The sequence below is a fragment of the Enterobacter sp. CP102 genome, from assembly GCF_025152625.1.
Classification (GTDB): Bacteria; Pseudomonadota; Gammaproteobacteria; order Enterobacterales; family Enterobacteriaceae; genus Enterobacter; species Enterobacter soli.
Genome location: NZ_CP104014.1, coordinates 2,409,884 through 2,639,734 on the forward strand (window position 1 = coordinate 2,409,884; position 229,851 = coordinate 2,639,734).

218 protein-coding genes, 9 pseudogenes and 1 other annotated feature (1 of these 228 running past the window's edge) are annotated in these 229,851 nt (G+C 53.1%); of the genes and pseudogenes, 112 read left to right on the forward strand and 115 right to left on the reverse strand.

Going from position 1 to position 229,851, the window contains the following annotated elements; genetic code table 11:
- Positions 1-483: 483 nt before the first annotated feature.
- Positions 484-993, reverse strand: coding sequence for an Rrf2 family transcriptional regulator (locus tag N1249_RS11410; RefSeq protein WP_014070345.1), 510 nt, complete (start codon positions 991-993; stop codon positions 484-486).
- Between the two features lie 200 nt (positions 994-1,193).
- On the opposite strand from N1249_RS11410, the gene N1249_RS11415 reads away from it, so the two are divergent.
- The 7 genes from N1249_RS11415 (at position 1,194) to N1249_RS11445 (ending at position 9,651) form a co-directional block, all read left to right on the forward strand.
- On the forward strand, positions 1,194-2,396 hold the full coding sequence (locus N1249_RS11415; RefSeq protein ID WP_259829340.1) for an NAD(P)/FAD-dependent oxidoreductase: 1,203 nt from the start codon (positions 1,194-1,196) through the stop codon (positions 2,394-2,396).
- A gap of 140 nt (positions 2,397-2,536) precedes the next feature.
- Positions 2,537-4,156: a TIGR04028 family ABC transporter substrate-binding protein gene (locus N1249_RS11420; RefSeq protein WP_259829342.1), complete on the forward strand. Its 1,620-nt coding sequence runs from the start codon at positions 2,537-2,539 to the stop codon at positions 4,154-4,156.
- Positions 4,157-4,166: 10 nt separating this feature from the next.
- The gene (locus tag N1249_RS11425) at positions 4,167-5,111 is read left to right on the forward strand and encodes an ABC transporter permease (RefSeq protein ID WP_259829343.1); all 945 of its coding nucleotides are present in this window, start codon (positions 4,167-4,169) and stop codon (positions 5,109-5,111) included.
- A complete protein-coding gene (locus N1249_RS11430; protein WP_259829344.1) occupies positions 5,108-5,959 on the forward strand; it encodes an ABC transporter permease in 852 nt (283 codons plus the stop codon). Before N1249_RS11425 ends, N1249_RS11430 begins: the two co-directional genes overlap by 4 nt.
- Positions 5,956-7,563, forward strand: coding sequence for an ABC transporter ATP-binding protein (locus N1249_RS11435; RefSeq protein ID WP_259829345.1), 1,608 nt, complete (start codon positions 5,956-5,958; stop codon positions 7,561-7,563). Before N1249_RS11430 ends, N1249_RS11435 begins: the two co-directional genes overlap by 4 nt.
- Positions 7,560-8,549: a putative FMN-dependent luciferase-like monooxygenase gene (locus N1249_RS11440; protein WP_259829346.1), complete on the forward strand. Its 990-nt coding sequence runs from the start codon at positions 7,560-7,562 to the stop codon at positions 8,547-8,549. Before N1249_RS11435 ends, N1249_RS11440 begins: the two co-directional genes overlap by 4 nt.
- Before the next feature lie 10 nt (positions 8,550-8,559).
- The gene (locus N1249_RS11445) at positions 8,560-9,651 is read left to right on the forward strand and encodes an alkylhydroperoxidase domain protein (RefSeq protein WP_259829349.1); all 1,092 of its coding nucleotides are present in this window, start codon (positions 8,560-8,562) and stop codon (positions 9,649-9,651) included.
- A 6-nt stretch (positions 9,652-9,657) separates the two neighbouring features.
- On the opposite strand, the gene araJ is transcribed toward N1249_RS11445, so the two are convergent.
- On the reverse strand, positions 9,658-10,833 hold the full coding sequence (araJ, locus tag N1249_RS11450; protein WP_259829356.1) for an MFS transporter AraJ: 1,176 nt from the start codon (positions 10,831-10,833) through the stop codon (positions 9,658-9,660).
- Between the two features lie 164 nt (positions 10,834-10,997).
- On the opposite strand from araJ, the gene ppk2 reads away from it, so the two are divergent.
- The 3 genes from ppk2 to N1249_RS11465 all read left to right on the forward strand — a co-directional run bounded on the left by ppk2 (position 10,998) and on the right by N1249_RS11465 (position 12,481).
- Positions 10,998-11,819: a polyphosphate kinase 2 gene (ppk2, locus tag N1249_RS11455; protein ID WP_259838102.1), complete on the forward strand. Its 822-nt coding sequence runs from the start codon at positions 10,998-11,000 to the stop codon at positions 11,817-11,819.
- 150 nt (positions 11,820-11,969) lie between these two features.
- Positions 11,970-12,158, forward strand: a complete 189-nt coding sequence (locus N1249_RS11460) for a type II toxin-antitoxin system CcdA family antitoxin (RefSeq protein WP_259829357.1) — start codon at positions 11,970-11,972, stop codon at positions 12,156-12,158.
- On the forward strand, positions 12,158-12,481 hold the full coding sequence (locus N1249_RS11465) for a CcdB family protein (protein WP_259829358.1): 324 nt from the start codon (positions 12,158-12,160) through the stop codon (positions 12,479-12,481). The genes N1249_RS11460 and N1249_RS11465 overlap by 1 nt, the downstream gene beginning before the upstream one ends.
- 92 nt (positions 12,482-12,573) lie before the next feature.
- On the opposite strand, the gene fdnI is transcribed toward N1249_RS11465, so the two are convergent.
- Genes fdnI through fdnG form a run of 3 tightly spaced genes read right to left on the reverse strand, consistent with a single transcriptional unit; the run spans position 12,574 to position 17,163 of the window.
- Positions 12,574-13,227, reverse strand: coding sequence for a formate dehydrogenase-N subunit gamma (gene fdnI / locus N1249_RS11470; protein WP_259829360.1), 654 nt, complete (start codon positions 13,225-13,227; stop codon positions 12,574-12,576).
- Positions 13,220-14,104, reverse strand: coding sequence for a formate dehydrogenase subunit beta (gene fdxH, locus N1249_RS11475; protein WP_259829362.1), 885 nt, complete (start codon positions 14,102-14,104; stop codon positions 13,220-13,222). The genes fdnI and fdxH overlap by 8 nt, the downstream gene beginning before the upstream one ends.
- Before the next feature lie 11 nt (positions 14,105-14,115).
- A complete protein-coding gene (gene fdnG / locus N1249_RS11480) occupies positions 14,116-17,163 on the reverse strand; it encodes a formate dehydrogenase-N subunit alpha (RefSeq protein ID WP_259829363.1) in 3,048 nt (1,015 codons plus the stop codon).
- Positions 17,164-17,385: 222 nt separating this feature from the next.
- On the opposite strand from fdnG, the gene yddG reads away from it, so the two are divergent.
- From yddG to N1249_RS11495, 3 genes are all read left to right on the forward strand, one after another.
- Positions 17,386-18,270: an aromatic amino acid DMT transporter YddG gene (gene yddG / locus N1249_RS11485; RefSeq protein WP_259829365.1), complete on the forward strand. Its 885-nt coding sequence runs from the start codon at positions 17,386-17,388 to the stop codon at positions 18,268-18,270.
- 627 nt (positions 18,271-18,897) lie between these two features.
- Positions 18,898-19,980, forward strand: coding sequence for a porin OmpC (gene ompC, locus N1249_RS11490; RefSeq protein ID WP_259829366.1), 1,083 nt, complete (start codon positions 18,898-18,900; stop codon positions 19,978-19,980).
- 79 nt (positions 19,981-20,059) lie between these two features.
- The gene (locus N1249_RS11495; protein ID WP_259829367.1) at positions 20,060-20,500 is read left to right on the forward strand and encodes a GFA family protein; all 441 of its coding nucleotides are present in this window, start codon (positions 20,060-20,062) and stop codon (positions 20,498-20,500) included.
- Here N1249_RS11495 and N1249_RS11500 read toward each other — a convergent pair.
- Positions 20,490-21,434 (reverse strand): LysR substrate-binding domain-containing protein, encoded by a 945-nt coding sequence (locus N1249_RS11500; RefSeq protein WP_259829368.1) that lies wholly within the window; start codon positions 21,432-21,434, stop codon positions 20,490-20,492. The two genes, N1249_RS11495 and N1249_RS11500, sit on opposite strands and share 11 nt — an antisense overlap.
- A gap of 171 nt (positions 21,435-21,605) precedes the next feature.
- Between N1249_RS11500 and N1249_RS11505 the strand changes: the two genes are divergently transcribed.
- From N1249_RS11505 to N1249_RS11535, 7 genes are read left to right on the forward strand one after another with little or no spacing between them, the layout of a single operon-like run.
- Entirely contained in the window at positions 21,606-22,556 is a 951-nt protein-coding gene (locus tag N1249_RS11505) for a branched-chain amino acid ABC transporter permease (protein ID WP_259829370.1), read from the forward strand.
- Positions 22,557-22,564: 8 nt separating this feature from the next.
- Positions 22,565-23,671 carry a branched-chain amino acid ABC transporter permease gene (locus tag N1249_RS11510; RefSeq protein ID WP_014070366.1) on the forward strand — a complete coding sequence of 369 codons (1,107 nt, stop codon included), beginning with the start codon at positions 22,565-22,567 and terminating at the stop codon, positions 23,669-23,671.
- Complete coding sequence (locus N1249_RS11515) at positions 23,668-24,435, forward strand: ABC transporter ATP-binding protein (RefSeq protein WP_259829371.1); 768 nt, start codon at positions 23,668-23,670, stop codon at positions 24,433-24,435. The genes N1249_RS11510 and N1249_RS11515 overlap by 4 nt, the downstream gene beginning before the upstream one ends.
- Positions 24,428-25,147 carry an ABC transporter ATP-binding protein gene (locus N1249_RS11520; protein ID WP_217186697.1) on the forward strand — a complete coding sequence of 240 codons (720 nt, stop codon included), beginning with the start codon at positions 24,428-24,430 and terminating at the stop codon, positions 25,145-25,147. The genes N1249_RS11515 and N1249_RS11520 overlap by 8 nt, the downstream gene beginning before the upstream one ends.
- Before the next feature lie 27 nt (positions 25,148-25,174).
- Entirely contained in the window at positions 25,175-26,332 is a 1,158-nt protein-coding gene (locus N1249_RS11525; RefSeq protein WP_259829373.1) for a branched-chain amino acid ABC transporter substrate-binding protein, read from the forward strand.
- 17 nt (positions 26,333-26,349) lie between these two features.
- Positions 26,350-26,832 carry an L-2-amino-thiazoline-4-carboxylic acid hydrolase gene (locus N1249_RS11530; RefSeq protein WP_259829375.1) on the forward strand — a complete coding sequence of 161 codons (483 nt, stop codon included), beginning with the start codon at positions 26,350-26,352 and terminating at the stop codon, positions 26,830-26,832.
- Positions 26,829-28,055 (forward strand): Zn-dependent hydrolase, encoded by a 1,227-nt coding sequence (locus N1249_RS11535; RefSeq protein WP_259829376.1) that lies wholly within the window; start codon positions 26,829-26,831, stop codon positions 28,053-28,055. Before N1249_RS11530 ends, N1249_RS11535 begins: the two co-directional genes overlap by 4 nt.
- A gap of 39 nt (positions 28,056-28,094) precedes the next feature.
- Here N1249_RS11535 and N1249_RS11540 read toward each other — a convergent pair whose 3' ends face one another.
- The gene (locus N1249_RS11540; protein WP_259829378.1) at positions 28,095-29,978 is read right to left on the reverse strand and encodes a potassium transporter Kup; all 1,884 of its coding nucleotides are present in this window, start codon (positions 29,976-29,978) and stop codon (positions 28,095-28,097) included.
- A 67-nt stretch (positions 29,979-30,045) separates the two neighbouring features.
- Complete coding sequence (locus N1249_RS11545) at positions 30,046-31,536, reverse strand: MFS transporter (protein WP_259838104.1); 1,491 nt, start codon at positions 31,534-31,536, stop codon at positions 30,046-30,048.
- 116 nt (positions 31,537-31,652) lie between these two features.
- Between N1249_RS11545 and N1249_RS11550 the strand changes: the two genes are divergently transcribed.
- The 6 genes from N1249_RS11550 to narI all read left to right on the forward strand — a co-directional run bounded on the left by N1249_RS11550 (position 31,653) and on the right by narI (position 40,547).
- A complete protein-coding gene (locus tag N1249_RS11550) occupies positions 31,653-32,228 on the forward strand; it encodes a TetR family transcriptional regulator (protein ID WP_259829380.1) in 576 nt (191 codons plus the stop codon).
- Between the two features lie 212 nt (positions 32,229-32,440).
- The gene (locus N1249_RS11555) at positions 32,441-33,826 is read left to right on the forward strand and encodes a NarK family nitrate/nitrite MFS transporter (protein ID WP_259829381.1); all 1,386 of its coding nucleotides are present in this window, start codon (positions 32,441-32,443) and stop codon (positions 33,824-33,826) included.
- A 67-nt stretch (positions 33,827-33,893) separates the two neighbouring features.
- Positions 33,894-37,634, forward strand: a complete 3,741-nt coding sequence (locus tag N1249_RS11560) for a nitrate reductase subunit alpha (RefSeq protein ID WP_259829386.1) — start codon at positions 33,894-33,896, stop codon at positions 37,632-37,634.
- On the forward strand, positions 37,631-39,175 hold the full coding sequence (gene narH / locus N1249_RS11565) for a nitrate reductase subunit beta (protein WP_259829387.1): 1,545 nt from the start codon (positions 37,631-37,633) through the stop codon (positions 39,173-39,175). The genes N1249_RS11560 and narH overlap by 4 nt, the downstream gene beginning before the upstream one ends.
- Positions 39,175-39,870 carry a nitrate reductase molybdenum cofactor assembly chaperone gene (narW, locus tag N1249_RS11570; protein ID WP_259829389.1) on the forward strand — a complete coding sequence of 232 codons (696 nt, stop codon included), beginning with the start codon at positions 39,175-39,177 and terminating at the stop codon, positions 39,868-39,870. The genes narH and narW overlap by 1 nt, the downstream gene beginning before the upstream one ends.
- Positions 39,867-40,547 carry a respiratory nitrate reductase subunit gamma gene (gene narI / locus N1249_RS11575; protein WP_259829394.1) on the forward strand — a complete coding sequence of 227 codons (681 nt, stop codon included), beginning with the start codon at positions 39,867-39,869 and terminating at the stop codon, positions 40,545-40,547. The genes narW and narI overlap by 4 nt, the downstream gene beginning before the upstream one ends.
- 79 nt (positions 40,548-40,626) lie before the next feature.
- On the opposite strand, the gene nhoA is transcribed toward narI, so the two are convergent.
- From nhoA to N1249_RS11595, 4 genes are all read right to left on the reverse strand, one after another.
- Positions 40,627-41,472 carry an N-hydroxyarylamine O-acetyltransferase gene (gene nhoA, locus N1249_RS11580; RefSeq protein ID WP_259829396.1) on the reverse strand — a complete coding sequence of 282 codons (846 nt, stop codon included), beginning with the start codon at positions 41,470-41,472 and terminating at the stop codon, positions 40,627-40,629.
- 73 nt (positions 41,473-41,545) lie between these two features.
- Positions 41,546-43,201 carry an iron ABC transporter permease gene (locus N1249_RS11585; protein ID WP_259829398.1) on the reverse strand — a complete coding sequence of 552 codons (1,656 nt, stop codon included), beginning with the start codon at positions 43,199-43,201 and terminating at the stop codon, positions 41,546-41,548.
- A 39-nt stretch (positions 43,202-43,240) separates the two neighbouring features.
- On the reverse strand, positions 43,241-44,209 hold the full coding sequence (locus N1249_RS11590) for an ABC transporter substrate-binding protein (protein WP_166715375.1): 969 nt from the start codon (positions 44,207-44,209) through the stop codon (positions 43,241-43,243).
- Positions 44,206-44,898 carry an ABC transporter ATP-binding protein gene (locus tag N1249_RS11595; protein WP_259829400.1) on the reverse strand — a complete coding sequence of 231 codons (693 nt, stop codon included), beginning with the start codon at positions 44,896-44,898 and terminating at the stop codon, positions 44,206-44,208. The genes N1249_RS11590 and N1249_RS11595 overlap by 4 nt, the downstream gene beginning before the upstream one ends.
- Positions 44,899-45,034: 136 nt before the next feature.
- Between N1249_RS11595 and N1249_RS11600 the strand changes: the two genes are divergently transcribed.
- The 3 genes from N1249_RS11600 to N1249_RS11610 all read left to right on the forward strand — a co-directional run bounded on the left by N1249_RS11600 (position 45,035) and on the right by N1249_RS11610 (position 46,556).
- Entirely contained in the window at positions 45,035-45,607 is a 573-nt protein-coding gene (locus N1249_RS11600) for a flavin reductase family protein (RefSeq protein WP_259829402.1), read from the forward strand.
- 126 nt (positions 45,608-45,733) lie between these two features.
- On the forward strand, positions 45,734-46,096 hold the full coding sequence (locus N1249_RS11605; RefSeq protein ID WP_259829404.1) for a CHAP domain-containing protein: 363 nt from the start codon (positions 45,734-45,736) through the stop codon (positions 46,094-46,096).
- Between the two features lies 1 nt (position 46,097).
- Positions 46,098-46,556, forward strand: a complete 459-nt coding sequence (locus N1249_RS11610; protein ID WP_259829406.1) for a YbjP/YqhG family protein — start codon at positions 46,098-46,100, stop codon at positions 46,554-46,556.
- Between the two features lie 110 nt (positions 46,557-46,666).
- Here N1249_RS11610 and fusA read toward each other — a convergent pair whose 3' ends face one another.
- Positions 46,667-48,766, reverse strand: a complete 2,100-nt coding sequence (fusA, locus tag N1249_RS11615; protein WP_259829417.1) for an elongation factor G — start codon at positions 48,764-48,766, stop codon at positions 46,667-46,669.
- Between the two features lie 161 nt (positions 48,767-48,927).
- Between fusA and N1249_RS11620 the strand changes: the two genes are divergently transcribed.
- Together N1249_RS11620 and N1249_RS11625 are read left to right on the forward strand one after the other, a co-directional pair.
- Positions 48,928-49,227, forward strand: a complete 300-nt coding sequence (locus N1249_RS11620) for a helix-turn-helix transcriptional regulator (RefSeq protein ID WP_014070388.1) — start codon at positions 48,928-48,930, stop codon at positions 49,225-49,227.
- A gap of 35 nt (positions 49,228-49,262) precedes the next feature.
- Entirely contained in the window at positions 49,263-49,808 is a 546-nt protein-coding gene (locus tag N1249_RS11625; protein WP_259829420.1) for a GNAT family N-acetyltransferase, read from the forward strand.
- Positions 49,809-49,856: 48 nt separating this feature from the next.
- On the opposite strand, the gene N1249_RS11630 is transcribed toward N1249_RS11625, so the two are convergent.
- A complete protein-coding gene (locus N1249_RS11630; protein ID WP_259829422.1) occupies positions 49,857-50,459 on the reverse strand; it encodes a helix-turn-helix domain-containing protein in 603 nt (200 codons plus the stop codon).
- 43 nt (positions 50,460-50,502) lie between these two features.
- Here N1249_RS11630 and N1249_RS11635 point away from each other — a divergent pair, with 43 nt between their 5' ends.
- On the forward strand, positions 50,503-51,189 hold the full coding sequence (locus N1249_RS11635; RefSeq protein ID WP_259829423.1) for a B3/4 domain-containing protein: 687 nt from the start codon (positions 50,503-50,505) through the stop codon (positions 51,187-51,189).
- A 27-nt stretch (positions 51,190-51,216) separates the two neighbouring features.
- Positions 51,217-52,110: a dihydrodipicolinate synthase family protein gene (locus N1249_RS11640; RefSeq protein ID WP_259829424.1), complete on the forward strand. Its 894-nt coding sequence runs from the start codon at positions 51,217-51,219 to the stop codon at positions 52,108-52,110.
- Positions 52,111-52,120: 10 nt separating this feature from the next.
- On the opposite strand, the gene N1249_RS11645 is transcribed toward N1249_RS11640, so the two are convergent.
- Positions 52,121-53,014: a PhzF family phenazine biosynthesis protein gene (locus N1249_RS11645; protein ID WP_259829426.1), complete on the reverse strand. Its 894-nt coding sequence runs from the start codon at positions 53,012-53,014 to the stop codon at positions 52,121-52,123.
- 256 nt (positions 53,015-53,270) lie between these two features.
- Between N1249_RS11645 and N1249_RS11650 the strand changes: the two genes are divergently transcribed.
- The 6 genes from N1249_RS11650 (at position 53,271) to N1249_RS11675 (ending at position 60,246) form a co-directional block, all read left to right on the forward strand.
- Complete coding sequence (locus N1249_RS11650) at positions 53,271-53,480, forward strand: YdgH/BhsA/McbA-like domain containing protein (protein ID WP_182061216.1); 210 nt, start codon at positions 53,271-53,273, stop codon at positions 53,478-53,480.
- A gap of 216 nt (positions 53,481-53,696) precedes the next feature.
- The gene (locus tag N1249_RS11655; protein ID WP_259829428.1) at positions 53,697-54,620 is read left to right on the forward strand and encodes an aminoimidazole riboside kinase; all 924 of its coding nucleotides are present in this window, start codon (positions 53,697-53,699) and stop codon (positions 54,618-54,620) included.
- A gap of 165 nt (positions 54,621-54,785) precedes the next feature.
- On the forward strand, positions 54,786-56,303 hold the full coding sequence (locus N1249_RS11660; protein WP_259829430.1) for a carbohydrate porin: 1,518 nt from the start codon (positions 54,786-54,788) through the stop codon (positions 56,301-56,303).
- Positions 56,304-56,440: 137 nt separating this feature from the next.
- On the forward strand, positions 56,441-57,811 hold the full coding sequence (locus N1249_RS11665; RefSeq protein ID WP_259829432.1) for a sucrose-specific PTS transporter subunit IIBC: 1,371 nt from the start codon (positions 56,441-56,443) through the stop codon (positions 57,809-57,811).
- The gene (locus N1249_RS11670; protein WP_259829434.1) at positions 57,811-59,211 is read left to right on the forward strand and encodes a sucrose-6-phosphate hydrolase; all 1,401 of its coding nucleotides are present in this window, start codon (positions 57,811-57,813) and stop codon (positions 59,209-59,211) included. Before N1249_RS11665 ends, N1249_RS11670 begins: the two co-directional genes overlap by 1 nt.
- A 30-nt stretch (positions 59,212-59,241) precedes the next feature.
- Positions 59,242-60,246 (forward strand): LacI family DNA-binding transcriptional regulator, encoded by a 1,005-nt coding sequence (locus tag N1249_RS11675; protein WP_014070402.1) that lies wholly within the window; start codon positions 59,242-59,244, stop codon positions 60,244-60,246.
- Between the two features lie 47 nt (positions 60,247-60,293).
- On the opposite strand, the gene N1249_RS11680 is transcribed toward N1249_RS11675, so the two are convergent.
- The gene (locus N1249_RS11680) at positions 60,294-61,619 is read right to left on the reverse strand and encodes a 2-hydroxycarboxylate transporter family protein (RefSeq protein WP_259829437.1); all 1,326 of its coding nucleotides are present in this window, start codon (positions 61,617-61,619) and stop codon (positions 60,294-60,296) included.
- Between the two features lie 448 nt (positions 61,620-62,067).
- Between N1249_RS11680 and N1249_RS11685 the strand changes: the two genes are divergently transcribed.
- Together N1249_RS11685 and N1249_RS11690 are read left to right on the forward strand one after the other, a co-directional pair.
- The gene (locus N1249_RS11685) at positions 62,068-63,012 is read left to right on the forward strand and encodes an AEC family transporter (RefSeq protein ID WP_259829439.1); all 945 of its coding nucleotides are present in this window, start codon (positions 62,068-62,070) and stop codon (positions 63,010-63,012) included.
- A 34-nt stretch (positions 63,013-63,046) separates the two neighbouring features.
- The gene (locus tag N1249_RS11690; RefSeq protein WP_259829441.1) at positions 63,047-64,732 is read left to right on the forward strand and encodes an NAD-dependent malic enzyme; all 1,686 of its coding nucleotides are present in this window, start codon (positions 63,047-63,049) and stop codon (positions 64,730-64,732) included.
- A 45-nt stretch (positions 64,733-64,777) separates the two neighbouring features.
- On the opposite strand, the gene N1249_RS11695 is transcribed toward N1249_RS11690, so the two are convergent.
- From N1249_RS11695 to N1249_RS11705, 3 genes are read right to left on the reverse strand one after another with little or no spacing between them, the layout of a single operon-like run.
- Positions 64,778-66,040 carry a glycerate kinase gene (locus N1249_RS11695; RefSeq protein WP_409193140.1) on the reverse strand — a complete coding sequence of 421 codons (1,263 nt, stop codon included), beginning with the start codon at positions 66,038-66,040 and terminating at the stop codon, positions 64,778-64,780.
- 4 nt (positions 66,041-66,044) lie between these two features.
- On the reverse strand, positions 66,045-67,112 hold the full coding sequence (locus tag N1249_RS11700) for a tartrate dehydrogenase (RefSeq protein ID WP_259829443.1): 1,068 nt from the start codon (positions 67,110-67,112) through the stop codon (positions 66,045-66,047).
- 15 nt (positions 67,113-67,127) lie between these two features.
- Positions 67,128-68,435, reverse strand: a complete 1,308-nt coding sequence (locus N1249_RS11705; protein WP_259829444.1) for an MFS transporter — start codon at positions 68,433-68,435, stop codon at positions 67,128-67,130.
- A gap of 131 nt (positions 68,436-68,566) precedes the next feature.
- Here N1249_RS11705 and N1249_RS11710 point away from each other — a divergent pair, with 131 nt between their 5' ends.
- Positions 68,567-69,463: a LysR family transcriptional regulator gene (locus N1249_RS11710; RefSeq protein ID WP_259829445.1), complete on the forward strand. Its 897-nt coding sequence runs from the start codon at positions 68,567-68,569 to the stop codon at positions 69,461-69,463.
- Between the two features lie 39 nt (positions 69,464-69,502).
- On the opposite strand, the gene pptA is transcribed toward N1249_RS11710, so the two are convergent.
- From pptA to N1249_RS11760, 10 genes and pseudogenes are all read right to left on the reverse strand, one after another.
- Positions 69,503-69,733: a tautomerase PptA gene (pptA, locus tag N1249_RS11715; protein ID WP_259829446.1), complete on the reverse strand. Its 231-nt coding sequence runs from the start codon at positions 69,731-69,733 to the stop codon at positions 69,503-69,505.
- 37 nt (positions 69,734-69,770) lie between these two features.
- Positions 69,771-70,388, reverse strand: a complete 618-nt coding sequence (locus tag N1249_RS11720; RefSeq protein WP_259829448.1) for a glutathione S-transferase family protein — start codon at positions 70,386-70,388, stop codon at positions 69,771-69,773.
- Positions 70,389-70,427: 39 nt separating this feature from the next.
- Positions 70,428-71,315, reverse strand: coding sequence for a transporter substrate-binding domain-containing protein (locus N1249_RS11725; RefSeq protein ID WP_259829450.1), 888 nt, complete (start codon positions 71,313-71,315; stop codon positions 70,428-70,430).
- A 9-nt stretch (positions 71,316-71,324) separates the two neighbouring features.
- Complete coding sequence (locus N1249_RS11730; RefSeq protein WP_166715393.1) at positions 71,325-72,098, reverse strand: amino acid ABC transporter ATP-binding protein; 774 nt, start codon at positions 72,096-72,098, stop codon at positions 71,325-71,327.
- Positions 72,082-73,008, reverse strand: coding sequence for an amino acid ABC transporter permease (locus N1249_RS11735; RefSeq protein WP_166715394.1), 927 nt, complete (start codon positions 73,006-73,008; stop codon positions 72,082-72,084). Before N1249_RS11735 ends, N1249_RS11730 begins: the two co-directional genes overlap by 17 nt.
- Positions 73,009-73,017: 9 nt before the next feature.
- Complete coding sequence (locus tag N1249_RS11740) at positions 73,018-73,527, reverse strand: GNAT family N-acetyltransferase (protein ID WP_259829453.1); 510 nt, start codon at positions 73,525-73,527, stop codon at positions 73,018-73,020.
- 9 nt (positions 73,528-73,536) lie between these two features.
- A pseudogene (locus N1249_RS11745) lies at positions 73,537-75,800 on the reverse strand (NtaA/DmoA family FMN-dependent monooxygenase).
- A gap of 16 nt (positions 75,801-75,816) precedes the next feature.
- Positions 75,817-76,938, reverse strand: a complete 1,122-nt coding sequence (locus tag N1249_RS11750; protein WP_259829455.1) for an amidohydrolase — start codon at positions 76,936-76,938, stop codon at positions 75,817-75,819.
- On the reverse strand, positions 76,935-77,936 hold the full coding sequence (locus tag N1249_RS11755) for an MsnO8 family LLM class oxidoreductase (protein ID WP_259829457.1): 1,002 nt from the start codon (positions 77,934-77,936) through the stop codon (positions 76,935-76,937). Before N1249_RS11755 ends, N1249_RS11750 begins: the two co-directional genes overlap by 4 nt.
- A 65-nt stretch (positions 77,937-78,001) precedes the next feature.
- Complete coding sequence (locus N1249_RS11760; RefSeq protein ID WP_259829459.1) at positions 78,002-78,586, reverse strand: adenylate kinase; 585 nt, start codon at positions 78,584-78,586, stop codon at positions 78,002-78,004.
- 349 nt (positions 78,587-78,935) lie between these two features.
- On the opposite strand from N1249_RS11760, the gene N1249_RS11765 reads away from it, so the two are divergent.
- Complete coding sequence (locus N1249_RS11765) at positions 78,936-80,471, forward strand: methyl-accepting chemotaxis protein (RefSeq protein WP_259829465.1); 1,536 nt, start codon at positions 78,936-78,938, stop codon at positions 80,469-80,471.
- Here the strand turns inward: N1249_RS11765 and N1249_RS11770 are convergent.
- A complete protein-coding gene (locus N1249_RS11770; RefSeq protein WP_259829466.1) occupies positions 80,468-80,866 on the reverse strand; it encodes a cupin domain-containing protein in 399 nt (132 codons plus the stop codon). The two genes, N1249_RS11765 and N1249_RS11770, sit on opposite strands and share 4 nt — an antisense overlap.
- A gap of 112 nt (positions 80,867-80,978) precedes the next feature.
- On the opposite strand from N1249_RS11770, the gene N1249_RS11775 reads away from it, so the two are divergent.
- On the forward strand, positions 80,979-81,869 hold the full coding sequence (locus N1249_RS11775; RefSeq protein WP_259829467.1) for a LysR family transcriptional regulator: 891 nt from the start codon (positions 80,979-80,981) through the stop codon (positions 81,867-81,869).
- 325 nt (positions 81,870-82,194) lie between these two features.
- Positions 82,195-83,691, forward strand: coding sequence for an L-asparagine permease (gene ansP / locus N1249_RS11780; RefSeq protein ID WP_259829468.1), 1,497 nt, complete (start codon positions 82,195-82,197; stop codon positions 83,689-83,691).
- Positions 83,692-83,758: 67 nt separating this feature from the next.
- Here the strand turns inward: ansP and arsC are convergent, their stop codons facing one another.
- The 4 genes from arsC to N1249_RS11800 form a co-directional block, all read right to left on the reverse strand.
- Positions 83,759-84,187, reverse strand: coding sequence for a glutaredoxin-dependent arsenate reductase (gene arsC, locus N1249_RS11785; RefSeq protein ID WP_259829469.1), 429 nt, complete (start codon positions 84,185-84,187; stop codon positions 83,759-83,761).
- A gap of 9 nt (positions 84,188-84,196) precedes the next feature.
- Positions 84,197-85,489 (reverse strand): arsenic transporter, encoded by a 1,293-nt coding sequence (locus N1249_RS11790; RefSeq protein WP_259829471.1) that lies wholly within the window; start codon positions 85,487-85,489, stop codon positions 84,197-84,199.
- Between the two features lie 45 nt (positions 85,490-85,534).
- Positions 85,535-85,855, reverse strand: coding sequence for a metalloregulator ArsR/SmtB family transcription factor (locus N1249_RS11795; protein WP_259829473.1), 321 nt, complete (start codon positions 85,853-85,855; stop codon positions 85,535-85,537).
- A 125-nt stretch (positions 85,856-85,980) separates the two neighbouring features.
- A complete protein-coding gene (locus N1249_RS11800; RefSeq protein WP_259829475.1) occupies positions 85,981-87,042 on the reverse strand; it encodes a YncE family protein in 1,062 nt (353 codons plus the stop codon).
- Positions 87,043-87,285: 243 nt separating this feature from the next.
- Here N1249_RS11800 and pqqU point away from each other — a divergent pair, with 243 nt between their 5' ends.
- Positions 87,286-89,400: a TonB-dependent receptor PqqU gene (gene pqqU, locus N1249_RS11805; protein ID WP_259829477.1), complete on the forward strand. Its 2,115-nt coding sequence runs from the start codon at positions 87,286-87,288 to the stop codon at positions 89,398-89,400.
- Between the two features lie 37 nt (positions 89,401-89,437).
- Here pqqU and N1249_RS11810 read toward each other — a convergent pair whose 3' ends face one another.
- The 4 genes from N1249_RS11810 to N1249_RS11825 form a co-directional block, all read right to left on the reverse strand.
- Complete coding sequence (locus N1249_RS11810) at positions 89,438-90,979, reverse strand: methyl-accepting chemotaxis protein (RefSeq protein WP_259829479.1); 1,542 nt, start codon at positions 90,977-90,979, stop codon at positions 89,438-89,440.
- 186 nt (positions 90,980-91,165) lie between these two features.
- The gene (locus N1249_RS11815; protein ID WP_259829480.1) at positions 91,166-91,834 is read right to left on the reverse strand and encodes a GntR family transcriptional regulator; all 669 of its coding nucleotides are present in this window, start codon (positions 91,832-91,834) and stop codon (positions 91,166-91,168) included.
- 248 nt (positions 91,835-92,082) lie between these two features.
- Complete coding sequence (locus N1249_RS11820) at positions 92,083-93,123, reverse strand: NADP-dependent oxidoreductase (RefSeq protein ID WP_259829481.1); 1,041 nt, start codon at positions 93,121-93,123, stop codon at positions 92,083-92,085.
- A 65-nt stretch (positions 93,124-93,188) separates the two neighbouring features.
- Positions 93,189-93,764, reverse strand: coding sequence for an XRE family transcriptional regulator (locus tag N1249_RS11825; protein ID WP_259829482.1), 576 nt, complete (start codon positions 93,762-93,764; stop codon positions 93,189-93,191).
- A gap of 150 nt (positions 93,765-93,914) precedes the next feature.
- Between N1249_RS11825 and N1249_RS11830 the strand changes: the two genes are divergently transcribed.
- Together N1249_RS11830 and N1249_RS11835 are read left to right on the forward strand one after the other, a co-directional pair.
- Entirely contained in the window at positions 93,915-94,433 is a 519-nt protein-coding gene (locus N1249_RS11830; RefSeq protein WP_259829483.1) for a GNAT family N-acetyltransferase, read from the forward strand.
- The gene (locus N1249_RS11835; RefSeq protein WP_259829484.1) at positions 94,430-94,879 is read left to right on the forward strand and encodes a DMT family transporter; all 450 of its coding nucleotides are present in this window, start codon (positions 94,430-94,432) and stop codon (positions 94,877-94,879) included. The genes N1249_RS11830 and N1249_RS11835 overlap by 4 nt, the downstream gene beginning before the upstream one ends.
- A gap of 67 nt (positions 94,880-94,946) precedes the next feature.
- Here N1249_RS11835 and N1249_RS11840 read toward each other — a convergent pair whose 3' ends face one another.
- The 5 genes from N1249_RS11840 to N1249_RS11860 form a co-directional block, all read right to left on the reverse strand.
- Positions 94,947-95,219, reverse strand: coding sequence for a hypothetical protein (locus tag N1249_RS11840; protein ID WP_259829488.1), 273 nt, complete (start codon positions 95,217-95,219; stop codon positions 94,947-94,949).
- Positions 95,216-95,479, reverse strand: coding sequence for a hypothetical protein (locus N1249_RS11845; RefSeq protein ID WP_259829489.1), 264 nt, complete (start codon positions 95,477-95,479; stop codon positions 95,216-95,218). Before N1249_RS11845 ends, N1249_RS11840 begins: the two co-directional genes overlap by 4 nt.
- 309 nt (positions 95,480-95,788) lie before the next feature.
- Complete coding sequence (locus N1249_RS11850) at positions 95,789-96,019, reverse strand: hypothetical protein (RefSeq protein WP_259829490.1); 231 nt, start codon at positions 96,017-96,019, stop codon at positions 95,789-95,791.
- Positions 96,020-96,389: 370 nt separating this feature from the next.
- Positions 96,390-96,623: a YdcY family protein gene (locus tag N1249_RS11855; protein ID WP_259829491.1), complete on the reverse strand. Its 234-nt coding sequence runs from the start codon at positions 96,621-96,623 to the stop codon at positions 96,390-96,392.
- A 101-nt stretch (positions 96,624-96,724) separates the two neighbouring features.
- On the reverse strand, positions 96,725-98,323 hold the full coding sequence (locus N1249_RS11860) for an ABC transporter substrate-binding protein (protein WP_259829492.1): 1,599 nt from the start codon (positions 98,321-98,323) through the stop codon (positions 96,725-96,727).
- 283 nt (positions 98,324-98,606) lie between these two features.
- Between N1249_RS11860 and N1249_RS11865 the strand changes: the two genes are divergently transcribed.
- Genes N1249_RS11865 through N1249_RS11875 form a run of 3 tightly spaced genes read left to right on the forward strand, consistent with a single transcriptional unit; the run spans position 98,607 to position 105,110 of the window.
- On the forward strand, positions 98,607-99,953 hold the full coding sequence (locus N1249_RS11865) for an SrfA family protein (RefSeq protein ID WP_259829494.1): 1,347 nt from the start codon (positions 98,607-98,609) through the stop codon (positions 99,951-99,953).
- 4 nt (positions 99,954-99,957) lie between these two features.
- Positions 99,958-102,939, forward strand: coding sequence for a virulence factor SrfB (locus N1249_RS11870; protein WP_259829496.1), 2,982 nt, complete (start codon positions 99,958-99,960; stop codon positions 102,937-102,939).
- Complete coding sequence (locus N1249_RS11875) at positions 102,936-105,110, forward strand: virulence factor SrfC family protein (RefSeq protein WP_259829498.1); 2,175 nt, start codon at positions 102,936-102,938, stop codon at positions 105,108-105,110. The genes N1249_RS11870 and N1249_RS11875 overlap by 4 nt, the downstream gene beginning before the upstream one ends.
- Before the next feature lie 29 nt (positions 105,111-105,139).
- Here the strand turns inward: N1249_RS11875 and N1249_RS11880 are convergent, their stop codons facing one another.
- Together N1249_RS11880 and N1249_RS11885 are read right to left on the reverse strand one after the other, a co-directional pair.
- Positions 105,140-105,898 (reverse strand): alpha/beta fold hydrolase, encoded by a 759-nt coding sequence (locus tag N1249_RS11880; protein WP_259829500.1) that lies wholly within the window; start codon positions 105,896-105,898, stop codon positions 105,140-105,142.
- Positions 105,899-105,983: 85 nt separating this feature from the next.
- Positions 105,984-106,157, reverse strand: coding sequence for a GhoT/OrtT family toxin (locus N1249_RS11885; protein WP_014070436.1), 174 nt, complete (start codon positions 106,155-106,157; stop codon positions 105,984-105,986).
- A gap of 245 nt (positions 106,158-106,402) precedes the next feature.
- On the opposite strand from N1249_RS11885, the gene N1249_RS11890 reads away from it, so the two are divergent.
- The 3 genes from N1249_RS11890 to N1249_RS11900 are packed head-to-tail and all read left to right on the forward strand — an operon-like array spanning position 106,403 to position 107,297.
- Complete coding sequence (locus N1249_RS11890; RefSeq protein ID WP_259829501.1) at positions 106,403-106,729, forward strand: DUF1971 domain-containing protein; 327 nt, start codon at positions 106,403-106,405, stop codon at positions 106,727-106,729.
- A gap of 27 nt (positions 106,730-106,756) precedes the next feature.
- The gene (locus N1249_RS11895) at positions 106,757-107,110 is read left to right on the forward strand and encodes a DUF1971 domain-containing protein (protein ID WP_259829502.1); all 354 of its coding nucleotides are present in this window, start codon (positions 106,757-106,759) and stop codon (positions 107,108-107,110) included.
- 4 nt (positions 107,111-107,114) lie between these two features.
- A complete protein-coding gene (locus N1249_RS11900) occupies positions 107,115-107,297 on the forward strand; it encodes a DUF1869 domain-containing protein (RefSeq protein ID WP_181623642.1) in 183 nt (60 codons plus the stop codon).
- 41 nt (positions 107,298-107,338) lie between these two features.
- Here the strand turns inward: N1249_RS11900 and N1249_RS11905 are convergent, their stop codons facing one another.
- The 8 genes from N1249_RS11905 to N1249_RS11940 form a co-directional block, all read right to left on the reverse strand.
- Entirely contained in the window at positions 107,339-108,319 is a 981-nt protein-coding gene (locus tag N1249_RS11905) for an acyltransferase (protein WP_259829503.1), read from the reverse strand.
- A gap of 103 nt (positions 108,320-108,422) precedes the next feature.
- Positions 108,423-109,847, reverse strand: a complete 1,425-nt coding sequence (patD, locus tag N1249_RS11910) for an aminobutyraldehyde dehydrogenase (protein WP_259829504.1) — start codon at positions 109,845-109,847, stop codon at positions 108,423-108,425.
- A 24-nt stretch (positions 109,848-109,871) separates the two neighbouring features.
- Positions 109,872-110,678 (reverse strand): ABC transporter permease, encoded by an 807-nt coding sequence (locus N1249_RS11915; RefSeq protein WP_166715416.1) that lies wholly within the window; start codon positions 110,676-110,678, stop codon positions 109,872-109,874.
- Positions 110,668-111,612 carry an ABC transporter permease gene (locus tag N1249_RS11920; RefSeq protein ID WP_259829507.1) on the reverse strand — a complete coding sequence of 315 codons (945 nt, stop codon included), beginning with the start codon at positions 111,610-111,612 and terminating at the stop codon, positions 110,668-110,670. Before N1249_RS11920 ends, N1249_RS11915 begins: the two co-directional genes overlap by 11 nt.
- Before the next feature lies 1 nt (position 111,613).
- Positions 111,614-112,627: an ABC transporter ATP-binding protein gene (locus N1249_RS11925; protein WP_259829510.1), complete on the reverse strand. Its 1,014-nt coding sequence runs from the start codon at positions 112,625-112,627 to the stop codon at positions 111,614-111,616.
- 17 nt (positions 112,628-112,644) lie between these two features.
- On the reverse strand, positions 112,645-113,790 hold the full coding sequence (ydcS, locus tag N1249_RS11930; RefSeq protein ID WP_259829512.1) for a putative ABC transporter substrate-binding protein YdcS: 1,146 nt from the start codon (positions 113,788-113,790) through the stop codon (positions 112,645-112,647).
- A gap of 302 nt (positions 113,791-114,092) precedes the next feature.
- A complete protein-coding gene (locus N1249_RS11935; protein WP_259829519.1) occupies positions 114,093-115,502 on the reverse strand; it encodes a PLP-dependent aminotransferase family protein in 1,410 nt (469 codons plus the stop codon).
- 83 nt (positions 115,503-115,585) lie between these two features.
- The gene (locus N1249_RS11940; RefSeq protein ID WP_064555888.1) at positions 115,586-115,774 is read right to left on the reverse strand and encodes a hypothetical protein; all 189 of its coding nucleotides are present in this window, start codon (positions 115,772-115,774) and stop codon (positions 115,586-115,588) included.
- A 428-nt stretch (positions 115,775-116,202) separates the two neighbouring features.
- Here N1249_RS11940 and N1249_RS11945 point away from each other — a divergent pair, with 428 nt between their 5' ends.
- From N1249_RS11945 to hslJ, 4 genes are all read left to right on the forward strand, one after another.
- Positions 116,203-117,600 (forward strand): cytochrome ubiquinol oxidase subunit I, encoded by a 1,398-nt coding sequence (locus N1249_RS11945; protein ID WP_217186636.1) that lies wholly within the window; start codon positions 116,203-116,205, stop codon positions 117,598-117,600.
- Positions 117,600-118,610: a cytochrome d ubiquinol oxidase subunit II gene (gene cydB, locus N1249_RS11950; RefSeq protein ID WP_259829524.1), complete on the forward strand. Its 1,011-nt coding sequence runs from the start codon at positions 117,600-117,602 to the stop codon at positions 118,608-118,610. The genes N1249_RS11945 and cydB overlap by 1 nt, the downstream gene beginning before the upstream one ends.
- The gene (locus tag N1249_RS11955) at positions 118,610-118,738 is read left to right on the forward strand and encodes a DUF2474 domain-containing protein (protein WP_217186634.1); all 129 of its coding nucleotides are present in this window, start codon (positions 118,610-118,612) and stop codon (positions 118,736-118,738) included. Before cydB ends, N1249_RS11955 begins: the two co-directional genes overlap by 1 nt.
- A gap of 125 nt (positions 118,739-118,863) precedes the next feature.
- Positions 118,864-119,304, forward strand: coding sequence for a heat shock protein HslJ (gene hslJ, locus N1249_RS11960; RefSeq protein ID WP_259829526.1), 441 nt, complete (start codon positions 118,864-118,866; stop codon positions 119,302-119,304).
- Here hslJ and N1249_RS11965 read toward each other — a convergent pair whose 3' ends face one another.
- Positions 119,305-119,571, reverse strand: a complete 267-nt coding sequence (locus N1249_RS11965) for a DUF333 domain-containing protein (RefSeq protein ID WP_259829528.1) — start codon at positions 119,569-119,571, stop codon at positions 119,305-119,307.
- Between the two features lie 271 nt (positions 119,572-119,842).
- Here N1249_RS11965 and nifJ point away from each other — a divergent pair, with 271 nt between their 5' ends.
- The 7 genes and pseudogenes from nifJ (at position 119,843) to ttcA (ending at position 128,484) form a co-directional block, all read left to right on the forward strand.
- A complete protein-coding gene (nifJ, locus tag N1249_RS11970; protein WP_259829530.1) occupies positions 119,843-123,367 on the forward strand; it encodes a pyruvate:ferredoxin (flavodoxin) oxidoreductase in 3,525 nt (1,174 codons plus the stop codon).
- A gap of 393 nt (positions 123,368-123,760) precedes the next feature.
- Entirely contained in the window at positions 123,761-124,870 is a 1,110-nt protein-coding gene (ompC, locus tag N1249_RS11975) for a porin OmpC (protein WP_259829531.1), read from the forward strand.
- Between the two features lie 205 nt (positions 124,871-125,075).
- Positions 125,076-125,288, forward strand: coding sequence for a KTSC domain-containing protein (locus N1249_RS11980; RefSeq protein WP_014070454.1), 213 nt, complete (start codon positions 125,076-125,078; stop codon positions 125,286-125,288).
- Positions 125,289-125,322: 34 nt separating this feature from the next.
- Positions 125,323-125,448, forward strand: a complete 126-nt coding sequence (locus tag N1249_RS11985; RefSeq protein WP_259829533.1) for a hypothetical protein — start codon at positions 125,323-125,325, stop codon at positions 125,446-125,448.
- 170 nt (positions 125,449-125,618) lie between these two features.
- Positions 125,619-127,232, forward strand: a complete 1,614-nt coding sequence (locus N1249_RS11990) for a mechanosensitive ion channel family protein (RefSeq protein WP_259829535.1) — start codon at positions 125,619-125,621, stop codon at positions 127,230-127,232.
- A gap of 76 nt (positions 127,233-127,308) precedes the next feature.
- A pseudogene (locus N1249_RS11995) lies at positions 127,309-127,488 on the forward strand (tyrosine-type recombinase/integrase); the annotation flags it as partial.
- Positions 127,489-127,548: 60 nt separating this feature from the next.
- Positions 127,549-128,484: a tRNA 2-thiocytidine(32) synthetase TtcA gene (gene ttcA / locus N1249_RS12000; RefSeq protein WP_259829537.1), complete on the forward strand. Its 936-nt coding sequence runs from the start codon at positions 127,549-127,551 to the stop codon at positions 128,482-128,484.
- A gap of 46 nt (positions 128,485-128,530) precedes the next feature.
- Here the strand turns inward: ttcA and dbpA are convergent, their stop codons facing one another.
- From dbpA to zntB, 3 genes are all read right to left on the reverse strand, one after another.
- Positions 128,531-129,904, reverse strand: a complete 1,374-nt coding sequence (dbpA, locus tag N1249_RS12005) for an ATP-dependent RNA helicase DbpA (protein ID WP_259829539.1) — start codon at positions 129,902-129,904, stop codon at positions 128,531-128,533.
- A gap of 27 nt (positions 129,905-129,931) precedes the next feature.
- Entirely contained in the window at positions 129,932-130,105 is a 174-nt protein-coding gene (locus N1249_RS23220; RefSeq protein WP_409193174.1) for a hypothetical protein, read from the reverse strand.
- 283 nt (positions 130,106-130,388) lie between these two features.
- A complete protein-coding gene (gene zntB, locus N1249_RS12010) occupies positions 130,389-131,372 on the reverse strand; it encodes a zinc transporter ZntB (protein ID WP_259829541.1) in 984 nt (327 codons plus the stop codon).
- A gap of 197 nt (positions 131,373-131,569) precedes the next feature.
- Between zntB and N1249_RS12015 the strand changes: the two genes are divergently transcribed.
- Positions 131,570-132,694: a GGDEF domain-containing protein gene (locus N1249_RS12015; protein ID WP_259829543.1), complete on the forward strand. Its 1,125-nt coding sequence runs from the start codon at positions 131,570-131,572 to the stop codon at positions 132,692-132,694.
- 35 nt (positions 132,695-132,729) lie between these two features.
- On the opposite strand, the gene N1249_RS12020 is transcribed toward N1249_RS12015, so the two are convergent.
- Positions 132,730-133,725, reverse strand: coding sequence for a methyl-accepting chemotaxis protein (locus N1249_RS12020; RefSeq protein WP_409193141.1), 996 nt, complete (start codon positions 133,723-133,725; stop codon positions 132,730-132,732).
- Between the two features lie 613 nt (positions 133,726-134,338).
- On the opposite strand from N1249_RS12020, the gene N1249_RS12025 reads away from it, so the two are divergent.
- From N1249_RS12025 to N1249_RS12035, 3 genes are all read left to right on the forward strand, one after another.
- Positions 134,339-136,468, forward strand: coding sequence for a bifunctional diguanylate cyclase/phosphodiesterase (locus tag N1249_RS12025; protein WP_259829548.1), 2,130 nt, complete (start codon positions 134,339-134,341; stop codon positions 136,466-136,468).
- A gap of 92 nt (positions 136,469-136,560) precedes the next feature.
- Complete coding sequence (locus N1249_RS12030) at positions 136,561-137,793, forward strand: sensor domain-containing diguanylate cyclase (RefSeq protein WP_259829550.1); 1,233 nt, start codon at positions 136,561-136,563, stop codon at positions 137,791-137,793.
- Positions 137,794-137,868: 75 nt separating this feature from the next.
- Positions 137,869-138,009 carry an Ecr family regulatory small membrane protein gene (locus tag N1249_RS12035; protein ID WP_259829556.1) on the forward strand — a complete coding sequence of 47 codons (141 nt, stop codon included), beginning with the start codon at positions 137,869-137,871 and terminating at the stop codon, positions 138,007-138,009.
- A 207-nt stretch (positions 138,010-138,216) separates the two neighbouring features.
- Here the strand turns inward: N1249_RS12035 and N1249_RS12040 are convergent, their stop codons facing one another.
- Complete coding sequence (locus N1249_RS12040) at positions 138,217-139,833, reverse strand: ABC transporter substrate-binding protein (RefSeq protein ID WP_014070465.1); 1,617 nt, start codon at positions 139,831-139,833, stop codon at positions 138,217-138,219.
- Positions 139,834-140,014: 181 nt separating this feature from the next.
- Here N1249_RS12040 and mpaA point away from each other — a divergent pair, with 181 nt between their 5' ends.
- Positions 140,015-140,728, forward strand: a complete 714-nt coding sequence (gene mpaA / locus N1249_RS12045; RefSeq protein WP_259829558.1) for a murein tripeptide amidase MpaA — start codon at positions 140,015-140,017, stop codon at positions 140,726-140,728.
- Here mpaA and ycjG read toward each other — a convergent pair.
- The gene (ycjG, locus tag N1249_RS12050) at positions 140,719-141,684 is read right to left on the reverse strand and encodes an L-Ala-D/L-Glu epimerase (RefSeq protein WP_259829562.1); all 966 of its coding nucleotides are present in this window, start codon (positions 141,682-141,684) and stop codon (positions 140,719-140,721) included. The two genes, mpaA and ycjG, sit on opposite strands and share 10 nt — an antisense overlap.
- Positions 141,685-141,792: 108 nt before the next feature.
- On the opposite strand from ycjG, the gene tpx reads away from it, so the two are divergent.
- Positions 141,793-142,299 carry a thiol peroxidase gene (gene tpx / locus N1249_RS12055; RefSeq protein ID WP_014070468.1) on the forward strand — a complete coding sequence of 169 codons (507 nt, stop codon included), beginning with the start codon at positions 141,793-141,795 and terminating at the stop codon, positions 142,297-142,299.
- A 274-nt stretch (positions 142,300-142,573) separates the two neighbouring features.
- Positions 142,574-143,782 (forward strand): aldose 1-epimerase family protein, encoded by a 1,209-nt coding sequence (locus tag N1249_RS12060; RefSeq protein WP_259829563.1) that lies wholly within the window; start codon positions 142,574-142,576, stop codon positions 143,780-143,782.
- Between the two features lie 76 nt (positions 143,783-143,858).
- Here the strand turns inward: N1249_RS12060 and N1249_RS12065 are convergent, their stop codons facing one another.
- The 8 genes from N1249_RS12065 to pspA all read right to left on the reverse strand — a co-directional run bounded on the left by N1249_RS12065 (position 143,859) and on the right by pspA (position 152,320).
- On the reverse strand, positions 143,859-146,351 hold the full coding sequence (locus N1249_RS12065; protein ID WP_311202490.1) for a glycosyl hydrolase family 18 protein: 2,493 nt from the start codon (positions 146,349-146,351) through the stop codon (positions 143,859-143,861).
- A gap of 213 nt (positions 146,352-146,564) precedes the next feature.
- On the reverse strand, positions 146,565-148,106 hold the full coding sequence (tyrR, locus tag N1249_RS12070; RefSeq protein ID WP_259829564.1) for a transcriptional regulator TyrR: 1,542 nt from the start codon (positions 148,104-148,106) through the stop codon (positions 146,565-146,567).
- A 120-nt stretch (positions 148,107-148,226) separates the two neighbouring features.
- Positions 148,227-149,273: a YcjF family protein gene (locus tag N1249_RS12075; RefSeq protein WP_259829566.1), complete on the reverse strand. Its 1,047-nt coding sequence runs from the start codon at positions 149,271-149,273 to the stop codon at positions 148,227-148,229.
- Positions 149,270-150,667, reverse strand: coding sequence for a YcjX family protein (locus tag N1249_RS12080; protein ID WP_259829568.1), 1,398 nt, complete (start codon positions 150,665-150,667; stop codon positions 149,270-149,272). The genes N1249_RS12075 and N1249_RS12080 overlap by 4 nt, the downstream gene beginning before the upstream one ends.
- Positions 150,668-150,782: 115 nt before the next feature.
- The gene (gene pspD, locus N1249_RS12085; RefSeq protein WP_014070474.1) at positions 150,783-151,001 is read right to left on the reverse strand and encodes a phage shock protein PspD; all 219 of its coding nucleotides are present in this window, start codon (positions 150,999-151,001) and stop codon (positions 150,783-150,785) included.
- Positions 151,002-151,013: 12 nt separating this feature from the next.
- The gene (pspC, locus tag N1249_RS12090; protein WP_259829570.1) at positions 151,014-151,373 is read right to left on the reverse strand and encodes an envelope stress response membrane protein PspC; all 360 of its coding nucleotides are present in this window, start codon (positions 151,371-151,373) and stop codon (positions 151,014-151,016) included.
- On the reverse strand, positions 151,373-151,597 hold the full coding sequence (gene pspB / locus N1249_RS12095; RefSeq protein WP_259829571.1) for an envelope stress response membrane protein PspB: 225 nt from the start codon (positions 151,595-151,597) through the stop codon (positions 151,373-151,375). Before pspB ends, pspC begins: the two co-directional genes overlap by 1 nt.
- A gap of 54 nt (positions 151,598-151,651) precedes the next feature.
- Positions 151,652-152,320 carry a phage shock protein PspA gene (gene pspA / locus N1249_RS12100; RefSeq protein WP_014070477.1) on the reverse strand — a complete coding sequence of 223 codons (669 nt, stop codon included), beginning with the start codon at positions 152,318-152,320 and terminating at the stop codon, positions 151,652-151,654.
- 166 nt (positions 152,321-152,486) lie between these two features.
- Between pspA and pspF the strand changes: the two genes are divergently transcribed.
- The 6 genes from pspF to sapF all read left to right on the forward strand — a co-directional run bounded on the left by pspF (position 152,487) and on the right by sapF (position 158,832).
- Positions 152,487-153,464, forward strand: a complete 978-nt coding sequence (gene pspF, locus N1249_RS12105) for a phage shock protein operon transcriptional activator (RefSeq protein WP_259829572.1) — start codon at positions 152,487-152,489, stop codon at positions 153,462-153,464.
- A gap of 88 nt (positions 153,465-153,552) precedes the next feature.
- Positions 153,553-155,193, forward strand: coding sequence for an ABC transporter substrate-binding protein SapA (gene sapA / locus N1249_RS12110; protein ID WP_259829574.1), 1,641 nt, complete (start codon positions 153,553-153,555; stop codon positions 155,191-155,193).
- Positions 155,190-156,155 carry a putrescine export ABC transporter permease SapB gene (sapB, locus tag N1249_RS12115; protein ID WP_259829582.1) on the forward strand — a complete coding sequence of 322 codons (966 nt, stop codon included), beginning with the start codon at positions 155,190-155,192 and terminating at the stop codon, positions 156,153-156,155. Before sapA ends, sapB begins: the two co-directional genes overlap by 4 nt.
- Positions 156,142-157,032 carry a putrescine export ABC transporter permease SapC gene (gene sapC / locus N1249_RS12120; RefSeq protein ID WP_259829584.1) on the forward strand — a complete coding sequence of 297 codons (891 nt, stop codon included), beginning with the start codon at positions 156,142-156,144 and terminating at the stop codon, positions 157,030-157,032. Before sapB ends, sapC begins: the two co-directional genes overlap by 14 nt.
- A complete protein-coding gene (sapD, locus tag N1249_RS12125; RefSeq protein ID WP_259829585.1) occupies positions 157,032-158,024 on the forward strand; it encodes a putrescine export ABC transporter ATP-binding protein SapD in 993 nt (330 codons plus the stop codon). The genes sapC and sapD overlap by 1 nt, the downstream gene beginning before the upstream one ends.
- Before the next feature lies 1 nt (position 158,025).
- Positions 158,026-158,832 (forward strand): putrescine export ABC transporter ATP-binding protein SapF, encoded by an 807-nt coding sequence (gene sapF / locus N1249_RS12130; protein ID WP_182061295.1) that lies wholly within the window; start codon positions 158,026-158,028, stop codon positions 158,830-158,832.
- Between the two features lie 336 nt (positions 158,833-159,168).
- Here the strand turns inward: sapF and N1249_RS12135 are convergent, their stop codons facing one another.
- The 5 genes from N1249_RS12135 to N1249_RS12155 form a co-directional block, all read right to left on the reverse strand.
- Positions 159,169-159,696: a hypothetical protein gene (locus N1249_RS12135; protein ID WP_259829586.1), complete on the reverse strand. Its 528-nt coding sequence runs from the start codon at positions 159,694-159,696 to the stop codon at positions 159,169-159,171.
- 64 nt (positions 159,697-159,760) lie between these two features.
- Complete coding sequence (locus N1249_RS12140) at positions 159,761-159,916, reverse strand: hypothetical protein (RefSeq protein ID WP_259829587.1); 156 nt, start codon at positions 159,914-159,916, stop codon at positions 159,761-159,763.
- A 266-nt stretch (positions 159,917-160,182) separates the two neighbouring features.
- Positions 160,183-160,506 (reverse strand): hypothetical protein, encoded by a 324-nt coding sequence (locus N1249_RS12145; protein WP_259829588.1) that lies wholly within the window; start codon positions 160,504-160,506, stop codon positions 160,183-160,185.
- A 243-nt stretch (positions 160,507-160,749) separates the two neighbouring features.
- On the reverse strand, positions 160,750-160,998 hold the full coding sequence (locus N1249_RS12150; RefSeq protein ID WP_259829590.1) for a hypothetical protein: 249 nt from the start codon (positions 160,996-160,998) through the stop codon (positions 160,750-160,752).
- A gap of 432 nt (positions 160,999-161,430) precedes the next feature.
- A complete protein-coding gene (locus N1249_RS12155; protein ID WP_259829591.1) occupies positions 161,431-161,856 on the reverse strand; it encodes a hypothetical protein in 426 nt (141 codons plus the stop codon).
- Positions 161,857-162,318: 462 nt separating this feature from the next.
- Between N1249_RS12155 and fabI the strand changes: the two genes are divergently transcribed.
- The 4 genes from fabI to pdeR all read left to right on the forward strand — a co-directional run bounded on the left by fabI (position 162,319) and on the right by pdeR (position 168,607).
- Positions 162,319-163,107, forward strand: coding sequence for an enoyl-ACP reductase FabI (gene fabI, locus N1249_RS12160; RefSeq protein ID WP_014070484.1), 789 nt, complete (start codon positions 162,319-162,321; stop codon positions 163,105-163,107).
- A gap of 156 nt (positions 163,108-163,263) precedes the next feature.
- Positions 163,264-164,268 carry a CMD domain-containing protein gene (locus tag N1249_RS12165; RefSeq protein WP_259829592.1) on the forward strand — a complete coding sequence of 335 codons (1,005 nt, stop codon included), beginning with the start codon at positions 163,264-163,266 and terminating at the stop codon, positions 164,266-164,268.
- Positions 164,269-164,356: 88 nt separating this feature from the next.
- A complete protein-coding gene (locus tag N1249_RS12170; protein ID WP_259829593.1) occupies positions 164,357-166,291 on the forward strand; it encodes an exoribonuclease II in 1,935 nt (644 codons plus the stop codon).
- A 324-nt stretch (positions 166,292-166,615) separates the two neighbouring features.
- The gene (gene pdeR / locus N1249_RS12175) at positions 166,616-168,607 is read left to right on the forward strand and encodes a cyclic di-GMP phosphodiesterase (RefSeq protein ID WP_259829594.1); all 1,992 of its coding nucleotides are present in this window, start codon (positions 166,616-166,618) and stop codon (positions 168,605-168,607) included.
- Here the strand turns inward: pdeR and N1249_RS12180 are convergent.
- Entirely contained in the window at positions 168,604-169,473 is an 870-nt protein-coding gene (locus tag N1249_RS12180) for a crotonase/enoyl-CoA hydratase family protein (RefSeq protein ID WP_166715511.1), read from the reverse strand. The two genes, pdeR and N1249_RS12180, sit on opposite strands and share 4 nt — an antisense overlap.
- Positions 169,474-169,666: 193 nt before the next feature.
- Here N1249_RS12180 and N1249_RS12185 point away from each other — a divergent pair, with 193 nt between their 5' ends.
- The 3 genes from N1249_RS12185 to osmB all read left to right on the forward strand — a co-directional run bounded on the left by N1249_RS12185 (position 169,667) and on the right by osmB (position 171,129).
- Positions 169,667-169,849 (forward strand): hypothetical protein, encoded by a 183-nt coding sequence (locus tag N1249_RS12185; protein ID WP_014070489.1) that lies wholly within the window; start codon positions 169,667-169,669, stop codon positions 169,847-169,849.
- A gap of 43 nt (positions 169,850-169,892) precedes the next feature.
- Positions 169,893-170,645: a DNA-binding transcriptional regulator YciT gene (locus tag N1249_RS12190; protein ID WP_259829595.1), complete on the forward strand. Its 753-nt coding sequence runs from the start codon at positions 169,893-169,895 to the stop codon at positions 170,643-170,645.
- A gap of 265 nt (positions 170,646-170,910) precedes the next feature.
- Positions 170,911-171,129, forward strand: a complete 219-nt coding sequence (gene osmB, locus N1249_RS12195) for an osmotically-inducible lipoprotein OsmB (protein ID WP_014070491.1) — start codon at positions 170,911-170,913, stop codon at positions 171,127-171,129.
- A 105-nt stretch (positions 171,130-171,234) separates the two neighbouring features.
- Here osmB and yciH read toward each other — a convergent pair whose 3' ends face one another.
- The 5 genes from yciH to pgpB form a co-directional block, all read right to left on the reverse strand.
- Positions 171,235-171,561 carry a stress response translation initiation inhibitor YciH gene (yciH, locus tag N1249_RS12200; protein WP_259829596.1) on the reverse strand — a complete coding sequence of 109 codons (327 nt, stop codon included), beginning with the start codon at positions 171,559-171,561 and terminating at the stop codon, positions 171,235-171,237.
- On the reverse strand, positions 171,561-172,298 hold the full coding sequence (gene pyrF / locus N1249_RS12205) for an orotidine-5'-phosphate decarboxylase (RefSeq protein WP_259829597.1): 738 nt from the start codon (positions 172,296-172,298) through the stop codon (positions 171,561-171,563). Before pyrF ends, yciH begins: the two co-directional genes overlap by 1 nt.
- 187 nt (positions 172,299-172,485) lie before the next feature.
- Positions 172,486-173,655 carry a lipopolysaccharide assembly protein LapB gene (gene lapB / locus N1249_RS12210; RefSeq protein ID WP_259829599.1) on the reverse strand — a complete coding sequence of 390 codons (1,170 nt, stop codon included), beginning with the start codon at positions 173,653-173,655 and terminating at the stop codon, positions 172,486-172,488.
- A 6-nt stretch (positions 173,656-173,661) separates the two neighbouring features.
- Positions 173,662-173,970: a LapA family protein gene (locus N1249_RS12215; protein WP_014070495.1), complete on the reverse strand. Its 309-nt coding sequence runs from the start codon at positions 173,968-173,970 to the stop codon at positions 173,662-173,664.
- A 148-nt stretch (positions 173,971-174,118) separates the two neighbouring features.
- Positions 174,119-174,886, reverse strand: coding sequence for a phosphatidylglycerophosphatase B (gene pgpB / locus N1249_RS12220; protein WP_259829600.1), 768 nt, complete (start codon positions 174,884-174,886; stop codon positions 174,119-174,121).
- A 197-nt stretch (positions 174,887-175,083) separates the two neighbouring features.
- Between pgpB and ribA the strand changes: the two genes are divergently transcribed.
- Entirely contained in the window at positions 175,084-175,674 is a 591-nt protein-coding gene (gene ribA, locus N1249_RS12225) for a GTP cyclohydrolase II (RefSeq protein ID WP_259829601.1), read from the forward strand.
- 43 nt (positions 175,675-175,717) lie between these two features.
- Here ribA and acnA read toward each other — a convergent pair whose 3' ends face one another.
- The 6 genes from acnA to topA all read right to left on the reverse strand — a co-directional run bounded on the left by acnA (position 175,718) and on the right by topA (position 183,207).
- Positions 175,718-178,393 carry an aconitate hydratase AcnA gene (acnA, locus tag N1249_RS12230; RefSeq protein ID WP_259829602.1) on the reverse strand — a complete coding sequence of 892 codons (2,676 nt, stop codon included), beginning with the start codon at positions 178,391-178,393 and terminating at the stop codon, positions 175,718-175,720.
- Positions 178,394-178,558: 165 nt separating this feature from the next.
- The gene (gene ymiC / locus N1249_RS12235; protein ID WP_409193175.1) at positions 178,559-178,657 is read right to left on the reverse strand and encodes a small membrane protein YmiC; all 99 of its coding nucleotides are present in this window, start codon (positions 178,655-178,657) and stop codon (positions 178,559-178,561) included.
- A 138-nt stretch (positions 178,658-178,795) separates the two neighbouring features.
- The gene (locus N1249_RS12240) at positions 178,796-178,930 is read right to left on the reverse strand and encodes a hypothetical protein (protein ID WP_259838285.1); all 135 of its coding nucleotides are present in this window, start codon (positions 178,928-178,930) and stop codon (positions 178,796-178,798) included.
- A gap of 38 nt (positions 178,931-178,968) precedes the next feature.
- Positions 178,969-179,109 (reverse strand): YmiA family putative membrane protein, encoded by a 141-nt coding sequence (locus N1249_RS12245; RefSeq protein WP_217186602.1) that lies wholly within the window; start codon positions 179,107-179,109, stop codon positions 178,969-178,971.
- Positions 179,110-179,447: 338 nt separating this feature from the next.
- On the reverse strand, positions 179,448-180,422 hold the full coding sequence (gene cysB / locus N1249_RS12250; protein ID WP_006175683.1) for an HTH-type transcriptional regulator CysB: 975 nt from the start codon (positions 180,420-180,422) through the stop codon (positions 179,448-179,450).
- A 187-nt stretch (positions 180,423-180,609) separates the two neighbouring features.
- On the reverse strand, positions 180,610-183,207 hold the full coding sequence (gene topA / locus N1249_RS12255; RefSeq protein WP_259829607.1) for a type I DNA topoisomerase: 2,598 nt from the start codon (positions 183,205-183,207) through the stop codon (positions 180,610-180,612).
- 399 nt (positions 183,208-183,606) lie between these two features.
- Here topA and N1249_RS12260 point away from each other — a divergent pair, with 399 nt between their 5' ends.
- Positions 183,607-183,858: a YciN family protein gene (locus tag N1249_RS12260; protein WP_014070502.1), complete on the forward strand. Its 252-nt coding sequence runs from the start codon at positions 183,607-183,609 to the stop codon at positions 183,856-183,858.
- A 34-nt stretch (positions 183,859-183,892) separates the two neighbouring features.
- On the opposite strand, the gene sohB is transcribed toward N1249_RS12260, so the two are convergent.
- Positions 183,893-184,939: a protease SohB gene (gene sohB, locus N1249_RS12265; RefSeq protein ID WP_259829609.1), complete on the reverse strand. Its 1,047-nt coding sequence runs from the start codon at positions 184,937-184,939 to the stop codon at positions 183,893-183,895.
- A gap of 251 nt (positions 184,940-185,190) precedes the next feature.
- Between sohB and N1249_RS12270 the strand changes: the two genes are divergently transcribed.
- The gene (locus N1249_RS12270; RefSeq protein ID WP_259829611.1) at positions 185,191-185,952 is read left to right on the forward strand and encodes a YciK family oxidoreductase; all 762 of its coding nucleotides are present in this window, start codon (positions 185,191-185,193) and stop codon (positions 185,950-185,952) included.
- On the forward strand, positions 185,949-186,539 hold the full coding sequence (gene cobO / locus N1249_RS12275) for a cob(I)yrinic acid a,c-diamide adenosyltransferase (RefSeq protein ID WP_217186598.1): 591 nt from the start codon (positions 185,949-185,951) through the stop codon (positions 186,537-186,539). Before N1249_RS12270 ends, cobO begins: the two co-directional genes overlap by 4 nt.
- 37 nt (positions 186,540-186,576) lie before the next feature.
- Here the strand turns inward: cobO and rluB are convergent, their stop codons facing one another.
- The 3 genes from rluB to rnm form a co-directional block, all read right to left on the reverse strand.
- Complete coding sequence (gene rluB / locus N1249_RS12280; protein ID WP_014070506.1) at positions 186,577-187,452, reverse strand: 23S rRNA pseudouridine(2605) synthase RluB; 876 nt, start codon at positions 187,450-187,452, stop codon at positions 186,577-186,579.
- Positions 187,453-187,548: 96 nt separating this feature from the next.
- Positions 187,549-188,169 (reverse strand): L-threonylcarbamoyladenylate synthase, encoded by a 621-nt coding sequence (locus tag N1249_RS12285; protein ID WP_014070507.1) that lies wholly within the window; start codon positions 188,167-188,169, stop codon positions 187,549-187,551.
- Complete coding sequence (gene rnm, locus N1249_RS12290) at positions 188,166-189,047, reverse strand: RNase RNM (protein ID WP_259829615.1); 882 nt, start codon at positions 189,045-189,047, stop codon at positions 188,166-188,168. The genes N1249_RS12285 and rnm overlap by 4 nt, the downstream gene beginning before the upstream one ends.
- A 139-nt stretch (positions 189,048-189,186) precedes the next feature.
- Between rnm and trpL the strand changes: the two genes are divergently transcribed.
- The 6 genes from trpL to trpA all read left to right on the forward strand — a co-directional run bounded on the left by trpL (position 189,187) and on the right by trpA (position 195,860).
- Positions 189,187-189,231 (forward strand): trp operon leader peptide, encoded by a 45-nt coding sequence (trpL, locus tag N1249_RS23265; protein WP_106993556.1) that lies wholly within the window; start codon positions 189,187-189,189, stop codon positions 189,229-189,231.
- Positions 189,208-189,302: a sequence feature (Trp leader region), on the forward strand. It overlaps the preceding gene by 24 nt.
- Before the next feature lie 25 nt (positions 189,303-189,327).
- Positions 189,328-190,890, forward strand: coding sequence for an anthranilate synthase component 1 (locus tag N1249_RS12295; RefSeq protein ID WP_014070509.1), 1,563 nt, complete (start codon positions 189,328-189,330; stop codon positions 190,888-190,890).
- On the forward strand, positions 190,890-192,485 hold the full coding sequence (gene trpD / locus N1249_RS12300) for a bifunctional anthranilate synthase glutamate amidotransferase component TrpG/anthranilate phosphoribosyltransferase TrpD (protein WP_217186596.1): 1,596 nt from the start codon (positions 190,890-190,892) through the stop codon (positions 192,483-192,485). The genes N1249_RS12295 and trpD overlap by 1 nt, the downstream gene beginning before the upstream one ends.
- Before the next feature lie 3 nt (positions 192,486-192,488).
- On the forward strand, positions 192,489-193,847 hold the full coding sequence (gene trpCF, locus N1249_RS12305; protein WP_259829624.1) for a bifunctional indole-3-glycerol-phosphate synthase TrpC/phosphoribosylanthranilate isomerase TrpF: 1,359 nt from the start codon (positions 192,489-192,491) through the stop codon (positions 193,845-193,847).
- A 10-nt stretch (positions 193,848-193,857) separates the two neighbouring features.
- Positions 193,858-195,051, forward strand: a complete 1,194-nt coding sequence (gene trpB, locus N1249_RS12310; RefSeq protein WP_014070512.1) for a tryptophan synthase subunit beta — start codon at positions 193,858-193,860, stop codon at positions 195,049-195,051.
- On the forward strand, positions 195,051-195,860 hold the full coding sequence (gene trpA / locus N1249_RS12315) for a tryptophan synthase subunit alpha (protein ID WP_259829626.1): 810 nt from the start codon (positions 195,051-195,053) through the stop codon (positions 195,858-195,860). The genes trpB and trpA overlap by 1 nt, the downstream gene beginning before the upstream one ends.
- Positions 195,861-195,899: 39 nt before the next feature.
- On the opposite strand, the gene N1249_RS12320 is transcribed toward trpA, so the two are convergent.
- The gene (locus N1249_RS12320) at positions 195,900-196,238 is read right to left on the reverse strand and encodes an SMR family transporter (protein ID WP_259829628.1); all 339 of its coding nucleotides are present in this window, start codon (positions 196,236-196,238) and stop codon (positions 195,900-195,902) included.
- Between the two features lie 204 nt (positions 196,239-196,442).
- On the opposite strand from N1249_RS12320, the gene yedE reads away from it, so the two are divergent.
- From yedE to uspF, 3 genes are all read left to right on the forward strand, one after another.
- The gene (yedE, locus tag N1249_RS12325; RefSeq protein ID WP_259829630.1) at positions 196,443-197,654 is read left to right on the forward strand and encodes a selenium metabolism membrane protein YedE/FdhT; all 1,212 of its coding nucleotides are present in this window, start codon (positions 196,443-196,445) and stop codon (positions 197,652-197,654) included.
- Positions 197,651-197,884, forward strand: a complete 234-nt coding sequence (yedF, locus tag N1249_RS12330) for a sulfurtransferase-like selenium metabolism protein YedF (protein WP_166715534.1) — start codon at positions 197,651-197,653, stop codon at positions 197,882-197,884. Before yedE ends, yedF begins: the two co-directional genes overlap by 4 nt.
- 149 nt (positions 197,885-198,033) lie before the next feature.
- Positions 198,034-198,468, forward strand: coding sequence for a universal stress protein UspF (gene uspF, locus N1249_RS12335; protein WP_259829632.1), 435 nt, complete (start codon positions 198,034-198,036; stop codon positions 198,466-198,468).
- Between the two features lie 55 nt (positions 198,469-198,523).
- On the opposite strand, the gene ompW is transcribed toward uspF, so the two are convergent.
- Positions 198,524-199,159, reverse strand: coding sequence for an outer membrane protein OmpW (gene ompW / locus N1249_RS12340; protein WP_259829636.1), 636 nt, complete (start codon positions 199,157-199,159; stop codon positions 198,524-198,526).
- 275 nt (positions 199,160-199,434) lie between these two features.
- Here ompW and N1249_RS12345 point away from each other — a divergent pair.
- The 4 genes and pseudogenes from N1249_RS12345 to yciA form a co-directional block, all read left to right on the forward strand.
- Positions 199,435-199,611: pseudogene (locus N1249_RS12345) on the forward strand (YkgJ family cysteine cluster protein); the annotation flags it as partial.
- A 25-nt stretch (positions 199,612-199,636) separates the two neighbouring features.
- The gene (locus N1249_RS12350) at positions 199,637-200,380 is read left to right on the forward strand and encodes a YciC family protein (protein ID WP_259829637.1); all 744 of its coding nucleotides are present in this window, start codon (positions 199,637-199,639) and stop codon (positions 200,378-200,380) included.
- Between the two features lie 57 nt (positions 200,381-200,437).
- Complete coding sequence (locus N1249_RS12355) at positions 200,438-200,977, forward strand: septation protein A (protein WP_014070523.1); 540 nt, start codon at positions 200,438-200,440, stop codon at positions 200,975-200,977.
- Positions 200,978-201,081: 104 nt separating this feature from the next.
- A complete protein-coding gene (yciA, locus tag N1249_RS12360; RefSeq protein ID WP_014070524.1) occupies positions 201,082-201,477 on the forward strand; it encodes an acyl-CoA thioester hydrolase YciA in 396 nt (131 codons plus the stop codon).
- Between the two features lie 38 nt (positions 201,478-201,515).
- On the opposite strand, the gene tonB is transcribed toward yciA, so the two are convergent.
- Positions 201,516-202,241: a TonB system transport protein TonB gene (tonB, locus tag N1249_RS12365; protein WP_259829640.1), complete on the reverse strand. Its 726-nt coding sequence runs from the start codon at positions 202,239-202,241 to the stop codon at positions 201,516-201,518.
- A gap of 90 nt (positions 202,242-202,331) precedes the next feature.
- On the opposite strand from tonB, the gene N1249_RS12370 reads away from it, so the two are divergent.
- Together N1249_RS12370 and N1249_RS12375 are read left to right on the forward strand one after the other, a co-directional pair.
- Positions 202,332-202,598 (forward strand): hypothetical protein, encoded by a 267-nt coding sequence (locus tag N1249_RS12370; RefSeq protein ID WP_259829642.1) that lies wholly within the window; start codon positions 202,332-202,334, stop codon positions 202,596-202,598.
- A 1,280-nt stretch (positions 202,599-203,878) separates the two neighbouring features.
- Entirely contained in the window at positions 203,879-204,175 is a 297-nt protein-coding gene (locus tag N1249_RS12375) for a YciI family protein (protein ID WP_259829644.1), read from the forward strand.
- Between the two features lie 31 nt (positions 204,176-204,206).
- Here N1249_RS12375 and N1249_RS12380 read toward each other — a convergent pair whose 3' ends face one another.
- On the reverse strand, positions 204,207-204,983 hold the full coding sequence (locus tag N1249_RS12380; RefSeq protein ID WP_259829645.1) for an SDR family NAD(P)-dependent oxidoreductase: 777 nt from the start codon (positions 204,981-204,983) through the stop codon (positions 204,207-204,209).
- Positions 204,984-205,160: 177 nt separating this feature from the next.
- On the opposite strand from N1249_RS12380, the gene N1249_RS12385 reads away from it, so the two are divergent.
- The 3 genes from N1249_RS12385 to N1249_RS12395 all read left to right on the forward strand — a co-directional run bounded on the left by N1249_RS12385 (position 205,161) and on the right by N1249_RS12395 (position 207,876).
- Positions 205,161-206,072, forward strand: coding sequence for a LysR substrate-binding domain-containing protein (locus N1249_RS12385; protein WP_259829646.1), 912 nt, complete (start codon positions 205,161-205,163; stop codon positions 206,070-206,072).
- A 230-nt stretch (positions 206,073-206,302) separates the two neighbouring features.
- Positions 206,303-206,980 (forward strand): type A chloramphenicol O-acetyltransferase, encoded by a 678-nt coding sequence (gene catA, locus N1249_RS12390; protein ID WP_259829649.1) that lies wholly within the window; start codon positions 206,303-206,305, stop codon positions 206,978-206,980.
- A 323-nt stretch (positions 206,981-207,303) separates the two neighbouring features.
- Positions 207,304-207,876 carry a hypothetical protein gene (locus N1249_RS12395; RefSeq protein ID WP_259829650.1) on the forward strand — a complete coding sequence of 191 codons (573 nt, stop codon included), beginning with the start codon at positions 207,304-207,306 and terminating at the stop codon, positions 207,874-207,876.
- A gap of 80 nt (positions 207,877-207,956) precedes the next feature.
- On the opposite strand, the gene N1249_RS12400 is transcribed toward N1249_RS12395, so the two are convergent.
- The 8 genes and pseudogenes from N1249_RS12400 to lysC all read right to left on the reverse strand — a co-directional run bounded on the left by N1249_RS12400 (position 207,957) and on the right by lysC (position 211,770).
- Positions 207,957-208,178: a DNA-binding transcriptional regulator gene (locus N1249_RS12400; protein ID WP_259838108.1), complete on the reverse strand. Its 222-nt coding sequence runs from the start codon at positions 208,176-208,178 to the stop codon at positions 207,957-207,959.
- Positions 208,179-208,220: 42 nt separating this feature from the next.
- A pseudogene (locus N1249_RS12405) lies at positions 208,221-208,421 on the reverse strand (hypothetical protein); the annotation flags it as partial.
- Between the two features lie 26 nt (positions 208,422-208,447).
- A pseudogene (locus N1249_RS12410) lies at positions 208,448-208,612 on the reverse strand (phage baseplate assembly protein V); the annotation flags it as partial.
- 68 nt (positions 208,613-208,680) lie between these two features.
- Positions 208,681-210,033, reverse strand: a complete 1,353-nt coding sequence (locus tag N1249_RS12415; protein WP_259829652.1) for an adenylate/guanylate cyclase domain-containing protein — start codon at positions 210,031-210,033, stop codon at positions 208,681-208,683.
- 10 nt (positions 210,034-210,043) lie between these two features.
- The gene (locus N1249_RS12420) at positions 210,044-210,589 is read right to left on the reverse strand and encodes a hypothetical protein (protein WP_259829653.1); all 546 of its coding nucleotides are present in this window, start codon (positions 210,587-210,589) and stop codon (positions 210,044-210,046) included.
- Positions 210,590-210,608: 19 nt separating this feature from the next.
- Positions 210,609-211,057: pseudogene (locus tag N1249_RS12425) on the reverse strand (phage virion morphogenesis protein).
- Positions 211,050-211,517: pseudogene (locus tag N1249_RS12430) on the reverse strand (phage tail protein). The pseudogenes N1249_RS12425 and N1249_RS12430 overlap by 8 nt, the downstream one beginning before the upstream one ends.
- Positions 211,480-211,770: an Rz1-like lysis system protein LysC gene (gene lysC, locus N1249_RS12435; RefSeq protein ID WP_259829665.1), complete on the reverse strand. Its 291-nt coding sequence runs from the start codon at positions 211,768-211,770 to the stop codon at positions 211,480-211,482. Before lysC ends, N1249_RS12430 begins: the two are co-directional and overlap by 38 nt.
- 167 nt (positions 211,771-211,937) lie before the next feature.
- On the opposite strand from lysC, the pseudogene N1249_RS12440 reads away from it, so the two are divergent.
- A pseudogene (locus N1249_RS12440) lies at positions 211,938-212,330 on the forward strand (Presumed portal vertex protein); the annotation flags it as partial.
- 44 nt (positions 212,331-212,374) lie between these two features.
- On the opposite strand, the gene N1249_RS12445 reads toward N1249_RS12440, so the two are convergent.
- From N1249_RS12445 to N1249_RS12455, 3 genes are all read right to left on the reverse strand, one after another.
- Positions 212,375-214,018, reverse strand: a complete 1,644-nt coding sequence (locus tag N1249_RS12445) for a lipopolysaccharide assembly protein LapB (protein WP_259829666.1) — start codon at positions 214,016-214,018, stop codon at positions 212,375-212,377.
- Positions 214,019-214,026: 8 nt separating this feature from the next.
- Positions 214,027-215,124, reverse strand: coding sequence for a protein kinase domain-containing protein (locus N1249_RS12450; protein ID WP_259829668.1), 1,098 nt, complete (start codon positions 215,122-215,124; stop codon positions 214,027-214,029).
- Positions 215,125-215,795: 671 nt separating this feature from the next.
- Positions 215,796-216,002, reverse strand: coding sequence for a hypothetical protein (locus N1249_RS12455; RefSeq protein WP_259829670.1), 207 nt, complete (start codon positions 216,000-216,002; stop codon positions 215,796-215,798).
- A 15-nt stretch (positions 216,003-216,017) separates the two neighbouring features.
- On the opposite strand from N1249_RS12455, the pseudogene N1249_RS12460 reads away from it, so the two are divergent.
- A pseudogene (locus N1249_RS12460) lies at positions 216,018-216,146 on the forward strand (integrase); the annotation flags it as partial.
- An 85-nt stretch (positions 216,147-216,231) separates the two neighbouring features.
- Here the strand turns inward: N1249_RS12460 and leuE are convergent.
- From leuE to N1249_RS12475, 4 genes are all read right to left on the reverse strand, one after another.
- Positions 216,232-216,867, reverse strand: coding sequence for a leucine efflux protein LeuE (leuE, locus tag N1249_RS12465; RefSeq protein WP_259829672.1), 636 nt, complete (start codon positions 216,865-216,867; stop codon positions 216,232-216,234).
- Between the two features lie 70 nt (positions 216,868-216,937).
- Complete coding sequence (locus N1249_RS12470; RefSeq protein WP_259829674.1) at positions 216,938-217,348, reverse strand: Exc2 family lipoprotein; 411 nt, start codon at positions 217,346-217,348, stop codon at positions 216,938-216,940.
- A gap of 10 nt (positions 217,349-217,358) precedes the next feature.
- Positions 217,359-217,487, reverse strand: a complete 129-nt coding sequence (locus N1249_RS23270; RefSeq protein ID WP_210434728.1) for a KPN_01571 family protein — start codon at positions 217,485-217,487, stop codon at positions 217,359-217,361.
- A gap of 117 nt (positions 217,488-217,604) precedes the next feature.
- Positions 217,605-217,778, reverse strand: coding sequence for a YciY family protein (locus N1249_RS12475; RefSeq protein ID WP_014070532.1), 174 nt, complete (start codon positions 217,776-217,778; stop codon positions 217,605-217,607).
- 157 nt (positions 217,779-217,935) lie between these two features.
- On the opposite strand from N1249_RS12475, the gene cls reads away from it, so the two are divergent.
- Together cls and N1249_RS12485 are read left to right on the forward strand one after the other, a co-directional pair.
- Positions 217,936-219,396, forward strand: a complete 1,461-nt coding sequence (cls, locus tag N1249_RS12480; protein ID WP_259829676.1) for a cardiolipin synthase — start codon at positions 217,936-217,938, stop codon at positions 219,394-219,396.
- 33 nt (positions 219,397-219,429) lie between these two features.
- Positions 219,430-219,759, forward strand: a complete 330-nt coding sequence (locus N1249_RS12485; RefSeq protein WP_003856748.1) for an HI1450 family dsDNA-mimic protein — start codon at positions 219,430-219,432, stop codon at positions 219,757-219,759.
- Positions 219,760-219,790: 31 nt separating this feature from the next.
- Here N1249_RS12485 and N1249_RS12490 read toward each other — a convergent pair whose 3' ends face one another.
- From N1249_RS12490 to N1249_RS12520, 7 genes are all read right to left on the reverse strand, one after another.
- Positions 219,791-220,660, reverse strand: a complete 870-nt coding sequence (locus tag N1249_RS12490) for an ion transporter (RefSeq protein ID WP_259829677.1) — start codon at positions 220,658-220,660, stop codon at positions 219,791-219,793.
- Positions 220,661-220,674: 14 nt separating this feature from the next.
- Positions 220,675-221,679, reverse strand: coding sequence for a murein tripeptide/oligopeptide ABC transporter ATP-binding protein OppF (gene oppF, locus N1249_RS12495; RefSeq protein WP_014070536.1), 1,005 nt, complete (start codon positions 221,677-221,679; stop codon positions 220,675-220,677).
- Positions 221,676-222,689: an ABC transporter ATP-binding protein gene (locus tag N1249_RS12500; protein WP_259829678.1), complete on the reverse strand. Its 1,014-nt coding sequence runs from the start codon at positions 222,687-222,689 to the stop codon at positions 221,676-221,678. The genes oppF and N1249_RS12500 overlap by 4 nt, the downstream gene beginning before the upstream one ends.
- Before the next feature lie 11 nt (positions 222,690-222,700).
- Positions 222,701-223,609 carry an oligopeptide ABC transporter permease OppC gene (gene oppC, locus N1249_RS12505; RefSeq protein ID WP_014070538.1) on the reverse strand — a complete coding sequence of 303 codons (909 nt, stop codon included), beginning with the start codon at positions 223,607-223,609 and terminating at the stop codon, positions 222,701-222,703.
- Positions 223,610-223,623: 14 nt separating this feature from the next.
- The gene (gene oppB / locus N1249_RS12510; RefSeq protein ID WP_182061339.1) at positions 223,624-224,544 is read right to left on the reverse strand and encodes an oligopeptide ABC transporter permease OppB; all 921 of its coding nucleotides are present in this window, start codon (positions 224,542-224,544) and stop codon (positions 223,624-223,626) included.
- Between the two features lie 123 nt (positions 224,545-224,667).
- Positions 224,668-226,302, reverse strand: coding sequence for an oligopeptide ABC transporter substrate-binding protein OppA (gene oppA, locus N1249_RS12515; RefSeq protein ID WP_259829680.1), 1,635 nt, complete (start codon positions 226,300-226,302; stop codon positions 224,668-224,670).
- A 773-nt stretch (positions 226,303-227,075) separates the two neighbouring features.
- Entirely contained in the window at positions 227,076-227,723 is a 648-nt protein-coding gene (locus N1249_RS12520) for a YchE family NAAT transporter (protein ID WP_014070541.1), read from the reverse strand.
- Positions 227,724-228,203: 480 nt separating this feature from the next.
- Between N1249_RS12520 and adhE the strand changes: the two genes are divergently transcribed.
- Positions 228,204-229,851, forward strand: partial view of a bifunctional acetaldehyde-CoA/alcohol dehydrogenase gene (gene adhE, locus N1249_RS12525; RefSeq protein ID WP_259829681.1) — the 5' portion only. 1,034 nt of this gene lie beyond the right edge of the window; the window shows 1,648 of its 2,682 coding nt (coding positions 1-1,648); its start codon is at positions 228,204-228,206; its stop codon lies beyond the right edge, outside the window.

Sequence of the window (229,851 nt, forward strand, 5' to 3'; positions counted from 1 at the left end):
TATATCCTTCCCTCTACTGTTTTGGGGCTGAGGGTTCCCCAGTATTTTGTGTCTTTAATTCAGCGATGACATTACGCCATTGAAATAAAAGGCATACAGCGGTGCCATGGTCCGGCCGAAAATCGCCGAAGCGTTTCCTGTAGGCCGGGGCGAGGCGCATGGATGCGCCGAGAGGGCGCGACTTGCATGGACGCTGCATCGCGCCCGACCCGAAAGCCGAAAGGAATAAGCTGAGGGTACCGCGAAGCGGCGATTTTCTTGCCGGGAGCCCGGGTCGCCAGGGTAGCGGCGGTGAGCTACCCTGGCTCGTTCACCGGTAATGTAGTGACAGAGTAGCAAGGAACATAAAGTGAACGGAATGACCACCTGAGCTGTATGTTCCCCCTCACCCCAACCCTCTCCCCAAAAAGGAGAGGGAGCCGTCCGTGCTCGTATTTTTGTGGGGATTCCTCAATGTTTGGGGAGAGGGCTGGCGTGAAGGTGTCAGTTCGTACTGCGCCTGTCTGCAATCCACTCCTGCACTTCAATCTGAAACGTATCCGGCGCTTTACGGAACATCTTGCGGGCCAGATCGAGGATCGTATGGCGCGAAAGTTCCTCTTCCATTCTCTGCTGCGCGCTGTCCATCACTGAACGTACACCACATGGCCCATCACATACCCAGGCAGGCGGTGTTTCATCAAATACGGCCAGACGCTGCCGTACTTCCCGGCACTCAAACATGTTCTTTTCACCGTCGATGGCGTGCGCCACATCCAGCACCGTGATCAGCTCCGCCGGGCGAGCCAGCTTGAATCCGCCGCCCTTGCCTTCGGTACTGATCACCAGACCCGCGCGGGACAATCGGGTGAAAATTTTGCCCAGATAATCGTATGGCACACCCTGTAAGGCTGCCATCTCTCTGACGCTCATCTCACGTTCGTTGCCTTTCGCATCCACCATACACATCAGGCTGTGAATGCCATATTCCACACCGGAACTGTAAAAAGCCATGGTTAACTCCGAAGTCAATAATCCGGGTAATTATAGCGATGTTCCTCAAAGGAAAAACACCTCTCACCACCCTTTTGCTTTAACAAACTGATTTCAGGCAACTTTTAATTTTAACTCAGAAAGAAGTTGTCGTAGTTAACTGCGACAAGTATAGTTGCAGTTATGTCAGACATACGGCCTGACGATCAAAAGGATCGAATATGAAGAAGCAAATTTTAATTGTGGGCAGTGGTTTTTCCGGTATGTGGGCAGCGGTAAGTGCGGCGCGCCTGGCCGACATGGAAAAAGATAATGACCTGAAGATTACCGTGCTGGCACCCGTCCCTGAGCTGCGCGTTCGTCCGCGCTTTTATGAAGAGAAGGTGTCCACGCTGGTTGCACCGCTGAACGATTTATTTGCCGAGCTGGGTATTTCATTTATCGCCGGTAGCGCTGAACGCATTGATGCTGAAGAAAAAACCGTTTTTTATCGTGATGCGAACGGCGCTACATTGTCTGCCCCCTACGATAAACTGGTACTGGCCACGGGCAGCCAGACCCGCCGCCCTGCGATTGCCGGGCTTGCCGACTATGCATTTGATATCGACCAGTTAGAATCCGCCCAGGTATTCGAAAAACACCTCGATTCCCTGGTGACTCGCCCGTCATCACAGGCACGTAATACCGTTGTCGTGTGTGGCGGCGGGTTTACCGGTATTGAACTGGCAACCGAGCTCCCTGCCCGTCTTCGTGCTCGTTTTGGTGAGGATACAGAGACTAAAGTTATCGTAGTTGAACGCGGTGCGGTTATCGGTGGTCGCTACAGCGAAGCGCTGCGCAACACCATTGAAGAAGCGAGTAAATCGCTGGGTGTGGAATGGCGTCTGAGTAGCGAAATCGAAGCCATCGATGCTGACGGCGTGACTCTGAAAAATGGCGAGCGCATCCCGTCTTCAACCGTGGTCTGGACGGCCGGTGTTGAAGCCAGCCCGCTTAACCAGCAGATTGAAGGCGAACGTGATAATCAGGGGCGTCTGATTGTTGAAGAGAGCCTGCAAGTGCCCGCTCACCCGGACATTTACGCCACTGGCGATATGGCGCACGCCAAAACCGACGATGTGGGCAACACGGCGCTGATGACCTGCCAGCACGCTATCCAGCTGGGTAAATTTGCCGGGCACAACGCCGCGGCCAGCCTGTTAAACCTCGAGCCGTATCCTTATCGCCAGGTGAATTATGTCACCTGCCTCGATTTAGGTGCCTGGGGCGCAGTGTATACCGAAGGCTGGGAGCAGGAGGTGAAGTCTGTTCGTGAAGAGGCGAAGAAGATCAAAATCGCCATCACTAACGAACTTATCTACCCACCTGCGGCAGATAAATCCGTGGCATTTGCTGCCGCTGATCCGCTGGCTAAATTTGTGTAGTTCGCTTTCAACGCCCCGCTGATGGGGCGTTTTCATTTTCAGTTTCCGGCAAACCTTATCTCAATTCCTTTGTTCCCTTGTTTTCCCCCGCGCCCGATGATTAATCCGACGCTAACAAGAAGATAACAAAGGAATTCACCATGCAAACCCCATTTCGTCTGCCGCTGCTGACAGCGCTGATTCTGGCTACCACGGCGGCTTACGCGGCTGATACGCCAGTTAAAGGCGGCACGCTTATCTATCTGGAACAACAGGCGCATACCAACCTTTATCCGCCCGCCGGGGGTTTTTACCCTAACGGCGGCATTTTGAATCAGATAACCGACAAACTGACCTGGCAGAACCCGCAGACGCTGGCGGTTGAACCCTGGGTGGCGGAAAGCTGGAGCACGAACGCCGATAAAACCGAATACACCTTTAAGATCCGCCCGGGGATCACGTTCTCTGACGGCACACCGCTTGATGCTACCGCCGTGGCGAAAAACTTCGACACCTATGGCCTGGGGAATAAGGCACAGCGCCTGCCGGTTTCTGAGGTGATCAACAACTACGATCACAGCGAAGTGGTCGACCCGCTCACCGTGAAGTTCTTCTTTAAAAAGTCTTCGCCGGGGTTCTTACAGGGTACCGCCACCATCGGCTCGGGCCTGGTGTCGCTCAGTACGCTGAAGCGTAATTTCGAAGAGCTGGGTGACGCCCGCCATATTATTGGTTCCGGGCCGTTTGTGGTGAAAGACGAAAAGCTGGGGCGCGAAGTGACGCTCGGGGCGCGTAAAGACTATCAGTGGGGGCCCAAAAACCTGGCCCAGCAAGGCCCGGCCAACCTCGACGGTATTAAATTTATTGTCACCCAGGAAGACAGCGTCCGCATTGGCGCCCTGCTGGCAGGCCAGGCAGATCTGATTCGTCAGGTGCAGGCATATGACGAAAAACAGGCTACGGACCAGGGTTATCACATTTACGCCGCACCGACCCGGGGCGTGAACGACAGTATCAGCTTCCGCCCGGATAACCCGCTGGTTGCCGATGTACGCGTCCGTCAGGCGCTGCTCCATGCCACCAACGCGAAACAGGTGGTCGACACCCTCTTCTCGCCCAATTACCCGCAGGCAAAATCCGTTATTGCCGGTTCCGCCGCGGGCTTTGTTGATCTGAGCGACAAACTGACCTTCGATGCAGCCAAAGCCAACGCATTACTGGATGATGCCGGCTGGAAAGCGGGCAGCGACGGGATCCGCGCCAAAGACGGGCAACGCCTGGCGCTGACCATTTATGAGTCCCTGCCGCAGCCGCAAAACAAAGAGGTATTACAGCTGGTAGCCCAGCAGTGGCGCCAGGTAGGCGTGGCGCTGAGCGTCAAAGCCGGTGACGCCGGAAGCCGCACGCTGGATAACCTCGACCCGTTAAAAACACCGCTGACGGTTTCTGAAGTGGGCCGCGCTGACCCGGACGTGGTGAAAAGCATGTTCTACCCCGCTAACCGCGATGCACTGCTGCAAAAAGGCGGTTCCAGCGACAAGGTTAAGAGTTTCCGTGATGACAAGCTGAACGAGCTGCTGGTGAATATTTCCGCAGAAGTGGACCCGCAAAAACGCCTTCAGCTGACAGGAGATGCACAGCGCTACCTGCTGGACAACGCCTACGTGATCCCAATTTTCGAAGAGCCACAGGTCTTTGCCGGTGCGCCGTGGCTTAAAGGGGTGAACTTTGAAGCCGTTGGCCGCCCGTCATTCTACGGCGCGTGGATTGAGAAACATTAAGGAGCCGAACATGAGCCACGCACTGCTTCGACGTTCAGGCCACGGGCTGCTGGTGTTATGGGCCGCCTTTACCCTTTCGTTCGTGCTGCTTCAGGTGCTGCCGGGTGATGCGGTGCTGATCAAATTTCAGAATCCTGATCTTGGTTTAAGCCCGGCGCAAATTCAGGAGATGCGCGTGGCTTACGGGGCAGACAGCCCGCTGTGGCAGCAGTATGGCCATACGCTGTTTGCCATGTTACACGGGGATTTTGGCTACTCGCTTCAGGCGGGTGTTCCGGTCAGTGAGCTGATTACCAGTAATCTGCCGGATACCCTGAGCCTGGCGCTCCCGGCGTTTGCGCTGGCGGTGGTGCTGGCTTTCGCACTGGCTTTTGCTTCGCGCCTACCGGGTTTGCGCTGGCTCAGCAATACCATACAGTCTTTGCCGGTGCTGTTTATCTCACTGCCCACATTCTGGCTGGGTATCGCCTTAATCCAGCTCTTTTCATTCCAGTTGAAGTGGATCCCGGTTATTAACCCAACGCCATTGCAAGGCCTGATCCTGCCGATCGTGACCGTCGCCATTCCGATCTCTGCTCCGCTGGCACAGATTTTAATGCGCAGCCTGGACCAGGTGGCATCCCAGCCATTTGTGGCCGTAGCGCGTGCCAAAGGGCTGAGCGAAACCGCCGTTCTGTGGCGTCACGTCACGGGTAACGCCCTGCTACCGGTGCTGAACATTGCCGGTTTGCTGCTGGGTGAACTGATTGCCGGGGCGCTTATTACTGAAACCGTCTTCGGGCGCAGCGGCCTGGGCCAACTGACCCAGCAGGCGGTAAATAACCAGGATATCGCCGTGCTCCAGGCGATAGTGATGATTTCGGCCTTGGGGTTTGTCCTGATTAACCTGCTGGTGGATCTGCTGATGCCGCTGTTCGATCCTCGCCTGCAAACCGTCACCGGAGGTGCGCAATGAGTCTTGTTGATTACGCCGCGGCCGCACGAAAACGGGTGCCCCGGTTGCCTGGTATTTCATGGCAACCCGGATTATGGCTGGCCTGGGCCGTGATTGTGCTTGCCGCGTTTGCCGCTTTTGCGCCGGGCCTGCTCACCCACTACAGCCCGATTGAAGGCATCGCGGGAGCGCAACGTCTGGCGCCGCAGGCGGGCCACTGGCTCGGTACCGACCAGCTTGGCCGGGATGTTTATACGCGCATTATTTACGGCGCATCACACTCCCTGAGCGCTGCGCTGGCTGCAGTCACCATGGGACTCGTGGCCGGAACAGGGATTGGCGTTATTGCTGGCGCGTTTGCCGGACGCGTTGAGTCGTTGCTGATGCGCTTTGTCGATGTCCTGCTGTCTATTCCATCCCTGTTGCTCTCGCTGACGGTCATTATTCTGCTTGGTTTTGGCACCGTAAATGCTGCCATTGCCGTCGGGGTGGCGTCTATCGCCAGCTTCGCCAGGCTGGCTCGCGGTGAAGTGGTCCGTATTCGCCATACCGATTATGTCGAAGCGGCGTTTGGTAGTGGCGGCACATTCCTGGCCGTGCTGTGGCGACATATTCTTCCCAATTCGCTTACTGCGGTGCTGGCATTTGCCACTTTGCAGTTTGGCCAGGCCATTCTGGCGCTCTCTACGTTGAGTTTTCTTGGCTACGGCACGCCACCGCCCGTCCCGGAATGGGGATTATTGATTGCCGAGGGACGTAACTATCTCTCCACCGCCTGGTGGTTAACCACCTTCCCGGGCATTGTCGTCATCGCGGTGGTGCTTGCCACCAACCGCATCAGCCAGCAGCTCAGCGGAGGCCGTGTATGACCGTTCTCAGCGTAGAAAACCTCAGCCTCAGCTACCGGACCGGTCGCCAGTGGCGTGAAGTGGTCCATAACGTCAGCTTTACATTAAAACGGGGTGAAATGCTGGCATTTGTCGGCGAGTCCGGGTCGGGAAAAACCACGACCGCACAGGCGATTATTGGCCTGCTGGCAGACAACGCCCGCCGCGATGGCGGTAGCATTCTGCTTAATGGTGAAGATATCAGCCTCTGGTCTGCTAAACGGCTCGATGCCCTGCGAGGCACGCGGATTAGCCTTGTCCCGCAAGACCCAGGCAACTCACTGAACCCGGTTCAGACCATCGGCGCGCAGGTTGGGGAAATTATTCAGCTCCATCAGAAAATTACTGCCGCCCAGCGGAATGAACAGGTTCTAGCCCTGTTAACCAAAGTGGGGTTAAGCCACCCGCAACAACGCATGAAACAGTACCCGCATCAGCTCTCCGGGGGAATGAAGCAACGCGTTTTGATTGCCATCGCTATTGCCCTGCGCCCGGACGTGATCATCGCCGATGAACCGACCAGCGCGCTGGACGTCACGGTACAAAAGCGCATTCTCGATTTACTGGATGTGCTGCGTCGCGAGTCCGGTACGGCTGTGCTGTTTGTCACGCACGACCTGGCCCTTGCCGCACAGCGCGCCGACAGACTGCTGGTGTTCCGTCACGGAGAGGTGCAGGAACACGGCGCTACGGCAGATATCGTGCGTGCACCGCAGCACGCCTACACTCAGCAGCTGTTAAGCGATCTCCAGGGACAACGGCTAACCATTGCCCCGGTGTCAGGTTTACCGCTGGCGTCACCAGCCATTCGCGCGCAGGGGATCAGCAAACAATTTTCGCTGGGTAAAGGCCATCAGCTTCAGGCTCTGGATCAGGTTAGTTTCGACGTGACGCGCGGCAGCACGCACGCCCTGGTGGGCGAATCGGGCTCCGGGAAAACTACCCTCGCCCGCATTTTACTGGGATTCGAGCAGGCCGACAGCGGCCGCGTGGTGATTGACGATATCGACGCCACCACCTTAAGCAATGAGGCGCGCCGCCAGCTGCGCCAGAAAATCCAGTTTGTGTACCAGAACCCGTTTGCGTCACTGGATCCGCGACAAACCCTTTTTGAGGTAATCGAAGAACCCCTGAAAAACTTTGCCCGTCTCAGTAAAACGGAACGTAAAACGCGCGTCGAGAGCGTTGCCCGGCGTGTCGCATTGCCAGCAGAACTCCTGAGCCGAACGGCACGCGAACTGTCCGGCGGGCAGCGTCAGCGTGTGGCTATTGCGCGGGCGCTGATCCTTGAACCGACTATCCTGGTGCTGGACGAAGCCACCTCGGCGCTGGATGTCACGGTACAGGCACAAATCCTGGCCCTGCTCCAGCAGTTACAGCAACAGCTGGGTTTGACCTATCTCTTTATCACTCACGATCTGGCGACCGTTCGCCGCATAGCGCACAGCGTGACGGTGCTGCGTAGCGGCCAGGTTGTTGAACATGGCGCAGTAGAGGCGCTGTTTGCCGCACCGCAGAACAGCTACACCCGTGAACTGATTGACGCCATTCCCCATTTTTCACCCGTTACGGAGGAGTTCGCATGACGCGAAAACGCCTGGGATTTTTCACCCGCCTGCTTGATGACGTCACGCCAAAAGAACGTTATCGCCTGGCAACAGAACAAATACAGCACGCAGAGCGCCACGGTTTCGACAGCGCCTGGATTGCGCAGCACCACTTTCATGAGCACGAAGGCGGACTGCCCTCTCCGCTGTTATTTCTGGCGCATGTGGCGGCGCATACACGCAACATTCGTCTGGGAACCGCCATCATCACGCTGCCGATGGAAAACCCGCTGCGCGTGGCAGAAGATGCCGCCGTGCTGGATCTGCTGGCGAATGGCCGCCTGGAAGTGGGCTTTGGCTCGGGTGGCACGCCGACCTCATTCCTGCCGTTTGGCCTGACGTTTGAAGCACGTTCCGCCGTGTTTGCTGAACATCTGCATGTGATCCAGAGTGCCTGGGGCGGGGATTCGCTCACCCATCCCGACAATCATCTTTACCCACCCGCACCACAGCTTAACCAGCGGGTGTGGATTGCGACCTTCTCGGTGGAGGGCGCCATTCGCGCGGCGCAGGCCGGGCACGGTCTGATGCTCTCACGCACGCAACCCCGCCCGGCAGACAGGCTGGATTTGACGCTGGAAGAAATCCAGAACCCGATCGTTGATGCCTATCTGAATGCCCTGCCTGCGGGCGTCGCGCCACGTATTCTGGCCTCGCGTACGGCGTTCGTTGCCGACAGTGATGACTATGCGTTAACGGTGGCAACCCCCGGGCTGACAAAACAGGCTCAGCAGCATCGCGCGGCCGGACATCAGGTAACAGGCGATAGCGTAAAGGATTATCGCCGCCAGTTTGACGCACATATTGGTGCGCCTGAAACCGTACTCGCCTCGCTGCAAGCCGATTCCGTCCTGGCGCGCGCGACGGATATTTCATTCCAGGTGCATTCGGTGGAACCCTCGCACCCGGATACCCTGCGTTCGATTGAGTTGATTGCAGCACATATCGCCCCCCACATTCTTTGAGGAGTCACAGATGGCATTAAGTCAGGATATTCTCGCCGAACTGGCAGAGATCGCCCCCGGTTCCGCTCTGGCACAGGCCCGCGCCACGCGTGATGCCGCAACGCGTCATGCCCAGGGGAGTTACGAAACCTTGTTCAGCCAGCAGGACACGGCATTTCCGCTGGATGAACGTTTTGCCGTGGCGGCAAAAGTCGCGAAATGGCATAACGCAGACGCGCTGGCGGCGCACTACGCCGGATTTGGGCTGGCTGACCCGACCTCTGCGCGTCTGACTCCGGCCCTGAATTTCGCCCGTTTGCTGACTTTTTCTCCGGTAGAAGCCACTCCGTCAGCCCTGAAAACACTGACTCAGGCGGGCTGGAGCAAAGAAGGCATTGTGACGCTGGCGCAGCTTATCGCGTTTGTCAGTTTCCAGAGCCGGCTTATCACCGGGCTGCGTTTGCTGAACGATAAACCGGTTACAGCCAGTGATACACCGGTTGTGGCGGGCATCTGGCACACAACAAACACCACCGCAACGGGCAAAGCCGCACCAGTGGTCTTCACCCAGGCGGAGCTCGGCTGGGAACCGTGGATTGCGGCAAAACCGCTGGCCGATTTTACCGACGATGAGGTGGCTATCCTCGCGAAATTTGGCCACACCGATTCTGACTATTTCCGCCTGCTGGGGCGCAACCTGCCGGTACTGGAACAACGCACGCTGACTGATAAAGGGATTTTTTATACGCCGGGCGGCCTTCCCCGTGCCGAACGCGAGCTTGCGGCAACGGTCACCAGTAAGGTCAACGGCTGCATTTACTGCGCATCTGTCCATGCGCGTAAAGCCAGTCAGTTATCGAAGGATGACAATGCTGTTGAAACGCTGCTGGCCATTCGACCAGGGCAGTCGCTGATTGAAGGGCAGTCTGCGCGCTGGCAGGCGGAAATTGAATTTGCGGCGGCGCTGTCCGTCACGCCACCCGCGGTGACGCCACATCACCTCGCGGCACTGGAAAAACAGTCGCTGGATACGCTGGAACAACTCGATTTGATTCAGTCCGCCGCCTTTTTCGCCTGGGCCAACCGGTTGATGTTGACCCTGGGCGAACCCTGGCTGTCCTGACGGGGATCAGGCTAGCGCGCGTGCGTTAGCCTGGTTTCGCCTGGCTTTCAGGTAGCCATACATCAGCAGTGACGTCATGGCAGAGAACGAAAGAATGGCCGCCGGCAAGGTGACGTAACTCCAGCTAAAGCCAAGCGTTATCATCATCCCCCCAAAATAGGCGCCAATTGCGCTGCCAAGATTAAACGCCACCTGACCACCCGCAGCACCCAGCAGCTCCCCACCTTTCGCATTTTGCAGCAGCAGTATTTGCAGCGGCGCAGAGAGCGCAAACAGCCCTGCGCAGCAAATAAAGCCCATCAACAGGGAAGCGGTCTGATGCTCTCCGAACGTAAAGAGCAGCAACAACGAGGCGACGATCGCCATATCGGTCGTGGCTGCGATGCGCAGCGGGCTATAACGACCGGATAATTTACCGCTCAGCATATTACCCAACACCATGCCCAGCCCCATCAGCATCATGATCACCGTCATCAGCCCTTCGGAAAAACCGGAGACATTCACCATAAACGGCTTCACAAAGCTGAACCAGGCAAACACCCCGGCATTGCCAAACATGGTGGCGGCAAAAATAAGCCAGGGTTCCGGCTTCTTCAGAAAATGAAATTGCTCGCTAAGCCGGGTTTCCGTTTTATCGTAGAGCTTAGGCACCCAGAAAATGACGGACAAGATCACCAGCGCATCGAACACGGCTATCAATAAGAAGGTGTAGCGCCAGTTGTATTCATGCCCAAGCCACGTCCCGAGCGGGACCCCCACCAGATTGGCGACCGTCATCCCGGCAATCATGCCTGCAACCGCGAGCGTTACCTTACCCGGAGGGGCGATTTTCGACAGGATGATGGCACCCACGCCAAAAATGGCTCCGTGCGGAAAACCGGAAATCAGGCGCCCTATCGCCAGCCCGGTATAGGAGGTCGAAAAGGTAAAAATGGCATTCCCGACCGCGCACATCGCCACTAAAAACAGCAGCGTCGATTTCAGCGAGAACTTACCGGAAAACAGGGCAACAATCGGCGCGCCGATCACTACGCCGAAAGCATAAAACGAAATCATATTGCCGGCGGAGGGAATTGAAATCCCCGTATCTTTCGCCAGCTCGGTTAACACACCCATAATGCCAAATTCAGCCATACCAAGGCCAAACGTGCCAAGTGCTAACGAAAAAATAGTCTTTTTCATACCGCAACCACTTGTTAAAAATTTGCGACAACTATTATTAAATAATCTTGTATGGTGAGCCAGTTCAAAACGGCTCGCTGACAGGTTAATCCATTAATTCAGGTGGTTTACACTTCAAAGTACGGCCCTTTATTCCGCGACCGGACAATAAGAGGATGACAATGATGGTCAGTAAAAAAAAGAAAGCCAGTGTCGTTGTTGATGTCGTTAAAGATGCACCTCTCAAAACCAAAGAGTATGAAAAAGAGCTGCGCCGACTCCACGTTGAGCTGGTTAAGCTTCAGCAATGGGTCGTCAGTAAAGGCTTGAAAGTGTGCATTGTCTTTGAAGGTCGTGACGGAGCAGGTAAAGGCGGTACGATTAAAGCGATAACCGAGCGCGTCAGCCCGCGCGTGTTCCGGGTTGTTGCGTTACCGGCCCCAACCGAAAAAGAAAAAAGTCAGCTCTATTTCCAGCGTTACGTGCCCCACCTGCCTGCGGCGGGTGAAATCGTTATTTTCGATCGCAGTTGGTACAACCGCGCAGGCGTTGAGCGGGTGATGGGCTTTTGCACCCCGGAACAGGTTGAAAAGTTCCTGGATGGCACGCCAGTGATGGAAAAAGCAATGGTGGATGCCGGGATCATCCTGCTGAAATACTGGCTGGAAGTGACCCCAAAAGAGCAGGAGCGTCGTCTGCGCGATCGTATTAACGACGGGCGTAAAACCTGGAAGTTATCCCCAATGGACATTAAATCCTTCAATATGTGGGATGATTATACCGTCGCACGCGATGCCATGTTTGCCGCCACCGACACCGCCTGGGCGCCCTGGTTTGTCGCCCGCTCGGAAGATAAGAAACGCGTTCGCCTGAATATTATTTCTCACCTGCTGAGCCAGATCCCGTATAAAGAACTGCACGTTGAACCCGTTGAATTGCCGAAGCGTAAAATCGGTAAAGTCAAACCCACAAAATACCCCTTCAGGTATGTCGAAGAACGCTTCTGATATTCCCTGGCCTCTTTGTAAAATGCAAAGAGGTCATTACGTTCACAGTTATCTGGAATGGTGCTCGCAATAATAATATTGCCAGTGGGAACAGTATTGTTTTTGTGTAGCAGAGGTTGATAATGAGCGCACCCACACAGGAGGTGAAAAATGAAAGATTCAGCAGCAGTTCATGAACATCAATCCAGTCCGTCCCAAAGCCACGTAGCCCTTACTCACAGGCGCGCAAACGCTCAGCGTAAGCTATCAGAGCATGACCGACAGTTTATTCAAACAATGAATGATTTTGTCGAGAAGAACGGGACGATTACCGATGATGAGTTTTTCAGGGTGTTTTAATGCTTAAACAATTTAATGTTTATCGTAACCCCTCTACGATGACCCGGGATAAACTGCCTTATTACATGCTTATTCAGGATGATTGTTATGAGGATCTGGCAACACGTGTAATTGTGCCTTTAATGCGAAATCATCAGTTGCCATTATGGCATAGCCCTCTTGCGCCAGGTATAAATATAGAATTCGAATCATTCCTTATTTATGCGCCAATGATCACCAACATCAATACTCATAAAATTAACCGAAAAGACTTCATCTGTAATTTACGCGATTCTCGTCATGATGTTATTGCAGCTATTGACAGGCTGTTAACCAATACCTGACCAGGACTGAGGCTTTCAGTATAACTTGCCTGCATGGTCTAAAGCACTGGCAATTGTTAAACGCCGCCGACCCACGCCGACGGCGCTAACGCTTACTTCATTCCTTCAGTACTCTCTTTCTTCGCTTCCAGGCGTTCAACATCCCGGTACCAGCGCGGATGGTGCTTTTGCGCCCAGCGGCGGCTCACCTTTCCTTCAATCATCCCTTTAATCGATCCTTTCACCCAGAAAGCCATATACATATGGATCAGGATGGCGTGGATCAGAATGATGGCGGATGTCGCATGGATCAGCAGTGCATAGCGCACGGCCTGAATCGGGAAGTAGTGCGCAAAATACGGCCGCCAGATGATCACCCCGGTCACCAGCAGCACGAAAATCATGCTCATGATGGTCCAGAACATCATTTTCTGCCCGGCGTTGTATTTCCCCACTCTCGCGACTTTATGTTCGTTACCTTTCAGGACTTCGACAATCCCCTTCACCCACGGAATATCTTGTTTATCCGGGATGTTGTGGTGCACAAAGCGCACGAACATAAACATCAGCACGACGAAAATCAGTACCCCAAAGAACGGGTGCAGAATACGCCCCATCTGCGGGGTACCGAAGGTTTCGGTCAGCCACTGTAGCGTCGGGAAGAAGAACGAAATCCCCGATACCGCCACCAGGAAGAAGCAGATCACCACCGTCCAGTGGCAGGCGCGGTCAACAAACTTTGTGCGCACAATCCATGACTTACTCATGATGCTCCTCCTCGTCGTCATCCACCTCTTTGTTTGGACCGATACCAATGTAGTGATAAATCAACCCGGCAAAGGTGGCGATAAAGCCTGCCGCCGAGAGTGGTTTAAGCGCCCCTTTCCACAGGTTGATCGAGGTGTCGATCGCCGGATCTTTCGGCAAATTGTGGTACAACTCCGGCTGGTCGTTGTGGTGCAGCACATACATCACGTGCGTACCGCCCACGCCCTGCGGGTTATAAATCCCCGCGTTTTCATAGCCGCGCACTTTCAGCTTGTCCACGCGTTGCAGCCCCACTTCCAGCATCTCTTTTTTGGTACCAAAGTGGATGGCCCCGGTCGGACAGGTCTTCACGCAGGCAGGCTCCTGCCCGACGCTGACGCGATCCACGCACAGGGTGCATTTGTAGACCCGGTTATCCTCTTTGTTGAGACGCGGAATATTAAACGGACAGCCCGCAATGCAGTAACCGCAGCCGATACAGTTGTCCTGCTGGAAGTCGACAATACCGTTGGCGTACTGGATGATTGCCCCGGCAGACGGACATGCCTTGAGGCAGCCCGGATCTTCGCAGTGCATACAGCCGTCTTTACGGATTAGCCACTCCAGCTTGCCGTTCTGGTCGGTTTCGCTAAAGCGCATTACCGTCCAGGATTTGGCGCTCAGATCGGCGGGATTATCATAGACCCCCACGCAGTGCCCCACTTCATCGCGGATATCGTTCCATTCTGAACAGGCCACCTGGCAGGCTTTACAGCCCACGCAGGAAGAGACATCGATAAGCTTTGCGACTTCTGCCTTGAAATCCCGCGCGCGCGGCGCGGGAGTCATGGCGTTTGTCGCGGAGCGTTTAATAATGTCTTGTGTTTCCATCGCCATTTATTCGCTCCTTACGCTTTCTCGATGTTGACCAGAAACGCTTTGTACTCCGGCGTTTGCGAGTTGGAATCGCCAACGTTCGGCGTCAGGGTGTTGGCGATATAACCTTTCTGCGCCACACCTTCAAAGCCCCAGTGCAGAGGGATACCGACCGTTTCCACCTGCTGACCATGCACGTTTAACGATTGCAGGCGGCGAGTCACCACGGCCACGGCGCGAATAAAACCGCGTTTGCTGCTTACCGTTACGCGATCGCCATTGGCAATGCCTTTCGCTTTTGCCAGGGTTTCACTGATTTCGACAAACTGTTCCGGCTGGGCGATGGCGTTAAGCCGCGCGTGCTTGGTCCAGGTGTGGAAATGCTCGGTCAGACGGTAGGTTGTCCCCACGTAAGGGAATTTGTCCTTCTTACCTAAGCGCAGTACATCATCTTCATATATACGCACAACCGGGCTTGAAACCACGTTCGGGTGCAGCGGGTTGGTGCCCAGCGGCGTTTCCATCGGCTCGTAGTGTTCCGGGAACGGACCTTCTGCCAGCTTATCGAGCGCAAAGAGTCGGCCTAAGCCCTCCTGCTGCATGATGAATGGCCCCGTTGCGCTACCCGGCGGCGCAGTGTTGAAGTCCGGGATGTCGTTACCCGTCCACTTCGACCCGTTCCACTGGATGAGCATCCGTTTCGGATCCCAGGGTTTACCGTTGATATCCGCCGAGGCGCGGTTGTACAGCACGCGGCGGTTCAGCGGCCACGCCCAGGCCCAGCCCAGCGTATTGCCTAATCCTGAAGGGTCGGCGTTATCACGGTTGGCCATCTGGTTGCCCTGCTCCGTCCAGCTACCGGCATAAATCCAGCAGGAAGACGCCGTGGTACCGTCGTCACGCAGCAGCGCGAAACTGCTCAACAGTTGCCCTTTCTTCGCTACCAGGTTGCCGGTTGCGTCATAGAGATCTGCCAGCGCAACGCCGTTGTTCTCTTTCGCCACCTCTTCAGATTCAGGGTGATCCGGCTGTTTGTAGTCCCAGCTCATCTTCAGCAGCGGCTCAACGCCCTTGCCGCCTTCGGTGCGGTACATCTCCCGCAGGCGATGGTAAATCCCGGCCAGGATCTCGCCGTCATTACGCGCTTCACCCGGTGCATCCTGCCCTTTCCAGTGCCACTGCAACCAGCGGCCAGAGTTAGCAATAGAGCCATCTTCTTCAGCAAAGCAGGTTGATGGCAGGCGGAATACTTCGGTCTGAATCGACGCGGTATCCACGTCATTCATCTCGCCGTGGTTTTGCCAGAAGTTCGAGGTTTCCGTCACCAGCGGATCGATAACCACCATGTACTTCAGCTTGCTCAGGCTGCGAACGACTTTGTTTTTGTCCGGGAAAGAGGCCACCGGGTTAAAGCCCTGGCAGATATAACCCGTGACGTTGCCCTTATCCATCATGTTGAAATACTTGATGACATCGTAGGCCTGGTCCCATTTCGGCAACCACTCAAAGCCCCAGTCGTTCTCTTTCTGCGCCGCATCGCCATAGAAGGATTTCATCAGGCTGACGAAGAACTTCGGATAGTTGCTCCAGTAGTTAACCTGGTCAGGCAGCGTGGCTTTTGGCGTGCTGGCAGCCAGATAGGTTTGCAGGTCTGGCTGTTTATCCGACGGCAGCGTCAGATAACCCGTCAGGCTGGTGGAGAGCAGTCCGAGATCGGTTAACCCCTGAATGTTCGAGTGACCACGAAGCGCGTTCACCCCGCCACCGGCCATCCCCATATTGCCGAGCAGCAGCTGGATCATCGCCATGGTGCGGATGTTCTGCGCACCCACGGTGTGTTGCGTCCACCCCAGCGCGTACAGGAACGTGGTGGTTCGGTCGGCCGCACTGGTAGACGCCAGCACTTCACACACTTTCAGGAAGTCTGCTTTTGGCGTACCGCAGATGTTTTCGACTACGTCCGGCGTATAGCGGGAAACGTGTTGTTTCAGCAGATTCCACACACAGCGTGGATCGGTCAGCGTCTCATCGCGTTTCGCATAGCCGTTTTCATCGAGCTGGTAGTTCCAGGACGACTTATCGTATTGCCGTTTTTCCGCGTCATAGCCGCTGAACAGCCCGTCATCAAAGGCAAAGTCATCCCGCACCAGCAGGTTAGCGTTGGTGTAGTGTTTGACATACTCAGCATTAATTTTGTTGTTTTCAATCAGGTACAACAGCACGCCAGACAGGAACGTAATGTCCGTACCGGAGCGAATAGGCGCATAGATATCCGCCACCGATGCCGTGCGCGTGAAGCGTGGATCGACGACGATAAGCGTCGCATCGTTGTTGTTTTTCGCTTCCATCGCCCAGCGGAATCCCACCGGATGGGCTTCAGCGGCGTTACCGCCCATCACCATGACGACGTTAGCGTTTTTGATATCAACCCAGTGGTTGGTCATCGCACCGCGACCAAATGTTGGAGCAAGACTTGCTACCGTTGGTCCGTGTCAGACGCGCGCCTGGTTATCTACCGCCAGCATCCCGAGCGAACGCACAAATTTTTGCGTCAGCATCCCGGTTTCATTACTTGCCGCAGAGGCGCACAACATCCCGGTGGAAAGCCAACGGTTGACGGTGACGCCCTGCGCGTTTTTTTCAATGAAATTGGCGTCGCGGTCGGCTTTCATGTGTTTTGCAATACGTGAGAAAGCCTCATCCCACGAGATGCGCTGCCATTTATCTGAACCTGGCGCACGGTACTCGGGATAGCGCAGACGGTTTTCACTGTGAACATAATCGAGCAGCCCGGCCCCTTTAGGACACAGCGCTCCACGGCTTACCGGATGATCCGGGTCACCTTCAATATGATAAATCGCTTCTTTGGCGTTCTTCGCGCCATCGCCCAGGCTAAACATTAATAGCCCGCATCCCACGGAGCAGTATGTGCAGGTGTTACGGATCTCTCTGGCGCGCAGCAGTTTATAGTTGCGTGCCTGAGCCAGTGCCATTTTGGGAGCAAATCCCAACATCGCAGCAGTTGTTCCGGCCATACCGCCCGCGCAGATTTTGAAAAATTGTCTGCGGCTGACGTCCATTGCTGTCCTCTTTTTTCTGATAAGACTTCGCGCCGCAAACTAACAGCAAAGCCCCTGATTTTTTTGCGTCAAATCAATGTCGAACGGCATCGCCCCCTTAATAGTCGCGACTGACGAAATTGAATAATCCTTTTGGGTTAAGCGCTTAACAGAATTATTCGCGGTAAACCGTGGAATAATGCTATAAATTTTTCCTTTATATTTGATGGCAATGGCAAGGTAATGGACAGAAAAAGAGCAACGCTCATTGGGCTGGCGGCAATCCTGTTATGGAGCACGATGGTCGGGCTTATTCGCAGTGTCAGTGAAGGGCTGGGGCCGGTAGGCGGCGCGGCAATGATTTATACCATCAGCGGATTACTGTGTCTGGTGACGGTGGGTTTTCCTGACATCAGACGTTTCTCAATCCGATATCTTATTGCAGGCAGTGTCCTGTTCGTCAGTTATGAAATTTGCCTGGCGCTGTCTTTAGGTTATGCGGCAACGCGGCCGCAGGCGATTGAAGTGGGGATGGTCAATTATCTCTGGCCCAGCCTGACCATCGTGTTTGCGATTTTGTTTAATGGTCAAAAATCAACCCTGTGGGTGATCCCGGGATTAGCTATCTCGCTGCTGGGTGTGTGTTGGGTATTAGGGGGTGAACATGGCCTGCATATTGATGAAATCATCAGCAATATTGTCTCCAGCCCACTGAGCTATGCACTGGCGTTTGCCGGGGCATTTATCTGGGCGGCCTACTGCACCGTCACCAGCAAATTTGCCAAAGGGCAAAATGGCATCACCCTCTTCGTATTGCTCACCGCCCTGAGCCTGTGGGTGAAATATGCCCTGAGCAGCCAGCCGGAAATGGTGTTCAGCGTCCCGGTGGTGGTGAAGCTATTAATGTGCGGCGTTGCGCTTGGGTTTGGCTATGCCTCGTGGAATATCGGCATTTTGCACGGTAATGTCACGGTCCTTGCGGCGGTATCCTATTTTACCCCCGTGTTATCTGCCGCGCTGGCCGCCGCACTGCTCAACGCACCGCTCTCTTTCGCCTTCTGGCAAGGCGCTCTGATGGTCTGCGCAGGCTCGTTGCTGTGCTGGGGTGCCACACGAAATAAAGCCTGATAGCTCTCTGCCGGGCAAACTCCCTGTCCGGCGTAATCCTTGTACAAATAAAACGTGATCGCGCCTCAAAATATTTACACGACGCGTAGTTAATAGGTTTAGATTCTGTTTATATTTATCTCCTTTCGTAAATCCCTCCCTCACGATTATTGACATTAATTGACAACGACACGCAACTAATTCCCTGCGAATATTCACCCTGTATATAGCACTTATTGCAATAGTTTATTTCTGGATGTTTCATAAAATAATGTATAACAATTACGCAACAAATCTCATAACCTCCTGTTTTAACGCCATCAAATATACATTAACTCAAATACCCCTCGCGTCATCACCTGTAATTTCAGCGATAAATAGAACCCCACAAAAACTATACCCATGACAATTATTCGCGGCTGAAAATAGTGCTTTCTTGTGTATTAATTAGTCAAAACGGCCCATTTTTCGGCAATTTTTCAGATCAGGATCACACTAATTGAAATTATCGCTAATATTTTGAAACTTATTATTGAAACGAAGCTACAAGATTTTTAAAAATAACATGCCATTGACGAACAGCCTCGTTTAGAAATCGTTCAATTTGGCCCAGGAAATACCTAAAGAAAATTATAAGGATTATTTAAGATGAAACTTAAATTAGTTGCAGTGGCAGTGACTTCCATGTTGGCGGCAGGCGTTGTAAACGCGGCTGAAGTTTATAACAAAGACGGTAACAAGCTGGATCTGTACGGTAAAGTAACAGGTCTGCACTATTTCTCTGATGATTCCGGCAACGACGGTGACAAAACCTACGTTCGTCTGGGCTTCAAAGGTGAAACTCAGATCAACGACCAGATGAGCGGTTACGGCCAGTGGGAATACGAGTTCAAGGGCAACCGCTCTGAATCTCAGGGTTCTGACGGCAACAAAACCCGTCTGGCATTCGCGGGTCTGAAATTCAACGAATTCGGTTCTTTCGACTACGGTCGTAACTACGGTGTTGCTTACGACATCGGCGCATGGACTGACGTTCTGCCAGAATTCGGTGGCGATACCTGGACCCAGACTGATGGCTTTATGACTGGCCGTACTACTGGCGTTGCAACCTACCGTAACACCGACTTCTTCGGTCTGGTTGACGGTCTGAACTTCGCAGCTCAGTACCAGGGTAAAAACGATGACCGTGACATCACCGAAGCGAACGGTGACGGCTGGGGTCTGTCTTCTACCTATGAAATGAACGGTTTCGGCGTGGGTGCGACCTATGCGAAATCTGACCGTACCGATAACCAGGTTCGTGCTGGCCGTGTAGCGGGCACCATCAATGCTGGCGGTGAGAACGCAGAAGTTTGGGCGACTGGCCTGAAATACGATGCGAACAACATCTACCTGGCAACCACCTACTCCGAAACTCGCAACATGACCAACTTCGGTGACGGTTATATCGCGAACAAAGCACAGAACTTCGAAGTTGTTGCTCAGTACCAGTTCGATTTCGGTCTGCGTCCATCCATCGCTTACCTGAAATCCAAAGGTAAAGACCTTGGTTCTTACGGCGACCAGGATCTGGTTGAATACGTAGACCTGGGTGCGACCTACTACTTCAACAAAAACATGTCTACCTATGTTGATTACAAAATCAACCTGGTTAACGACAACAGCTTCACCAAAGCTGCTGGTGTTTCTACCGACAACATCGTTGCACTGGGTCTGACCTACCAGTTCTAAGATTTGTCAGTATAAAAAGGCCAGCCCTCGTGGCTGGCTTTTTTTATCCGGTTTTACTGGCGTGATAAAGGAGTACGCCATGCACATATTCAAAGGACGCTGTTTGTGTGGGATGAGTCAGTTCAGTGTGAGTCTCACCAATTTCGACGTGTATGCCTGCCATTGTACGTTGTGCCAGAAATGGTCCGGTGGTGTCGCCATGTATCTGGAAGCGCAAGGTCATCCTCTGGTAGAGGACGATTCCATCGCCCCTTCTCATTTTTCGTCCTCCCCGCGCGGCGAACGCTGGTTCTGCCCGGGCTGCGGCTGCCCGCTGTGGTTTGAATTAAACTCCTCCGCACGCTACTTCATTCCCTGGACGCTGCTGGAGATGAGCGAAGACGAACGTCGCCGCCTGGTGCTGGCCGCCGAAATTTATACCGAAACCCAGCCCGCGTTCTGGGGATTAACCGGGCAATACGCGCGCTTTAGCGGGGCGGAAATTGAAGCGCAGGATAAGAGCTGTCTGCTTACGCTGTAGGCTGTTCACTGCCTGCCGCACGGCGTAGCCAGTTTTGCAGGAGCTTTCCGTCCTCGGTCATTTCTGTATCTGAGCGCACGCACAGGTAATAGTCGCGACCGTCATCGATAGGTAAATCGAAAACTTTCACCAGTTCCCCACTCTCAAGATACGGCGCGATAAGCGGTTCGCGCATCAGCGCACAGCCCAGCCCGGCCTGAACACCCGCCAGCGTCAGCAGGCCATCTTCAAACATCGGGCCGCTTCGACGTGGCGGGCGCTTTACCCCCTGTAACATAAACCACTGCTGCCAGGTACTGCGCTCCTCATCATGCAGCAACGGCATTTGCAGCAGCTGTTCCGGCGTGTCGATGTGCCCGTGAATGCGCAAAAAAGTCCGGCTACACACCGGTACCATCTGCCCGGAAATCAGTTTTTCACTCTGATAGCCCGCCCACTGCCCGTTCCCAAAACGAATCGACATGTCCGAGGCATCGCTCAGGTAGTTGCGGTGGTTGGCATACACCACATTAATTTCAGTCTGCGGGTTCGCCCGCATAAAGGCAGGCAGGCGCGGGATAAACCAGCCCATGCCAAACAGCGGGATCAGGCTGATGGTGACCTGCCGCGTCTGCGACTGTTCCACCAGATGTTCTGTGGCCTGGCGCAGCACGTTAAACGCGGCCCGGATCGAGCGGTAGTAATCTCGCCCTTGCTGGCTCAACACCAGCCTGCGTCCCTGACGCTCCGTAAGCGGCATTTGCAAATACCCTTCCAGCACCCTGAGCTGGTGACTCACCGCGGATGGTGAAATCGCCAGCTCCTGCGCGGCCAGCGTCACGCTGCCGAGCCTGGCAATGGCTTCAAACGCGCGCACGGCCCGCAGGGGTGGATCGTTAGCAAGACGGGTTTCAGCAAAGAGAGACTGGCCTGCCGATTGTTCTGTTTTATTCATATGTTGATTTCTTTAGACCGTTAGTCCGCTCAGACGGTTTTGTTAATCTTATATAAATCATAAAGATAAAACGATACCGGTTTATCATAAGAAATAATATATGTGTATTTTACAATTTAATTCAATTATTAGATGGTAGCCGCTGAAAGAGCAATTTGTCGGGTACGAACGTTGGATACACTCATACAACAACTGATCAACGGTGTGATGCTGGGAAGCATCTACGCGCTGATCGCGCTGGGCTATACCATGGTGTATGGCATCTTGCGCATTATTAACTTTGCCCACGGCGATATTCTGATGGTTGGCGCGCTTACTACGCTTTCTGCCATTAACGTCCTGAATAACACCTTCCCGCATCTGCCGCTGCTGCTTCAGCTGGGCTCTGCGCTGCTGATCGCGATGGCAATCTGCGCCCTGCTGGCAATGGCGGTTGAACGTTTTGCCTATCGCCGCCTGCGCAACGCGCCGCGTCTGGCACCGCTGATCTCCGGGATTGGCGTTTCGGTATTGCTGCAAACCGTGGCGATGATCGTCTGGACGCGCAATCCGCTGATGTTCCCGCAGATCCTGCCGATGGACCCGATTGCCGTCACCGCAGGCAGCGAAGCCCACCCTCCAGCCATTGTTACCGTAACCGGTATTGTGACCGTGGTGCTGGCGCTGGTCGTCATGACTGCACTGTGGCTGCTGGTTGAATACACCCGTCTTGGACGCGGGATGCGTGCGGTTGCCGAAAATCCCCGCGTCGCCACGCTGATGGGCGTTAACCCTAACGCCATAATCACCCTGACCTTCGCCATTGGCGGCGTGTTTGCCGCGCTGGCGGGCGTGATGATGGCCAGCAACTATGGCAACGCCAGTTTCTCGATGGGCTTTTTACCGGGGATCAAAGCTTTCACGGCCGCCGTGCTGGGCGGTATCGGCAATATCCGTGGCGCGATGGTCGGCGGGATTTTACTCGGCATCATCGAAGCGCTGGGCGCGGGCTATCTCGGCGAACTCACTAACGGCGTATTCGGCAGTAACTACCAGGACGTGTTTGCGTTCATGGTGCTGATCCTGGTGCTGGTCTTCCGTCCGGCGGGCCTGCTCGGCGAACGTGTGGCGCACAGGGCGTAAGGAACACTATGACAACCGTACAATTACAGACTCCTGTCGCAACCCGCAAATTCTGGTCAGGAATGACCCTGTTTTGCCTCGCTCTGTTGCTTGCCCCGATTGTTGCCAGCCAGCTTGGCGGTAACTACTGGGTGCGGGTGATCGACTTCGCTCTGCTCTACATCATGCTGGCGCTGGGGCTGAACATCGTTGTCGGCTACACCGGGCTGCTGGATATGGGCTTTATCGCCTTTTACGCCGTGGGGGCGTATCTGGCCGCCCTGCTGGCCTCACCGCATCTGCTTGAGGTCTTCCCGATCCTCGCAGTCTGGTTCCCGGACGGGCTGCATACGTCGTATCTGCTGATTATTCCACTCGCCGCTCTCGTTGCCGCGGTGTGCGGCATTGTGCTCGGCGCACCGACGCTGAAGCTGCGCGGGGATTATCTGGCGATTGTGACGCTGGGCTTTGGCGAGATTATCCGCATCCTGATGCGTAACCTCGACCGCCCGGTCAATATCACCAACGGCGCGAAAGGCATTACCGGTGTGGATACGCTGAACCTGTTCGGACTGAAGTTCAGCGGTGTGTATCACTGGTTCGGCGTTAAGGTGCCTGCACTGTGGCTGTGGTACTACCTGCTAATGCTGGTGATTGTGGCGATCATTTTCGTCTGCCTGCGCCTGCAACACTCCCGCATTGGCCGCGCATGGCACGCCATCCGTGAAGATGAAGACGTGGCCCGCGCGATGGGGATCAATGTGCGCAACTATAAGCTGCTGGCCTTTGCCATGGGAGCCTCTTTTGGCGGCGTGGCGGGCGCGCTGTTTGGTGCGTTCCAGGGTTTTGTCTCGCCGGAATCCTTTACCTTGCAGGAATCTATCGCCGTACTGGCAATGGTGGTGCTGGGCGGTATGGGACACATCCCGGGCGTTATCCTCGGTGCGGTGCTGCTGACCGCCCTGCCGGAACTGCTGCGCAGCCAGGCGGCCCCTGTACAGCAGGCGCTGTTCGGCACGGTACTGATTGACCCGGAAATTCTCCGTCAGCTGTTTTACGGCCTGGCGCTGGTGCTGGTGATGCTCCTTCGTCCGTCCGGGATCTGGCCGGTGCGCCACAAGGAGGTAAAAGCATGAGTCTGCTCACCGTTCGCAACATGTCCAAACGCTTCGGCGGCCTGACCGCCGTGGACGATGTTTCACTCTCAATCAACAAGGGTGAGATCTACGGCCTGATTGGCCCTAACGGCGCGGGAAAAACCACCTGCTTTAACCTGATAACCGGGTTATATCCGGCCGACAGCGGTGAATTTTTGATTGCCGATAAACCCTATTACCCCACACAGATAGAGAAAGTCACTGCCGCCGGGATCGCACGCACCTTCCAGAATGTGCGTCTGTTTAACCAGATGTCGGTGCTGGAAAACGTGATGGTCGGCCGCCATGTACGCACCCGCAATGGGCTGTGGGCTGCCCTGAGCCGCCACAAACGCGCACGGGCAGAGGAAACCGACACCCGCGAGCAAGCCTGGCACTGGCTGGAATATACCGGCATTGCAAAATTCGCCCACTATCGCGCCTGCGATCTGGCTTACGGCCACCAGCGTCGGCTGGAAATCGCCCGTGCGCTGGCCACCGATCCGCTGCTGCTGGCGCTCGACGAACCGGCTGCCGGAATGAACGCGGCAGAGAAAGTGGCACTCGGTGAACTGCTTACCCGTATTCGTGACGACGGTAAAACCCTGTTGATGATCGAGCATGACGTCAAGCTGGTGATGGGGATCTGCGACCGTCTGACGGTTCTTGATTATGGCAAAACGCTCGCCAGCGGCACGCCGGACAGCGTACGTCGCGACCCGGCCGTGATCGCCGCCTGGCTTGGAGGCAACGCGCATGTCTGAATTATTAAAAGTTGAGCGTCTTGACGTGCATTACGGCGGCATTCAGGCAGTACGCGATGTCTCCTTTACCCTGCACGAAGGCGAACAGGCCACGCTGATCGGTGCCAACGGCGCGGGGAAAAGCTCCACCGTGCGCGCCATTACCGGGCTGGAAAGTTTCACCGGCAGCATCACCTTCAGCGGCAAAAATGTGCGTAAACACAAGCCGGAGGCCCTGCTGCGTGACGGGCTGGTGATGGTTCCCGAAGGGCGCGGCATCTTTGCCCGCATGACGGTACTGGAAAACTTGCAGATGGGCGCCTGGCTAAGGCGTGACACTGTCACAGTCAAACATGAAATGAACGCGATATTTGAACGCTTCCCGCGCCTTGGCGAACGCCAGCACCAGCTGGCGGGGCTGCTTTCCGGCGGGGAACAACAGCTGCTGGCGCTTAACCGCGCCCTGCTCAGCCGCCCGCGCCTGCTGATCCTCGATGAACCGTCGATGGGGCTGGCACCGAAAATGGTAGAGAACATTTTTGCCGTCATTTCCGGGCTGCGCGAACGCGGCGTGGCCCTGTTGCTGATTGAACAAAACGCGCGCCTGGCGCTGGAAGTGACCGACAACGCGTGGGTCATGGACAGCGGCAGCATCGTTCATCACGGCGCGTCGAAAGCCATGCTGGACGACGACCAGATTGCACAGATTTATTTGGGCGAAATGCCCGTTTAACCACACCAACCAACATCAGGGAAAACAATGAAAACAGTAAAAATCAGTGCGCTCAGCGCCGCCATTCTGCTCAGTGGTTTTGCCTCAACGGGCGCATGGGCAGCGGATAACGAAACCGTTGTTATTGGCCTGGCAGGCCCGTTAACCGGTCCGTCTGCCCGTATCGGTAAGGATCTGGAAAACGGCGCGCAGTTAGCTATCGACGATATCAACAAACAGCATCCGACCATCGGCGGCAAAGCCGTGACCTTCAAACTGCAATCCGAAGACGATCAGTCTGACCCACGCACCGCAGTAGCGGTTGCGCAGCGTCTGGTGGACAGCGGCGTGGCAGGTGTGGTGGGCCACTGGAACACCGGCACCAGTATTCCGGCCGCGCGCGTGTATCATGATGCCGGTATCGCGCAAGTTGCCCCTGTAGCCACCGGTCACGCCTATACCAAACAGGGCTTCGACACCAGCTTCCGCGTGATGGGCCATGACGATGACGGCGGCCAGTTTGCCGGGCAGTACGCGGTAAACACCCTGAAGGCAAAACGCATTGCGGTGATCGACGACCGTACCGCGTTTGGTCAGGGTCTGGCCGACGAATTCATTAAATCGCTGGAAGCCCAGGGCGTGAAGATTGTTGACCGCCAGTACGTTGATGACAAAACCGTGGATTTCAGCGCCGTTCTGACCGCGATCCGCAGCAAAAACGCTGACCTGATCTTCTTCGGCGGCGTGGACAGCCAGGCCGCACCGCTGGCTCGCCGTATCAAACAGCTCGGCATGAACGCCACCCTGATGGGCGCAGGCGGATTCGTCAGCCAGACCTTCCTGCAACTGGCACAGAAAGAAGGTGAAGGCGTTGTGGCGCTGGAGCCAGGTCTGCCGGTTGATCAGATGCCGGGCGGTAAAGCGTTCGAGCAGGCCTATCAGTCCCGTTATCACACCCATATAGAGCTGCACGCGCCGTTCGCCTATGACGCTACCCGAGTGCTGGTTGCCGCAATGGAAAAAGCCAATTCCGTCGACCCGTCTGACTACCTGCCTGCCCTGCGCGCCATTAACTACTCTGGCGTCACCGGACAGATTGCGTTTGATAACGAAGGTAACCTGAAAGCGCCGTCCTTCACCGTGTACAAAGTGGTGGATGGCAAATGGCAGCCGCAGACCGTACTGGGCGGCACCAAAGCGAAGTAACGCAGTGAGGCAATGTGATGAGTGATAATAATGAGCTGGGCATTCTCGCCCGCCGCAAAATTGAAGCAGAAATTATTAAGCCAATTTACGAAATCCTGGTGCGCGAGATAGGGAAAACCCGCGCCCAGGCGGTGATTGGCGAGGCCATTGAACAGGCCGCTATCGATGCGGGTAAAGAATTCGCCAGCAAAGAGCCCGACGGCGCGGATGTGAAAAGTTTTATCGCCCTGCAATATCTGTGGGAGAAAGACAACGCGCTGGACGTCAAAGTGATCGACGCTGACGATCAGCAGTACAACTACAACGTGACCCGTTGCCGCTACGCCGAGATGTATCACGAGATGGGGTTAGGCGAAATCGGGCATCTGCTCTCCTGCGCCCGCGATGAGAAATTCATTGTGGGTTATGCGCCGGATGTGGAGCTGACCCGCACGTCCACCATCATGCAGGGCGGTTCATGCTGCGACTTCCGCTATCGCAGCACAAAGGACAAAGCATGATCCGCGTAAACGCAGAACGCCTGTGGGCTACGCTGGAAATGATGGCGCAAATCGGCGGCACGCCCGCCGGTGGCGTCACCCGTCTGGCGTTAAGCGAAGAAGACCGGATCGCACGCAATCTGCTGCGCGACTGGGCGCTGGACGCCGGTTTTACCTGTGATGTGGACAGCATGGGCAACATGTTTATCCGCCGCGCCGGAAAAAACCGGGCTCTGGCTCCGGTCATGACCGGATCGCACGTTGATTCTCAGCCGCTTGGCGGGAACTACGACGGGATTTACGGCGTGCTGGCCGGGCTTGAGCTGCTGCGTACCCTGAACGATAACCAGCTGGAAACCGAGCGCGATATCGTGCTGGTGAACTGGACCAACGAAGAAGGCGCACGCTTTGCTCCGGCGATGCTATCTTCAGGAGTCTGGACCGGGCAGTTCAGCGAAGCATACGCCCATGAACGTGCCGATAACGCGGGGATTACCGTTGGTGAAGCGCTTGAGGCTATCGGCTATCGCGGTGAACAGCCTGCGCAGGCATTTCCGGTTCACGCCTGTTACGAACTGCACATCGAACAAGGGCCGATTCTCGAAGATGAAGCCATTGATATCGGGCTGGTGCGGGCCGCAATGGGTCAGCGCTGGTTTACCATTACCCTGGACGGTTTTGCCGCTCATGCGGGTACGACCCCGATGCACAGCCGACGCGATGCATTAACCGCCTTTGCCGAACTGGCGTTAAAGGTGGAAGAGATTGGCTATCAGCATCAGCCTGATGGTCGCGCCACTATCGGCATGGCGCAGGTTACGCCGAACTCACGTAACGTGGTGCCATCTCGCGTGGTGTGCAGCGTGGAGTTTCGCCACCCGGCGCAGGATGCGCTTGAAGCGATGGAATCGGCGCTGCATCAGGCTGCGGGATCGCTGGCTGCACGCGGCGTTACCGCGACCGTTGAACGCATTTTTGACTACGCGCCGATTGCCTTTAACCCGCAGTGTCTGGCCCGTACAGAGCAGGCCGTGGCGGCATTGGGTTACTCATCAAAACCGATGGTATCCGGCGCGGGGCATGACACCTGTTATGTCAGCAAAATTGCTCCGGCGAGCATGATTTTCATTCCGTGCGTGAAAGGCATCAGCCATAACGAAGCGGAAAAGATCCTGCCGGAATGGTCAGAGAAAGGGGCGAATGTACTGTTGCACAGCGTGCTGGCGGCGGCTCAGGAGCAATAACACTGTGCGAAAGCAGAGGTGCTCTGCTTTCGCCAGAACCTATATCGCAACGCGTCGGCTGATTTCGACCACCCTGTCGCTCGGCAGATGGTAGTGATTGATCACATGTGTACAATTGCGCTTCATAAAGGCAAAGATGTGGCGTTGCCAGACCGCCATTCCCGCTGAGCCTTCACCCGCAACAATGGTTTCATGCCCGACGTACCAGGTTGCATCCTCGGTCGCAAATATCGCATTGATTTCACTTATCCCTTGCAGCAAATGCGGGATGTCCGGGTGCTCCATAAAACCGTATTGCGCGATGCCGTGCCAGTAGCCCGGCGCGCGTTGCATCACTTCGATTCGCTGTTCATCATCCACGTAAGGCACGTTGAGAATATCAATGGTCAGGGAGAGCACTTCACGCTGCAAGGCGCGGTTTCGTGCCACATGCCAGCGCATCACCGGCGGGATGTTATCCCGGGTGCGCGTTAAAAAGATGGCCGAGCCTGCCACTCTGGGCACCTCTTTTTGCACCAGCGCCGAAAAGAAACCATCGACACTGATCCCTTTCTCGCCAATCGCCTTTGCTACCGCCTTAATCCCGCGATTCCAGATCAGCATAACGGTGCAGATGGCGGCGGCTAACAGCAGCGGGATATAGCCCCCTTCAAGGACTTTAATCATATTGGCGAATAAGAAACTGGTATCGATGACGAAAAACACCATGGCGATCGCTGCACTGCTGAACAGGCTCCAGCGCCAAATTTCACGCATGGCCACAAACAGCAGCCCGGTGGTCATCAGCATGGTTAACGACACGGCGATACCGTAAGCGGCGGCAAGTTTATCGGACGATTCAAAGAACACGACCAGCCCGATGGTCACCACCATCAGCAGCCAGTTGATCGCACCGATATAAATCTGCCCGTAGCTTTCGGCGGCAGTCTGTTTGATCCGTAAGCGCGGCAACCAGCCCAGCTGGATTGCCTGGCGGGTCATTGAGAAGGCACCGGTTATAATCGCCTGGCTGGCAATAATGGTCGCCAGTGCCGCAAGAACGATCAGCGGAACCTGGAGCGCGCCGGGGCACAGCATAAAGAAGACGTTTTTGGTGCTGTCTGCACCCGCCAGTATCAGCGCCGATTGTCCGGCATAATTGAGCAACAGCGCGGGGAAGACCACCCCGTACCAGGCCAGCCAGATAGGTTTCTTACCAAAATGACCCATATCCGCATACAGGGCTTCCGCACCGGTCACACAGAGAAATACCCCGCCTAACACCAGAAAACTGGTAAAGCCATTAGAGAGTAAAAAGGTGATGCCGTAGTACGGGTTCAGGGCCAGTAAAACCGCCGGGTGCTGCACTATGCCCCATACGCCCAGCGCGGCGATGGTGAAAAACCACAACGCCATGATCGGGCCAAAAATTTTGCCAATTCTGGCAGTGCCGAAGGGCTGAATAAAAAAGAGCGCCAGTAAAATGGCAACCGTTGCAGGCAGGATAAAAGGTTTAGACTCCGGGATCACAATCTCTAAGCCTTCAAGCGCAGAGAGCACGGAGATGGCCGGGGTGATTGCCCCGTCACCGTAAATCAGTGCTGCCCCGATAAGCGCTGCGAATATCACCCAGCGCCCGCCTTTTCCCTTTTCAACCAGCAATGACATTAGCGCCATGATGCCACCCTCGCCGTGGTTATCAATGCGCATGGCGAACGCGGCATATTTAACCGAGGTGACCAGGATTAGCGTCCAGGTAATCAGGGAAAGCAGGCCTAAAATGACCGCGGGTGTCGGGTCATGCCCGGACAACGACAGTACCGTTTTGAAGGTATAGAGCGGGCTGGTGCCGATATCACCGAACACCACACCAAGCGCACTACCCGCCAGCAAGATTGCCCGGGGGGATGCGGACGATGTTTCACTGCTTTTGAGCAGGTTCATATAATCCAGCGTGGGTCTGATAATCCTTTAAAAATCATAGCCCACATCCCCTTTTCACGCCAACACGCTACGAGTTCGGGTTCACCTTTGCGAGGCTGAACCAGATCCCGATGGCCAGCAGCAACAACATGCCGCCGGCACTGCCCAGCGCCACGCTGTGTGAGGTAATAAATGCCGTTTTCGCCGCGGCGATCACCGAATCTGCCAGTGCGGGCGTCAGCTCCTGGGCGACCTTCACCGCTTCACCCATTGACGATGAGGCTTTGTCGGTCAGCGCCGGGGCTAACCCGTCCGGCAGGGTAATCGATGCCGAAAAACTGCGGGTTAACAGCAGGCCGAAGATGGCAATACCCAACCCGGCACCCAGTTCATAGGACATGGTTTCGATAGCCCCTGCGGCAGCGGCTTTCTCTTTCGGCGCAGCAGCCATAATGGCGGACGTAGAGGCCAGCAGCGCGCTGGCGGCGCTAAACCCCAGCAACACCATCAGGCTCCACGCCTGCCACTGCTGGGTGCTGAAATCGAGCAACGACAGGCCAATAAAACTTATCGCGCTCAACCCCATGCCTCCTGCGGCCACAATCCGCAGCCCCAGACGCCCGACCAGCACCCCGGCAATGGGGCCGCTGAACCCGCTGGCCACCATCAGTGGCAGCATAAACATCCCGGCCTCAAACGGCGTAAAACCGTGAACAAACTGGAGCTCCTGAGCCATCAGCAGCTCGAACCCCACCAGCGCAATCATGGCGGTCATTGCCATCACCACGCCGCTTAAGATGATGCGATGGCAGAACAAGCGCATGTCGATCATCGGTACCCGGGCGCGCAGCTGAATGCGCACAAAAACAAACAACATCACCGCGCCGGTGAGCAGCGTACACGCCACCATCCACGGAGCAAGTGCGCCTTTCAGCGCCGTTTTGGCGCTATACACCAGCAGTAAGATGGCGACAATCAACATGATGGCATGGCTGATATTCAGCGGCTGCTCCGGTCGCCCTCGTTGTGCCGGGACAAATCGCGCCGCCAGTGAAACCACCACCACCACGATCGGTACGTTGATTAAAAAGACCGAGCCCCAGTAAAAATGCTCAAGCAGCATCCCGCCGATAAGCGGCCCAAACGCGGCGCCGCCTGAACCGACGGCGGCCCATACCCCCAGCGCGATATTGCGATGCCGGGCATCGATAAACAGCGTGCGGATCCCGGCAAGCGTGGCCGGAATGATCATCGCCGCGCCAATCGCCAGAGAAGCCCGCGCGGCAATCAGCCAGCCCGCTGAGGGCGCAAACGCCGCAGCCAGCGACGAGAGACCAAACAGCGTGCTGCCAATCATCAGCAGGCGCTTAAAGCCGATGCGGTCACCCAGTGCGCCCATCGGCAGCACCATCCCCGCCATCACCAGCGAGTAAATATCAATAATCCACAGCAATTCATTGCCGCTTGCGCCAAGCGTCATGCTCAATGTCGGTGCCGCCACGTGCAGCACCGTTGCGTCAATCGCCACCGGAATATAGACCAGCACGATAATCACTAACGCTAACCACTGACGAAACATAAATGTCCTTTTCATTTCAAACCTGGACACATGTCCAGAATGCGATCCTACGCAAAGTTGAACACATGTCCAGCTCTTTGTTATACTCGTTTCATCTCCATTAAGAGTGAGTAAAAATGCGTTATCTGAGCAAGGACGAACGGCGGGAAGAGATACTTCAGGCGGCCATGCGCGTGGCGCTAGCCGAAGGGCTGGCCGCTATGACGGTAAGGCGCATCGCCACCGAAGCGGGCGTTGCCACCGGGCAAGTTCACCACCACTTTGCATCTGGCGGCGAATTAAAATCACTCGCCTTTGTCCGGCTGATCCGCACCCTGCTGGATGCAGACATCGTTGCCGAAAACGCCAACTGGCGGGAACGCCTGCACGGAATGCTGGGCAGCGATGACGGCGGATTTGAGCCGTACATCAGGCTATGGCGTGAAGCGCAAATCCTCGCGAGCCGTGATCCGGAAATCAAAAGCGCCTACATCCTGACGATGGAAATGTGGCACCAGGAAACGGTGGCCATTATCCAGGGCGGCGCTGATGCAAAAGAATTTACCCTGACAGACCGGGCAGAAAATATTGCCTGGCGTCTGATTGGGCTGGTTTGCGGTCTGGACGGGATATACGTTTTAAATATGGCTGAAATGGACAATGCTGCCTTTAATAAGCATCTTGATAAATTAATCACCCTCGAATTGTTTTAATACCCACTATGGAGTATTAAATTTCGGTAAAAGTTACAATTAGTAACACATAAAGCGGAGCCACTATTCCATTCCCGGGTCGGGGGTTCGCTTTTTTATCTATCCTTTCAACTGCATCCCCATAATTCCAAAAACCCCGTACAACACTACGTAAGATATCTGTTTGTTTTATATTCACTTTTCTGTTCATTGTGCGTAAGCAAGAGGGCGATATGTCACAACAAAGTGAGAAGAATAATCATTATCTACTCAGTAACTGGAAACCGGAAAACAACGATTTTTGGGAGAACAAAGGCAAAGGTATTGCCCGAAGAAACCTTGTTATATCTGTCGCTTGCCTGCTTTTAGCCTTTTGCGTATGGATGTTATTTAGCGCCATTACGGTAAATCTTAATAAAGTCGGATTTAATTTCACCACCGACCAGCTGTTCATGTTAACCGCATTACCTTCGCTTTCGGGTGCGATATTACGCGTCCCCTACTCTTTTATGGTGCCGATATTTGGCGGCCGTTACTGGACGGTATTAAGCACCGTCATTTTGATTGTTCCCTGCGTCTGGCTGGGCATCGCCGTACAGAACACGGCCACACCTTACTGGATCTTTATAGTGATCGCCCTGCTGTGCGGCTTTGCCGGGGCAAACTTTGCCTCCAGCATGGGTAACATCAGCTTCTTCTTCCCGAAAGCAAAACAGGGCAGCGCGCTGGGTATCAACGGCGGGCTGGGGAATCTGGGCGTCAGCGTGATGCAGCTGGTCGCGCCTCTGGTGATTTTCCTGCCGATGTACACGTTTCTCGGCGTGAATGGCGTGCCTCAGGATGATGGCTCGACGATGTGGCTGGCGAACGCCGCCTGGATATGGGCCCCGCTTCTGCTGCTGGCCACCATCGCCGCCTTCTTTGGTATGAACGATATCGCCAGCTCTAAGGCCTCTATCGCCAGCCAGCTTCCGGTGCTAAAGCGCTTTCATCTCTGGCTGTTGAGCCTGCTTTACCTGGCAACGTTCGGATCGTTTATCGGCTTTTCCGCAGGCTTTGCCATGCTGTCGAAAACCCAGTTCCCGGATGTAAACATCCTGCACCTCGCCTTCTTTGGCCCTTTAATTGGAGCACTGGCCCGTTCCGCGGGCGGGATGATCTCTGACCGACTTGGTGGCGTGCGCGTGACGCTGATTAACTTCGTGTTTATGGCGATTTTCAGCGCCCTGCTGTTCCTGACGCTGCCCGGTTCAGGTTCCGGCAGCTTTGTCGCGTTCTATCTGGTGTTTATGGGCCTGTTCCTGACCGCCGGACTGGGCAGCGGCTCTACCTTCCAGATGATTGCTATCATCTTTCGCCAGATAACCATTACCCGCGTGAAGCAACAAGGCGGAACTGACGAACAGGCCCAGCATGAAGCCGTCACCGAAACGGCGGCGGCGCTGGGCTTTATCTCGGCCATTGGCGCGGTGGGCGGGTTCTTTATCCCTAAAGCCTTTGGCACCTCGCTTGCCATGACCGGCTCGCCGGTTGGCGCCATGAAAGTTTTCCTCATTTTTTACATCGTCTGCGTATTCGTCACCTGGCTGGTTTATGGCCGTAAATCCTCACAAAAATAACAAATAGCCTTTCGCCGGCGAGCGGTGCAGCGCTTTCCGGCAATGTTATCGGAGCAGGAGAAATGTCATGAGTAAACTGTTGGATCGCTTTCGTTATTTCAAACAAAAAGGCGACACCTTCGCCGATGGACACGGCCAGGTGTACAACACCAACCGTGACTGGGAGGACAGCTACCGCCAGCGCTGGCAGTTCGACAAAATTGTGCGATCCACCCACGGCGTGAACTGTACCGGCTCCTGTAGCTGGAAGATCTATGTCAAAAACGGGTTAGTGACCTGGGAAACGCAGCAAACCGACTACCCCCGCACCCGCCCGGATTTACCGAACCACGAACCGCGTGGCTGCCCGCGTGGCGCAAGCTACTCCTGGTATCTGTACAGCGCCAACCGCCTGAAATACCCGCTGGTGCGCCGTAAGCTGATTGAGCTGTGGCGCGACGCACTGGCACAGCATAACGATCCGGTGCTGGCGTGGGATGCCATCCAGAGTGACCCGCAAAAGAGCCAGAGCTATAAGCAGGCGCGCGGTCGCGGCGGGTTTATCCGCTCGAACTGGAAAGAGCTGAACCAGTTGATTGCTGCCGCCAACGTCTGGACTATCAAGAATTTTGGCCCGGATCGCGTGGCCGGTTTCTCGCCTATTCCGGCGATGTCGATGGTCTCTTACGCCGCCGGGACGCGCTACCTCTCGCTGTTAGGTGGAACTTGCCTGAGCTTCTATGACTGGTACTGCGATTTACCGCCCGCATCGCCGATGACCTGGGGCGAGCAGACCGACGTGCCGGAATCGGCCGACTGGTACAACTCCAGCTACATTATCGCCTGGGGCTCTAACGTGCCGCAGACCCGCACCCCTGATGCCCACTTCTTTACCGAAGTGCGCTACAAAGGCACCAAAACCGTTGCCATTACCCCGGACTTCTCCGAAGTGGCGAAGCTCAGTGATCAGTGGCTGGCGCCAAAACAAGGTACCGACAGCGCGCTGGCAATGGCCATGGGGCATGTGATCCTCAAAGAATTCCATCTGAATAACCCAAGCGACTATTTCCTGAACTACTGCCGCCGTTATACGGACATGCCGATGCTGGTTATGCTGGATGAGCGTGACGATGGCCAGGTAGTGCCTGGCCGGATGCTGCGCGCGTCTGACCTGGCTGACGGGCTTGGCGAAGCCAATAACCCGGAATGGAAAACCATCGCCTTTGATATTTCCGGTAACCTGGTCGCGCCAAATGGCTCGATTGGTTTTCGCTGGGGCGAAAAAGGTAAATGGAACCTCGAACCGCTGGCAGCCGGTCATGAAACGGAGCTAACGCTCTCTTTGCTGATCACCCACGACAGCATCGCCGATGTCGCCTTCCCCTATTTCGGTGGCAACGAGAACCCGCATTTCCGCAGTGTGAAGCAGGAGCCGGTCCTGGTTCGCCGCGTGCCAAGCAAAACCCTGACGCTGGCCGATGGCAGCCAGAAGCGCGTGGTCAGCGTTTATGATCTGGTACTGGCAAACTACGGGCTTGATCGCGGCCTGGAAGACAGCAACGCAGCGAAAGATTACGCCGAAATCAAAGCCTACACCCCGGCCTGGGGCGCGCAAATTACGGGCGTACCGGCGTATCTGATTGAAAAAATTGCCCGGGAATTTGCCGATACCGCGAATAAAACCCACGGCCGCTCGATGATCATCCTCGGAGCCGGGGTGAACCACTGGTATCACATGGACATGAACTACCGCGGGATGATCAATATGCTGGTCTTCTGCGGCTGTGTCGGGCAAAGCGGCGGCGGCTGGTCGCACTACGTTGGCCAGGAAAAGCTGCGCCCGCAAACCGGCTGGCTGCCGCTGGCCTTCGCGCTGGACTGGAACCGCCCGCCGCGTCAGATGAACAGCACCTCGTATTTCTACAACCACGCCAGCCAGTGGCGCTACGAAAAACTGACCGCGCAGGAGCTGCTCTCTCCGCTGGCGGATGCCTCTAAATTCACCGGGCACCTGATCGACTTCAACGTGCGCGCGGAACGTATGGGCTGGCTGCCTTCTGCACCACAGCTTAACCTCAACCCGCTGCACATCAAGGCCCGCTCGGATGCCGCCGGAATGACACCGCAGGAGTACACCGTCCAGGCGTTAAAATCGGGCGATATCCGTTTCGCCTGCGAACAACCCGACAACGGCAAAAACCACCCGCGTAACCTGTTTGTCTGGCGCTCGAACCTGCTTGGGTCGTCCGGCAAAGGCCACGAGTACATGCTCAAGTATTTGCTCGGTACTGAAAGCGGAATTCAGGGTGAGGATTTAGGCTCAACCGATGACGTCAAACCTGAAGAGGTGGAATGGCAGACCAAAGCCATCGAAGGCAAGCTCGACCTGCTGGTGACGCTCGATTTCCGTATGTCGAGCACCTGCCTGTTCTCGGATATCGTCCTGCCGACCGCCACCTGGTATGAAAAAGACGACATGAATACCTCGGATATGCATCCGTTTATTCACCCACTTTCCGCCGCCGTTGACCCGGCGTGGGAATCCCGTAGCGACTGGGAGATCTACAAAGGCATCGCCAAAGTCTTCTCTGAGGTGTGCGTCGGCCATCTGGGTACCGAAACGGACGTGGTGCTGCAACCGTTACAGCACGACTCCCCAGCGGAGCTGTCGCAGCCGTTTGATATTCAGGACTGGCGCAAAGGTGAATGTGACCTGATCCCCGGCAAAACCGCCCCGAGTATCGCGGTGGTGGAACGTAACTACCCGGAAACCTATGAACGCTTTACCTCCCTTGGCCCACTACTGGATAAGCTTGGCAACGGCGGGAAAGGCATTTCGTGGAACACGCAAAACGAGGTCGATTTCCTCGGCAAGCTGAATTACGTCAAGCTCGACGGCCCGGCGAAAGGCCGCCCGCTGATTGAAACGGCGATTGATGCCTCAGAAGTGATCCTCGCCCTGGCACCAGAAACCAACGGCCAGGTGGCGGTAAAAGCCTGGGAAGCGCTTGGGCAGCTGACCGGGCGCGATCACACCCATCTGGCCATCAACAAAGAAGACGAGAAAATCCGCTTCCGCGATATCCAGGCCCAGCCGCGCAAAATCATCTCCAGCCCAACGTGGTCAGGGCTTGAAAGCGAGCATGTTTCATATAACGCGGGCTACACCAACGTACACGAGCTGATCCCGTGGCGGACGATTTCCGGGCGCCAGCAGCTGTATCAGGATCACGCCTGGATGCGTGCGTTTGGCGAGAGTCTGGTGGCCTATCGTCCGCCAATTGATACCCGCAGCGTCACCCATATGCGCGAGATCCCACCGAACGGCTTCCCGGAGAAAGCGCTGAACTTCCTGACGCCGCACCAGAAATGGGGCATTCACTCCACCTACAGCGAAAACTTGCTGATGCAGACCCTGTCCCGCGGTGGGCCGATTGTCTGGATAAGCGAAGCGGACGCCAAAGAGTTAGGCATTGAAGATAACGACTGGATCGAAGCCTTTAACGCCAACGGCGCCCTCACCGCCCGCGCGGTGGTTAGCCAGCGCGTGCCGCCGGGCATGACCATGATGTACCACGCCCAGGAGCGCATTCTGAACATTCCGGGTTCAGAAGTGACCGGCCGCCGTGGCGGGATCCACAACTCCGTCACCCGCGTCTGCCCGAAACCGACGCACATGATCGGCGGTTACGCGCAGCTGGCGTACAGTTTTAACTATTACGGCACCGTCGGCTCCAACCGCGACGAGTTCATCATGATCCGCAAAATGAAAAACATTAACTGGCTGGACGGCGAAGGTCGGGATCAGGTTCAGGAGGCGCAAAAATGAAAATACGCTCACAGGTTGGCATGGTACTGAATCTCGATAAATGCATTGGCTGTCACACCTGCTCGGTCACCTGTAAAAACGTCTGGACCGGGCGAGAAGGCATGGAATATGCGTGGTTCAACAACGTCGAAACCAAACCAGGTATCGGCTACCCGAAAAACTGGGAAGATCAGGAGGAGTGGCAAGGCGGCTGGGTGCGCGGCATTACCGGCAAGCTGACGCCCCGCCTCGGCAGCCGCGTGGGCGTGCTGTCGAAAATCTTCGCCAACCCGTCCCTGCCGGGTATCGATGATTATTACGAACCCTTCACCTTTGACTACCAGGATCTGCACCGCGCGCCGGAGGGCGACCACCTGCCCACCGCCCGCCCCCGTTCGCTGATTAGCGGCAAGCGGATGGACAAGATTGTCGGCGGCCCGAACTGGGAAGAACTGCTCGGTGGTGAGTTCGAAAAACGCGCCCGTGACCGCAACTTCCAGAAGATCCAGAAGGAGATGTACGGCCAGTTTGAAAACACCTTCATGATGTACCTGCCGCGCCTGTGCGAACACTGTCTCAACCCGAGCTGTGTCGCCACCTGCCCGAGCGGGGCTATCTACAAGCGTGAAGAAGACGGTATTGTGCTGATCGACCAGGACAAGTGCCGCGGCTGGCGTATGTGCATCAGCGGCTGCCCGTACAAAAAAATCTACTTCAACTGGAAGAGCGGCAAGTCAGAAAAATGCATCTTCTGTTATCCGCGCATTGAATCCGGCCAGCCGACCGTTTGTTCTGAAACCTGCGTCGGGCGTATCCGTTATCTCGGCGTACTGCTGTATGACGCAGACCGCATCGAAGAAGCGGCGAGCACCGAGCATGAAACCGATCTCTATGAGCGTCAGTGCGACGTGTTCCTCAACCCGCACGATCCGGCGGTGATTGAAGAAGCGTTGAAACAAGGCATTCCGGCAAACGTGATTGAAGCCGCGCAAAAGTCCCCTGTCTATAAAATGGCGATGGACTGGAAGCTGGCCCTGCCACTGCACCCGGAATACCGCACCCTGCCGATGGTCTGGTATGTGCCGCCGCTGTCCCCCATCCAGTCTTACGCCGACGCGGGCGGCCTGCCGATGAACGACGGCGTGCTCCCTGCCGTAGAAAGCCTGCGTATTCCGGTGCAGTACCTCGCGAACATGCTCAGCGCTGGCGATACCGGTCCGGTGCTGCGCGCCCTGAAACGCATGATGGCAATGCGCCATTACAAACGCTCCCAGACCGTTGAAGGCGTGACCGATACCCGCGCCATCGAAGAAGTGGGCCTGAGCGTGGAACAGGTTGAGGAGATGTACCGCTACCTGGCGATTGCCAACTACGAAGATCGCTTTGTGATCCCAACCAGCCACCGCGAAATGGCGCAGGACGCCTTCCCGGAGAAAAACGGCTGCGGCTTTACCTTTGGTGACGGCTGCCACGGCTCCGACACCAAATTCAACCTCTTCAACAGCCACCGTATTGATGCCATCAACATCTCCGAGGTGCGCGAACATGGGGAGGGAGAATAATGCAGATCCTCAAAATCATCGCGCTGCTGATCGAATACCCCGATGACGCGCTGTGGGAGAGCCGTGACGAGGCGCTCTCGCTGATTGCGCAGGATGCGCCCGTGCTGCTGCCGTTTGCCCGGCAGCACCTGGGCGCCGCCCTGCTGGATAAACAGGCTGAGTGGTGCGAAGTGTTTGAGCGCGGCCGCGCAACCTCGCTGCTGCTGTTCGAACATGTTCACGCGGAATCCCGCGACCGCGGTCAGGCAATGGTTGATCTCATGGGGCAATATGAGAAAGCCGGGCTTCAGCTAGACTGCCGCGAACTGCCGGACTATCTGCCGCTGTATCTGGAATACCTCAGTATCGTTACCGATGACGAGGCACGTGAAGGGCTGCAAAACGTGGCACCGATCCTGGCGCTGATTGGCGGTCGTCTGAAACAACGCGGTGTGGCGCATTATCAGCTGTTTGATGCCCTGCTGTCGCTTGCCGGCAGCCGCCTTACCAGCGACAGCGTGGCAAAACAGGTTTCCGGCGAAAAACGGGATGATACCCGTCAGGCGCTGGACGCGGTCTGGGAAGAGGAACAGGTTAAGTTTATTGAGGACAACGCCACATCGTGCGACAGCTCGCCGATGCAGCAATATCAACGACGCTTTAGCCAGGACGTTGCCCCACAGTATGTCGACGTCAGCGCCGGAGGCCCAAAATGATCCAGTATCTGAACGTCTTTTTTTACGATATCTACCCCTACCTGTGCGGCACGGTTTTTCTGGTGGGAAGCTGGCTGCGCTACGATTACGGACAGTACACCTGGCGAGCTTCATCGAGTCAGATGCTCGATAAACGCGGAATGGTGCTGTGGTCGAACTTGTTCCATATCGGCATTCTGGGGATCTTCTTTGGACACCTGTTCGGGATGCTGACGCCGCACTGGGTTTACTCCTGGTTTCTGCCGATGTCGCAAAAGCAGCTGCTGGCGATGATTGCTGGTGGCGTGTGCGGTGTGCTGACGCTGGTGGGCGGTGCGGGGCTGCTGGTACGCCGTCTGACCAATCCGCGTATCCGGGCGACCTCATCGACTGCCGATATCCTGATCCTCTGCGTGCTGCTGGTGCAGTGTATTCTCGGCCTGACAACCATCCCGTTCTCCGCTCAACACCCGGACGGCAGTGAAATGCTGAAACTGGTGGATTGGGCGCAGGCAGTCGTCACCTTCCGCGGCGGTGCGTCTGCGCATCTTGATGGCGTGGCGTTTATCTTCCGCGTTCACCTGGTGCTGGGGATGACCATCTTCCTGCTGTTCCCGTTCACGCGTCTGGTGCACGTGTGGAGCGCGCCGGTGGAGTATCTGACGCGCAGGTATCAGGTGGTGCGATCCCGACGTTGATGGTGCCGGGTGGCGGCTACGCCTTACCCGGCCTACGTTCATGGGTTTTGTAGGCCCGGTAAGCGTTAGCGCCACCGGGCTATTTGCCGGCCTGTGGATGTGTTTCAAACCCGGCCATTACCGCCGTCAGTTCTGCCAGCGAAAAACCGTGTTTCGGATCGTCAACGCCCAGGCCAAAGCGTTCTGCCATCAATGCATACAGCGCTTCTGCATCCGCTAAGTGGATCTGCTCTTCAACATGTCCGTTCTGCCAGTGGGTGAAGTTAAAGTTGGTCAGCGTCAGTTTCCCACCGTCCGGCAGATGGCGACACATAAGCAAATGATGGCGGAAATGCGATTGCGGCCAGTGTGCTGACCAGAAATTCCCCATCACGAAATCGGAAAAATAGACCGTCGCCAGCTCGAAATGGTACATCGACTGCCAGTGCTCGTGATGGCGGAACTGGAGCACCCAGTCGTTGCCTTCGCTGAGCAGCCGGTACAGCCCGTGCGGCGTGGCTTGCTCTTCATTGGCAATTAAGCGAATCGGCGCCGTCAGCGTCTGCCCGCCAAAACCTACGTCAGCAATCCAGCGCTCGCCGTTCAGCTCAACCAGCAACAGGCGGTGCGTACGCGGCGGCATTTGTGGCGGATTAGATAACACCACGCGACCCAGTACGCTGCGCACCGTAAAGCCGGTTTCACGCAATACGCGCTCGAACAGACCATTTTGCTCAAAACAGTAACCGCCGCGGCGCGCCGTCACCAGCTTGTCGACCAGGCACTGATCCTCAAGATGGATTTCGCGCGGCAGCACGACGTCGATATTTTCAAACGGGATGGTGCAGTTATGCTGCAAATGCAGCGCACGCAGGGTGTCGATATCAACAGATACAGGCTGTTGCCAGCCTGTTCGCGCAAAATACGCACTCAAAAATGGAGACATGTCAGAGGTTCCTTGTTCAGTGATTCCCTGTTTATAAACTATTTTTGTCTGCCCACTGGTGCAAAAGTGCTTTTTATCTTTGGGTATTGCGCTGCATGATGCCAAGCGCACTCAGCATCAAAATCAGCCCGGTGATGAGCGTCAGCGTTGCCATCGCCATCCCTTGTCCTACCGAACCCTGTTCGAACTGTCGCCAGATAAAGACCGACACCGTCTGCGTTCCCGCTGGCGCAAGTAATAACGATGTCACCAGCTCACGCGAGGCGATAGCAAACACCATCAGCATCGCCGCCAGCAGCGCAGGCGACACCAGCGGCATCACGATAAAACGTAACGCCTGAAATGCCGACGCCCCGTGAACCCGCGCGGCAGGCTCCAGATTACCGCCAAGTTGGCGCAACGCGCTGCCCACATAACGCACCGGCCACGGCAGGAGCAAACAACAGTACGACAGCAGTAAAATGACCCAGGTGTTATAGGGAGAAACGGGCCAGAAACGCTGATTCCACAGAAGGATCAGCCCGACACCCACCACAATCCCGGGCAGCGCGGCTGGCATCAGCGACAGCGCATCCAGCACCGCGCGCCCTTTTATCTTCTGCACAACCACCAGCCAGGACGCCAGCAGCCCCAATATCCCGGTGATACAGGCGGCACCCAACGCCAACGACAGACTGGTGCCCAGCGCAGAAAGCGCGTCCCCCTGCTGGCTAAACAACGCCACATAATGTGACATTGTCACGTTAGCCAGCGTCACCCCGCCTGACAACGTTCCTAATACACCGGATAATGCCATCGACGCCCCCGGCAGGATCACCGCAATACCGCCCACTAGCGCCATCAACATCACTATCGGCAGCGTAAATACGCTCGCGTTCGCCCCGCTATTTTCCGTTGGTTTGCCGGTCACGCTGGTGACATCATGATGTCCGGTCAGCTTTTTCTGTAACCCCCACGCCGACAGGGCGATAACCACCAGCACTACAGAAAGCATCGACGCCCCGGAGAGATCCACCGGCCAGTCAGCCAGTTTCTTTTCGATATCCGTGGTTAACATCAGCACGCCCGCGCGGGTGCCCAGCGCCGCAGGCACGCCAAACTCCTCAATGGCAAGGGTAAATGCCAGCAGCATTCCTGCTGCCAGCGCAGGTGACAGCATCGGCAAGGTGATATGCCAGAATGCTCTGGCGGCACTCGCACCATGAACGCGGGCCACCAGCGCCAGACACTGCCCGCTCGCCAGCAGGCTACGCGACACCGCAAAATAGACCACCGGGAAAATATTCAGCGCCATCACCAGCACGATGCCGGCTTTACTGAACAGCACATCGTTGAGATTGATACCGGTTATCTGCTGGAGGTAGCCGTTGGTTTGCAATACCAGCATCCACGACAACGCCGCAATATAGGGTGGTGTTAAGAACGGGATCAGAAAAAGCAAATCCCACAGCCGTGGTGCAGGCAGGTTCAACAGCCCCCGCGCAACCCCAAGCGGAAAACCAATTAAGGCGCTCACCAGCGCAACGCCGATGGCAATCTGAAGCGTTCCGCCAAGCATCGCGGGCAGTTGTGGCTCTGCCAGCAGCGTGCGAACGCCGCTAAAGGCACCGCTAAAATCACCTGCGCTAAATTGCGGGAACACCGCCTGTAATGCGATAAACGACAACGGAAACGCCACCAGGATAACCAGCAGCGTCAGCGTTATCGCAGACAAGAGTCGTTGATTCACGAGAGGTTCCTGAAGACGGGGTTGCCCCCGTCAGGTGGATTACAGGGCGAAAATGGCGTTGAAACGCTTGAGAATATCGCCGCGCGCGCTGGAGCCATCGCTTTTGGTTGGCAGCACTTTCAGCTCGCCTAACAGCGGACGTTTCGCTTTCACATCATCGCGGGCTGGCATCAGCCAGGCGTCGGCTACCATTGCCTGACCTTCTGGCGACAGCACGTAGTCCACAAAGGCTTTCGCATCGTCGGCATGTTGCGTCGATTTAAGGATCATCATCGGACGCGGCGCAATCACCGTACCGCTGGCCGGGAAGATAACCTTCAGGGATTCCCCCTGGCTGATGTTGCCATAAGAGACATAATCCACCGCGCCGAACACGGCCGCTTTCGCGCCCTGCATCACCGGCGTGACGGCCTGTGCGTTCGGGCCGCTTACCACCATGCCGTTCTTTTTCAGCTCATCAAACAGCGCCCAGGCTTTATCGCCCATCCCGTTTTGCAGACCGATCAGCAAATCCAGCGATGCACCAGACAGCGCCGGGTCTGGCGTGGTGACTTTGTCTTTAAAGGCGTCGGTGGTCAGGTCCTGCCACTCTTTCGGCTCTGGCGTCCCGCTTTTGGTATTCCAGACGATCCCGAGCGCCGACACCCCTTGCGCGACGAAGTCGGTAGATTTGAGGTCCGCCGGGACTTTTTCCGCATTGGCGCTCTGGTACGGCAGCAGCCAGCCACGGGTATGCAGATCTTCTGCGGTATCCCAGGATGCGGAGATCAAAATATCCGCCTGCGGGTTGGCTTGCTCTGCTTCCAGACGAGCCATCACCTTGCCGGTCGTGGCCTGGAAGATGTCTACTTTCACGCCAGTTTTCTTTTCAAATCCCGTTGCCAGATTTTTAGCAAGCGATCCCGGGCCTGCGGTATAGACAGTCAGCGCGTGGGCGCTGGACATCATGACGGACGATAACGCCATTGCGAGCAGAACTCCTTTTTTCACGGACATTGTGGCTTTCATGCAAACTCCCCTGAGGATGAAATCAAACGATCGGCAGCAACGCTGCCAGCAGATAAATGCACGATGCGATCGGCCAGGATTTCAGCCTCCCGGCGGTCGTGGGTAACGTACACGGCAGTCGTCCCGAGCTGGCGCAATAGCGTGGCCATCTCCTGACACAGTGATTCACGCAGTTCGCTATCGAGGTTGGAGAGCGGCTCATCGAAGAGCAGCACGCGGGGTTCGGCGACAATGGCGCGGGCAAGCGCCACGCGCTGCTGCTGCCCGCCCGATAAGCCGGCCGGTTTACGCCCGGCAAAATCCCCCAGCCCCACGCGCGACAGGGCCTTCGCTACGCGGGATTCACATTCCGGGCGAGGAATATTGCGCATCTTTAACGGGAAGGCGACATTCTGCGCCACGGTCATGTGCGGCCACAGGGCATAGTCCTGGAAGACCATACCGATATCGCGTGCGTCAGGCGGTAATGACCACCCTGCTTTCGCAACCAGGCGATCGCCAAACAGGAGTTCGCCCGAGGCAGGCTGTGTCAGCCCGGCGAGCAGACGGAGCAACGTACTTTTACCGCACCCTGATGGCCCTAACAGCGCAACCACGCTGCCTGCCTCAATGTGCAGATCTATCTGATTCAATACAGTATTCGCGCCAAAAGCGTACGACACCCTTTTGAGCGTTATGGAAGTGAGCATATTGTTATCCTCTTTGGGATTTACTGTCGGCCACTGTAGGGAGCGAGTGTGACGAAAACATGACGCTAATGTTGCGTCTTGATTTCTTATGCGCTTCAGTCGTTTAATGCCGATAGCCACGTTGAGAGGAAAATCTATGAGCGCGTTTCGCCCTGTTGAGTTAAAGCACGCCAGCCGTCTGCTGAATCACGGCCCTACGGTGTTGATCACCAGCCGTGATGAATCTATCGATCGCCGCAACGTGATGGCTGCCGCCTGGTCGATGCCCGTCGAGTTCGAACCGCCGCGCATTGCCATCGTGGTGGATAAAAGCGCCTGGTCCCGCGAATTAATTGAGCGCAGCGGTAAATTTGGCATCGTGATCCCCGGTGTGGCGGCAGCAAACTGGACATATGCAGTCGGCAGCGTAAGCGGGCGTGATGAAGATAAATTCAACTGCTATGGCATCCCGGCGATCGATGGCCCGGTACTTGGCCTGCCGGTGATTGAAGATAAATGTCTGGCGTGGATGGAGTGCCGGTTATTGCCGATCACCTCTGCCGCGGAGAAATACGATACGTTGTTTGGGGAAGTGGTTTCCGCTGCAGCGGATGAACGCGCATTTGTGGCCGGACGCTGGCAGTTTGACGGGGACAAGCTGAATACGCTGCACCACCTGGGCGCCGGAACGTTTGTGACCAGTGGGAAAATGGTGAAGGCACCGGATTGATATAATTAATCATATCACGATGAATTATATCGATTTTTGATGACATTTTATGCTTAGCATCTTATCGCTAAAGGGAGGATATTTCTGACGCTGTTGCAATAACAGCCTCTCGATAAGGAAATATCTATGTCATGGAATAAGCATGAAGCAGTGTCATATGCGCGAAGTCACGCGAGTCTTCGCAGTGATGGTTATTGTGCCCGTGCTGTAGCAGCAGCTATAAGAGCGGGCGGATTGAAAATTGAGGGCGCTGATGCCAATGACTTCTGGCGTTCGCTTGAAAAAGCCGGATTTTCAAAAGTGTACGGCAACCCAATTGAAGGTGATGTGGCTGTTATAGATGCGTTACCTGGTCCACATCAGCATGGGCACGCATGTATTTACGATGGCTCCGGAACCTGGTATTCCGATTTTAAACAGAACAGTCTTTATCCGGGGCCAACATATCGAAAGATCCAGCCTAAAATCACAATTTACAGGCACCACTAATATGAGAAATATCTTTCTACTTTTAGTGTTGTCTTCTTGCACAGCTATGTCAGCTCCGAACGATCCGGTTAAGCAAGCTGTTGAATTCAATAATTGGTATGTAAACCAAATCAGCAAGGATGTATTTCCAATTACTGCCGGGAACGAGATTGACAAGTACGTTACAGCTTCAACAATGAAGAAACTGCGGCATACACAGGATCCTGATTACGGTGAAAATGGAGAAGACTTTTACGACGCGGATATTTTTCTAAAGGCTCAGGATATTGGTGATGACTGGCCCGGTAATGTAAAAGCCATTGCTGGAGATACCGACCCTGTCTGTGTGAACGTATACATCGCATTCGGAAAAAAGCAGGATCATATAGTCATTGACTGTATGGTAAAAGAAAATGAAATCTGGAAGGTGCAGTCAGTCGCCAGTGTTGAATTTTTAAGAAATCTAGATGTTCCGGAATGACCCAATCGGCGATATGGCGTAGATACTGATGCAATTCATTCTTTGCGAATCTCCTGTCGTAGCAATAATACACACGGCAGTCATTTAGCTGCCGTGTGCATTTAATTATCTTACTTCGTACGCCCTGCAATGATTTCATCCGCTACATTACGCGGAGCTTCCGCATAATGATGGAATTCCATCGTGTAGGTTGCGCGCCCCTGCGACATCGAGCGCAGCGTGGTGGCATAACCAAACATCTCGGCGAGCGGCACGTCAGCGCGAATAATCTGGCTGCCATACTGCTCTTCCATGCCCTGCACCATACCGCGACGGGATGAGAGATCGCCCATGATATTCCCGGCGTAATCTTCCGGCGTTTCCACTTCGACGTGCATCACAGGCTCAAGGATCACCGGATCCGCCTTGCGCGCCCCCTCTTTAAAACCGAGGATTGCTGCCATGCGGAATGCCATCTCCGAGGAGTCGACATCGTGATACGAACCAAACGTCAGGGTCGCTTTCACATCCACCACCGGATAACCCGCCAGTACGCCGGTGTTCATGGCTTCGCGCAGCCCTTTTTCCACTGAAGGAATGTACTCGCGCGGCACCACGCCGCCTTTGGTGGCATCTTCAAATTTGAAACCACTTCCCGGCGCTAATGGTTCAAGGCTCAGCACCACATGACCGTACTGACCTTTACCACCAGACTGGCGTACAAACTTGCCCTCGATATCTTTCACCGCTTTGCGCAGGGTTTCGCGGTAAGTAACCTGCGGACGGCCAATGTTCGCCTCTACGCCAAACTCACGTTTCATACGGTCGACGATAATTTCCAGATGCAGTTCTCCCATCCCGGAGATAATCGTCTGCCCGGACTCTTCGTCAGTGTGCAAACGGAACGACGGATCTTCCGCCGCCAGACGCTGCAACGCGATACCCATTTTTTCCTGATCCGCTTTGGTTTTCGGCTCGATCGCAAGGGAGAGCACCGGGTCCGGGAACTCCATACGTTCAAGCGTGATCACCGCATTCGGGTCAGTCAGCGTATCGCCGGTTGTCACATCTTTCAGGCCAACACAGGCGGCGATGTCGCCCGTTCGCAGTTCATCCACTTCGTGCCGGTCGTTGGCGTGCATCAGCACAATACGCCCGATGCGCTCTTTTTTACCTTTCACCGGGTTGTAGACCGCATCGCCTTTTCTCAGCACGCCAGAGTAAACGCGGATAAAGGTCAACTGCCCGACATACGGGTCGCTCATCAGTTTGAACGCCAGCGCTGAGAACGGTTCTTCATCGCCTGGATGACGTTCTGCGTGTTGCCCTTTTTCGTCCACACCATCAATGGCCGGGACGTCCAGCGGCGATGGCATCAGCTCGACAATGGCATCCAGCATTCGCTGCACGCCTTTATTTTTAAAGGCACTGCCGCACAGCATCGGCTGGATCTCTCCTGAAATGGTGCGTTTGCGCAGTCCACGGATAATATCGGCCTCATCAAGCTCACCGGTTTCAAGGTATTTATCCATCAGCTCATCGCTGGCTTCCGCCGCCGCTGACACCATTTTTTCCCGCCATTCCTGGGCGGTACTCAGCAAGTCATCAGGCACTGGCGCATAGGTAAACACCATGCCCTGCGTAGCATCGTCCCAGACGATAGTGCGCATCTTGATGAGATCAACCACGCCGCTGAAGTGATCTTCAGCACCAACCGGGATCACAATCGGCACCGGATTGGCTTTCAGGCGATCGTGCATCATCTGCACCACGCGGAAGAAATCAGCCCCCGGGCGGTCCATTTTGTTGACGAACGCCAGGCGCGGTACATGGTATTTATTCGCCTGACGCCAGACAGTTTCCGACTGCGGCTGTACGCCACCCACGGAGTCATACACCATTACCGCACCGTCGAGCACACGCATGGATCGTTCCACTTCAATGGTGAAATCCACGTGCCCGGGGGTGTCGATAATATTGATCCGGTGCGGCTCAAACCCTCTGTCCATACCCGGCCAGAAGCAGCTAACGGCTGCGGAGGTAATGGTTATTCCGCGCTCTTGCTCCTGCGCCATCCAGTCAGTAGTTGCCGCGCCATCGTGTACTTCACCCAGTTTGTGACTCATCCCGGTGTAAAACAGGATGCGTTCAGTGGTGGTCGTTTTACCGGCATCGATATGCGCGGAGATACCGATGTTGCGATAACGTTCGAGCGGGATGGGTCGGGGCATGATATTTCCTTAAGTCTCTAAGACTCTGTTGTGAAGGCCAGGATGGCCGTGTATTCATTCGTTTGCTATAATAGTCCCATTGTACGAGTATTATCGAACTATTTTTTGATGATTGACCTATTGTTGATATAGCTCAATCTGATGCCTGACGCAGGAAAACTATGATCCCAAACCACCCTGAACCTGAACAAATACTGCTGGAAAATGTGTTGTTTGCCCTCGGCAACCCGCTACGCTTATCGATAATCCGCCGTCTTGCCGATGGCGAAGAACTGAGCTGTAATGCCCTGCGGCCTGAAGACGTGGTGAAGTCCACCATGACCCATCACTGGCGCGTTTTACGCGACAGCGGTGTGATCTGGCAGCGCCCTCAGGGGCGAGAAAATATGATTTCCCTGCGAAGAGACGATCTTGACGCCCGCTTTCCGGGGCTGATGGCAATACTGTTACAGGTGAAATGAACCCCGCGTAGCCATTTGTCGATAAGGAGCCCAGTTTGCCCGTTGAAACGAAACGCCTGTGCCTTCGCCCCGTTGTGGCATCCGATGCAGACGCCCTGTTCCGCATTTATGGCGATCCGGCCACCAACACCTTTAACCCTTCCGGCCCCTATCCTGACCTTCATCATGCAGAAACGGTGCTGGAACGCTGGATCCGCCACCGTGAACAACACGGATTTGGCAACTGGGCTATTTCACTTCTCGATACCCCAACAAGCATCATCGGCTTTGGCGGGCTGAGCATTCTTAGCTATGACGGCATCACGATTAATAATCTCGGATACCGTTTCGCCACCGAAGCATGGGGAAAAGGGCTGGCCACTGAATTCGCTGAAGGCGCGCTGAAATACGGATTTAACGCGCTGAAATTACCGGAGATCGCCGCCGTGGTCAGAGGAAATCACCTGGCATCGCAAAAGGTGCTGGAAAAATCGGGGCTGAAGTACATCCGGGAAATTCATGACGTAAAAAATGCGCCCCCTAGCCTGCTGTATTCCATTTCGCAGCAGGCATGGCTGAACGAGCAGAGATCGTTATGCTGATAGCGGATTTGCCGTGCAGTGTGTCCGACAAATCTTATCGCTCATCACTCAGGATGCTTTTTCATTTACCGTCATGATAAATTTCAGTGGGTGCTCGCCCTGGTTCTCGTAGAAATGAGGGACATCGGTCCTGGCGGTTGCCGAACAACCGGTTTTCACCACGTACTGATGATCCTGTACTCCAAGCGTAAGCGTTCCTGTTTGCACATAAAACAGTTCGAGGGTTCCTTCAGGGTGTCCGGGTGAGGCAAACTTTTCTCCCGGCTGCATTTCCCACATCCAGAGCTCCGTCATATCGGGGCCACCGGACCCCGCAAGAAGCCGCGCCCGTCCACCTTTCTCACCTTTCCAGAGCTCAGGGATTTCATCTTCCGCGATAAGATGCACCGTCGGTTTTGAGCTGACATCAACAAAATCAGCCACTGAAACACCCATCGCTGCTGCCAGGCGGCATAACAGCGCAATACTCGGGTTCGCCTTACACCCTTCGATTTCAACCAGTGCGCCTTTGCTGACCCCGGCCCGACGAGACAGCTCATCGAGGGACATTTTCTTTTGCTTGCGATACAGCTTAATCCGCTGAGATACCGCTTCATTTACGGTGCTGACAATGGAATTTGCATCGGTCATTAAATTGACTTTTTTGGTCATAGGTCATTATCATGAAATAAATTGGTCATTAAAGGATTATCCCGTGCTAACAGTATCTCCGTCAATTGCCCCGGAAATTTATCGTATTGCGCCTGGTTTTCGGGCGCTGAGTATCAGCGTAAAAGCCGCGCCGGTAGTGAACCCTGGCGCTGGAGAGATAGCGCTACGCGAAGCCTGTGAAGCCATACTGGCAGGCGGGCCCGAATGGGCAGAAGCTCATCTGGCGGCATGGGCAGATGTTTTTCAGAAGTTTGGCGCCAAACCAAAGCGGACACCGTGTTCCGCCGAGGCATTGCGCAAGCGCGTATTGCGTGATGGTATGATGCCGGCACTCGACCCTGTTGTTGATCTGTATAACGCCGTGAGCCTCCGTTACGCCATTCCCGTTGGTGGCGAGAATATTGCGGCCTACCAGGGTGCTCCGTGTCTGACGATTTCAGACGGCACAGAACCTTTTGATACGGTGAAAGATGGCGAGCCTGCTATTGAGTACCCTTCCGCCGGGGAAATTATCTGGCGGGACGACACAGGCGTGACCTGCCGCCGCTGGAACTGGAGGCAAGGAATCAGGACACGCCTGGATGTGGAAGCCCGGCAAATGTGGTTTATTCTGGAAAGCCTGCCACAAATGCCGCTGGAACAACTTCATGAAGCCGGAAAAATGCTGACGGATGGCCTTGAAAAAATGATGCCAGGCCTGTGGTTTGACGTGACGCTTCTTACGGAATAACACTCAATATTTTGCTGGAGAAACAACATGTTCACTGGTTTGTGCGCTTTCCCGTTAACCCCTGTCACCGGCAACGATGTTGATGAGGCTGGATTCAGGAAGATCCTGTCGCGTCTCACCGCCGCACGGGTCGATTCCCTGGGGATTTTGGGCTCGACAGGAAGTTATGCCTACCTGACACGGGAACAACGCAAACGTGTTGCTCTCCTTGCCCGTGAACTGGCCGGGGATATTCCGATGATGGTCTGTGTCGGCGCCATCAGCACCGATGCCATTCTGTGTCTGACGGAAGATGCCCAGCAGGCAGGCGCGGATGCACTGCTCCTGCCCGCAGTCAGTTACCAGTCACTCAGGGATGACGACGTGTTCAGCCTCTTTGAAACGGTGAGCCGGCACACATCACTGCCGATATGCGTGTATGACAATCCCGGCACAACGCATTTTACGTATTCGGATGAACTGCACGGTCGCTTGTCATCGCTGGATGGCGTTGGCTCGGTCAAAATCCCAGGCGTACCTGATACGGCACAAGCGGCTGCTGAACGCGTCAGGAACTTACGCAGTCAGCTCAAACCGGGTGTGACCATCGGTATCAGCGGTGATGCTTTTGCAGGCCTGGGGCTCAATGCGGGGTGTGAGATTTGGTATTCCGTCTGCGCAGGGCTATTCCCGGAAACCGCAATACAGATAACCCAGGCGGCGGCGATGAAAGATCATGCCCGGGTTACCGCCCTGGTTGCGCGCCTGGAGCCCTTATGGGCGCTTTATCGCAAACATGGCGGCAGTATCCGCGTGGTGGCCGCTGCGGCGGGCGTTCTGGGGCTGACTGACGTTGACTGCCTGCCCCGCCCGCTTCAGCCATTATCCGCCGGTGATATTGCAGAGATTGCCAGCGTAATAACGTTGTTAGATCTGAAATAGCCTGTTTACGTCAGAGGCTAAACGTACCTTCCATGGTAATGACGCTCTTGCCACCCACTCTGACCAGCGGCTCACCGGACGTCGCATCGTAGTGGGTATAAAGCGAGCTTGCGCGCCCCATATCCACACCCTGGCGGATATGCAGTGCGAGCGTCTTTTTATCCTGAAGCGTTGCCAGCAGGGCCGTGACGGCGGCGGTTGCGCTGCCCGTCGCCGGGTCTTCGGTCATACGCGGCGTAAACATCCGCGCGTGAAGATCGCATTGCGCGTCGGGATCGGATTCTGCGACCCAGGCATAAATAGAGACCGCCCCATCAAGCGGCAGGAGTTCCCGAAATCCCTGTAAATTTGGCACACACTGGCGTAACGCCTCGCGTGAGGCCAACTCCACCACCAGGAATGGCAACCCTACCGACGCGACAAGCGGGTTATGCGTTTTCGTGCTGATATCCTCTGCGTCCAGAGACAGACAAGCGGCGACTTTTTCAGGACTCACTTCAGAGCGGCAGGATAATGGTTCGGGCACAAGCAGTTCAGCACCAGTAACCTTGCCGTTATCTTTCAGGATCGTAATCGGGACCAGTCCGGCAATTTCTTCGAACCGCAGGGTGTCAGGCACCACATCACCCGCCAGAACGGCATATTGTGCCAGGACATAGGCGGTGCCTACGTTGGGATGCCCGGCAAATGGAATTTCACGCGAGGGGGTAAAAATCCTGACTCGCGCAGTGTTTTCCACCTTATCAGGTGGCAAAACGAACGTTGTTTCGCTGTAGCCAAACTCAACCGCAATCCGTTGCATCTGTTCGGTACTCATACCTTCAGCATCTAAAACAACGGCAACGGGATTGCCGAGAAAAGGGGTATCCGTAAATACATCAGCAATGGCATAACGTCTTTTCATTATTGGTCCTGGAGTCAATGAAGTAGCGCCACTTCATCATTACACAGTAAAACCCCCGAAAGGTGTTTTTTTCACTCAAAGCAGGCAGTTACGGAATTTCGATACGCGGTGGATCCACGAACCACAAAAATCATTCTATTTTTCTGAATGATGCAAGCAAATTGTTTCGATTTTAATCACCTCATGCTCGTCCTATTATTTATCACATCAGGGCAACACAGCCCATACCGAACAAAATAACTTAAGGAATACGACCATGAAAACCATCAAAACTTTAGTTGTAGTTTCCGCTCTTTCTCTGATGTCTTTCGGTGCTTTCGCGCAGAGTATCAGCGCTAACGCATCCACCCTGGATCGTGCAGAAGCCAAAATTGCCGCGCAGGCAGCTGAACAGGGTGCGTCATACAAAATTACCAGCGCTCAGTTTAATAACCGCGTCCATATGACGGCTGAACTGACCAAGTAAGAGGGTCACCTTTCCTCTCGCAGCAGCAAAACCCTTTAGCCCCCTCGGGGGCTTTTTTGCGTCTTATCTCACCTGAAAATCAGGCAACATTTCAACGGTTCATTTTTGCCCCTGACTCGCACTTTTCGGATCGTGGCATTTCACTTACTGTATCCCTGTGCTTTAATGAGCTAAACCGGTTTAATTAAGTTTAGCATTGAGAGGGGAAATACCAACATGAATGCAAAAGTCTGGGTTTTGGGTGACGCAGTGGTGGATCTACTGCCGGAAAGTGAAGGCCGCCTGCTGCAGTGTCCCGGCGGCGCACCGGCTAACGTGGCGGTAGGCGTTGCTCGCCTTGGCGGCAATAGCGGGTTTATCGGGCGCGTCGGCGACGATCCCTTTGGTCGCTTTATGCGCCATACCCTGCAACAGGAGCAGGTTGACGTCAGCCATATGCGCCTTGACGGCCAGCATCGTACCTCCACCGTGGTGGTCGACCTTGACGATCAGGGCGAGCGACATTTTACCTTTATGGTGCGTCCCAGCGCGGACTTGTACCTGGAAGAAGAAGACCTGCCGGCGTTTGCCGCCAATCAGTGGCTGCACGTCTGCTCTATTGCCCTTAGCGCCGAACCCAGCCGCAGTACGACGTTTGCCGCGATGGAAAAAATCAAACGTGCCGGTGGCCGGGTGAGCTTTGACCCTAATATCCGCCTGGATCTCTGGCAGGATCAGAACCAACTGCACACCTGTCTTGACCGCGCCCTGCGTCTGGCGAACGTGGTGAAACTGTCCGAAGAAGAGCTGATATTCATCAGCGGCAGTAATGATATCGCGCAGGGGATCGCCAGCATCACCGAACGCTATCAGCCTGAATTACTGCTGGTGACTCAGGGTAAAGCAGGCGTCATCGCCGCATTCCGGCAGCAGTTTGCTCATTTCAGCGCGAAACCGGTTATCAGCGTGGATACCACCGGTGCGGGCGATGCGTTTGTCGCCGGACTGCTCGCCAGCCTTGCAGCCAACGGGATGCCGGCGGATATCAATGCCCTGGAACCAACGCTCACTCTGGCGCAAACCTGCGGCGCTCTGGCAACCCTGGCGAAAGGCGCAATGACTGCCCTTCCATACCAGCGCGATCTACAACGCCAGATCTGATCCTAAATACCGTCGTGCGCGGTCCACTTTGTTGCATCCATCACACTTATTAAACCGGTTTAGCAAAATCAATTTCAAAATGTTAAATGTCGTGCTTAACATAGCAACTAAACCGGTTTAGCAAAAACACACAATTTTTAATTTTCCTTTTGGGATGCAATCAATATGTTCAGAAAAAGCACACTCGCGGTTCTTATCGCTTTGCTAACCGGCGCCGCCTCAGCCCATGCACAAACGGATCTCAGCAGTATCGAAGCCCGTTTAATTGCGCTGGAAAAACGCTTACAGGATGCAGAAAACAGAGCGCAAACGGCAGAAACCCGTGCAGAGTCGGCAGAGAGGAAAGTACAGCTGCTCACGACACAGCAACAAAAAACCCAGGACAGCACTCAGGAAGTGGCGCAGCGTACCGCCAGACTGGAGAAAAAAGCCGATGAAAAAAGCGGGTTTGAGTTCCACGGCTACGCCCGTTCCGGCGTGATAATGAATGACTCCGGTGCCAGCACCAAATCCGGGGCCTATATGACGCCTGCAGGGGAAACCGGCGGGGCTATTGGCCGTCTGGGAAACCAGGCCGATACCTATGTTGAAATGAATCTTGAACATAAGCAGACCCTGGATAACGGGGCAACGACCCGCTTCAAAGTCATGGTTGCCGACGGTCAAACCACTTATAACGACTGGACGGCAAGCACCAGTGATTTGAACGTGCGTCAGGCCTTTGTTGAACTGGGTAACTTACCCACCTTCGACGGGCCGTTTAAAGGCTCCACCCTGTGGGCCGGGAAACGCTTTGACCGGGATAACTTTGACATTCACTGGATCGACTCGGATGTCGTGTTCCTCGCCGGTACCGGCGGCGGTATTTACGATGTCAGATGGAACGACAGCGTTCGCAGCAACTTCTCTCTTTACGGGCGTAACTTCGGCGATATTGCTGATACCAGCAACAGCGTGCAGAACTACATCGTCAGCATGAACAATTTCATCGGTCCGGTGCAGGTGATGGTCAGCGGGATGCGGGCAAAAGACAACGACGAACGCCAGGATACCAACGGTAATCCGGTCAAAGGTGATGCGGCAAATACCGGCGTGCATACGCTGCTTGGGTTGCATAACGACAGTTTTTACGGCCTGCGTGAAGGCGCCAGCAAAACCGCCCTGCTCTACGGTCACGGCCTGGGTGCAGAAGTTAAAGGCGTCGGCTCTGACGGCGCGTTACGCTCGGGGGCCAACACCTGGCGCTTCGCCAGCTACGGCACCACGCCGCTGAGCAAGAACTGGTTTATCGCCCCAGCAATACTGGCACAAACCAGTAAAGACCGTTATGTCGATGGCGACAGCTATCAGTGGGCAACCCTCAACATGCGCCTGATCCAGGAGATCAATCAGAACTTCGCCCTCGCTTATGAAGGCAGCTACCAGTATATGGATCTCAAACCTGAAGGTTATAACGATCGCCATGCGGTAAACGGTAGCTTCTACAAGCTCACCTTCGCCCCGACCTTTAAGGTTGGCGACATCGGTGATTTCTTCAGTCGTCCTGAAATCCGTCTTTACACCTCATGGATGGACTGGAGCAAAAAACTCAATAATTACGCCAGTGATGACGCGCTGGGCAGCAGTGGGTTTAAATCGGGCGGCGAATGGTCGTTCGGGATGCAGATGGAAACCTGGTTTTGATGGTAAACACCTGGCAACAGTAACCGCCGGGGCGACAAAGTACGGTTCGTCGCCCCGGAAACAATAACAACGAAGAGAATGCGCCCCACCTACCACGGGACGGCGACTCGAAAATCAATACGCATTCAGAGGGTACTATGGATTTTGAACAGATTTCCCGCTCGCTACTTCCGCTTCTGGGAGGCAAGGAAAATATCGCCAGCGCCGCGCACTGCGCCACGCGCCTGCGCCTGGTGCTGGTCGATGATTCACTGGCCGATCAGCAGGCCATCGGCAAAATTAATGGGGTTAAGGGCTGTTTCCGTAACGCCGGACAGATGCAGATTATCTTCGGCACCGGGGTGGTAAACAAAGTCTACGCCGCTTTTATCCAGGCGGCAGGGATTGGCGAATCCAGTAAATCGGAAGCTGCCGACATTGCGGCTAAAAAACTGAATCCTTTCCAGCGCATTGCCCGCCTGTTGTCGAACATCTTTGTGCCGATCATCCCGGCTATCGTCGCCTCCGGCCTGTTGATGGGCCTTCTGGGGATGGTCAAAACTTACGGCTGGGTCGACCCGGGCAACGCCATCTACATCATGCTGGATATGTGCAGCTCAGCGGCATTTATTATTCTGCCGATCCTGATTGGCTTCACCGCCGCCCGTGAATTTGGCGGTAATCCTTATCTCGGCGCAACGCTTGGTGGCATCCTGACTCACCCGGCGCTCACCAACGCCTGGGGTGTGGCCGCCGGTTTCCACACCATGAACTTCTTCGGACTTGAGATTGCCATGATCGGCTATCAAGGCACAGTGTTCCCGGTGCTGCTGGCGGTGTGGTTTATGAGCATCGTTGAGAAACAACTGCGTCGTGTGATCCCCGATGCGCTGGATCTGATCCTGACGCCGTTCCTGACGGTGATCATTTCCGGTTTTATCGCCCTGCTGATTATCGGCCCGGCCGGTCGCGCGCTTGGCGACGGTATTTCGTTAGTCCTTAGCACCCTGATTACCCACGCCGGTTGGCTGGCCGGACTGCTGTTTGGCGGCCTCTATTCGGTTATCGTCATTACCGGTATTCACCACAGCTTCCATGCCATCGAAGCAGGACTGCTTGGCAACCCGTCCATCGGCGTCAACTTCCTGCTGCCGATTTGGGCAATGGCCAACGTCGCCCAGGGTGGCGCTTGTCTGGCGGTGTGGTTCAAAACCAAAGATGCCAAAATTAAAGCCATTACCCTACCCTCGGCGTTTTCTGCCATGCTCGGCATCACCGAAGCAGCGATTTTTGGTATTAACTTACGCTTTGTAAAACCGTTTATCGCAGCCCTGATTGGCGGCGCGGTGGGCGGCGCGTGGGTCGTATCCGTGCATGTTTACATGACCGCGGTAGGCCTGACGGCTATCCCTGGCATGGCTATCGTGCAGGCCAGCTCGCTGCTGAACTACATTATCGGGATGGTTATCGCCTTTAGCGTCGCCTTTGTCGTCTCCCTGGTACTGAAATACAAAACGGACGCTGAATAATGTCACTTCCATCACGCCTGCCTGCGATTTTGCAGGCCGTTATGCAGGGCCAGCCGCGCGCGCTGGCCGACAGCCACTATCCCCGCTGGCACCATGCGCCGGTGACCGGGCTGATGAACGATCCCAACGGCTTTGTTGAATTTGCCGGACGTTATCACCTGTTCTATCAGTGGAACCCGCTCGCCTGCGATCATAAGTTCAAGTGCTGGGGACACTGGAGCTCTGCCGATCTGCTGCACTGGCAACATGAGCCGATCGCGCTCATGCCGGATGAAGAGTATGACCGCAACGGCTGCTACTCCGGCAGCGCCGTAGACAGTCAGGGCACGCTCACCCTGTGCTATACCGGTAACGTTAAATTTGACGACGGCAGCCGAACCGCGTGGCAGTGCCTGGCGACGGAAAATGCCGACGGCACGTTTTCTAAGCTCGGCCCGGTATTACCGCTGCCAGAGGGCTATACCGGCCACGTGCGCGACCCGAAAGTCTGGCAGCATGAAGGTCGCTGGTACATGGTGCTGGGCGCACAGGATTTGCAAAAGCGTGGCAAGGTGCTGTTATTCAGCTCGGCGGATCTGCATGAATGGACGAGTCAGGGCGAAATTGCTGGTTACGCTATCAACGGCCTGGACGAGGCGGGCTATATGTGGGAATGCCCGGATCTGTTTGCGCTCGGTGGCCAGCATATCCTGATTTGCTGCCCGCAGGGCGTGCCTCGAGAGAAAGAGCGCTACCTCAACACCTACCCGGCAGTGTGGATGAGCGGCGATTTCGACTACCACCGCGCGGCGTTCAAACACGGCGAACTGCACGAGCTGGACGCCGGGTTTGAGTTCTACGCGCCACAAACCATGCAGACCAGCGACGGTCGACGTCTGCTGGTCGGCTGGATGGGCGTGCCGGACGGCGAAGAGATGCTTCAGCCGACGCTGGCTAATGGCTGGATCCATCAGATGACCTGCCTGCGCGAGCTGGAGTTGATCAACGGTCAGCTCTGGCAGCGTCCGCTGCGCGAACTCAACGCCCTGCGTGGCGAGGCGCGCAGCTGGCAGAGCAGTGCCCTGCCGCTGGAACCGATGGAAATATCCCTGGAAACCACCCGCGACGATGCATTACGCATCGATTTCGGTGGCGCGTTAACCCTCGGGCGCGATGCCGGCGGCATCCGTCTGGCGCGACGCAGCCTCGCCAGTGACGAAACACACTATCGCTACTGGCGCGGCGAGGTTCGCTCGCTGCGGATTTTTATCGACCAGTCGAGCGTGGAAATCTTCATCAACGACGGTGAAGGTGTCATGAGCAGCCGCTACTTCCCGGACTATCCGGCACAGCTAATGCTCTCCGGGATCACGCCTGAAGCATTCTGCTACTGGCCGCTGCGACGATGCATGGTAGAATAAGCGTTTTGATTTCAGGCTCATGGCGTCGTAATGAAAACCAAACGCGTAACCATTAAAGATATTGCCGAACTGGCTGGCGTTTCCAAAGCAACCGCCAGCCTGGTGATGAGCGGGCGTGGCAAGGAGCTGCGCGTGGCGCAGGAAACTCGCGAGCGCGTGCTGGCGATTGCCCGTGAGCATCATTATCAGCCGAGCATTCATGCCCGTTCGCTGCGCGATAACCGCAGCCACACCGTCGGGCTGGTGGTGCCGGAGATCACCAACTACGGTTTTGCCGTCTTTTCCCACGAGCTTGAAACACTGTGCCGCGAGGCCGGCGTTCAGCTGCTTATCTCCTGTACTGATGAAAACCCCAGTCAGGAGAACATGGTGGTGAACAATATGATTGCCCGTCAGGTTGACGGGCTGATCGTCGCCTCCTGTATGCATAATGATGCCGACTATCTTAAGCTCAGCAACCAGCTGCCGGTGGTGCTGTTTGACCGTTGCCCTAATGAAAGCGCCCTGCCACTGGTCATGACCGACTCGATTACCCCGACGGCAGATCTGATTTCCCGTATCGCGCCTTCCCATAGCGATGAGTTCTGGTTTTTAGGCGGCCAGCCGCGGCTATCGCCGTCTCGCGACCGACTGGCTGGGTTTACGCAGGGTCTGGCCCAGGCGGGTATCGAATTGCATCCGGAATGGGTGATCAACGGTAACTATCATCCCAGTTCCGGCTACGAGATGTTCGCCGCCCTCTGCGCCCGTCTCGGTCGGCCGCCAAAGGCGCTGTTTACTGCTGCCTGCGGGTTGCTGGAAGGGGTACTGCGCTATATGAGCCAGCACAATTTGCTCGATTCCGATATTCATCTGGCGAGCTTCGACGATCACTATCTCTACGATTCGCTGTCTCTGCGTATTGATACCGTGCAGCAGGACAACCGTCAGCTTGCCTGGCACTGCTACGACCTGATAACCCAGTTGATTGATGGCAATACGCCGGAGCCGCTACAGCGCTACCTGCCTGCAACGCTGCAAATCCGCCATCGTTGATTGCCGTTCAGCAAGCCAGGTGTCTACCCGGCTTGCTTCCGTCAACACTACATTATCCATCCCAGCAGCAGCGTGGCGAAAATCACCGTCGACGCGCCGCCAATACGGGTGGCAATCTGCGCGAACGGCATGAGCGACATACGGTTAGAGGCGGACAAAATCGCCACATCCCCTGTTCCGCCCAGGCCGCTGTGGCAACAGGTCACAATGGCCGCTTCAACCGGGTACATGTTCAGCCGCGAAGCAATAAAATACCCGCTTAACGCCATCGCTATCACAATCGAGCCGCACACCACCACGTATCCCACGGAAAAGACCGATACCACGCTTTCCAGCGGAACATACAACATGCCAAGGCCAATCATCAGCGGCCACACCAGGGCTGCGGACACAAACTTATAGCAACTGTGTGCCCCCTGCTCCATCGAGTCCGGGATCAGCCGGAAGTACTTGCACAGCACGGCAATCAGGATCATCAGCACCGGGCCTGGAATGTGTACCAGCTTTTCAAACAATCCCCCCACAATGAAGAACGCGCATACCATCAACAGGCCGCCGCCCATCAGGTGAAAATCGGTCGGCTGCACATGCTGCGCGCCAGTGAACAGGTTATCCTCACTTTTGCCACGGGTTAACATGCCATTCCCTGAAAGCGAGGGCCGTTTCGCTCCCAGACGCGCAAAGACGCCTGCGCAGATAATTGCAAAGATATTCCCCACCACCGCGGCCGGTGCCAGCTGCGCAACATAGACGTCAGGTGTTTGCCCCAGTATTGCCGAATACGCCAGCGACAGCGGCAAAATCCCCTCACCAATTCCGCCCCCGATAATCGGCACGATGATGAAAAAGAACGTGTGATACGGCGTAAAGCCGAACAGTGAACCGACGATTAACCCGCTCAGCACGGCCATCAGCGTGCCGACCACCAGCGGAACAAACATGCGGATCATCCCCTGGATCAGCAGAATGCGGTTCATCCCCAGAATGCTGCCCACCACCAGACAGGCGATCACAAAATAGAGCAGGTTCGCCTCTTTCATCAGCAGGTGAACGGTATCCAGCGTATGTTTCTGGAACACCCCGAAATAAACCAGTATCGATGGCACCATCAGGCACAGGATCGCCGGGCCACCGATATCTTTCAGCACCGGGATTTGACGACCGATTTTGGCAAACGCGAAACCGAGCGTCATGATCACCGCCAGCCCGCCAATCATATTTTTCGGCAACAGACCCGCCCACGCGGAAATGGCCACGATAGAGGCAATGCCCACAAACAAGATCAACGGCACGGCCCCAACCTCGGCATTGTTCAGGTTGAAGGTAAAACGGGGGGATACCGCCGGAGAAGGATGTACAGGATTATCTTTCATATAATCACCTGATTAGTCAGTTCGGATAAACAGAGAAAAAGAATAACGTGATGTTATCCATCAGATTTAAAACGTTCTAAAAAGAAAAATATGTAATAAGGCCTTTTATAGAACAGGCTCAGGGTGAAAATATCATGGCCAAATTCAGTAAAACAGATCGCCCGGCGACATGATTGATGGAAATGTGAGCAGTATGGTAATTCCATTTTAAATAACTTAAATCATCATTGCGTAACTAAAGTTACCGGCGATTCTGTTTTTTATAAATTACTGCGTTTTTCTTGTCATTCATCAATATATGAATGCACACAGGCTTATCAAACTAAAACAACCATTTTGAAATTAATAAAACCAGATAGAGTGTGACCGTTATCACTCCTGCCCTGTTTGCTAACCGCTAGATTAGCGCATCAACAATACCCATAAAATGTACTCGACAGGATATCTTATGCCCTCATTATTATTACAGTCCCTGTTTCCACTCGTCTTTATTATGCTATTAGGGTGGTTAAGCGGAAAACTTGGTTATACCCGGCGTGAAGATGCTAACGTTCTGGCAACGGTCGTTATCCGCTTCGCCCTTCCTTTTCATCTTTTTATTGGCGCGTTAAATACCGACCCCAATAAAATTAAGAACCTGACGTTTATGGCCGTGCTGGTTGTTGGCCTAATGGGTTCTTATTTACTGACGTTGTTTATTTCACGCTTTGTTTTCCGTCATGATATTAAAACCAGCGCCATTCAGTCACTGGTTTGCGCCTTCCCGGATATGGCCTATTTTGGTGCCCCGGTTCTGGCGGTATTGATTGGCCCGGAAGGATTTATCGGCGTACTGATCGGCAACATCATTACCAGCGTCATCATGATCCCTTTGACTATCGTATTGATTCGTATGGGAGATAAAAGTGATGAGAGCCTCAACGCGCTGCATCCGGGTGCGATGGTGCTGCAAAACCTCATCAAAGCAGCCCGCAACCCCATCGTCTGGATCCCGGTTTCGGGCGTGTTGTTAAGCCTGGCCGGTGTGCAAATACCCCATATTCTCAGTATGCCGATTGAAATGGTTGGCAAAGTGTCTGGCGGGCTTTCTCTGTTTGCCCTTGGGCTGCTTTTCTACGGTGAACGTCCAAAACTAAACGTGCAGACATTTACCAATATCAGCATTAAAAACCTTATTCAGCCAGCCATGATGGCAGCCGCCGGTCTGGCATTTGGGCTCAGCCATACGTTATTGCAGCAGGTTGTAATTATTGGCGCGACACCTTCCGCCATTGCCGCAGGAATGTTTGCGTTACGCAGCGACACCTATATTGACACGGCCTCTTCATCGATATTGATTGGTACTGCCGTGGGTGTGCTGACAGAAGGCATTATGATTTATTTAATTTCTTAATCTGTTTTAATTCAAATTCGCTCAGGAGTTACCCATGTCTCGCAAAGAAGTGCTTTATACACCGTATAACGGAGCCGTTTTGCTGGAAAATCCGCTGTTAAACAAGGGGCTGGCATTTATTAAAGAAGAACGCGACAATTTTAACCTGCACGGTTTATTACCGCATAATGTAGAAACTATCGAGGAACAGACCGAACGCGCCTGGGTGCAATTCTGTCATTTCAAGAGTGATATTTCCCGTCACGTATATCTGAGAAATATCCAGGACACTAACGAGACATTATTTTACAACCTGTTACGCTCGCACCTTAAAGAAACCTTACCCATCATCTATACGCCAACCGTAGGTGAAGCGTGCGAACACTTCTCTACCATTTATCGCCGTGCGCGTGGTTTATTTATTTCATGGCCTAACCGCCACCGTATTGACGAGATGCTCCAGAGTTTTTCCCGCAATGATATCCGCGTCATAGTGGTCACCGACGGCGAACGTATTCTGGGGCTTGGGGATCAGGGGATCGGCGGCATGGGTATTCCGATTGGTAAGCTGTCTTTGTATACCGCCTGTGGCGGTGTGCACCCGGCCTCTACGCTACCGATTATGCTGGATGTCGGCACCAACAATCAGCAGCACCTCGACGACCCGATGTACATGGGCTGGCGCCATCCGCGAATCAGCGATGACCAGTACGCGGAATTTATGGACATGTTTATCAGCACCGTTAAAGCGCGCTGGCCGGATGTGCTGCTCCAGTTCGAGGATTTTGCCCAAAAGAACGCGACCAAACTGCTCCAGCGCTATCGCGACCAGCTTTGCTGTTTCAATGACGACATCCAGGGCACGGCAGCAGTCACTTCCGGCACGCTGATTGCCGCCGCTCACGCCGCGGGAACCCGCATTCGCGACCAGCGCGTTGTCTTTTTAGGCAGCGGCTCAGCGGGATGTGGCATCGCGGAAAAAATCGTGGCGCTGATGGTGGATGACGGCCTGACCGAGACCGAAGCCCGCAGCAGGATCTTTATGGTCGATCGCTTTGGCCTGTTGACGGATGACATGACCAACCTGCTCGACTTCCAGAAAAACCTGCTTACGGCGCGGGTAAATCTCCAGGACTGGCAGGTTGAATCGAATAATATTTCGCTGCTGGAGGTGGTGAAAAACGCCAGGCCAACGGTGATGATTGGGGTTTCGGGTCAGCCAGGGCTGTTCAGTGAAGAGATCGTCAAAGAGATGCATCGCCACTGCCCGCGCCCGATTATTATGCCGCTGTCTAACCCAACATCGCGTGCAGAAGCACAGCCGCAGGATCTGATCGAGTGGACCCAGGGTGCCGCCCTTATTGCCACCGGCAGTCCGTTCGCACCGGTGTTCTATCAAAACGAGCAGTATGAAATTGCCCAGTGCAACAACGCGTATATCTTCCCGGGCCTCGGTTTAGGCATCATGGCCTGTCACGCCCGCCGGGTTACGGAAGAGATGCTGATGACCGCCAGCCGCACGCTGGCCGCGCAGTCTCCGCTGGTCACCACCGAAAAAGGTGGCCTGCTGCCTCCGGTGGATCAGATTGAGTCGGTTTCCCGCACCATTGCGTTTGCCGTTGCGCGCACGGCCATTGACCAGGGGGTTGCGTCCGCTATCTCTGAAGACGAATTGATGGCGCGTATTGAGAAGACCTGGTGGCAGGCGGATTACGCGCCGTATCGTCGCTCGGCGCTGTAATGTTATTGCCGGGTGGCACGCCTGCCTGCCCGGCATCGCATAATGTCACAGCACAATCACCGCCCGAATGTCATTAACGTTGGTTAACGTCGGGCCGGTGATCAGCAGATCCCCGGACGTGGCAAAATAGCTGTAACTGTCATGGGCAGCGAGAAACGCTTTCGCATCACCTGCGGTTCGCGCCAGTGTTTCCGGGGTAACAATGGCCCCCGCCGCATCTTCCGTGCCATCAATCCCGTCGCTGTCACCCGCGATGGCATAAATCCCCTTTTCTCCTTTCAGCGCGCAGGCCAGTGAAAGCAGGAATTCAGTATTGCGTCCACCACGCCCGGCTCCGCCCTGACCAATGGTGACCGTGGTTTCCCCTCCGCTGAGCAGCACGGCCGGGCCTTTCACCGGCACACCGTGCTGTTTAACCGACTTCGCAATACCGGCCATCACAATACCCAGCTGCGCACTTTCACCTTCAAGCGCATCCCCCAGAATAATCGGCGTGAAGCCCATTTTGGTTGCCACTGATGCCGCCGCGGCCAGCGCCCCCGACGGCGTGGCGATCATACGGATATCCTGTGCAATATCAGCGGCCGTCACCTGCGGGCGCGGTGTTTCCAGCACCCGCATAATGTGCTCCGGCAGATTAAGTCCGTAACGATGCACAATCTCCAGCGCCTCCCCGGCGGTGGAGGTATCTGCCACCGTCGGGCCCGAGGCGATACTCTGCGGGTCGTCACCGGGTACATCGCTGATGATTAGGGTGATCACCCGGGCGGGCTGCGCGGCCAGTGCCAGTCGCCCGCCTTTAATATCCGAGAGCTGTTTACGCACGGTGTTCATCTCCTGGATGGTGGCACCGCTTTTCAGCAGCGCTTTATTCACCGCCTGCTTGTCAGCAAGAGTGATCCCCTGACGCGGCAAGGCCAGTAATGACGACCCGCCGCCGGAAATCAGGGCGATAACGCAATCCTCTGCGCTGAGGTTTTTCACCTGCTCCATCATCAGCATCGATGCGACTTCACTCATGGCATCCGACACGGGATGCGCAGCCTCGACGATGCGTATATGCTGCGTGGGCACCGCATGTCCGTAGCGGGTCACCACTACGCCGTGCATATCGACGTCCGGCCAGGCTGCTTCCAGCGCGGCGGCCATGGCGGCGCTGGCTTTTCCGGCGCCCACCACAATGCAGCGTCCGCGCGGTTTCTCCGGCAGGGCGTTGATCAGGGCCTCAAAGGGATCGGCGCTTTTTACCGCCGCCATAAAGATTTCGGTAAGCGCCCCTCTCAGGGCGCTGTCAGATGTCTGTACCATAGGCTCAACCTTCACGGATGGCGCGGATCACCGCCTGGGTGACCTCACGGGTATTGGCCGTACCGCCCACGTCCGGGGTCATAATCCCCTGCGCGCAGACCGCTTCAACCGCCGCCATCAGACGTGTTGCCGCACCGCTTTCGCCAAGATGTTCCAGCATTTGTGCTGCCGTCCAGAAACTGGCGACCGGGTTTGCAATGCCTTTACCGGTGATATCAAACGCAGATCCGTGGATAGGCTCAAACATGGACGGGAAACGGCGCTCAGGATCGATATTCGCCGTTGGCGCAACCCCCAGACTCCCGGCCAGCGCGCCCGCCAGATCGGAAAGGATATCCGCATGAAGGTTAGTGGCAACAATGGTATCCAGCGACTCCGGGTGCAGCGTCATGCGCACGGTCATGGCGTCGACCAGCATTTTATCCCAGGTCACATCCGGGAATTCGCGCGCTACTTCAGCAGCGATTTCATCCCACATCACCATCCCGTGGCGCTGAGCGTTCGACTTGGTGACCACCGTTAACAGTTTGCGCGGGCGGGTCTGCGCCAGACGGAACGCATAGCGCATAATGCGGGTGACCCCGGTGCGGGTGAAAATAGCGACTTCCGTCCCCACTTCTTCCGGTAATCCACGGTGAGCGCGGCCGCCGTTGCCGGAGTATTCCCCTTCGGAGTTCTCACGCACAATCACCCAGTCGAGCGTGCCCGGCACGGCCTTGCGCAGTGGCGACTGAATGCCTGGCAGAATTTTAGTTGGGCGAACGTTGGCATACTGGTCAAAGCCCTGACAGATTGGCAGACGCAGCCCCCACAGGGTGATGTGATCCGCCACATCCGGCGCGCCTACCGCGCCAAAGTAGATGGCGTCGAAGGATTTCAGCTGTTCCAGTCCGTCTTCCGGCATCATCACGCCGTGGGTTTTGTAGTAATCCGAGCCCCACTCAAAGGTGTGAACGGAAAAGCGCATGTCTCCCTGACGCTCAGCCAGCGCATGAAGCACCTCTACGCCTGCGGAGATCACTTCCGGGCCAATACCGTCAGCCGGGATAGCAGCAATTGCGTAATCTTTCATGTGTTTATTCCTTAATTAAGGTTTTGGATGAATTAACGTTTCGCTGATCTGTGCCTTGCGGGCAGAAGCCGACAGCCACAGAACAACAAGAGAAGAGAGGATCAATAAACCGGCAACAAACCACAGGCCCCAGGTATAGCTCCCGGTTTGTTGCTTGATAAGGCCAATCATGAATGGCCCGACAAATCCGCCCAGGTTGCCGAGCGAGTTAATGGTGGCGATACCCGCCGCCGCCGCTCCACCGGAAAGAAACAGCGTCGGCATACTCCAGAGCGGGGGTTTCGAGGCGCTGATGCCGCAGTTAACAATGGTCAGCGCGAAGATAACGCCCACCACGCTGACGGCATTCCCGGCCATAAACAGCCCTGCCGCCGCCAGCAGACACGCGCCGATCACATGCCAGGAACGTTCACCGGTTTTATCGGAATGGCGCGCCCACAGCACCATGGCGCAGACGGCAATCACCGCTGGCACGGCATTCAGCAGGCCGACCGTCATCGAAGAGATCCCCAGCGTTTTGATTATCTGCGGTGACCAGATCCCAAGCGTGTACAGCCCGGCAGAGGTTCCGAAGTAAACCAGCGACAGCGCCAGCACGCGTTTATCGAGCAGCCCTTTCCACACGCTGTGTTGTGCGGTGGCCTGTTTTGCCGCGTTTTCACGCGCAAGCGTTGCCATCAGCCAGCCGCGCTCTTCCTCGTTTAGCCATTTGGCTTTTTCAGGGCGATCGGTCAGCCAGAACAGCACCACTACGCCGAGGATCACGGCAGGAACCGCTTCGAGAACAAACATCCACTGCCAGCCGGCAAAGCCCATCAGTCCGTGCATTTCTAACAGCGCGGCAGAGACAGGCGAGCCTAACGCCGTGGATATCGGGGCGGCGGCCATGAAAATGGCGGTTACCTGCGCGCGTTTTTGTGCCGGGAACCAGTAGCTGAGGTAGAGGATGATCCCCGGGAAGAACCCGGCTTCAGCCACACCAAGCAGAAAACGCAGGGTATAGAAACTGGTGGTTCCCTGAACGAAGGCCATCCCACCCGATACCAGACCCCAGGTGATCATCACCCGCGCAATCCAGATACGGGCGCCGACTTTGTGCAGGATCAGGTTGGAAGGCACTTCAAACAGGAAATAACCGAGAAAAAAGATCCCCGCGCCAAAACCAAAGACGGCGGGAGAAAAACCTAAATCTTCGTTCATGGTCAACGCCGCGAAACCGATATTGACGCGGTCGAGAAAGGCGATGAAATACAACAGCATGATAAAGGGTACGATGCGCAAGGTTATCTTGCGCATGACCCGTTGTTCGATTGTGCAGGTCATGTGAGGTGTTCCTTATAATTTTATATGTAGGGTTAGCAGTCAGGCTGCTTTGATTGAGTATGCGGATTTTTCTTGCAGGATCATGCGCTACGGTTTATACAAAAAAATGCAATAATCGAGAGCGGACAAAAATGGAACTTCAGCACTTACGTTGTTTTCTGGCGGTGGCGGAAACACTGCATTTTGGCGAAGCGGCGCAGCGCCTCGACATGCTGCCGTCAGCACTAGGCAGGAATATTCGTCTTTTAGAAGAAGCACTTGGCACGCGCCTGTTCACCCGCTCCACCCGGCGGGTGGCCTTAACCGAGAACGGCGTGTTGCTGCGCGAAGAAGCGCGGAAACTGCTCGCTCACGCCGACGCGATTATGTTGCAATTTCGTCAAAATCCGCGCCGTACACAGCCGCTTCTGCGCGTCGGTACCATCGACAGCGCGGCAATCGGCCTGCTGCCAGGTTTGCTGCAACTGTTTCGCCAGAAATTCCCGGATGTGGAAATCCAGCTGTTTGAGGATAAAACCGTGCATCTGCTGCCAAAACTGAAAAGCGGCAGGCTGGATTTGGTCTTTATCCGCCCGCCTTCACAGCTGGATGCGCAATTTGGCCGCACGTTTTTGTGTCATGAGCCCGGCATCCTGGCGCTGCCTGCCAGCCACCCTTTTGCCGGGCGGGAATGTGTGGATATTGCCGAACTGGAAGGAATGCCGATGATCCTGCCCGAGCGGCGCTCCCGACCACACAGTCATGATTTGACGATGAATCTGTTCCACAATGCAGGCATTAAGGTGACAGTGTCACAGATGGCCGATGAAAAACAGACCATCATCAACCTGGTGGCAGCCGGTATTGGCCTGGCGATTGTGCCCGCCTGGAGTAGTCGCTTTCAGGTTGCGGGGGTGAAGTTTGTGCGCATTACGGGTTCAGACGCGACGGGGATGCCGCTGGAGGCGGTGTGGGTGAACGGGGCGAAGGATGAGATCCGGGATAATATGCTGGCGATGTTAGTGGAACATCCGGAGCTTTATGTGTGAATCGCCGGGTGGCAACATCGCCTGACCCGGCCTACAAACTTACATCGAATAGCCGGGTTTCTTAATCAACTCATCCATCCTCGGGCCAATTTCCGTGTCCCAGACCTGTGCTTTCCAGTCTTCCGGCTGTACCTGATTCAGGGCCACAGACACTGAGCTGTCTTTGCTGTCGAAATGGCGAATAATCACCTGAGCAATATCTTCCGCCAGCGCGGCTTTTTGTTCATCGTTCAAATCGCGAGGGAAACATTTGATATCTACGTGTGGCATGTGCAGGCTTCCAGTTGTGAGTTAGCGTTCCACGTTATCAGATAATTTCGTTCGCCTTTAACACCTTGTGCAGTTCTGGCAGTGCACACACGGCATCCGCAATGGCAGTTATCTTTGGCGTGTTGGCGGCAAACCACGCGTGGCGCGGCCCCCACGAGCGCATTACCGCAAGATAAACATCAATCAACGTCAACCGCTCGCCAAAGGTATAGGGCGCAGAACTGAGCTGTTCTTCCAGCCACAGCCAGAGTGATTTTCGGTATTCAAGGCAGTTATCCCTAAGCTGTTCCGGTGCATCAGGAACCCAGCGTTCGGGATAATCGGCGTAGGTGAAGGTGGGATAGACATTGGCCACCAGCCAGATCAGCAGGCGCTGAAACTGTCGGCGTTCAGGCTGGCCAACGGGTGGCGCGAGATCCGGACATCTGTCGAGTACCATCAGGGCAATGGCCGCCGTTTCAGTCATGATCTCACCGTGCTCCAGCGCCAGCGTCGGCACCTGGCATAACGGGTTAAGCGTTTCGAGTAAGGACCGCTGCGGGCCGGGTGCATCAAAACCGTCCACATTGACGAACTGATAAGGAATGTCGGCCAGGGTCAGCATCACTTCACTGATTGCCGAGCCCCAGCCGGGTACGCCATAGAGTTTCATCATGTTGCCCCTCAGGAATAAAACCCTAAGTGTAGAGCAGCATTAGTAAGTTATCCCCGGCGGGTTGACCTCTGATTGCGCCACCGCTTCGCCCTGCTCGCCCCAGCGTGCCAGCACTTTCTGGTACTCACCGCGCTGAATGGCACCGTCCAGCGCCGCCTGTAGCGCATACACCAGCTCGTTGCCTTTTTTGGTGGTGGTGGCGACATAGGCTTTCTTCGGCCCTAAGCCCACTACGCGGGTTTTGCCGGTTAACGCGGCTTTATACGCCGACACGGACTGCGGGCCAAAAAAGACATCCGCCCTGCCGGACTGAATGTACAGATTGCCCGAAGCATCATCGGTCAGATACACCGGGAGCGCGGTTTCACGCCCGGCGCGTTTGTTCTCTTCATTCCAGCCGAGCAAAATTCGCTCCTGGTTGGTCCCGGAGCCGACAATCACCTTTTTGCCCGCCAGATCGCCAGCGCTTTTTATCGCCTGAATATCACTGGTGGATTTCACCGAAAAAGCCAGGGAGTCAACGCGGTAGGTGGCAAAGTCAAACTTCTCTTTGCGTTGTTCGGTAACGGCGATATTCACCAGCGCCACGTCATAACGCCCGGAGGTGATCCCCAGCGGCCAGTCTTCCCAGGCGGTGGGCACCAGCTTCAGTTTTAACCCCAGGCTGCCCGCCAGCAGCCGGGCGATATCCGGGTCACTGCCGATACGCGTGCGGTTATCACTGGCGAGCAGCGCAAGCGGCGGTGAATTGAGCGCAGAAATCGCCACCGTCAGCGTTCCCGGCTCGACAAACTCATAGCCTTTCGGGATCTTCGCCACCGCCTGCTGATCCACCGTGACCGGCAGCGGTTGCTCATTGGCTTTTAGATCAATGCTGGCGTGGCTCGCGGTGCTCAGTACCAGGCCGGCCAGAACTCCATATTTCATTTGCGCTCCTTACAGCACTTTTGACAGGAACTGGCGCGTTCGCGCGTGGGACGGGTGGTTTAATACTTCGTCGCTGCTGCCCTGCTCGACAATTTTGCCATCGACCATAAACACCACCTGATCTGCCACTTCGCGGGCAAAACCGATCTCGTGGGTTACCACCACCAGCGTTGTCCCGGAACGGGCCAGCTTTTTGATAACGTCGAGCACTTCGCCCACCAGCTCCGGGTCGAGTGCAGAAGTGGGTTCATCGAACAACATCACCCGCGGGCGCAGCGCCAGGGCGCGGGCAATGGCAATGCGCTGCTGCTGGCCACCAGAGAGATGCCGCGACCAGGCATCGGCTTTATCGCGCAGTCCCACCACGTCCAGCAGCCCGTGCGCCCTTTCGATGGCCTCTTTGCGGCTCAGTTGTTTATGGGCAATCGGGGCCTCAATCAGGTTTTCCAGCACCGTGAGATGCGGGAACAGATTAAAGTTCTGGAACACGTAACCTACGTTGACGCGCTGCTTCAGGATCTCTTTTTCCTTGAGTTCGTACAGCTTATCCCCCTGACGGCGGTAACCAATATAGTCCCCGTCTATCTGGATAAAGCCTTCATCCACCCGCTCCAGATGATTAATGGTGCGCAGCAGCGTGGATTTCCCGGAGCCGGATGGCCCGAGGATCACCGTGACGGAACCGGGTGGGATCTCAAGCGAGACGTTATCCAGAGCTTTATGGCGGCCAAAGAACTTACTGACGCCGGTAATCGAAATGTGTCCTTCAGGAGAGGCTTGCATGGACAGGCTCCTGTACTTGAGTGGTGGTCACGGAACGGGTACGGCTACTGGCACGGTTCTGATTCACCGCCGAACGGCGTTCGCTACGGGCAAGACCACGCTCCACTAAATGCTGAATGGCAGACAACACCGTGGTGATCACCAGATACCACACCGCACCAACCATCAGCAGCGGGATCACTTCCTGCGTGCGGTTGTAGATCATCTGAATGGTGTAGAACAGCTCCGGCATCGCCAGCACGTAGACCATGGCTGTGCCCTTCGCGAGGCTGATGATTTCGTTGAACCCTGCCGGCAGAATGGTGCGCAGCGCCTGAGGCAGAATAATGCGCAGGGTACGGCGCCACGCGGGTAATCCCAGTGCGGCGGCCGCTTCATACTGACCATGATCGACCCCAAGGAATCCTCCGCGAATAATTTCAGCGGTGTAAGCACTCTGGACCAGCGTCAGCCCCACCACGGCGGTGGAAAATTGACCCAGCACGTTGATGGTTTCAAAGCTTCCCCAGGTGATGCCAGTAAAGGGGACGCCGAGGGAAAGCGTATCGTAGAGATACGAGAAGTTATAAAGGATGATCAGCACCACAATCAGCGGCAGCGAGCGGAACAGCCAGATATAACCCCAGGCCAGGCTGCTCAACAGCCATGAAGACGACAGGCGTGCCAGCGCCAGCATCCCGCCGATCACTACGCTTAAGACGGTGCCAATCAGCGTCAGCAACAGCGTCTGGCCTAACCCTTCCAGGATAACCGGATCAAAGAACCAGCGGGCAAACACCGCCCACTCCCAACGCGGGTTGAAGGCCACAGACTGAATAACCACGGCCAGCACAAACAGCGCCGCCACAGCACCGACGGCGCGCAGCGGGTAACGCGCCGGGACCACCTTAATGGTTTCAACGTTTCTCATCGTCGTTCCTCATGCGGTTTTACTGAACGCTTCGCGTACCAGCGTTTTGGTGAATCGCAGCCGTCCGTCAAACGGCGGCTGGCTGTACTCTTCCGGGTCACGGTCAAGATCGAACTGCGGCTGATAGCCCTGGCTGATATAGAGCCTGACGGCCTCCGGCTGACGAAAACCGGTGGTGAGGTAAATCTGGCTGTACCCCGCCAGCACCGCCCGACGCTCCAGCTCCTGTACCACGCGGGCAGCCAGCCCCTGCTGGCGCAGCGCCTTATTCGTCCAGATGCGTTTGATCTCAGCAGTGCGTTCATCAAAGGGCTTGTAGGCCCCGGTGGCGATGATCTCGCCGTCACGCTCCAGCACGATAAATAGCCCTTGCGGCGCTAAGTACCACTGCGTCAGTTCCACTTCTGCGTCTTTTGAGAAATAGTCCCCGTAGCGGGCGGCGTATTCACCGAACAACCCATCAATGATGGGCTGAAGATCGGCGTCTTCCGGCGAAACATCGCGAAATTGTTCGCTCATACGACCTCCTTAGTCACCCAGACCTGCCGGGTTCACTTCTGATTGCGGGATACGCTCAACCCCTTCGCCCCAGCGGTTCAGCACTTTGTCGTAGTCGCCGTTTTTAATCACGCCGTTAAGCGCGGTCTGCACCGGCTCCACCAGACCACTGCCTTTTTTCAGCGTGACCGCAATGTGTGCTGCCTTTGGCCAGCCGCCGTCTACGCTGCCCACCAGTTTGGTTTTCCCGGTTAATGCGGCTTTCCAGGCGCCGATCACGTTCGGCCCGAAGAAGGCATCAGCCCGCCCGGACTGAATCGCCAGGGTTTGCGCCGCATCGTCTTTGGTGTAGACCGGAGTAAAAGGCTTAAGCCCTTTTTTGAGGTTTTCGGCGTTCCACGCCAGCAGGATCGATTCCTGATTGGTACCCGATCCGACAATAATGCGCAGCCCGGCGATATCTTCCGCTTTCTCGATAGACTTAATCGGGCTGGTGGATTTCACGTAGAAACCCAGCGAATCTTTTCGGTAGGTTGCAAAATCAAACTTCTCTTTGCGCTCTTTGGTGACGGTAATGTTGCTGATTGCCGCATCGTATTTGCCAGACGCCACGCCCAGCGGCCAGTCTTCCCAGGAAGTTGGCACCACGTTCAGCTCCAGTCCCAGGCTGTCGGCCACCAGTCGCGCCACGTCCACTTCGCTGCCGAGCAGAGTTTTGTTGTCGTCAGAGAAAACCGTCAGCGGCGGCGAGTTTAGCGCGGCCACCGCCACGGTAAATTTACCCGGCACGGCGAAGCGATAATCTTTTGGCAACTGCGCCACGGCAGCACTGTTTTTCGCCGTATTGACCGGCGCTTTATTGGCTTCCAGGCTCACGCCCGTGCCGTTAATGTTCACATTTTCTGCCCAGACGGCAGGGGTAAAGGCCAGCGCAAGCGCCAGAATAAGCGATGTTTTCTGCATAGCGGGGTTCTCTTTTATTGTTGTGTAAACTGATTTTCAGGTTGAGCTAATCCAAGGCTCTCGCGAAGCGTGGTGCCAGGGTATTCCGTGCGGAAAATACCGCGAGCCTGGAGAACCGGCACGACCTGCTCAACAAAGCGCGGGAAGGTATCCGGCGTACCGCCCTGAATGATGAATCCGTCAGCGGCAAAGCCGTCGAACCACGCCTGAAGCCCATCTGCCACCTGTTCCGGGGTACCGGAGAAACGCGGGCGCGGCGAGGCGGCTTCCAGCGCCACCTGACGCAGGGTTAAGTTGCGCTCCCGGGCATTACGCTTAATTTCATCCGTGGTACTGCGGAAACTGTTTTTGCCTAAATCGCCAATATCCGGGAAAGGTTCATCAAGCGGATATTGGCTGAAATCATGATGTTCAAAATAACGGCCGAGATAATTCAGGGCATCTTTAACAGAAACCAGTGCGGCGGTGGTTTGATATTGGTTTTCCACATCATCAGCATCTTTGCCGACAATCACGCTGACGCCCTGGAATATATGTAAATCCTCTGCCCGGCGACCATGATTTTCCAGCTGTTGTTTCACGTCGTGATAAAAAGCCTGTGCTTCTTCTAACGATTCATGATGGGTAAAAATGGCGTCGGCATGTTTCGCGGCCAGTTTTTTGCCGTCATCTGATGCACCAGCCTGAAATACAATTGGCCGTCCTTGCGGTGTGCGGCCAATATTCAGCGGCCCGGCCACCTTAAAGAAATCGCCGTGGTGATCCAAGGTATGCAGTTTTTCAGGATCAAAGAACTGACCCGTCTCTTTGTTACGCACAAAAGCATCACCTTCCCAGGAGTCCCACAACCCTTTCACCACATCCAGATATTCATCGGCAATGCGGTAGCGCAGCGCGTGTTCCGGGTGTTTTTCGCGGGAGAAATTCTTCGCCGAGCCTTCCAGCGGCGAGGTCACCACGTTCCAGCCCGCACGGCCGTTGCTCAGATGATCCAGACTCGCAAACTGGCGCGCCACGGTGAACGGCTCGCTGTACGAGGTGGATAATGTTCCCACCAGCCCCAGACGCGTGGTGATGCTCGCCAGCGCGGATAATACGGTGAGCGGTTCAAAGCGATTTAAAAAATGCGGAATGGATTTTTCATTAATATAAAGGCCATCGGCGACAAATAAAAAATCGAGCTTGCCCTCTTCAGCTTTTAATGCGGTTTCTTTGACGAAATTAAAATTAATACTGGCATCTGCGGCAGCCGCCGGATGACGCCACGCAGACATATTCCCGGATGCACCATGCAATATGGTTCCCAGCCGCAATTGTCGGGTTGCAGACATATTCACCTCTTATTTTTTAAACGTGTTGCAGTGCTTTTTCCGCAAGCTGTGCAAAATAGCGGGCAGCGGGCTCGATTAATGCTTCGTCAGGATTAAATGCCGGATGGTGTAAGCCGAAGGGGCTGGCGCTGCCAATACTGACAAATGCGCCCGGAATATTCTGGAGATAAACCGCAAAATCTTCCCCGCCCATATGCAGCTCTGCGTGCCGGGTTTCATATCCCGCTTCCCGGGCAACCGAGGTGGCGAATTCCGCCCAGCGTTCGTCGTTCACCAGCGCCGTTGGTCCGGCGTACCAGGTGATATCAATCTGGGCGCTAAAGGCGCTGGCAAACCCGGCAGCGATTTCACCCACCCGCGCTTTGACATTCTGCTGCACCTCGGTGCGATGGGTACGCAGCGTCCCTTCCAGCTCGACGCTCTCCGGCAGGACGTTCCAGGTGTTCCCTCCGGCGATGCGCGTGACGCTAAGCACCACGGAATCCAGCGTATTGACGTTACGGCTGGCCACGCTTTGCAGCGCCGTCACCAGTTGGCTGGCCAGCACAATGGCATCATTTCCTTCGTGCGGACGTGCGGCGTGCGCCCCTTTTCCGGTAATGCGAATAACAAACCGGTCGACGTTGGCATAAAACGGCCCGCCGCGGGTGGCGAATTCACCCACCGGCAGCCCCGGCTCGTTATGCATCCCGAAGATGGCGCTGACGTCATGTAACGCCCCGGCGCGCACCATGCTTTTTGCCCCACCGAAATTCTCCTCTGCGGGCTGGAACAGGATCCGCACGCGCCCGTTGAGCGCGTCTTCACGCTCTTTCAGCTTCAGCGCGGCCCCCAGGATCACGCTGGTGTGGATATCGTGTCCGCAGGCGTGCATCACGCCCGCCCGCTGTGAGCTAAACGGCACGCCGCTGCGCTCCTCTATCGGCAAGGCATCAATATCTGCCCGCAGGGCAATCAGCTTTTTACCCGTACCAATCTCAGCGACCAGCCCCGTCGACAGCTCGTAAGGCAGCGGCGTGATGCCCGCACGGGTTAACCACTGGCGTAAACGGGCAGTGGTTTCCACTTCCTGCCCTGACAGTTCCGGGTTCTGGTGCAGCTCGCGGCGCCAGGCAATTAATTGTTCACCAAAACTCATGCTGTAACCTCCTTGTTGAGTCGCGCCTGCGCCAGCAGACGCAGGGACTGAATACGCGTTGCGCCATCCGCAACCGGTGTATCAATAATGAATTCGTCGATGCCCCACTGCTGGTGCAGCGCGTTAAGTTGTGCCAGTACCGATTCCGCCGTCCCCGCCAGCAAAGACTGGGCGCGACGGGCAATACGCACCGGCTCGCTCCCGGCCTGACGGGCAAAGGCATAGGCCTGCTCTTCGCTTGCCACGGTCACGCGCTGCCCGTTTGCCAGCTCAACGCCCCACACTTCCACTTTTTGCGCCAGGGCATCGGCCTGGGCCTGTGACGAGGCAACAATCACCTGTACCGCAACGATGACGTCACGGGCGCTGTTAGCACGCCAGGTTGTAATCACATCGCGCAGCAGGTCGGGATCACCGTTCAGATGCGCAGCAAAGACAAAATGCCAGTCGAGTTTTGCCGCCAACAGCGCGCTTTCGGTGCTGGCTCCCAGCAGGAATCCCTGAGCCGGAACCTGTGGCAGCGGCGTGGCACGCACGGCATCATCCTGCGACGGGTTTTCATTGCGTAACCAGCCATCCAGCTGCGTCAGTTGCTCGGCAAAACTGCCCTTTTGTTGCGGGTTCTGACCCTGCTGTAACGCACGGGTTGAGAGCGGCAGACCACCAGGCGCTTTACCCACGCCCAGATCCACGCGCCCGGGAGCAATGGCCGCCAGAACGTTGAAATTTTCCGCCACTTTGTACGGGCTGTAATGCTGGAGCATGACGCCGCCAGAGCCGACGCGAATGCGCCTGGTTTGCCCGAGGATCCAGGCAATCAGCAGCTCCGGCGAGGGGCTGGCCAGTTGAGGGGTATTGTGGTGTTCGGCAATCCAGAAGCGGTGATAACCCAGGGTTTCTGCCTGTTGGGCCAGGCTTAAGGTGCGCGCCAGCGCATCTGCAGCCGTTTCATTTTCGGCTATAGGGCTTTTATCCAGAATGCTGATTCGCCAGGACATGTTGTTATCTCGTTTGACTTAACATGTCGTCATTATTAAAGGCGGATTTCACCACTGAGAAACAATTAATTTACATTTGGATTGCCGGAAACCGGGAATGCAAAACCCTTTTCTGATTGTGCCTTAAGCGAAGAGATCAGCGTTTCTGCGTCCTGTCGCCGGGTGATGCGCACAAAACGAATATGTCCATATTGCGGGTTTCGCATATCAGCTTCGTAACGTTCGCGGTTACTGCGCCAGGTTTTGATTGTCCAGATGATGATGGACTCACGGCTGAAAAACGATCGACGAAAGCTTTCACAATTTCCCGTGCCGGGCCACAGCTCCTGTTTATGCCACGCACGCCTGAATGCCCTGCTCACGGCCTGATACAGGGTGCAGGCAAACCCGTAATCCACCCACACCACCAGATCCACATTGCGCCACTTAACAGGGCGCGTACGGTTATAGTTGCCGTCCAGCACCCAGTCCTCGGTAGCGGCTAATGTGTTTTCAAGCTTAGCCCACAGCGCGTCGTCCTCTGTTCCCTGCCAGTTCGGGCGCCAGTAAAGCCGGTCCATCTCGATGTATGGGATAGCAAGCCCGGCGGCGATCCGCCTGGCAAGCGTGCTTTTTCCGCTCCCGCTGGTACCAATTATATTGATTTTCACTCTCCCTCCTGGCCTGTAAGAAGAAAAACTGAACAAATCATAGCGTTTAAATCCTGTTAATAAAACGCTATTTCGGATTATCAGTTTACCCGGGGAGTCTACGTATCGCTGTTTATTTGGCTTAAGTCATTTATTTGCAGGGGTGCGTTATTCTGAACCTGTAATTATTTTCATTTTTATTACATAGCCGAAATTACACAGGTAAAAAATAGTTAACTCAGAGTGTTCCGAATACCTTTACTTTCATGGAGAATACGCTCGCTGTAAAACAAAGAATAAAAAATTATCTCTTGCCTGTGTCTTTATCGGGCGGCTTCTCTTTTACATATACATCACTATGGAGTTACTCATGAGGCGTAACACTCCCGTTACACAAAACGAGTATTTACTTAACGAAGGTTCGACGTTAATGTCGACGACTAATACGCATAGTCATATTACCTATGCGAATTCGGCCTTTATTGAAGCCAGTGGATATAAAGAAGAAAATCTTCTGGGTGAACCCCATAATGTTATTCGCCATCCGGATATGCCGGCCGAGGCATTTGGTGATATGTGGTTTACGTTACAGCAGGGAGAGAGCTGGACTGGACTGGTCAAGAACCGCCGCCACAATGGGGATCACTACTGGGTGCGCGCCAATGTTACGCCGGTTTACCAGAATGACACATTAACCGGTTATATCTCTGTGCGTAATATTCCCGCCCGTGAAGAGATCGAAGCCAGTGAAAAACTCTATGCGAAAGTGCGAAATAACGAATTAAAACATCACCGTTTTTATAAAGGTTTGTTAGTTCGCCGCGGACTTTTATCTTTTACCTCGGTGTTTAAACGACTGAGCATTACCCGGCGCGTTAATATTGGCATTACCCTAACCGCCCTGTTCTCCTGTTTACTTTACCTGATATTGCCCCAGGGTATTCGTCAACTGGGTAGCGTAATTCTGCCGTTAATTATCCTGGCACTATACCTTAATGCACAAATATCACGTCCGTTAAAAACCATTGTCGGCCAGATGCAACGCGTGGTTTCCGGGCGTAAAACAGACTATTGCCATTTTGATCGGGTCGACGAAATTGGCCTGATGATGCGCCTCGTTAATCAGTCGGGTTTAAACCTGAATTCGCTGGTGGATGATGTTGGTACCCAGATTGGCGGTATCGGCAATATCAGTCAGCAGGTGGCCAAAGAAGGTGCAGCCTTACAGGCGCGTTCCGAAGAGACGGCAGATGATTTGCAGCAAACCGCTGCGGCGGTAGAAGAAATTGCCAGTGCTGTCCAGCAGACGGCAGAAACCGCAAAAGAAGCCATTCAGATGGCGGACCGGACCAGCGCCAGCGCCCACAGCGGCGAAGCGATGATGAAACAGACCATCGGCATGATGCAGTCGGTGTCGCAGGATAACAGCCAGATTGTCGACATCATCGGCGTGATTGACCGCATCGCCTTCCAGACCAATATTCTGGCGCTGAACGCCGCCGTTGAAGCGGCACGCGCGGGTGAGGCCGGGCGCGGTTTTGCGGTCGTGGCGGCTGAAGTGCGCAACCTGGCGCAACACTCTGCCACGGCGGCCAGAGAGATCAAAACCCTGATCGAGAAGAACGTCGCCAGCGTGAACAACGGTGTCGAAATGGTGGAACAGACCGAAACGCACCTGACGGTGATGATCGGTAATGTGTTGCAGATGTCCTCCCTGATTAAAGAGATCGGCCATGCGACGCAGGAACAGACGCAGGCGCTTTCGCTGATTAACGAATCCATCTCTCGTATTGGCGTAATGACCAGCAACAACACCGGGATGGTCGACAATGTTGCCAATGCCGCCAATCACCTGACGCAGCGCACCACGCGTCTGCAACAGGCGATAGCGGTGTTTGGCGGCTAGCTGTTCTGGTACTGCTCGTCGGTCACTTTTTCCATCCACTCTACCGGGCTACCGTTCACCGATTCGGCGATGGCAATATGGGTCATCGCCGTTTGCGCGCTGGCCCCGTGCCAGTGTTTTACGCCTGGTGGGATCCACGCGATATCGCCCTGGTTCAGCGGCTCTGCCTCTTTACCCCACTCCTGTAACCAGCCGCGCCCCTGAGTCACGATAAGCGTTTGTCCCAGCGGGTGCGTGTGCCAGGCGGTACGTGCGCCGGGTTCAAAGGTCACCGTTGCACCACCTACGGCGGCGGGCTCGGTCGCCTGGAAAGGTGCATCAATACGAACAGTGCCGGTAAACCAGTCTTCCGGGCCACGGATGGAAGGTAATGAACCGCTACGGATAATTTTCATGTTGTACTCCTCGTTTGCTGTTGTGCTAACAGTAGCGCAAAGGTGTGTGGCGCATTAGACTGCATAATCAGAAAGGAACCATGAACGCAATTCATGAATCGGGTATCTGACGATGTTAAAAGACAATTTCAACGACCTGCTCTCTTTTATGGTAGTCGCCCGCGAACGCAGTTTTACACGCGCGGCCGCCCAGCTGGGTGTTTCACAGTCGGCATTGAGCCACGCGATGCGTAATCTGGAGGCGCGGCTGGATGTGCGGCTGCTGACCCGCACTACCCGCAGCGTTGCGCCGACCGCCGCCGGGGAGCAACTCTTCATGCGCCTTAGCCCACACCTGCTGGAGATTGAACAGGAGCTCACCGCGTTGCGTGACATGCGTGACACGCCCGCCGGAAATATCCGTATCACCGCCGGTGAGCACGCCATGACCTGTGTGCTGTGGCCGGTGCTAAAACCCTTCATGGTGAAATATCCCGATATTCATGTTGAAGTGACCGTGGATAACGGCCTGACGGATATTGTTGACGAGCGGTTTGATGCCGGGGTGCGCCTGGGTGAACAGGTCGCCAAAGATATGATTGCCGTGCGTATTGCGCCGGATCTACGCATGACGGTGGTCGGTTCGCCGGACTATCTGGCGCGCTTTGGCGTGCCGGAAGAGCCAGAGCAGCTTGCGCAGCACAGCTGCATCAATATGCGTCTGCCCACGCGGGGAGGCCTATATGCCTGGGAATTTGAACGTGACGGACGCGAGCTGCGCGTGCGCGTTGAAGGCCAGCTGACGCTGAACAGCCTGCCACAGCGCATCGATGCTGCTGAGTCTGGTCTTGGCCTGGCGTATGTGCCGGAAGATACCGTCCATGAAGCCATCGCTGAAGGACGGTTGATTCAGGTGCTTAAAGAGTGGTGCCCGGCCTTTGACGGCTATCATCTGTACTATCCCAGCCGCCGTCAGCACACCACCGCTTTCACGTTGCTTGTCGATGCGCTACGTAACGCGTGAATTACCAGGCGGCAACTATTAAGTAAATCTGATGATTAAAGCACCACTACACTTACTGGTTTGCCTGGAAATTCACCACGATTCAGCGCGTTGTGATCCCCGTCTGCTCTGACCACACAATTTCCTTCGACAGACATCACTTTCGGCGCGGTTATATTTTGCGTCGCTTATCAATTGCGGGTAGGATGCCACGCCATGTTCGCCTTATCCATACGCAGAAAGACTGGAAAGGCGACATGTGTCTGTGCAAAGGCAATCGTTTGTATTGCCAGCTGCCAGACGGGACTATCACGACAATGGTTCAGACAGGCAAACAGGTAACTCAATGAAAACAAGCAATAAAAGCGCAGCCGATCATCACGCTGCGAAACGTCGCTGGTTGAACTCTCATGAAGAGGGCTACCACAAAGCGATGGGCAACCGTCAGGTTCAAATGATCGCCATCGGCGGCGCTATCGGTACGGGTTTGTTCTTAGGTGCAGGCGCACGTCTGCAAATGGCGGGTCCGGCTCTCGCACTGGTGTATCTGGTGTGCGGCATCTTCTCTTTCTTTATTCTTCGTGCGCTGGGCGAACTGGTTTTACATCGCCCTTCCAGCGGCAGTTTTGTCTCTTATGCCCGTGAATTCCTCGGCGAAAAAGCGGCCTACGTTGCGGGCTGGATGTACTTCGTCAACTGGGCGATGACCGGTATTGTCGATATCACCGCGGTTGCGCTGTATATGCATTACTGGGGTGCGTTTGGTGATGTCCCACAGTGGGTGTTTGCCCTTGGCGCCCTGGCCATTGTCGGGACCATGAACATGATCGGCGTGAAGTGGTTCGCCGAAATGGAATTCTGGTTTGCGCTGGTAAAAGTTCTGGCGATTGTGGTGTTCCTGGTGGTCGGTACGGTGTTCCTCGGCAGCGGTAAACCGCTGGATGGTAATGCCACCGGCTTCCACCTGATAACCGATAACGGCGGTTTCTTCCCGCACGGTCTGCTGCCTGCACTGGTGCTGGTACAGGGTGTGGTGTTCGCGTTTGCCTCTATCGAACTGGTCGGTACGGCTGCGGGCGAATGTAAAGATCCGCAGACCATGGTGCCAAAAGCGATTAACAGTGTTATCTGGCGTATTGGTCTGTTCTACGTCGGCTCTGTGGTACTGCTGGTACTGCTTCTGCCGTGGACGGCATACCAGGCAGGTCAGAGTCCGTTCGTGACCTTCTTCTCTAAACTCGGCGTGCCTTATGTTGGCAGCATTATGAACATCGTGGTACTGACCGCGGCGCTCTCAAGCCTGAACTCTGGTCTGTACTCCACCGGCCGTATTTTGCGCTCGATGTCGATGGGTGGCTCTGCACCGAAATTCATGTCGAAAATGAGTAAGCAGCAGGTGCCTTACGCGGGTATTCTCGCTACGCTGGTAGTCTATGTCTTTGGCGTGTTCCTGAACTATCTGGTGCCGTCTCAGGTGTTTGAGATCGTCCTGAACGTGGCGGCACTGGGCATTATCGCCTCCTGGGCCTTTATCGTGGTTTGCCAGATGCGTCTGCGCAAAGCGATTAAAGAAGGTAAAGCCGCAGAAGTCAGCTTTAAGCTGCCAGGCGCGCCGGTAACCTCCTGGCTGACCCTGCTGTTCCTGTTCAGCGTGCTGGTGCTCATGGCGTTCGATTACCCGAACGGCACTTACACCATCGCCACCATTCCACTGCTGGCTGTGTTGCTGATTGCAGGCTGGTTTGGCGTGCGTAAACGCGTTCACGAAATTCACAGCACCGCGCCTGTTCATCCTGATGATGAAAAACAGGACGGCCCGCTGATTGAAGAGACGTCGCGTTAATACCACACGACGGTCATGAAAAAGGGAAGGCATTTTGCCTTCCCTTTTGCTTTGTGGCGGATACACCTCAGGGTTTGACTCGCTTGCCCTGTGCGTCAACAACCTGCTCCCCATCCTCTTTCGTAAAGGCCCCTTGCTGGGACTCAGGGAGGATATCCAGCACCACTTCGGAAGGCCGGCACAACCGGGTGCCAAGCGCAGTCACCACAATCGGGCGATTAATCAGGATCGGATGCTGGAGCATAAAGCCAATAAGTTGCTCATCCGTATAAACATTATCCGCAAGGCCCAGCTGTTCGTAAGGCTCCACGTTTTTTCGCAGCAATGCGCTCACCGTAATGCCCATATCGGCAATCAGTTTCACCAGCTCATCCCGCGTGGGTGGGGTGTCGAGATAATAGATAATTGTCGGTTCGATACCGCTATTGCGGATCATTTCCAGCGTATTGCGCGACGTGCCGCAGGCCGGGTTGTGATAAATCGTAACATTGCTCATTGTTGTGTCTCACGACAAAGTGACTGAGAGCCGCAGCGCCAGCGCGGCAAGTGTGACAAACAGCACTGGCAGGGTCATGATGATGCCAGTACGGAAGTAGTATCCCCAGGTGATGGTCATATTCTTCTGCGCCAGCACATGCAGCCATAACAGGGTTGCCAGGCTCCCGATTGGGGTAATCTTAGGGCCCAGGTCGCAGCCGATGACGTTGGCATAAATCATGGCTTCTTTCACCACGCCAGAGGCCGTACTTCCGTCGATGGATAATGCGCCAATCAGCACTGTGGGCATATTGTTCATTACAGATGATAAAAATGCCGTTATAAAGCCAGTGCCAAAGGTGGCCGCCCATAATCCTTTATCGGCCAGGATACTCAGGATCCCGGAAAGTGAGTCCGTCAGCCCGGCATTTCGCAGGCCATATATCACCAGGTACATCCCTAGAGAAAAAATCACAATCTGCCACGGGGCACCGCGCAATACTTTGCCGGTATTTATGGCATGACCTCTTTTGGCGACCGCAAACAGGATCAGTGCACCAACGGCTGCAATTGCGCTGACGGGAAGCCCCAGAGGTTCAAGCACAAAGAAGCCAACCAGCAGCAGGATCAGAACAACCCAGCCGGCTTTAAAGGTTGCGGCATCTTTGATTGCACTGATGGGGGCTTTTAGCCGGGCGATGTCGTAGGTCGCCGGTATATCCCGACGAAAGAACAGGTGGAGCATGACAAGCGTGGTGGCAATGGCCGCGATATCAACCGGGATCATGACAGATGCGTAGCGGCTGAAGCTCAGCGAAAAGTAATCCGCAGAGACGATGTTCACCAGATTCGAAACAATCAGCGGCAGGCTGGCTGTATCGGCGATAAATCCCGCCGCCATAACAAAGGCGAGAGTCGTTCCTTTGCTGAACCCGAGAGCAAGGAGCATGGCTATCACGATAGGCGTCAGGATCAGCGCGGCACCATCGTTGGCAAAAAACGCCGCAACCGCTGCGCCCAGTAGCACTATCCAGGTAAACAACAGGCGACCGCGGCCATTGCCCCAACGCGAAACATGTAATGCCGCCCACTCGAAAAAGCCGGACTCATCCAACAGCAGGCTGATAATAATCACCGCAATAAAGGTTGCTGTGGCGTTCCAGACGATATGCCATACCACCGGAATATCATCGATATGAATAACGCCCCCCATCAATGCCAGCGCGGCGCCAATGCTCGCGCTCCAGCCAATACTGAGTCCCCTGGGCTGCCAGATGACCAGAATCAGCGTCAGAACAAAAATACTCCCTGCCAGTAACATTTCCCGCCCCTTTATATATGCCTAAATGAATGTATTGCTTGTTATCTAACAGGATGAAGGTGCGGCGTTTTCCCGCCACAGGCGGATCTCCTCACGCATACACAACCAAGCTGTAGAAATGGATTCGGCTGCCCAGGCAGGCATATGCGGAGACAGACGGTAGTAAACCCACTTCCCTTCTCGGCGGTCGAGAACCAGCCCTGCTTCACGCAGAATGGCGATATGCCGGGAGATTTTAGGTTGCGATTCTGCCGTCACGCCGCAGATATCGCATACGCAAAGCTCACCGGATTCTCTGAGAAGCAAAACGATAGCCAGCCGGGTTTCGTCGGATAAAATTTTGTATAGCTGAACGGGTCGTAGCATATTGCAACCTGCCTCTTACGCATTCATATATGATTTTCCATATATGTTAAGGCGAAATTCAGCCGCTTTCAATGACTAACGCGTGGCAGATAAAAAAGCCCTGCATATGCAGGGCTTCGGAGCGGTTACAGCACGATACGGATCACGTCGTCCGGATGGGTGGCTTCCTGCTGGCGGGTGGACTTCTGTTTCACCGTCACGTACAGGGTTTTGCCGTCGGCCGAGAGCGCCAGGCTGTTCGGATAGACCGGGGTATCGTACGTTTTAGTGACTTTATAGGTCTTCGTGTCAATCACGCTCACCTTGCCCGCTTCACGGTGGGTCACGTAGGCTTCGTTACGCGCCGGGTTGAACAGCACGGCCAGCGATTCAGGTGCGGCGATTTTCCCGATAACGCTGCCATCTTTCAGGCTGACCACCAGCACTTCCGGCTGTTTTGAATCGGTCAGGAATGCGCGCTGTCCGGCGGTGTCCAGGCTCAGGTTCAGGTAGAAATGCTCTTTCCCGTCATCCTGCACTTTTTTACGGCTGAGGATTTTATGGGTTGTCGTATCAATCGTCACCAGTTCGCCATCTGCGTTAGTGGTGTACAGGCGTTTGGCCTGAGCATCCAGCGCCAGACCAGTGCTGAACGTCCCGGTGTTGGCAATGGTCTCTTTCAGCTTCAGCGTTGCACCATCAACCACCCAGATAACACTCTCTTTGCCAATGCCGGTGATGTAAACGGTATTGGTGGTGTCATCCGCGACCAGCTGGCGCGGCTGTAACGGTTTCACCGTTTCGCTGCGCTTGCGGTCGTCCAGCACCAGGCGCCCTTTCACCTCGCCGGTTTTCGCGTCAATGGCCGTCACCGCGCTGCTGGTGGTGTTACCAAACCACAGCGTCTGGGTGGCATTGTCGATCGTTGCGCCAAACGGTTTGAGATCGTTATGGATCGCCTGCGTCACTTCCAGCGTTACCGGGTCCAGGCGATAAACCACGCCGCCTTTATCGGTTTTACGGCTTAATGATGTCGCAACCCACAGCGCATTCTCCTGCTGGCTTACGGCCATCTCATATGCGCCCTTGCCGACGGCTTTACGCAGCATCTCTTCGGCGGCATGAACCTGGAAGCTTCCGGCAAACAGTAAGGAGCCTAACAGCAGAGAACTCCGCAGACGCGGCGAGCACAGGTGACGTAAAGACATAACAATTCCTTTTTAAAAGAGGTGGTGTACTGCTGACATCGCTTCCGGCAGGCAAAGTCATGGCTTCGCCGTCATTTTAATGAGAATAGTAATCATTAATCAGCTGAATGTGGAGTTTTTCTTTCCCCGGCCACCTTTCATTAACGCAATGTGCGGTTATAGTTTTCAAAAGATTTACAAAAGATTTAACATGTATGCACATGTTCCATTTGGTTCGTATTTTTTCCTCAAGCGGTTTACTCCATGAAAATCTTTTCTGCCTCTAAGGCAACCTTTCCGCTGCTGCTGGTTCCTGTTGTTTTCGCCCCTGCCGTCTCGATGGCAGCAGATGAACAGACCATGATCGTCAGCGCCACACCGCAAACCGTATCGGAACTCGATACCCCGGCGGCGGTCAGCGTCGTCAACGGGGACGATATGCGCCAGGCGGCCCCGCGCATTAACCTTTCGGAATCCCTCGGCAGCGTGCCGGGTCTGCAAATTCAGAACCGCCAGAACTATGCGCAGGATTTACAGTTATCCATGCGTGGCTTCGGCGCGCGTTCAACCTTTGGCGTGCGCGGGATCCGTATGTATGTGGACGGCATCCCGGCAACCATGCCTGACGGCCAGGGCCAGACGTCCAACATTGATCTGACCAGCGTGGACACCGTTGAAGTGTTGCGCGGGCCGTTCTCCGCGCTCTACGGCAATGCCTCTGGCGGCGTTATCAACATCAACACCCAGACCGGGCAACAACCGCCAACTATTGAAGCCAGCAGTTATTACGGCAGCTACGGCACCTGGCGCTATGGTATGAAAGCCACCGGCGCAATGGGGGATGGTACGCACGCGGGTGATGTGGATTACACGGTATCGACGACCCGTTTCACCACCAAAGGCTACCGCGACCACAGCGGCGCGCGGAAAAACCTCGCCAACGCCAAACTGGGCGTGCGTATTGATGACGTCAGCAAGCTGACGCTGATGTTTAACAGCGTGGACATGAAAGCCAACGATCCGGGCGGCCTGGACTACCAGGAGTGGCGGGACAATCCGCGCCAGTCACCGCGCGGGGATCAGTACAACACCCGTAAAACCATCAAGCAGACGCAGGCCGGGTTGCGCTATGACCGTCAGTTAAGCGCCAAGGATGACCTCAGCGTGATGATGTACGCGGGCGAGCGTGAAATGACGCAGTACCAGTCCATTCCGTATCAGCCGCAGCTAAAAGCCACCCACTCCGGCGGTGTGATTGACATGCAGCGCCACTACCAGGGCATTGATACCCGCTGGACGCACAAAGGCGAGCTGCTGGTTCCGGTCACCTTTACCACCGGGCTGAACTACGAAAACATGAGCGAAGATCGCCGGGGTTACCAGAACTTCGTCATGGATAACGGCGTGCCAGACTACGGCGTAAAAGGTGAAAAACGCCGCGACGAACGTAACCTGATGTGGAACGTTGACCCTTATCTGCAAACCAGCTGGCAGCTGACGCAGAAGCTCTCTGTCGATGCGGGTGTGCGTTACAGCTCTGTGTGGTTTGACTCTAACGACCATTACATTACCCCGGGGAATGGCGACGACAGCGGTGATGCGAGCTATCACAAGTGGCTCCCTGCCGGTTCGGTTAAATATGCGCTGACCGATGCCTGGAATCTGTATGCCGCAGCGGGACGTGGGTTTGAAACCCCGACCATTAACGAGCTTTCTTACCGTTCAGATGATAAGGGCGGGCTGAATATCGGCCTGAAGCCGTCGACCAACAATACCTATGAAGTGGGCAGCAAAACCCGTATCGGCAATGGCCTGCTGACGGCCGCGTTGTTCCGTACCGACACGGATGACGAAATTGTGGTGGATGCGAGTTCCGGCGGGCGCACCAGCTATAAAAACGCCGGGAAAACGCGTCGTCAGGGCGTTGAACTTTCCCTCGACCAGCAGTTTGCCGAGAACTGGAAGCTGAAGATGGCGTGGACGTATCTGGACGCCACCTACCGCACCAACGTCTGTAGCGATGCCGACTGTAACGGTAACCGGATGCCGGGTATTGCCCGTAACATGGGTTACGCATCCTTTGGCTGGCAGCCAGAAGAAGGCTGGTATGCCGGTACCGATGTGCGTTACATGAGCGATATCATGGCCGATGACGAAAACACGGCGAAAGCCCCGTCTTACACGGTTGTGGGTCTGAATACCGGGTATAAGTTCAATTACGGTAACTGGGGAATGGACGTGTTCGGTCGCGTTGATAACCTGTTCGACAAAGAGTATGTCGGCTCAGTGATTGTGAACGAATCTAACGGACGCTATTACGAACCGGCGCCTGGCCGTAACTACGGTGTCGGGATGTCAGTCTCCTACCGTTTCGAGTAAGTAAACACCCGGCAGCGTCCTGCTGCCGGGTTCTTTATTACGCCGCCTGCGCGCTCTGTTCAAGGCGGAACGCCGCCACCAGTTCCTCCAGCACGCGCGCCTGATCTTCCAGCGCCCCTGCCGCCGTGGACGATGCACCCACCAGCGAGGCATTCTGTTGCGTGGTGGTATCCAGCTCCATCACTGCCCGTGAAATCTGTTCGATGCCACGACTCTGCTCTTCAGACGCCGACGAGATTTCACCCATGATGTCATTCACCCGGGTGACAGACTCCACAACCTGCTCCATCGTCTGCCCGGCCTTCACCACCAGGTCGCTGCCCGTGGTGATGCGGTTAACCGATTCACTGATCAGCAGTTCGATATCCTTCGCCGCCTGCGAGCTGCGCTGGGAAAGGCTACGCACTTCGCTGGCTACCACCGCGAACCCACGCCCTTGCTCACCCGCCCGCGCCGCTTCCACCGCGGCGTTCAGCGCCAGAATATTCGTCTGGAACGCGATACTGTTGATCACCGCAGTGATGTCGGCAATTTTTTGCGAACTGGTGTTGATATCGTTCATGGTGTTGACCACATCGCGCATCACGCGCCCGCCGTGAGTGGCGGTCTGTGAGGCTTCCGCTGCCAGCTGGCTGGCATGACGGGCGTTGTCGGCGTTGTTTTTCACCGTGGCGGTTAACTCTTCCATGCTGGCTGCCGTTTCCACTACTGCCGCGGCCTGCTGTTCAGTACGCGAAGAGAGATCGGTATTCCCTTCGGCGATATCGCTCGCCGCCTGAGAAACCTGCGCCACGCTGTTACGCACATCGCCAATCATCGAACGCAGCGTGTCGTTCATGCGCCCCATTGCCCCGGTGAGTTTGCCCAGCTCGTCGTTGCCCTGCGCGCGGATATCAGAACTGAGGTCGCCACTGGCGATACGTTCAGCCAGTAACAGGTTATGTTTTACCGGACGGGTGATTTGGCGGGTCACCCACCATGACACCAGGATGCCAAAGAGGATGGCAATCACGCCGACAATCGCCGTAATGGTGCTGGAGCTGTAGGCCAGCGCATCATTGTGCGCTTTTACCAGCGCGATGATATCCCGGATGGCGGCACTGCTGTTATCGCCCGCGGTTTTGACGTTATCTTCGGCAGTTTTCAACGCCTGCTCCGCTGCTGCATCACCCTTATTGGCTTTTACAGCGGCCATTGCGGTCTGCATGTCCTGCACACCAGTGCTAAACTGCGCCAGGTGTTCGGCAATTGCGTCAACGATCGGGGCTTCTTTTGCCGTCCAGCTCAGTTTTTTGGCTTCAGCGGTTAATTCTTCGGCATGTTTCACATACCCGGCCAGAAGCTGACCCGATTTTTCATCCCCGTTATAGAGATACTTGAGCCGGTTAATCTTTGCCTGGAATACTTCAATATTGATATTGTAGATAAGGTTGGTTTGTTGATATACATCGCGGATTTCTTTGAAGCGCAGCACACTCATGGCGGTTGAAACCGCCACCAGCAGCAATACCACGCCAAAACCTGCTGAAAGCTTTTTGCTCATTTTTATATTACGTAATCGAAGGCTAATACTAAACATCCTGGGCTCCTTAAAAGGCAAATGTGCCTTTACCCGTTATCGGCAGGATGTGGGGTTATTTCATAGCGACGTTGGTCTTACCTGTCGAAAAATGAAATAACGTTCCCGGTGACATCGTGCCACCAGGAAATTATTTATATAATGAATATTTGAAATTAAAAGACGCGACCTGTAGTAAATAATTCCCTAACTAAAATATTGCCGTTGTAAAAGTACATTGGCTTCATCAATCAGAGTATCAATCGCTTGCTGGCTGGCTTCCACATCCCTTCTTTCGAGCGCAGACAACAGCTCAGCATAGTGATACGGCGAGTCGGTGATGTCGTTCAGCCCCTCATGCAGGTAGTTGATACACGGCCCAATTCGCACCCATAACTGCTCAATAAGTGCGCTGAGCGTTGGCATATCGGCATATTGATAAAGTGTGAAACGGAAAATACGGTTGGCATTTAGCGCCTGCTGAACATTTCCATTGCGCATGGCCTGATGGAAAAGATCCGACAGCTCGCGCAATGCCGCAAGCTTCGCATCAGACATGCGCTCACAGGCCGCGGCGACAGCCATAGGCTCAAGTTGTTTTCTGATGGCGTTAATTTCGTTATAGCGTTCCAGCGTCACTTCAGGCACAAGGAACGCCTGAGCCGGCGTCGCATGAAGCGCGCCAGCGGACACCAGTCGCAACAGCGCCTCGCGAACCGGAGTAATACTGGTGCCTAATTTATCGGCGATCTCTTTAGTAACCAGCCTGGCTCCCGGTTTCAACGACCCGGTAATTAATGCCCCTTTCAGACTGATTTCGACCTGCATGGTAAGACTGACGCGCTGTGCCTTTTCTAAATTATCCAAATCAAGCATGTTCAATTCCCGTAGCCAAAACAATACGCTATTTTCAGCGTCCGTGAAAATACGACGCCGCTAGATATATCCTGTATCCTGGTACCTGGTATTGGGAAATGCGCTAAAAACGCAAATATTACACATTTTGTTTTTTTACTCTCCCCGCTCAGCAATGCTGGGGGTGAAGAGGATGTGCTGGTTTAATTAAAGACAATATATCGTATCTTCACAAATATTTATGGCGGGTATTCCCGCCATAACAAGGTTTATTTGTTTTCAGTCGCGACGCGTATCACGACTTTGCCGAAGTTTTTCCCTTCAAGCAGGCCAATCAGCGCCTGGGGCGCATTTTCCAGCCCATCAATAACCTGTTCACGATAGTGGATTTTACCTTCCTGCACCCAACGTCCCATTTCCGCCTGGAACTCCTGGACGCGGTGACCGTAATCCTGCCCGATGATAAAACCCTGCATCCGGATGCGTTTTTTGAGGATAGTCGCCATTAACAGCGATAAACGGTCCGGACCATCCGGCAATCCGGTGGCGTTATAACCGCTCACCAGGCCACACACCGGCACACGTGCCGAAGTATTCAGTAACGGCAGCACGGCATCAAAGACTTTGCCGCCGACGTTTTCGTAATACACGTCAATCCCGTCCGGACAGGCTTTCGCCAGCTGCGCCGCAAAGTCATCCGCATAGTGATCGAGGCAGAGATCAAAACCTAAAACTTCGGTGGCATAACGGCATTTCTCTGCTCCGCCCGCAACACCAATGACCCGGCAACCTTTAATTTTGCCGATTTGCCCAACCGTGGCGCCCACCGGCCCGGTAGCCGCGGCAACCACCAGCGTTTCTCCCGCTTTTGGCTGCCCGATATCCAGTAACCCCATATACGCGGTAAAACCTGGCATCCCCAGCACGCCAAGCGCCCATGACGGATGCGCCGGGTTTTCACCCAGTTTCACCAGACCAGTGCCGTCGGACAGTTCATACTCCTGCCAGCCGCTGTAACCCAGCACCCACTCACCCGGTTTGAAGGCCGGATTATTTGACTGCTCAACGCGGCTGACGGTGCCGCCCACCATTACCGCGCCAATCTCAACCGGCGGCGAATAAGACGGGGCATCGCTCATGCGGCCACGCATATAGGGATCAAGAGACAGCCACTCGGTGCGGAGCACTATCTGCCCCGCAGCGGGTGTCGGGACTGGCTGCGCTTCTGAACGGAAATTCTCAGCGACCGGCGCACCATGTGGACGAGAGGCCAGAACCCAGCGACGATTTTGCAGTGGAGATTGACTCATAACATGTTCCTTATTGTGCAAATGTCATTAGAGACTAGCCCCTTATGTTGCAGGCCGCTTTAGCATTACGAGCCGGACTGATTAAGCCGGACGACCAGATAAATACAGGAACTCCCGGTTTCATTGATAAACCGGCAGTCGTTGGGCGGCCCCAGCTCCAGGCAGTCTCCGGCTTTCATTTCGTGGCGGGTATCGCCTTCCTGAAATACCAGTTCGCCTTCCTGTAACCAGATCAGCTGACGCGCCAGCGCATAGGACGAAGCAGGCATGGGTACATCACTGCCCGCAGGCAATTCAACCTGGACCAGGTCGATAGGAAGATCGGTTCGCGGTGAAACGTGGCGGCGAAGATAGTGGGTTTGCGGATCGCGCCAGACCGGCTGATTCGCCAGGCGCAGCAGTTTTCCTTCCTGCATTTCGGCTCTGGCAATCAGCGTGGACATGCTGATCCCAAACGCGCCGGATAAACGGGCAAGCAAGGTCGCCGTTGGGCTGCTGTCCCCACGTTCAATCTTATGGATCATGGCGCGCGAAACGCCTGCCCGGTCGGCAAGCTCGCTCAGTGACCAGCCGCGCGACTCGCGTTCAATGCGAATTCGTGCGCTAATCCGTTGATTCATATTGTCTGTAATAGTGTTCATGACGTCATACTATAGTGTATGAACGGCAATTCAATGGTGTTTTCATAACAAAAAAATATGGCTTATGCCGTAGCGATTTGGTGAGACAGTTGTGTAATATCGTGTCAAACACGTACTACTATAGTGAACAACACACTCAGAGGCTCAATCATGATAATTCGCCACGCCAGCAAAGAAGACTGCGCCGCCATCGGTGAGATCTACAACCACGCGGTCGTGCATACCGCAGCAATCTGGAACGATAAAACCGTAGATACCGATAACCGTATCGCCTGGTATGAAGCGCGTATTCTGGTGGGCTACCCGGTGCTGGTCAGTGAAGAAAACGGCGTGGTGACAGGGTATGCCTCATTCGGCGACTGGCGCGCCTTCGATGGCTTCCGCCATACGGTTGAACACTCGGTCTACGTTCACCCGGAACACCAGGGTAAAGGTATTGGCCGCCAGCTGATGAAAGCCCTGATCGTTGAAGCGCGTAATATTGGCAAGCATGTGATGGTTGCAGGGATTGAAGCGCAAAACCATGCGTCTATCCATCTGCACGAAACGCTCGGGTTTGTCACTACCGGGCAAATGCCGCAGGTCGGCACCAAGTTTGGCCGCTGGCTGGATTTAACCTTTATGCAGTTGCAGCTGGACGATCGCACCGACCCGGACGCCATTTCATGAATCAATCACTGACACTGGCATTTCTGGTGGCTGCAGGTATTGGCCTGGTGGTGCAGAACACCTTAATGGTGCGCATTACCCAGTCCTCCTCCACGATCCTTATCGCGATGCTTTTGAACTCGCTGGTGGGGATTGTCCTGTTCGTAAGTATCTTACTGATTAAGCAAGGTACAGCCGGGTTTAGCGAGCTGGCATCTACCGTACGCTGGTGGACGCTGATCCCTGGTTTGCTGGGCTCGTTTTTTGTGTTTGCCAGTATCAGTGGATATCAGAACGTGGGCGCGGCCACCACCATTGCGGTGCTGGTCGCAAGCCAGCTTATCGGTGGGCTGGTGATGGATGTACTGAGAAGTAACGGTATCCCACTGCGCGCACTGATAGGCCCGGGATGCGGCGCAGTGATGCTGGTCGTGGGGGCCTGGCTGGTTGCGCGGCGCACATTTTAATAACTTTTTGATTGTTAAGGGGGAAGATGTTCTTCCCCATACCCACACCAAAATGGTTTCCTAAGTATTATCCTCGGGAAAGAAGTTCTACGGATACTTGTTCATTTTGCTCACTGGTGTTAATCATCGTGCCATCATCGCAAAGCAGAACGTCGTCAACTTCCAGCCAAAGTTTAGAATCGACCTGCCCTCCGTCAATCACCCGCCATACAGATCCATCCTCGAGAGTGATTAGCGTCCCATCATCGTTTTTAGTTTGAATCCAGTGCCCAGATTCGCAACCTGCATAAGCCGGAGCAACCAAAAATACAGCAGCAATCCAAAGAAATTTTCTAATCATAATCCAGCTCCAGCCCTCAGAGCCCGATCCTTATCAGCATCGAGCATTTGCCCTGACTTCTCCAGTTCAGCAGTTCTTTCTCGGCAGTACCCATTTGAATCAAACTTGTACAAAAGGCCAAATGCATAGTGAATACCGCCGTCCACGGAGCAGTAATACGAATCTGCCGGACTCATACTCTCTGCCTCTTGCTTAGTTATTGCGCACCCTGAAATAGTAAATACAGAAAGTAGACCAGCAATTTTTAATCGGTTATTCATAAGAGCAATATCCTCCCTTATGGTGACTTCCCGTCCCTCCATGAGGATGCTGGCCTTTAGGACACGCGTACCCTGATGAGCAAGTGATGAGCGCCAGAGCGATTGTGATAAACAGAGCTTTAACTTTCATATAAATGTTCCTTAGCCAATAAAAAATACATACCGAATAATTAAGTAACAGCCAGCAAATGGCTGTTACCCCAACCAACCAGGTGACCAGCGCAATACAAAAGAGACCTTTACTTCTCATATGACTCCCAATAAAAAACCCGCACATATTGCGCGGGTTAGGTTTTGGTTGTTGAGCTCTCAGTGCCTTTGAGCTGCTTGCTCTTTTTCATAGAGACTGAAGTAAAGCTCAGCATTCGCTGAATTGACATCACGGAGCTCGTTTCTCAACTGCGCCACTTCTTCATATAACTCCGCCAGCTCAGCCGAGCACTCCGCCTCAACTTCTCTTTCGAGGCGTATAACCTTGCTAATTAGCCCAGCAATAAAGCAAGCCTCAATAATGCTGAGAATAATTAAATAATGACTCATTCGAACACCACACAATCACAAGAAGAAATCCCCATGATGTAAACATGGTCTTTACCATCCCTTCAAATAGTTACGGCAGATCGATTACCCATAATCGATCGTTACAAACGATCGCATTAAGCACAATTACCCTAACGAAATCATGCCTTTTGTGATTTTCCAACCGCTAGCCTTAGGATCGCGCTTTATTGTTTCAGTCTCCTGTTTCTTGCACCTGAGTCTTCTCTCAGAAAGATTTTTATTGCGCTGAAAATAAGGATTATTTTTTATCGATATACAGAGGGTGACCCCAAATGATGGGGCCATACGATTGAAGTTTAAGAGGGAATAATTGGCGAGATATGGCCTGGCTGGTGGCCAGACGCCAGTTTTAAAGGATAGTGCCGCCCTTCGTGAGGTGCTCGTGACGCGCCTCCATCTCTTCTTTATGCTGCTTACCGTGATGCGCAATCGCGGTACGCAGTCGCTGCTGCTGGGTAAAGCGATCTTCGCGGCTCAGCTCAGCATCATCGCTCAGTTCGATAAGCAGTTCATTCATATGAGTTATAACGCTCTCTTCAAGCGCGGCGTCTACACGGGCAGTCACTTCGTTTAAATGTGACATTGTCACTCCTTGTTATGTGCCCGGTGGCGCTACGCTTACCGGGCCTACGGGTGCCAAATGTAGGCCGGGTAAGGCGTAGCCGCCACCCGGCGATAAAATGCTTAGTTCAGCTTCGCTTTCGAGAAATCGCTTCCCATCAGGCTCACGCTGTATCCCGAAATATTACTACGGGTAGCATAGAACGTCTTCCCGTTTGCCAGGGCAATCCACGGTGCCTGCTGGTAGAAGATCTCCTGCGCCTGGCTGTAGAGCTTCGCGCGTTCGCCCGGGTTGCTGGTAAGCTTGGCTTTCTGTACCAGGTCATCATAACCCTTGTCGCACCAGCGTGCGGCATTAGAGCCGGTCTTGATGCTGTTGCAACCCAGCAGCACGTCGGCAAAGTTATCCGGGTCACCGTTATCAGACATCCAGCCAAACAGCGCAGAATCGTGCTCGCCTTTACGCATTCCGGAGAGGTACTCGCCCCACTCGTAAGAGACAATTTTCGCCGTCACGCCCACTTTCGCCCAGTCGGCCTGGATCATCTCCGCAATACGACGGGAGTTCGGGTTATACGGACGCTGCACCGGCATCGACCACAGCGTCACCTCTGCACCCTTCTCCAGCCCGGCCTGCTTCAGCAGCGCTTTCGCTTTCTCAGGATCGTAACTGTAATCTTTCAGATCCTTGTTATAGCCCATCATATTTGGCGGAATAGGTGATTTTGCCACCGTACCGGAGCCCATAAAGACGGCGTTAACGATCGCTTTTTTGTCGGTCGCATAGTTAAGCGCCTGACGCACCAGCACGTTATCAAACGGCTTTTTCTCGGTGTTGAACGCCAGATAGCCCACGTTCAGCGCATCCACGGAATGCAGGGTCAGATCTTTGTTGTTTTTGATGACCTCAAACTGCACCGGAGATGGCGCGGGGATAATCTGGCATTCGTTGGTTTGCAGCTTCGCCAGACGCGTTTCCACGTTCGGCGTGATGGAGAATATCAGGTGTTTGGTCGGCACCGCGCCGTCCCAGTAGTTCGGGTTAGCGATGTAGCGGATCAGCGAATCCACTTTGTACTGCTGGAGCACGTATGGCCCGGTACCAATCGGCCAGGTATCCACGTTCTCTGGCGTTCCCTTTTTCAGCATCACATCCGCATATTCCGCAGACAGAATAGAGGCGAAATCCATCCCCCAGTCGGCCAGGAATGCTGCATTCGGTTCACTCAGGGTGAACTGAACGTGGTAATCATCAATCTTTTTGACGTCCTGAATTAGCTTATCCAGGCCAACGTCATTAAAGTATTCGTAATTGCCCTTCGATACATCGTGATACGGATGTTTAGGGTCTTTCTGACGCATGACGGAGAAAATAACGTCATCGGCATTAAAATCACGGGTCGGTTTGAAGTATTTATTGCTGTTGAACTTGACCCCTTTACGCAGCGTAAAGGTATAGGTCTTGCCATCCGGGGAAATGGTCCATGACTCCGCCAGCGACGGAACCGGGGTATTTTTTACCGGGTCAAAATTGATCAGGCGGTTATACAGCACCTGAGAGCTGGCGACAAAAGAAGGACCGGAGCTGGCAATCTGTGGGTTGAATGACTCAGGCGAGGCTTCAGAGCAGTAAATAATGGTATCGTTGTTCGCCGCCCATGCGGCACTTGCCGGTAAAAGAGTGCTCAGCGCAAGCGCGAGCAGCGTTTTCCCTGTAGACATGGTTATAACCCTTTCGGTTTTATTATATAGGACAGTAATAACAGCACAGCCCGAATGGCCTGGCAAATAACGAAACACTATCAGGTTATTCTAAAGCAGTGCTTTTCGCTGGTTTTACAGCCAGTGACTCTGAAATTGATTTGCCTTAAGTGCCATTATTCGTCAAGCACAACCGTCACGATCAATGCCGCAAGAAATCCCCCCTTTTAGCCTCTCTTCCCCCGTTTGCTTGATGAGCAGTTTCGTTAAAGTAACGGTGTGAAGAAGTATATGGGACCAAATCGTGGCAAAAACTCTTTTACGCAGCGGTAATCTGGATGACTTTCAGGCCGTTGGCGGCGGCGGACAAGCCGTTTTTGAATCAGCGTTGCAAATCCGTGAAGCACTTCGCCTGCGCAAACAGCAGGCCATTGTCGATTGTCTGGCTATCCCTCAGGTCAATGATGGCGGCGACCGCGTCGACTGGTATTCACCGGTTGACGGGATGGTCACCAGCTGGAAAGCTGCCGACGAAGATACCCGCTTCCGCGCCCTGCGTTATCTGGAAAACACCCTCGCGAGCGTTGAGTCGCTGAGTAAAAAGTGCCTCCAGTCGCCTAAAACTGCGCAACAGCTTTTTGGCTCCCTGCTTTCTAAAGCCTTTCAGTTTCCTGGTGAAAACTTCCTGTTTTTGATTGATGGCAAGCCGGTTATCACATTCTGGGGCTTTGTGAATCTTAACGAGAACGCCCGCGATGATGTTCTTGAATGCCTGCGCGAGTCGCTTATTCCTGAACCTGCGCCCGTGGTGATTGAAGATCCAGAACCCGAACCGGAACCCGCGCCGGTCATCACGTTTGAACAGGCCGATGAGTCGCTGATGACACCGGCGACGGTGGTGCGTATTACGCCAGAAGATCTGTATGAGCCTGAACCAGCCCCCGTGGTCATTCCCCCTGTTGAGGAAGTCCAGCCAGCGCCGGAAATCGTGCGCAAAAAGCGCCGTGTCCCGCTGTGGTCCCTCCCTGTTGCGGCAGTGCTGGTTGCCGCGGTTGCCGCTCCACTGCTGTGGCCAAAACAGGCACCTTCTGCACCGGCTGAACCCGCGCCTGCGCCGACGCCTTTGGCTATTGCCCCGCAGCCGGTGAAAGCGGTTGAACCGCTGCCATTAAATCTGCCTCTGCATCAGGCTGAAGTGCTGGTGGCAAAGGTCAAAGAGCCAGAGCCTGCTCCGGTACAAGCCACCGTGGTGATTGCCGCTATCCCGAAAGATGCCATGGTGATGGACGCAAACCAGGTGAAAGCCGGTTCAACCCGTTTCCTCAACGGGAGCTGGCGCGCCATTCTGGATGTGAAAGATCCGGTCACGGGTAAACCGCCGTCATTGCGCTTCCAGATCCAGAACAACAAAGGCTTTGCCCGCGTGGTACACGGCGACAATATTGTGTGTCGGACTGACGTATTTTCCGGGTTACACAGTAATGGCGAGCTGATGATCAAAAGTCGTGGCAACGCACGCTGCACCGATGGCTCGCGCTATCCGATGCCTGAGATCGCCTGTAAGGCCGGGACCAGCGATGTGGCGGAATGTAGTGCACGTTACGATGCCAAAACCGTCGTTCCATTGACGTTCAAGAAAGCAGGTGCATGACCCTATGCTGGTAAATCTTTGCGACTATAAACAAAGCGTTACGCTTATTGCCAATAGCGGCGTGCAGTTCCTTGATTTCGGTCTGACCCCACAGGATACCGCCAGCAATGGTCGGTTTGTCCGCAAAACGGCCAATGGCCCGCTGCTGCGTCTGGACTTCGATTTGGTTAATGGTCGCTATACGCTGCCAGGCACCGGAGGCGCCCAGCCCGAAGTGGTTAAGCCGGAAAGTACGATCCCACTGCATCAGTCCCTGACGGTATTGGATGGCGTGTGGCTTCCTGTACCTTTCCTGCGCTTTAACCCACCGCGCACTTTTGTCGATGGCCCGGATAACTGGGCGCGCGTTCAGGTACGTAAACTTGATGAGCCAGACAGCGCCGGTAATACCCACCGGGTGACTTTCGCTCTCGACAGCCAGATTGCCGAACACGCCACATCGGCCCTTTCGCCCGTCGGGAACGATATCCTGAACGGCACGCGCTTTGCGCTGGCCTGGCGCGATGACGAAGTGGACAGTTTCCTCGACCAGACCTGGATTGACGGCTGGCTGCGTGAAGCGTTCAGCCAGTTCGCGACAGGCGTGGAAAACCGTTCTGAACGCGACCTGCAACAGGCGATGCGCGGCTTTGAATACCAGGCCCACTGGCTGAACCTGCTGACCATGCTCGGTGAGCAGCTCACCGTGCCGGAAGTGAAGTTTGTTACCCACACGCTCAGCACGCCGGCCATTCCGGTCGATCTGATCCTCGACGTCGGTAATACCCATACATGCGGCGTGATCATCGAAGATCACGGCGATGCCAACGACGGACTGCGCCAGACGGCTGAGCTCCAGGTGCGCTCCCTGAGCGAACCGCAGTTCCTTAATGAGCCGCTTTTCACCAGCCGCCTTGAGTTTTCTGAAGCCCGTTTTGGCAAGCAGCATTTCTCGGTTGAAAGCGGCCGTGAAGATGCGTTTGTCTGGCCTTCTATCGTGCGCGTGGGCGATGAAGCCCGCAAGCTGGCGATGCAGCGCCTGGGAACCGAGGGCAACAGCGGGATCTCCAGCCCGCGTCGCTACCTGTGGGACGAAACCCCGGTGGTACAGGACTGGCGTTTCAGCCAGATGAACAGCAAAACCCAGCGCGAGCCGTTAGCCACCGCCTTCCCGCTGATGAACCTGATGAACGACGACGGCGAGCCGCTCTTTACCCTGCCACAGGATGAGCGTCTGCCGGTGTTTTCGCCGCAGTACAGCCGCAGCACCCTGATGACGCACATGCTGTGCGAACTGCTGGCTCAGGCTCTGGGGCAGATCAACAGCGTGGCAACGCGTCTGCGCCTGGGCTTCCCGGCATCACCTCGCCAGCTGCGCACCCTGATCCTGACGCTGCCTTCCGCCATGCCAAAACAGGAGCGCGAGATCTTCCGCCGCCGCATGTTTGAAGCCATCGCGATTGTCTGGAAGGCAATGGGATGGCACCCGCAGGACGAAGATTTTGCCAGCCGTAAACAGCAGGAAAAGAGCGTTGTTCCGGTACCCGAGATCCAGATGGAGTGGGACGAAGCCAGCTGTGGCCAACTGGTGTGGCTCTACAACGAAGCTATCTCCCATTTCGGCGGGCAGACTGAAGCGTTCTTCGCCTCTCTGGCCCGCCCGGACAGAGCGCCAGAGCCAGGGGTGAACCCCGCTCGTTCCCTGCGCGTTGCGTCCATTGATATTGGCGGCGGCACCACGGATATGGCGATCACGCATTATGCGCTGGACGATGGCTCAGGTAACAACGTCAAAATCACACCACAACTGCTGTTCCGCGAAGGCTTTAAGGTGGCGGGTGATGACACCCTGCTGGACGTGATCCAGCGTTATGTCTTACCTGCCCTGCAAACTCAGCTTCAGAAATCCGGCATTGCCGATGCCTCGATGCTGATGGCATCGCTGTTTGGTGATTCCGGGCGTATCGACACCCAGGCGGTGTTACGCCAGCAAACCGCGCTCCAGCTGTTTATGCCTATCGGCCACGCTATTCTTGCCGCCTGGGAAAGCAGCGATATCGACGATCCGCTTGCCGGGCTGCACGCAACCTTTGGTGATTTGCTGAACCAGAAACCCACCCGTAACGTGATGGGTTATCTGCAACAGGCCATTGATCACGCCCTGCCTGCGGGCTCGGGGGAATTTGATCTGTTCGCAGTGCCGCTGCACGTGAATTTCCGCGAAATGCAGGATGCGATGCTGGCAGGCCAGTTTACGCTGGCAGCCCCGCTCCATGCCGTTTGCGAAGCCATTTCACATTACAGCTGCGATATTTTGCTGATCACGGGCCGCCCGGGCTGCCTGCCGGGTGTTCAGGCGTTGATTCGCCACCTGCAACCTGTGCCGGTCAACCGCATTGTCTGGCTGGATAAGTATCAGGTACATGAATGGTATCCGTTCAGCCAGCAGGGGCGTATTGGCAACCCGAAATCCACCGCTGCAGTGGGCGCGATGCTGTGTAGCCTGGCGCTTGACCTGCGCTTGCCACGCTTTAATTTCAAAGCCGCGGACATTGGTGCGTACTCCACCGTGCGGTATCTGGGTGTGCTGGATAATACAGTGAACACTCTGCGCGAGGAAAACGTCTGGTATCAGGATATCGACCTCGACAAACCGGGGGCGAAACTGGACGCTCGCCTGCATTTCCCGTTGCGCGGAAATGTGACCCTGGGCTTCCGTCAGCTGGCGAACGCACGCTGGCCGGCAACACCGCTGTACACCCTGAGCATCAACTCTGCCGAGCTGGCAAAAGCCATTGCCGGAGATGGCGTGCTGAATGTGCGTCTGAAACTTCGCGGCGGGAGTAAGCACGAAGGGCCTGAGTCCTTTGAGCTTAGCGACGCCTGGCTCCAGGATGGCACCCCGGTTCCGGCTGATGCCTTAACGTTTAAACTGAATACCCTGGCCGATCGCCGTCATAGCGGAAGCCACTACTGGATCGACAGCGGGAGCGTATACCTGAAATGACTGCGATGACTGCCACCACTCAGGCCATAATCGAGTGGATTAACGACACGCGCCAGCACGCTCCTGTTCTGGATAACGATGCTGACGCACTTCTGGCACGGGTCAATGCCGCCCAGGCGCGCGAGCAGGCTATCGATCGTGCGCTGGCAAGCCGCAGCAGTATCGGGCTTTACGGGCATTCTCAGGCGGCAAAAGCGCATCTGCTGGCCTCTCTGTGCGGTAGCGGCAACGCCCGCCTGAATGTCGTTCCGGGGCAACGCACCTTCGATTATTTTTCCCATATCAACCCTGGTCATGCGCTGACCAATATGGCCGTGCGTTTCACCCGAGAAAGCCGCGATATCGCCGATGAGGCGTTTCCGCTGCGTCTGAGTCTGGTGACTGAGGCAGAGCTGGTACAGCTGTTTATTGCCCGCACCACGCTGCATCCGCAGATCCGCCCGGTTGATAAATCCGTGATTGAAACGCGCCTGGAAAAATGGCGCGCACTTCGCCAGCCTCAGGGCGTGCCGGGTATTACCACTCAGGAAGTGGGTGCCATTGCACGCTTCTGGCAAAGCACGGTGCCAGGCGCTAAACAACAAATGGATGATGCGCTCTGGCATCAGTTTGCCCTTCTGGTGCCATCTCTTGATTTAAGCACCCGCGCAAGCGTCTGGTCATTGCTGTGGGGCGAGCAACAAGAGCTGACCCAGCAGTGGCTGAAGCTGGCTCATGTCCTGCATCAGACCAGCCATGCCAGCGAGCTTGCCGCACCACTTAGCCTGCTGGTGGATAACTTCGGTCTGCCGAGCGAAGGTTTTCTGACTCACGGCGCGTTGACGTCACCGGAGTCACAGGAAACACTGCTTCACCCGCTTAACAACGGTGAGATGCTCAACGCCATCAGTATTCCCGTAGACGTGCTCGCCTTCCTGACCCGCGAACTGGTGCTCCCGGTTGAAAACGCAGTTCTGGATAACGTGGATATCATTGATATTCCGGCGTTCTCAGACTGCAGTAGCCCGCTGTTAACCCAGGCAAAATGTTTGTGGCTGCTGGAACATTATCGCCAGCAGCTCCAGCCGGACGTGCTGGTGATATGTAACGCCACAGCGCAACATGAGCAGACGGCAAAAACCGCAAAAGTGCTTCTTAACTGGGTTAAGGATACGCAGCCGTCCGTTGATTCCGCCCTGCCGGGGCTGGTCTGGGCGATCACCCCGCATGATGCCCGTTTTACCACCAAACAAAACCTCGACGAAGCAGTCCAGCAATTGCTTGGCAAACCAGGCCAGCGCTGGGGCACATTACAGGCGCTGGACAGCCACAGTATGCAGCGCGTGGTTGAGTGGTTGTCTCAGGCAACGCTCCCAGCACAGCGTCAGACCCGTCTTCGCACCCTGAAAACGCTGTTGCAGCAGGAGGTATCCGCCCTGATGCAAAGCTATCTGGCACCTGTAACGCTGGAGCCAGGCGCAAGACGTGCTCAGGCTGAAAACATGGTACGAATGCTCCAGGCCAGTGCAGCCCGCCACGGCGAGTTGCTGGAAGGCCTTCTTCCACCGCTGAAAGCCTTCGAAACGCTGTTAGCGGTTCAGCAACCGCGTGAGGAGCAGGTCAACGGGTTGTTTACCGATGTAATTGACCTGTTCGCAGAAAATGCCCAGGAGAATAGCAGCCCGTTTCAGACAAAAGACAAAGCGAGACTTGCACACAAGGTGTGGATCAATCACCTGCGCCAGTGGAGCCGGAATGAAGCGGCTGCCACCCGTTTAGGCCTGGAGCCAGCGGTGTTACAACAAATTGCGGATGTCCTGGTTACCAGCAGCTACCGTCTGGATCTGGCGCAACAACTTCAGCGTATTGTCGAAGCAGATAAAAGCAGTGCGGCGCAGTTACATGCCGTGATGGGGAACTTCATCGGCTGGCTTGGTTACGAGCAGACACCTGTTACAGACCGCCCTGCCAGCCGCGTGCGCAAAGGCCAGCCTATCTTTGTCACCCCGGTGGTTAACAGCGCGACTCCGCGCCTGACGCATCTGGGTGAACAACCTGTTCACGCTGCAACCGTCTACGTTTACGACTGGCTGGTTGCGCTGTACAGCCGGGCGACCGAGAACATCGATTATCAGGGTCCGTACGATGTCCAGCCCAGCGCCCGCCAGGCCTTACAGGCTATATTGCGCTAGCCTTTGTCAGCCCGCAGTCATGCGGGCTGCTATTTACCCATCATGCAATCAGATAACGCCAGAGCCAGCGCCGAAGGGTTTTCCCACGACATCGAGTGCCCCGCCGCAGGGATGATTTTCACCGCAACACCTTTCCCTTTGAGCGAATCCACATCTTTATCAGGCAGTGAGTGTTCCCCAAAAATAAGCGTAATTGGGCAGGTTAATGACAGGAACTGCGCTTCCCAGTCAGGGCTGGTGCCCTCAACCAGACTTGTGGCACCACGCCACACCGCAAAAGGCGCGTTACTTCGCAGGCTACCTGCCCATGCAGAGGTTTCTGCGGCAAGTAACTGATCATATCCGTGTGCAACAAATTGCGGTTCAGACTGCGCGGCAATACCGCGGCTGAACATGCCGCCACCGGCATGAAAATTAGGCTCAGAGACGATTAAACCGTTGAGACGTGTCTGCATCAACACCGCGGTTTCGATGGCAATGCTGCCGCCCATACTGTGCCCGTAAAGCCAGAAGGTCTTGATACCAACATTATCCAGCAATTCAGCCACCACCCTGGCCTGATCGCCCGTCTGATAGCTGTAGTGCTCAGGTTTATCGCTGTATCCACTGCCGGGGAGATCGATAAGAATGGCTCTGCGCGCACCAAAATTCGGGTCACAGACAACACGCGGATATTCATAGGACGAAGCGCACCCCAGGCCGTGGATAAACACGACGGGATCACCAGAACCTGGGAGGTCTTGCCAGCGCACACTGCAACCCGCGCGCCGAGAGTAGAAACTGTTCATGAGCACTCCTTTTCGATGTACTGTTTATTTATACAGGCATCGGTGGCGGAATGCTATGTTCATCTTTTAAAACTGGAAGCGTGCTTCAGAAAAGCGATATCAGCAGCGCGACAGGAAAGCTCATCGGCCAGGTAGAACCCACGAGGAAAGCGCTCAGCAGGCGGATGCGTTTACGGTCTTTAGACAGGAACCAGGTAATGAACGCGCTGATGGTTGCCATGATTGCGTAAAAAACCAACATTTTTTGATACAACGTCATCCCGCTTACCCAAACTGTCAAAAATAACCGCACGCAATATGCGTCATATGTTGATACAGATCAAGTTTTTTCGTTACACAATAACCACTTAAAGATAACGGGTAATAACAATTAGGTATTTTGCGTTACATCTCATGAGGATGGGAGATCACCTTTTTTGATAACATGCATTATAAATGCACTTTTTGATAAATTCTCACTCGCAGAAAGCGCTCTAATAAAGCCAGGCTTTAAAGGGAGGAAACATGCTACGCATTCCGCAAAGTTGTATTCATACCCGTTCCACCCCTTTCTGGAACAAAGAGACTGCCCCCGCAGGGATTTTTCAGCGTCATCTTGATAAGGGCACACGCCCGGGCGTCTACCCTCGCCTGTCCGTTTTGCAGGGTGCAGTCCGTTATTTGGGCTATGCTGACGAATTCACACCAGAACCGGATAGCGAACTCATTATTCACGCAGGCCACTTCGGTGTCTTCCCCCCGGAACGCTGGCACCATATCGAGGTGATGAGCGACGACACCCTGTTCAATATCGACTTTTTTGTCGAGCCTGAAGTGCTGAAGTCTCTTTAAGTGTCTGACACTGATAAGGAAACCATTATGCTACGTATTCCTGAGAATTTTGTTCATACCCGCGCAACACCGTTCTGGAACCAGGAGACGGCACCAAAAGCGCTCTTCACTCATCACAATACGAAAGCAGGTGTGTACGGCCGTTTGTCTGTGATGCAGGGCGCCGTGCGCTATTTCGGCTTCGCGGATGGCAACGCCACTGAACCCGATCTGGAGCTGGTGATTGAAGCCGGTTCATTTGGTATTTCCCCGCCCGAAAAATGGCATCGCATCGAACTGTTGACCGACGATACCTGGTTTAATATCGACTTTTTCGCCGACCCGGATGTCACCCTCCAGGGTGCGGGCATCGGAAAAGTGGTTAACACGCATAAGGAGTAACATCATGGGCAAAGCAACCTATACCGTCACGGTCACCAATAATAGCAACGGTGTCTCGGTGGACTATGAAACGCAAGCCCCGATGGAGCTGTTGATTCCGGATGTCGCCGCAGAAGTGGTTAAAGAGCTGGTGAATACCGTACGTGCTTACGATACGGAAAATGAGCACGAAGTGTGCGGCTGGTAGTGTGTTGGCCGGGTGAATAGCCCGGCCAGATTTTCGTCGCGTTATTTAATACCCGCACCGTTAAATTTACCGTACAGCGCCGGTAACCATTTTTTCATGATGGCAAAAATGAACCATGACAAAATAAAGGCTGAAACCAGATTCACCGTTGATACTTTCACCCCCTTCGATTCAAGCCAGGGAACAATGAAATAAAGCAGGAATGGATGGATGAGATAAATACCCAATGAAAAATCTCGCCCTGCTCTGGAAATCTGGTTTTCTTTGGTTGCGGTATTCGCGCAAATCGCCAGCAGAGCCACTGCTACAGGTACGCTGAACAGAGGGAATTGCCTTTCACGTGCATACCCGTCAATGACCCACTGGCACAGTGGAACCTCAAGCATCATCAGCATTATCCCCACAATGAACAGAGTCCATGCCATTGTGTTGCTTATCTTACTCAGTAAACCCTCTTTAGCGAGAAGGTATCCCATGTACACCAGCGGAATACCCAACAGGCTTCTGAACACATAGAACATGTAGTTTCGTTCCGCCGGGATGTTAAACGCCTGCCCAATATCACTGAGCCAGTACCCGGCTAAAAGCAACAGTGCAATCACCAGCCCGGTTGCTGTTTTTACATTTTTAGTCAAGTAATTGGTGAGCATTACCCCTGACATAAGTGCGGTGATGAACCACAAATGGAAAAAGGTTCCTGACCGTAAGGTGTCAAACGAAAAAACACGGATAAATAGCGTCGTAATATCGCTATTAACACTGAGGTAGATAATCGGAACGTACAGCAGTGATGAATAAAATAAAATACCGAATAATTTATTCAGTTTTTTGCCAACATCGATGTTTCCCACGCTCCCCATTAAATACCCGGAGGCCAAAAAGAAAAACGGGACGGCCCAGCGTGACGCCGCACGGAATAAGTCAGCATGTGCCGGCGACATTTCAGGGTAAGATCCTGAATGCACGACGATAACAAAGAAGCTCGCAAAAAACTTAGCGAAGTCTAAGGTGTTGTTTCTCATTAAAAAGTGCCAGCCTGAAAGTTTCCAGGATCATACCATTCAAGCTGGCACCCATCTACAGCCCGGCCGTAATACAACACGTAAAATCCCGAATATCAGACTTTTAGTGTTTAATCATGACGTGGCGCACGACCGTGTAATCCTCCAGTCCATACACCGACATATCTTTCCCGTAGCCTGACAGCTTCATCCCCCCGTGCGGCATTTCGCTGACCAGCATAAAGTGGGTGTTGACCCAGGTGCAGCCATACTGCAAACGGGCGCTGAGACGGTGAGCGCGACCCACGTCCTTAGTCCACACGGATGAAGCCAGACCATACCGGGAGTCGTTCGCCCAGGCCAGCACCTGCGCTTCGTCGTCAAATTCGGTCACGCTGACGACCGGGCCAAACACCTCCTGTTGCACAATCGCGTCTTCCTGTTTTGCCCCCGCCAGCAGGGTTGGCTGGAAATAATATCCTGCCCCCTCTTTTTTACTACCGCCGGTCACAACGCGGATGTGGCTCTGGGATTTTGCCTCGTCCACCGCCTTACAGACACGTGACAGATGCGCAGCCGAGCTCAGCGGGCCAAGCTCTGTAGATTCATCCTCCGGGGCGCCCATATTCAGGGTGGCAACTGCGGCACCGAGTTTTTCCACCAGCGCGGCGTAAATGCCCTTCTGAGCATAGATGCGGCAGGCGGCAGTGCAGTCCTGCCCGGCGTTGTAAAAACCAAAGGTACGCACGCCCTCCACGACAGCATCCAGGTCGGCATCATCAAAAACGATCACCGGTGCTTTGCCGCCCAGTTCCATATGAGTGCGCTTAATCGACGATGCCGTGTGGCCGATGATATGTTCCCCAGTGGCAATTGAGCCGGTCAGCGACACCATGCGCACCTTTTCATGCCCGGTCAGCGGATCACCCACGGTTTTGCCACGCCCGAACAGCACGTTAAGGACGCCTGCCGGGAAGATGTCTTTTGCCAGTTCAGCCAGCTTAAGCGCCGTCAGCGGGGTGATTTCCGAGGGTTTGATCACCACACAGTTTCCTGCCGCCAGTGCAGGTGCCAGTTTCCATGCGGCCATCATCAGCGGGTAGTTCCACGGTGCAATAGAGGCAACGACACCAACCGGGTCACGACGGATCATTGAGGTGTGGCCATCAAGATACTCTCCGGCGGCCAGCCCGTTCAGGCAGCGCGCCGCACCGGCAAAGAAGCGGAACACGTCAACCACCACCGGGATCTCATCCCCCGCCACACAGTGCAGCGGCTTCCCGCAGTTAAGGGATTCCAGCTGAGCGAAGGTTTCGGCATGTTCTTCAATAACGTCAGCAAGTTTCAGCAAACACTCTGAACGGGTTTTCGGGGTGGTCTGTCCCCATTCAGCAAAAGCACGATCGGCCGCCTGCACGGCAGCATCAACCTGTGCGGCAGAGGCTTCAGCGATTTCCAGCAGTACCTCTCCGGTGGCAGGATTAAACACGGGCTGTTTCTCGCCTTCGCCCGTAATCAGTTCACCATTAATGAGCAGTTGATTTTGCATAGCGTTATCCTGTTGAAATCGAAGTTATTTCCCGCTGCCGGCTATATTTTCGCCGTCGCGGGTTAGCCACCAGGCTCCCAGAATAGGAATGGTTGTCACCAGCATCACCAACAGTGCGACAACGTTGGTAACCGGTACGTCACGCGGACGCCCAAGCTGGTTCAACAACCACAGCGGTAACGTGCGCTCGTGTCCCGCCGTAAATGTCGTGACGATGATTTCGTCAAACGACAGCGCAAACGCCAGCATCCCCCCCGCCAGCAGCGCCGACCCAAGATTGGGCAGCACCACATAACGGAAGGTTTGCCAGCCATCTGCGCCTAAATCCATCGACGCTTCCACCAGACTCCAGGAGGTGCGCCGGAAACGGGCAATCACGTTGTTAAAGACCACCACCACACAGAAAGTGGCGTGCCCGACAACAATAGTGAAAAAGCCCGGTTCAAGATTGATGGTTTTAAATGCGGTCAACAGCGCCAGGCCGGTAATGATCCCCGGTAACGCTATTGGCAGCAGCAGTAACAGCGAGATGGCATTTTTGCCAAAAAACTCACTGCGCCATAACGCCGCAGCAGCAAGCGTGCCAAGTATCAGGGCGATACCCGTCGATAACGCCGCAATCTGAAGTGACAACGTCACAGAATCGATGATATCCCCACGCGCAGCCGCGATGCTAAACCACTTCAGCGTTAGCCCCTTCGGGGGAAAGCTAAACGCAGCATCTTCGGTATTAAACGCATAGGTTGCGATGATAAGCAGCGGGAAGTGCAGGAATATAACCCCGCCCCAGGCTGCCACTTTCAGGAACAATGGTGCGCGTTCAGAGTGCATCGAACGCTCCCAGACGTTTCACGAACGCCAGATAGAGTGAAATAAGAACAATAGGAACCAGCGTGAACGCGGCCGCCATTGGCATATTGCCAATCGCCCCTTGCTGGGAATAGACCATATTGCCAATAAAGTAGCCCGGAGGCCCCACCAGTTGCGGCACGATAAAATCACCTAGCGTCAGTGAGAAGGTGAAAATCGACCCGGCGGCGATGCCCGGGATCGCCAGCGGCAACACCACATAACGGAAGGTCTGCCGCGGGCGGGCACCCAGATCGGCAGACGCCTGCAATAAAGAAGCAGGTAACCGTTCCAGCGCCGCCTGCACCGGCAGGATCATAAACGGCAGCCAGATGTAAACGAACACCAGAAAACGCCCAAGCCCGGAGGTCGAAAGCGTATTGCCGCCAATTGCAGGCAGCGTGAGGATCGAAGTTAAAATCGGCTCCAGCCCCATATGGCTTAGAAACCACTGCGCCACCCCGTCTTTCGCCAGCAGCAACGTCCACGCGTAGGCCTTCACGATGTAGCTCGCCCACATCGGCAGCATCACGGCGATATAGAAAAACGCCTTCCACTTACCGCTGGTATAACGGGCCATATACCAGGCCATCGGGAACGCCAGCACTGCGCTGGCAAGGGTGACCGCGATCGCCATGACCAGCGTCCGCACAATGATGTCATAGTTGGCCGGGTTGAAAAGTGCCAGGATGTTCGCAAAAGTGAGATCCGGCGTAACCGACATGGTGAAGTCGTCAAAGGTATAAAACCCCTGCCAGAGCAACGTCAGGAGCGATCCCAGATAGACGATACCAAACCACATCAACGGCGCAATCAGGAGCAGGAATAGCCCGAGCGACGGTTTGCGCCAGAACAGCGCGGTGATGCGGCTTAACCTGCCGTGGTGTGACGGAGTATGTGAAACGCTCATATCCATTTCACCTCTCCTCATGCAGCAGGACCATAGCCTCGCGCGACCACGATGCCAGTACCTGCTGCCCCGGCTCCACGCCCGCAGGCACCGTTGCACCACTAAGATTTGCCTGGCTCACCAGCAGTTTTTCACCGTCGGCCAGTTTGAGTTCAAAACGCGTTGCCGCCCCCTGATACTGCACTGCCTGTACCACGCCCTGCACCTGCACTTCACCGCTTTCATTCAGGCGAATATGTTCCGGGCGTAGCGAATACATGCCTTCCATGCCGCAAACGCGGTGCGCGATCCCGGCATCAAATACGTTTGAGGTGCCGACAAAACTCGCCACAAATGGCGTGCGTGGGCGCATGTACAGCTCACGCGGAGTATCGACCTGCTCGATACGGCCGTTATTGAAGACCGCCACCCGGTCAGACATCGACAGGGCTTCGCCTTGATCGTGGGTGACGAAAATAAAGGTGATGCCCAGCTCTTGCTGGAGCTTTTTGAGCTCAAACTGCATCTGTTCGCGCAATTTAAGATCGAGCGCGCCTAAAGGTTCATCCAGTAGCAGCACGCGCGGTTCATTGACCAGCGCGCGCGCAATCGCCACGCGCTGACGCTGCCCGCCGGACAGTTGCGAAGGTTTACGGGTGACGGCAAAACTCAACCCGACCTTGTCCAGCGCTTCCCGCGCCTGAGCATGGCGTTTTTTCTTATCGACACCTTTGACCATCAGCCCGTAGGCGACGTTATCGAGAATAGACATATGCGGGAACAGCGCGTAATCCTGGAACACCGTGTTCACATCGCGCTCCCACGGGGGCAGTTCGCTGGCCTCTTTACCGAAGATTTTTATCACACCACCGCTTAACTGCTCGAACCCTGCGATCAGGCGCAGGCAGGTGGTTTTGCCGGAGCCCGAAGGCCCCAGCATGGAGAAAAATTCCCCGTCACGGATACCAATGGTGACTCCATCCACCGCCCGTACGTCACCGTACAGACGGGAAACATCATTGAACTCTACTGCGTACGTCATGTTCTGCTCCCGGGCGATTAACGGCCACCCATGATGGCGATGTAATCCTGCGTCCAGCGGCTGTACGAAACATATTTGCCCCCTTCTGCAATCGGCGTTTTCCAGAACATAATTTTGTCGAAGTAGTTATAGCCGTTGGTTTCGCAGCCTTTGTCGCCCAGCAGCGTACTGGCCTTACAGCCTTCAGCAACAACCGGTAATGAGCCAAACCATGCCGCCAGATCTCCCTGCAATTTTGGCGTCAGCGACCAGTTCATCCATTTGTAGGCGCACATCGGGTGTTTAGCTTCAGCATGAAGCATGGTGGTGTCTGCCCATCCGGTCACACCCTCTTTCGGGAAGACGGTGGCGACAGGCTGGTTATCTGCTTTGAGGGCGTTCGCCTGGTATGGCCAGGCGCTGGAGGCCACCACGCCTTCGTTTTTGAAGTCGCTCATCTGAACGGTGGTGTCATGCCAGTAGCGGTGGATAAGCGCATGTTGATCGCGCAGCACTTTGAGGACCGCGGCATACTGTTTTTCCGTTAACTGGTATGGGTCGGTTATCCCCAGTGCCGGCTGGGTGGCTTTCACAAACAGCGCCGCATCAGCGATGTAAATCGGACCGTCATAGGCTTGTACGCGGCCCTGGTTGGTTTTGCCGTCCGGCAGGTCTTGTTTTACGAAAACCACGCTCCAGCTATCCGGCGGCGTCGGGAAGGTTTTGGTGTTGTACATCAGCAGGTTCGGCCCCCACTGATACGGCGTGCCGTAAACCTTACCGCCCACGTTAAACCACGCCCCTTTAACGATGCGCGGGTCGATAGTTTTCCAGTTGGGGATCAAATCCGGATTAATCGGCTGAACGCGTTTACCCGCAATCAGACGCAATGACGCATCACCTGAAGCAGTCACAAGGTCATAACCGCCTTTTGCCATCAGGCTGACCATTTCATCGGAAGTGGCGGCGGTTTTGACATTCACCGCGCAGCCGGTGTCCTTTTCGAATTGCGTTACCCAGTCATAGTTTTTATCGGTCTGACCGCGCTCGATATACCCCGGCCAGGCAATAATATCCAGTCGACCTTCCCCTTCGCCAATCGCCTTTGGTGGCTCAGCGGCTTGCGCTGTCATGATAGTCATACCGAGCGCGCACAGGCTGCTGCGGGCAAATTTTTTGCTCATTAGATTTACTCCTGTCGCAATGAAATTTGGCGGCAGCCGTGCCGTAAAAATATCTCCCTAATTAAACGTAGACCGCGCAAATGGGCCGCACCCTGCGGCTTAAGGAAATTTCATCAGGTTGTGACCGAGGGCGCATTCCCCGTTAACTGGATTATAGACAAGGGGTTAGCGCTGAGAGGCGGGATGCAGATTTCCTATGATGCAAAAGAAAAAGCACCGCGGGATATTCGCAGTGCTTTATCTGAGATAAGGATTGTTTATTTTTGCGCGGACATTACTCCACGGAAATCTGGCGATAATTATTATTCCATCAGCGCACTTATTAATTTCCCTAACTGACTGACCGCCTGTTCCTCACGCTCGCCCCACGCCCAGGAGGTATTAAAACGGAAGAACGGGGTCCAGGCGTCAGAGGTTGAAAACATTTTGCCCGGCGCGATGCTGATATGGTGCTCCAGCGCTTTTTCGCTCAGCAACCCGGCATCCAGCGGCGCAGGCAGCTCCAGCCATAAGAAGTAGCCGCTGTCGTTATGATGGATTTTCACTCCCGCTGGCATATGGCGCAAAAGCGACTGCCACGCCAGCTGTTTACGTTCGGCCAGGGTGCGCCGCAGGCGGCGAAGATGGGCGTCATAGCGTTTTGTCGCCAGATAATCTACCAGCGCCAGTTGCATGGGTGAACTGGTGGATAGCGTGCTCATCAGCTGTAACTGCTGAATGCGTCGGGCATGTTTCCCGGCGGCCACCCAGCCGATACGAAATCCAGCCACCAGACATTTTGAAAATGACGAGCAGTGCAGCGTCATGTCCTGGGTGTCCCACGCTTTAGCCGGAAGCGGTTTTTCACGGCCAAAATAGAGCTCGCTGTAAACGTCATCTTCAATCAGGGTGACGTTGTGTCGGGTCAGCAGCGCCACTAAATGCGCTTTTTTCTCCGCGCTTAGCGTAAACCCAAGCGGGTTCTGGCTGTTGGTCATCAGCCAGCAGGCTTTGACCGGATACTCGTTCAGCGCATGTTCAAGCGCGTTCAGATCGATCCCTTCGCGGACGTCAGTGGCAATGGACAGCGCTTTTAATTTCAGGCGTTCGAGCGCCTGAAGCGCGCCGTAAAAACAGGGGTTTTCGACAATCACCCAGTCGCCAGGCTCGGTCACCGCCTGCAAACTGAGGTTGAGCGCCTCAAGCGCCCCGGCGGTGATGACAATTTCTTCCGGCGAGATGTTCATCCCCTGCTGAGCATAACGGCGGGCAATGGCATGACGTAAATCGACGTTACCCGGCGGCAGGTTTTCAATCACGCTCATGGCGGTGGCGGTTTTACTGACATTAGCAAGTGAGCGGTTGAGCTGCTGGAGCGGGAAAAGCCGGGGATCAGGAAACGCCGAAGCAAATGGCACCACAGAAGGATCGCGGCTGGCCTGCAACACGTCGAAGATATAGGTGTTGATATCCACCACTTCATCACGCATCACCTGGGCCGGTGGCGAAGGCTGTTGTGTGGTCGGGCGCGAGGCAACGTAATAGCCCGACTGCGGTCTTGCGACAATCCTTCCCTGGCTTTCCAGCATCTGATAGGCATGGCCAACGGTCATGAAACTCATGCCGCTGCTCGCAACCTGCTCACGCAGCGAAGGCAGCTTATCGCCTGGCAGCCATGCGCCAAGCTCAATTTGCGAGATAATTTGTTGCGCCAGACGCTGGTATTTTTTCATCAGATTCTCCTTACTGACCAACAGTGTATATCAGAAGAAGAAAAAGAGAAGATTTTGCTAACTGTTATGGTTTAACGATGTAATTACTTGCGGAACTCAGTCACTGCGCTTTGGGCAAAGCGGGCAGCAGCTAAATGATCGAGCGTAATCATCGACGATTTGCAGAAAATGCATTTCGCACCATGTGGATTTTTTTCCGACACATCAAAAACTGAAGTGCGGTACTGCGAGCCATGGCAGCATGGGCAGCGGAAATGGATATAAGAAGTCATAAGATTCTCCTGTAAACGTAAAAAACGTAAATTGCTAATGGGCCATTCAGGCGATAGTGGTATGAAACAAAACTTATCGGAGTGTAGAAAAAGACCCAAGAGAGGCTGCGGAGAGGCACAACGTGATGAGAACTGCTTTATAAAACTACGTCAGATATTTATTTGAAATCAAAACCAGAGAGACATTAACGCACGTCGATGACCATAAAGCAAGCGAATTAATAAATAAAATGCATAAGAATAATCTTTTTATAATCCATGGAATTATGTCTTTCCAGTTGATACCCCCAGGCAAAACCAGCTATATCAGATGCCGAAAAAACATGCCTTTAGCAAACTGTTATACATAAATTTCATTTTTCTGCGTCTGATACTGCGCTCCGCGACCCCATACCATAACAGCACACCGTTTGACATTGAGGCTGTGCATGTTTGGTTTAGATGCTTTTCATCTTGCGAGGATACAATTCGCGTTTACCGTATCCTTTCACATTATTTTCCCGGCGATCACCATTGGCCTGGCGAGCTACCTTGCCGTGCTGGAAGGGCTGTGGCTGAAAACGAAAAACCCGGTCTGGCGTTCGCTTTACCATTTCTGGTCAAAAATCTTTGCCGTTAACTTTGGCATGGGGGTTGTTTCAGGCCTGGTGATGGCCTACCAGTTCGGCACCAACTGGAGCGGATTCTCCCAGTTCGCCGGGAGTATTACCGGCCCCCTGCTCACCTACGAAGTATTGACCGCATTTTTCCTGGAAGCGGGTTTCCTCGGGGTGATGCTGTTCGGCTGGAACAAAGTTGGGCCGGGGCTGCACTTCTTTTCAACCTGTATGGTGGCGCTCGGCACGATCATCTCAACCTTCTGGATCCTGGCTTCGAACAGCTGGATGCAAACCCCGCAGGGTTATGAAATCGTCAACGGGCAGGTTGTGCCCGTCGACTGGTTTGCGGTGGTGTTTAACCCTTCCTTCCCGTATCGCCTGCTGCACATGTCGATAGCGGCATTCCTGAGCAGCGCGCTCTTTGTCGGCGCGTCTGCGGCCTGGCATCTCCTGCGAGGTAACAATACGCCCGCTATCCGCGCCATGTTCTCGATGGCGCTGTGGATGACCCTGATTGTTGCCCCCATTCAGGCGATGATTGGCGATATGCACGGTCTGAATACCCTTAAACATCAGCCAGCGAAAATCGCCGCTATTGAAGGCCACTGGGAAAACCCGCCTGGCGAGCCGACACCATTATTACTGTTTGGCCTGCCGGATATGGAGCAGGAGCGCACGCGTTTTGGGCTTGAGATCCCGGCCCTGGGCAGCCTGATCCTCACGCACAGCCTGGATAAACAAGTTCCGGCGCTGAAAGAGTTCCCGAAAGAAGATCGCCCTAACGCCACCATCGTGTTCTGGTCTTTCCGCATTATGGCCGGGCTGGGCATGTTGATGCTGCTGCTCGGAGTAGTGGCCGTATGGCTGCGTTACAAAAAGCGCGTTTATTCTTCACGCCCCTTCCTGTGGTTTGCCCTGCTGATGGGACCGTCCGGGCTGATTGCCATTCTGGCTGGCTGGGTGACTACCGAAGTGGGTCGCCAGCCGTGGGTGGTGTACGGATTACAGCGCACAAAAGATGCCGTATCGGCGCATGGCGATTTGCATATGAGCGTCAGTTTGCTGGCGTTCTTTGTGGTCTACACCTCCGTCTTTGGCGTGGGGTACAGCTATATGGTGCGGCTGATTAAGAAAGGCCCTCAGGCGCACGAAACTTTTGCCACAGAATCCGATGGCCGCCCTGCGCGCCCGCTTTCTGCCGTTACTGAACTGAAGGAGAAACCATAATGGGTATCGATCTTTCCGTTATCTGGTTTGTCATCATCGTTTTCGCCACGCTGATGTATATCGTGATGGACGGCTTTGATCTGGGAATTGGCATTCTGTTCCCGGCAACGCAAAACGCCGACGATCGCGATGTGATGGTCAACAGCGTTGCGCCGGTCTGGGATGGCAACGAAACCTGGCTGGTGCTTGGCGGCGCAGCGTTGTTTGGCGCTTTCCCGCTGGCCTATGCGGTGATTATTGATGCCCTGACCATTCCGCTGACATTAATGCTGATCGGACTTATATTCCGCGGCGTTGCCTTTGAGTTTCGTTTTAAGGCCACGCCCGCGCACCGTCCTTTCTGGGATAAAGCCTTTATTGGTGGGTCGATTCTGGCAACCTTCACCCAGGGCGTGACGGTGGGTGCGGTGATCAATGGGTTTTCGGTAACCGGGCGCACTTACACGGGCGGGCCATTCGACTGGTTTACGGCGTTTAATCTGTTCTGCGGCTTGGGTCTGGTGGTGGCGTATGCTCTGCTCGGTTCAACATGGCTGGTGATGAAAAGTGAGAACGCCCTTCAGCAGCAGATGCGCCAGGTGTCAAAGCGCCTGCTGCTGGTGCTGCTGGTGATTATCGCTGTGATCAGTGCCTGGACTCCACTGACGCACTCTGCCATTGCCGCGCGCTGGTTTACGCTGCCGAACCTGTTTTTCCTGCTGCCTGTGCCGGTACTGGTTGTGGTGTTTAGTCTGTTCCAGTGGCGCAGCCTGAATAACCCGGCGAGTCATAATCTGCCGTTTGTTCTGACGCTGGGGCTGATTTTTCTCGGCTTTAGCGGGCTTGGGATCAGCATCTGGCCGCACATTATTCCGCCATCGATTACCCTGTGGCAGGCCGCAGCACCAGCGCAAAGTCAGGGCTTTATGCTGGTGGGGGCGTTGCTGATTATTCCGGTTATTTTGGTCTACACATTCTGGAGCTACTACGTCTTTCGCGGAAAAGTACAGCATGGGGAGGGTTATCACTGATGCAACAACCGGTCTGGAAACGCCTGATGTGGCTAGCTCTCATCTGGGGTGGCAGCGTGCTGGCTCTGGCGGGAGTGAGTATGGTCTTTCGCCTGCTGATGGCTGCCGCGGGATTTAAATCTCACTAACCGACAAACCGGGCTGCATCACGCGGCCCGGTGTCTTCTCGCACTTTCAGATAAACCCCATTAACTCACGCAGGAGTATCGTTACACTGTAATTGATTCACAGAATTTATAGTTTGAGAAGAAATATGAAAAAGCTCGTTGCGTTAAGTTTGTTCAGCCTGGTGCTCGCCGGCTGCGTTAATCCCGGTAAAGCATCCGTTCAGGCAGATCAACTCCAGAACCATCGTTTCATTCTGGAAAATGTAGACGGCAAAGCCGTGGCTACCACCGCAACGCGGCCTGAAATTAGCTTCAGTGGTGCGCAGTCAGATATTAGTCTGATCAAAAACATTACCGTTTCCGGCGTGATGTGTAATCGCTTTAGCGGCGAGGGGAAATTGTCCGAAGGCGAGCTTAAGGTTAAGACGCTGGCCATGACCCGCAAATTATGTACTGAGCCGCAGCTTAACGAGCTGGATCAGGCGATCGGCAATATGCTGCGCAAAGGGGCGCAGGTCGACCTGACTGAAGACCAGTTAACGCTGGCAACGGCGGAGAAAACGCTGACCTTTAAACGGGCAGAGTAATCAGTAGTTTCCGCAGGTTCCTACGGCAAGCGACTGTTCACTGCACCGTTTGCCGTTTGGCAGTGCGCACATCCCGATCACAGAGCCGTCAAGCTGACGGGCAACGGATAGCGAGCCGCCAATCATCGCGCAATTGGCCTGACCTGAGCTGGTCATTGCCGCTTTCATCCCCGGCGTAACGTGTGCGGCAGTCGCTTGCTGCACAGGTTCACTGCTACAGGCCGACAACAATAATGCGGCACACCCCACCCATAATGCTGAACGCATATTTTTTTCCCCATCAACGGTAACGAAACCTAAGCATAATAGGCATCCCACCGCGTTGCGTCGAGAGCCAGAATGCGTATTTATGCACTCTGGAAACAAATGCTCACGTTTTTTTTGCCAAAAAGTTGATCTACTCATTGATGCAGAGAATACCGAGGACACAAAAGCGAAAATCGAAAAACCCGACCTTTGCTAAAATAAGGGAATAATTATCAGGACCCGTAGCGGTTTCACGGGTCCCCTTTTTTGCGCAATGTAAGGGTGTCGTCTTATGCAAACTATTGACGGTAATGGTGCTGTCGCGTCAGTCGCGTTCCGCACCAGCGAAGTTATCGCCATCTACCCAATTACACCAAGTTCAACGATGGCTGAACAGGCCGATGCCTGGGCGGGAAACGGGTTAAAAAACGTCTGGGGCGATGTTCCCAGAGTGGTAGAAATGCAGTCAGAAGCCGGGGCCATCGCTGCCGTGCATGGCGCACTTCAGACCGGCGCCCTGTCTACGTCGTTCACCTCCTCCCAGGGCTTGCTGTTGATGATCCCGACGCTGTATAAGCTGGCAGGACAACTGACTCCCTTTGTATTGCACGTGGCGGCGCGCACCGTTGCCACGCACGCGCTCTCTATTTTTGGCGATCACTCTGACGTCATGGCCGTACGCCAGACCGGCTGCGCCATGCTATGTGCCAGCAGCGTTCAGGAAGCCCAGGACTTCGCGCTGATTTCCCATATCGCCACCCTCAAGAGCCGCGTACCGTTTATTCATTTCTTTGATGGTTTCCGCACCTCGCATGAAATCAACAAAATCGTTCCCCTGGCGGATGACACTATCCTGAACCTGCTGCCGCAGGCAGAGATCGACGCCCATCGCGCCCGCGCCCTGAACCCGGAACATCCGGTTATTCGCGGCACGTCTGCCAACCCGGACACCTACTTCCAGTCACGTGAAGCGACAAACCCGTGGTACAACGCCGTTTACGACCACGTTGAACAGGCGATGAACGACTTTGCCACCGCGACCGGGCGTGAATACAAACCGTTTGAATACTACGGCCACCCGCAGGCAGAACGCGTTATAGTGCTGATGGGGTCGGCAATTGGCACCTGTGAAGAGGTGGTGGACGAACTTCTGACCCGTGGCGAAAAAGTCGGTGTACTGAAGGTACGTCTCTATCGCCCGTTCTCGGCAAAACACCTGCTCTCTGCCCTGCCGGAAAGCGCCCGTAGCGTTGCCGTGCTCGACCGTACCAAAGAGCCTGGCGCACATGCCGAGCCGTTGTATCTGGACGTGATGACCGCCCTGGCGGAAGCCTTCAACAGCGGAGAGCGCGAAACCTTACCGCGTGTCATTGGCGGCCGTTACGGTCTTTCCTCCAAAGAGTTTGGCCCGGACTGCGTGTTCGCGGTGTTTAATGAACTGGCTGAAGCGAAGCCAAAACCGCGCTTTACGGTCGGCATTTATGATGACGTCACCAACCTTTCGCTGGTGTTACCGGAAAACACGCTGCCATCAAAAGCGAAGCTTGAAGCACTGTTCTACGGCTTAGGCAGTGACGGTAGCGTCTCGGCAACCAAGAACAACATTAAGATCATCGGTAACTCGACGCCGTGGTATGCGCAGGGTTATTTCGTGTATGACTCGAAAAAAGCCGGTGGGCTGACCGTTTCTCACCTGCGCGTCAGTGAACACCCGATCCGTTCGGCGTACCTGGTGTCGCAGGCAGATTTTGTCGGCTGCCATCAGTTGCAGTTTATCGATAAATACCAGATGGCCGAACGCCTGAAACCTGGCGGTATTTTCCTGCTTAATACGCCGTACAGCGCAGATGAAGTCTGGTCGCGCCTGCCGCAGGAAGTGCAGGCAGTTCTTAATCAGAAAAAAGCCCGCTTCTTTGTGGTCAACGCGGCCAAAATTGCCCGTGAGTGCGGGCTTGCTGCGCGTATTAACACCGTCATGCAGATGGCCTTCTTCCACCTGACCAACATCCTGCCGGGCGACAGCGCGCTGGCGGAGCTGCAGGGTGCGATTGCCAAAAGCTACAGCAGCAAAGGTCAGGAACTGGTTGAACGTAACTGGCAGGCGCTGGCGCTGGCGCGCGAATCCCTGTTCGAAGTACCTTTACAGCAGGTGAATGCCACCAGCCCGAACCGTCCGCCCGTGGTCTCTGACGCGGCTCCTGACTTCGTTAAAACCGTTACCGCTGCAATGCTGGCTGGCCTGGGTGATGCCCTTCCTGTTTCGGCGTTGCCGCCAGACGGGACCTGGCCGATGGGTACCACCCGCTGGGAAAAACGCAACATTGCCGAAGAGATCCCCATCTGGAAAGAAGAACTGTGTACGCAGTGTAACCACTGCGTTGCTGCCTGTCCGCACTCTGCCATTCGCGCCAAAGTGGTGTCACCGGAAGCGATGGAAAATGCACCGACCAGCCTGCACTCGCTGGATGTAAAATCCCGCGATATGCGCGGGCAGAAATATGTTCTCCAGGTCGCACCGGAAGATTGCACCGGCTGTAACTTGTGCGTGGAAGTTTGCCCGGCGAAAGATCGTCAGGATCCTGAAATTAAAGCCATCAATATGATGTCGCGTCTGGAGCACGTGGAAGAGGAGAAAGTGAATTATGACTTCTTCCTGGATCTGCCAGAAATCGATCGCAGCAAACTGGAACGTATCGACATCCGTACTTCGCAGCTGATCACCCCGCTGTTTGAGTACTCCGGTGCCTGTTCTGGCTGCGGTGAAACACCGTACATCAAACTGCTGACCCAGTTGTACGGTGACCGCATGTTGATTGCCAATGCCACCGGCTGTTCATCTATTTACGGGGGCAACCTGCCATCAACACCGTACACCACTGATGCCAACGGGCGCGGCCCGGCTTGGGCGAACTCCCTGTTTGAAGACAACGCCGAGTTCGGCCTGGGCTTCCGTCTGACGGTCGATCAGCATCGTGCCCGCGTGATGCGCCTGCTGGAGCAGTTTACCGATAAAATACCGGCGGATCTGAACGACGCCCTGCGCGCTGACGCGACGCCAGAAGTGCGCCGCGAGCAGGTGGCGGCGCTGCGTAGTGCGCTCCAGGGCGTTGACGGCGCAGAACAGTTGCTGACCGATGCCGATGCGCTGGTTGAGAAATCTATCTGGCTGATTGGTGGTGACGGCTGGGCTTATGATATTGGCTTCGGCGGCCTGGATCATGTGCTGAGCCTGACCGAAAACGTCAATATTCTGGTGCTTGATACGCAGTGTTATTCCAATACCGGTGGCCAGGCCTCAAAAGCTACCCCGCTGGGTGCGGTCACGAAGTTTGGTGAGCACGGGAAACGCAAAGCGCGTAAAGATCTGGGCGTCAGCATGATGATGTACGGCCATGTCTATGTCGCACAGATTTCGCTGGGGGCTCAGCTTAACCAGACGGTGAAAGCCATTCAGGAAGCGGAGGCCTATCCAGGCCCATCGCTGATTATCGCCTACAGCCCTTGTGAAGAGCATGGTTACGATCTGGCGCTCAGCCACGATCAGATGCGCCAGCTCACCGCCACCGGGTTCTGGCCGCTGTATCGCTTCGATCCGCGTCGTGCTGATGAAGGCAAATTGCCTCTGGCGCTGGATTCGCGTCCACCGTCAGATGCGCTGGCCGAGACATTAATGCAGGAACAGCGTTTCCGTCGCCTGAATGCGCAGCAACCTGAGGTAGCTGAGCAGCTCTGGAAAGATGCGGCCGCCGACCTGCAAAAACGCTATGACTTCCTGGCCCAGATGGCAGGTAAAGCGGAAAAATCCACCAACGAATAATCACTCAAGCCCGGCATGTCCGGGCTTTTTTTTATTCTGAGCAAAAAAATGCCCGATGCATTCGCATCGGGCGTATTCAGTTTATTTCCGAAAACTCTTTATTTAAGTAAAAAGGATTCACCGAAATAATGAATGAATATCTTAAAGGCATATAACAACGTAGAGCCTACCCTCTTTCCCGCCACATTAATAATTTTTATTCCGTATGTTTTACACAGATATATTCATGAGGGTTATCATCATTTCAACTGCATTATTCTGTTGATGTTTTACTTAATTGGTAACAATTATATTTTATAACTCTCATATCGGAGTGATCTAGCATGGGACATCTTTCCAGTCAGGAAAGTTCAATCAGTAATTAAATAAAAACAACTGCAAAGGAATATCACAATGCAAAGAAAAGTACTGGCTCTTATGATTCCGGCCCTGTTAATGGCTGGCGCAGCGAATGCAGCTGAAATTTACAACAAAGATGGCAACAAATTAGATCTGTACGGAAAAGTAGATGGTCTGCACTACTTCTCTGACGATAAAGGCGCTGATGGCGATCAGACCTACATGCGTCTGGGCTTCAAAGGTGAAACCCAGATCAACAACATGATGACCGGCTACGCACAGTGGGAATACAACGTTCAGGCTAACAATACTGAAGGCTCTGACAACCAGTCCTGGACGCGTCTGGCGTTCGCTGGTGTGAAAGTTGGCGATTACGGTTCATTTGACTACGGTCGTAACTACGGCGTGCTGTACGACGTGGAAGGCTGGACCGATATGCTGCCAGAGTTTGGTGGCGACTCTTACACCAAAGCGGACAACTTCATGACTGGCCGTGCTAACGGTGTTGCGACCTACCGTAATACCGACTTCTACGGCCTGGTGCAGGGTCTGAACTTTGCCTTGCAGTACCAGGGCAAAAATGAAAGCGCCAACAACAACCAGGAAGGGACAAACAACGGTCGCGATACGCGTCATGAGAACGGCGACGGTTTCGGTATCTCCACCACCTATGATTTCGGCATGGGCTTCAGCGCCGGTGCAGCTTACGCCTCTTCTGACCGTTCAAACGATCAGGTTCGCTACACAACTGCGGGCGGCGATAAAGCCGATGCCTGGACTGCTGGCCTGAAATATGATGCCAACAATATTTACCTGGCAACTATGTATTCCGAAACCCGTAATATGACCCCATACGGTGACAAAGAATACGCGGTTGCTAACAAAACGCAGAACTTCGAAATCACTGCGCAATACCAGTTTGATTTCGGTCTGCGTCCGGCCATTTCTTACCTGCAATCCAAAGGTAAAGATCTGGCTAATGGCGAAGGTGATAAAGATCTGGTTAAATATGCTGACGTAGGTGCTACCTATTACTTCAACAAAAACATGTCTACCTATGTTGATTATAAAATCAACCTGCTGGACGAAGACGACGCATTCTACAAAAACAACGGTATCGGTACGGATGATATCGTAGCGTTAGGCCTGGTTTACCAGTTCTAATTCTTATGGCCCGCGTGCAAGCGCGGGCTATTAATTTATTACCGAAATCTGTTTAACTGAAATTACACACCCCATCCTCATTACCCTTTCTTATTTCGCCTGATGTCTGATTCTTTGCATAACTGATTTGAATTTACTTATTGCGCCCTGTACCTGTAATGGTGGATGATGAATCTCCCCGTTACGCCGTCAGGGAGAGTCCATCATGAACCACCATCCAGTCAGATCATCACGCATCTCATCGATTGCCTACGACGAAAACAGTGCCACCCTCGAGATACGGTTTCACGATCGCTCTGCTTTCCAGTATCAACGTGTCCCCGCTCGCATTTTTCGGGATTTCCTGAGCGTAGTGTCCAAAGGTCGCTTTTATGACGGCGTCGTTAAAGGTAAGTTTAAAGAGGTCAAAGTATATTGAGCTGGACCTTTCAGCATGAATAAGGACATTCGCATTGTTTAGTCGTATCTCCGTGGTTGTGCTCGCCCTCCTCGCACTGCTGTGGATGGCGTTGATTTTCGATATTGGCGGTATCGTTAGCCATCTTGGCGACTTTCTGAACCATTTAGACAGCTATTAATCCACTCTTACCTCCTCAATCCATTGTTGATGAACATCCCGGCGGTCGTCGCATCGCCTGAGGTGAATGTTGCACAACCGGACAACTGGTCTATGCTCAAAAAGTTCATGCCTGCCGGTTAGCTGGCTGCCTGAAAAATAATGATAATTTCGTGTTATCGGGTGGTAGGTATGAATAAGAGAGTGCTCGCATTTCTGACGTGTGTGGTATCGCTTTTCACCTTCTGTTCTTTTGCGGCAGAACCGCGTCAGGAGCCAACTGACCAGGAGCAAGCCCGCACGGTATATATTTTCCATCATCCCATTGTTATGCTTCAGGCGAAATTCGGGCTCACTACGCCAGAAGAGCGCGTGCTCCGCATCCGCAACACGCTGCGCCATTTCGAACATGCGGATCTTCTCGACCCCCTGAAAATCGTCCCTGTTACCCGCTATAACCAGCCAGGAAGACTGTTCGTGATGAATGGCAAACCTGTCATGCTGCTGACGCAGGCGGATCTGGATGAGGGGGACGATCTGACTCTGGACCAGGCTGCACAACGCGTACTGGTGCGTCTGGAAGCACAACGCACTGCACTGCGCGATCAATTCAATACCGGCTGGCTTGCCCTTTCTGCGGTTAAGACGGTTGCAGGTCTGGCTGTGTTTCTGCTCGTTGGCTATGGCGCGTGGCGCTCGTGGCGCCGGGTGCGACAATATTATCGCCGCCAGATTGCTGAAAACCGGGGCTGGATCCCCAAAAGCTGGCGCCGTTATACGGGGGCAATTGAAGCGCGTCTGTATGGCTTACTGATGATATTGCTGGGGATTGTGGCTTTTTACATCTGGTTAAGCTGGGCACTAAGTTTGTTCCCCTGGACGCGGGTCTGGGCCACGTCGCTGGGTGACTGGTCACTGCGTGTCATCCGCCAGATAGCCCTGTCTATCGTCTCTGCATTGCCTGGCCTGATGATTGTTTTGATTATTTTCATCATCACCGCCTTTATTCTGAAGTTGCTTAAAATGGTGCTCCGCCAGGTTGAAGCTGGTCGTTTACAGTTTCCGGGGCTTCACCCTGAGACCGTCGGGGCGACCCGTAAACTTATCTCCGTAATGGTGTGGTTATTTGCCCTTTCCGCCGCTTACCCTTTCCTGCCCGGCGCAAATTCGCTGGCCTTTAAAGGCATTAGCGTCTTCTTTGGCCTGATGTTAACGCTCGGCTCGGCTGGCGTGATGAATCACGCCATGAGTGGCCTGGTCCTCATTTATTCAAGAGCCCTGAGAAAAGGAGATATCATTCGGGTGGCAGATAACGAAGGCGAAGTCAGCGAAATCGGGATGCTCGCGACGAAAATTATCACGCGCGAAGATTACGTGGTGACGGTGCCCAATGCCGTTGTGGTGAGTGGCAAGATTGTTAACCTCAGTGCGCAAAATAAAGATGGCAGCATCAACTTAACCGTCGGTGTGACAATTGGATACGACACCCCGTGGCGCCAGGTTCACGCCATGCTTGAGCTGGCAGCCAAGCGGGCAAACTGTGTCGACCTCACGCACCCGCCGCTGGTACGCCAGCTGGAACTGATGGACTGGTACATAGCCTACGAGCTCCAGGTGAGATTGTTGCCCGGGCAGTCGCTGGCCATCGCGCGCAATGCGTTGTACAGCAACATTCAGGATGTGTTCAATGAATTCAACGTTCAGATCATGTCGCCGAATTTTGTTATGCAGCCCGAAGGGAACATTATGGTCGCGCAAGAAAACTGGTATGCCGCCCCCGCCGCGCCGCCCACGCGTGAAGGGTAATGCGGCATAGCCAGGAGTATCAAAAAGTACCTTCTGTTTCTGCGCCTGCGCTGCGCAAAGCGCGTTAAAAGCCGACTACGCTTTATCAAGTACCGATGCCAGATCAAACGCCGCTGTAAAACGTGCTGGAATTCGTCGCCGGAATCCGTACCATACGCGACATACTTTTGCCTGCTGGCTTTTATCCGCTGGCGCTAACCCCTCTTTCATTGTGAGCCAGATGGGGCATGACAACGCGCAAATGGTTTATGACGTCTGCAATGCGTAGATTAAAGAATTGAATAAATGCCCTTTTTGGTTCCAAAGGTAGTAATAAATGCAACAAAATCAAGACATTAACAAAAAAGAACAATACAACCTGAACAAATTACAAAAACGTCTTCGCCGTAACGTGGGCGAAGCGATTGCTGACTTCAATATGATTGAAGAAGGCGATCGCATCATGGTCTGTCTCTCCGGGGGGAAAGACAGTTACACCATGCTGGAGATCCTGCGCAACCTTCAGCAGAGCGCACCGGTGAAGTTTTCACTGGTGGCAGTCAACCTCGACCAGAAACAGCCGGGTTTCCCGGAGCATATTCTTCCTGAATATCTGGAGAATCTGGGCGTCGAGTATAAAATCGTCGAAGAAAACACCTACGGTATCGTGAAAGAGAAGATCCCTGAGGGCAAAACCACCTGCTCCCTGTGCTCTCGTCTGCGCCGCGGCATTCTTTACCGTACGGCAACCGAACTGGGCGCAACCAAAATTGCGCTGGGCCATCACCGCGATGACATCCTGCAAACGCTGTTCCTGAACATGTTCTACGGCGGCAAAATGAAAGGGATGCCACCAAAACTGATGAGCGATGACGGAAAGCACATCGTTATCCGCCCTCTCGCATACTGCCGTGAGAAGGACATCGAGCGTTTCTCACAGGCGAAAGGCTTCCCAATCATCCCTTGCAACCTGTGTGGTTCGCAGCCAAACCTGCAACGTCAGGTGATTGGCGACATGCTGCGTGACTGGGACAAACGCTATCCGGGTCGTATCGAAACCATGTTCAGCGCCATGCAGAACGTTGTGCCTTCGCATCTGGCGGACGTAGAGCTGTTTGACTTTAAAGGGATTAACCACGACTCAGAAGTGGTAAACGGCGGCGATCTGGCATTTGATCGTGAAGAGATCCCGATGCAGCCGACTGGCTGGCAACCGGAAGAAGATGACGCCCAGCTCGATGAACTGCGTCTGAACGTCGTTGAAGTGAAGTAATCCGTTAGCGTCCCGAACTGACTTCGGGACGCTACCTTCCTGCCGCTTACTTAAGCAGGCGAACCCGGCAGGCTTTGCCTTTAATTTTACCGTTCTGCAACTGTTTCCAGGCTTTCTGCGCCACCGACTGACGAACAGCAACATAGACATGTGCCGGATGCACGGCAATCTTCCCGATATCTGCCCCGTCCAGACCAATATCCCCGGTCAATGCCCCCAACACATCACCCGGACGCATTTTGGCTTTTTTACCGCCATCAATGCACAGGGTCTCCATTTCGGCGTCCAGCGGCACAACGCTGACATTACCCGGCGCGCTGACCCAGTTCAGCTTCAGCTGCAACATTTCAGACAGAATATTGGCACGCTGTGCCTCTTCCGGTGCGCAGAAACTGATTGCCAGGCCGCTGTTCCCGGCGCGGGCGGTACGTCCGATGCGGTGTACATGCACTTCAGGATCCCAGGCCAGCTCAAAGTTAACTACCAGCTCCAGCGATTTGATATCCAGACCACGTGCCGCAACGTCGGTTGCCACCAGAACGCGCGCACTGCCATTGGCAAAACGGACCAGGGTTTGATCGCGGTCGCGCTGCTCAAGATCGCCATGCAGCGACAACGCACTCTGCCCGGCGGCATTCAGCGCATCGCATACGGACTGACAATCTTTTTTGGTATTACAGAACACCACGCAGGATGCAGGTTTATGCTGGCTCAGCAGCTTTTGCAGCAGCGGGATTTTGCCCTGCTGCGAGGTTTCGAAGAACTGTTGCTCAATGGCAGGCAACGCATCGACGGTATCAATCTCGATGGTTAATGGTTTTTTCTGTACCCGTCCGCTGATTGCCGCAATGGCTTCAGGCCATGTCGCAGAAAACAGCAGCGTCTGACGATCGGCAGGTGCAAAGCGGATAACTTCGTCGATGGCGTCGCTAAAGCCCATATCCAGCATTCGGTCGGCTTCATCCATCACCAGCGTTTGCAGCGCATCAAGGGATACGGTGCCTTTTTGCAGGTGATCCAGTAAACGCCCCGGAGTTGCCACAATAATGTGTGGAGCGTGCTGGAGCGAATCGCGCTGGGCGCCGAATGGCTGTCCACCGCACAGCGTCAGAATTTTGGTATTTGGCTGAAAACGCGCCAGTCGACGCAGCTCACCGGCGACTTGATCCGCCAGTTCACGGGTCGGGCACAGCACTAAAGACTGGGTCTTAAAAAGTGCGACATCTATATGCTGCAACAGCCCAAGACCAAATGCAGCCGTTTTTCCACTGCCCGTTTTTGCCTGTACGCGTACATCACGGCCTTCAAGAATGGCGGGCAGCGCAGCCGCCTGAACAGGGGTCATAGTGAGGTAACCCAACTCGTTAAGGTTATCGAGTTGGGCAGCAGGCAGAACATTCAGGGTAGAAAATGCGGTCACAATATACTCTCGCGGTCATCTTTGCAGTCAGATGGCGCGTATCCTCGCAGATCTCGGGGTTTGATGCGACATTTTAATCGGTTCTTCATCGGGTGGTGGGTCTGGCATTGGCTGCGGACGCGGGATGGGGTCCGGCATCGGTACAGGATCGTTAGGTTCAGGACCAATCGGAATGGAATTTAATCGTTGAAGAGTGGGCAGGATGCTCATCTTTCCCTCCTGGTTTGGGCGTTCTCCCTTTTTAGGGTAGACGCTGAAGAACAGGAGGCAAAAAAAAGCCGACTAATAAGTCGGCGTCGTACGAATCAATTGTGCTATGCAGTAATTCAAAAAAGGAAGTAAGACAATATGGAGCGCAACGCCCATCGCTTGACGTTGCATTCACCTGCGGGAGTAATATTGCACCTTACGGGGTATGTGTTTATTGACTTCGCTCAAATAAAATAGCGTTTTGAGGCACTCATCGAAGCGAAAAAACGTAATTTTACAACCATTTACTACGATGCAACCACCACGCAACACCACCTATCAAAACGACTAACATGACGCAAAATGTAATGAATCCGTACCGGTAGGCACCACCGGGGATCCCGCCCAGGTTCACACCAAACAGCCCGGTCAGGAAGGTGCTCGGCAAAAAAACCATCGCCATCAGCGACATCGTATAGGTTCTTCTCGCCAGGGATTCTTGCATCACCTGTGCGATTTCATCGGCCATCACCGCCGTTCTGGCGATACAGGAGTCAATCTCGTCCAGGCCTCGCCCTAACCTGTCGGCGATATCCTGCATCCTGCGGCGCTGATCATCGTTCATCCAGTTAAGGCGCTCGCTGGCCAGACGCGCATAGACATCGCGCTGGGGCGTCATGTAGCGGCGCATCACAATCAACTGCTTACGCAACAGCGCGAGAAAACCGCGCGGGGGGATCTGTTGATCGAGCAAATTATCTTCCAGGTCGATAATTTTATCGTGCAGTTCCTCGATAAACTCGCTGGCGTGATCGGTCAGGGCGTCGCAAACATCCACCAGCCATCCGCCGCAATCCGCCGGCCCGGTACCCTCTTTCAGATCGTTGACCACATCATCCAGCGCCAGCACTTTACGCTGACGTGTAGAGACAATCATGCGTTCATCCATATACACACGCATCGCCACCAGCTGGTCGGGGCGTTCATCAGTACTGCCGTTAATGCAGCGCAGCGTAATCAGCGTGCCTTCACCCATCCTGCTGACTCGCGGACGCAGGCTCTCTCCCGAAAGCGCATCCCGCACATTGTTCGGTAAGAGTGGGGTTGTGGCCAGCCACTGAGCGCTATCCGGGTGGGTGTAGTTCAGGTGCAGCCAGCAAGGATGTTGATTGTCGATGTCATCACCGTTTTCCAGCGGCCTCGCGCCGCCACGACCATCGAGCAGCCACGCAAAAACCGCGTCAGGCACGTTCACCTCAGACCCTTTAATGCTATCCACAGCACCTCCACCTTTTTGACTCTTTGGTTGTCAGTCTAGCTTTCACTTAACGTTAAGCAATAAATATGTCCAGCATCGCGCTGAATTAGCTCAGGAATTGCACATTATCCTTCAGGTTTCAGTAGACAGGTACAGGTAAATCGTTAGAGTTAATGAAATGCTGCCGTTTTGATCTAAATGTATCCCGGAGTGAGCTGGTGACAACAAAAAAGCCCTGTGCTGCATTCGATTTTCGCCTGGCGGAAATGCGCGCAATTGCCATCAAAACCAGCATGACCTGGTTCCTGTGGGTGAACATTTTATTCTCGTTGTTCCTGCTGGGACGGCGCTATTTTTCTACGGTTGATACCTTAACCGCACCGCTTAATCCCGCCGGATTGCTGGAAACCATGATGGTTATCGACCTGACTCTTTCGGCCGGGGTTTTGTTTATCCTGCGTATGGCGCCACTCCAGAACGCATCCTGGCTCCGGGATCTGGCAAAAGGGGTGGTCGTCGGGATAAGCCTTTGCTGGTCGGTCTGTTTTTACGTGCTAATCGCCAGCGGAGACATGCGTTTAATTTTTCCGTTTGCGGCCCTGCTGCTTTTTACGGCGCTGATTTCGCTCTATTTCGACCCCAAAGTGTTGTTGAGCTTTATCGCGCCGGTGTGGCTAACCATCCTGATCACCAGCCTTTTTCATCCCTCCAACCTTACCGTGCTGAACGCGCTGTTGTGGATACTGCTGGCCGGGATGATTGAATCCGGCCGCCGGATCCTCAACAGCTGGTTTATCCTTGCACTACGTCGGGAGCAGGAAAATGCGGAACTTATTCAACAACTGGGGCAGCTTGCCAGCAAAGACCCGTTAACCGGTATCGCAAACCGCCGCACATTTGAAACGCGCATGGATCAGGAAATTATCAGCCACCAGCGTGAAGGCACCGAATTCGGGTTGATTATGCTCGATGTCGATCATTTCAAGCTCTACAACGACTACTATGGCCACCAGGGCGGTGACCGCTGCCTGATTATGATTGCCCGCATACTTGAAAGCGTCACACAGGATAACCACGGCGTGGTCGGACGCTTTGGTGGGGAAGAGTTTATCGTGTTATTGCCCGATCCCGGTCAGTTGCAGAGCACAGCGGCGGCGATAGCCAGTACGCTGCAATCCCAGGCACAGGCTCATGCCCTTTCCCCGGTCAACCCTCTCGTGACAGTAAGCCAGGGGTTAGCGACATGGGAAGTTGGGCAAACGGCCCAGTCGGTGATTGCCCGGGCTGACAAGGCGCTCTACAGCGCAAAGCAGCAAGGACGAAATCGCTGGGTGCAGGCGTAAAAAAAAGAGCCCGGGAACCAGGCTCTTTTTTACCCTCAGAGGGAGTGTTTAGCGTGCTGCGCAAACATCAGGGAATGGTGATGTGGCGATGCGTTCTGCGGTTTCTGGAAACCTTCTTCAAGCCTGAAATTGCGCGTCCGTGCCTGCAATTCAATGACCTGATTCTTCAGAACATCTGACGAACCGCTCAGCTCTTCCACCATCGCAACGTTACTCTGGGTAACCCGTTCAAGCTCAGAAAGCGCCAGCGTTATTTGCGAGATCCCTTTCTCCTGCTCTGATGTCGATGAAGAGATATCATCCATCAGCCTGCTGACCTCGCCCGAACCCGCCACGATTTCATGCATGTTTTTTTCCGCCTGAGAGACTACGGTTACGCCCTGCGTGACGTTTGAGCTGGTTTCGTCGATCAGGGATTTTATGTTTTTCGCCGCTTCTGCACTGCGATGCGCCAGATTTCTGACCTCACCCGCCACCACGGCGAAACCTTTACCGTGTTCACCTGCGCGAGCCGCTTCAACGGCGGCATTCAGGGCCAGGATATTGGTCTGGAACGCAATACCGTCAATCATTGTGATGATTTCTTTCATTTGTTGGGCACATTCGGTGATGGATTGCATATTGTGGGCAACCTGCCCCATCAACTCCCCGCCCTTACGCGCCTGCAACGTGGCGGCATTCGCCTGTTCACTGGCTAAACGGGTGTTATCGGCGTTGTTTTTCGTGCTGGCGGCCATCTGTTCCATACTGGCCGCGGTTTGCACCAGCGAGGCTGACTGCTGTTCTGTTTTCACAGAAAGCTGTGCGCTTCGCTCAGAAAGCTGCCCGGACAAGGTCATGGCTGATTCGGAGGATGCCCGAATTTCCCGCACCAGCGTTGCAATGTTGCTCGATAAGGTATTAATGCCCGGGATCAGACGCCCGGCACAGTTATTGCCAAACTCGGGAATAGAGACGGCAAGATTGCCCGACATCACTTCTTCAATACTTTTTTTCACAGTGTTGATGGGCGTCACAAGATATTTTGTCATGTAGGCCCAAAGTAGAAATAATGCGATTAAATTAACAACAGTTACAGAAATAAAAAGAGTTGTGCTGCGAGATAACAAAGCAATCAAACCATCAATTAACAAAAAAACGCTCACCAGAAAATAGATGATAAAAGTTCTGACACTAATATTTTTTAGCATGATTTTTCCCACTGCTTGATATTTTGGTCGGCCTTAAAATATATAGCATTGCCTCAGCACTTTTTCATCACTATCCCGCAACTCCAGGTGTTTCGCATTTTGCACCCCGTGATTTCACTTAAGTAGATACAAAATACCATATTATGATAAATGTTATGAACTTCATCCCGGCACACTGGTTTTTATGACATTTAAGCGATAGCATCTTCTTTTGTGAACTAATATGATCGCACTCATATTTTAAGGAACAGTATTGCTCTACAGGTTTTTGGTTTAGCAAAACTTAACTAATTAATAAAAGAATATATTATGTTCTTCGAAATGAGTAAAAAAAGTAATGCGCCTGGTCTTTTTTTTCGCGATTAATAACTAATATTGTTTGAACGAGTTCGCGGCTAGCTGATGCAGGGCGTCAGCAAGCGACCTCAGTCATCTTTTGGCGTGGGATTGCATAATGCTCAATGTATCGTGGGACCCAGTGTTAATTGCCATCTCCTTCCTGGTGGCGTTTATCGCCTCATTTGTTGCACTGGACAGCGCGGGTAAGATCCCCCTTTCCAGCCGCAAAGCCGCGTTATTCTGGCGGATTGCCGGAGGTGTAACTTTGGGTATCGGGGTCTGGTCAATGCACTTCATTGGCATGTTGTCGATGGAAATGCCGATGACCATGAGCTATGACCTGTGGCTTACACTCGCCTCACTGGGTGCTGCCGTTCTGGCTTCGACCATTGCTATCTATATTGCCGTCACCGCTAAAACCCTTTCCCCTTTCCGGCTGATCCTTGCCACGCTCATTCTGAGCGCAGGCGTGGCCTCCATGCACTATATCGGCATGGCCGCATTAATGCTTGAAGACGGTATTATCTGGGATCATCGTATTGTGCTGTTGTCCGTCGTGATTGCCGTTATCGCCTCCGGTGTTGCCCTGTGGTTAGCATTCCACCTGCGGGAACATCGCAAAGGTATCTTTATTAATCGCGTAATGGCCGCGCTGGTGATGGCCGTCGCGATTTGCGCCATGCACTACACCGGAATGAGCGCCGCCCATATTCATGAAATGGAGCAAACGCGGTCAGGCGGGGTCAGTGAGCTGGGACTGTCGATTTGGGTGTCAGTCACCACCCTGTGCCTGCTCGGTCTGATGCTTATTATCTCGCTGGTGGACTCCCACTGGCGTACAACCCGGCTGACGGACAATCTGCGCCAGCTTAACCGCCAGCTGGAGTTGCAGGCGCGTTTTGACACCCTCACCGGGCTTGCTAACCGGCATCAGATGGATATCCGCTTACAGGATTGCCTGCACAATTCATTACTGAATAAGAAACAATTTGCGCTGATCTTCTTCGATGTCGATCACTTCAGGCGGGTGAACGACACCTGGGGACATCAGGTGGGTGATGAGCTACTGATTAACGTTGCCCAGCGTATTACGGCCAGGCTGACACGCGAAATGACGCTGGCGAGACTGGGTGGCGATTCGTTTATGTTGCTGGTCCCGGAATGCGATGACGATAAATTAAACACCCTGCTTTCGACGCTGATTGAAGATATGCGCCGTCGCCAGCCCATCTGTGGGCACGCGCTGAGTACCACCCTCAGCGCAGGTGTTAGTCTCTATCCCCAACATGGTGAAACATTGCATGAGCTCAAGCTTAAGGCCGATGCAGCCATGCAGTACGTCAAGCAGGAAGGACGCAACGACTGGGCAGTTTACCGCCAGGAGATGTCCACCACCGCCCCGGCGGAGCCGGGTTTCTTGCAGGAGTTGTCCCAGGCACTCGAACGCGATCAGTTTGAGCTTTGGTATCAGCCAACCTATATCGCCGAAGAAAATACCATCCATGGTTTTGAGGCGCTTATTCGCTGGCGCCATCCGGAACAAGGTGTTTTACTGCCCAATGTGTTTTTACCTTCTCTTGAGCAGACCGGTTTAATTATTCCGGTGGGCAACTGGGCGATTGAAGCGGCGTGCCGTCAGCTCAATTTCTGGACGGAACAAGGCTTCAGTCAGTGGACGTTATCCTTTAACCTGTCGCCCATCCAGTTTGAGCAACAGGATATATTCCAGGTTGTTTCGTCCATGCTGGAAAAATACAATTTATCGCCATCCAGATTGATCCTTGAAGTCACCGAAAGCACCGCGCTCAAAAATCTCGATCGCAGTATTGAGTTACTCACCGCCTTTAACCATGCCGGCATAACGGTCTCCATCGATGACTTCGGCACAGGCTATTCAAACCTTTTGATGCTCAGCGTGCTTCCTGCGAAAGAACTTAAAATCGATAAAAGCTTTGTAAGCTCAATGCTGGAAAACGAGAAAAGCCGGAAACTGGTGGAAACCATTATTAATATCGCGCGCACGATGGAGATGAATGTCGTGGCCGAAGGCATTGAAACAGAACAACAACAGGCCGTTCTTACCGATTTAGGCTGTGATTTCCTGCAGGGTTTTCTTTTTTCTCGTCCGTTACCTGCGGAACAAGTCCCCTGGTTGTTGTTACAAAAAAAGTCTGACAAACAGATTATACCAATCGGTAAAATTCATACGGAATCCCCATTTGTTTCACAAAAAAATCATGCCTGATGTGGTGAAGTAGAGTATGTTTCAAAGAAGCCCACGCGAGTCAATTCCGTCGTGATCGTCAGGCACGCAGTGTCGATGGATAGGAATTCCCTATGCCGCTAACTTGCTTCGATGCACTGAATTACATCAAAACACCTGTCTGGCTGATTTCACCTGTCTCAGAACACATTATATTTGCAAACGCCGCCGCTACCGATGTTATGCGGACTAAAACAGTTTATGAAATGCGCACGGGGATCTATTCCGCAAACGCGCAATCCGCACTATCAATGTATGTTCCGGACCTCAAAGCCGACCAGGAAATAATCGAAATCTGGACGGTGTGGCGCAATGAACAAGTGTCAACGTTAACCTGCCGCCTGTCACTCACCCAGTGTGAGCCTCACGGTGATGTCATCATTTTTGAGGGGATTGCCCAGCAAACCGCATCGGGCCTTAAAGCCAGCCGCTCGGCAACCTATCAGCGAAAAAAACAGGGCTTTTACGCACGATTTTTCCTGACCAACAGCGCACCGATGCTGCTCATCGACCCGGCGCGGGATGGTCAAATTGTGGATGCTAACCTGGCGGCACTGAATTTTTACGGTTATCAGCACGACGAATTGTGCAGCAAACATACCTGGGAAATTAACACTCTCGGTCGTGACATCATGCCGGTAATGACAGAGATAGCGAGCCTGCCAGGGGGGCATAAACCGCTTAACTTTGTCCACCGACTCGCCGATGGCTCAACCCGCCATGTACAGACCTACGCCGGGCCAATTGAAATTTACGGCGATAAGCTGATGTTGTGCATCATTCACGATATTACAGAGCAAAAGCGGTTAGAACAGGAGCTGGAACATGCGGCCCTGCGAGATTCCATGACGGGTCTGCTTAATCGTCGGCAGTTTTACATCATCACCGAACAAACAAATCCTTCTCACCTGCCCGCTCAGGAGCAGTTCAGCCTGCTGCTGGTGGATACCGACCATTTTAAAAATATCAACGATGTCTTTGGCCATCTTAAAGGCGACGAAGTCCTGATATCCCTCTCCCGCACGCTGGAGGCCTGTAGCCGTAAAGACGACTTCGTTTTTCGCTGGGGCGGTGAAGAGTTTGTGATTTTGTTGCCCAGAACGTCGCTTGATGCCGCCATGCAGGTTGCCGAAACCATCCGCGCCGCCGTTGCGCGCATTACTATCCCCGGCCTTCCGCGTTTTACGGTCAGCATTGGCGTCGCGCGCCATAATCAGGGAGAGAGTATCGATGACCTGTTTAAACGGGTTGATGATGCGCTGTACCGCGCCAAAAACAACGGGCGCAATAAAGTGCTGGCTGCGTGAAACTGGAGTATTTAATCAAGCCTCGCTACAATGCCCACCTCGAAGAAACAGACTTCAGGTGGGTAGTATCCAGCAATGGGAAAGACAGAACTAATACTCATCTTAATTATTTTAAGCCTTATTATTTTTGGCTATTGGTTTATCTTCAGCGGTGAGATTTGGCAGCTTGTCGAATATTTTGAAAACAGCGTATACCCGTCCATCGAAGCTCCGTAACGCACGTTTAATCCTTTGTTTCACCTACCGAATTTGTCAGCTACACGCCAACTGAACAGACGCGTAATATACGCGCTGTTAGCCTCCGTGATGGCGGGTAACGAATCAATAAATCATTTGCTTATTTCGCCCGTTCTCTGACGGGCTTTTTTTATTTCTTTTTTACAAGCGGGACATTAATTTAGGTTAAGTCCCGCCCGGCATTAATTAGTGCTTCTCGATATACATCGTACGGCTGTAAGCAACATCTTCCGGGTTATTAACAGGATAGCCCTTAACCCACGGTTTGATCAGACGACCATTGGTGTACTGGTAAATCGGTGCAATTGGGGCTTTTTCGGCGAGGATCTTCTCGGCTTTATTGTAATCCACATTCCGCGCTTTCTCGGTTGTCTCAAGCGACGCCTGATTGATTATCTTATCGTACGCCGGATCGTTAAACCGGGAGATATTGCCGCTGTGCGTAGAGGTCAGTAGCGACAGGAAAGTGGATGGCTCATTGTAGTCCCCAACCCAGGATGCGCGGATCACGTCGAAATTCCCGGTGTTTCGGCTATCGATGTAGGTCTTCCACTCCTGGTTTTGCAGTTTGACGTCAACGCCCAGATTTTTCTTCCACATCGATGCCACAGCGATCGCGATCTTCTGATGATTCTCTGAGGTGTTGTACAGAAGATTCAAGGTCAGAGGGCGCTGAGGGCCATAACCAGCCGCCTGCAACAACATCTTCGCCTGCGCATTTAGCTCCTGCTGCGACATCTGTTCAAACACGGACGCTTCCGGAGTAAACCCGGCGGTCACGTCAGGCGTGAAATGCCAGGCAGGTTTCTCACCCGTGCCAAGTACTTTTTCTGCCATGATGCGGCGATCGATGGTCATACTCAGCGCCAGACGCACGCGGGCATCTGCTGTTGGCCCTTTTTGGGTATTAAAGGCGTAATAGTAAGTCCCGAGCTGAGGTGGGGTGTAAACCTGGCCAGGAATATCTTTCAGCAGTTTCTGGTACATGTTTTTCGGGAAAGATTCAGTGATATCAATATCACCGGCCAGGTAGCGCTTGGTCGCGGAAGACTCCTGATTAATAGGCACAAAGGTGACTTTTTTCAGTACCGTTTTCGCGTTATCCCAGTAGTGCGTATTAGGTTCAACAACCAGCTTTTCATTCACCACGCGGTCTTTCAGGACATAGGCACCGTTACCCACCAGAGCACCCGGGCGCGTCCACTCTTTCCCACTTTCAACATTGGCTTTTTGCACCGGATAAAACGCAAAGCTCGCCGTCAGGCTGGCAAACCACGGCAGCGGTTTATCCAGCTGTACGCGCAGGGTTTTATCATCGACGGCCGTTACGCCAAGCGTATCCGGCGCCGCTTTCCCGTCAATAATGGCCTGGGCATTGTTAATGCCCGCCAGGGCCGCAAACCAGGCGAAAGGCGATGTGGTTTTCGGGTCAACCAGACGCTGCCAGCTATAGACAAAATCCTGTGCGGTCACGGGGGAACCATCCGACCATTTTGCATTATCACGCAGGCTAAACGTCCAGACGCGGTTATCGTTACTCTGCCAGCGTGTCGCGACACCCGGCGCTAACTCCCCTTTTTCATTCTGATTGACCAGCCCTTCAAAGAGATCGCGAATCACCTGAATTTCGGGCAACCCCACGGCTTTTGCCGGATCAAGTGAGGCAGGTTCGTCTTTTATGTGACGTACAAGTTCCTGCTTTTGTGCCAGAACGGTTCCCTTCGGGATGTCCGCAGCATAAGAAAGTGAAGAAAGTCCGCACAGCCAGAGTGCAGAACAAAGCAGCGAAACAGGATGCTTCATGAGATCCCCTTAAGATGTCAGGTAAAACAGATGCGTAATTATTTGTTTCGAAACGGAGAAATGCAAATACCTTAAATCGGAAAGTTGATATCTGGCAATTTTCCGCAGCGACGGAAACTATTTGATTAACAGCGAGTTTTGCACAACACTGCCAGTAGAGACTTCTTTATCAGGATTTCCTATGTCAGTCACCCGACCAAGAACGGAACGTGGCGCTTTCCCGCCAGGAACCGAACATTATGGCCATTCATTTTTAGGCGCGCCCTTAATCTGGTTTCCCGCCCCGGAGGCCGACCGCAACAGCGGGCTAATCATCGCCGGTACGCATGGTGACGAGAACTCCTCAATTGTGACGTTATCCTGTGCGCTGCGTACCCTGGCGCCAGAATTACGCCGTCATCACGTCATTTTGACCGTCAACCCGGACGGTTGTCAGCTTGGGCTTCGGGCAAATGCGCGAGGCATCGACTTAAATCGTAATTTCCCGGCGGCAAACTGGCGCGCGGGTGAGACGGTCTATCGCTGGAACAGCTCCGCAGAAGAGCGTGACGTGGTGTTACTGACGGGGGAAAAACCAGGTTCAGAGCCGGAAACACACGCCCTGTGTCAGTTGATCCATCGATTACATCCGGCCTGGGTCGTCTCGTTTCACGACCCGCTTGCCTGTATCGAAGATCCCCACCACACCGCGCTCGGCCAGTGGCTGGCAGATGCCTTTGCCCTTCCGCTGGTCACAAGTGTGGGTTACGAGACGCCCGGCTCGTTCGGGAGCTGGTGCGCCGACCTGGGGTTACACTGCATCACCGCAGAGTTCCCCCCAATCTCATCCGACGAAGCGAGTGAAAAGTACCTTAAAGCGATGGTCGGACTTCTGCGCTGGCAACCTCAGAGATGAAGCGTGCCGGTGGTGAAATGCAGGGCTGGCGAGACGTCTACCGCCAGCCATGTCGGGCCATCCAGATCGGCAAAACTCACCTGCTGAACCAACGGTAACGCGGCGCTAATCGCCCGGGACGTACAGAGCATACAACCCAGCATCAGCGAGAAACCCTGAGCCCGCGCCTCTTTCGCCAGCGCCAGTGCTTCGGTTAGCCCACCCGTTTTATCGAGTTTAATGTTCACCATCTCATAACGGCCTTTTAGCCCGACAAGGCTTTCGCGGGTATGGCAACTTTCATCGGCGCATACGGGCAGCGGATGGATAAAGTTTTCCAGCGCGGCGTCATCCTTTGCCGGTAGCGGTTGTTCCAGCATGGCCACGCCCAGATCCGCCAGCAGCTGACAGCGGGCGGCCAGCCCTTCGCTATGCCAGGATTCGTTAGCATCGACAATCAGCGTGGCGTCCGGCACGGCTGCGCGAATTGCAACCATACGCTCGCTGATTAACCGGTCATCAAGCTTCACCTTTAATAAGGTTGCCCCGGAGGCAAACAGCGCTTTTGCGCTGGCGGCCATCTGTTCCGGCTCACCAATCACCACCGTTTGCGCGGTGACAACCGATGCCGGCAGCGTGATATCCAGAAGCGATGGTAAAGTGCGGTGCTGTTGTGCGGCCTCCAGGCTCCAGAGTGCACAATCAATGGCGTTACGTGCAGCTCCCGCCGCCAGGTGCTGTGGCAATGCTGCCCGGGTAAGCCCTTTTTGCAGCTCAGGCACCAGCGCCATAATCTGAGCCATCACCGAGGCAAGACTCTCTCCGTAACGCGGATACGGGGTACATTCCCCCACGCCTTTCACCCCGTCTTCTTCTATTTCAACCACCACAACGCAGGCTTCGCTGCGACTGCCGCGCGAAATAACGAACGGGGAATGCAATGGCCAGGCTTCTTCATAGACTTTCACGCTTCTCATTGACTGTCTCCTTTCGGCCCGGTGAGGCGATAAAATTGGTTTGCCGTGCTGTCCGCAGTTGGCATACACTAGCCCTGACGTTAACTATATGTAAACAGGAAGATATCTATGTCACAACTCGTTCATTTCCAGGGCAACCCGGTTGCTGTTGCAGGTTCCATTCCGCAGGCTGGTAGCAAAGCACAGGCATTCACTCTGGTGGCTAAAGATCTGTCTGACGTCACGCTGGGCCAGTTCGCAGGCAAACGTAAAGTCCTGAACATTTTCCCAAGCATCGATACCGGTGTTTGTGCCGCATCTGTGCGCAAATTCAACCAACTGGCAACTGAAATGGACAACACCGTTGTGCTGTGCATTTCTGCAGACCTGCCGTTTGCCCAGTCTCGCTTCTGCGGTGCAGAAGGCCTGAGCAACGTCATCACCCTTTCTACGCTGCGTAGCCCGGATTTCCTTGAGAAATACGGTGTGGGTATCTCTGAAGGCGCCCTGAAAGGCCTGGCAGCACGTGCAGTGCTGGTTATCGATGAGAATGACAACATCGTCTTCAGCGAACTGGTTAACGAAATCACCACCGAACCAGATTACACTGCTGCGCTGGACGTGCTGAAAGCATAATAAGTACTGAGCATTCTATACAGTGAATTCTAAACCTCGCCATGGCGAGGTTTTTTATTCCCCGAAAGCTGAATCGTTAAAGCATAAATGGGCGAATTTCACACTATTATTGAAAATAGATATTTTACATTCACCATTTTAGCGATCATATTCACATAAAGTCTGTTCAATTTTCACATTTTCTTCCTCAGTGAGACGGATCACATTCCCCTTTTCGCCAACACATTAGATTTGCTTACGAAATTAAATAATCGTTTCAGCAAGGGAGGGAAACATGAAAATAAAACTGGCTTTAACGCTTCTTTCGGTACTGGTTTCGGGTCATGTCGCGGCTAAAACCTGGGTGCTGACAAGCGCTGAAAGCAGCATGGAGAAAGGGAACTGGAAGATTTCCAGTGATGAGCTGAACGTTAAAGGTCAGACGTTCAGCATTGAGCAAAAACTCTTACATGGCGGTAAGCAGGAAGGCAGCAAAGTCATCATCATTAGCAGCAAAGATGGCCTGACAATTACCTTAAGCCCGACGCGCGGCATGAACCTGCTGCATGTTGAAGGTTTCGGCACCAGGCTGGGGTGGAATTCACCCGTTAAAGAGGTTGTTAACCCGGCGTATATCAATCTTGAAAGCCGTAACGGTCTTGGCTGGCTGGAAGGTTTCAATGAGATGATGGTCCGCTGTGGCTATGAGTGGACAGGCCACCCGGTCACTGCCGATGGGCAGATGTATACGCTGCACGGCAAGGCAGGAAATACACCGGCGTCGCAGGTTGAAGTAGAAGTTGCGGATGCCGCACCGCATGAAATACGTATTCGTGGTTTGATCAAAGAGAGCACGTTTAAAAAAGCGGATCTGCAAACCCTGACCGAACTACGCTACGTTCCTGGATCCAACCAGTTTAGTCTGCATGATGTTCTGACTAACCACGCAGATTATCCTCATGACTATCAGATTATTTATCACAGCAACTTCGGCACACCTGTCCTTGAAGAAGGCGCTCGTTTTCTTGCTCCGGCGGCGAGCGTGAGCCCATTCAATGACTACGCTAAAGCGGGTGTTAATGACTGGCAAACTTATGCCGGGCCGACAAAAGGCTTTGATGAGATGGTCTTTAACATCAAACCACTCGCGGACAATAATCACGAAACGCTCGCGGCAGTGGTCAATAAAGCCGGAGATAAAGGTGCATCAATTCAGTTTGATACCCGTCAGTTGCCCGTGCTGACTTTATGGAAAAACACCGACACACTAAAGCAGGGTTATGTCACGGGCATTGAGCCGGGCACCAGCTACGCCTACCCTGTCACGATTGAACGCGAACAGAAGCGGGTTAAGCAGCTGCAGCCCGGCGCCAGCACTCAGTTTGATCTGACCTATACGCTGCTTCACAGCGCGCAACAGGTGAAAGAGGTTGAAAACAGGATCGCGTCGATTCAGGGGGAGACAAAAGTCGCGGTTGATACCAGATCTCTGGCGAAGGAATAAGTTGTTGATGCCGGGATTTGTCAACAATTAAGCCGTAACATTGCTGTTACGGCTTTGGAAGTGAGGATTTTTTAACTTACCTGGATGCTTTTAACATCTCATCCGTTAAGGTAATCGAATCCAGCACGGTAAAGATTTTTGCACTTTCACTACTGCCATCAGCGGTAGCCGCATAAACTTTATCACCTGCTTTCAGTTTATTCACAGAGATGGTCTCAGAAGGCGACCAGTAACCCGTGTTCGGATACAGCAACGTGGAACAACTTTTGCCAGACTTCTTGAATTTCCCCTGGAACCAGGAGCCACAGAAATTGGTGGTTGTTTTTCCTTTCGTGTCGGTTGAATCGTAGTAAAAGTTAACGTACTCATACGTAATCATCAATGCAGATTTTGCATTAATCATATAGGACAACGAGCCATTTTTAACCGACGTTTCTGACGACACGATTTGCGAAGGGGTGCCCGTCGTCACATCTTCCAGCGTGTACTGATACGTTAATACAACGTTACCTTTCGCATCGGTGACTGTGACGTTATGCCCTTCGGTAATGTATCCGGACATTATGGGTAACTTAACCGTGGAATAGCCATCACCTGAATCCGTTACCGTCACCTGGTCGATCCCTTCGTTGCCATATTTACCGTAATAGTACGGCTCATCCACGGCATCCTTATTCCAGCCATCATGTTGCAATGTAACGGTATATTCTCCGCTCTCAATACTGGCGGTATTTTGCGTCCATTTTAATTCCGGATTATTTGTCGATTTATCAACATGGATGTCTTTAATTTCCGTCGTTCCTGATGCATCGTCGGTATGGGTAAACGGCGCAAACACGGCGCTGAAGGCATATTTCGCTGCCTGCGATTCCGTCAGACCACTGTGTTCCGGTGATACCTGTCCGGCGACACCCGGCTGGTCACGCATCATCGACCACATGCCAATCATACCCATGTCACGGTCTTTAGCGCCACCCATCACCAGATTCGCATCTGACAGGTAAAAAACTTCTCCCTGAACATCGTTGTAGCCATTCATTGGCGTGACACCCATCATGGCATTGATCTCATCATCACTCTTATCAGTGAAGATTGCCTTCAGCTGGCTGAACAAATTCTCAATGGCAGAGGTCGCACATTTACCGTGAATGTTCTGCCCTTCTGTCCCTTCGGACTGGCAGATACTGCTCCCGTAATCCATTGCCATTACGTTGACCCCTGCAAGGTTCACGCCTTTCTCTTTTGCATCATTGAGCACATAAAGCCCATCAGGGGTCAGCCCAGTCGGCAGTATGGGCAGCGTATACCAGATCCCGACGCTACGCCCTTCGGTTTTCCATTGATCCTGTACGACCTTAACAGCTTCGTTTCGACGATTAATAGAGTCATGATCGGCAACCCAGGTACCTTCGATATCGAAGTCCAGCACGTTCAGATTCAGGTTATCAACGATGTCATAATAGTGCTGCTGCAGGTCGGAGACGTTATTACAGGCAGCCGCCAGCGGTGAGTTATTGGCGCCACCAATCGACACCATCACATCGCCACCCGCTTCGCGCAATGCCTTAATCTTGCTGTACTGAGTGTAATCGTTGATGTTGTAAGCCGTGCCCCACGTTGGCAGACAGGTTTCGGCATCCTTCGCTACCACGAAGGCCATGGTGAAATGGGTGACCCCCTGATCTTTAGCAAGGCTTGCAAGATCCGGCAGAGAGTTCAGGGTAAAATCTACGTAAGGTGCGTAAACATGTGCCGGCCATGGAGAAGACGGTGTGCCAACCATCGCTTTGGTCCCTGACCAGTCAATATAGACTTTCCATGGATTGGTATCGGCAGGTGAGACTTTCTGGACTTTGGCCTGGGAAACGTAATTCGCACCGTTATAACGAATCAAGGTGCCGCTTTCATACAGCGTCGATGCATTAAATTCCGGCGCGTTGTTTAGCTGGTCCGTGGTATAGCTTACAACGGCACCCAGTGGTTTCCACGGCCGGCCATTCGTGCCGGATGGGTTCTGGTTATCGGGATTAGAAGGATCATCGCCAACGGTATAGAACAAAGCCTCATATTCCTGGCCGTCTTTCTGAGCTTTATCACCTTTGTTATAGACGGTTGTCGCTGACCACTGCGGCACTTCAGCATAGAGCTCCCACGGGTTACCTTCACCCGGCGTGAAGCCATACGCACTCTGGGCAACAGAGGTTTGCCAGGTCGCGCCATTGTAGCTGACGATGTCATTGGCGTTATATGAACTTGCGCTGTTGTAGTCAGGGTAGGTTACCGTGCCACCACCCGAATCACAGGTCGTCGGGTTGCCGTATTCGGAAATCTCTGCAGACGTGGCTGCACGTTCATAACGCCACGGATTGTTAGCTTCATCACCCGACGCGTTTCCCGGGCAGTCTGTTGCCCCTACCCACCAGGCGTTGGTGTATACGCCGCTGTCGTAGATCACTTCAAACGGACCAGTCCCCTCCTGGCCGCTCCATGCTTCAAGTGCAAACACGGGTGCGGCGGCGCACAACGCGCCCATACCAATTATAGCCTTGGTAAATATATTGAGTTTCATATAATTCCCTTTTATGTTAAGTGCAAGAAAATGCGGGTTAACTTTAAAAGGATCATCGAATTATAAATATCACTATACGATTTACAGCGGTTTATTTAAGAAAAACGCTCGAAGGTCAGACCAAAATAAATAATAAAATGAAATATAACCTCAGCACTAATAAATATTAAATATAAAAAGGCCAACCTCATTCTAAAGGTTGGCCTGAATGAATTATTCGTCGCCCTTTTTCTGATTTAAGCCATATTCACGCAGTTTATTCGCAATCGCGGTATGAGACACACCAAGACGCTTCGCCAGCTTACGTGTACTCGGATAACTACGATAAAGCTGCGTCAGCACCGAGCGCTCGAAACGGCTGGTAATATCGTCCAGCGAGCCTTCCATCGCCTCTTCCCCCACCGACACCGTCCCGGCATCGTAATCCGGTAATAAGATATCCTGCGGCCGCAGCTCGTACCCTTCCAGCTGAGTCAGCGCACGATAAACGGCGTTCTTGAGCTGGCGAATGTTACCCGGCCAGCCGTAACGCGTCAGCACTGTCCCCAGATCGGCAGACAATTTCGGGCGAGGCACACCCTGTTCATCGGCGAAGCGTGCCACAAACAGCTCGGTCAACGGCATGATGTCCTGAGGGCAATCCCGCAGCGGCGGAATATTGAGCGTCAGTACGTTCAGGCGATAGTAGAGATCCTCGCGGAACACCCCTTTCTGCACCAGCTCCACCAGGTTTTTCTGCGTGGCGCAAATCACGCGCACATCCACATGGACTTCATGATCTTCCCCTACGCGACGGAAAGTCCCGTCATTGAGGAAACGCAGCAGTTTAGCCTGCATCCGTGGCGACATTTCGCCGATCTCATCCAGCAGTACCGAGCCGCCATTTGCCTGCTCGAAGAAACCTTTTTTACCTTCAGGTGCATGGCCGAACAGCTCGCTCTCAACCGCATCTTCCGGAATTGAGGCGCAGTTCAGCGCCAGATACGGTTTTGCTGCCCGCGGGCTGGACAGATGCACGGCATGAGCCAGCAGGTCTTTCCCGGTTCCGGTATCGCCGGTGATCAGCAGCGGAGCTGTCAGATTGGCGAGCTTGCGCGCCTGATCGACCACATGGCGCATTTTCGGGCTGACGGCGATTATCTGGCTAAAGGCGCCAACATCCTGACTTGAGAGGTTTTGCAGCTGACGGCCCATCCGTACGGTAGAACGCAGCATGATCACCGCGCCGGTCAGCACGCGAGCATCATTTTCCCCTTTCAGGTACACAGGGGTGATCTCCATCAGGAAGTTCTGCCCGTGGATCACCACGTGTTCGCTGTTCGTGTTTTGCGGGTTGCTTTCCAGCCAGCGCTGGAAGTTAAAGCCGGGGATCAGCTGTGTTGCATGATGAGTGCTCAGCTTCTCCTGGCTCTGTGCAAAGAGCTGGCAGCTGGCCAGGTTTACACGTTCGACCTTACTTTTCAGATCCAGGGATAAGAACGGCTCTGGCATCGCTTCAAGCAGTGCGCTCAGCGCCAGGTGTTCACGCTCTGACGGCATCCACGGAATGGTTCTTACATCCGTAACGCCAGCGATACGGCGGATCTCAGCCATAAGACTGCTGAATGTATTGAATTCAATTTCGGCAAAGTTGAGGTAAATTCGCCCGATAGGATCGATCTCAATGCCACGCAGATCAATACTACGTAAAACAAGCAGATCGAGTAATTCGCGGGTCAGACCGAGTCGGTCTTCACAAAAGACTTCCAGACGCATGGGAAATTCACCATTTAAGCCAATAACATTAAAATAATATGTCAGAAAGCGGTGATCGGGAAGATGGCTGTCAACAAATATTGACAGCCTGATGGTTAATTAGACGATGATGTGAGCCAGTTACGCTTTTTTGCTCAGCGTATCTTTAAGCTGGCCAATTAACTCGCGGCGGAAATCACCCAACCGGGGTTTGTCGCCGTCTATCCACGGCAGAGGACGGCAGATTTCCATCGCTTTAATCCCCAGACGTGCCGTCAGTAAACCGGCGCCCAGCCCCTGCGCGGCTCTTGCCGACAAGCGCGCGGCCAGATCCTGAGACATCCAGTCCATACCGACTTCCCGCACCAGTTCGCTGGCGCCGGCAAAGGCAATATTCAGCAAAACCAGGCGGAATAAACGCAGGCGGCTGTAATACCCAAGCTCGATGCCATACAGCGTGGCGATACGGTTAATCAGGCGTAAATTACGCCAGGCAATAAACGCCATATCCACCAGCGCCAGCGGGCTGACGGCAATCATCAGTGTGGATTCAGCCGCCGACCGACTGATTTCCCGACGGGCCTGCGCATCCAGTACCGGTTGCACCATATGGGAATAGAGCGTCACCACTTCGCGATCGTTTTGCGTTTCATGGATAGCGGCGTACCAGCGCTGAAGCGCCGGATGTGACTGATCGATACCCGCCTGGCTTGCCAGTTTTTCACAAAATGCGCGCCCTTTACCGGTGGCATGGCTGTGCAGCAGATCCCGCGCCTCATCGCGTTCATGCGCCCGCTGACGCAGGCGCCACAGACGCCGCCACTCAGTCGCCAGCGAGCCGACGCCCGCGCCGATGATCAACGCTCCCGCCGCGCAGCCGCCCATCGCCACCCAGTCCTGGGTTTGCCAGGCATTAACCGCCCACTGGACGCCCTGCCCAACCACGCTGACACCAAACAGTGCCAGCCCGGCGGTCACCATTTTGCGCCACAGGCTGCGTTTAGGGCGCAGCGCGGATTCAACGACCGCTTCTGCCTGCCCTTCATCAGAAAGCGGCTCTTCCGACAGCACAGGCGCAAAATTATCGGCCTGCGATCCGCTGAATGTTTGCGCGGTCCTGAACGCGTCGAGCGGCTCTTTCTCAAGCTGGCCCGTAAAATCAATGCGCGGTTTTAACGGTTCCGTCATCGCAATTTATCTCCAATCAAAAATTCCAGCGCCGCATCAAGACGAATATGCGGTAATGGCTGGTCAACGTTCATTGCCTGTGGGCGGAACGCTTCAAACTGGAATCCCTGGTTTTGCCAGAACGCCTTCCCGGGCAAGCGTGCAGGCACCTCACCGGGATAGACCGTCAGCGGCTCGCCATCGCTCAAGCGGTTACCGCGCAGCGCCGGGATCTTCTCGCCATTCACGTCAATCAACCCGCTCTGGGTCGCCTGCACCGACGCAAGCCCCAGGCAGTCCATGCTGATCCCTTCAAACGCCGCGTTTTGCCACGCATCCTGCACCAGCTGCTGCAACAGCGACACCATATTGGCGTGCTGGTCGACAGTGACATGGTCGGCCTTGGTAGCGGCGAACAGCAGCTTGTCGATAACCGGTGAGAACAACCGGCGGAACAACGTGCGTTGCCCGTAATGGAAACTTTGCATCAACTGCGTCAGCGCCAGGCGCATATCGTTAAATGCCTGCGGCCCGCTATTAAGAGGCTGAAGACAATCCACCAGCACAATCTGGCGGTCGAAACGTAAAAAGTGATTTTTATAAAAACCTTTCACCACTTTTTCACAGTAGTAGTTGTAGCGCTCGCGCAGCATCCCGGCATTGGTGTGTTTATCTGCCTGCGCCAGTTTCGACTCCCCGCTTGCGTCGACGTCCGGCCACGGGAAAAACTGTAACGCCGGCGCACCTGCCAGATCGCCCGGCAGCACAAAACGCCCGGGCTGAATAAAATGCAGCCCTTCCTGCTTACACTGATGCAGATAGTCAGTCCAGGCTTCAGCAATTGCCGCCAGGCGGTTTTCATCCGCAGGTGCCAGAGGATCGAGCCCTTCGCACAGCTGTCGCCATTTCGCCGACCACTCCGCGCGGTGACCCTGTAACAAACCGGTCATTTGTCGTGACCAGCTCAGATAATCCTGAGCCAGCATGGGTAAATCCAGCAGCCACTCGCCCGGATAATCCACAATTTCGAGATACAGCGTGGAGGTATCCTTAAAGTGGCGCATCAGGGAATCATTAGAACGAAAACGCAGCGCGAGACGAATTTCACTGACCCCGCGCGTGGGCGTTGGCCAGGCAGGTGGGTCGCCGTACAGCTGCGCCAGCCCTTCATCATAGGTAAAACGCGGGATGCCAAAATCTCGCTGTGGAACACGCTTCACGCCCAGCAATCGTTCTTCCCGTACCGCACTGAGCAGCGGCAACCGTGCCCCCGCGTGCAGGTTAAGCAGCTGGTTGACCATCGCTGTGATAAAGGCCGTCTTGCCGCTGCGGCTGAGCCCTGTCACAGCAAGTCGCAAGTGGCGATCGACGCCACGGTTCACCAGTGAATTGAGTTCGTTTTTAAGTCGCTTCATCGCCATCCTTTTTGCCTGAAGGCGTTTGTATTCTTAAAAATATGACATGGGGACAAAATGAAAGGAATAAAACCTTAGAGCATAACGACACGCCAGTCAGCGTGCCGTTTGGAGATTATTTTAGTTTTCCCGAGAGCCGCCCGGCTAATTTTCTCAGCAACGGCTCCAGCGCCACGGCCAGTAACATTTTGACCGGCCTGCGGGCGACGGACTTCACCGCCCAGCCAGCCACACCTGCCGGGCCGTAACGTAAGGCGGTAAACAAAACCAGCTTCCCTGCTAACTTCAGACCGGGTTTCACCTTTTGCCCCGCCTGTTGCCAGGAGTGATTCATTCGTATTCTCTCTTAAAGCTGACGAAAACGGCTTCGTAACGTAAAGGTATCAGACGTGACATAGCGCTCCATCTCGCGTAACCGCTTCTCACCGGCAGCCAGTTGGGCATCCACCGCATTGAGCAAATCGTTGGTGGTTGGCGCATTTTCGCTCGCCAGTTCACCTTCCGGCATTGGGTCAAGCACAAACGATAAAATGATGTACGCCACCAGCGTAATAAACGCCAGACCAAAGAAAATCGACAGCACCGTGACCACACGCACCAGTTTCACCGGTACATCGAGATAATGCGCCAGCCCGGCACACACACCGCGAACCATGCCCTGCTGGGGGATCCGCCACAGTTTTTTATTCAGATTCAGCCCGGACATTAACGATCCCTCCAGTTTGGATGTTCCGCATCGAGGATCGCTTCCAGCGCCTGAATGCGTTCACCCATTTTGTTTGCTTCTGCGGAAAGCTGCACCAGACGCTGTTGTTCACTCTGGGAAAGCTCACCACGAGAAGAACGATTGCTGTAGTGCAGCCATAACCAGATCGGCAGAACGAACAGCACGAAAATCGTCAGGGGAATGGCCAGAAAAAGCGCGCTCATAGGTACTCCTTGTTTTACGATGCGTGGCGGCACACTCAGGTGCCGCCCCCATTATTATTGGTTGTCTTGCTTCATTTTGGCTTTAAGCGCAGCCAGTTGCTCGCTGATTTCGTCATCCGCTTTCAAATCTGCAAACTGCTGGTCCAGCGTCTTTTGTTTACCAATACCGTGGCTTTCGGCTTCCGCTTCCATCTGATCGATACGACGTTCGAAGGATTCAAAACGGGCCATGGCTTCATCCAGCTTGCCGCTGTCCAGCTGGCGACGCACATCGCGTGATGAACTGGCCGCCTGGTGGCGTAACGTCAGCGCCTGCTGGCGAGCACGGGTTTCGCTGAGCTTGTTCTCAAGCTCGCCGATCTCTTTCTTCATCCGCGTAAGCGTGTCGTCCACCAGTGTCGCTTCATGCTCAAGCGCAGTGATGAGATCGGCCAGTTTCTGCTTTTCAATCAGCGCGGCACGGGCCAGATCTTCTTTATCTTTGCGCAGCGCCAGCTCGGCTTTTTCCTGCCATTCATTGAGCTGCGCGGTGGCTTGCTCAATACGACGTGTCAGCTGTTTTTTCTCTGCCAGCGCACGCGCTGACGTTGAGCGGACTTCCACCAGCGTGTCTTCCATTTCCTGAATCATCAGGCGCACCAGCTTCTGCGGATCTTCCGCTTTCTCCAGCAGAGAGTTGATGTTGGCGTTCACGATGTCGGCAAAACGAGAAAAAATACCCATAATTCGATCCTCATAGTTCTGTTATCGGGCAATGCCCTGCTGAACAGATAATACAAAACTCATGCCAACTTTTTATCTTGTTGATTTACCTGATTCTGTTTGATTTTAAACCAACAACACTCTACTCTCACCTGGTGAATATCGCTAACGAGTGGTGAATTTAACTATGGCCGAATTTAAAGATAATCTCCTGGGTGAAGCGAATAGCTTTCTGGAGGTCCTGGAGCAGGTATCGCGCCTGGCGCCACTCAATAAACCGGTGCTCATCATCGGTGAGCGCGGAACCGGTAAAGAGCTTATCGCCAACCGCTTACACTTTTTATCCGGCCGCTGGGACGGCCCATTTATCTCCCTGAACTGCGCTGCGCTGAATGAAAACCTGCTGGATTCAGAGCTGTTCGGCCATGAGGCCGGGGCATTTACCGGTGCGCAAAAGCGCCATCCCGGTCGTTTTGAACGAGCTGATGGTGGCACACTGTTTCTGGATGAGCTGGCCACCGCGCCAATGTTAGTACAGGAAAAATTGCTGCGCGTGATTGAATACGGTGAACTGGAGCGCGTTGGCGGCAGCCAGCCGTTACAGGTCAACGTGCGTCTGGTTTGTGCCACCAATGCCGATCTGCCACAGATGGTTGCGCAGGACAAATTCCGCGCCGACCTGCTGGACAGGCTGGCGTTTGATGTTGTGCAGTTGCCGCCACTCCGTGAACGCCAAAGCGACATCATGTTGCTGGCTGAACAATTCGCCATACAGATGTGTCGTGAGCTTGGATTACCGCTGTTCCCCGGTTTTAGCGATTACGCCCGGGAAACGCTTCTGGGATACCACTGGCCGGGGAATATCCGTGAACTAAAAAACGTGGTGGAACGCTCTGTTTATCGTCATGGGAGCAGTGAAATGGAGCTGGATAACATTATTCTTGATCCTTTCCGGCGAGCGGAGCCGGCACACGTAACGCCCGCCATGAGCAACAATTCCCAGATGCTGCCGCTGGATCTGCGTCAGTTCCAGCATCATCAGGAACAACAACTGCTTGAACAGAGTCTGAAACAGGCAAAATATAACCAGAAACGAGCGGCTGAACTGCTGGGTCTGACCTACCATCAATTAAGGGCATTGCTCAAAAAGCATCAAATGCGCTGACAATATCAGCACTTACCCGCAGACATTTTTACGAAGCAGGCGTAAGTGCGATACACTTTGCAGATCGAACCTAAAAACCTTAAAAATTATGCGTCTGGTTTTATCGTCCCTGTTTGCGCTCGGTCTGTTCAGCAATACGGTCTTTGCTGCGCCTGAGCGTGCTGCGCTTCCTGATATTCGCGATAGCGGCTTTGTCTATTGTGTCAGCGGGCAAGTTGACACCTTTAACCCGCAAAAAGCGGGCAGCGGCCTGATCGTTGACACCCTTGCCGCACAGCTTTACGACCGCCTGCTGGATGTCGACCCGTATACCTATCGCCTGGTGCCGGAGCTGGCCGAGAGCTGGGAAGTGCTTGATAACGGCGCGACCTACCGCTTCCACCTGCGTGACGATGTCTCTTTCCAGCGCACGCCCTGGTTTACGCCAACCCGTAAACTGAATGCGGATGATGTGGTCTTTACCTTCCAGCGAATCTTTAACCGCAATCATCCGTGGCATAACGTGAATGGCGGGAGCTTCCCCTATTTCGACAGTTTGCAGTTTGCCGATACCGTCAAAAGCGTGCGTAAGCTCGACAACAGAACTGTTGAATTTAGCCTGACCCGCCCGGATGCCTCTTTCTTATGGCATCTGGCGACCCACTATGCCTCAGTGATGTCAGCAGAATACGCGGCGAAGCTGACCAGTCAGGATCGCCAGGAGCTGCTCGACAGGCAGCCCGTTGGCACTGGGCCTTTCCAGATGGCGGAGTACCGTTCTGGCCAGTACATTCGCCTGCAACGTCACGAACACTTCTGGCGCGGCACACCGCTGATGCCGCAGGTGGTGGTGGATCTCGGCTCTGGCGGTACTGGCCGACTCTCTAAACTGCTGACCGGTGAGTGCGACGTGCTCGCCTGGCCTGCCGCCAGCCAGTTAACCATTCTGCGTGACGACCCGCGTTTACGTCTGACCCTGCGTCCGGGCATGAATATCGCCTATCTGGCATTTAATACGGATAAACCACCGCTCAACAACCCGGCCGTGCGTCACGCGCTGGCCTTAGCGATTAACAACCAGCGCCTGATGCAGTCGATTTACTACGGGACAGCAGAAACCGCGGCCTCTATTTTACCGCGCGCCTCCTGGGCCTATGACGGCGAAGCTAAAATTACGGAATACAATCCGGCAAAAGCGCGTGAACAGCTAAAAGCGCTGGGTGTAGAAAACCTGACGCTCCAGCTCTGGGTACCGACCAGTTCGCAAGCCTGGAACCCAAGCCCGCTGAAAACCGCTGAACTGCTGCAGGCCGATATGGCTCAGGTGGGTGTCAAAGTGGTGATCGTGCCGGTTGAGGGACGTTTCCAGGAGGCGCGTCTGATGGACATGAACCATGATTTAACGCTGGCAGGCTGGGCGACCGACAGTAATGACCCGGACAGCTTTTTCCGCCCGCTCCTGAGCTGTGCGGCGATTAACTCGCAAACCAACTATGCCCACTGGTGTAACCGGGAATTTGATGCCGTGCTGCAAAAAGCCCTCGCCTCACAACAGCTGGCCTCCCGTATCGACGCCTACGATGAAGCGCAAAACATTCTGGCAAAAGAACTGCCGGTGTTGCCGCTCGCCTCGTCCCTGCGCCTTCAGGCCTATCGCTATGACATCAAAGGGCTGGTGCTGAGTCCGTTTGGTAACGCCTCCTTTGCGGGCGTCTCGCGTGAAAAAGAACAAGAGGTGAAAAAACCGTGATTATTTTTACCTTGCGTCGCCTGTTACTGCTGCTGGTAACTCTGTTCTTCCTGACCTTTGTGGGCTTTAGCCTGAGCTATTTCACGCCGCACGCGCCGCTTCAGGGTTCGTCGCTGTGGGATGCCTGGCTGTTCTGGTTTAACGGCGTGCTGCACTGGGACTTTGGCGTGTCCAGCATCAACGGGCAGCTGATTTCCGAACAGCTGAAAGAGGTTTTCCCGGCCACCATGGAGCTGTGTATTCTGGCCTTCGGATTTGCTCTACTGGTCGGTATTCCGGTGGGGATGCTGGCGGGGATTTATCGCAATAAATGGCAGGACAAATTTATCAGTGCCCTCGCTCTGCTCGGCTTCTCGATCCCTATCTTCTGGCTGGCGCTACTATTAACCCTGTTCTTCTCGCTGACCCTGGGCTGGCTACCAGTGTCCGGTCGTTTCGACCTGCTGTATACGGTAAAAACGGTGACCGGGTTTGCGCTTATTGACGCCTGGCTTTCAGATTCGGTCTGGCGCCATGAAATGATCATCAGTGCCCTGCGCCATATGGTGTTGCCAGTGTTGACGCTGGCCGTTGCGCCCACAACCGAAGTGATCCGCCTGATGCGTATCAGTACCATCGAGGTGTTTGATCAAAACTACGTAAAAGCGGCGGCCACACGCGGGCTGTCCCGGCTGACGATCCTGCGCCGTCACGTACTGCACAACGCCCTGCCGCCGGTTATCCCGCGTCTTGGGCTGCAATTTTCAACCATGCTGACCCTGGCGATGATCACGGAAATGGTCTTTAGCTGGCCTGGGCTTGGTCGCTGGCTGATTAACGCCATTCGTCAGCAAGACTATGCGGCGATTTCAGCTGGGGTCATGGTGATTGGCTCGCTGGTCATCATCGTTAACGTGATTTCCGATATTTTGGGTGCTATGGCTAACCCACTGAAGCATAAGGAATGGTATGCCTTACGATAACGTATACAGCGAAAAACGCACACCTGGTGTGCTGCGTACCGTGTGGCGTAAATTCTATGGTGACACTACGGCGATGATTGGCCTGTATGGCTGTGGTGCACTGGCGGTGTTGTGCATTTTTGGTTCGTGGTTTGCACCTTACGGGATCGACCAGCAGTTTCTCGGTTATCAGCTTTTACCGCCTTCCTGGTCACGTTATGGTGAAGTGTCCTTCTTTTTAGGCACTGACGATCTGGGCCGCGATGTCTTAAGCCGCCTGCTGAGCGGTGCCGCGCCAACAGTGGGTGGTGCGTTTGTGGTTACGCTGGCTGCCACCATTTGTGGCCTGGCGCTGGGGATTTTTGCCGGTTCAACCCACGGCCTGCGTTCCGCCGTGATGAATCACATTCTGGATACGCTGCTCTCTATTCCTTCCTTGCTGCTGGCCATTATTGTCGTGGCCTTTGCTGGCCCGCATCTGTCGCACGCGATGTTCGCCGTCTGGCTGGCAATCCTTCCGCGTCTGGTGCGGTCGGTCTATAGCATGGTTCATGACGAGCTGGAAAAAGAGTATGTGGTTGCCGCACGTCTGGACGGCGCCACCACGTTCAATATCCTGTGGTTTGCCGTGCTGCCAAACATTGCGTCCGGGCTGGTCACCGAGATCACCCGTGCCCTGTCGATGGCGATTCTGGATATCGCCGCGCTGGGTTTCCTCGATCTTGGCGCTCAGCTTCCGTCTCCTGAATGGGGTGCAATGCTGGGCGACGCGCTGGAACTTATCTATGTCGCTCCCTGGACCGTTATGCTGCCCGGGGCCGCGATCATGGTCAGCGTGTTGCTGATCAACCTGCTTGGGGATGGTATTCGCCGGGCAATTAATGCGGGAGTGCAATAATGCCGTTACTCGATATCCGCAACCTGACGATTGAATTCAAGACCGGTGAAGGCTGGGTGAAAGCCGTTGACCGCATCAGCATCACGCTTGCAGAGGGTGAAATCCGCGGGCTGGTGGGTGAATCCGGTTCCGGTAAAAGCCTGATTGCGAAGGCCATCTGTGGTGTGGCGAAAGACAACTGGCGCGTGACCGCTGACCGTATGCGTTTTGATGATATTGACCTGCTGCGCCTTTCTCCGCGTGAACGCCGCAAGCTGGTGGGTCATAACGTGTCGATGATTTTTCAGGAGCCGCAATCCTGTCTTGATCCTTCCGAGCGCGTGGGTAAACAGCTGATGCAGAACATCCCCGGCTGGACGTATAAAGGCCACTGGTGGCAACGCGTTGGCTGGCGCAAGCGTCGTGCCATCGAGCTGCTGCACCGGGTTGGTATCAAAGATCATAAAGACGCGATGCGCAGTTTCCCTTACGAACTGACCGACGGCGAATGCCAGAAAGTGATGATTGCCATCGCGCTGGCGAACCAGCCGCGTCTGCTGATTGCCGATGAACCAACAAACGCGATGGAGCCGACCACTCAGGCACAGATTTTCCGCCTGCTGACGCGTCTTAATCAGAACAACAACACCACCATTTTGCTGATCAGCCATGACCTGCAAATGCTGAGCAAATGGGCTGATAAAATTGATGTGATGTACTGCGGCCAGACGGTAGAAACGGCCGTCAGCGAAGAGCTGGTGAACACCCCGCATCATCCTTATACTCAGGCGCTGATCCGCGCGATACCTGATTTTGGCAGCGCCATGCCGCACAAAAGCCGTCTGAATACCTTGCCTGGGGCCATTCCGTTGCTGGAATCCCTCCCTATTGGCTGTCGTCTTGGCCCGCGCTGCCCTTACGCCCAGCGCAAATGCATTGAAACGCCACGGCTGTCGGGCGCTAAAAACCATCTTTATGCCTGTCATTTCCCATTGAACATGGAGAGAGAGTGAAATGGTCGAAACTTTGCTGGAAGTTCGCAACCTGAGTAAGACCTTTCGCTACCGGACGGGGTTATTTCATCGCCAGACCGTAGAAGCGGTTAAACCCCTGAGCTTTACGCTGCGCGAAAAACAGACACTGGCCATTATCGGCGAGAACGGCTCCGGGAAATCCACGCTCGCGAAAATGCTCGCCGGCATGGTTGAACCTACCGCAGGTGAAGTGCTGATTGACGATCATCCGCTGGAATTTGGTGATTACTCGTTTCGCAGTCAACGCATCCGTATGATTTTTCAGGATCCGTCGACATCCCTCAACCCGCGCCAGCGCATTTCGCAGATTCTGGACTTCCCGTTGAGATTAAATACGGAGCTGGAGCCAGAAGAGCGCCGCAAGCGGATTATCGAAACCCTGCGCATGGTTGGCCTGCTGCCTGACCACGAGAGTTATTACCCGCATATGCTGGCCCCGGGGCAGAAGCAGCGTCTGGGTCTGGCGCGCGCGTTAATTTTGCGCCCGAAGGTGATTATCGCCGACGAAGCGCTGGCTTCGCTGGATATGTCGATGCGTTCGCAGTTAATTAACCTGATGCTGGAATTGCAGGAAAAACAGGGTATCTCTTATATCTATGTGACCCAACATCTTGGCATGATGAAGCACATTAGTGACCAGGTACTGGTGATGCATCAGGGTGAAGTGGTCGAACGCGGAAGCACCGCGGATGTGATGGCTTCCCCGCTTCATGAGCTGACGAAAAGACTGATTGCCGGGCATTTTGGTGAAGCATTAACCGCCGATGCATGGCGAAAAGACCGTTAACCGCACGTCAAAGCGTGGTCGGATTAAATAGGTTTAGAAAATTATTTAGTCCTTTTATATTAGTGGGTTGGCATTGGTCTTTGCATAAAAAACGTACAGTTTAATGCAATAAAACCAGACAACCCACCTGATATAAATCAGTGACGTAATCGTTCCGAGGGACTAAAACCTTATCCACAGTTTCTGATCTTATTCCTGACTTATATTTATGATTTCTTCTTCAGGTTTAAGGCATGGCAAGATCGTAGCTGCAATTTTGGTCAGAATCTGCCGCTTGACCGGTTTTAGAAAACAAAAACCCGCCAGGGCGGGTTCATATTATTTAGAAGTGTTAACTCAGTGTTCTTTTATAAAATATGTTGCCGCGTACGATTTATCGTTATCCTTCATAAACTGGTTTGTTGCATCTGAAATTGATTTATATACAACAGTATCTTTATCGAAGTTAATTGTTTTTTTATCCAGTATCAAATCATACGAAGGAATATTTTCAGTCATATACATTGTATGGGACTGTAAAGTTAATGAGTAAGGCACCTTAAAGGTTAATGAATCCTTAGTAATTTGTTTATCTTCTGCTTTGCCTTTATTGTATTCATCAAGAAGCGACTGGATTTTCTCATCAATACTGCTTTGGTAAGAACCACGAGGTAAGTTTTTTAACGAGAACACTTGAGACTTATCATCTATGAATCTAAGTTCCACATCAACTACTCCCTGCTCGCTGTACACTTCACCCAGATTAACATGGCCACTATCTGTTTTGACTACATTTTGCTTTTTGAAATCAATGTTCCCGGACATCATTGCCGCAGATACAACAGTCGCGACGCTAATGATCGCACTTGCCACAACTACTTTCATTTATGCATCCTTCGCTTCTAATAAAAAATATTAATACCACTATTTATTCATTATAACCTTTCCTTTATGGAAAAAAACCGATAATTTCTGCACCTCCACTTTGATTTTCAGATGTTGGCAGGTCATAAAACGAGTTTGGTGCGCTATCAACGAATGCATTCAAACATGCAGTTGCAACCGCCATATAAGCTTCTTTTTCTTCATCGTTTAAATTTTTCAAAATTCACCTCTTACGGAAGAGTTAGCAGAATTATCCGTGATGCCGATAAATACAGGTGTTATCACACACACTCGCAAATCGTCCCTATCATACCAGCAACAATCAAGCAATTGTCGGGTCAATACTCCTGCTCAAGTAGTAGCATCTTCAACTTTCCCCTCTGGTGGATTGGCGGGTTGTCGTATCAACGATAGAGGATCTTTCAGTGTTTATCCCTTTCAAAAAAACTATCCATAACGATGAGGGATTTTTGCTTTCCCTCAGCGCTAGTTTTCACTCTCAAGCAGAGTGATCCTGTAAGAATATGGGGCAACTTTGACAAGTTTAAGTAAATCTCCGTTTTTAACATTAAAATCGTCCAGGAATTTCGTTACAACAAACTTAGACCTGCTGCGGAAAATTTTTTTAGTAAAATCAATGTCATCCTCAATTACAGGGCAATTACCATACTGGACTTTGGCCAATTGTTTTGCCCGCTGTTGTTTACTGCTTCCACCCTGTATAGCAGGCTCAAATAAGTCCATAACTTCAGTAAGTAAAATGTACGTTCTTTCTTTATTGGTACTTAATGGGAATATGCGGACTTGCATAGTAGCCTCCTGTAAATTACACGCTACTATTTTTCCAACCGAACTTAGGCTTTTCAACAAAATAAATCAATATAAAATCAATTGGTTACACTTAGGAATTATAAACCGCCAATTTTCTTCTTTAACTTGCATCGTCTCACTCTTCTAATCCTTCGGCAGTATCGCCACGGGTTTAACAGACACCTCAATGGAAGGATGCCATCCTCTGTAGCGATCAGAGACGTTAGGCCACCATTTTTGGATTTATAAGCTGTCACGAATCTCCTCGGCATTAAGCGATTTGAAATTCAGCCACTCTCGCCAAACATTTTCATGGTCAATATCCTCATAACCACGTTCAACCGCCATACTTTCTGCGACATCATCAGGAAGGTTAATTCCCGTCGCTTCATCCCGAATAGACTCTACTTCTTGCTGGGTTAGTGCACGACCTGTTTCTCGTTCTTTTGCAACCAGGATAGCTACCAATGCGGGGATAAAAACAATCGTCATTTTTTGTTGGCCTCCGATTTTCGACGGGATTCAATCATATGAACATAGAACGTGTGAAACTCTTCATTCTGGCTGACAATAAGTTCTGGAGGTAATGACTTCCTCTCCTTATCCCATTGAGCAAGTACGTCCTGACACTTATCGTACGCCTCATCAACAATTTCTATGGCTGGCCTATCTGTGTTGATATACGGGATCGTATATTTATTGAGACATACAGCAATCGGAGGACCATAACTGTACTCTTCAGCTAAAAGAGGAGAAGCGAACACAACAAAAACCATTACTATCCATCTCATATCTGAAAAACCTTTTCCATTCCGATGTTATGCAGACCGCTACTCTTCAGGCAGTGTCACGCTATAGGCCATCAGGTTAACGTTAATCTTGCCTGTTCTTTCTGGCTCTTTGCAGTGATGTTCCACCTTGACATTAATCAGCGGTTTTCCCACGCCAGCGTTTGTTACTTTCAGAGATACGATCTGTTTCTACGGACTCAACTTCACCCTCGGAAAATCTTGTTGCATTAGCTTTAGCCATTGCTTTCCGGGCATCTTCTTCCGCCTTACTGAAGTCTACTTTCTTTCTTCCCCTAAAATTGTTAACGCGAATTTTGGACGAGGTTTGTGTTTGATGCTTGCTAATCCGCAACTGTGCTGCCAAATGGGCCTTTGCCTCGGTTCGGTTAGCAGGCTTCGTCTTGACCAGTTCAAGATCTAATTGGTGCTGCTGCTCAGCATTTGGCTTCTTTGGCTTCATGGTGTCACTCTCAAACAAAGTCCGTTTATCATAGGATAAATGGCCCAAAGGGCCTTGAATAATATCTATGCCAAATCTCTTTGCCCTGGCATCCATCATTTCACCCCAGGAGATAAAAACCGGTGCGAAGGTGGCAATCCCCTTATCCCCTCTGGTTGGATGAGGCGAACCTGGTGCCCGGTGATATACTGGAGCAATGCCGGAGGATATCAAGAGGTGGATTCATTATCTCCTCTGCTCGCAAAACGAGGCTCCCGGCAGCGAATATTACGACTCACTTTGCCAGCGCCAGAAGTGCTACTGGGCTGACCTGGGTAAATGACCCGCCCCCTTTCATGAGCTGCATGGTTTGTCTGCGCGACGACATGAGAAACAACACGATGATGAGTTCGCTCAACACCTTCTGGGACATAAGTCACGGGAAATGAGCGAGAAATATCGTGACACAAGGGGCAGTGAGTGGGATATAATTTCGAGCTAATTTCGAATGATTTTGAAATACTGCCTGTAATGCTATGATTTACAAGGCAAAAACAAGCAATGAATATAAGGATTAAAGCTATGGGTTTTCTTTCCGGTAAGCGCATTCTGGTGACCGGCGTTGCCAGCAAACTGTCCATCGCATACGGCATCGCACAGGCTATGCATCGCGAAGGCGCTGAGCTGGCGTTCACCTACCAGAACGACAAGCTGAAAGGCCGTGTTGAAGAGTTTGCCGCGCAGCTGGGTTCCAGCATTGTTCTGGAATGTGACGTTGCACAAGATGAAAGCATCGATGGCATGTTCGCTGAACTGGCAAAAACGTGGGAGAAATTCGACGGTTTCGTTCACTCCATCGGCTTCGCTCCTGGAGACCAGCTGGACGGCGACTACGTGAACGCGGTTACCCGTGAAGGCTTCAAAATCGCTCACGACATCAGCTCTTACAGCTTCGTGGCGATGGCTAAATCTTGCCGCACCATGCTGAACCCGGGCGCTGCGCTGCTGACCCTGTCCTACCTGGGCGCAGAGCGTGCAATCCCTAACTACAACGTTATGGGTCTGGCTAAAGCCTCTCTGGAAGCAAACGTGCGCTACATGGCGAACGCAATGGGTCCAGAAGGTGTGCGTGTTAACGGTATCTCTGCTGGCCCAATCCGCACCCTGGCGGCGTCTGGCATCAAAGACTTCCGTAAAATGCTGGCACACTGCGAAGCGGTTACCCCGATTCGCCGTACTGTTACCATTGAAGATGTGGGTAACTCCGCAGCATTCCTGTGCTCTGACCTTTCCGCGGGTATCTCCGGAGAAGTGGTTCACGTTGACGGCGGCTTCAACATCGCTGCAATGAACGAGCTGGAAATCAAATAAGTTGTCACTCTCTTCCCGCACGGGAAGAGAGTTTTCCCTCCCCCTGCAAGCCCTTTCGTTATTCCGTTCTGCTATTTGTTATCACCTAACAATATTTTTCCCCTCATCCGCCTTACGCCAGGATATTGATCGCCATTTTGAGATCAAGGAACGCCCATGGAACAACGCCGCTTTTCTGGCAAAGGCCACTGGTATCATGAAACCCAGTCAAATCATTCGCAGACGGATGTTCTGCCTCTGGTACCCGAAGCCGCTTACGTTGACGATCGTTTTTTGCTCGATTTAGCCCTTCCCGAAGAGATTGTCGCCGGATGCGAAAGCTGGCTGGCCCCTGCCAGAGCGCTCTGTCACCAGCTGTTTCCGCTCAATGTTGCTGTGAGCCGTCTGCGAACACTCAGCGCGTACGACAGGCTGAGCACCGCGTTGACCGTTGCTCAGGCGTGCGGCGTTCAACGGCTCTGTAACCACTACGCTGCTCTGCTCGCCCCGCTTCCCGGCCCGGATTCATCACGAGAAAGTAATCGCCGCCTCGCCCAAATTACCCAGTATGCCCGCCAGCTTGCCAGCTCTCCTGACGTTATCGACGATAAAGCACAGCAACAACTCGATGAAGTGGGCATGACAACCTACGACATTGTGCTGATCAGTCAGATTATCGGGTTCACTGGGTTCCAGGCGCGCGTGGTGGCAGCGTTTCAGGCCTTCCTGGGGCATCCCGTACGCTGGCTCCCGGGGCATCATATCCAGCCTCATGCACTCATCAGTGACACGCACAGGGTTCCGGGGGAATGGGAATCCATCCTGCCCGTTGTCGAATTGCGCTATGCCAGTGCTCAGCAGCTTGAATTGCTCGCCCGCTGGCAGGCACAACCTGAACTCCAGGCGCTGACGCCGGTGCTGTGTCACGAGCCAGCCCTGCTTGCCCTGACCGGGGAGATCCTGACCGGCGGTATTCGTTCGTCTGCCGATGATGCATCCTCTGTAGAAATGGCTGACGCAATAGCATTGCTCAACGCCTCCCCGGACCGGTTCAGCGCCGCGCAATTTACGCCTCTGACCCAGAGTGGCCTGAGCGAGGTACAGGCAATTAATCTGCTCTCCTGGAGTGCATTTAACGGCTGGCTTGGCCGTCTTGGCATTGCCCTCGGCAAAGGGGAATAACCATACTAATTACCTAAAGAGCGCTTGCTGTAGCAGTGAGAATCGCGTAAAACTGTCAGCCGCTCAATGGCTACGAAAATAGAACATTATGTTTCAGGACAACCCGCTGCTAGCGCAGCTTAAACAGCAACTGCATTCCCAGACGCCGCGTGCAGAAGGGGTCGTAAAAGCCACGGAAAAGGGCTTTGGCTTCCTTGAAGTCGATGCGCAGAAAAGCTACTTCATTCCGCCTCCGCAGATGAAGAAAGTGATGCACGGCGACCGCGTCACGGCCGTTATTCATACAGAGAAAGAACGTGAGTCTGCCGAGCCGGAAGAACTGATCGAACCTTTCCTGACCCGTTTCGTGGGTAAGGTACATAAAAAAGACGACCGTCTGTCTATCGTACCGGACCATCCCCTGCTGAAAGATGCCATTCCGTGCCGCGCTGCACGTGGTGTTGAGCATGATTTTAAACAAGGTGACTGGGCCGTTGCTGAAATGCGCCGTCATCCTCTGAAAGGCGACCGCGGTTTTTATGCGGAACTGACCCAGTTCATTACCTTTGGCGACGATCATTTCGTCCCATGGTGGGTGACGCTGGCACGCCACAATCTTGAAAAAGAAGCGCCAGATGGCGTAGCAACCGAAATGCAGGACGAAGGTCTGGTACGTCGTGACCTGACTGCTCTGGATTTTGTCACCATCGACAGTGCCAGCACTGAAGATATGGATGATGCCCTGTTTGCTGAAGAGTCAACTGACGGCAAAATGCACCTGACCGTGGCGATTGCCGATCCAACGGCGTGGATCGTTGAAGGCAGCAAGCTGGACGATGCCGCGAAAATTCGCGCATTCACCAACTACCTGCCGGGCTTCAACATCCCGATGCTGCCACGCGAACTGTCTGACGATCTCTGCTCGCTGCGTGCGAACGAAATCCGTCCAGTGCTCGCCTGCCGCATGATCATTGCCGCTGACGGTACCATTGAAGACGATATCGAATTCTTTGCCGCCACCATCGAATCAAAAGCCAAACTGGCCTATGACGACGTTTCTGACTGGCTGGAAAACACCGGCAACTGGAACCCCGAAAGCGAGGCGATTGCCGCGCAGATCCGTTTGCTGCATCGCATCTGCCTGAGCCGTAGCGAATGGCGTACCACCCACGCGCTGGTATTTAAAGACCGTCCTGATTACCGCTTTGTTCTCGGTGAAAAAGGCGAAGTGCTGAATATCGTCGCAGAGCCGCGTCGTATCGCGAACCGCATTGTTGAAGAAGCCATGATTTCCGCCAATATTTGTGCCGCTCGTGTACTGCGCGACAAATTGGGCTTTGGCATTTACAACGTGCACACCGGTTTTGATCCGGCAAACACCGAAGCGCTGGCTGCCCTGCTGAAAAACCACGATGTACACGTTGATCCAGAAGAAGTGCTGACGCTGAACGGCTTCTGCAAACTGCGCCGCGAGCTGGATGCACAACCATCCGGTTTCCTGGACAGCCGTATTCGTCGCTTCCAGTCCTTCGCTGAAATCAGCACCGAGCCAGGGCCGCACTTTGGTCTGGGCCTTGAGGCTTACGCAACCTGGACTTCTCCAATCCGTAAGTATGGCGATATGGTTAACCATCGCCTGCTGAAAGCGATTATCAAAGGTGAATCCATTGCGCGTCCGCAGGACGATACCACGGTACAGATGGCGGAACGTCGTCGCCTGAACCGCATGGCTGAACGCGATGTCGGTGACTGGCTGTATGCGCGTTTCCTGAACGATAAAGCGGGTACTGACACCCGTTTCCCGGCGGAGATCATCGATATCAGCCGTGGTGGGATGCGTGTACGTCTAGTTGATAATGGCGCGGTTGCCTTTATTCCTGCCCCATTCCTGCACGCCGTCCGTGATGAGCTGGTCTGTAGCCAGGAGAATGGCTCTGTGCAAATCAAAGGCGAAACGGTTTATAAGGTCACAGACGTGATTGACGTGAACATCGCTGAAGTTCGCATGGAAACCCGTAGCATTATCGCTCGCCCTGTCGCCTGATAACTTATTAAAATGTCGGCTATTTCCTTTTGGGAAAGGCCGACATTTTCTTACCCCCCCTTAAACCGCCAAATCATCATTTTTTCTTATTATTTTCCTCTTCATACCGCCAAAACTTGCCAGAATTATCTACATTAAAAGAGAGCAGTCATATTCGGTTACGTGAATTTTTATACAGCACGTATCCTTTTGGGCGCGACTCGTTTTAATATAATAAAACTGGGAAAAACAATAAGTTCACTTCGGTTTTGCCGCTGTCTCACTACGGAAAAGTCGACTGCAATTGAATATTTTTTGCGCTAATGAGCAGCCGCAGGAGAAAATATGATGGATGATCTGGAGCAGAATTTGCTGTTTCGTTACATGGGTACGCACAGTCCCTGGTGGCGACTGACAGCCGATAGCAATGCTCTGCATCTTGCCACCAGCGAAAGTGCCGATGTTATTCAGGTCGTTGCACTGAGCGATGAGCAGGCCGATCTCATTCGTCAACTTACCGTTATCACCTCCAGCATTACGATGACGTTGTCACTGTATGGTGCTGATGTCCCTGTTCATTTAGTCGGCCGCAAGATCAATAAAAAAGAGTGGGCTGGCACAGCTTCGGCCTGGAACGATACCCCTTCTGTTGCCCGAGATCTGGTTCAGGGGCTCTCATTCGCAGAGCAGGTTGTCTCCGAAGCCAATTCCGTTATTGTCATCCTCGATCAAAACGGGAACATTCAGCGCTTCAACCGTCTTAGCGAAGAGTATACCGGCCTGAAAGAACAGGAAGTGATCGGCCAGAACGTCTTTAAGCTGTTCATGAGCCGCAGTGAAGCAGCCGCGTCAAAACGCAACATTACCGGTTTTTTTCGTAACGGCAGTTCCTACGAAGTTGAACGCTGGATCAAGACCCGCAAGGGACAAAGATTGTTTCTGTTCCGAAACAAATTTGTTCACAGCGGCAGCGGTAAGAATGAAATTTACCTTATCTGTTCAGGCACCGATATCACCGAGGAACGCCGCGCCCAGGAGCGCCTGCGCGTGCTGGCGAATACCGATACCATCACCGGGTTGCCAAACCGGAATGCCATCCACGAACTGATCTCCGATGCCATAGAGGCGCGAGGAGAAACCCAGGTCGGTGTGGTGTATCTCGACCTGGATAACTTCAAAAAAGTGAACGATGCCTACGGGCATATGTTTGGCGATCAGTTATTACAGGCGGTCGCGCTGGCGATCCTCAGTTGTCTGGAAGAAGGACAAATCCTCGCCCGTCTCGGTGGCGATGAATTTATTGTGCTGGCGACGGACACTTCGCAAGGTTCGCTGGAAGCGATGGCTTCGCGGATCCTCACCCGCTTACGCCAGCCATTCCGCATCGGGTTGATTGAGATTTATACCGGCTGTTCGCTGGGTATCGCCCTTGCGCCTCAGCACGGTATCGACCGTGAAAGCGTCATTCGTAACGCGGATACGGCAATGTATACCGCCAAAGAGAGCGGCCGCGGTAAGTTCTGCGTCTTCTCACCAGAGATGAATCAACGCGTATTCGAGTACCTCTGGCTTGATACCAACCTGCGTAAAGCGCTGGATAACGATCAACTGCTGATTCACTATCAGCCAAAAATGACCTGGCGGGGCGAAATCAGAAGCCTGGAAGCGCTGGTCCGCTGGCAGTCCCCGGAGCGCGGTCTGATCCCGCCGCTGGAGTTTATCTCCTATGCGGAAGAATCGGGGTTGATTGTCCCGCTTGGCCGCTGGGTTATGCTCGACGTGGTACGTCAGGTTGCCAAATGGCGCGATAAAGGCATTAATCTGCGCGTCGCGGTTAACGTCTCGGCGCGTCAGCTTGCCGATCAGACCATTTTCAGCGATTTAAAACAGGCGCTGAAGGATTTAAACTTTGAGTACTGCCCTATCGATGTGGAATTAACCGAAAGCTGCCTGATTGAAAATGAAGAGCTGGCGCTTTCGGTTATCCAGCAGTTCAGCCAGCTCGGGGCGCAAATCCACCTCGATGACTTTGGTACGGGGTACTCGTCGCTTTCGCAGTTGGCGCGCTTCCCAATCGATGCGATTAAACTCGATCAGTCATTCGTTCGGGATATTCACAAACAATCGATTTCACAATCGCTGGTGCGCGCGATCGTTGCGGTGGCGCAGGCGCTCAATTTACAGGTTATTGCGGAAGGGGTAGAAAGCGCGAAAGAAGACGCCTTTCTGACTAAGAACGGCGTCAACGAACGGCAGGGTTATCTCTTTGCTAAACCTATGCCCGCTGCCGCATTCGAGCGATGGCTAAAGCGTTATCAGGCGCGAAAAATGCGCTAACTGGCTTTGCGTAAACCCGCCGCGTGGTGGCGGTCCTGCAACATAACCAGACGCTCCATATAGGCAATATCTTTGGGCTCGAGGCAAAACGCAGCATCGACCCAATCTTCTGTAATGTCCATCAACTCGCTACGCGGAAGTTGCAGAACGCGCGTACGGGCGCGCAGCATTGCCCTTACTCCATTCATCTTCGGCTGTAATGTGTCGATAAACGTACGCACCGCCATATAGCTCTGTCCTGGCTCGAACAGGACATCCACTAACCCGTGCTGTTCGTACCACTCCGCAGTATGTGACTCCCCTTTGTAGATGAGTTCCTCTGCCAGTTTCATGCCTGAACGGCGGGCAACCAGCGAATACCCACCCATCCCGGGGAACAAGTTGAAGGCAATTTCAGGAAATCCCAAACGTGCATCGCGCTGGCCAAGAACAAAATGGTGTGCCAGGGCCGCCTCAAATCCGCCGCCTAAAGCGCTGCCTTCAACCATCGCCAGGGTGATGGCTCCGGTATCAAAACCGCGTGAGGCGGCGTGTACGCAATCGACGCAGGCACGGGCATAGGCGCGTAATGCTTCGCGGCGGCCGTTCTGGATGCACTCGACAAAGAACTTCAAATCGCCCCCCGTGTTGTACATATCAGGAACCAGCGACCCGGTGACCCAGAAATCGACAACAAAACCAGACTGCCGCACCAGCCAGGACAAGTTCATGATTTCTTCAATCAACGCATGGTTGAAGCAAGGCCGTGGCTGAGACCGTAACATCATCCAGACGGTGTGACGTTCCTCCTCATAATACGCAGCAAGTTGGGTAAAGCGTTCAGCATCAGTGAACAGTGTGCAAGTAGCTTGATTGATAACTGTCATAGTCTAATTCCTCATATAAAAAAGCGCCTTGCGCGCAGAATTAGCCTAATCCACACATTCAAATCACTGCATGAGGAGGGATAAATTTATCACTTTCATTTATGTAATTTCCTTATTGCATTTTTTCCCTTCTCTTTTGATCCTATTTTCTGCATCATTGAAAATATTAACTTTTCGCTCCAGGGGTGAAATTATGTCCAACATTGATGCACTGACCGTGGCACAACGTATTGATACTGTGCTGGATATCCTGGTTGCGGGCGATTATCACTCTGCTATCCGTAATCTTGAGATCTTAAAATCCGAATTGCTGGCACAGAATGGCGCCGACACCGCACCAGAAAGCGCGCAACCTAAAGCCCCGTGGGAAGTGTAACCACCACGTTTCCGACCTCGTTCAGCTTTTTTAAATGGATGCTATGAATTCCCGACAACAACTCATTTTACAGATGGTCATCGATCAGGGACGCGTGAGCGTGGTCGACCTCGCTAAAACCACTGGCGTATCTGAAGTCACCATCCGTCAGGATCTTAATCTGCTGGAAAAACAGAGTTACCTGCGCCGTGCGCACGGGTATGCCGTTCCGCTGGATAGCGAAGACGTCGAAACCCGCATGATGAACAACTATGCGCTGAAACGTGAACTGGCAGAGTTTGCCGCGTCGCTGGTGAATAACGGTGAGACTGTGTTTATCGAGAACGGCAGCAGTAACGCGCTACTGGCGCGTACGCTTGCCGACCAGAAAGACATTACTATCATCACCGTCAGCAGCTATATCGCTCACCTGCTTAAAGAAACCCGCTGCGAAGTGATTCTGCTCGGGGGGATTTATCAGAAAAAAAGCGAGAGTATGGTTGGGCCGCTGACCCGGCAATACGTTCAGCAGGTTCACTTCAGTAAAGCCTTTATCGGTATCGACGGCTGGCAGGCAGAGACAGGCTTTACCGGCCGGGACATGATGCGTTCGGATGTGGTTAACGCGGTACTTGAAAAAGAGTGTGAAGCCATTGTTCTTACCGACAGTTCAAAATTTGGTGCGGTTCACCCTTATATGATGGGGCCGATTTCCCGTTTCAGCCGCGTAATTACCGATGATCGGTTAAGTAATGAACATCGCCAGCAGCTCGAACAAACTGGCCTGACGGTCGATATTGTCAAACACCCCGCATAATATCTTTTCTGCGCCCAACTCTCCCGGGCGCAGGCAATTTCATCTCTGAGAGAATTCCTGGTCTCCATTTAAGACTTTTTACCTGTTTAACCGGCGTTAAAATCGTAAAATTAATATTAGCGATATAACAGGAAGTGACTATCACCTGCGTGATTACGTAACGCCTGCGCGACCAGCTTTCACGGGAAACGGAATTTAGGTATGCCAATGGTCTATACTTAAAGTGTATTTCTTTCCGTGAATCGATAATTCAGGAGAAAGTATTATGTCTTTAACCAGCAAAAAATTAACCGCAGCTGTTCTGGCTGTTGCTTTGGCAATGTCCCTGAGCGCATGTTCCAACTGGTCAAAACGCGACCGTAACACAGCCATTGGTGCCGGTGCCGGTGCACTTGGTGGTGCGGTCTTAACTGACGGTAGTACGCTGGGTACTTTAGGTGGTGCTGCTGTCGGCGGTATTATCGGTCACCAGGTGGGCAAATAATCTCCATAACGGCAACCACCGGTATAAAGATAATTTTGAATACATTTCAGGTCTGACTTACGCACGTAAAAATAGAGCCACGGTATTTTCCGTGGCTCACTTAATTTAACCGCCCGCCAGTTTTACTTTCATGCCTTTGGCTTCGAGCAGTGATTTAATTAAATCTCGTTTGTCGCCCTGAATTTCAATAATTCCGTCTTTCACCGCGCCACCGCATCCGCATTTCTTTTTAAGCTCGGCTGCCAGTTTCGCCAGTTCAGCATCGTCGGCATCAATGCCGGTAATCAGGCAAACACCTTTCCCCTTTCTGCCGCTGGTCTGACGCTGAATGCGCACCACACCATCGCCTTTCGGACGCTCTACCGCGGCCCTGGGTTCATCGATACGCCCTGTTTCGGTGGAATACACCAGGCGGCTGTTAGAATCGCTCATTACGCGCCCTTCTTCAGTGAGGCATTAATGGCCTTCAGCGTTTGAGCCGGGTCTGCCGATTGCGTTACAGGGCGACCGATAACCATATAGTCAACACCCGCCGCTAGCGCCTGTTCAGGCGTCATGATGCGGCGCTGATCGCCCACGTCACTTCCTGCCGGACGAATACCCGGCGTGACCAGTTTGAACGCCTGGCCCAGTTCTGATTTAAAGCGTACTGCTTCCTGCGCAGAACAAACTACACCGTCCAGACCACAGTTTTGTGTCAGGCGGGCAAGGCGTTCAGCGTGCTCAGCTGGTGACAATGTCACGCCAAGATCGCGCAGGTCGCTTTCGTCCATGCTGGTCAGAACCGTTACAGCAATCAGTAATGGTGCATCTTTGCCAAAAGGTAAAAGCGCTTCACGTGCGGCAGTCATCATTCGCGCCCCGCCCGACGCGTGGACGTTTACCATCCATACGCCCAGCTCAGCAGCCGCGGCAACGGCATGTGCCGTGGTGTTGGGGATATCGTGAAATTTCAGGTCGAGGAAGATCTCAAAGCCACGCTGTTGCAGATCATGCACAATTTGTGGCCCAAACAGCGTGAACATTTCTTTGCCGACTTTCAGGCGACAGTCACGTGGATCAATGCCATCGACGAAGGCAAGTGCAGCATCGCGGTTATTGTAATCGAGAGCAACAACAACAGGAGAATCAGTAACTACACGGGAAGCGGAGGAAGTAACAGACGTCATGACCAGCCCTTTTCGTCTATGGGCGCGCAGCGGCGCGGAACAGATAAACGGCCAGCATTCTACCTGTCAGCGCCACAAATGAACAGAATCGATTTCCTTTCCTGCCAGGCCAATGGTCGCACGTTGCCGCCAGAGTGAGAAACGCAGATCAGTATGTTGTAACTAAAATAATGTGTTTTAAAAAAAGCTACTGCCCATCCAGGCCGCGAATAGGTTTAATCGTGGACCAGGCGCGGCACGAAGGACAGTGCCAGTAGAGCGAATACGCGGTGAAACCACACTTCTGGCAGCGGTAGCGCGGCTTACTGCGCACCTGTTCACCCACCATATCGCGCAGCACCATCAGGCTCTCTTTGGCGCGACCTTCTTCCGCATCATTCAGGTGATAGTCCATCAGCTTATGGAAGACCCGCATCGTTGGATGACGCTGAAGCTGACGGGTGATATAAACCTGTGCAGTGTCGCTACCTTCATGCTGTTCAACAATGTCAGACAGCATCAGTTCGGCGGTTGCCCCGGTATTTTCTTCAACACAGCGACGCAGGAAAGTCACCCACTCATCCTGCTTATTCAGCTGCTGGTAGCAGGTTTGCAGCATTTCCAGCGTTTCGCTGACCAGCTCTTTATCCTGGTCAATCACCCGCAGCAGGCACTCCACGGCTTTGGCAAACTCGCCGTTTGCCATGAAGACGCGCCCCATCATGATGGAAATGCGCGCGCTGTTACGGTCGGCGGCAGCACCTTTTTTCAGCAATGTCATGGCTTTATCCATGTCATCGCTGCCCATCTGTTGCAATGCGAGTTCACAGTAGAAATGGGCTATTTCAACGCGCTGTTTGTCTTTGCCCAGCTTCACCAGACGTTCAGCGGTATCAATGGCCTTCTGCCAGTCGCTTGTCGCCTGGTAAATCTGCAACAGCTGCTGCAACGCGCTGATTCGAAAATCGGTTTCATCGACCAGTTGCGTAAACATATCTTCGGCGCGGTCGTACAGACCGGCGGCCATGTAGTCACGCCCCAGCTGCTGAACCGCGAGCAGGCGCTGATCGTACGTCAGCGATGCGCTTTCCATGAGGGTCTGGTGAATGCGGATAGCGCGGTCAACTTCGCCACGCGAGCGGAACAGGTTTCCGAGGGTGAGATGGGCTTCAACGGTACCGGTGTCCTCTTTAAGCATATCGAGGAACAGGTCTACCGCTTTATCCTGTTGGTTGCTCAGCAGGAAATTCACCCCCGCAACATAGTCACGGGAGAGTCGGTTTGCTTCATCCTGCTTTGTTTGTTGCGCACTTCTGCGGCCCATATACCAGCCATAGGCTGCGGCTACAGGCAAAAGCAGAAACAACAACTCCAGCATATTCGATTATTCCTTGGCTACCGGCACACCAGAACGCTCTGGAATGTCAGTCGCGGGCGCAATTTGAAGTTCAAGGCGTTTGATTTTACGTTCAGCGCGCGCAAGCGAAACACGAACTTTAAGCCAGAACAGACCGCAAACCAGCCAGCCGATGATAAACCCCGCAGCGAACAACACCGCGAGCAGGCTTGATACCCGGTACTCACCTTGGGCCAGCAGATAGTTAAACGTCACCTGTTGGTCGTTTTGCGCACCCAATGTGACCGAAATGACAAAAATCGCCAATACCAGTAAGAAAATGAGTAAATATTTCACATTACTTCCCGTTATGTGGTTCAAGCGAATAAAGTGTGTTCAACTTACCGCAATCAGCCTTATAAACTACCATTTTAGTGACGGGCGCGATACGGAAAAAGTAACGCGCCAGTATGGGATTTATGGGCTAAACGCAGAATATCAACCGTCAGACCCCGCTTTGCTCTCTTTCCGCGATTTCTTTCTTCTCTTCCGGCGGCGGCGTCAGCGGCCCACAGACTCTCTGGGCAAGCCAGGTAGCAAAGGTCACCAGCACCCAGGAGATCAGCGTGGCAACAACCAAATCACGTGGCCAGTGCATTCCCAGCAGCAGGCGGCTTCCCATCACGGCTGTCGCCCACACCAGCAGCACGGCTATCGTCACCATCCGGCGACGTGGCCAGAGTAATCCCACACCAAGTAACGCCCAGCTGGCAGCAAACATCGTATGCCCCGAAGGAAACGCGAAGCCAGCTTCTTTTTGCCAGTGCTTACGCAAAAATTTGGGAATATCCTGTTGTTCAGAAAGCTGCTCTTTGACCAGCTCGCCACGGTCTTTACGCTTTAAATTGTAGAACTCATCCACCGGGATATGGTGCGTTTTCTCCAGCCAGATAACGAACGGACGCGGCTCCTGCACATGGTCTTTCACCCAGGACTTCACCCCTTGCCCGACGACAATCGCCGCCGCAAGAATGGCAAATAGCATCACCGCCGGACGCAGGCGAAAACGCAGGCACCACAGGAACCACGCGCACAGCAGTACATGGGTAATGATCCCCCAGGGTTGAGAAACCGTTTCTGTTATCCAGTACAGCACTTTAAGCCACGCGGTATCCTGACCGGGCTGCCATGTCCAGCCGGAAATCCACACGGCCAGAGGCATGATAAGTAAGATGGCCGCACCTGCTGCCGTTCGTCGGGCAATTGAAAGCATGTCTTCTCCTTGTTCGCTAAGCGTCACAATCATAACTGAATTTCACCCGACAGGTGGATATGTCGGATCGTGCGTTTAACGTTCGTATAGCATGGTGGCGATTAGGCGAAGTTGCTGAGCTTGTGGCAAAATGAACAGATACAGAAAGCCAAACAGGCGAAAGACACGAAACGTGTCAGCATACTCTGGAGAATCACATGCAGCTTAAACGTGTGGCAGAAGCCAAACTGCCAACCCCATGGGGCGATTTCCTGATGGTGGGATTTGAAGAACTGGCAACCGGACAGGATCACGTCGCCTTAGTGTTTGGTGACATTTCAGGGCAGACGCCGGTGTTGTCTCGCGTCCATTCGGAGTGTCTGACGGGCGATGCCTTGTTCAGCCTGCGCTGCGACTGCGGTTTCCAGCTGGAAGCGGCCCTGACGCACATCGCGGAGGAAGGTCGTGGGGTTCTGCTCTATCACCGCCAGGAAGGCCGAAATATCGGTCTGCTGAATAAAATCCGCGCTTATGCCCTTCAGGATCAGGGTTACGATACGGTCGAAGCTAACCACCAGCTTGGTTTTGCCGCCGATGAGCGTGATTTCACCCTGTGTGCAGATATGTTCAAGCTACTGGGCGTGGATGAAGTACGTCTGCTGACGAACAACCCACGTAAAGTTGAGATCCTGACGGAAGCAGGTATCAACATTGTTGAGCGTGTACCGCTGATTGTGGGGCGTAACCCGAAAAATGCCCACTATCTCGACACCAAAGCCGCGAAAATGGGCCATCTGTTAAGCGAATAATTGCAGTAAGCCCGGCGCGATAATTCGCGCCGGGCACATTCTATCAATCCAGCATCTTACGGATCACATAGTGCAGGATGCCGTCGTTCTGGTAATACGTCAGCTCTGTAGCGGTATCAATACGACACCGGCAATCAAGCATTTCAGTTTTACCGTCCGCGCGCGTGAGTTTCACCGGCACCGTTTTACCCGGCTGAAGATTTTGCAATCCACTGATATCTATCTGCTCCTCCCCGGTCAGCCCAAGGGTTTTGCGCGTCACGCCCTGCGGGAACTCAAGCGGTAAAATCCCCATACCAATCAGATTCGAACGATGAATACGTTCAAACGACTCGGCAATAACCACCCGGACACCCAGCAAACGCGGCCCTTTTGCCGCCCAGTCACGGCTGGAGCCGGAACCGTACTCTTTACCGGCAATAACCGCGAGTGGGATCCCCGCCCGCTGATAACTGACTGCCGCATCATAAATCGACACCACTTCCGTTCCTGGCAGGTAGCGGGTCATCCCCCCTTCCACGCCCGGCACCATTTCATTGCGGATACGAATATTGGCAAACGTCCCGCGCATCATAACTTCATGGTTACCGCGACGTGAACCGTATGAGTTAAAGTCCCCGCGCTCCACACCGCGGCCTTGCAGATAGCGCCCTGCCGGACTGTCGGCTTTGATGCTGCCTGCCGGAGATATATGGTCAGTGGTCACAGAGTCGCCCAGCATGGCCAGCACGCGTGCGCCCTGGATATCTTTCAGCGGTGCGGGCTGAGCCTGCATCTCATCAAAGAAAGGTGACAGGCGAATATAAGTCGAATCATCCTGCCAGGCGTAGGTGTCAGATCCCTCGACCGCAATGGTTTTCCACTCTGGCGTACCTTCAAACACTTCCGAGTACTCTTTATGGAACATTTCGGTAGAAACCTGCTCAACCGCACGCGCAATTTCCTGCGATGTCGGCCAGATATCTTTGAGGTAAACCGGCTGGTGATTACGGTCTTGCCCAATCGGGTCGGAAACCAGATTGACGTTCATGTTGCCGGCCAGCGCATAGGCTACAACCAATGGCGGTGATGCCAGCCAGTTCGTTTTCACCAGCGGATGGATACGGCCTTCAAAATTGCGGTTACCGGACAAAACAGCGCCGACCGTCAGATCGCCCTGTTTAATCGCCTGTTCGATAGGCTCAGGCAAAGGCCCTGAGTTCCCAATACAGGTGGTACATCCGTACCCCACAAGATTAAACCCAAGCTCGTCCAGATACGGTGTGAGTTTTGCCTTTGCCAGATAATCGGATACCACTTTCGACCCCGGAGCCAGCGACGCTTTGACCCACGGCTGAGGTTTTAACCCAAGCTCGACGGCTTTTTTCGCCAGCAGGCCTGCTGCCATCAGTACGCTCGGGTTAGAGGTATTGGTACAGGAGGTAATCGCCGCAATGACCACCGCACCTTCCGGCAACTGCCAGGTTTGCCCGTTCAGCACATAATCGACCGGGCGATGATCTTTTTGCGCCGCGTTAAGTTCCAGTTCGTTACTGGCCACAAAGGCTTTGGGGACGTTTTGTAGCGCCACCCGATCCTGCGGACGTTTTGGTCCTGCGAGGCTTGCCTCAACGGTGCCCATATCAAGCTCCAGAGTGCTGGTAAAGACCGGCTCATCACCCGGATTACGCCACATGCCCTGCGCTTTGGTGTACGCCTCTACGAGCGCCACCTGCTCTTCTGTACGCCCACTCAGGCGTAAATAGTCCAGCGTTACATCATCGACCGGGAAAAAGCCGCAGGTTGCACCATACTCTGGCGACATATTGGCAATAGTGGCGCGGTCCGCAAGCGGGAGTGAATCAAGGCCATCACCGTAGAACTCAACAAATTTACCCACCACACCATGCTGGCGCAGCATCTGGGTGACGGTCAGCACCAGGTCAGTGGCAGTAATGCCTTCAGAGAGCTTGCCGTTGAGTTTAAAACCCACGACATCGGGTATCAGCATTGAAACCGGCTGCCCGAGCATCGCGGCTTCGGCTTCAATCCCCCCCACGCCCCAGCCCAGCACGCCGAGGCCATTAATCATGGTGGTATGGGAATCGGTGCCCACCAGCGTGTCAGGATAAGCGACCCACTCTTTACCCTGTAATTCGCTCCAGACAGCTTTCCCCAGATATTCGAGGTTAACCTGGTGGCAAATACCGGTGCCGGGTGGCACGACGCTGAACCGACTGAACGCCTGTTGTCCCCACTTCAGAAAGACATAGCGTTCGTGATTGCGCTCCATCTCCAGACGCACGTTCTCATCGAACGCGTCTTCGTCACCAAAGCGGTCGACGGTGACGGAGTGGTCTATAACCAGATCCACCGGGGAGAGCGGGTTGACTTTGGCCGTGTCACCCCCGAGACGTTTTACGGCTTCCCGCATGGCGGCTAAATCCACCACGGCAGGTACGCCCGTGAAGTCCTGCATCAGCACCCTGGCGGGTCGGTAGGCAATTTCCCGGTCCGCATGGGCATGTTTTAACCATCCGGCCAGCGCGTGAATATCATCAGCAGTGACAGAATCACCATCCTGCCAGCGTAAGAGGTTTTCCAGTAAAACTTTCAGCGACTTGGGTAACCGCGAAATGTCCCCAAGGCTTTTGGCAGCCAGCGGCAAACTGTAGTAATGCCAGGTTTTGTTTTCTGCCTGTAACGTGTCCTTACTGGCTTCGCGTAGGGTTAACGACATAAGCTCCTCCTTAATTACAGAGATACCCTGATTAACTCCAGGGCCGTAATTAAAGATAACACATGGTGGATGTAACGTTTTGATAACAACCCAAATTGATAAATTCTTACGGGCGAAGACGGCGGGTATAAAACAAAAAACCCCGCCGTAGCGAGGTTTTATCAATTAGAAGAAGGTCAGCCAGACAAGCTGACACCAGAAGAGAATCGACAGCGAAAAAACGCCTATCCACGACCAGTATTTGAGATTTGTCACGTTATTCATCATAGCAACACCAGACTTTATTAATTAGCGATCCTGAGTTAGTTCCTCAGTACAATATTGCTGATGTGTATTTATAAAAGAGTACAAAAGCGCAGAGACATTCTTCAGACTATTCGCGTAATAACGCTCAAAACTACATTATTGTTTTTTAGTTTCGTCTTCAGCGAAGACATCAATAAAGGCCTTCTGCTGCGGTGTGAGTTTCCATGAGACTGGAACACTGGTAGCCGGCTCTTTACGCGCTTTGTGGCTACTGTCACGATGCTGACTCATCTGTTTGACCGATTCTGTACGTACCGTCACTGTCATAGTTAACCCCAATATTTCCAGGCAAGGAGAGCAACCACCACCCAAAACAGGGCAGAGACAACAAAGACCGTCATCCAGGCTTTGCGTTTAAGCGCAGGGTCCCTTTGCGGTTCTTCACTTCCTGACGGCATTGCTAACCTCATACAATCGACATCGCTTATCATTTTGATACCAAACAATTGGTACAAGTAATTATCAGTTGAGATAAATCCTAAAGAAACTTTCGCTGAAAAGCCAGTGAATTTACGCTGTGGCAGAGGTTAAATATTCAATCTTTTGACCAGAAATAAATAATTGAAAAGAATTATTTGCGCAGTCGGAATTTACTTTCTACTTTTGTCGCAAATTTGCGACAGTAAAACCTTATAAATAAAATGGGTTATGACATTATATGTCAGCGAAGTGCAGATGATGATAATTCTGATTTAGGTTTAAGCGGATATATCGGTATCTTTCCGTAATGGAAAGATACCGGGAGTGATTATTTGGCAGGAAGCTTAATGTCTTTAAACATCTCTTCGATGTCTTCATTGGAACGCAGAGCTACGGCGGTATCTACGACATCGCGCGTTAAATGCGGCGCAAAGCGCTGAATAAAATCATACATATAGCTGCGCAGGAAGGTGCTACGGCGGAAACCAATTTTGGTTGTGCTATGGCTGAAAATATCATGCGCATCAAGACGGACTAAATCCGGGTCGGATACCGGATCAACCGCCATGCTGGCAATGACCCCTACCCCAAGCCCCAGCCGGACATAGGTTTTAATCACGTCTGCGTCTGTTGCAGTAAAGACAATCCGCGGCGTTAAACCTGCACGGTTAAAGGCGGTGTCCAGCTCAGAACGGCCAGTGAACCCGAAGGTATAGGTTACCAGCGGGTATTGCGCCAGCTCTTCAATGGTCACCGAACCTTTCCCGGCCAGCGGGTGATCGGGCGTAACCACAATCGAGCGGTTCCAGTGATAGCACGGCAGCATCACCAGGTCGTCGTACAGATGCAGCGCTTCTGTGGCAATGGCGAAATCTGCGTTGCCCTTGGATACCGCTTCAGCGATTTGCGTCGGTGAGCCCTGATGCATATGCAAAGATACGCGCGGGTAACGTTCGATAAAGCCCTTAATCACCCCAGGCAGGGCGTAACGCGCCTGAGTATGGGTGGTGGCAATGTACAACGAGCCTTTGTCAGGCCAGGTGTGCTCTCCTGCCACCGATTTAATCGCATCGACTTTAGAAAGCACCTCACGGGCGATACGGATTATCTCCTGCCCCGCAGGCGTAACCTGAGTGAGGTGTTTACCACTACGGGCAAAGATCTGAATACCGAGCTCATCCTCCAGCATTCGAACTTGCTTACTGATGCCGGGTTGAGAGGTATAAAGACCTTCAGCGGTAGAAGAGACGTTAAGGTTGTGATTTACCACCTCAACGATATAGCGAAGCTGCTGTAGTTTCATGCCAGACCATCCGATTTAGCGCACGCGGTCAATCGCTTAAGACGATTTGATAATAAGAAAAGGGTTAACTATAACCACTATATCATTTATAGCCTGACTGTATAGTACGGAACAAAAAATAATAACGACGTAATAAAAAAGGGCCGGAAGACCGGCCCTTTTACAGGTAAGTTACAGTAAGTGCAGATTATTTTTTGCCTTCAGCCCATTTGCCGTCAACATAGAAGGCCGACCAGCCGGTCGCTTTACCCTCTTTCTCAGCGGCAACATACTGCTGTTTGGTTTTACGGCTAAAACGCACAACTGTCTTGTTACCTTCTGGATCCTGCTGCGGCGCATCGGCCAGATAACGCAGTTTCTCCGGCAGACGATCGCGGAAGCGATACAGCTCTTCCACCAGCGGCGCACGTGTTTCACGCGATTTCGGGAAGGTATTGGCGGCCAGGAAGACCCCGGCGGCGCCGTCGCGCAGCACGAAGTAAGCGTCTGATTTCTCACACGGCAACTCTGGCAGCGGAACCGGATCTTCCTTCGGCGGTGCAACTTCACCGTTACGCAGGATCTTACGGGTGTTCTTACATTCGTCGTTGGTACAAGCCATGTATTTACCAAAACGTCCCATTTTCAGGTGCATTTCGGAGCCACATTTTTCACACTCAACGATTGGGCCGTCGTAGCCCTTAATGCGGAACTCGCCCTCTTCGATCTCATACCCATCACAGGTTGGGTTATTACCGCAGACGTGCAGTTTGCGTTTAGGATCGATGAGATAGCTGTCCATCGCAGTGCCACATTTCTTACAACGACGCTTCGCACGCAAGGCGTTTGTTTCGGCATCGTCGCCTTCAAGAATGTTGAGCACTTCGTTCTCTGGCACCAGGTTAATGGTGGTTTTGCAACGCTCTTTCGGTGAAAGCGCGTAGCCAGAACAGCCCAGGAAGACGCCGGTCGTAGCAGTACGAATACCCATTTTACGGCCGCAGGTTGGGCAGTCGATACTGGTCAGCACCATCTGATTAGGCAGCATCCCGCCTTCTTCCGGATCTTTCTCGGCTTTATCCAGTTGATGGGTAAAGTCGCTAAAGAAGCTGTCGAGTACCTTTTTCCACTCAGCCTGATGGCTGGCAACCTGGTCAAGGCTGTCTTCCATCTGCGCGGTGAAATCGTAGTTCATCAGCTCACGGAAGTTAGCTTCCAGACGGTCGGTAACAATCTCACCCATTTTTTCCGCGTAGAAACGACGGCTTTCAACGCGAACGTAACCGCGATCCTGAATAGTCGAGATAATTGACGCGTACGTTGACGGACGGCCAATGCCACGTTTTTCCAGCTCTTTAACCAGTGACGCTTCACTGAATCGCGCAGGCGGTTTGGTGAAGTGTTGTGCCGGTACCAGGTCGACCAGAGACAGCGCGTCGCCCTTGTTTACTGCAGGCAGGGTTCTGTCTTCATCGCCTTTACGCAGCGCAGGCATCACTTTTGTCCAGCCGTCAAAACGCAGGATGCGTCCACGCGCTTTCAGGCGGAAATCACCTGCACCGACGGTCAGTGTGGTGGAGTCGTACTGGGCTGGCGTCATCTGGCACGCCACAAACTGACGCCAGATCAGCTGATACAGCTTCTGCGCGTCGGCTTCCATATCTTTCAGCGATTCAGCCAACACAGAGACATCAGAAGGACGAATCGCTTCGTGCGCTTCCTGAGAATTCTCTTTGCTGGCGAACTGGTTAGCACTTTCTGGCAGGTATTTTTTGCCAAAGTTGTCGCTGATATAACCGCGCACCATGTTGACGGCATCCTGGCTCAGGTTGGTTGAGTCAGTACGCATATAGGTGATGTAGCCCGCTTCATACAAGCGCTGCGCCATCATCATGGTTTTCTTCACGCCATAGCCCAGACGCGTGCTCGCCGCCTGTTGCAATGTGGACGTAATAAAAGGCGCGCCAGGCTTACTGCTGGTCGGTTTATCTTCGCGCTCCAGGACCTGATAGCGTGCTTTTTCCAGCAACGCGACGGCAGCCATTGTCTGCTCGCGATTTTCAGGACGGAACGGTTTGTCGTTCTGATGGCTTACCTGCAACGGCAGCGCGTCACCGCCTGGTGTGGTGACGTTGGCGTCTACTTCCCAGTACTCTTCTGGTACAAACGCTTTGATTTCGCGCTCGCGTTCAACAACCAGGCGTACTGCTACGGACTGAACGCGCCCTGCTGACAGGCCACGGGCAATCTTTTTCCACAGAAGCGGAGAAACCATATAGCCCACAACACGGTCCATAAAGCGACGTGCTTGCTGAGCATTTACGCGGTCGATATTCAGCTCACCTGGCTTTTCAAACGCCTGGCGAATCGCATTTTTCGTAATTTCGTTAAACACTACACGGCTGTAGCGTTTGTCGTCGCCACCGATCACTTCCCGCAGGTGCCATGCAATGGCTTCCCCTTCGCGGTCAAGGTCGGTTGCGAGATAGATGTGGTCAGCTTTTTCAGCGAGCTGCTTCAGCTCATTAACGACCTTTTCTTTTCCTGGCAGCACTTCATATTGTGCATCCCAGTTGTGCCACGGGTTAACACCCATGCGGTTGACAAGCGCGCTACGTTCATCCTTTTTAGGCTTTTTAGCCCCTTTGGTGGAGGTAGAGTCTGCGCTCTTTTTGCTGGCTGAGCCACTGGTCGGCAAATCGCGGATATGACCAACGCTGGATTTAACCACGTAGTCATTACCCAGATACTTATTGATCGTTTTGGCTTTTGCCGGGGACTCAACGATGACGAGAGCTTTACCCATATTCACCTTTACCTAATTTAATTCTTCCAGGAATACGCCGCACGTTGATATCCCTTCCGCTGACGACGAGCTCTTGATATTGAGACTGCGTCAGGGGATATCAACCCCTTTGTCTTAACCTGCGCCAGAAAGATGACGTCCAGGTGATTGAGTTATCGGGTATTTTTCTCAGATAGACGTTAATTCGTGACGAATTCCCGCTCGAATGTCAAGCAATTCTGTTGCCAGAATGACGAAAGCGCACACTGTACCTGATAAAATTCGTTACGCAACTTTATTAGCATGTAATGGCGATTCCCGCCAGCCGCCACAACCGTGCTTACCCCCTCAGATAACAGGGAAAATTTGCCCCCAAAGCCCCTCCGGCGTAGACTATTGTCACTGTTTAAGGAGTGGATTATGCAGAATACAACCCAACCAATTGACCGAGCATCTCTGCTTATTGAAGCGAACAAACTGATTCGCAACCATGAAGACACCCTCGCCGGCATCGAAGCAACCGGCGTAGAGCAACGAAATGGCGTGCTGGTGTTCAGCGGCGAATATTTCCTTGATGAGCAAGGGTTACCCACCCCGAAAAGCACCGCGGTGTTTAACATGTTTAAATACCTGGCACATACGCTTTCCGAGAAGTATCACCTGGTCGATTAACGCAAAACGCGAGGCAGATGCCTCGCGTTTTCGTTTACAGCAGCGGCTTTTGCCCGCGTTGTAACCAGCGTAACAGCAGGCGGTCTGCGCTTTCCGCGGCGCTGTTGGTAAACCGGTCGAGCAGGCGTTTACGCTGCGCAAAGCGCACGCCGACCAGCTCACGCCCGTCCATCAGCCCTAACAGCAGATCGTCGCTGGTACCTACGTCATCCACCAGCCCTTTTTCCTGAGCCTGCGTGCCGTACCAGTGCTCCCCGGTTGCAACCTGCTCAATATCCAGGGTTGGACGCATACGCTGCACAAAGTCTTTAAAGAGATGGTGGGTTTCATTAAGGTCTTCACGAAACTTCTGACGCCCCTCTTCGGTGTTTTCACCCAGCAGCGTCAGCGTGCGTTTGTACTGCCCGGCGGTATGCAGCTCAATGTCGATCTCTTTGTTTTTCAGGAAACGGTTAAAATTCGGAATTTGCGCCACCACGCCAATGGAGCCAATGATTGAAAACGGCGCGGCAACAATTTTGTCGGCCACACATGCCATCATGTAGCCACCGCTCGCGGCCACCTTATCCACCGCGACGGTCAACGGGATCTGTTTATCCCGCAGACGCTGGAGCTGAGACGCCGCCAGGCCGTAGCCATGCACCACACCGCCCGGGCTTTCAAGACGTAATACCACCTGATCCGCAGGCTTCGCCACTGCAAGCACCGCCGTTACCTCTTCGCGTAAGGAGGTCACTTCATGTGCATCCATACTGCCTTTAAAATCGAGAACATAAACACGTGGTTTCACGTCATCCTGCGGGAGCTGTGATTTTGCTTTCGCTTTCGCCGCTTTAGCTTCCTGCTTGTGCTTTTTCTTTTGCACTTTTGCCCACTGTTTTTGCTGATGGCTATCCAGCAGCGCCAGGGACATCTCTTCCTGCATCTCCTTATACTGTTCGCTTAAACGGGTGATCCGCAATTCGCCGCGCTGACGTTTACGCTGGGTCAGGTTAACGAGCAAGACCGCGATTACCGCAATGGCAATCACCACCGTCGCGATTTTGGCTAAAAACAACCCATATTCAGAAAGTAATTCCACGTGTTCCACCTTGATTTAACCACGATTCTTCACCGCCAGTGTACAACAGCCGTTGTCAGGCGTCTTGCTCGTGACAATACCTGTGCGAGCCGCCTTCAGGAATCCCCGTTACTGGATGAAATATTTGCAAATTGTTAATTTCACAGAGAAGCGTCCTGTAGACTGATTGAATTCTCATGCTATTTCGGGCATAAAGCCGAAAAGTGATAAAAAGCAGGCGCAATCTATGTGCAGCGCCCAGAGGAGTCACCGTGCACTATCAACCACAAAAAGATTTACTACAAAACCGCATCATTCTTGTCACCGGTGCCAGCGACGGGATTGGTCGTGAAGCTGCGCTGACCTACTCCCGCTACGGGGCACACGTCATCCTGGTAGGCCGAAACGAAGAAAAACTGCGCAGCGTGGCGCAAGAAGTAGAAGACGAAGGTGGCGCGCCAGCCCCATGGTATACGCTCGATTTACTGACCTGCACGCCTGAGACGTGCCAGGAGCTTGCACAGCGCATCGCAACGCACCACCCGCGCCTCGACGGCGTATTGCACAACGCCGGGCTGCTCGGGGAAGTTCGTCCTATGGATGAACAAAAGCCGGAGATCTGGCAGCAGGTGATGCAGGTTAACGTCAACGGCACATTTTTCCTGACACAGGCATTGCTTCCTTTATTACTCAAATCTGATTCAGGCTCGCTGGTCTTTACATCGTCAAGCGTTGGGCGTCAGGGACGTGCAAACTGGGGAGCGTACGCGGTATCAAAATTCGCTACAGAAGGCATGATGCAGGTGCTGGCCGAGGAGTATCAGAGCCGCCATCTGCGCGTAAATTGCATTAACCCGGGTGGAACACGCACCAAAATGCGCGCCAGCGCGTTCCCGGGGGAAGATCCGCAAAAACTGAAAACACCGGCGGAAATTATGCCGCTCTACCTTTGGCTCATGGGTGATGACAGCCGCCGTAAAACCGGTATGACCTTTGACGCACAGCCAGGCCGTAAACCGGGGATATCGCAATGAGTGAAGAACGCCATCAGCAACGCCAGCAGCGTCTGAAAGAGCAGGTTGATGCACGTGTCGCCGCAGCCCAGGACGAGCGCGGGATTATTATTGTTTTCACCGGCAACGGGAAAGGTAAAACCACTGCCGCGTTTGGTACGGCAACACGTGCAGTGGGCCATGGTCAGAAAGTGGGTGTTATTCAGTTTATTAAAGGCGAATGGCCTAACGGAGAGCGTAACCTGCTGGAGCCGCACGGCGTCGAATTTCAGGTTATGGCGACCGGATTTACCTGGGACACACAAAACCGTGAAACCGATACAGCCGCGTGTCTGGCCGTCTGGGAACACGCGAAAAGAATGCTGGCAGACCCCACGCTGAACATGGTGCTGCTGGATGAAATTACCTATATGGTGGCCTACGACTATCTGCCGCTGGATGCCGTACTGGCTGCATTACAGGCACGCCCGGCACACCAGACGGTGATTATAACGGGACGCGGGTGCCACCGGGATATTCTGGACATAGCCGATACCGTCAGCGAGTTACGCCCGGTTAAACATGCTTTCGATGCGGGTATCAAAGCCCAGATCGGGATTGATTACTAAGAAAAAAGCCCGGTTAATAAGACCGGGCTTTTAGAGATTAACCGTTGTTATTACGGCTGCCAGAACGGCGATTATTGCTCACCTGGCTGTGACGTTTTACCGCACGGCGGATCTGGTTCGCTTTCATGCGACGACGATCTTTTTCAACCGCCACTTTAGAGGTGGTTTCCGGCGTCAGGCCGACCAGTTCACGCAGGTAGTTAGTCTGGGTTAAATCCAGCTCGGTATAGCCACCACGCGGCAGACCTTTCGGCAGCAGGATGTCGCCATAACGTACGCGGATCAGGCGGCTCACCTGCACACCAACCGCTTCCCACAGACGACGAACCTCGCGGTTACGGCCTTCCGTCAGGGTCACGTTGTACCACTGGTTAATCCCTTCACCACCGGTAAATTTGATGGTTTTGAACGCCGCCGGGCCGTCTTCCAGTTGCACGCCACGCGACAGGTCGCGCAGTTTGTTCTCATCAACCTGGCCGAATACACGCACTGCGTATTCACGTTCAACTTCGCGGCTTGGGTGCATCAGGCGGTTTGCCAGTTCACCGTCAGTGGTAAACAGCAGCAGACCGCAGGTGTTCACATCCAGACGGCCCACAGCAATCCAGCGAGCGCCGCGCAGTTTAGGCAGGCGGTCGAATACTGTCGGGCGACCTTCCGGGTCATTACGGGTACACAGCTCGCCTTCTGGCTTGTAATAGGCCAGCACGCGGCAGATCTGTTCAGCGGACTCTTTTACCGAGATAAGATGACCGTCAATACGGATCTTCAGTCCCGGTACGATTTCTACGCGGTCGCCCAGCGTGGAGACTTTACCGTCCACACTCACGCGACCTGCTTCAATAATGGCTTCGATTTCACGGCGTGAACCGTGGCCGGCGCGCGCCAGCACTTTCTGTAACTTCTCGCTCATTGAGCTTCCTCAGGTGTCGCCTTCACAGGCGTCGGATCAGGTCAAAACACGGCAGCGCCCCGTTTTGATGGCCGCGTAGTATAGCTGCTTACACCTTTACAAGAAAGGTTTAACATCACCCACGCCTTCACGAATCACTTCCGGCGCATCGTCAGTCAGATCAACCACGGTAGTCGGCTGCTGCCCGAGGTATCCACCGTGAATAACCAGGTCTACTACCTTCTCCAGCCGATCCTTGATTTCATCCGGGTCGGACTCGGTAAACTCGCTGCCAGGTAGCATGAGCGAGGTGGAGAGCATAGGCTCGCCGAGTGTCTCCAGCAGCGCCTGCGCAATCGGGTTCGAAGGAACGCGCATCCCGATGGTTTTACGTTTTTCCTGCAACAGACGGCGCGGAACCTCTTTTGTCCCTTTCAGGATGAAAGTGTAGTTACCCGGTGTGTTGTTTTTGATCAGACGAAACGCCACGTTATCAACATAAGCATAGGTCGACAGCTCAGAGAGATCGCGGCACATCAGCGTAAAGTTATGGCCGTCCGGCAGCTGGCGAATGCGACAGATACGCTCCATCGCCCCTTTGTCTTCAATTTTGCAGCCCAGCGCGTAACCAGAATCGGTCGGGTAAACGATAACGCCCCCCTTGCGGACAATCTCCACAGCCTGATTAATCAGGCGAGGTTGCGGGTTATCTGGATGAATATAGAAAAACTGACTCATACTTCCCTCTCTTCAAGTTGCTTTGGCTGTTCCCAGAGCTGCCAGACAGGCTCTACGCCTGCGGGGAGCCAGAGCTTGCGCCCCAGTTCGATCCACGCACAAGGCTGATGGAAATCAGAGCCCTGTGACGCAAGAAGCCCAAACTGGCGGGCATAGGTCGCGAGCTGCGAACGCTCGTTGGGTGCCTGCTGGCATTGTGCGACTTCCATCGCGTCGCCTCCGCGCTCGGCGAAGTGAGCCAACAGTCTTTTCAGCCATTTAGCAGAAAGATTATACCGCCCAGGATGGGCCAGCACTGCCTTGCCACCAGAATGATGAATCACATCAATAGCTTGTTCTATTGTACACCACTGTGGCGGAACGTATCCGGTTTTCCCGCGCGCCAGGTATCTTTTAAACACGTCGGCCATGGTGGTGGCTTTACCGGCCTCAACCAGAAAACGGGCAAAATGTCCGCGCGTAACAGCCCCGCCGTTCGCCAGCTTCTGAGCTCCTTCCAGCGCCCCCGGGATATGCGCTTTTTCGAGGCGCTCGCCAATCATCTCTGCACGCAGGTTTCGACGCGTTTTTTGTTCTTGCAAAAATGCGCACATTGCAGGATGTTCTGTATCGATGTTCAGGCCAACGATATGAATTTCATGGTTTTCCCAGAGGGTTGAAATCTCCACACCAGCAACCAGGTTTAGCGGTAAACCGCTGCGGGCAATTTCGGCCCGCGCCGCAGGAATGGCATCCGTTGTATCGTGATCGGTTATTGCCAGCGTGCCAACACGCATTTCAACGGCACGGTGGACGAGAGCTTCGGGCGTCAGCAGGCCATCAGAAGCCTGAGTGTGGCTGTGTAAATCATAAATTACGGCGTAGGTGGTATCGCTCAAAGCACTTCCCATCACAGGTTAATAACATCTCAGAGGCCTATGATAACGGCTTGCCGCGAAATTCTGAAATCAAGGGTTGACAACACGCCATCGAACTAGTTAACTAGTACGCAAGTTCACACGAGAAAGGTATCTGAAAATGACAGCACATTTCACTCTGCATGGTTGGTGGCGCACTTCCTGATTATCGGGCAGTGTCACTCGTCTGCGAAATGCAAACAGATACCAGGCCCGCGCTAAAGCGGGCTTTTTTTTGAACAGAATAAATGAGAAGAACATCATGCAAACAGCCAAACCACACCTCGAATTGCTGACCTGCGAGGCGGCCTATCGCCATAACCCTACCGCGCTGTTTCATCAGGTGTGCGGTGCGCGTCCGGCCACCCTGCTGCTGGAATCAGCGGATATCGACAGCAAAGACGATCTCAAAAGCCTGTTGCTGGTCGACAGTGCGTTGCGCATTACCGCGTTAGGTGACACCGTCACCATTAAAGCGTTATCTGACAACGGTGCATCCCTGCTGCCTCTGCTGGATGCCGCGCTACCTGCTGGCATCGAGAATGAACATCACCCAGAAATGCGTGTGCTGCATTTCCCGCCGGTCAGCCAGTTGCTGGATGAAGACGCTCGCCTGTGCTCCCTGTCCGTGTTCGATGCCTTCCGTCTGCTGCAAAATCTGGTTTCCGTGCCTGAAGATGAACGTGAAGCCATGTTCTTTGGCGGGCTGTTTGCGTATGACCTGGTCGCGGGTTTTGAAGATTTGCCGGAAACCGAACAAGGCAACCGCTGCCCGGACTACTGCTTCTATCTGGCCGAAACATTGCTGGTGATCGACCATCAGAAAAAATACACCCGCATTCAGGCAAGCCTGTTCACACCGTCAGCATCTGAAAAGAAACGTCTTGATCACCGTATCGCGCAACTTCAGCAGCAATTGACCGAAGAGCCTCCTGTGCTGCCGGTTCAGCGCGTGGAAAAAATGCAATGCGATGTTAATCAGACTGACGATCAGTACGGTGCCGTCGTGCGCCAGATGCAAAAAGCGATTCGCGCCGGTGAAATTTTCCAGGTTGTTCCGTCCCGTCGTTTCTCGCTGCCTTGCCCGTCACCGCTGGCCGCCTACGATGTGCTGAAAAAGAGCAACCCGAGCCCATACATGTTCTTTATGCAGGACAATGATTTCACCCTGTTTGGCGCCTCTCCGGAAAGCTCCCTGAAATACGATGCCACCAGCCGCCAGATTGAGATCTACCCGATCGCCGGAACCCGCCCACGTGGCCGCCGTGCGGATGGCTCGCTTGACCGCGATCTCGACAGCCGTATTGAGCTGGAGATGCGTACCGACCATAAAGAGCTGTCCGAACACCTGATGCTGGTTGACCTGGCGCGTAACGACCTGGCGCGTATTTGTACCCCAGGCAGCCGCTACGTCGCTGACCTGACCAAAGTTGACCGTTATTCATTTGTGATGCACCTGGTGTCCCGCGTGGTCGGAGAACTGCGCAGCGACCTGGACGTGCTTCACGCCTACCGCGCCTGCATGAACATGGGCACCCTGAGCGGTGCGCCAAAAGTTCGCGCCATGCAGCTTATCGCTGAAGCCGAAGGCCGCCGTCGCGGTAGCTATGGCGGCGCAGTGGGTTATTTCACCGCTCACGGCGATCTCGATACCTGCATCGTTATCCGCTCTGCGTATGTGGAAGATGGCATTGCCACCGTCCAGGCAGGCGCAGGTATCGTTCTGGATTCCGTTCCGCAGTCTGAAGCTGACGAAACTCGCAGTAAAGCTCGCGCGGTATTGCGCGCCATTGCTACCGCACACCATGCACAGGAGATTTTCTGATGGCTGACATTCTGCTGCTCGATAATATCGACTCCTTTACTTACAACCTGGCAGATCAGCTGCGTGCAAATGGCCACAACGTTGTTATTTACCGTAACCATGTGCCAGCGCAGACCCTGATTGAGCGTCTGGGCACCATGCAAAACCCGGTGCTGATGCTCTCCCCTGGGCCTGGCGCGCCAAGCGAAGCAGGCTGTATGCCAGAGCTGCTGACCCGGATGCGCGGCAAGCTGCCGATCATCGGCATCTGTCTTGGTCATCAGGCAATTGTTGAAGCTTACGGCGGGTATGTCGGCCAGGCCGGTGAAATTCTGCACGGTAAAGCCTCCAGCATTGAACATGACGGCCAGGCGATGTTTGCCGGGTTGCCAAACCCGCTGCCGGTTGCGCGTTATCACTCGCTGGTTGGCAGCAATATCCCGGCAGGGCTGACGATTAACGCTTCTTTTGAAGGCATGGTGATGGCAGTGCGCCACGATGCGGATCGCGTTTGCGGCCTGCAATTCCACCCGGAATCAATTCTGACCTCCAACGGCGCACGTCTGCTGGAACAGACCCTCGACTGGGCGTTACAGAAACTGGAGCAAACCAATACGCTCCAGCCGATTCTGGAAAAACTGTACCAGGCGCAGACGCTGAGCCAGCAGGAAAGCCACCAGCTCTTCTCTGCCGTGGTTCGCGGTGAACTGAAACCTGAACAGCTAGCAGCAGCGCTGGTCAGCATGAAAGTCCGCGGCGAAAGTCCGCAGGAGATCGCCGGCGCAGCAACCGCACTGCTGGAAAACGCAGCACCGTTCCCGCGCCCTGATTATCCATTTGCCGACATCGTCGGCACCGGTGGCGACGGTAGTAACAGCATTAATATCTCCACGGCCAGCGCATTTGTGGCGGCAGCCTGTGGAATGAAAGTGGCGAAACACGGTAACCGCAGCGTATCCAGCCGCTCGGGGTCGTCTGATTTACTGGCGGCCTTTGGCATCAACCTGGACATGAAAGCAGAACGCTCCCGTGAAGCGCTGGATGATTTGGGTGTCTGTTTCCTGTTTGCCCCGAAATACCACACCGGTTTCCGCCATGCGATGCCGGTTCGCCAGCAGCTGAAAACCCGCACCCTGTTTAACGTGCTGGGTCCGCTGATTAACCCGGCGCATCCGCCGCTGGCGCTGATTGGCGTTTACAGCCCGGAACTGGTACTGCCGATTGCCGAAACCTTGCGCGTGCTGGGTTATCAGCGTGCCGCAGTCGTGCACAGCGGCGGTATGGATGAAGTGTCTCTTCATGCGCCAACCCTGGTTGCAGAGCTGCGCGAGGGTGAAATCCAGAGCTACCAGCTTGAAGCCGAAGACTTTGGATTAGTGCCCTATCGCCAGGAAGCGCTGGCAGGCGGCACACCGGAAGAAAACCGTGACATTCTGACGCGCTTACTACAAGGTAAAGGTGAGTCCGCTCATGAGGCTGCCGTTGCCGCCAACGTTGCCATGCTGATGCGTTTACACGGTGAGGAAGACCTGAAGGTCAACGCACAAAAAGTTCTGGACGTACTGCGCTCTGGTGCAGCATACGATCGCGTTACCGCACTTGCGGCGAGAGGGTAAAGAATGCAGACCGTTTTAGCGAAAATTGTTGCCGATAAGGCCATCTGGGTAGAAGCACGCAAACAGCAGCAGCCGCTTGCCAGTTTTCAGAATGATGTCGTACCAAGCAGCCGCCGTTTTTATGATGCCCTTCAGGGTGCGCGCACCGCATTTATCCTGGAGTGCAAAAAAGCTTCTCCGTCGAAAGGCGTTATCCGTGATGATTTTGATCCTGCACGCATTGCAGGCGTCTACAAACATCATGCGTCAGCCATCTCCGTGCTGACGGATGAGAAATATTTCCAGGGCAGTTTTGATTTTCTGCCGATTGTCAGCGGCATCGCGCCGCAGCCGATCCTGTGCAAAGACTTTATTATCGACCCGTACCAAATCTGGCTGGCGCGGTTTTACCAGGCCGATGCCTGCCTGCTGATGCTCTCCGTGCTTGACGACGAACAGTATCGCCAGCTCTCTGCCGTGGCACACAGCCTGAACATGGGCGTGCTGACCGAAGTGAGCAACGAAGAAGAGCTGGAACGCGCCATTGCGCTGAAAGCCAAAGTGGTTGGCATTAACAACCGCGACCTGCGAGACCTGTCCATTGACCTCAACCGTACGCGCCAGCTTGCGCCGCGCCTCGGTTCCGGCGTGACGGTTATCAGCGAATCCGGAATTAACACTTATGCCCAGGTGCGCGAGCTGAGCCATTTTGCCAACGGCTTCCTGATTGGCTCCGCCATGATGGCATATGACGATCTCAACGCCGCCGTGCGCCGCGTGCTGCTTGGGGAAAACAAAGTCTGCGGCTTAACCCGTGAACAGGATGCGCAGGCAGCCTGTGAAGCCGGTGCAATTTACGGCGGGTTGATCTTCGTCGACACCTCCCCTCGGGCCGTTACCGTCGAACAGGCACGTGCAATTATTGCGGCGGCACCACTCAGCTACGTGGGCGTGTTCCGTAACGCGGATATTGCTGATGTGGCTGCGAAAGCCGAAACCTTATCGCTGAGCGCAGTCCAGCTGCACGGTAGCGAAGACCAGGCATACATCGATGCCCTGCGTGAAGTTCTGGCGCCACAGGTGCAAATCTGGAAAGCCCAGAGCGTAGGCGACACCCTGCCCGCGCGTAATCTGAATAATGTTGATAAATACGTACTCGACAACGGCCAGGGCGGTACAGGCCAGCGTTTTGACTGGTCATTGCTGAATGGTGAAGTGCTGGACAACGTGCTGCTGGCAGGGGGGCTGAGCCCGGATAACTGTGTGGAAGCGGCGAAAACCGGCTGTGCCGGCCTCGATTTCAATTCAGGCGTAGAGTCCCAACCGGGTATCAAAGATGCCAGCAAGCTGGCCTCGGTATTTAAAACTCTGCGTGCATATTAAGGAAGAGAAGATGACGACATTACTAAACCCTTATTTTGGTGAGTTCGGTGGTATGTACGTACCGCAAATCCTGATGCCTGCGCTGCGCCAGCTGGAAGAAGCATTCGTGAGCGCGCAAAAGGATCCGGCATTTCAGGCTGAATTTACCGACCTGCTGAAAAACTATGCCGGCCGCCCGACGGCGCTGACCAAGTGCCGTAACCTGACCGAAGGCACAAAAACCACGCTGTACCTTAAGCGTGAAGATTTACTGCACGGCGGCGCGCACAAAACCAACCAGGTGTTGGGTCAGGCGCTGCTCGCCAAGCGCATGGGCAAAACCGAAATCATCGCCGAAACCGGTGCGGGTCAGCACGGTGTGGCGTCGGCACTTGCCAGCGCCCTACTCGGCCTGAAATGCCGCATCTACATGGGTGCGAAAGATGTTGAACGCCAGTCGCCGAACGTGTTCCGTATGCGTCTGATGGGTGCTGAAGTGATCCCGGTACACAGCGGTTCTGCCACGCTGAAAGATGCCTGTAACGAAGCGCTGCGCGACTGGTCTGGCAGCTATGACACCGCGCACTATATGCTGGGTACCGCGGCGGGTCCGCATCCGTTCCCGACTATCGTACGTGAATTCCAGCGCATGATCGGTGAAGAGACCAAAGCCCAGATCCTCGACAAAGAGGGACGCCTGCCGGATGCAGTGATTGCCTGCGTGGGCGGTGGCTCTAACGCCATCGGGATGTTTGCAGATTTCATCGACGACACCAGCGTAGGGCTGATTGGCGTTGAGCCTGCCGGTCATGGTATCGAAACCGGTGAACACGGCGCGCCGCTCAAGCATGGCCGCGTTGGGATCTACTTCGGTATGAAATCCCCGATGATGCAAACGGATGAGGGCCAGATTGAAGAGTCTTACTCTATCTCTGCGGGCCTTGACTTCCCGTCCGTTGGGCCACAGCACGCGTATCTGAACAGCATCGGTCGTGCGGATTATGTCTCTATTACCGATGACGAAGCGCTGGAAGCATTTAAAACATTGTGTCGCCACGAAGGGATCATCCCGGCGCTGGAGTCCTCTCATGCGCTGGCACACGCGCTGAAAATGATGAAAGAAAACCCGGAAAAAGAGCAGCTGTTGGTGGTTAACCTTTCCGGTCGCGGTGACAAAGATATCTTCACCGTTCACGATATTCTGAAAGCACGAGGGGAAATCTGATGGAACGCTACGAAAACGCATTTGCACAACTGAAAGCCCGCCAGGAAGGCGCGTTCGTTCCCTTCGTCACCCTTGGCGATCCTGGCCCGGAGCAGTCGCTGAAAATCATCGACACCCTGGTAGAAGCTGGTGCCGACGCGCTGGAACTGGGGATCCCGTTCTCAGATCCGCTGGCAGATGGCCCAACCATTCAGAATGCGACCCTGCGCGCTTTTGCAGCGGGCGTAACGCCAACCCAGTGCTTTGAGATGCTGGCTGCTATTCGTCAGAAACACCCGACAATCCCGATTGGCCTGCTGATGTATGCCAACCTGGTGTTTAACCGCGGTATTGATGAGTTCTATGCCGAATGCGCCCGCGTGGGTGTTGATTCCGTGCTGGTTGCGGATGTGCCGGTTGAAGAGTCTGCCCCGTTCCGCCAGGCGGCAATGCGGCATAACGTTGCGCCGATTTTCATCTGCCCGCCAAATGCCGATGACGAACTGCTGCGCCAGATTGCCTCTTACGGCCGTGGTTACACCTATCTGCTTTCCCGTGCAGGCGTAACCGGAGCCGAGAACAAAGCAGCGCTGCCGCTGCATCATCTGGTGGAAAAACTGGCGCAATACCACGCAGCGCCTCCGCTGCAAGGCTTTGGTATCTCCTCACCAGAGCAGGTGACTGCGGCAATTGATGCCCAGGCTGCCGGGGCCATTTCAGGCTCTGCGATTGTGAAAATCATCGAGAAGAACGTTGATAAGCCAGAGCAGATGCTGGCCGAACTGAAAGCCTTCGTGACTGCGATGAAAGCCGCTACACGTAAAGCGTAATCGGTATCCCCCGTCTGGCTCGCTGCCAGACGGGTATCCTTAGTGGACCACGCTTTTCGAAAAGAGATTAATGACCACCACCCCGCCGATAATCATCAACATCCCCAGCATGGCCGGGAAATCCAGTTTTTGCCCCAGAAACAGCCAGCCAACCGCGCCGATCATGACGATACCCACCCCGGACCAGATAGCGTAGATAATCCCCGTAGGAATGCTTTTCATCGGGATGGTCAGGCACCAGAAGGCAATGCAGTACCCCAGAATAGCCACCACGCTCGGCAACAGACGCGTAAAGCTATCCGAAAGCTTGAGTGCCGTGGTGGCAATGACTTCCATCACAATGGCAATCGCCAGAAAAAGAACAGCCTGTTGGTTCATAGAGTCCTCAGTAAAAAGCCAGCAAACCCGACATTATAAAGCGCTTTTATGACGGTTCAGAGAAGTCTTTGGGGGGAGGTCAAAATTGATCGTATCGATACTTTGAGTCTTATTGGCTTTTCAAATACTGGCGTCGGCGTATGATCCCTGACTCTTTTTCAGCCTGGCGGCTGTCTTTTACCTTCTGAGTTCAGAGGCATAGTCATGACATGGCATCATTTCAAACAGACTTACCTGGTTAAGTTCTGGTCACCGGTTCCGGCGGTTATCGCCGCGGGCATTCTTTCTACCTACTATTTCGGGATCACCGGCACCTTCTGGGCGGTAACGGGTGAGTTTACCCGTTGGGGTGGGCAATTATTACAGCTTGCGGGCGTGCATACCGAAGAGTGGGGCTATTTTAAGCTGATTCATCTGGACGGTACGCCCCTGACTCGTATCGACGGGATGATGATTATCGGCATGTTCGGGGGCTGTTTTGCTGCCGCGCTGTGGGCAAATAACGTGAAGCTACGAATGCCGAAAAGCCGGATCCGCATTATGCAGGCCGTCGCGGGCGGTATTATCGCCGGCTTTGGCGCGCGCCTGGCAATGGGCTGTAACCTGGCCGCTTTCTTTACCGGTATTCCACAGTTTTCACTTCACGCCTGGTTCTTTGCCGTGGCAACGGCCATTGGCTCTTACTTTGGCGCGCGCTTTACGCTGCTGCCCTTCTTCCGCATTCCGGTGAAAATGACCAAAGTCAGTGCCGCCTCACCGCTGACGCAAAAACCCGCTCAGGCACGCCGTCGCTTTCGACTCGGGATGCTGGTCTTTTTCGCCATGCTGGCCTGGGGATTATGCACCGCCCTTAACCAGCCGAAACTGGGCCTGGCAATGCTGTTCGGCGTTGGGTTTGGCTTACTGATAGAGCGTGCGCAGATCTGCTTCACCTCTGCGTTTCGCGATATGTGGATAACCGGCCGTACCATGATGGCAAAAGCCATCATTGCCGGGATGGCGGTCAGCGCCATCGGTATTTTCAGCTACGTGCAGCTCGGCGTTGAACCGAAAATCATGTGGGCTGGCCCCAATGCGGTGATCGGCGGTTTACTGTTTGGTTTCGGGATTGTGCTGGCCGGTGGTTGTGAAACGGGCTGGATGTATCGTGCGGTAGAAGGCCAGGTGCATTACTGGTGGGTTGGTCTGGGCAACGTAATTGGATCTACAGTGCTGGCGTACTTCTGGGATGATTTATCCCCGGTTCTGGCAACCAGCTGGGACAAGGTAAACCTGCTGAACACCTTCGGCCCGCTCGGCGGTCTGCTTGTGACCTACGCCCTGCTGCTGATTGCATTTTTGCTGGTTATCGCCCAGGAAAAGCGCTTCTTTCGCCGTACAGCCACGAAAACTCAAACCCAGGAGACTATCGTATGAAAGAGATTGTGCCTGACTACCGCCTGGATATGGTGGGCGAGCCTTGCCCTTATCCGGCGGTCGCTACGCTTGAAGCCCTGCCTCAGCTTAAGAAAGGGGAAATTCTGGAAGTGGTGAGCGATTGTCCGCAATCCATTAACAATATTCCTCTGGATGCCAGAAACCACGGCTATACGGTGCTGGATATTCAACAGGATGGGCCAACCATTCGCTATCTGATTCAGAAATAATCCCGTCGCGCCCCGTTCAGGGGCGCACTGACCTGTTCCAGACATCGCCTGAAAAAACGCTCTGCCTCCCATTTTGCTCGCTAATCTCACCGGTGATGTTTCACCGGGGCTAAACTTAAAGCGGACAAAAAACAAACAGGAGGTGCAGCATGTTCCATTCCATTTTGGTTCCTCTTGATATTTCCGAAAGCCGCCTGACTCATCAGGTGATCCCCTATGTTCAGGCGAACGCAGCAATCGACAACGCCAGCGTGCATTTTCTGACGGTTATCCCTTCTTTACCTTATTACTCGTCGCTGGGGCTGGCTTATTCGATTGAAACGCCGAGACTGGCGGAGATACAGCAGCACGCGTTAGCGAAGCTGGATGAGGTGGTTAAACAGTTCAACTTGCCCGCAGACAAAGTGCATACCCATGCCATTTCTGGCTCACCTAAAGATCAGATACTGAAACTGGCGGATTCCATCCGTGCTGATTTGATTATTATTGCCTCTCATCGCCCTGATATTTCGACCTATCTTTTAGGGTCAAATGCGGCAGTTGTTGTGCGTCATGCCACCTGTCCGGTGCTGGTTGTTCGATGAAGTGCTGTGCTGCAAGGCGTAAATCAACCACCTGCCAGGCAGGTGGTTGTGATACTCAGAAACGATAACCCGCCGAGAACATAAAGACCCACGGATCAAGACGGGTGCTAACGCTCTGCTGTTCGCCGCCCGCTTTAAAGCGCACGTCCGTATCGATATCCATATACCAGACGGACATATTGATCAGCCAGTCGCGGTTAATCAGGTAATCCAGCCCGACCTGCCCCGCCACGCCCCAGGAATCTTTCAGGCTGAGATCCGAAAGGCCCGCATCTTTACCGGTATCGTTAAATTTCTCGTTAAAGAAGGTTGTGTAGTTTACGCCCGCGCCAATGTAAGGACGCGCCTTGCTGCTGGCATCGCCAAAATACCATTGCGCCATTAAGGTTGGCGGCAACAGGTTAACCGTAGCGATATTACCGGTAGGCCCGGTGCCAACGTGATGACGGAATGGCGTTGCTGCTAACAGTTCTACCCCGATATTGTCGGTCGCCATATAGGTAAATGTCAGGCCCAACTGGGTGTTGTTACTGACGTTAAAGCCCCCCAGTTTACCCAACACATTATCGGAACCTTCCGTTGGTCGAACCGTTGCCGAACCTGCACGAATAAAGAATTCGCCTGCTTCATGCGCGTACGCGCCGCCAGAGATACTGCTTAAGATAAGGGCTGCCACCGCTAATTTTTTCATATCCGCTCCATCGTTGTGGTTTTATTTCGGGGCAGAATATACTCACAAATGAGTAATAAGTGATCTAACACAGATCACATAAAAACCAGTAAGTTAACATTCATTGATCTGAGTTAATTTTTCATAACTAATCAGAAAGGAGTAACACGTCTCTAAGTCAATTTTTGCCATTTCACAGCGCCAAAATATTCTGATTTTCCCCTCTTGCTCTCTTTTCAGCGGCTGGATAATTTAGCTGTTTCATCATTTGATTTGATGCGTTCTTATTCGCAGGTGTACCGACACCCTGCCGGGAATGTTCAATGTCGAGGGAGGATATGCAGGGCAAAGAGGTCTGTCATCGGGCGAAGGCACGCTACGGATTACCTCCTCTTTACAAAGATATGCTTTTCCATACAAGGCTTGATGCTGCCACCGCAGTCTTATCCGGTGTACAATTGCCGGCTAATTAACACCTGCAATACTCAAGGAGAGTGCATGTCTATCACGGCGAAGTCTGTCTACCGTGACACGGGGAATTTTTTCCGCAATCAGTTCATTACCTTTTTACTGATAGCGTTGCTATGTGCGTTTATCACGGTGGTGCTTGGCCATGCGTTTTCACCCAGTGATGACCAGATTGCCAGCCTGAGTCAGGGCGACAATCTTGCAGGCAGCGTGGGCTTATTTGAGCTGGTGCAAAACATGACTCCCGAACAGCAGCAAATCCTGTTGCGGGCATCTGCGGCCTCAACCTTCTCCGGCCTGATTGGCAACGCTATTCTTGCAGGCGGGGTTCTGCTGATGATCCAGCTGGTGTCTGCGGGACAGCGTGTTAGCGCCCTGCGCGCTATCGGCGCCAGCGCACCTGTTTTACCGAAGCTGTTCATCCTTATCTTTTTAACCACGATGCTGGTTCAGATTGGCATTATGCTGGTTGTTGTGCCTGGCGTACTTCTGGCGATTGTTCTTTCCTTCGCACCGGTGATGGTTGTGCAGGATAAAATGGGAATATTCGTCGCTATGCGCAGCAGCATAAAACTGGCATGGTCTAATATGCGCCTGGTTGCTCCAGCGGTAATCGGCTGGTTGCTGGCCAAAACGCTTCTGCTGCTGTTTGCACCAAACTTTGCCGTACTCACGCCAAACGTTGGCGCGGTAGTGGCGAATACGCTGAGCAACCTGATTTCAGCCGTATTGCTGGTCTACCTGTTCCGCCTGTATATGTTAATTCGTCAGTAATCCTGATGGCCGGGTATGTCGCTGTACCCGGCTCAACGAAGAAGATGGAATCACAGAATGAAGCAGTTTCTTGATTTTTTACCCCTTGTCGTGTTTTTCGCGTTTTATAAGCTTTACGACATTTATGCCGCCACAACGGCGCTGATCGTCGCGACCGCTATCGTGCTTATCTACAGCTGGGTGCGTTATCGCAAAGTTGAGAAAATGGCGTTGATCACGTTCGTTCTGGTCGCCGTGTTTGGCGGGCTAACCCTGTTCTTCCATAACGATGAGTTTATTAAATGGAAGGTGACGGTCATTTATGCCCTGTTTGCCGGCGCGCTCCTGATCAGCCAGTGGGTCATGAAAAAGCCGTTGATCCAGCGTATGTTGGGTAAAGAGCTGACGCTCCCGCAGGAAGTATGGTCCCGACTGAATATCGCCTGGGCGGTGTTCTTCATCCTTTGTGGGCTGGCCAATATCTACATCGCCTTCTGGCTGCCACAGAATATCTGGGTCAACTTCAAAGTCTTCGGCCTGACCGCCCTGACGCTTATTTTTACGCTCTTAAGCGGTGTTTATATTTACCGCCACATGCCGCAGGACGATAAGCACTGACAGTTTTTACCAGAACGCTCACCCCACGGGCGTTCTGGTCTATTCTCACCAGCCGAAAATCATAGTAGCATCCCGCCTGAAGTCTTCAGTTACGAGTTAAAACAATGACAACAAATGACGCCCCTCAGGGCGAAATGGTATTACGCACACTGGCAATGCCCGCAGACACCAACGCCAATGGCGATATTTTTGGTGGATGGTTGATGGCACAAATGGATATGGGCGGCGCAATCCTGGCAAAAGAGATTGCTCACGGGCGCGTGGTGACCGTTCGGGTAGACGGGATGACTTTTCTGCGCCCGGTTGCCGTGGGTGATGTCGTCTGCTGTTATGCACGCTGCGTGAAGCGTGGTAACAGCTCAATTTCGATCAACATTGAAGTGTGGGTGAAAAAAGTCTCTTCCGAGCCTATCGGTCAGCGTTATAAAGCGACCGAGGCGCTGTTTATTTATGTGGCAGTAGATAGCCAGGGGAAACCCCGCCAGCTACCTGCAATTTAATGCCAGACAAAAAAAAGCCTCCGTTCTGGAGGCTTTTTTTATTCCATTTTTGCCCCGCCGTTCAGGCGGAACACAATATTCACAATCAATCCACTACCCGGTTTACCCGGTTCGTAACGCCACTGACGCATGGCGGTTTTCACTTCACGTTCAAACATGTTCGAAGGCTGCGCAGATAAGATTTCGATGTTATCAAGGCGGCCATCTGGCGTAACGTCAAACTTCACGCGAACACGCCCTTCAATACGCAATGCCCAGGCGCGCTGCGGATACTGCGGCTGGTTGCGGCTCAATGCGCGCGGGCCTGCAGGTGCGGCTGGCGTCGGTTTTGCTACCGCTGGCGTGTTGTTGGCCACGGCACGCGTTGGCGCGGCGTTTGCAACCGGCTGCGTGGTTCGCGTCTCAACAGGGCGCTCTTCACGTTTTGGACGCTCTTCAACCTTTTTCACCGGCTTTGGTTTCGGCTTGGGTTTAGGCTTCGGCTCAGGCTTGTGGATCACCACCGGCGCTTCTTTCGGCGGCTCCGGGACAACCTCTGGCTCTGGCTCAGGTTCCGGCTCAGCAACCGGTTGTGGCGGCGGCGTAACGACCTGCGGCTCAAGCTCTGCTGGCGTAACCATGGTCACAGAAATAGGCTGCGCGGGCGCTGGCATTTCAATAACCTGATGAACCGAGGTGTAGAGCAGACCCGCCACAACAGCACCGTGAATAACGACAGAAAGCAACGTCGGCCAGGGAAAGCGGCGAGGTAAATCCAGGGTCATTGTATTTGAGCTATTCGGCATTGTAGCATAAGACATACATTTAATAGGCTTTTAGCTAATTGATAATCATTTGCGTCAGAGTGTACCACCATGCGCCAGGTAATAACATACCTTCGATTCAGCAGTAAGCCACAAGAGCGCGGTGATTCTATACGCCGCCAACAAGAACTTTTCGCCAGCTGGTTAAAAAGCATCCAGATGCAAAAATTGTCGATGAATTCATGGATGAAGGCCAATCGGCTTACCATGGCCCATCTAAAAGGTGATTTTGGTCGAATGCTGCAAAACATTCAGGATGGTAACTATCCCTCAGGCCATACCGTTTTAGAACAGTTACCAGGACGTCTATCGCTGTAACAACGTTCCTGACGGTCGTTGCACCTTTCCACCTATAACTCTCAAACTTGATGATGTGACAGAGCTAAAAGAGCAGGTATACGAACTTAATCACCAGCGGCAGAAACTGCAAATCGAACTTGACGGCCTGAACCAGCGAGAAATAAAAAATTATTTCTTTGAGCCGAATTAATAAGGAATGTTATTGTTTTCGCGTCACTTACAAGCCCCTCCAACAACGAAGGATGAACTCCCATAGCGGGTTTGTAAGTCTATCCTGAAGGGCTTCTTTTATAGAATTCCCGACACTACCATCGCTCATTTCTTGTACATTCCTTATGCTTTGTAATGAGTACTATTTTTATACAGCCTGGTATTAAGAGGCTTTAATGGATAAATCTCTTCATTCGTATCCGAGCTACTAAAAATTAAAAGCTGTATGTGACGAGACCTAACTCTTTCAAAGCAAAAACGATCAACCAGAACGAAGTCAATAATGTTCCAATCAGTTTGAATGTAAATCCAATCGCGGGGTATTTAGACTTATGCTCCACAGCGTAACCAATAATGCAAATCATCAAAAACCACAGCAAAAAGCTGGTAACGAACAGCGGATCTAATTTAAAAAACATCACTCATTTTCCTTATCACTTGATGTTGTCATTTTCAGAATTTTGTCTGGTAAATCAGTACATAAACACAAAAATTAGCCAATCAAATAGGTTGTAATTAGTTATGCAATCACACCTACAGCGACCGTGCCCCCCTTTCAAGCCTTCCTGCATAGCTTTGACAGAGATTTTACCGATCCACTCAAAGATGCAGCACTGAAACGCCACGAAACTTTGAACCTGTCATTAACTCCGGCATAAAGGATTTCCAACAACTCTGGTGGCATACGAATTTCCAACCGCCCAGATTCGGAACCGTGTTTTCGATGTTAGAAATTGATTACTGGGCGTATCCCAATAACAATTTACTTCACGCATAATACTACGGATTAACTTACTGTTATCAGTGATTTCTTTTGTGATCGAAGAGTAAAAAATCGAAACCGAATAGACTCCATTCAATAATCATCGAAGTCATAATCATCAGAATTAAAAAACCAGACCCTGATTTTAAATGCAAATAGCAATCATATTCAATAAGACACTTTGTCTTCGCGCGATTTAAGCGCATGAGAGGCCAAAAAAGGCGCATTCAGATCAGGGTTTTAACATTGTCGTTATCTTTACATTGCAGTCAATTGTGCTTTCACATAACGTAATTGCCACTTTTACTGGTTAAGGAGCTCCGCCGTGCTTTATGTGATTTATGCAGAAGATGTAGCTGATTCCCTGGAAAAACGCCTTTCTGTACGCCCTGCCCATCTGGCGCGTTTACAGCTGTTACACGATGAAGGCCGCTTATTGACCGCGGGCCCAATGCCCGCAGTAGACAGCAACGATCCTGGCGCGGCAGGTTTTTCCGGTTCAACCGTTATTGCGGAGTTCGAATCTCTGGAAGCGGCCAAAGCCTGGGCTGAAGCTGACCCGTATGTGGCGGCTGGCGTTTACGCAAAAGTCACCGTGCGTCCGTTTAAGAAAGTGTTCTGATTCACTAAAGGCTCCGGATGGAGCCTTTTATTTACGCGTTTCGCCCTGCCATAACACCGCCATCGACATCCCAGATGGCTCCGGTCACCCAGCCTGATTTATCTGAGAGCAGGAAAGCAACGGTTTCAGCGACATCCTCTGGCGTCCCTACCCGGCCAATCGGATGGAAACTGTCGAAGCTGTTCATCACCGCTTTAACATCGTCCTTAGGGATAAATCCTTCATAAATTGGCGTATGTACCACCGCAGGTGAGACTGCGTTAACGCGAATACCGTTACCACCCAGTTCAATCGCCAGGTTTTTCGTCAGTGCATGAAGCCCTGCCTTCGCCATAGAATAAGCGGATGACGGCGTCGCGCCGATAGCCTGCTGCGCCCACATAGAGCCAATATTCACCACAGCGCCTTTAATACCGGCATCGATCATGTTGCGCACAACATCGCGGGTGATGAAAAACGTGGCCCGGTTGATACTCATATACATGTCGTAATCGGACAGCCCATGTTCGGTAAAGGGTTTCGGAAAGAAGACGCCCGCAGCATTCACCAGCAGGCTGATATCTTTATGCCCGGCATTGAGCTTATCAACCACGTGTTTCATACCTGATTCTGTCATGAGATCTGCCACGATAATTGACACGTTGCCCACCGTTGAAAGCGCCTGGCGAGCCTGTTCGGCTTTATCCTGACGATTACCCACCAGCACCACGCTGCCACCACCTTGCAGAACACGCTTCGCAGTTTCAAACCCCATGCCGCTTGTCCCGCCAACGACTAACAGTTTTTTACCGGAAAAAAGTGCGTTCATCGCTCACCTCTTTGAAATCAATTGAATGGTATTGATGAGACGCGTCCGGTCTCATCGGGTGAGGCCAGAATGCCAGTACGGCGCGATACTGACGACTGAGAAGAAATTACCTTGCAAGAAAGAAAATCTTTGTCGATTACGTATACTGACGGGAAATCTGATTACCAGGAATCATACATGCGTTCCCTTAACCGACTAAAATGGCTACAGGCTTTCGAAGCAACTGCGCGTCATGGCAGCTTTACCGGCGCGGCTCAGGAAATGGGAGTAACGCCAGCCGCCGTAGGTCAGCTTGTTCGTTCCCTGGAGGACTGGGTCGGCCACCCATTGCTGCACCGTACACGCAGTGGCAAAGAGCGCCTCACACTGGTTGATGAAGCCCGAGATGCACTACAGGACATCACGCAGGGGCTGGATAAACTGGAAACGGGACTGAACAAACTGCGCGGTCGCCGGGCCCGTTCAGTTGTGGTGATTACGGCGTCTCAGGTGCTGGTAATGAACTGGCTCATGGAGCGTTTAAATCGCTTCTCGGAAACCCATGAGCACATCGACCTGCGTCTGAACGTGACGGAGAAACTGATGGATGTCTCACACGGCGAGGCAGATATTGGTGTCCGTTGTGGCCTGGGAGACTGGCAAGGTGTTAACAAAACCTGGCTGATGGATGAAGAGGCGATCCTCGTGTGCAGCCCGCGCCTTGTGCCCCCCGAAAAAGTTGCCTGTCGCGACTGGCTTGCCACACAAAAACTCATTCATGACGACACGCCCCACCCCGGCGCGGACTTCCCCTCCTGGGATGATGTGCTGAAGGCTGTCAATGCGCCTGCGGCACAGGAAAGCGGCCTGCACATTAACTCAACCTCGGCGGTGATTTTATCGGCGCTGAGTGGCCGTGGCGTCGCGATTGTCCGTCATGCCCTGGTGAAACAGCTGATTGAGACCGGCCAGCTTGTCCAGCTGCATCCCGCCCATCGCTGGCCGCTAAAATGGTCGTATTACGTCGTCACTCCTCAACACGCCGTGATGCGCGGTGAGGTTAAAATCTTTCATGACTGGCTCGTGCAGGACGTGCTTTCCGGCGGGTGAAGAAAAACCTCACACATGCGCTAATTTTCGACGACTGCTTAGGTTGGAAAATCTACTTTTATTATCTTAAAAATTAAATAGTTAACACTCACTTCCTTCCTGTATAAGGATGCGCTAATCTCGCAATCTCGTTTATGATCAAAACGGCTCATGACCTGTAGAGTAACGTCATTCATGAGAAATAATTTAGGCTAACATTTGATGTGTTATTGCTAATCAAAGGGTAAGAAATGAAAAAAATAATCCCGGAATTTACCCCTGTTGACTTATCTCGTTGGGCCAGAAAGGAACATTTTGAGGTATTTCAGGGCTTTGCTCAGAGCACTATTAACCAGACGGTGCTGATAGACATTACTGCCCTGCTTAAAAATATCAAAGAAGCTGGCTGGAAATTATACCCTACGATGATTTTCCTCCTTTCTAAAATCGTAAACAGCCATACCGAATTCCGTATGGCGATGAAAAACAATGAGTTAGTTATCTGGAATGAAGTACATCCAAACTATACGATTTTCCATAAGGAAACGGAGACTTTTTCGTCTTTATGGAGCCACTACGATGGCAATATTCATCACTTCCAGAACGTTTATTCAGAAGACATGGCGCGCTATGGTGATAACCTTGCGTACTGGCCTAAGGAAGAGTCGCGGGAAAATATATTTTTCGTATCGGCGATCCCCTGGGTAACCTTTACCAGTTTTAATATCACCGTTGCTGATATGAAAAACTTTTTCGCCCCGATGTTTACGCTGGGAAAATACTACGAACAAAACGGAAAAATATTGTTGCCAGTCGCCCTTCAGATCCACCATTCCGTGTGCGATGGTTTCCATATGGCACGAATGTTCAATGAGTTGCAAGAGATGTGTGATGATTTGCCAGGTCAGTCAGTGGGAATTGATGGTTGATGTTGTATAGGTTAAAAAGGCTCCCTCAGGAGTCTTTCAAACTCTTTAACATAATGAAATAAAAGGATTTATTTTATGCCGCGCCCACATATTGACCGCATCGATACAAGAAGCCCTGCGATGCAGGGCTTCAATTTGACCGATTTCAGCGCTCAAAAACTTGATCAAAGACGTTCTCATTTTCTGAACAGCAAACGTTGGGAAATATTCTTTCCTACTGCGATTAGGTGACTTGCACCTGAAAAATTGATACATAAGTTTCAATTTGTTTTTTTACTGCACATCTAATAATTATTAAAGACCCAAATGTAAGGAACAATACAATGCGCAGACATATCATTGCACTCGCAGTTTTTTTTCTTGCGACTTTGTTTTTAAGTGCTTGTAAAAATACAGAAGAAAAAAAATCTTCAATTACTGCCATCACCAATAAATCTTCACCAAACTGTCTATACACGGGAAGTAATGGTGAAACAAAATACATCACTGACTGTAAACTTCAGGGCAAGTTAATTCTTACTAGTCCAACTGACAATTTGTCATATGTTCTTTACAGAAAAGATGACCCAAACTATCAGCACCCTGTGCTTTGCACCCTCCCAGCTCAGGCTGCTGAGGCTTTGACACAAATACGTAAGGGTAATATCGCAGTTCCGATCCCGAAAGGAACAATTACTACCGGTGGTGAAAAACAATACAATTCTAATATTATACTATTAAATAAAGATGATGAGATGTCTCCATCGCTCTATGTTTTATCATCAAACTTTGCACTCTGTATGAGTTACGGCTCTAACGCTATTAATGAGAACGATTTTGCTAAATTATTTTCAAAAATATTAGACAATGCTGTAAGCAATGCAAAAAACCAAACAACACCACAGAAGACTAAGTAACTCAATGCCTCATAAAGCCAATTATATATTTAACGTATTAAGCAAATAACCCTCCTGAATTAGGGGGGCTATTATATTATTCACATCCAATGGATTTGTTGCTGGCCTGACGTTGTTGGATGTGGCGGCGCAGGCACTACCCCACCCGGGAATACTATAAATCTCGAAAGATATTCGGTCGTGACAAACGTGCAACTGCAATTGATGTTTATGCACTGATGATAGCGCTCTTTGGTCATGTCAGAAAAATAGCGACTTGTACGAGCGTGGGCGGCGAAATGGCATTTTGGGCAGTGAAACATAGCGAGCACTTCTTTAAGTTTCCGATGCATTAATTTTAGCCATTAACACCTTATGTAACAAATACTCAAGTCACTTTTATCTAATTCCTCGCTTTCGTACTCCACATCCGAAACCTTAACCTCAAGCACTAAGCCTGTCGTGTAGCCGCTCCCGTTAAGACAGCTAATAATCCATGCCAGCTCGTTTATTACGCGCTTAAAGCTTCTCACCGCAACCGGCGTTTCGATAAGTAAATCTGACCGGCGCGACAGGTGAGCTAGTTCAGCTAGGTGGTTTGCATCCCGCCGGTTTGGACACGACAAAGCACCTCGTCGAGATCGATATCGTTCACAATGCCGGCGCGGATGAGGTTTCGGATCGCGCGTGCGATTTCTTGCAGAGAGTTTAAATTATTCATGGAGAAAGGATGCCGCCGGGCAAGGCCAGCGGCAATCCTTTGTAATTTTATGGTGCTTGGTACAACGAGAATACTTAAAACAAATCAGCTAGAATCTTCTCGGTTTAATCGTTAATAAATACAGAGAAACATTTTTCATTTGCAATTAATCGTTCGCCATCCCAAAAAGAGACGAGCATGTGGTGAAGTCCTTTGTAGGAGGTATCCTCCCAGTGCTTTGCAAAATAGCGTCCTTCTGAATACCTGGCATCTTCATATTCTTCATGATTTCCATTGTTTTCTGCTTCAGATGCTTCAATACCTGTATTGACGACTCTGAACCTGAACCGTGGATTCGAGTAGGCTACTTGCGAGTAAAAATAACCTTTAAAGGATATGCCCATTCCTTTTTTGATGACTCTTGAGCATGGATAATACTCATCATCTGAAACATCATCCTTGTTGGTTTTCAAACTCGCTCTAACATGTAATTCATCATTTTCTTCTGAAGTCGGGAGCAATTTACAGTAATATTCATTATTCAAAACAAACTGCTTATAATTTATCGGTTTCCCACTAGCATCTCGATAATTCGGAGTAATGTATTTCACATTAACAACCTCATCACCTTTTAATTTAGTTTTGATTGAGAGTTGATTATCATCGAAACCTAGAAGCTTTGCGAGACTATCCCCAATCATAATAGAATTCTTAGGAGCTTTTTGCTGAAGTTTAGCTGCAACATCAACAAAAAATGAAGTGGCAGTCACTTCTTGACTATCCATATACCCGTATTTGCCCCACACAACTTGCTCATCCGCTCCATAATCAATTCCAATCCTTATGCCTAGATTTTCATCCACACCTAGTTCATTCAGTTTAGGAATAACAACATCTTTAAACATTTGAATCAAAAAAGTTGCACAGTTTATTGCGTCAATGGCACTATCAGCAATCCGTCCATTCTGTTTGTAAATATCACTTCTAAAGAATGCCATGACAGCATCCCCCATGATTCTATGAACATGGCCATCAAATGAGTTTACGGTTTCAATAGCACATCTAATAATATCATTTTTTATTTTGAATACTGTTTCAGGTGAGAAGATTACTCCTAACTTTGTTGAACCGATAATATCCATAAAAAGCGTAACTGAATAACCATTCCTTAATTCACCCTCTTCCATGCCGTCAAAATCAGGATGACACCCAAAGCTTGACATCAGTTTCCCATGCTTGCCGAATTTATGTCGAACTATTTCTTTGACCCCATAACCTTGACTTTCCGTGCTGAGCTGCATACTTTCAAGGCCAGCAGTGCTTTTTACAAAATCATAAGACTTCCTAGAGCTTTCCACTCCCACCACAGAATCCATAGCAGAATCCATGAGCGATTCATTCTGCCACCTATACTTAGAATCGGAAATTGTTTTACCCAAACTTTTTTCTAAGTTTGAATATATATTTTTGATTGACATAAAATCCCTCTTAACAATTTGATAGAATCATCATATAAATAGAAAAACAAAGCACATACGCAGCAGCCTCAATAAAGGTAATAGCTGTGATCTGTTTTTCATATTTTGAGATCAACGCTTTAGAAAGATTATGATTTAAAGCTATAAGTTGATTAAGAAAATCAAAATCACTATCTGTCTTAAAATGTTTTTTATACTCTTCTAGATCTTCATAATTTTTTGCTATGTCTACAAATGAAAATGTGTTGCTTCTTACACTAGGGTTAATATAGGGGGTAATACCCCTTAACGAATACAAGACTGAAGCTATTAAAAGAAAAAGAATAATAACAAATAATGCAGACAAGAAAGTCTTATCTCCCTCGACCTTAACCAACTCGAGAACTTTTGTATAGTTAACCGACAATGCAACAATTAGAGCTGAAGCAAGGCTAAGCAAAATGGTTGATTTAGTATTTGCAGAATTTAAATAAGAATCAGTTCGAATGATAACCTTTATCATCAACTCAATTTTTTTAGTTAAACTTGCTTCACTTTCCTTACTAAATTTGTGCACTCCCCCCCCCACCATGAGATTATTCCGATATATGATTAATGATCGTATTTGAAGCGATGTCAATATCTTCATTCGTGATCCCCAAGAGCATACGTTTAGGATATCGAACCTCTTGGGCGTGGGGGGTAACCGATCTTTAAGTCCATAGTGGTGAACCCGCGCGATATGTTGCACTTTGCCGCTAAATTCAACCACGGCACTATTTTCACGGCCACGACCTTTCATTTATTGGCTAGTGCGCAACGTCTGAAACATAGCGCGCTTGATACGTCCCGATTTTGCCCTAAGCGGCTGACGCTTCCTCGCCTGATACGGCTTGCCATCGGGCGTATTTTGCTGTTTGATTCGCTGCTGTTGCGATCTGCGCAGTTCCTTCGCTATCTCATCGACGAGTTTTCGCCGCCCCGCCAGTGACAGGGCAGCAAGCAGCCCTGCGAGCTGGTCATCAAAGGGCTTAGAGTCACTCATCCCGCTTGCTCACCAATTCGCCGTTGATATAAAGCTCTTTTGGTCGGGTAACGGGCTCAAGCAATGGCGGCTCAGGGGCATAGCTCACATGCAGCGCGCCGTTTTCCTCTTTGATGATGGTGCGCTAGGTGAGCTGCAGGCTGATACTGATATCGACACTGTTCCCATCGTTTAAATCCATCTGGAAACGGTAGCCCTTTTTGCGTCCGTCATCGAGCGTGCAGATATCCGGCTGGTTTTCCCTGAGCCATGCGGCCACCGGCACGAAAATCAAATCAGGGTCGCCCACAAAATCACACACGATCACATTCAGGGTGTAAATTTTTTCGTGTGACAGCGAGGCCGCAAGCCGCGCGTCGATATTCCCCTCATCGGCAAAGATGCGCATCATTTCGGGATTGGTTTTAAGCTGCGGGACGGCGTCAGTTAACGCTTTTCGCAGGCTGAGCGCTTTCTTCATCGAGTTTATCCTGACAGTCTTTGACGGTTTCAACCTGCAGCGCACAGGCGGTGAGCGCGTGCTCAAGCCTGCGGATGTCTGCACTCAGGTCGCCATTAGTGACCGGTTCGCTTTCCGGCATCGGGCTATAGCTCACCTTCGGGCAGGCGCTGTAAACAATGACCGGCGGAGGCGCAACCGGCGCGGGTGTGCAGCCTGCGCACAACATCAGGCAACTCAGCGCTATACCAGCGACGTAACGTTTCATTCTCATTTAACAGCCTCGTTATGGTCTCTTCACGCCGCACGGCCATCGCACCGGCGGCAATCAGTTCCCCGCGTAAACTGACCTGCGCGGTTTCATTTCACCTGGCAATTCCCTGCGACACTGAAAGCTGACTTTTCAGCATTCCTATCGTCGTCTTTTGCTCGGTGGCGACCTTGACCGACACGGCGCAAAGCAGCACCGATGTCGAGTTGCTGCGCTCTGCGATGCGTGACTCGAAAGGACTCGGGAATTTTAAAAACCTGTTTTTCTATGCCCCGAACGGGAAACCGGATGGCATCAAGATCGTGCCACTGAGTGAAGTCGCCACGAAGGATGATTTTTTCAATATCAAAAAGATGAGTGCCGCCGACCTGCTCGATGCGCACCGCGTACCCTTTCAACTGATGGGAGGTAAGCCTGAGAATATCGGCTCAATGGGAGATATCGAGAAGGTGGCGCGGGTGTTTGTTCGTAACGAGCTCACGCCGCTGCAGGAGCGTTTCAAAGAGATTAACGACTGGTTGGGGATGGAAGTAATAAAATTTGAAAAATATAATTTAAATTAAAAGTAACCCAAGGTGACACATTAAATGAATCACCTTGATTTCAATTATTTTTTCCCCGGCGGCAACCATATTGTCGGGGATTGATTACTAAAATCAAACTTACCACGCAATGGGACAACAGGCTTACTCTCGATTCTATAGCTTTGATTTTCAGTTAGTAAAACCTTCCAGTTTTTGGATGTAAATCTTATTTTTTGTAGTTTCTCAAGGTAAAATGACACACACGGCTCACTCCAATACCCACCTAATTTTAATGATTCCTCTATCGATTTAAAAAGCTCTTCTTTCCAAGGGGAGTTCGAAATAAGCGCTTCTCTTAAGTGGTTCAACTCGCAAAGAACAAAACTAGGGTGATTATTTTTTTTAAAGCATTCAGTTGCTATTTCATAGAACTGCCTACCTTTTGTCAAATCGCCGGTTTTGTAATAAAGCAACCCTAAGTTAGCATAGGCGTGCGGATAAGTTTCATCATCATCATTTTTAATAACACTCTCTACAGTATCGATGGCTTGCGAATATGACTCAGCAGAAACACCATTGTGCTCAAGATGCTCCAGGGAAATCTTGGAGAAAATTAGATTAAGCTTAAGCGTTTCGTCAGAAGGGTTTATTTGCAAACCTTTTTCCGAAATATCTCTGCACTGCTTATAGTCATCAAGTAAAGAAGCAACATATGAAGCATGGATGGCTGGCTTAGGGTTAAAAGGCTCTTCATCAAGCCACTGCTTAGCATATGAAAGCGCCAAGGGCATGTTTCTGTTATAATATGCCTCTTGATATTTTGCTTCAAATGCTTTGTGGTGCTTAATTAAGTCTTCATGGTGTACAAGGTTTTTTATATTTCCCTTTCTCTCAGCCCATTTCGCTTGCGCAAAAACATTTCCATTGGGATGTACCAATGAATTACTAAAAAGCAATTTAGCCTTTTTAAGTGCTCCACTTTTCAATTCCAGTGTACCAATTGAGCTTTGAAGTTCAGAAATATGATATGGGAGATATCCTATCTGCAACACTTTTTTCGCACTTAACCAGAATTTCGAATTTCTACCATAGGAATTCGAAATTGCCAATTCCGAGGCCAGTAACCATGGGTCATGATTAATATTAGGATGCCTAAGCAAAATTGAATGAGAGCGCTCATAGTCTTCAAGGTGAAAAAAGAAACGAGAGGAAACTCTCGTAACCCAGCGGTTATCGTTAGATAAGCCTAGACCTATAATCATAGCTCTTTCAGCTTGCTTAGATTGACCGATCGACATATACAATCGAGACAAATCCACCCATGAAAGGCAATCAGATGGATTTTTTCTGAGCCAGTTCTTCTTATCCTTTATTTGCGTTTTTATATTGTCATCCAAAATAGTAGTCTTGTTTTCATCATCAAGAACTTTCTCACAGAATGATGTTAACGTTGTCGGCAATACCTTACCGCTTTCAATAATGAATTTAGCCGCCTGCTTTGCAATTTCTAATGAGTTTTCAGTAAATGCTACGCTAAACAACTCTAATGCCAAATCGAAACTTGGATGCTCATTGAAAAGATCATATAAAGAATTTAAGCTCGAAAATTCTGGTGTTATAACCTTTTTTTTATTTAGTGCTTTAAGCTCAGCGGAATAGATGGCCTCTTCTGAAGTGTACCAAGCAGGAGCAAGCACTCGATTATCATCCGATTTTAGTATACTCATTTTCGCTCCTATATAACCTTGCTTTTGACATGCACCTGTTTGATCAAATAATCAAACTCACTCACTAGACGATCCAATCCTAAAATGGGATTTTTCATTCCAATCGATTGAACCATTCCACGCTTTTTATAATCAGGGTGGCTACATTTTATAACAACGTTTTTAAGTCTTTCAGCTAACCACTGTGGTTCTAAGGCGTCAAAATGAATAATTGATTCATTAAAAGCATGTTCTATATGATGAAGGGACTGCAAATAAGAATCGCCTCCACCTCCCCATTGAGCAGGGGCAACTTCTAAGGGAAGATTTTTCTTCAACAATCCATTGAGTGTGACACCAAGAAAAAGGAAAGTCACTATTGACCCTAATTGATATAAATCACAACGCTCTCGCCTATCAATCCATTCAGGTGGTACATACCCATAAAGCTGTTCTGGAGGTGCATATCCGCGGTCACCTGCGATATCAATAGAATCATGCCAGTGAGGTTGTCCTTGTAAGCTAGCACGCCCAAGGTCTCCAATTTTTGCACCTAACTCGGAAAAGATCATTACATTAGATGGTTTTAAATCCTGGTGAGAGATTTTGGCACTATGAAGTTGATTAAGTCCTACGACTACGTCCTTTAAGTATTCTAATTTAGCTGTGAGTGTTATTTCCTTAGTAACTTCGACATACTTCCTGATATCACCGCTGTCTGCCAGTTCCATAATTAAATATGGAACGACATTTAGGTAGTTACCACCAATTACCTTTTGCCCTTTATCTAAAACTTTAACTATTTTTTTAAATCGCTTAGAGATACATATTTCATTTAGTTTGTTTTCGAATTGATAATTAGCTGTCAAACCAGCTAACTCAGCCATGACATCTTTATCTTCATCGACGGACTTTAATAATGTTTCATGAAAATCAAATGCTTTTAAGAAAGCTTTCTTCGATTTATCTAAACTTTCTACCTGATAGGAAACAGAGAAATGACCTCCAGTACCATTACCCCCAGCCTGCGTACCAACTAAAATACGTTCACCAACCAACCAGCGATCATTTAATATTTCGCCCGTTAACTGTTTTGCAGGACTTAATGGTTGCGAAGACTGTAGCATAGCACACTCCATTCAGGGGAATTTACAACACAATTGATTGTTAGCAAGAAGTCTCTTATCAAGAACATAAAATAATACAATGTGTGTATTTAGAAAAGAACTTAATTATAAATTTGCAAAGTGCCGCGCAATGCTATCCCCGCCTCGCCTGCGCGCTTAAGGGGTCGCTTTTAATGCAGGTGCATCAGGAGTCCCGAACCGCGCCAGCACTGGCGCTGGCTGGCAAAACTGGAAATTATAAAAGAATGCAAACTCATGCACCTGATGCGTGCAGGACTAAAACAGGGATAAATTCGGGTCAAATTCCTGACTTTGCGCCTCAATTCTGTTATGTGAATTCAGGTACACCACACCATCATGCAGAGACAGCGGTCGCTCGTATTAAATGATAAAAACGCCATCATATGTGCGACCTAACCAGTACCCCCCGCTATATTCTTTCGGGCGCTGGAAGAAAACCCACCCGGCCGGCTGGTAACTTTCTAACACCTCATCACGGTAAACCATCTGAAATTTAAGCTCTTTGCCGCCCATAGTCTCTCCACAACAAAAATACTGTATTCACATACAGTATTTTTTTAGCAGATGTTCAGCAGAAACGCTAACGCCTCGCCTGGTGAGTTGTTCAACACCACCGCCAGTGAAAGCGAGTTTCACCGCCGGTGGCGTTCTTACGGTCGCCGTGGTGGTGGCTGGATCACATCTGATTTCGTGTTGCTGATGTCGATGTATTTACGGTGATTATCCCGGACGACACCGGCACACCCGACCAGCTCGTCAGGGGTCAGATTTTCATTAATCATAATTTGCTGCAGGCGATGCACGACAGCCATCAGCTTAATGTTTTTAACAGTATGCACCGGCGGCACTGGCATCATTCGCGGTCATACGAAATTGGGCAGACAATGGTCTATGCGCACTTCGCTCCTCAGTACCTGCAGGATGCGATTTCGCTTAACCCGTTGAAGCGTGCTAACGGTGGTCAGAGTGTCCACAATGTGTCCACACCCTGGCCGTTTTGACTGCTAGTAGTAAAACTTGAAGCCTTGCCTGGCGCGGCTTTCCAGTTACGCCAGACATTAAAAAGGCTCCCTCAGGAGCCTCATCTCAGTGCAGCGACGCAAGTCGCGCAGCAAATCCTACAAACAGCAGCCCTATCAGGCCATTACCCAGCTTCGCCAGTTTCTTCTTGGTTTTCAGGTAGCGAGTGACAAACGCACCAGAGAAAATCAGGAAACTCATGTAGGTAAAGCTAATCAGCTCAAGCGTGGTGGCAAGGATCAGGAAAGAGGTTCCGGTGTTTTCTGCACGCACATCAATGAACTGCACAAAGAACGACACATAAAACAGAATCGCTTTCGGGTTCGTCAGGCTTAACACCAGGGAGCGCTTCATGATCATACTTGCTGGTTCAGCACCGGTATCATGCCCGTTGTTCTTGCGGGTAATAACCGACCACAACATTTTGCCGCCGAGCCACAGCAAATAGAATGCGCCTAAATAACGCACAATATTAAATAAGACAGGTGTGGTCTGAATTAACGCAGCGACCCCTGCCCATGCCAGAAACATCAGTACGGCATCACCAATAAAGACACCTGTCGCGGCCAGATATCCTTTTTTGACGCCATGGCCAATGCCAGTTTTCAGCACAAACAGTGTGTTTGGCCCCGGAACCAGGACGATAAAAAATGCGCCTACCACATAGGTCCAGAAATTAAGCACACCAAACTCCGCAAACACAGCTCCCTCCTTTTGCTATAAAACAAAGGGAATAGCGCTGCAACGGCGCTATTCCCGACAGTGAATTGACTTATTGTACGCCGTTAAAGCCATCAAGATAAGTCGCAGCTAATTCGTTACCAAACAACACGGCATCTTTCTGGTCCATATCTGAAGACCATTGGTCATTCGCATTGCCCGAGAAAGATTGTTTTGTCACGGCACTTTTCTTTAGCTGATCGCGAATACTTTGCGCATAGGCATTGGCCTCGGCTTGGGTGTGTCCCGCCGAGCGGTCAGCTTTACCACTGGCGTACATCTCGCGAAACTGCGGTACGTTCAGACGATAATTCTCGGGCACGCTGGAGGCAAAATTCCCACCCGTGAAACTCGATTTATGTGAGACGAAATAATACGCATGTCGTTCCGGAGCTGTTTTGGTACTGGCACACCCGCTCAACGCAACAATGCTCAAAATAGCAGCAACAACTTTTCCGTTCATCCCTTGTTCCTTAGTAAAACCACTGTGACACCCAGGCAAATATAAAATCTGCCAATGAGGAAAATGACGACAGTCCTAAATTTTCTCTGAGCGCATCCAGCGCAAAAAGCACAATAAATACCCAGAGGTATGGATTCATCTTTTATTTCATAATGTTAAACAGGGGGCAGTATATCGCGGAATCACGTCGGGGGAGACTGCGAAAAATAATAGCCTTAGATAAACATCGGGCACCTTAACGGTGCCCTCGTGGTTTTCAGAGTTCCTGGAATGCAAACAGTAACGCGTTACGGTGTTTGCTTAACCCACATTTTCTGATGGCGTGTATACGCATATTGCGGCGGGATTGTGCTTCCAGCCAACGAGCCTTACGACGACTCACCTGTCGCAACATGCGCCAGCGCCCTACTTCTGTTCTACTGCGCTTCATGTCTACAACTCTTTCTCTAACACTTTTTCTCTAAAAGAAAGGCCATTATAAACCCAACCCTGCGGCAAACCAGCGCTTTTATCTGCCGTTTTTATTTGCCAGATGAACCCGGATGCGTACACTCATAACAATACGCTTTCAAAAGGATTTTTTATTTATGACAACCTTCTACACCGTGGTGAGTTGGCTGGTCATTCTGGGATACTGGCTGGTCATCGCGGGGGTGACGTTACGCATCCTGATGAAGCGCAGAGCCGTACCCTCTGCCATGGCCTGGCTTTTGATTATCTATATCCTGCCTCTGGTCGGGATTATTGCTTATCTGTCCTTCGGTGAACTCCATCTTGGCAAGCGGCGGGCGGAACGTGCACGCGCCATGTGGCCCTCTACGGCGAAATGGCTGAACGACCTTAAAGCCTGCAAACACATATTTGCTGAGGACAATAGCAGCGTTGCCTCTTCGCTGTTTAAGCTGTGCGAGCGCCGTCAGGGGATCGCCGGCGTAAAGGGCAACCAGCTCCAGCTATTGACCACTTCAGACGATGTGATGCAGGCGCTTATCCGCGATATCCAGCTGGCTCGCCATAATATCGAGATGGTGTTCTACATCTGGCAGCCAGGCGGCATGGCGGACCAGGTTGCCGAATCACTGATGGCGGCCGCCCGTCGCGGCATTCACTGCAGGCTGATGCTGGACTCCGCAGGCAGCGTGGCGTTTTTCCGCAGTCCGTGGGCCGCGATGATGCGCAACGCAGGCATCGAAGTGGTCGAGGCGCTGAAGGTAAATCTCCTGCGTGTGTTCCTGCGCCGCATGGATCTGCGCCAGCACCGTAAAATGGTCTTGATTGATAACTATATTGCCTACACCGGCAGTATGAACATGGTTGATCCCCGCTTCTTCAAGCAGGATTCCGGTGTTGGACAGTGGGTTGACCTGATGGCGCGCATGGAAGGCCCGATCGCCACCTCCATGGGGGTTGTCTACTCTTGTGACTGGGAAATCGAAACCGGGAAACGAATTCTTCCGCCGCCGCCAGACGTCAACATCATGCCGTTTGAAGAGGCCAGCGGGCACACCATCCATACCATCGCCTCAGGCCCGGGTTTCCCGGAAGATCTTATTCACCAGGCTCTGCTCACTGCGGCCTATTCCGCCCGTGAGTACCTGATAATGACCACGCCTTACTTCGTTCCGAGCGATGACCTTCTGCACGCCATATGTACCGCAGCGCAGCGGGGGGTGGATGTCAGCATCATCATGCCGCGTAAAAACGATTCGGTTCTGGTGGGCTGGGCCAGCCGCGCCTTCTTTACTGAACTGCTGGCCGCAGGGGTAAAAATCTATCAGTTTGAAGGCGGTCTTCTGCACACGAAAAGCGTGCTGGTCGACGGTGAATTAAGCCTGGTCGGCACCGTTAATCTGGATATGCGCAGCCTCTGGCTCAACTTTGAAATTACGCTGGTGATTGACGATGCCGGATTTGGCGGCGATCTGGCAGCGGTTCAGGATGATTATATTTCCCGTTCCCGCCTGCTGGATGCCCGACTGTGGGTGAAACGCCCGCTATGGCAGAGAATTGCTGAACGACTGTTTTACTTCTTTAGTCCGTTGCTGTAAAACGTGCCCAACGATGTTAAACAGGTAGTCATCATGGAAATGGATCTGAACAATCGCCTGACCGAAGACGAAACGCTCGAGCAGGCCTATGACATTTTTCTCGAACTGGCGGTTGATAACCTCGATCCCGCAGACGTGATCCTCTTTAATCTGCAATTTGAAGAGCGCGGCGGTGCCGAGTTATTCGACCCGGCAGAAGACTGGGCCGAGCACGTGGATTTCGACCTCAACCCGGACTTCTTCGCCGAAGTGGTGATTGGGCTTGCTGATGAAGATGGCGGTGAAATTAACGACATCTTCGCCCGTGTGCTGCTGTGTCGCGAGAAAGACCACAAGCTGTGCCATATTCTCTGGCGCGAATAATAAAAAAGGCTGCGATGGCAGCCTTTTTTATTTAATCCGGCAGTTCGTTACCACACCGGTTGCAATACCGGGCGCTGTTCTCATGGCCACGTTGCTGACAATTCGGGCACCGGCGTTCAAATTGCCGTTTCTGAAATGCAGAACTCATGTGGGTGGTAATCAGCCCGGTCGGAATAGCAATCACCGAATAACCAATCAGGATCAGCACCGATGCAACAATGCGCCCAAGCGGCGTATGGGGTGTAATATCGCCGTACCCCACCGTTGTAACGGTCACAATGGCCCAATAGACGGACGCATTCAGCGTGGTGAATCCATACTTCGGACCCTCGATTAAATACATCAGCGCGCCGAAAACAATCATCACGATGGCGATAAACGAATAGAAAAGTGCCAGCTGATGACGTGCGCTTAATATCGCCTGCCAGAATACCCGTAACGATGGCATAAAACGCAGGAGCTTGAGGATGCGCAGAACACGAATTGCACGCATGGCCCGCCAGACGAATACGTAGTTGAGGCTGATTTCCGGCCACAGCCACATCACATACAGCGGCAGGATCGTCGCAAGATCGATAAATCCCCAGAAGCTGAAGACATATTTTGCCGGGTTCGGCCAGCAGAATACCCGCAGCAAATACTCGCAGGTAAAGACCAGAGTCACAATTAGCTCCAGCCAGACAAACACGTGCCATTCGTCAAAGGTCAGGTGGTACTGCGTCCCGGCACCTGATTCGACAAAAATAATAATCACGCTTAGCAGCGCAAATAAACCGCAAAGCCCTTCGAATCGACGGCCTGAACGCGTTTTTAGATCGAACAAATAATGATAAAGCCGCTGACGGGCAGAAATAGATAATCGCGACACATTAACCTCGCAAAAAATAAGGGCTGACATCATGTCAGCCCTTGCGATTATAACGGGTCTACTTTAAGGCAGGAAACTGCATGTCGGAAACTGCCTTCCAGTACCGGTCGCGTTTGCGCGCATTCCGGCCCGGCCATCGGGCAGCGGGTGCGGAAAACACAGCCTGAAGGCGGGTTAATCGGTGATGGCAGTTCACCCTCAAGAAGCTGGATAGTTTTGTTCTTTTCCAGATCCGGGTCTGGAACCGGCACAGCCGACATCAGCGCTTTCGTATAAGGGTGCAACGGATTGTGGTACACCTCATCGTAAGTGCCTAGCTCAACCGCATGGCCCAGATACATCACCAGAACACGGTCAGAGATGTGTTTTACCACCGCCAGATCGTGCGCGATGAAGATCAGGGACAGCCCCATCTCGCGCTGCAATTTCTGCAACAGGTTAACCACCTGAGCCTGAATCGACACGTCCAGTGCGGAGACGGGTTCATCACAGATAATCAGCTTCGGCTCAAGGATCAGCGCACGCGCAATACCGATACGCTGACACTGACCGCCCGAGAACTCATGCGGATAGCGGTTGATGAGGTTAGGCAGCAGGCCCACTTTCATCATCATCGCTTTTACGCGGTCGCGAACTTCCTGACGCGGCATCTTTGGATGATAGGTACGCAGCGGCTCAGCAATGATTTCGCCAATGGTCATACGCGGGTTCAGTGATGCCAGCGGATCCTGGAAAATCATCTGAATATCGCTACGCACATCGCGCCACTCATCAGGCTTCATACCCAGCAGATCTTTCCCCAGCCAGGCGACTTTACCGCCAGTGGCTTTCACCAGGCCGATAATCGCACGGGCAAAGGTGGATTTACCGCAGCCAGACTCACCCACCACGCCCAGGGTTTCCCCTTCATACAGACGCAGCGTCACGCCGTCTACGGCCTTAAGGGTTTTAGGCGGTTGCCAGAACCACTGCTTGCCATCTTTGATGTCGAAATGCACTTTCAGATCGGCAATTTCGAGCAGCACATTTCTTTTTTCGTCTAAAGCGTTCATACCAGCTCCTCATGCGACTTAAAGCAGGCGCGCAGGCGGCCTGGTGCAAACTCTTCCAGTGGCGGAGCACTGTTACAGATTTCCATCGCATGTGGGCAGCGAGGCTGGAACGGGCAACCTTTTGGCAGACGCAGTAAGTTCGGCGGGTTACCCGGGATGGTCAGCAGCGATTCCCCTTCCGCGTCAAGACGCGGAACGGCATTCAGCAGGCCAATGGAGTAAGGATGCGCCGGGTTGTAGAACACATCACGGGATTTACCGTATTCCATCGTACGACCAGCATACATCACCAGCACTTTGTCACAGATACCGGCAACCACGCCAAGGTCGTGGGTAATCATGATAATGGCGGTATTGAACTCGCGCTTAAGCTCGTTCAGTAGCGTCATGATCTGCGCCTGTACGGTAACGTCCAGCGCGGTGGTAGGTTCGTCGGCAATCAGCAGTTTCGGACGGCAAAGCAGCGCCATTGCAATCATAACGCGCTGACGCATCCCGCCTGAGAACTCGTGCGGGAACATGCGCATACGCTTACGCGCTTCAGGCATTTTCACCGCATCCAGCATTTTCACAGACTCTTCAAAGGCTTCGGCTTTACCCATGCCTTTATGCAGCATCAGCACTTCCATCAGCTGCTCGCCCACACGCATGTACGGGTTCAGAGACGTCATCGGGTCCTGGAAGATCATTGAGATCTGTTCAGCACGCAGCTTGTTCAGCTCCTGCTCTGGCAGGTTCAGGATCTCTTTACCGTTGAAGGTTGCCGAGCCGCCAATACGGCCGTTTTGGGCCAGAAGCCCCATCAGTGCAAACGCCGTCTGCGATTTGCCCGAACCCGACTCACCAACGATCCCCAGGGTTTCACCTGCGCGCAGGTTGAAATTGAGGTCGTTTACCGCCGTCACATCACCATCTGGCGTTTTGAAGGTGACGCGGAGGTCTTTCACATCCAGCAGGATTTTGCCCTGCGCTTGCGCCGCCGGCGCAGATGCCGTTTCAATAATAGTCATCACGGCGCTCCTTAACGATCTTTCGGGTCGAGGGCGTCACGCAGGCCATCGCCGATAAAGTTGAAACAGAACAGGGTTACAACCAGGAATCCTGCCGGGTACAGCAGCAACCACGGTGAAACTTCCATGGAGTTAGCGCCATCACTCAGCAGCGCCCCCCAGCTACTCAGCGGCTCTTGCGTACCAAGGCCCAGGAAGCTCAGGAAGGATTCAAACAGGATCATGCTTGGCACCAGCAGAGAGGCATACACCACCACCACGCCCAGCACGTTAGGAACAATGTGGCGAACCACAATATTGCCGGTTGAAACACCGCCGACCTGTGCCGCTTCGATAAACTCTTTGCGTTTAAGGCTCAGCGTTTGACCACGCACGATACGCGCCATATCCAGCCAGGACACCATCCCGATTGCCACGAAGATAAGCAGGATGTTCTGACCGAAGAAGGTCACCAGCAGGATGACGAAGAACATGAACGGGAAGGAGTTTAAGATCTCCAGCAGGCGCATCATGACCGAGTCCACTTTGCCGCCCAGGTAGCCGGAAAGTGAGCCGTATAACGTCCCGAGGATCACCGCCACCAGCGCGGCGGCAATACCCACCATCAGCGAGATACGACCGCCGATAGCGACACGCACCAGCAGATCGCGGCCAGAGGAGTCGGTGCCAAAATAGTGCCCGGACGCCATATCAGGCGCGCTGGACATCATGCCCCAGTCGGTATCGAAGTAGGTGAACTGCGACAGCATTGGCGCAAAGGTCACGAACAACGCAATGATCACCAGAACAATCAGGCTGGCAACGGCTGCGCGGTTATGCATAAAGCGACGGCGGGCGTCTTGCCAGAGGCTACGTCCTTCCACTTCCAGTTTTTCACTGAAGTTTTCCAGCGCCTCGCTGTTTTTCTTACTCAACATCATGGCGTGCTCCAGTGTTAGTAACGGATTTTCGGGTCGATAACGGCATACAGCACATCGACAACTGCGTTAAAGAGAATGGTTAATGCGCCGACAAGGATAGTCAGGCTCAGTACCAGCGAATAGTCGCGGTTGAGCGCGCCATTAACAAACAGCTGACCAATTCCCGGCAGACCATAGATGGTCTCGATGACCATTGAACCGGTAATAATACCGACGAAGGCTGGTCCCATATAAGACAGCACCGGTAACAGCGCAGGTTTAAGCGCATGGCGCAGAATAATGCGGCGCATAGGTAACCCTTTGGCACGTGCAGTACGAATGAAGTTTGAGTGCAGAACTTCAATCATCGAGCCACGGGTAATACGTGCGATACTGGCGATGTACGCCAGAGATAATGCCACCATCGGCAAAATCATGAACTTGAGTGCCCCGCCGTTCCAGCCGCCCCCAGGCAACCATTTCAGCGTGATGGCAAATATCATCACCAGCAATGGCGCGACAACGAAACTGGGGATAACCACCCCGGTCATTGCGACCCCCATTACTGCATAATCCCATTTGGTATTTTGTTTAAGCGCGGCGATAACACCCGCTGCCACTCCGAGAACCACGGCCAGGAAAAATGCCGCAGCACCTAATTTAGCCGACACCGGGAAGCTCGAGGCCACCAGGTCGTTAACGGAATAGTCTTTATATTTGAATGACGGTCCAAAATCGCCATGCGCCAGCTGCTTCAGATAATTGAAGTACTGCGTGGAGATAGGATCGTTTAAATGGTATTTCGCTTCGATGTTCGCCATCACTTCTGGCGGCAGCGCGCGCTCGCTGGTAAATGGACTACCCGGAGCAAGACGCATCATGAAGAATGAAATAGTAATAAGAATAAAGAGCGTCGGAATCGCTTCAAGACAGCGACGTAGGATAAATTTCAACATTGCCCGTACCTTCTGGCGTGTGCCTTTTACACCTGAGCTTTCAGGAAAACTGAAAATTCGGGTGTATATAGTGCGATGAGTTAAGACACAGTGGGGCAAATGACTTTGCCCCACGGATTGCCATTAATGCTTAATGATGTACAGATCTTTAGTATAGATGTTGTCCATCGGGTCTTTACCGGTATAACCGCCAACCCAAGGTTTCACCAGGCGCGCGTTCACGTAGTAGTAAACCGGTACAATCGCAGAATCTTTGCCTAACTGCTGTTCTGCTTTGTCGTACAGGGCAGTACGTTGCGCTTCATCGGTCACTTTCAGCGTGTCTTTCATGATCGCATCAAACGCCGGGCTCTTATAATGCGCGGTGTTCATGGAGCTGTCAGAAAGCATGGTATTCAGGAAGGACGTTGGTTCGTTGTAGTCCGCACACCAGCCAGCACGCGCCACGTCGTAGTTACCCTGGTGACGGGTATCGAGGAAGGTTTTCCATTCCTGGTTCACCAGTTTCACATCCACACCCAGGTTTTTCTTCCAGATGGATGCCGCAGCGATTGCCAGTTTCTTGTGCAGATCGGAGGTGTTGTACAGCAGGTTAAACGTCAGCGGTTTGTCTGCGGTGTAGCCTGCTTCGGCCAGCAGTTTCTTCGCTTCTTCGTTACGTTTTTCCTGAGTCCAGGTGAACCACTCTGGTTTGGTCAGTTTTGCACCGTCCGCGTATGGCGGGGTGTAACCAAATGCCGGCAGATCGCCCTGTGCTTTTACTTTGTTTACGATGATATCGCGGTCCAGACCCAGTTTCAGCGCGGTACGAACGCGAGCATCGGTAAACGGTGCTTTCTGGTTGTTGATTTCATAATAATAAGTACACAGGTACGGGTCGACGTGAACTTCGGTCGGGATCTCTTTTTTCAGTTTCTGGAAGAGTTCGATCGGCAGGTTGTTATAGGTCATGTCGATCTCGCCGCTGCGGTAGCGGTTAACGTCTGTCACTTCAGACGAGATCGGCAGATAGGTAATCTGGTCTACGACGGTTTTCGCGTTATCCCAATAGTTGGTATTACGCTCCATCACGATACGTTCGTTAACAACCCAGTCTTTCAGTTTATAAGCACCGTTGGTCACGATGTTAGCAGGCTGAGTCCATTTCTCACCGAATTTCTCAATCGCGGTTTTGTTAACCGGAGACATTGCCGGGTTCACCAGCAGTTTGTAGAAATACGGAACAGGCTCACTCAGGGTCACTTCCAGAGTATGATCGTCAACGGCTTTCACGCCGAGTTCTGATGGGGCTTTTTTACCGTCGATGATTTCATCAACGTTCAGGATGTGACCGTACTGCGGATAGCTGGCGTATGGGGAAGCGGTTTTTGGATCAACCAGACGCTGCCAGCTATATACGAAATCTTGTGCGGTGACAGGTTCACCGTTGGACCATTTTGCGTCTTTACGCAGGTGGAATGTCCAGACTTTAAAGTCTTTGTTATCCCAGCTTTCAGCAACACCCGGAATTGGGTGACCGTCTTTCGTCGACGTAATCAGCAGACCTTCGAACAGGTCGCGGCTGATGTTTGCTTCAGGTACGCCTTCAATTTTGTTCGGATCGAGAGACTGCGGCTCAGCGCCGTTGTTACGAATCATGGTTTGCTTTTCTGCCAGCGTAACGCCAGCAGGGACATCGGCAGCCATTGCCATATTACCCGCGATTAGCGCAGTAAAGATTCCCGCGGCAATCAGACTTTTTTTAGTGATGATGGACATTGTGTTGATACTCCACTCATTATAATTACTGGCTTTGCCAGCTGTGTAATCCCCTGTTGGGGCCTGTACAGCGCAGGAGTTTTTTTTGCTACTGTCAGGTTCTTTTTTTACTTCTTGCTATCACCGACTTCTTTATTACTGACCGCTCGTATGGCCGTCTTGCGTCGATTCTTAACACGCCTCCCCTGTTATGAGACGTGCGTTGGATATCTGAGATGGACACTATATGAAAGTAATTCTCATCTACTTGTTTAGTGTGCAAAATATAAGGCCGGAAAGTACCAAATGGCGTAATCTCGCGCCAATACATTTTGCAAATTTGTTAAGCAATTCTCTTTTACGGTGATTACCGTTTCTTTGGGGGCAGCCCTGCCAGGCACTGAACATCAAGAAAAGCATATGACATTCAATGTGATAGAGGAATTTTCCTCTGCAAGCGCGTCGCTGCGCTATCATCGACTGGTTTTGTACGAAAATTTAACAACTGGTTATTATTTAGCACATTCCTCTAGGGGAACGTTGAAATTACTAATATCATTTCGGTTATCTCTCAGCAAGCCCCAGAGTATCATGTGAGTAAAATAACAGATCGTTTGGATGGTTTCTGCGCAGGCAGGTCAACAGGAAATAGCTAACCTGTTGAAATTTAATGAAAGATAATTATTAGTAGAATTTATTATGACGCATCGCCTTTTCAATTTTATTTATATGATTTGCTGATAATCACGTAAAAAAAAACGGAGCCACTGGCTCCGTTCTTTCATATGAAGACTTCAGTGCAATAGTCCGGGGAAAATGCTCTTTATCCCGGTCACGATAAATTCAATCCCTAGCGCCATCAGCAGCAGACCCATGATACGGGTAATGACGTTAATGCCGGTTTGCCCGAGCAGGCGAACGAGCCAGGGCGCCATGCGGAACACACCCCAACAGCACAACGCAAAAATCGCAATGGCGACGGAGAAACCAATAAGGTGCATCAGGTTGTGGTAACGCGTTCCCCATACAATAGTGGAGCTGATTGCCCCCGGGCCTGCCATCAGCGGCAACGCCAGTGGCACGACACCAATACTTTCACGGACAGACGTTTCTGACTTCTCTTGTTTGTTTTGTTTATCTTCACCTAATTTGCCGCTAATCATCGACATGGCAATGGTGACAACCAGGATCCCACCCGCAATACGGAATGAATCGATAGAAATGCCGAATATCTGCAAAATGCCGTCACCCAGGTACAGTGACGTCAGCAGGATGATGGCAACAGACATGTTGGCCGTCAGGTTGGTTTTGTTCCTGGCCGCTGCCGTCTGGTAGCTGGTCATACTAATGAAGACAGGAATAATCCCCACCGGGTTGACCAGGGCGAACAAACCAATAAAAAACTTAAAATATGTAGGAAAATCAAAGAGCGTTTGAATCACGTTTAGCTCCGCCTATGAGCATGGCCAGGGACTGACAGTGTGTCATGATAAATCCGCGCTGAAGATACGCTTTTTATTAGCACACTTCACCAGAAATCTATGTCAAAACGCTATCATTTCATGATGTTAAACATTTGTGTTCTCAATGATAGCGCCACTTCCAATAGTTACTTAATTATTTAACACTGGAAAAATCTCAAAGAAATAACCCTGCTGAAAGGTATCAGCTTGGGGTAAAATTGACGTAGATCATGATTTTCGTACTCAGAAGTGAGTAATCTTGATTACGCCCCCAGGGAGATCACCTATCAAAAAGGGATGATGCTAAGGTAAGGCTCTTTTAGTAAATTAGTGTGTTAGAGCAGCAAGTAACCCTTTGTTTTACTATGTGTTACGCAAGTATTAATGGCTCTGACTATACTGTCTCTCGTATCGAGCGCTGGTTTACTAATAGAGTTTAAACATTATCAGGAGAGCATTATGGCTGTTACTAACATCGCTGAACTGAACGCACTCGTCGAGCGCGTCAAAAAAGCCCAGCGTGAATATGCCAATTTCACCCAAGAACAGGTTGATAAAATCTTCCGCGCGGCCGCTCTGGCTGCTGCAGATGCTCGAATCCCTCTCGCTAAAATGGCCGTTGCTGAATCTGGCATGGGTATCATCGAAGATAAAGTGATCAAAAACCACTTTGCTTCTGAGTATATCTACAACGCCTATAAAGATGAGAAAACCTGTGGCGTTCTGTCTGAAGACGACACCTTCGGTACTATCACTATCGCTGAACCTATCGGCATTATTTGCGGTATCGTTCCAACCACCAACCCAACTTCTACCGCAATCTTCAAATCGCTGATCAGCCTGAAGACCCGTAACGCAATCATCTTCTCCCCGCACCCACGTGCTAAAGATGCGACCAACAAAGCTGCTGATATCGTATTGCAGGCGGCTATCGCTGCGGGCGCACCAAAAGACCTGATCGGCTGGATTGACCAACCTTCTGTTGAACTGTCTAACGCACTGATGCATCACCCTGACATTAACCTGATCCTGGCGACCGGTGGTCCTGGTATGGTTAAAGCAGCGTACAGCTCCGGTAAACCGGCCATCGGCGTAGGCGCAGGTAACACCCCTGTGGTTATCGACGAAACTGCGGATATCAAACGTGCTGTTGCTTCTGTGCTGATGTCTAAAACCTTCGATAACGGCGTAATCTGTGCGTCTGAGCAGTCCGTAGTTGTTGTTGATTCTGTATACGATGCGGTTCGTGAACGTTTCGCAAGCCACGGCGGCTACATGCTGCAAGGCAAAGAGCTGAAAGCCGTTCAGGACATCATCCTGAAAAATGGCGCGCTGAACGCCGCTATCGTTGGCCAGCCAGCGTATAAAATCGCTGAACTCGCAGGTTTCACCGTTCCGGCTAGCACTAAGATCCTGATCGGTGAAGTGAAAGTTGTTGATGAGAGCGAACCATTTGCTCACGAAAAACTGTCACCTACGCTTGCAATGTACCGCGCGAAAGATTTCGAAGACGCAGTAGAAAAAGCCGAGAAACTGGTTGCCATGGGTGGTATCGGCCACACCTCATGTCTGTATACCGACCAGGATAACCAGCCAGAACGTGTTGCTCACTTCGGTCAGATGATGAAAACAGCACGTATCCTGATTAACACCCCTGCTTCTCAGGGTGGTATCGGTGACCTGTACAACTTTAAACTCGCACCGTCCCTGACTCTGGGTTGTGGTTCCTGGGGTGGTAACTCCATCTCTGAAAACGTTGGTCCAAAACACCTGATCAACAAGAAAACCGTTGCTAAGCGAGCTGAAAACATGTTGTGGCACAAACTTCCGAAATCTATCTACTTCCGCCGTGGCTCCCTGCCAATCGCGCTGGATGAAGTGATTACTGATGGCCACAAACGTGCGCTCATCGTGACTGACCGTTTCCTGTTCAACAACGGCTATGCAGACCAGATCACCTCTGTTCTGAAAGCGTCTGGCGTCGAAACTGAAGTCTTCTTCGAAGTTGAAGCTGACCCAACACTGAGCGTAGTTCGCAAAGGTGCTGAACTGGCGAACTCCTTCAAACCAGATGTGATCATCGCACTGGGTGGCGGTTCCCCAATGG

Coding starts and splice junctions, on each gene's coding strand:
- N1249_RS11410 (WP_014070345.1), bottom strand. CDS start 993: ATGGCTTTTTACAGTTCCGGTGTGGAATATGGCATTCACAGCCTGATG.
- N1249_RS11415 (WP_259829340.1), top strand. CDS start 1,194: ATGAAGAAGCAAATTTTAATTGTGGGCAGTGGTTTTTCCGGTATGTGG.
- N1249_RS11420 (WP_259829342.1), top strand. CDS start 2,537: ATGCAAACCCCATTTCGTCTGCCGCTGCTGACAGCGCTGATTCTGGCT.
- N1249_RS11425 (WP_259829343.1), top strand. CDS start 4,167: ATGAGCCACGCACTGCTTCGACGTTCAGGCCACGGGCTGCTGGTGTTA.
- N1249_RS11430 (WP_259829344.1), top strand. CDS start 5,108: ATGAGTCTTGTTGATTACGCCGCGGCCGCACGAAAACGGGTGCCCCGG.
- N1249_RS11435 (WP_259829345.1), top strand. CDS start 5,956: ATGACCGTTCTCAGCGTAGAAAACCTCAGCCTCAGCTACCGGACCGGT.
- N1249_RS11440 (WP_259829346.1), top strand. CDS start 7,560: ATGACGCGAAAACGCCTGGGATTTTTCACCCGCCTGCTTGATGACGTC.
- N1249_RS11445 (WP_259829349.1), top strand. CDS start 8,560: ATGGCATTAAGTCAGGATATTCTCGCCGAACTGGCAGAGATCGCCCCC.
- araJ (WP_259829356.1), bottom strand. CDS start 10,833: ATGAAAAAGACTATTTTTTCGTTAGCACTTGGCACGTTTGGCCTTGGT.
- ppk2 (WP_259838102.1), top strand. CDS start 10,998: ATGGTCAGTAAAAAAAAGAAAGCCAGTGTCGTTGTTGATGTCGTTAAA.
- N1249_RS11460 (WP_259829357.1), top strand. CDS start 11,970: ATGAAAGATTCAGCAGCAGTTCATGAACATCAATCCAGTCCGTCCCAA.
- N1249_RS11465 (WP_259829358.1), top strand. CDS start 12,158: ATGCTTAAACAATTTAATGTTTATCGTAACCCCTCTACGATGACCCGG.
- fdnI (WP_259829360.1), bottom strand. CDS start 13,227: ATGAGTAAGTCATGGATTGTGCGCACAAAGTTTGTTGACCGCGCCTGC.
- fdxH (WP_259829362.1), bottom strand. CDS start 14,104: ATGGCGATGGAAACACAAGACATTATTAAACGCTCCGCGACAAACGCC.
- yddG (WP_259829365.1), top strand. CDS start 17,386: ATGGACAGAAAAAGAGCAACGCTCATTGGGCTGGCGGCAATCCTGTTA.
- ompC (WP_259829366.1), top strand. CDS start 18,898: ATGAAACTTAAATTAGTTGCAGTGGCAGTGACTTCCATGTTGGCGGCA.
- N1249_RS11495 (WP_259829367.1), top strand. CDS start 20,060: ATGCACATATTCAAAGGACGCTGTTTGTGTGGGATGAGTCAGTTCAGT.
- N1249_RS11500 (WP_259829368.1), bottom strand. CDS start 21,434: ATGAATAAAACAGAACAATCGGCAGGCCAGTCTCTCTTTGCTGAAACC.
- N1249_RS11510 (WP_014070366.1), top strand. CDS start 22,565: ATGACAACCGTACAATTACAGACTCCTGTCGCAACCCGCAAATTCTGG.
- N1249_RS11515 (WP_259829371.1), top strand. CDS start 23,668: ATGAGTCTGCTCACCGTTCGCAACATGTCCAAACGCTTCGGCGGCCTG.
- N1249_RS11520 (WP_217186697.1), top strand. CDS start 24,428: ATGTCTGAATTATTAAAAGTTGAGCGTCTTGACGTGCATTACGGCGGC.
- N1249_RS11525 (WP_259829373.1), top strand. CDS start 25,175: ATGAAAACAGTAAAAATCAGTGCGCTCAGCGCCGCCATTCTGCTCAGT.
- N1249_RS11530 (WP_259829375.1), top strand. CDS start 26,350: ATGAGTGATAATAATGAGCTGGGCATTCTCGCCCGCCGCAAAATTGAA.
- N1249_RS11535 (WP_259829376.1), top strand. CDS start 26,829: ATGATCCGCGTAAACGCAGAACGCCTGTGGGCTACGCTGGAAATGATG.
- N1249_RS11540 (WP_259829378.1), bottom strand. CDS start 29,978: ATGAACCTGCTCAAAAGCAGTGAAACATCGTCCGCATCCCCCCGGGCA.
- N1249_RS11545 (WP_259838104.1), bottom strand. CDS start 31,536: ATGTTTCGTCAGTGGTTAGCGTTAGTGATTATCGTGCTGGTCTATATT.
- N1249_RS11550 (WP_259829380.1), top strand. CDS start 31,653: ATGCGTTATCTGAGCAAGGACGAACGGCGGGAAGAGATACTTCAGGCG.
- N1249_RS11555 (WP_259829381.1), top strand. CDS start 32,441: ATGTCACAACAAAGTGAGAAGAATAATCATTATCTACTCAGTAACTGG.
- N1249_RS11560 (WP_259829386.1), top strand. CDS start 33,894: ATGAGTAAACTGTTGGATCGCTTTCGTTATTTCAAACAAAAAGGCGAC.
- narH (WP_259829387.1), top strand. CDS start 37,631: ATGAAAATACGCTCACAGGTTGGCATGGTACTGAATCTCGATAAATGC.
- narW (WP_259829389.1), top strand. CDS start 39,175: ATGCAGATCCTCAAAATCATCGCGCTGCTGATCGAATACCCCGATGAC.
- narI (WP_259829394.1), top strand. CDS start 39,867: ATGATCCAGTATCTGAACGTCTTTTTTTACGATATCTACCCCTACCTG.
- nhoA (WP_259829396.1), bottom strand. CDS start 41,472: ATGTCTCCATTTTTGAGTGCGTATTTTGCGCGAACAGGCTGGCAACAG.
- N1249_RS11590 (WP_166715375.1), bottom strand. CDS start 44,209: ATGAAAGCCACAATGTCCGTGAAAAAAGGAGTTCTGCTCGCAATGGCG.
- N1249_RS11595 (WP_259829400.1), bottom strand. CDS start 44,898: ATGCTCACTTCCATAACGCTCAAAAGGGTGTCGTACGCTTTTGGCGCG.
- N1249_RS11600 (WP_259829402.1), top strand. CDS start 45,035: ATGAGCGCGTTTCGCCCTGTTGAGTTAAAGCACGCCAGCCGTCTGCTG.
- N1249_RS11605 (WP_259829404.1), top strand. CDS start 45,734: ATGTCATGGAATAAGCATGAAGCAGTGTCATATGCGCGAAGTCACGCG.
- N1249_RS11610 (WP_259829406.1), top strand. CDS start 46,098: ATGAGAAATATCTTTCTACTTTTAGTGTTGTCTTCTTGCACAGCTATG.
- fusA (WP_259829417.1), bottom strand. CDS start 48,766: ATGCCCCGACCCATCCCGCTCGAACGTTATCGCAACATCGGTATCTCC.
- N1249_RS11620 (WP_014070388.1), top strand. CDS start 48,928: ATGATCCCAAACCACCCTGAACCTGAACAAATACTGCTGGAAAATGTG.
- N1249_RS11630 (WP_259829422.1), bottom strand. CDS start 50,459: ATGACCAAAAAAGTCAATTTAATGACCGATGCAAATTCCATTGTCAGC.
- N1249_RS11640 (WP_259829424.1), top strand. CDS start 51,217: ATGTTCACTGGTTTGTGCGCTTTCCCGTTAACCCCTGTCACCGGCAAC.
- N1249_RS11645 (WP_259829426.1), bottom strand. CDS start 53,014: ATGAAAAGACGTTATGCCATTGCTGATGTATTTACGGATACCCCTTTT.
- N1249_RS11650 (WP_182061216.1), top strand. CDS start 53,271: ATGAAAACCATCAAAACTTTAGTTGTAGTTTCCGCTCTTTCTCTGATG.
- N1249_RS11655 (WP_259829428.1), top strand. CDS start 53,697: ATGAATGCAAAAGTCTGGGTTTTGGGTGACGCAGTGGTGGATCTACTG.
- N1249_RS11660 (WP_259829430.1), top strand. CDS start 54,786: ATGTTCAGAAAAAGCACACTCGCGGTTCTTATCGCTTTGCTAACCGGC.
- N1249_RS11665 (WP_259829432.1), top strand. CDS start 56,441: ATGGATTTTGAACAGATTTCCCGCTCGCTACTTCCGCTTCTGGGAGGC.
- N1249_RS11670 (WP_259829434.1), top strand. CDS start 57,811: ATGTCACTTCCATCACGCCTGCCTGCGATTTTGCAGGCCGTTATGCAG.
- N1249_RS11675 (WP_014070402.1), top strand. CDS start 59,242: ATGAAAACCAAACGCGTAACCATTAAAGATATTGCCGAACTGGCTGGC.
- N1249_RS11680 (WP_259829437.1), bottom strand. CDS start 61,619: ATGAAAGATAATCCTGTACATCCTTCTCCGGCGGTATCCCCCCGTTTT.
- N1249_RS11685 (WP_259829439.1), top strand. CDS start 62,068: ATGCCCTCATTATTATTACAGTCCCTGTTTCCACTCGTCTTTATTATG.
- N1249_RS11690 (WP_259829441.1), top strand. CDS start 63,047: ATGTCTCGCAAAGAAGTGCTTTATACACCGTATAACGGAGCCGTTTTG.
- N1249_RS11695 (WP_409193140.1), bottom strand. CDS start 66,040: ATGGTACAGACATCTGACAGCGCCCTGAGAGGGGCGCTTACCGAAATC.
- N1249_RS11700 (WP_259829443.1), bottom strand. CDS start 67,112: ATGAAAGATTACGCAATTGCTGCTATCCCGGCTGACGGTATTGGCCCG.
- N1249_RS11705 (WP_259829444.1), bottom strand. CDS start 68,435: ATGACCTGCACAATCGAACAACGGGTCATGCGCAAGATAACCTTGCGC.
- N1249_RS11710 (WP_259829445.1), top strand. CDS start 68,567: ATGGAACTTCAGCACTTACGTTGTTTTCTGGCGGTGGCGGAAACACTG.
- pptA (WP_259829446.1), bottom strand. CDS start 69,733: ATGCCACACGTAGATATCAAATGTTTCCCTCGCGATTTGAACGATGAA.
- N1249_RS11720 (WP_259829448.1), bottom strand. CDS start 70,388: ATGATGAAACTCTATGGCGTACCCGGCTGGGGCTCGGCAATCAGTGAA.
- N1249_RS11725 (WP_259829450.1), bottom strand. CDS start 71,315: ATGAAATATGGAGTTCTGGCCGGCCTGGTACTGAGCACCGCGAGCCAC.
- N1249_RS11730 (WP_166715393.1), bottom strand. CDS start 72,098: ATGCAAGCCTCTCCTGAAGGACACATTTCGATTACCGGCGTCAGTAAG.
- N1249_RS11735 (WP_166715394.1), bottom strand. CDS start 73,008: ATGAGAAACGTTGAAACCATTAAGGTGGTCCCGGCGCGTTACCCGCTG.
- N1249_RS11740 (WP_259829453.1), bottom strand. CDS start 73,527: ATGAGCGAACAATTTCGCGATGTTTCGCCGGAAGACGCCGATCTTCAG.
- N1249_RS11750 (WP_259829455.1), bottom strand. CDS start 76,938: ATGAGTTTTGGTGAACAATTAATTGCCTGGCGCCGCGAGCTGCACCAG.
- N1249_RS11755 (WP_259829457.1), bottom strand. CDS start 77,936: ATGTCCTGGCGAATCAGCATTCTGGATAAAAGCCCTATAGCCGAAAAT.
- N1249_RS11765 (WP_259829465.1), top strand. CDS start 78,936: ATGAGGCGTAACACTCCCGTTACACAAAACGAGTATTTACTTAACGAA.
- N1249_RS11770 (WP_259829466.1), bottom strand. CDS start 80,866: ATGAAAATTATCCGTAGCGGTTCATTACCTTCCATCCGTGGCCCGGAA.
- N1249_RS11775 (WP_259829467.1), top strand. CDS start 80,979: ATGTTAAAAGACAATTTCAACGACCTGCTCTCTTTTATGGTAGTCGCC.
- ansP (WP_259829468.1), top strand. CDS start 82,195: ATGAAAACAAGCAATAAAAGCGCAGCCGATCATCACGCTGCGAAACGT.
- arsC (WP_259829469.1), bottom strand. CDS start 84,187: ATGAGCAATGTTACGATTTATCACAACCCGGCCTGCGGCACGTCGCGC.
- N1249_RS11790 (WP_259829471.1), bottom strand. CDS start 85,489: ATGTTACTGGCAGGGAGTATTTTTGTTCTGACGCTGATTCTGGTCATC.
- N1249_RS11795 (WP_259829473.1), bottom strand. CDS start 85,855: ATGCTACGACCCGTTCAGCTATACAAAATTTTATCCGACGAAACCCGG.
- N1249_RS11800 (WP_259829475.1), bottom strand. CDS start 87,042: ATGTCTTTACGTCACCTGTGCTCGCCGCGTCTGCGGAGTTCTCTGCTG.
- pqqU (WP_259829477.1), top strand. CDS start 87,286: ATGAAAATCTTTTCTGCCTCTAAGGCAACCTTTCCGCTGCTGCTGGTT.
- N1249_RS11810 (WP_259829479.1), bottom strand. CDS start 90,979: ATGTTTAGTATTAGCCTTCGATTACGTAATATAAAAATGAGCAAAAAG.
- N1249_RS11815 (WP_259829480.1), bottom strand. CDS start 91,834: ATGCTTGATTTGGATAATTTAGAAAAGGCACAGCGCGTCAGTCTTACC.
- N1249_RS11820 (WP_259829481.1), bottom strand. CDS start 93,123: ATGAGTCAATCTCCACTGCAAAATCGTCGCTGGGTTCTGGCCTCTCGT.
- N1249_RS11825 (WP_259829482.1), bottom strand. CDS start 93,764: ATGAACACTATTACAGACAATATGAATCAACGGATTAGCGCACGAATT.
- N1249_RS11830 (WP_259829483.1), top strand. CDS start 93,915: ATGATAATTCGCCACGCCAGCAAAGAAGACTGCGCCGCCATCGGTGAG.
- N1249_RS11835 (WP_259829484.1), top strand. CDS start 94,430: ATGAATCAATCACTGACACTGGCATTTCTGGTGGCTGCAGGTATTGGC.
- N1249_RS11840 (WP_259829488.1), bottom strand. CDS start 95,219: ATGATTAGAAAATTTCTTTGGATTGCTGCTGTATTTTTGGTTGCTCCG.
- N1249_RS11845 (WP_259829489.1), bottom strand. CDS start 95,479: ATGAATAACCGATTAAAAATTGCTGGTCTACTTTCTGTATTTACTATT.
- N1249_RS11850 (WP_259829490.1), bottom strand. CDS start 96,019: ATGAGTCATTATTTAATTATTCTCAGCATTATTGAGGCTTGCTTTATT.
- N1249_RS11855 (WP_259829491.1), bottom strand. CDS start 96,623: ATGTCACATTTAAACGAAGTGACTGCCCGTGTAGACGCCGCGCTTGAA.
- N1249_RS11860 (WP_259829492.1), bottom strand. CDS start 98,323: ATGTCTACAGGGAAAACGCTGCTCGCGCTTGCGCTGAGCACTCTTTTA.
- N1249_RS11870 (WP_259829496.1), top strand. CDS start 99,958: ATGCTGGTAAATCTTTGCGACTATAAACAAAGCGTTACGCTTATTGCC.
- N1249_RS11875 (WP_259829498.1), top strand. CDS start 102,936: ATGACTGCGATGACTGCCACCACTCAGGCCATAATCGAGTGGATTAAC.
- N1249_RS11880 (WP_259829500.1), bottom strand. CDS start 105,898: ATGAACAGTTTCTACTCTCGGCGCGCGGGTTGCAGTGTGCGCTGGCAA.
- N1249_RS11885 (WP_014070436.1), bottom strand. CDS start 106,157: ATGACGTTGTATCAAAAAATGTTGGTTTTTTACGCAATCATGGCAACC.
- N1249_RS11890 (WP_259829501.1), top strand. CDS start 106,403: ATGCTACGCATTCCGCAAAGTTGTATTCATACCCGTTCCACCCCTTTC.
- N1249_RS11895 (WP_259829502.1), top strand. CDS start 106,757: ATGCTACGTATTCCTGAGAATTTTGTTCATACCCGCGCAACACCGTTC.
- N1249_RS11900 (WP_181623642.1), top strand. CDS start 107,115: ATGGGCAAAGCAACCTATACCGTCACGGTCACCAATAATAGCAACGGT.
- N1249_RS11905 (WP_259829503.1), bottom strand. CDS start 108,319: ATGAGAAACAACACCTTAGACTTCGCTAAGTTTTTTGCGAGCTTCTTT.
- patD (WP_259829504.1), bottom strand. CDS start 109,847: ATGCAAAATCAACTGCTCATTAATGGTGAACTGATTACGGGCGAAGGC.
- N1249_RS11915 (WP_166715416.1), bottom strand. CDS start 110,678: ATGCACTCTGAACGCGCACCATTGTTCCTGAAAGTGGCAGCCTGGGGC.
- N1249_RS11920 (WP_259829507.1), bottom strand. CDS start 111,612: ATGGATATGAGCGTTTCACATACTCCGTCACACCACGGCAGGTTAAGC.
- N1249_RS11925 (WP_259829510.1), bottom strand. CDS start 112,627: ATGACGTACGCAGTAGAGTTCAATGATGTTTCCCGTCTGTACGGTGAC.
- ydcS (WP_259829512.1), bottom strand. CDS start 113,790: ATGAGCAAAAAATTTGCCCGCAGCAGCCTGTGCGCGCTCGGTATGACT.
- N1249_RS11935 (WP_259829519.1), bottom strand. CDS start 115,502: ATGAAAAAATACCAGCGTCTGGCGCAACAAATTATCTCGCAAATTGAG.
- N1249_RS11940 (WP_064555888.1), bottom strand. CDS start 115,774: ATGACTTCTTATATCCATTTCCGCTGCCCATGCTGCCATGGCTCGCAG.
- N1249_RS11945 (WP_217186636.1), top strand. CDS start 116,203: ATGTTTGGTTTAGATGCTTTTCATCTTGCGAGGATACAATTCGCGTTT.
- cydB (WP_259829524.1), top strand. CDS start 117,600: ATGGGTATCGATCTTTCCGTTATCTGGTTTGTCATCATCGTTTTCGCC.
- N1249_RS11955 (WP_217186634.1), top strand. CDS start 118,610: ATGCAACAACCGGTCTGGAAACGCCTGATGTGGCTAGCTCTCATCTGG.
- hslJ (WP_259829526.1), top strand. CDS start 118,864: ATGAAAAAGCTCGTTGCGTTAAGTTTGTTCAGCCTGGTGCTCGCCGGC.
- N1249_RS11965 (WP_259829528.1), bottom strand. CDS start 119,571: ATGCGTTCAGCATTATGGGTGGGGTGTGCCGCATTATTGTTGTCGGCC.
- nifJ (WP_259829530.1), top strand. CDS start 119,843: ATGCAAACTATTGACGGTAATGGTGCTGTCGCGTCAGTCGCGTTCCGC.
- ompC (WP_259829531.1), top strand. CDS start 123,761: ATGCAAAGAAAAGTACTGGCTCTTATGATTCCGGCCCTGTTAATGGCT.
- N1249_RS11980 (WP_014070454.1), top strand. CDS start 125,076: ATGAACCACCATCCAGTCAGATCATCACGCATCTCATCGATTGCCTAC.
- N1249_RS11990 (WP_259829535.1), top strand. CDS start 125,619: ATGAATAAGAGAGTGCTCGCATTTCTGACGTGTGTGGTATCGCTTTTC.
- ttcA (WP_259829537.1), top strand. CDS start 127,549: ATGCAACAAAATCAAGACATTAACAAAAAAGAACAATACAACCTGAAC.
- N1249_RS12020 (WP_409193141.1), bottom strand. CDS start 133,725: ATGACAAAATATCTTGTGACGCCCATCAACACTGTGAAAAAAAGTATT.
- N1249_RS12025 (WP_259829548.1), top strand. CDS start 134,339: ATGCTCAATGTATCGTGGGACCCAGTGTTAATTGCCATCTCCTTCCTG.
- N1249_RS12030 (WP_259829550.1), top strand. CDS start 136,561: ATGCCGCTAACTTGCTTCGATGCACTGAATTACATCAAAACACCTGTC.
- N1249_RS12035 (WP_259829556.1), top strand. CDS start 137,869: ATGGGAAAGACAGAACTAATACTCATCTTAATTATTTTAAGCCTTATT.
- N1249_RS12040 (WP_014070465.1), bottom strand. CDS start 139,833: ATGAAGCATCCTGTTTCGCTGCTTTGTTCTGCACTCTGGCTGTGCGGA.
- mpaA (WP_259829558.1), top strand. CDS start 140,015: ATGTCAGTCACCCGACCAAGAACGGAACGTGGCGCTTTCCCGCCAGGA.
- ycjG (WP_259829562.1), bottom strand. CDS start 141,684: ATGAGAAGCGTGAAAGTCTATGAAGAAGCCTGGCCATTGCATTCCCCG.
- tpx (WP_014070468.1), top strand. CDS start 141,793: ATGTCACAACTCGTTCATTTCCAGGGCAACCCGGTTGCTGTTGCAGGT.
- N1249_RS12060 (WP_259829563.1), top strand. CDS start 142,574: ATGAAAATAAAACTGGCTTTAACGCTTCTTTCGGTACTGGTTTCGGGT.
- N1249_RS12065 (WP_311202490.1), bottom strand. CDS start 146,351: ATGAAACTCAATATATTTACCAAGGCTATAATTGGTATGGGCGCGTTG.
- tyrR (WP_259829564.1), bottom strand. CDS start 148,106: ATGCGTCTGGAAGTCTTTTGTGAAGACCGACTCGGTCTGACCCGCGAA.
- N1249_RS12075 (WP_259829566.1), bottom strand. CDS start 149,273: ATGACGGAACCGTTAAAACCGCGCATTGATTTTACGGGCCAGCTTGAG.
- N1249_RS12080 (WP_259829568.1), bottom strand. CDS start 150,667: ATGAAGCGACTTAAAAACGAACTCAATTCACTGGTGAACCGTGGCGTC.
- pspD (WP_014070474.1), bottom strand. CDS start 151,001: ATGAATCACTCCTGGCAACAGGCGGGGCAAAAGGTGAAACCCGGTCTG.
- pspC (WP_259829570.1), bottom strand. CDS start 151,373: ATGTCCGGGCTGAATCTGAATAAAAAACTGTGGCGGATCCCCCAGCAG.
- pspB (WP_259829571.1), bottom strand. CDS start 151,597: ATGAGCGCGCTTTTTCTGGCCATTCCCCTGACGATTTTCGTGCTGTTC.
- pspA (WP_014070477.1), bottom strand. CDS start 152,320: ATGGGTATTTTTTCTCGTTTTGCCGACATCGTGAACGCCAACATCAAC.
- pspF (WP_259829572.1), top strand. CDS start 152,487: ATGGCCGAATTTAAAGATAATCTCCTGGGTGAAGCGAATAGCTTTCTG.
- sapA (WP_259829574.1), top strand. CDS start 153,553: ATGCGTCTGGTTTTATCGTCCCTGTTTGCGCTCGGTCTGTTCAGCAAT.
- sapC (WP_259829584.1), top strand. CDS start 156,142: ATGCCTTACGATAACGTATACAGCGAAAAACGCACACCTGGTGTGCTG.
- sapD (WP_259829585.1), top strand. CDS start 157,032: ATGCCGTTACTCGATATCCGCAACCTGACGATTGAATTCAAGACCGGT.
- sapF (WP_182061295.1), top strand. CDS start 158,026: ATGGTCGAAACTTTGCTGGAAGTTCGCAACCTGAGTAAGACCTTTCGC.
- N1249_RS12135 (WP_259829586.1), bottom strand. CDS start 159,696: ATGAAAGTAGTTGTGGCAAGTGCGATCATTAGCGTCGCGACTGTTGTA.
- N1249_RS12145 (WP_259829588.1), bottom strand. CDS start 160,506: ATGCAAGTCCGCATATTCCCATTAAGTACCAATAAAGAAAGAACGTAC.
- N1249_RS12150 (WP_259829590.1), bottom strand. CDS start 160,998: ATGACGATTGTTTTTATCCCCGCATTGGTAGCTATCCTGGTTGCAAAA.
- N1249_RS12155 (WP_259829591.1), bottom strand. CDS start 161,856: ATGATGGATGCCAGGGCAAAGAGATTTGGCATAGATATTATTCAAGGC.
- fabI (WP_014070484.1), top strand. CDS start 162,319: ATGGGTTTTCTTTCCGGTAAGCGCATTCTGGTGACCGGCGTTGCCAGC.
- N1249_RS12165 (WP_259829592.1), top strand. CDS start 163,264: ATGGAACAACGCCGCTTTTCTGGCAAAGGCCACTGGTATCATGAAACC.
- N1249_RS12170 (WP_259829593.1), top strand. CDS start 164,357: ATGTTTCAGGACAACCCGCTGCTAGCGCAGCTTAAACAGCAACTGCAT.
- pdeR (WP_259829594.1), top strand. CDS start 166,616: ATGATGGATGATCTGGAGCAGAATTTGCTGTTTCGTTACATGGGTACG.
- N1249_RS12180 (WP_166715511.1), bottom strand. CDS start 169,473: ATGACAGTTATCAATCAAGCTACTTGCACACTGTTCACTGATGCTGAA.
- N1249_RS12185 (WP_014070489.1), top strand. CDS start 169,667: ATGTCCAACATTGATGCACTGACCGTGGCACAACGTATTGATACTGTG.
- N1249_RS12190 (WP_259829595.1), top strand. CDS start 169,893: ATGAATTCCCGACAACAACTCATTTTACAGATGGTCATCGATCAGGGA.
- osmB (WP_014070491.1), top strand. CDS start 170,911: ATGTCTTTAACCAGCAAAAAATTAACCGCAGCTGTTCTGGCTGTTGCT.
- yciH (WP_259829596.1), bottom strand. CDS start 171,561: ATGAGCGATTCTAACAGCCGCCTGGTGTATTCCACCGAAACAGGGCGT.
- pyrF (WP_259829597.1), bottom strand. CDS start 172,298: ATGACGTCTGTTACTTCCTCCGCTTCCCGTGTAGTTACTGATTCTCCT.
- lapB (WP_259829599.1), bottom strand. CDS start 173,655: ATGCTGGAGTTGTTGTTTCTGCTTTTGCCTGTAGCCGCAGCCTATGGC.
- pgpB (WP_259829600.1), bottom strand. CDS start 174,886: ATGCTTTCAATTGCCCGACGAACGGCAGCAGGTGCGGCCATCTTACTT.
- ribA (WP_259829601.1), top strand. CDS start 175,084: ATGCAGCTTAAACGTGTGGCAGAAGCCAAACTGCCAACCCCATGGGGC.
- acnA (WP_259829602.1), bottom strand. CDS start 178,393: ATGTCGTTAACCCTACGCGAAGCCAGTAAGGACACGTTACAGGCAGAA.
- ymiC (WP_409193175.1), bottom strand. CDS start 178,657: ATGAATAACGTGACAAATCTCAAATACTGGTCGTGGATAGGCGTTTTT.
- N1249_RS12240 (WP_259838285.1), bottom strand. CDS start 178,930: ATGAGTCAGCATCGTGACAGTAGCCACAAAGCGCGTAAAGAGCCGGCT.
- N1249_RS12245 (WP_217186602.1), bottom strand. CDS start 179,109: ATGAGGTTAGCAATGCCGTCAGGAAGTGAAGAACCGCAAAGGGACCCT.
- cysB (WP_006175683.1), bottom strand. CDS start 180,422: ATGAAACTACAGCAGCTTCGCTATATCGTTGAGGTGGTAAATCACAAC.
- topA (WP_259829607.1), bottom strand. CDS start 183,207: ATGGGTAAAGCTCTCGTCATCGTTGAGTCCCCGGCAAAAGCCAAAACG.
- N1249_RS12260 (WP_014070502.1), top strand. CDS start 183,607: ATGCAGAATACAACCCAACCAATTGACCGAGCATCTCTGCTTATTGAA.
- cobO (WP_217186598.1), top strand. CDS start 185,949: ATGAGTGAAGAACGCCATCAGCAACGCCAGCAGCGTCTGAAAGAGCAG.
- rluB (WP_014070506.1), bottom strand. CDS start 187,452: ATGAGCGAGAAGTTACAGAAAGTGCTGGCGCGCGCCGGCCACGGTTCA.
- N1249_RS12285 (WP_014070507.1), bottom strand. CDS start 188,169: ATGAGTCAGTTTTTCTATATTCATCCAGATAACCCGCAACCTCGCCTG.
- N1249_RS12295 (WP_014070509.1), top strand. CDS start 189,328: ATGCAAACAGCCAAACCACACCTCGAATTGCTGACCTGCGAGGCGGCC.
- trpD (WP_217186596.1), top strand. CDS start 190,890: ATGGCTGACATTCTGCTGCTCGATAATATCGACTCCTTTACTTACAAC.
- trpCF (WP_259829624.1), top strand. CDS start 192,489: ATGCAGACCGTTTTAGCGAAAATTGTTGCCGATAAGGCCATCTGGGTA.
- trpB (WP_014070512.1), top strand. CDS start 193,858: ATGACGACATTACTAAACCCTTATTTTGGTGAGTTCGGTGGTATGTAC.
- trpA (WP_259829626.1), top strand. CDS start 195,051: ATGGAACGCTACGAAAACGCATTTGCACAACTGAAAGCCCGCCAGGAA.
- N1249_RS12320 (WP_259829628.1), bottom strand. CDS start 196,238: ATGAACCAACAGGCTGTTCTTTTTCTGGCGATTGCCATTGTGATGGAA.
- yedE (WP_259829630.1), top strand. CDS start 196,443: ATGACATGGCATCATTTCAAACAGACTTACCTGGTTAAGTTCTGGTCA.
- yedF (WP_166715534.1), top strand. CDS start 197,651: ATGAAAGAGATTGTGCCTGACTACCGCCTGGATATGGTGGGCGAGCCT.
- uspF (WP_259829632.1), top strand. CDS start 198,034: ATGTTCCATTCCATTTTGGTTCCTCTTGATATTTCCGAAAGCCGCCTG.
- ompW (WP_259829636.1), bottom strand. CDS start 199,159: ATGAAAAAATTAGCGGTGGCAGCCCTTATCTTAAGCAGTATCTCTGGC.
- N1249_RS12350 (WP_259829637.1), top strand. CDS start 199,637: ATGTCTATCACGGCGAAGTCTGTCTACCGTGACACGGGGAATTTTTTC.
- N1249_RS12355 (WP_014070523.1), top strand. CDS start 200,438: ATGAAGCAGTTTCTTGATTTTTTACCCCTTGTCGTGTTTTTCGCGTTT.
- yciA (WP_014070524.1), top strand. CDS start 201,082: ATGACAACAAATGACGCCCCTCAGGGCGAAATGGTATTACGCACACTG.
- tonB (WP_259829640.1), bottom strand. CDS start 202,241: ATGACCCTGGATTTACCTCGCCGCTTTCCCTGGCCGACGTTGCTTTCT.
- N1249_RS12370 (WP_259829642.1), top strand. CDS start 202,332: ATGCGCCAGGTAATAACATACCTTCGATTCAGCAGTAAGCCACAAGAG.
- N1249_RS12380 (WP_259829645.1), bottom strand. CDS start 204,983: ATGAACGCACTTTTTTCCGGTAAAAAACTGTTAGTCGTTGGCGGGACA.
- N1249_RS12385 (WP_259829646.1), top strand. CDS start 205,161: ATGCGTTCCCTTAACCGACTAAAATGGCTACAGGCTTTCGAAGCAACT.
- catA (WP_259829649.1), top strand. CDS start 206,303: ATGAAAAAAATAATCCCGGAATTTACCCCTGTTGACTTATCTCGTTGG.
- N1249_RS12395 (WP_259829650.1), top strand. CDS start 207,304: ATGCGCAGACATATCATTGCACTCGCAGTTTTTTTTCTTGCGACTTTG.
- N1249_RS12400 (WP_259838108.1), bottom strand. CDS start 208,178: ATGTTTCACTGCCCAAAATGCCATTTCGCCGCCCACGCTCGTACAAGT.
- N1249_RS12415 (WP_259829652.1), bottom strand. CDS start 210,033: ATGTCAATCAAAAATATATATTCAAACTTAGAAAAAAGTTTGGGTAAA.
- lysC (WP_259829665.1), bottom strand. CDS start 211,770: ATGAGAATGAAACGTTACGTCGCTGGTATAGCGCTGAGTTGCCTGATG.
- N1249_RS12445 (WP_259829666.1), bottom strand. CDS start 214,018: ATGAGTATACTAAAATCGGATGATAATCGAGTGCTTGCTCCTGCTTGG.
- N1249_RS12450 (WP_259829668.1), bottom strand. CDS start 215,124: ATGCTACAGTCTTCGCAACCATTAAGTCCTGCAAAACAGTTAACGGGC.
- N1249_RS12455 (WP_259829670.1), bottom strand. CDS start 216,002: ATGATGCCAGTGCCGCCGGTGCATACTGTTAAAAACATTAAGCTGATG.
- N1249_RS12470 (WP_259829674.1), bottom strand. CDS start 217,348: ATGAACGGAAAAGTTGTTGCTGCTATTTTGAGCATTGTTGCGTTGAGC.
- N1249_RS23270 (WP_210434728.1), bottom strand. CDS start 217,487: ATGAATCCATACCTCTGGGTATTTATTGTGCTTTTTGCGCTGGATGCG.
- N1249_RS12475 (WP_014070532.1), bottom strand. CDS start 217,778: ATGAAGCGCAGTAGAACAGAAGTAGGGCGCTGGCGCATGTTGCGACAG.
- cls (WP_259829676.1), top strand. CDS start 217,936: ATGACAACCTTCTACACCGTGGTGAGTTGGCTGGTCATTCTGGGATAC.
- N1249_RS12485 (WP_003856748.1), top strand. CDS start 219,430: ATGGAAATGGATCTGAACAATCGCCTGACCGAAGACGAAACGCTCGAG.
- N1249_RS12490 (WP_259829677.1), bottom strand. CDS start 220,660: ATGATGTCAGCCCTTATTTTTTGCGAGGTTAATGTGTCGCGATTATCT.
- oppF (WP_014070536.1), bottom strand. CDS start 221,679: ATGAACGCTTTAGACGAAAAAAGAAATGTGCTGCTCGAAATTGCCGAT.
- N1249_RS12500 (WP_259829678.1), bottom strand. CDS start 222,689: ATGACTATTATTGAAACGGCATCTGCGCCGGCGGCGCAAGCGCAGGGC.
- oppC (WP_014070538.1), bottom strand. CDS start 223,609: ATGATGTTGAGTAAGAAAAACAGCGAGGCGCTGGAAAACTTCAGTGAA.
- oppB (WP_182061339.1), bottom strand. CDS start 224,544: ATGTTGAAATTTATCCTACGTCGCTGTCTTGAAGCGATTCCGACGCTC.
- oppA (WP_259829680.1), bottom strand. CDS start 226,302: ATGTCCATCATCACTAAAAAAAGTCTGATTGCCGCGGGAATCTTTACT.